The sequence below is a fragment of the Pseudomonas sp. LBUM920 genome (genome assembly GCF_003852315.1).
Lineage (GTDB): Bacteria > Pseudomonadota > Gammaproteobacteria > Pseudomonadales > Pseudomonadaceae > Aquipseudomonas.
This window is the reverse complement of sequence record NZ_CP027762.1, coordinates 114,086-344,771: the sequence shown is the minus strand read 5'-3', so window position 1 is coordinate 344,771 and position 230,686 is coordinate 114,086. Positions and strand designations below refer to the sequence as shown.

168 protein-coding genes, 3 tRNA genes, 4 rRNA genes and 4 pseudogenes (2 of these 179 cut by a window edge) are annotated in these 230,686 nt (G+C 60.1%); 74 read left to right on the top strand and 105 right to left on the bottom strand.

Going from position 1 to position 230,686, the window contains the following annotated elements; all coding sequences use genetic code 11:
- Positions 1-497: the final stretch of an acyltransferase family protein gene (locus C4J83_RS01495; protein WP_256660640.1), read on the top strand. Its footprint begins 523 nt before the window's first position; 497 of the gene's 1,020 nt are visible here — the last part of the coding sequence; the start codon falls outside the window, past its left edge; it ends in the stop codon at positions 495-497.
- Between the two features lie 351 nt (positions 498-848).
- Here C4J83_RS01495 and C4J83_RS01490 read toward each other — a convergent pair whose 3' ends face one another.
- From C4J83_RS01490 to C4J83_RS01480, 3 genes are read right to left on the bottom strand one after another with little or no spacing between them, the layout of a single operon-like run.
- Positions 849-1,559 carry an SDR family NAD(P)-dependent oxidoreductase gene (locus C4J83_RS01490; protein ID WP_124416193.1) on the bottom strand — a complete coding sequence of 237 codons (711 nt, stop codon included), beginning with the start codon at positions 1,557-1,559 and terminating at the stop codon, positions 849-851.
- Between the two features lie 31 nt (positions 1,560-1,590).
- Entirely contained in the window at positions 1,591-2,241 is a 651-nt protein-coding gene (locus tag C4J83_RS01485; RefSeq protein ID WP_119738146.1) for a DsbA family oxidoreductase, read from the bottom strand.
- Complete coding sequence (locus C4J83_RS01480; protein ID WP_119738148.1) at positions 2,238-2,453, bottom strand: tautomerase family protein; 216 nt, start codon at positions 2,451-2,453, stop codon at positions 2,238-2,240. Before C4J83_RS01480 ends, C4J83_RS01485 begins: the two co-directional genes overlap by 4 nt.
- 198 nt (positions 2,454-2,651) lie before the next feature.
- Here C4J83_RS01480 and C4J83_RS01475 point away from each other — a divergent pair, with 198 nt between their 5' ends.
- Positions 2,652-4,781, top strand: coding sequence for a M48 family metallopeptidase (locus tag C4J83_RS01475; RefSeq protein WP_124416192.1), 2,130 nt, complete (start codon positions 2,652-2,654; stop codon positions 4,779-4,781).
- 73 nt (positions 4,782-4,854) lie between these two features.
- Here the strand turns inward: C4J83_RS01475 and C4J83_RS01470 are convergent, their stop codons facing one another.
- Positions 4,855-6,171 carry an OprD family porin gene (locus C4J83_RS01470; protein ID WP_124416191.1) on the bottom strand — a complete coding sequence of 439 codons (1,317 nt, stop codon included), beginning with the start codon at positions 6,169-6,171 and terminating at the stop codon, positions 4,855-4,857.
- A gap of 411 nt (positions 6,172-6,582) precedes the next feature.
- Here C4J83_RS01470 and C4J83_RS01465 point away from each other — a divergent pair, with 411 nt between their 5' ends.
- The gene (locus tag C4J83_RS01465) at positions 6,583-8,670 is read left to right on the top strand and encodes a TonB-dependent receptor (protein WP_124416190.1); all 2,088 of its coding nucleotides are present in this window, start codon (positions 6,583-6,585) and stop codon (positions 8,668-8,670) included.
- Between the two features lie 83 nt (positions 8,671-8,753).
- Here the strand turns inward: C4J83_RS01465 and C4J83_RS01460 are convergent, their stop codons facing one another.
- The 3 genes from C4J83_RS01460 to C4J83_RS01450 all read right to left on the bottom strand — a co-directional run bounded on the left by C4J83_RS01460 (position 8,754) and on the right by C4J83_RS01450 (position 13,332).
- Positions 8,754-8,966, bottom strand: a complete 213-nt coding sequence (locus C4J83_RS01460) for a hypothetical protein (protein WP_106577435.1) — start codon at positions 8,964-8,966, stop codon at positions 8,754-8,756.
- Between the two features lie 234 nt (positions 8,967-9,200).
- The gene (gene aguA / locus C4J83_RS01455; RefSeq protein ID WP_124416189.1) at positions 9,201-10,307 is read right to left on the bottom strand and encodes an agmatine deiminase; all 1,107 of its coding nucleotides are present in this window, start codon (positions 10,305-10,307) and stop codon (positions 9,201-9,203) included.
- 121 nt (positions 10,308-10,428) lie between these two features.
- Positions 10,429-13,332, bottom strand: coding sequence for an aminotransferase (locus C4J83_RS01450; protein ID WP_124416188.1), 2,904 nt, complete (start codon positions 13,330-13,332; stop codon positions 10,429-10,431).
- Between the two features lie 151 nt (positions 13,333-13,483).
- Between C4J83_RS01450 and rfbB the strand changes: the two genes are divergently transcribed.
- The 4 genes from rfbB to C4J83_RS01430 all read left to right on the top strand — a co-directional run bounded on the left by rfbB (position 13,484) and on the right by C4J83_RS01430 (position 18,300).
- Positions 13,484-14,566 carry a dTDP-glucose 4,6-dehydratase gene (gene rfbB, locus C4J83_RS01445; protein ID WP_106577432.1) on the top strand — a complete coding sequence of 361 codons (1,083 nt, stop codon included), beginning with the start codon at positions 13,484-13,486 and terminating at the stop codon, positions 14,564-14,566.
- 61 nt (positions 14,567-14,627) lie between these two features.
- The gene (locus C4J83_RS01440) at positions 14,628-16,436 is read left to right on the top strand and encodes a sensor histidine kinase (RefSeq protein ID WP_106577431.1); all 1,809 of its coding nucleotides are present in this window, start codon (positions 14,628-14,630) and stop codon (positions 16,434-16,436) included.
- Complete coding sequence (locus C4J83_RS01435) at positions 16,433-17,818, top strand: sigma-54-dependent transcriptional regulator (RefSeq protein ID WP_119738161.1); 1,386 nt, start codon at positions 16,433-16,435, stop codon at positions 17,816-17,818. Before C4J83_RS01440 ends, C4J83_RS01435 begins: the two co-directional genes overlap by 4 nt.
- Positions 17,819-17,844: 26 nt before the next feature.
- Positions 17,845-18,300, top strand: a complete 456-nt coding sequence (locus C4J83_RS01430) for a thioesterase domain-containing protein (RefSeq protein WP_106577429.1) — start codon at positions 17,845-17,847, stop codon at positions 18,298-18,300.
- A gap of 348 nt (positions 18,301-18,648) precedes the next feature.
- On the opposite strand, the gene cysQ is transcribed toward C4J83_RS01430, so the two are convergent.
- Positions 18,649-19,485: a 3'(2'),5'-bisphosphate nucleotidase CysQ gene (gene cysQ, locus C4J83_RS01425; RefSeq protein WP_124416187.1), complete on the bottom strand. Its 837-nt coding sequence runs from the start codon at positions 19,483-19,485 to the stop codon at positions 18,649-18,651.
- Positions 19,482-20,048, bottom strand: coding sequence for an ADP compounds hydrolase NudE (gene nudE, locus C4J83_RS01420; RefSeq protein ID WP_124416186.1), 567 nt, complete (start codon positions 20,046-20,048; stop codon positions 19,482-19,484). Before nudE ends, cysQ begins: the two co-directional genes overlap by 4 nt.
- 87 nt (positions 20,049-20,135) lie before the next feature.
- On the opposite strand from nudE, the gene yrfG reads away from it, so the two are divergent.
- The gene (gene yrfG / locus C4J83_RS01415) at positions 20,136-20,798 is read left to right on the top strand and encodes a GMP/IMP nucleotidase (RefSeq protein WP_124416185.1); all 663 of its coding nucleotides are present in this window, start codon (positions 20,136-20,138) and stop codon (positions 20,796-20,798) included.
- 139 nt (positions 20,799-20,937) lie between these two features.
- Here yrfG and lysM read toward each other — a convergent pair whose 3' ends face one another.
- Complete coding sequence (gene lysM, locus C4J83_RS01410) at positions 20,938-21,378, bottom strand: peptidoglycan-binding protein LysM (protein WP_124416184.1); 441 nt, start codon at positions 21,376-21,378, stop codon at positions 20,938-20,940.
- 131 nt (positions 21,379-21,509) lie between these two features.
- On the opposite strand from lysM, the gene C4J83_RS01405 reads away from it, so the two are divergent.
- The 4 genes from C4J83_RS01405 (at position 21,510) to C4J83_RS01390 (ending at position 26,569) form a co-directional block, all read left to right on the top strand.
- Complete coding sequence (locus C4J83_RS01405; RefSeq protein WP_119738171.1) at positions 21,510-22,397, top strand: LysR family transcriptional regulator; 888 nt, start codon at positions 21,510-21,512, stop codon at positions 22,395-22,397.
- 97 nt (positions 22,398-22,494) lie between these two features.
- Complete coding sequence (fdhD, locus tag C4J83_RS01400; RefSeq protein WP_119738173.1) at positions 22,495-23,334, top strand: formate dehydrogenase accessory sulfurtransferase FdhD; 840 nt, start codon at positions 22,495-22,497, stop codon at positions 23,332-23,334.
- The gene (locus tag C4J83_RS01395) at positions 23,331-25,679 is read left to right on the top strand and encodes an FdhF/YdeP family oxidoreductase (protein WP_124416183.1); all 2,349 of its coding nucleotides are present in this window, start codon (positions 23,331-23,333) and stop codon (positions 25,677-25,679) included. The genes fdhD and C4J83_RS01395 overlap by 4 nt, the downstream gene beginning before the upstream one ends.
- Before the next feature lie 407 nt (positions 25,680-26,086).
- Positions 26,087-26,569, top strand: a complete 483-nt coding sequence (locus tag C4J83_RS01390; RefSeq protein WP_106577421.1) for a glycine zipper domain-containing protein — start codon at positions 26,087-26,089, stop codon at positions 26,567-26,569.
- A 140-nt stretch (positions 26,570-26,709) separates the two neighbouring features.
- Here C4J83_RS01390 and C4J83_RS01385 read toward each other — a convergent pair whose 3' ends face one another.
- Both C4J83_RS01385 and C4J83_RS01380 read right to left on the bottom strand, forming a co-directional pair.
- Entirely contained in the window at positions 26,710-27,141 is a 432-nt protein-coding gene (locus tag C4J83_RS01385) for an acyl-CoA thioesterase (RefSeq protein ID WP_119738177.1), read from the bottom strand.
- Positions 27,142-27,162: 21 nt separating this feature from the next.
- Positions 27,163-29,100, bottom strand: a complete 1,938-nt coding sequence (locus tag C4J83_RS01380; RefSeq protein WP_124416182.1) for a RecQ family ATP-dependent DNA helicase — start codon at positions 29,098-29,100, stop codon at positions 27,163-27,165.
- 293 nt (positions 29,101-29,393) lie between these two features.
- On the opposite strand from C4J83_RS01380, the gene C4J83_RS01375 reads away from it, so the two are divergent.
- From C4J83_RS01375 to C4J83_RS01350, 4 genes and pseudogenes are all read left to right on the top strand, one after another.
- Positions 29,394-29,582, top strand: a complete 189-nt coding sequence (locus C4J83_RS01375) for a YhfG family protein (RefSeq protein WP_106577418.1) — start codon at positions 29,394-29,396, stop codon at positions 29,580-29,582.
- A gap of 192 nt (positions 29,583-29,774) precedes the next feature.
- Positions 29,775-30,096 (top strand): annotated as a pseudogene (locus tag C4J83_RS01370) (hypothetical protein).
- Positions 30,097-31,117: 1,021 nt separating this feature from the next.
- On the top strand, positions 31,118-31,474 hold the full coding sequence (locus C4J83_RS01355; RefSeq protein WP_119738185.1) for a DUF1493 family protein: 357 nt from the start codon (positions 31,118-31,120) through the stop codon (positions 31,472-31,474).
- A gap of 160 nt (positions 31,475-31,634) precedes the next feature.
- Complete coding sequence (locus C4J83_RS01350) at positions 31,635-32,498, top strand: DMT family transporter (RefSeq protein WP_256660639.1); 864 nt, start codon at positions 31,635-31,637, stop codon at positions 32,496-32,498.
- A 58-nt stretch (positions 32,499-32,556) separates the two neighbouring features.
- Here C4J83_RS01350 and C4J83_RS01345 read toward each other — a convergent pair whose 3' ends face one another.
- Entirely contained in the window at positions 32,557-34,098 is a 1,542-nt protein-coding gene (locus C4J83_RS01345) for a phosphoenolpyruvate carboxykinase (protein WP_119738189.1), read from the bottom strand.
- Positions 34,099-34,277: 179 nt separating this feature from the next.
- Positions 34,278-35,180: an Hsp33 family molecular chaperone HslO gene (gene hslO / locus C4J83_RS01340; protein WP_119738191.1), complete on the bottom strand. Its 903-nt coding sequence runs from the start codon at positions 35,178-35,180 to the stop codon at positions 34,278-34,280.
- Between the two features lie 125 nt (positions 35,181-35,305).
- Here hslO and C4J83_RS01335 point away from each other — a divergent pair, with 125 nt between their 5' ends.
- Complete coding sequence (locus tag C4J83_RS01335) at positions 35,306-36,109, top strand: phosphatase PAP2 family protein (protein ID WP_119738193.1); 804 nt, start codon at positions 35,306-35,308, stop codon at positions 36,107-36,109.
- Between the two features lie 136 nt (positions 36,110-36,245).
- Here the strand turns inward: C4J83_RS01335 and C4J83_RS01330 are convergent, their stop codons facing one another.
- Positions 36,246-36,653 carry an RNA-binding S4 domain-containing protein gene (locus C4J83_RS01330; RefSeq protein WP_119738196.1) on the bottom strand — a complete coding sequence of 136 codons (408 nt, stop codon included), beginning with the start codon at positions 36,651-36,653 and terminating at the stop codon, positions 36,246-36,248.
- A gap of 116 nt (positions 36,654-36,769) precedes the next feature.
- Here C4J83_RS01330 and rimA point away from each other — a divergent pair, with 116 nt between their 5' ends.
- The 3 genes from rimA to rimK are packed head-to-tail and all read left to right on the top strand — an operon-like array spanning position 36,770 to position 38,947.
- Positions 36,770-37,549 carry a S6 modification regulatory phosphodiesterase RimA gene (rimA, locus tag C4J83_RS01325; RefSeq protein WP_106577409.1) on the top strand — a complete coding sequence of 260 codons (780 nt, stop codon included), beginning with the start codon at positions 36,770-36,772 and terminating at the stop codon, positions 37,547-37,549.
- Positions 37,550-37,562: 13 nt separating this feature from the next.
- Entirely contained in the window at positions 37,563-38,045 is a 483-nt protein-coding gene (rimB, locus tag C4J83_RS01320; protein WP_124416179.1) for a retropepsin-like aspartic endopeptidase RimB, read from the top strand.
- Positions 38,042-38,947 (top strand): 30S ribosomal protein S6--L-glutamate ligase, encoded by a 906-nt coding sequence (rimK, locus tag C4J83_RS01315; RefSeq protein WP_025855543.1) that lies wholly within the window; start codon positions 38,042-38,044, stop codon positions 38,945-38,947. Before rimB ends, rimK begins: the two co-directional genes overlap by 4 nt.
- 138 nt (positions 38,948-39,085) lie before the next feature.
- Here the strand turns inward: rimK and C4J83_RS01310 are convergent, their stop codons facing one another.
- Positions 39,086-40,399, bottom strand: a complete 1,314-nt coding sequence (locus tag C4J83_RS01310; RefSeq protein ID WP_106577408.1) for an ATP-binding protein — start codon at positions 40,397-40,399, stop codon at positions 39,086-39,088.
- 116 nt (positions 40,400-40,515) lie between these two features.
- On the bottom strand, positions 40,516-41,256 hold the full coding sequence (gene ompR / locus C4J83_RS01305; protein WP_053255745.1) for an osmolarity response regulator transcription factor OmpR: 741 nt from the start codon (positions 41,254-41,256) through the stop codon (positions 40,516-40,518).
- 356 nt (positions 41,257-41,612) lie between these two features.
- On the opposite strand from ompR, the gene C4J83_RS01300 reads away from it, so the two are divergent.
- The 10 genes and pseudogenes from C4J83_RS01300 to C4J83_RS01245 all read left to right on the top strand — a co-directional run.
- The gene (locus C4J83_RS01300) at positions 41,613-43,937 is read left to right on the top strand and encodes a Tex family protein (protein WP_124416178.1); all 2,325 of its coding nucleotides are present in this window, start codon (positions 41,613-41,615) and stop codon (positions 43,935-43,937) included.
- Positions 43,937-44,320 carry a PaaI family thioesterase gene (locus C4J83_RS01295; RefSeq protein WP_124416177.1) on the top strand — a complete coding sequence of 128 codons (384 nt, stop codon included), beginning with the start codon at positions 43,937-43,939 and terminating at the stop codon, positions 44,318-44,320. The genes C4J83_RS01300 and C4J83_RS01295 overlap by 1 nt, the downstream gene beginning before the upstream one ends.
- 214 nt (positions 44,321-44,534) lie before the next feature.
- Positions 44,535-46,118, top strand: a complete 1,584-nt coding sequence (gshA, locus tag C4J83_RS01290) for a glutamate--cysteine ligase (protein WP_119738200.1) — start codon at positions 44,535-44,537, stop codon at positions 46,116-46,118.
- A gap of 252 nt (positions 46,119-46,370) precedes the next feature.
- Positions 46,371-47,348 (top strand): taurine ABC transporter substrate-binding protein, encoded by a 978-nt coding sequence (gene tauA, locus C4J83_RS01285; RefSeq protein ID WP_106577404.1) that lies wholly within the window; start codon positions 46,371-46,373, stop codon positions 47,346-47,348.
- A gap of 18 nt (positions 47,349-47,366) precedes the next feature.
- Positions 47,367-48,146: a taurine ABC transporter ATP-binding subunit gene (gene tauB / locus C4J83_RS01280; RefSeq protein ID WP_119738202.1), complete on the top strand. Its 780-nt coding sequence runs from the start codon at positions 47,367-47,369 to the stop codon at positions 48,144-48,146.
- A complete protein-coding gene (gene tauC / locus C4J83_RS01275; protein WP_106577403.1) occupies positions 48,143-48,979 on the top strand; it encodes a taurine ABC transporter permease TauC in 837 nt (278 codons plus the stop codon). The genes tauB and tauC overlap by 4 nt, the downstream gene beginning before the upstream one ends.
- An 11-nt stretch (positions 48,980-48,990) precedes the next feature.
- The gene (gene tauD, locus C4J83_RS01270; protein WP_124416176.1) at positions 48,991-49,827 is read left to right on the top strand and encodes a taurine dioxygenase; all 837 of its coding nucleotides are present in this window, start codon (positions 48,991-48,993) and stop codon (positions 49,825-49,827) included.
- Positions 49,828-50,576: 749 nt separating this feature from the next.
- Positions 50,577-50,666: pseudogene (locus C4J83_RS30640) on the top strand (hypothetical protein); the annotation flags it as partial.
- 524 nt (positions 50,667-51,190) lie between these two features.
- Positions 51,191-51,265, top strand: a pseudogene (locus tag C4J83_RS30635) (hypothetical protein); the annotation flags it as partial.
- Positions 51,266-51,602: 337 nt separating this feature from the next.
- Positions 51,603-51,692 (top strand): annotated as a pseudogene (locus C4J83_RS01245) (hypothetical protein); the annotation flags it as partial.
- A gap of 170 nt (positions 51,693-51,862) precedes the next feature.
- Here the strand turns inward: C4J83_RS01245 and mgrA are convergent.
- From mgrA to epsC, 4 genes are all read right to left on the bottom strand, one after another.
- Positions 51,863-52,900, bottom strand: coding sequence for an L-glyceraldehyde 3-phosphate reductase (mgrA, locus tag C4J83_RS01240; protein ID WP_106577401.1), 1,038 nt, complete (start codon positions 52,898-52,900; stop codon positions 51,863-51,865).
- A 109-nt stretch (positions 52,901-53,009) separates the two neighbouring features.
- Positions 53,010-54,359: an OprD family outer membrane porin gene (locus C4J83_RS01235; RefSeq protein ID WP_124416175.1), complete on the bottom strand. Its 1,350-nt coding sequence runs from the start codon at positions 54,357-54,359 to the stop codon at positions 53,010-53,012.
- A 237-nt stretch (positions 54,360-54,596) separates the two neighbouring features.
- Entirely contained in the window at positions 54,597-56,558 is a 1,962-nt protein-coding gene (betT, locus tag C4J83_RS01230) for a choline transporter BetT (protein WP_164487965.1), read from the bottom strand.
- A gap of 414 nt (positions 56,559-56,972) precedes the next feature.
- Entirely contained in the window at positions 56,973-57,899 is a 927-nt protein-coding gene (gene epsC / locus C4J83_RS01225; RefSeq protein WP_106577398.1) for a serine O-acetyltransferase EpsC, read from the bottom strand.
- Positions 57,900-58,065: 166 nt separating this feature from the next.
- Between epsC and C4J83_RS01220 the strand changes: the two genes are divergently transcribed.
- The 12 genes from C4J83_RS01220 to C4J83_RS01165 all read left to right on the top strand — a co-directional run bounded on the left by C4J83_RS01220 (position 58,066) and on the right by C4J83_RS01165 (position 70,088).
- Complete coding sequence (locus tag C4J83_RS01220; protein WP_106577397.1) at positions 58,066-59,061, top strand: D-cysteine desulfhydrase; 996 nt, start codon at positions 58,066-58,068, stop codon at positions 59,059-59,061.
- Between the two features lie 281 nt (positions 59,062-59,342).
- The gene (gene tcyJ / locus C4J83_RS01215; protein ID WP_106577396.1) at positions 59,343-60,137 is read left to right on the top strand and encodes a cystine ABC transporter substrate-binding protein; all 795 of its coding nucleotides are present in this window, start codon (positions 59,343-59,345) and stop codon (positions 60,135-60,137) included.
- Entirely contained in the window at positions 60,137-60,802 is a 666-nt protein-coding gene (gene tcyL, locus C4J83_RS01210) for a cystine ABC transporter permease (RefSeq protein WP_106577395.1), read from the top strand. The genes tcyJ and tcyL overlap by 1 nt, the downstream gene beginning before the upstream one ends.
- 3 nt (positions 60,803-60,805) lie before the next feature.
- Positions 60,806-61,552 carry an L-cystine ABC transporter ATP-binding protein TcyN gene (gene tcyN / locus C4J83_RS01205; protein WP_106577394.1) on the top strand — a complete coding sequence of 249 codons (747 nt, stop codon included), beginning with the start codon at positions 60,806-60,808 and terminating at the stop codon, positions 61,550-61,552.
- A 381-nt stretch (positions 61,553-61,933) separates the two neighbouring features.
- Positions 61,934-62,719 (top strand): hypothetical protein, encoded by a 786-nt coding sequence (locus C4J83_RS01200; protein ID WP_124416174.1) that lies wholly within the window; start codon positions 61,934-61,936, stop codon positions 62,717-62,719.
- 187 nt (positions 62,720-62,906) lie between these two features.
- Positions 62,907-64,148, top strand: coding sequence for an SfnB family sulfur acquisition oxidoreductase (locus C4J83_RS01195; RefSeq protein ID WP_124416173.1), 1,242 nt, complete (start codon positions 62,907-62,909; stop codon positions 64,146-64,148).
- 24 nt (positions 64,149-64,172) lie between these two features.
- Entirely contained in the window at positions 64,173-65,366 is a 1,194-nt protein-coding gene (locus C4J83_RS01190) for an SfnB family sulfur acquisition oxidoreductase (protein ID WP_124416172.1), read from the top strand.
- Positions 65,366-66,718 carry an LLM class flavin-dependent oxidoreductase gene (locus tag C4J83_RS01185; RefSeq protein ID WP_124416171.1) on the top strand — a complete coding sequence of 451 codons (1,353 nt, stop codon included), beginning with the start codon at positions 65,366-65,368 and terminating at the stop codon, positions 66,716-66,718. The genes C4J83_RS01190 and C4J83_RS01185 overlap by 1 nt, the downstream gene beginning before the upstream one ends.
- A 142-nt stretch (positions 66,719-66,860) precedes the next feature.
- Positions 66,861-67,676, top strand: a complete 816-nt coding sequence (locus tag C4J83_RS01180; RefSeq protein WP_124416170.1) for a MetQ/NlpA family ABC transporter substrate-binding protein — start codon at positions 66,861-66,863, stop codon at positions 67,674-67,676.
- A complete protein-coding gene (locus C4J83_RS01175) occupies positions 67,673-68,788 on the top strand; it encodes a methionine ABC transporter ATP-binding protein (RefSeq protein WP_124416169.1) in 1,116 nt (371 codons plus the stop codon). The genes C4J83_RS01180 and C4J83_RS01175 overlap by 4 nt, the downstream gene beginning before the upstream one ends.
- Positions 68,778-69,422, top strand: coding sequence for a methionine ABC transporter permease (locus tag C4J83_RS01170; protein ID WP_056858169.1), 645 nt, complete (start codon positions 68,778-68,780; stop codon positions 69,420-69,422). Before C4J83_RS01175 ends, C4J83_RS01170 begins: the two co-directional genes overlap by 11 nt.
- 39 nt (positions 69,423-69,461) lie before the next feature.
- Complete coding sequence (locus tag C4J83_RS01165; RefSeq protein ID WP_124416168.1) at positions 69,462-70,088, top strand: class I SAM-dependent methyltransferase; 627 nt, start codon at positions 69,462-69,464, stop codon at positions 70,086-70,088.
- A gap of 105 nt (positions 70,089-70,193) precedes the next feature.
- Here the strand turns inward: C4J83_RS01165 and C4J83_RS01160 are convergent, their stop codons facing one another.
- The 4 genes from C4J83_RS01160 to C4J83_RS01145 form a co-directional block, all read right to left on the bottom strand.
- Positions 70,194-72,389 (bottom strand): glycoside hydrolase, encoded by a 2,196-nt coding sequence (locus C4J83_RS01160; RefSeq protein WP_124416167.1) that lies wholly within the window; start codon positions 72,387-72,389, stop codon positions 70,194-70,196.
- 116 nt (positions 72,390-72,505) lie between these two features.
- Positions 72,506-75,559 (bottom strand): efflux RND transporter permease subunit, encoded by a 3,054-nt coding sequence (locus C4J83_RS01155; RefSeq protein ID WP_106577385.1) that lies wholly within the window; start codon positions 75,557-75,559, stop codon positions 72,506-72,508.
- A complete protein-coding gene (locus C4J83_RS01150) occupies positions 75,556-76,626 on the bottom strand; it encodes an efflux RND transporter periplasmic adaptor subunit (RefSeq protein ID WP_124416166.1) in 1,071 nt (356 codons plus the stop codon). Before C4J83_RS01150 ends, C4J83_RS01155 begins: the two co-directional genes overlap by 4 nt.
- Entirely contained in the window at positions 76,623-77,705 is a 1,083-nt protein-coding gene (locus tag C4J83_RS01145; RefSeq protein WP_124416165.1) for an efflux RND transporter periplasmic adaptor subunit, read from the bottom strand. Before C4J83_RS01145 ends, C4J83_RS01150 begins: the two co-directional genes overlap by 4 nt.
- A gap of 121 nt (positions 77,706-77,826) precedes the next feature.
- Between C4J83_RS01145 and C4J83_RS01140 the strand changes: the two genes are divergently transcribed.
- Complete coding sequence (locus tag C4J83_RS01140; RefSeq protein WP_124416164.1) at positions 77,827-78,987, top strand: AAA family ATPase; 1,161 nt, start codon at positions 77,827-77,829, stop codon at positions 78,985-78,987.
- Between the two features lie 1,063 nt (positions 78,988-80,050).
- On the opposite strand, the gene C4J83_RS01130 is transcribed toward C4J83_RS01140, so the two are convergent.
- From C4J83_RS01130 to C4J83_RS01080, 11 genes are all read right to left on the bottom strand, one after another.
- Positions 80,051-80,902: a transporter substrate-binding domain-containing protein gene (locus C4J83_RS01130; protein WP_124416162.1), complete on the bottom strand. Its 852-nt coding sequence runs from the start codon at positions 80,900-80,902 to the stop codon at positions 80,051-80,053.
- Positions 80,899-81,675 (bottom strand): amino acid ABC transporter ATP-binding protein, encoded by a 777-nt coding sequence (locus C4J83_RS01125; protein ID WP_124416161.1) that lies wholly within the window; start codon positions 81,673-81,675, stop codon positions 80,899-80,901. The genes C4J83_RS01130 and C4J83_RS01125 overlap by 4 nt, the downstream gene beginning before the upstream one ends.
- Entirely contained in the window at positions 81,672-82,331 is a 660-nt protein-coding gene (locus C4J83_RS01120; RefSeq protein WP_032884905.1) for an amino acid ABC transporter permease, read from the bottom strand. The genes C4J83_RS01125 and C4J83_RS01120 overlap by 4 nt, the downstream gene beginning before the upstream one ends.
- The gene (locus C4J83_RS01115; RefSeq protein ID WP_106577379.1) at positions 82,312-82,977 is read right to left on the bottom strand and encodes an amino acid ABC transporter permease; all 666 of its coding nucleotides are present in this window, start codon (positions 82,975-82,977) and stop codon (positions 82,312-82,314) included. The genes C4J83_RS01120 and C4J83_RS01115 overlap by 20 nt, the downstream gene beginning before the upstream one ends.
- Positions 82,978-83,466: 489 nt before the next feature.
- A complete protein-coding gene (locus C4J83_RS01110; RefSeq protein WP_119738235.1) occupies positions 83,467-84,249 on the bottom strand; it encodes a MetQ/NlpA family ABC transporter substrate-binding protein in 783 nt (260 codons plus the stop codon).
- Positions 84,250-84,373: 124 nt separating this feature from the next.
- A complete protein-coding gene (locus C4J83_RS01105; RefSeq protein WP_119738237.1) occupies positions 84,374-85,315 on the bottom strand; it encodes a sigma 54-interacting transcriptional regulator in 942 nt (313 codons plus the stop codon).
- 49 nt (positions 85,316-85,364) lie between these two features.
- Positions 85,365-85,946, bottom strand: coding sequence for an alpha/beta hydrolase (locus C4J83_RS01100; RefSeq protein ID WP_119738240.1), 582 nt, complete (start codon positions 85,944-85,946; stop codon positions 85,365-85,367).
- A 307-nt stretch (positions 85,947-86,253) separates the two neighbouring features.
- On the bottom strand, positions 86,254-86,655 hold the full coding sequence (locus C4J83_RS01095) for an ExbD/TolR family protein (RefSeq protein ID WP_124416160.1): 402 nt from the start codon (positions 86,653-86,655) through the stop codon (positions 86,254-86,256).
- Position 86,656: 1 nt separating this feature from the next.
- On the bottom strand, positions 86,657-87,379 hold the full coding sequence (locus tag C4J83_RS01090; RefSeq protein WP_106577759.1) for a MotA/TolQ/ExbB proton channel family protein: 723 nt from the start codon (positions 87,377-87,379) through the stop codon (positions 86,657-86,659).
- Between the two features lie 51 nt (positions 87,380-87,430).
- Positions 87,431-88,252: an energy transducer TonB gene (locus tag C4J83_RS01085; RefSeq protein WP_124416159.1), complete on the bottom strand. Its 822-nt coding sequence runs from the start codon at positions 88,250-88,252 to the stop codon at positions 87,431-87,433.
- Between the two features lie 396 nt (positions 88,253-88,648).
- Positions 88,649-89,500, bottom strand: coding sequence for a LysR family transcriptional regulator (locus C4J83_RS01080; protein WP_106577373.1), 852 nt, complete (start codon positions 89,498-89,500; stop codon positions 88,649-88,651).
- Positions 89,501-89,610: 110 nt separating this feature from the next.
- On the opposite strand from C4J83_RS01080, the gene C4J83_RS01075 reads away from it, so the two are divergent.
- On the top strand, positions 89,611-90,810 hold the full coding sequence (locus C4J83_RS01075; protein ID WP_124416158.1) for a CynX/NimT family MFS transporter: 1,200 nt from the start codon (positions 89,611-89,613) through the stop codon (positions 90,808-90,810).
- On the opposite strand, the gene C4J83_RS01070 is transcribed toward C4J83_RS01075, so the two are convergent.
- Positions 90,781-93,072, bottom strand: a complete 2,292-nt coding sequence (locus C4J83_RS01070; protein ID WP_372239310.1) for a TonB-dependent receptor — start codon at positions 93,070-93,072, stop codon at positions 90,781-90,783. The two genes, C4J83_RS01075 and C4J83_RS01070, sit on opposite strands and share 30 nt — an antisense overlap.
- A 179-nt stretch (positions 93,073-93,251) precedes the next feature.
- Between C4J83_RS01070 and C4J83_RS01065 the strand changes: the two genes are divergently transcribed.
- Positions 93,252-94,196, top strand: coding sequence for a LysR family transcriptional regulator (locus C4J83_RS01065; protein WP_124416156.1), 945 nt, complete (start codon positions 93,252-93,254; stop codon positions 94,194-94,196).
- A gap of 189 nt (positions 94,197-94,385) precedes the next feature.
- Positions 94,386-95,993 (top strand): alkaline phosphatase family protein, encoded by a 1,608-nt coding sequence (locus C4J83_RS01060; RefSeq protein ID WP_124416155.1) that lies wholly within the window; start codon positions 94,386-94,388, stop codon positions 95,991-95,993.
- A gap of 125 nt (positions 95,994-96,118) precedes the next feature.
- Here C4J83_RS01060 and C4J83_RS01055 read toward each other — a convergent pair whose 3' ends face one another.
- Positions 96,119-97,024, bottom strand: a complete 906-nt coding sequence (locus C4J83_RS01055; protein WP_106577368.1) for a TauD/TfdA dioxygenase family protein — start codon at positions 97,022-97,024, stop codon at positions 96,119-96,121.
- Between the two features lie 182 nt (positions 97,025-97,206).
- Between C4J83_RS01055 and C4J83_RS01050 the strand changes: the two genes are divergently transcribed.
- Positions 97,207-98,127 carry a LysR family transcriptional regulator gene (locus C4J83_RS01050; protein ID WP_106577367.1) on the top strand — a complete coding sequence of 307 codons (921 nt, stop codon included), beginning with the start codon at positions 97,207-97,209 and terminating at the stop codon, positions 98,125-98,127.
- Between the two features lie 97 nt (positions 98,128-98,224).
- Here the strand turns inward: C4J83_RS01050 and C4J83_RS01045 are convergent, their stop codons facing one another.
- Entirely contained in the window at positions 98,225-99,226 is a 1,002-nt protein-coding gene (locus tag C4J83_RS01045) for an ABC transporter substrate-binding protein (RefSeq protein WP_124416154.1), read from the bottom strand.
- Positions 99,227-99,514: 288 nt separating this feature from the next.
- Here C4J83_RS01045 and C4J83_RS01040 point away from each other — a divergent pair, with 288 nt between their 5' ends.
- From C4J83_RS01040 to C4J83_RS01030, 3 genes are read left to right on the top strand one after another with little or no spacing between them, the layout of a single operon-like run.
- Positions 99,515-101,113, top strand: a complete 1,599-nt coding sequence (locus C4J83_RS01040; protein WP_124416153.1) for an ABC transporter permease — start codon at positions 99,515-99,517, stop codon at positions 101,111-101,113.
- Positions 101,110-101,925, top strand: coding sequence for an ABC transporter ATP-binding protein (locus tag C4J83_RS01035; protein ID WP_106577364.1), 816 nt, complete (start codon positions 101,110-101,112; stop codon positions 101,923-101,925). The genes C4J83_RS01040 and C4J83_RS01035 overlap by 4 nt, the downstream gene beginning before the upstream one ends.
- A 14-nt stretch (positions 101,926-101,939) precedes the next feature.
- Positions 101,940-103,550 carry an arylsulfatase gene (locus C4J83_RS01030; RefSeq protein ID WP_124416152.1) on the top strand — a complete coding sequence of 537 codons (1,611 nt, stop codon included), beginning with the start codon at positions 101,940-101,942 and terminating at the stop codon, positions 103,548-103,550.
- Here C4J83_RS01030 and C4J83_RS01025 read toward each other — a convergent pair.
- A complete protein-coding gene (locus tag C4J83_RS01025) occupies positions 103,522-104,601 on the bottom strand; it encodes a fatty acid desaturase (protein ID WP_124416151.1) in 1,080 nt (359 codons plus the stop codon). The two genes, C4J83_RS01030 and C4J83_RS01025, sit on opposite strands and share 29 nt — an antisense overlap.
- A 101-nt stretch (positions 104,602-104,702) precedes the next feature.
- On the opposite strand from C4J83_RS01025, the gene C4J83_RS01020 reads away from it, so the two are divergent.
- On the top strand, positions 104,703-105,707 hold the full coding sequence (locus C4J83_RS01020; RefSeq protein ID WP_106577361.1) for an AraC family transcriptional regulator: 1,005 nt from the start codon (positions 104,703-104,705) through the stop codon (positions 105,705-105,707).
- 458 nt (positions 105,708-106,165) lie between these two features.
- Here C4J83_RS01020 and C4J83_RS01015 read toward each other — a convergent pair whose 3' ends face one another.
- On the bottom strand, positions 106,166-106,531 hold the full coding sequence (locus C4J83_RS01015; RefSeq protein WP_119738264.1) for a response regulator: 366 nt from the start codon (positions 106,529-106,531) through the stop codon (positions 106,166-106,168).
- A gap of 38 nt (positions 106,532-106,569) precedes the next feature.
- Positions 106,570-107,256 carry a Crp/Fnr family transcriptional regulator gene (locus C4J83_RS01010; protein WP_119738266.1) on the bottom strand — a complete coding sequence of 229 codons (687 nt, stop codon included), beginning with the start codon at positions 107,254-107,256 and terminating at the stop codon, positions 106,570-106,572.
- 83 nt (positions 107,257-107,339) lie between these two features.
- On the opposite strand from C4J83_RS01010, the gene C4J83_RS01005 reads away from it, so the two are divergent.
- The gene (locus tag C4J83_RS01005; protein WP_106577358.1) at positions 107,340-107,867 is read left to right on the top strand and encodes an Mpo1 family 2-hydroxy fatty acid dioxygenase; all 528 of its coding nucleotides are present in this window, start codon (positions 107,340-107,342) and stop codon (positions 107,865-107,867) included.
- A gap of 121 nt (positions 107,868-107,988) precedes the next feature.
- On the opposite strand, the gene C4J83_RS01000 is transcribed toward C4J83_RS01005, so the two are convergent.
- The 6 genes from C4J83_RS01000 to dibA all read right to left on the bottom strand — a co-directional run bounded on the left by C4J83_RS01000 (position 107,989) and on the right by dibA (position 114,360).
- Positions 107,989-108,969: a sulfate/molybdate ABC transporter ATP-binding protein gene (locus C4J83_RS01000; RefSeq protein ID WP_106577357.1), complete on the bottom strand. Its 981-nt coding sequence runs from the start codon at positions 108,967-108,969 to the stop codon at positions 107,989-107,991.
- Positions 108,970-108,972: 3 nt separating this feature from the next.
- Complete coding sequence (gene cysW / locus C4J83_RS00995; protein ID WP_003218139.1) at positions 108,973-109,845, bottom strand: sulfate ABC transporter permease subunit CysW; 873 nt, start codon at positions 109,843-109,845, stop codon at positions 108,973-108,975.
- 13 nt (positions 109,846-109,858) lie between these two features.
- Positions 109,859-110,677, bottom strand: a complete 819-nt coding sequence (gene cysT / locus C4J83_RS00990; protein WP_003218141.1) for a sulfate ABC transporter permease subunit CysT — start codon at positions 110,675-110,677, stop codon at positions 109,859-109,861.
- A gap of 200 nt (positions 110,678-110,877) precedes the next feature.
- Complete coding sequence (locus C4J83_RS00985) at positions 110,878-111,888, bottom strand: sulfate ABC transporter substrate-binding protein (protein WP_124416150.1); 1,011 nt, start codon at positions 111,886-111,888, stop codon at positions 110,878-110,880.
- Positions 111,889-111,963: 75 nt separating this feature from the next.
- Positions 111,964-112,146, bottom strand: coding sequence for a sulfur starvation response protein OscA (gene oscA / locus C4J83_RS00980; RefSeq protein ID WP_003170956.1), 183 nt, complete (start codon positions 112,144-112,146; stop codon positions 111,964-111,966).
- Between the two features lie 303 nt (positions 112,147-112,449).
- On the bottom strand, positions 112,450-114,360 hold the full coding sequence (gene dibA, locus C4J83_RS00975) for a phosphodiesterase DibA (protein WP_106577354.1): 1,911 nt from the start codon (positions 114,358-114,360) through the stop codon (positions 112,450-112,452).
- A gap of 165 nt (positions 114,361-114,525) precedes the next feature.
- Here dibA and desA point away from each other — a divergent pair, with 165 nt between their 5' ends.
- Both desA and C4J83_RS00965 read left to right on the top strand, forming a co-directional pair.
- Positions 114,526-115,710 (top strand): delta-9 fatty acid desaturase DesA, encoded by a 1,185-nt coding sequence (gene desA / locus C4J83_RS00970; RefSeq protein WP_124416149.1) that lies wholly within the window; start codon positions 114,526-114,528, stop codon positions 115,708-115,710.
- A gap of 439 nt (positions 115,711-116,149) precedes the next feature.
- Complete coding sequence (locus C4J83_RS00965) at positions 116,150-117,151, top strand: sensor domain-containing diguanylate cyclase (RefSeq protein WP_124416148.1); 1,002 nt, start codon at positions 116,150-116,152, stop codon at positions 117,149-117,151.
- A gap of 53 nt (positions 117,152-117,204) precedes the next feature.
- Here the strand turns inward: C4J83_RS00965 and C4J83_RS00960 are convergent, their stop codons facing one another.
- The 3 genes from C4J83_RS00960 to gabD form a co-directional block, all read right to left on the bottom strand.
- The gene (locus C4J83_RS00960; protein ID WP_124416147.1) at positions 117,205-118,407 is read right to left on the bottom strand and encodes an HDOD domain-containing protein; all 1,203 of its coding nucleotides are present in this window, start codon (positions 118,405-118,407) and stop codon (positions 117,205-117,207) included.
- Positions 118,408-118,546: 139 nt separating this feature from the next.
- On the bottom strand, positions 118,547-119,824 hold the full coding sequence (gene gabT / locus C4J83_RS00955) for a 4-aminobutyrate--2-oxoglutarate transaminase (protein ID WP_106577350.1): 1,278 nt from the start codon (positions 119,822-119,824) through the stop codon (positions 118,547-118,549).
- Between the two features lie 180 nt (positions 119,825-120,004).
- Positions 120,005-121,447 (bottom strand): NADP-dependent succinate-semialdehyde dehydrogenase, encoded by a 1,443-nt coding sequence (gene gabD / locus C4J83_RS00950; RefSeq protein ID WP_124416146.1) that lies wholly within the window; start codon positions 121,445-121,447, stop codon positions 120,005-120,007.
- A gap of 371 nt (positions 121,448-121,818) precedes the next feature.
- On the opposite strand from gabD, the gene C4J83_RS00945 reads away from it, so the two are divergent.
- A tRNA-Arg gene (locus tag C4J83_RS00945) sits at positions 121,819-121,895 on the top strand.
- Between the two features lie 56 nt (positions 121,896-121,951).
- Here C4J83_RS00945 and C4J83_RS00940 read toward each other — a convergent pair.
- The 7 genes from C4J83_RS00940 to C4J83_RS30395 all read right to left on the bottom strand — a co-directional run bounded on the left by C4J83_RS00940 (position 121,952) and on the right by C4J83_RS30395 (position 127,083).
- A complete protein-coding gene (locus C4J83_RS00940) occupies positions 121,952-122,536 on the bottom strand; it encodes a hypothetical protein (RefSeq protein ID WP_124416145.1) in 585 nt (194 codons plus the stop codon).
- Positions 122,533-123,105, bottom strand: a complete 573-nt coding sequence (locus tag C4J83_RS00935) for an RNA polymerase sigma factor (RefSeq protein WP_124416144.1) — start codon at positions 123,103-123,105, stop codon at positions 122,533-122,535. The genes C4J83_RS00940 and C4J83_RS00935 overlap by 4 nt, the downstream gene beginning before the upstream one ends.
- 142 nt (positions 123,106-123,247) lie before the next feature.
- On the bottom strand, positions 123,248-124,888 hold the full coding sequence (locus C4J83_RS00930; RefSeq protein WP_124416143.1) for a vWA domain-containing protein: 1,641 nt from the start codon (positions 124,886-124,888) through the stop codon (positions 123,248-123,250).
- Positions 124,889-125,109: 221 nt separating this feature from the next.
- Entirely contained in the window at positions 125,110-125,760 is a 651-nt protein-coding gene (locus C4J83_RS00925) for a DUF799 domain-containing protein (protein WP_106577342.1), read from the bottom strand.
- Positions 125,757-126,119 (bottom strand): DUF4810 domain-containing protein, encoded by a 363-nt coding sequence (locus C4J83_RS00920; protein ID WP_106577341.1) that lies wholly within the window; start codon positions 126,117-126,119, stop codon positions 125,757-125,759. Before C4J83_RS00920 ends, C4J83_RS00925 begins: the two co-directional genes overlap by 4 nt.
- Before the next feature lie 29 nt (positions 126,120-126,148).
- A complete protein-coding gene (locus C4J83_RS00915) occupies positions 126,149-126,829 on the bottom strand; it encodes a CsgG/HfaB family protein (protein WP_010214228.1) in 681 nt (226 codons plus the stop codon).
- Positions 126,830-126,918: 89 nt separating this feature from the next.
- A complete protein-coding gene (locus tag C4J83_RS30395) occupies positions 126,919-127,083 on the bottom strand; it encodes a hypothetical protein (protein ID WP_157986815.1) in 165 nt (54 codons plus the stop codon).
- A 198-nt stretch (positions 127,084-127,281) separates the two neighbouring features.
- On the opposite strand from C4J83_RS30395, the gene C4J83_RS00910 reads away from it, so the two are divergent.
- Both C4J83_RS00910 and C4J83_RS00905 read left to right on the top strand, forming a co-directional pair.
- A complete protein-coding gene (locus tag C4J83_RS00910) occupies positions 127,282-127,893 on the top strand; it encodes a hypothetical protein (protein WP_124416142.1) in 612 nt (203 codons plus the stop codon).
- A 16-nt stretch (positions 127,894-127,909) separates the two neighbouring features.
- Positions 127,910-128,497: a hypothetical protein gene (locus C4J83_RS00905; protein ID WP_106577339.1), complete on the top strand. Its 588-nt coding sequence runs from the start codon at positions 127,910-127,912 to the stop codon at positions 128,495-128,497.
- Positions 128,498-128,635: 138 nt separating this feature from the next.
- Here C4J83_RS00905 and C4J83_RS00900 read toward each other — a convergent pair whose 3' ends face one another.
- Positions 128,636-131,206, bottom strand: a complete 2,571-nt coding sequence (locus C4J83_RS00900) for an autotransporter family protein (RefSeq protein ID WP_124416141.1) — start codon at positions 131,204-131,206, stop codon at positions 128,636-128,638.
- A 682-nt stretch (positions 131,207-131,888) separates the two neighbouring features.
- On the opposite strand from C4J83_RS00900, the gene C4J83_RS00895 reads away from it, so the two are divergent.
- Together C4J83_RS00895 and C4J83_RS00890 are read left to right on the top strand one after the other, a co-directional pair.
- The gene (locus tag C4J83_RS00895; RefSeq protein WP_124416140.1) at positions 131,889-132,146 is read left to right on the top strand and encodes a hypothetical protein; all 258 of its coding nucleotides are present in this window, start codon (positions 131,889-131,891) and stop codon (positions 132,144-132,146) included.
- Positions 132,147-132,342: 196 nt separating this feature from the next.
- On the top strand, positions 132,343-132,996 hold the full coding sequence (locus tag C4J83_RS00890) for a hypothetical protein (RefSeq protein ID WP_124416139.1): 654 nt from the start codon (positions 132,343-132,345) through the stop codon (positions 132,994-132,996).
- Positions 132,997-133,444: 448 nt separating this feature from the next.
- Here C4J83_RS00890 and C4J83_RS00880 read toward each other — a convergent pair whose 3' ends face one another.
- The 24 genes from C4J83_RS00880 to C4J83_RS00755 form a co-directional block, all read right to left on the bottom strand.
- The gene (locus C4J83_RS00880) at positions 133,445-133,852 is read right to left on the bottom strand and encodes a cytidine deaminase-like fold-containing protein (protein ID WP_124416138.1); all 408 of its coding nucleotides are present in this window, start codon (positions 133,850-133,852) and stop codon (positions 133,445-133,447) included.
- A 71-nt stretch (positions 133,853-133,923) separates the two neighbouring features.
- Positions 133,924-134,286: a hypothetical protein gene (locus C4J83_RS00875; RefSeq protein WP_124416137.1), complete on the bottom strand. Its 363-nt coding sequence runs from the start codon at positions 134,284-134,286 to the stop codon at positions 133,924-133,926.
- A gap of 568 nt (positions 134,287-134,854) precedes the next feature.
- Positions 134,855-135,256, bottom strand: coding sequence for a DUF6911 family protein (locus C4J83_RS00865; protein WP_119738319.1), 402 nt, complete (start codon positions 135,254-135,256; stop codon positions 134,855-134,857).
- Complete coding sequence (locus C4J83_RS31240; RefSeq protein WP_491630698.1) at positions 135,257-135,355, bottom strand: cytidine deaminase-like fold-containing protein; 99 nt, start codon at positions 135,353-135,355, stop codon at positions 135,257-135,259.
- A gap of 353 nt (positions 135,356-135,708) precedes the next feature.
- Positions 135,709-136,065, bottom strand: a complete 357-nt coding sequence (locus tag C4J83_RS00860) for a hypothetical protein (RefSeq protein WP_124416136.1) — start codon at positions 136,063-136,065, stop codon at positions 135,709-135,711.
- Positions 136,066-136,857: 792 nt separating this feature from the next.
- Positions 136,858-137,199 (bottom strand): zinc ABC transporter substrate-binding protein, encoded by a 342-nt coding sequence (locus C4J83_RS00850; RefSeq protein ID WP_124416135.1) that lies wholly within the window; start codon positions 137,197-137,199, stop codon positions 136,858-136,860.
- A 59-nt stretch (positions 137,200-137,258) separates the two neighbouring features.
- The gene (locus tag C4J83_RS00845) at positions 137,259-137,957 is read right to left on the bottom strand and encodes a transposase (protein WP_124416134.1); all 699 of its coding nucleotides are present in this window, start codon (positions 137,955-137,957) and stop codon (positions 137,259-137,261) included.
- 329 nt (positions 137,958-138,286) lie between these two features.
- Positions 138,287-138,571: a hypothetical protein gene (locus tag C4J83_RS00840; protein ID WP_119738321.1), complete on the bottom strand. Its 285-nt coding sequence runs from the start codon at positions 138,569-138,571 to the stop codon at positions 138,287-138,289.
- A 364-nt stretch (positions 138,572-138,935) separates the two neighbouring features.
- Positions 138,936-139,610, bottom strand: coding sequence for a hypothetical protein (locus tag C4J83_RS00835; protein WP_124418823.1), 675 nt, complete (start codon positions 139,608-139,610; stop codon positions 138,936-138,938).
- A gap of 308 nt (positions 139,611-139,918) precedes the next feature.
- Positions 139,919-150,322 carry a hemagglutinin repeat-containing protein gene (locus C4J83_RS30630; protein WP_256660637.1) on the bottom strand — a complete coding sequence of 3,468 codons (10,404 nt, stop codon included), beginning with the start codon at positions 150,320-150,322 and terminating at the stop codon, positions 139,919-139,921.
- Between the two features lie 31 nt (positions 150,323-150,353).
- Positions 150,354-152,078, bottom strand: a complete 1,725-nt coding sequence (locus C4J83_RS00820; RefSeq protein ID WP_106577327.1) for a ShlB/FhaC/HecB family hemolysin secretion/activation protein — start codon at positions 152,076-152,078, stop codon at positions 150,354-150,356.
- A gap of 513 nt (positions 152,079-152,591) precedes the next feature.
- On the bottom strand, positions 152,592-153,074 hold the full coding sequence (gene pgaD / locus C4J83_RS00815) for a poly-beta-1,6-N-acetyl-D-glucosamine biosynthesis protein PgaD (protein ID WP_106577326.1): 483 nt from the start codon (positions 153,072-153,074) through the stop codon (positions 152,592-152,594).
- Positions 153,075-153,076: 2 nt separating this feature from the next.
- Positions 153,077-154,417: a poly-beta-1,6-N-acetyl-D-glucosamine synthase gene (gene pgaC / locus C4J83_RS00810; RefSeq protein ID WP_124416133.1), complete on the bottom strand. Its 1,341-nt coding sequence runs from the start codon at positions 154,415-154,417 to the stop codon at positions 153,077-153,079.
- A gap of 2 nt (positions 154,418-154,419) precedes the next feature.
- On the bottom strand, positions 154,420-156,417 hold the full coding sequence (gene pgaB / locus C4J83_RS00805) for a poly-beta-1,6-N-acetyl-D-glucosamine N-deacetylase PgaB (RefSeq protein WP_124416132.1): 1,998 nt from the start codon (positions 156,415-156,417) through the stop codon (positions 154,420-154,422).
- Between the two features lie 12 nt (positions 156,418-156,429).
- A complete protein-coding gene (gene pgaA / locus C4J83_RS00800; protein ID WP_124416131.1) occupies positions 156,430-158,910 on the bottom strand; it encodes a poly-beta-1,6 N-acetyl-D-glucosamine export porin PgaA in 2,481 nt (826 codons plus the stop codon).
- Positions 158,911-159,208: 298 nt separating this feature from the next.
- Entirely contained in the window at positions 159,209-160,705 is a 1,497-nt protein-coding gene (locus tag C4J83_RS00795; protein WP_106577322.1) for a YdgA family protein, read from the bottom strand.
- Positions 160,706-160,855: 150 nt separating this feature from the next.
- The gene (locus C4J83_RS00790) at positions 160,856-161,488 is read right to left on the bottom strand and encodes an NADH:ubiquinone oxidoreductase subunit N (protein ID WP_106577321.1); all 633 of its coding nucleotides are present in this window, start codon (positions 161,486-161,488) and stop codon (positions 160,856-160,858) included.
- Positions 161,489-161,568: 80 nt separating this feature from the next.
- Complete coding sequence (locus C4J83_RS00785; protein ID WP_124416130.1) at positions 161,569-163,017, bottom strand: efflux transporter outer membrane subunit; 1,449 nt, start codon at positions 163,015-163,017, stop codon at positions 161,569-161,571.
- Positions 163,014-163,922: an efflux RND transporter periplasmic adaptor subunit gene (locus tag C4J83_RS00780; RefSeq protein ID WP_124416129.1), complete on the bottom strand. Its 909-nt coding sequence runs from the start codon at positions 163,920-163,922 to the stop codon at positions 163,014-163,016. Before C4J83_RS00780 ends, C4J83_RS00785 begins: the two co-directional genes overlap by 4 nt.
- The gene (locus tag C4J83_RS00775) at positions 163,919-164,128 is read right to left on the bottom strand and encodes a DUF1656 domain-containing protein (protein WP_016969155.1); all 210 of its coding nucleotides are present in this window, start codon (positions 164,126-164,128) and stop codon (positions 163,919-163,921) included. Before C4J83_RS00775 ends, C4J83_RS00780 begins: the two co-directional genes overlap by 4 nt.
- Positions 164,125-166,203, bottom strand: coding sequence for an FUSC family protein (locus C4J83_RS00770; RefSeq protein ID WP_124416128.1), 2,079 nt, complete (start codon positions 166,201-166,203; stop codon positions 164,125-164,127). Before C4J83_RS00770 ends, C4J83_RS00775 begins: the two co-directional genes overlap by 4 nt.
- Positions 166,200-166,619 carry a MarR family winged helix-turn-helix transcriptional regulator gene (locus C4J83_RS00765; protein WP_119738340.1) on the bottom strand — a complete coding sequence of 140 codons (420 nt, stop codon included), beginning with the start codon at positions 166,617-166,619 and terminating at the stop codon, positions 166,200-166,202. The genes C4J83_RS00770 and C4J83_RS00765 overlap by 4 nt, the downstream gene beginning before the upstream one ends.
- 274 nt (positions 166,620-166,893) lie before the next feature.
- The gene (locus C4J83_RS00760; protein ID WP_124416127.1) at positions 166,894-167,133 is read right to left on the bottom strand and encodes a DUF2789 domain-containing protein; all 240 of its coding nucleotides are present in this window, start codon (positions 167,131-167,133) and stop codon (positions 166,894-166,896) included.
- Positions 167,134-167,303: 170 nt separating this feature from the next.
- The gene (locus C4J83_RS00755; RefSeq protein ID WP_124416126.1) at positions 167,304-168,917 is read right to left on the bottom strand and encodes a glycosyltransferase family 39 protein; all 1,614 of its coding nucleotides are present in this window, start codon (positions 168,915-168,917) and stop codon (positions 167,304-167,306) included.
- A gap of 287 nt (positions 168,918-169,204) precedes the next feature.
- Between C4J83_RS00755 and C4J83_RS00750 the strand changes: the two genes are divergently transcribed.
- Complete coding sequence (locus tag C4J83_RS00750) at positions 169,205-171,370, top strand: PA5441 family protein (protein WP_124416125.1); 2,166 nt, start codon at positions 169,205-169,207, stop codon at positions 171,368-171,370.
- Positions 171,367-172,071: a DUF3142 domain-containing protein gene (locus C4J83_RS00745; protein WP_124416124.1), complete on the top strand. Its 705-nt coding sequence runs from the start codon at positions 171,367-171,369 to the stop codon at positions 172,069-172,071. Before C4J83_RS00750 ends, C4J83_RS00745 begins: the two co-directional genes overlap by 4 nt.
- Positions 172,072-172,205: 134 nt before the next feature.
- Here the strand turns inward: C4J83_RS00745 and C4J83_RS00740 are convergent, their stop codons facing one another.
- The 11 genes from C4J83_RS00740 to C4J83_RS00690 form a co-directional block, all read right to left on the bottom strand.
- A complete protein-coding gene (locus C4J83_RS00740) occupies positions 172,206-173,651 on the bottom strand; it encodes an efflux transporter outer membrane subunit (protein ID WP_124416123.1) in 1,446 nt (481 codons plus the stop codon).
- On the bottom strand, positions 173,648-174,706 hold the full coding sequence (locus C4J83_RS00735) for an HlyD family secretion protein (RefSeq protein WP_124416122.1): 1,059 nt from the start codon (positions 174,704-174,706) through the stop codon (positions 173,648-173,650). The genes C4J83_RS00740 and C4J83_RS00735 overlap by 4 nt, the downstream gene beginning before the upstream one ends.
- Positions 174,707-174,721: 15 nt before the next feature.
- The gene (locus C4J83_RS00730) at positions 174,722-176,257 is read right to left on the bottom strand and encodes an MFS transporter (protein ID WP_124416121.1); all 1,536 of its coding nucleotides are present in this window, start codon (positions 176,255-176,257) and stop codon (positions 174,722-174,724) included.
- 227 nt (positions 176,258-176,484) lie between these two features.
- Positions 176,485-177,405, bottom strand: a complete 921-nt coding sequence (locus C4J83_RS00725) for a LysR family transcriptional regulator (RefSeq protein WP_119738355.1) — start codon at positions 177,403-177,405, stop codon at positions 176,485-176,487.
- A 52-nt stretch (positions 177,406-177,457) separates the two neighbouring features.
- Positions 177,458-178,084 (bottom strand): TonB family protein, encoded by a 627-nt coding sequence (locus C4J83_RS00720; RefSeq protein WP_124416120.1) that lies wholly within the window; start codon positions 178,082-178,084, stop codon positions 177,458-177,460.
- A gap of 130 nt (positions 178,085-178,214) precedes the next feature.
- Entirely contained in the window at positions 178,215-179,063 is an 849-nt protein-coding gene (locus C4J83_RS00715) for an ABC transporter permease (RefSeq protein WP_119738360.1), read from the bottom strand.
- Positions 179,064-179,074: 11 nt separating this feature from the next.
- Positions 179,075-179,926: an ABC transporter ATP-binding protein gene (locus tag C4J83_RS00710; protein WP_124416119.1), complete on the bottom strand. Its 852-nt coding sequence runs from the start codon at positions 179,924-179,926 to the stop codon at positions 179,075-179,077.
- A gap of 26 nt (positions 179,927-179,952) precedes the next feature.
- A complete protein-coding gene (locus tag C4J83_RS00705; protein WP_124416118.1) occupies positions 179,953-180,846 on the bottom strand; it encodes a TauD/TfdA dioxygenase family protein in 894 nt (297 codons plus the stop codon).
- A 214-nt stretch (positions 180,847-181,060) separates the two neighbouring features.
- Entirely contained in the window at positions 181,061-182,425 is a 1,365-nt protein-coding gene (locus C4J83_RS00700; RefSeq protein ID WP_106577304.1) for an HlyD family type I secretion periplasmic adaptor subunit, read from the bottom strand.
- Positions 182,415-184,571 carry a type I secretion system permease/ATPase gene (locus C4J83_RS00695; RefSeq protein WP_119738405.1) on the bottom strand — a complete coding sequence of 719 codons (2,157 nt, stop codon included), beginning with the start codon at positions 184,569-184,571 and terminating at the stop codon, positions 182,415-182,417. The genes C4J83_RS00700 and C4J83_RS00695 overlap by 11 nt, the downstream gene beginning before the upstream one ends.
- A gap of 41 nt (positions 184,572-184,612) precedes the next feature.
- Positions 184,613-185,971, bottom strand: coding sequence for a TolC family outer membrane protein (locus tag C4J83_RS00690; protein WP_106577303.1), 1,359 nt, complete (start codon positions 185,969-185,971; stop codon positions 184,613-184,615).
- A gap of 343 nt (positions 185,972-186,314) precedes the next feature.
- On the opposite strand from C4J83_RS00690, the gene C4J83_RS00685 reads away from it, so the two are divergent.
- Both C4J83_RS00685 and C4J83_RS00680 read left to right on the top strand, forming a co-directional pair.
- Positions 186,315-202,898, top strand: coding sequence for a LapA family giant adhesin (locus tag C4J83_RS00685; protein ID WP_124416117.1), 16,584 nt, complete (start codon positions 186,315-186,317; stop codon positions 202,896-202,898).
- A gap of 152 nt (positions 202,899-203,050) precedes the next feature.
- Positions 203,051-203,389, top strand: coding sequence for a hypothetical protein (locus C4J83_RS00680; protein ID WP_016968775.1), 339 nt, complete (start codon positions 203,051-203,053; stop codon positions 203,387-203,389).
- Positions 203,390-203,541: 152 nt separating this feature from the next.
- Here the strand turns inward: C4J83_RS00680 and lapD are convergent, their stop codons facing one another.
- Both lapD and lapG read right to left on the bottom strand, forming a co-directional pair.
- Complete coding sequence (gene lapD / locus C4J83_RS00675; RefSeq protein ID WP_106580707.1) at positions 203,542-205,488, bottom strand: cyclic di-GMP receptor LapD; 1,947 nt, start codon at positions 205,486-205,488, stop codon at positions 203,542-203,544.
- Positions 205,489-205,502: 14 nt separating this feature from the next.
- Positions 205,503-206,126 (bottom strand): cysteine protease LapG, encoded by a 624-nt coding sequence (gene lapG, locus C4J83_RS00670; RefSeq protein ID WP_234452768.1) that lies wholly within the window; start codon positions 206,124-206,126, stop codon positions 205,503-205,505.
- Positions 206,127-206,447: 321 nt separating this feature from the next.
- Between lapG and C4J83_RS00665 the strand changes: the two genes are divergently transcribed.
- From C4J83_RS00665 to C4J83_RS00645, 5 genes are all read left to right on the top strand, one after another.
- Positions 206,448-207,158 (top strand): GntR family transcriptional regulator, encoded by a 711-nt coding sequence (locus C4J83_RS00665; RefSeq protein ID WP_106580709.1) that lies wholly within the window; start codon positions 206,448-206,450, stop codon positions 207,156-207,158.
- 361 nt (positions 207,159-207,519) lie between these two features.
- Entirely contained in the window at positions 207,520-208,278 is a 759-nt protein-coding gene (locus C4J83_RS00660; RefSeq protein ID WP_124416116.1) for a DUF3050 domain-containing protein, read from the top strand.
- A complete protein-coding gene (locus tag C4J83_RS00655) occupies positions 208,275-209,222 on the top strand; it encodes a diiron oxygenase (RefSeq protein WP_124416115.1) in 948 nt (315 codons plus the stop codon). The genes C4J83_RS00660 and C4J83_RS00655 overlap by 4 nt, the downstream gene beginning before the upstream one ends.
- Complete coding sequence (locus C4J83_RS00650; protein ID WP_124416114.1) at positions 209,219-212,596, top strand: amino acid adenylation domain-containing protein; 3,378 nt, start codon at positions 209,219-209,221, stop codon at positions 212,594-212,596. Before C4J83_RS00655 ends, C4J83_RS00650 begins: the two co-directional genes overlap by 4 nt.
- A 17-nt stretch (positions 212,597-212,613) precedes the next feature.
- Positions 212,614-213,072 (top strand): SRPBCC family protein, encoded by a 459-nt coding sequence (locus C4J83_RS00645; RefSeq protein WP_124416113.1) that lies wholly within the window; start codon positions 212,614-212,616, stop codon positions 213,070-213,072.
- A 39-nt stretch (positions 213,073-213,111) separates the two neighbouring features.
- Here C4J83_RS00645 and C4J83_RS00640 read toward each other — a convergent pair whose 3' ends face one another.
- Complete coding sequence (locus tag C4J83_RS00640; RefSeq protein WP_106580714.1) at positions 213,112-214,992, bottom strand: methyl-accepting chemotaxis protein; 1,881 nt, start codon at positions 214,990-214,992, stop codon at positions 213,112-213,114.
- 279 nt (positions 214,993-215,271) lie between these two features.
- On the opposite strand from C4J83_RS00640, the gene C4J83_RS00635 reads away from it, so the two are divergent.
- From C4J83_RS00635 to C4J83_RS00625, 3 genes are all read left to right on the top strand, one after another.
- Complete coding sequence (locus C4J83_RS00635) at positions 215,272-215,787, top strand: sigma-70 family RNA polymerase sigma factor (RefSeq protein ID WP_119738374.1); 516 nt, start codon at positions 215,272-215,274, stop codon at positions 215,785-215,787.
- 5 nt (positions 215,788-215,792) lie between these two features.
- Positions 215,793-216,767, top strand: coding sequence for a FecR domain-containing protein (locus tag C4J83_RS00630; RefSeq protein WP_124416112.1), 975 nt, complete (start codon positions 215,793-215,795; stop codon positions 216,765-216,767).
- 104 nt (positions 216,768-216,871) lie between these two features.
- Positions 216,872-219,367, top strand: coding sequence for a TonB-dependent siderophore receptor (locus C4J83_RS00625; protein ID WP_124416111.1), 2,496 nt, complete (start codon positions 216,872-216,874; stop codon positions 219,365-219,367).
- A gap of 173 nt (positions 219,368-219,540) precedes the next feature.
- Here the strand turns inward: C4J83_RS00625 and rrf (C4J83_RS00620) are convergent.
- The 8 genes from rrf (C4J83_RS00620) to C4J83_RS00580 all read right to left on the bottom strand — a co-directional run bounded on the left by rrf (C4J83_RS00620) (position 219,541) and on the right by C4J83_RS00580 (position 228,038).
- Positions 219,541-219,656 (bottom strand): 5S ribosomal RNA (gene rrf, locus C4J83_RS00620).
- A gap of 109 nt (positions 219,657-219,765) precedes the next feature.
- A 5S ribosomal RNA gene (rrf, locus tag C4J83_RS00615) occupies positions 219,766-219,881 on the bottom strand.
- 168 nt (positions 219,882-220,049) lie between these two features.
- Positions 220,050-222,941, bottom strand: a 23S ribosomal RNA gene (locus C4J83_RS00610).
- Between the two features lie 251 nt (positions 222,942-223,192).
- Positions 223,193-223,268: transfer RNA gene (locus tag C4J83_RS00605), tRNA-Ala, on the bottom strand.
- 30 nt (positions 223,269-223,298) lie between these two features.
- A tRNA-Ile gene (locus C4J83_RS00600) sits at positions 223,299-223,375 on the bottom strand.
- 82 nt (positions 223,376-223,457) lie between these two features.
- Positions 223,458-224,994: ribosomal RNA gene (locus tag C4J83_RS00595) — 16S ribosomal RNA — on the bottom strand.
- Together the 16S, 23S and 5S rRNA genes with 2 tRNA genes alongside form the textbook arrangement of a ribosomal RNA operon.
- A gap of 629 nt (positions 224,995-225,623) precedes the next feature.
- A complete protein-coding gene (locus tag C4J83_RS00585; protein WP_124416110.1) occupies positions 225,624-226,844 on the bottom strand; it encodes a CaiB/BaiF CoA transferase family protein in 1,221 nt (406 codons plus the stop codon).
- 12 nt (positions 226,845-226,856) lie between these two features.
- Positions 226,857-228,038, bottom strand: a complete 1,182-nt coding sequence (locus C4J83_RS00580) for an acyl-CoA dehydrogenase (protein ID WP_053253703.1) — start codon at positions 228,036-228,038, stop codon at positions 226,857-226,859.
- Positions 228,039-228,195: 157 nt separating this feature from the next.
- Between C4J83_RS00580 and C4J83_RS00575 the strand changes: the two genes are divergently transcribed.
- The 3 genes from C4J83_RS00575 to C4J83_RS00565 all read left to right on the top strand — a co-directional run.
- Positions 228,196-229,095 carry a LysR family transcriptional regulator gene (locus tag C4J83_RS00575; RefSeq protein ID WP_124416109.1) on the top strand — a complete coding sequence of 300 codons (900 nt, stop codon included), beginning with the start codon at positions 228,196-228,198 and terminating at the stop codon, positions 229,093-229,095.
- A 452-nt stretch (positions 229,096-229,547) separates the two neighbouring features.
- On the top strand, positions 229,548-230,669 hold the full coding sequence (locus C4J83_RS00570) for a Re/Si-specific NAD(P)(+) transhydrogenase subunit alpha (protein WP_119741360.1): 1,122 nt from the start codon (positions 229,548-229,550) through the stop codon (positions 230,667-230,669).
- 15 nt (positions 230,670-230,684) lie between these two features.
- On the top strand, positions 230,685-230,686 hold a 2-nt sliver of the coding sequence (locus C4J83_RS00565) for an NAD(P) transhydrogenase subunit alpha part 2 (RefSeq protein ID WP_003187417.1). The gene runs 319 nt beyond the window's last position; a 2-nt sliver of its 321-nt coding sequence is all that appears in the window; the start codon is cut by the window's right edge — 2 of its three bases fall inside, at positions 230,685-230,686; the stop codon falls past the right edge of the window.

Genomic DNA, 230,686 nt, shown 5'->3' with positions numbered 1-230,686 from the left:
TTTGCATAACCACCTACCTATGCAGCACGTCAGCGCACCCGATGGCGCCGAAGCTACTGGTGTACTCAACCGTCGGGATTGCATTCTTCGTAGGGTCTTCGCTGTATTTCTATCGAGCTGCATTCAGCAGCGTGAAAGCGAAACTATTGATCGGCATTCTGTCGGCGGCACTTGTTCTGGTCTCCCTGAACACACCGTTGGTTATGGTGTTTGCAAGCATCGGAGTGAGTCTTCTGGTGCTGTCACTTGGGACGTTGTGCAAAGATCGAATCATTAAATCTCGATTCGATATTTCGTATGGGATGTATCTCTACGCCTTCCCCGTGCAGCAACTCATGATCAATACGACGGCGCTGAGTTTCTACGCTTCCATGCTGGCAACCGTGGCAGTTGTCATCGTGCTGGCCAGCCTGTCGTGGCTGTTTATCGAGAAGCCTGCGCTGAACTATGTGCATCGAAAATCCCGGCACCAAGAAAGCGCTACAACAATGGCATAGAGCAGTTTCACGTTGTGATGGTTTGAACTTCGCGGCCTGTTGCCTGGGGATTTCTGGCTTTCGACACGACTGACGCTCGGCTGCGAACTCAACGACCACGCTTGAGAATCCGATTTTGAGGCAGGCGCCAAAAGCGCCACGCCGTCGTTAAATCAACGAACGTGATAGCTCTCACTCGATAGGGGCGTCTCACCAATAACTGCACTTCAGGCGTCACCTCTTGGTGATGGTAAAGGCGGTGAAGGTGGGAGTCGCCCTGCAATGCTGGGCAATAGGATGTGAATGTGGGGGCCGGGGTGGCGCTATCGCGGGCAAGCCCGGCTCCCACGGGGATCGACGTGGGGCTTTTTTTCAGTGCCCCGCGCTTTGGCCGCCGTCCACGTGCAGGATCTCCCCGGTGACGAACCCGGCGTTCTCCAGGTAGATGATTGCCTGGGCAATATCACTCGCTTCGCCCATGTGCCCGACCGGATGCAGGTTGCCCAATGCCGCGTGGGTTTCTTCACCGTGCATCGGCGTCTTGATGATCCCGGGGCTCACCGCGTTCACGCGAATGCCGCGTTTGGCGTATTCGATTGCCAGGGATTTGGTCGCTGCGCTCAAGCCGCCTTTGGTCAGCGAGGCCAGCACCGACGGCACACCGTCAATGGCGTGGTCCACCAGGCTGGTGGTGATGTTGACGATGTGCCCGGCGCCCTGTTTGAGCATTTCGGTGATCGCCAGCTGGGTGATGTAGAAGAACCCGTTGAGGTTCACGCCCAGCACATTTTTGTAGTCTTCGTGGGTGTAGCGGGTGAAGGGTTTGGCGACGAAGATACCGGCGTTGTTGACCAGGCTGTCGATGCGGCCAAAGCGCGCCACGCCTTCGCGGATTACGCGCTCGGCGGTGGCCGGGTCGGCGATATCGCCGGCCACGGTAAGAATTTCCGGATCCGTCGACGGCATGATCGACCGCGAAGTGGCAACCACACGGTAACCCAGCTGGCGGTAAGCCTCGACCGCAGCAGCGCCAAGGCCCTGGGATGCGCCGGTAATCACAACGACTTTTTTCGAATTGCTCATGATGAAACCTCTGTATGGAAAGTGAGATGGTTCAAGCAGCCACGGCGGACATTTCCCGCAGCATCTGTTCGTAATAACTGACTGATTGCGACCCGCAGACCAGCTGACGACCATTGAGGACCATGGCCGGCACGGCGTTGATGCCGCGCTCGCGGTAGAACGCTTCAAGCTCGCGCACTTCATTGGCGCAGTCGGCAGAGGCCAGCACCCTTCGTGCGTCCTCAATGTCCAGCCCGGCCTCGGCGGCTAAACGTGCGAGGGTTTCGTGATCGCTGAGGTTCTGGCCGTCGGTGAAAAAACCGCGCAACAGCATCTTTTTCAACACGATCTGCCGCCCTTGCGGCAACGCCCACAGCAGCAGCCGATGCGCATCGAAGGTGTTGTAGAAGTGGCTGCGTTTTTCCAGGTCAAAGGTGAAACCGATGGCATCGCCGCGCTCCATCAACATCCTTTTGCCGCTGGCGACGTCTTCAGCGCTGCGCCCGTATTTGCGCATCAGGTGGGCGACGGCGTTTTCACCCTCGGCCGGCATGTCAGGGTTGAGTTCGAAGGGTTTAAAGGTCAGTTCAACCTTAACTTCGCCCGCCAGGTTGGCGATGGCTTGCTCTAACGCAGTAGCGCCCAGGGCGCACCACGGGCAGACCACATCGGAGATGAAGTCGATGGTGACGGGCGTGCTCATGACGGATTTTCCGCGAGCTGTTTACGGTATTGAGTGGTGGTGACGCCGGCGTAGCCCCAGTTATCGGTATCGACTTCTTCGATGACGATGTGGGTCAAGTCGGGGCGTTTGTTGAGCACGCGTTCGAGGGTTTCAGTGAATTCGGCAATGACCTGGGCTTTTTGCTCCGGGGTAACGCCGTCACGGGTAACGCGCAGGCTGACAAAGGGCATGGCAGTGGCTCCAGTGGCCGGCCATCGGGGTGATGGGCGGGCAGGGCTAATTTAGGCGTGCGCCTGGTGGGGATAAAGATGGGCTGGAGTACTTCATTAGTGACGCGGTGTAACGGATGTATTAGGTAATACCTTCAAGTATCGCGCCTGGCGTTTTTTTCGGTATAACCGACAGCTCTGCGCTGGGACCGGACTTCCATGAACGCCCTGAAACTGATCTGTCTGCTCGTCATTTTCCCGCTATTGCTCGCCGCCCTCGGTGTCTGGGAGCGCGAACGTGCTGCCGAGGCATCCACCAGCATCATCGTCTACAGCGCCAAGGTGAACGCCGCTAAACAGCAGTTGCAGGCGCTGGCGGCGCAAGATCCAGCGGCGTTGGTCGACCTGGGCAAAGAGAAAATCAGCGTGCAACTGGCGCTCTCGCGCCTGGATAACGTTGAAGCCGAGCTGCCGACTGCTCATCGCCTAAACCGCGCCCTGCGCGAGCTGGCACCGTGGGTGATCGGCCTGGGGTTGCTCGCGGCGTGCATCGGCCTAGCTGCGCTGGCCGGCACTCAGTGGGCAGGTCAACGCGCGCAGCAGTCGCGGGAGAAATTGCTGCAGGTGTTCTCCCTGGGCAGTCGGCTGTTGCCTTTTGGGCTGGTGAGCCACGTGGTGGCAATGGCCGCGACGTTGGCGTTGGTGCTGATTTACGAAGGCCTGGCGATGTGGCATGTGGGACGCCTGGGCAGCGGCGAAGTCAAGTTGATGGCGACACTGGGCGTGTTGGCCGCTTTCAGTGTGTATTCAATCTGGTCGCTGCTTAAACAACTGCGCTACATGCTGGGGATGTTCAAGCCCGAACCGCTGCAAATGTTCGGGCAGGCCGTTACACCCCAGCAGGCACCCGAGTTATGGCGCCATGTGCGCGAACTGGCCGGCCAACTGGGTGCATTGGCGCCGGATCATATTGTGGTGAGCCTGGCCCAGGGCTTTTACGTGACCTCCAGCGAAGCCAGCGTAATGCCCGCCGAAACGCGATTGAGCGGGCGCACCTTGCATGTGCCGCTGCTGCACCTGGGCCTGCTGAGCCGTGAAGAAATCGGCGCGGTGATCGGCCACGAACTGGCGCACTTTGTGGGTGAAGACACCGAGTACAGCCTGCATTTTCTGCCGATCTACGACGGCGTCGACCGCAGCCTGCGGGCGCTGCTGGAAACCATGCAGGCCAGCGACCTGATCCAGGGTTGGCTCATGCGCCCTTCGTTCATGTTCGGCCTGTTTTTCATGCAGCGGTTCGATCACGCGGTAAATCACTGGAGCCGAGAACGCGAGTTGCTGGCAGATGCTGCCGGCGCCCGGTTAGTGGGGAATGCGGCGGCGGCCTCGGCGTTGTTGCGAATCTCGGTGCTGCATGCCCACATCGAGCAGGCGTTGCTGACTCTGTGTGACACAGCCACAGAGGATGACTTGCCGGGCGCGGTGCTTACCGCATTGCGCGACACACCCTTGCAGCTGCCGCCCGAAGCGCTGGACATTCACCAACCGCACCCGACCGACTCTCACCCATCAAATGGCGAACGCTTGCAAGCTTTACAAGTGCACGTGGAAGACGCCGTGCACAGCGCCACGCGCGCAGTGGATGTAGCTGCTGCGAATGCGCAAATCGATGCGTGTTTCAGTGCGCCGCTTAGCGTGCGGGTACAACTTTCGCGCGATCTGAATGCGCTGGCAGAGACCGAAAACACTGCGCAAACCGAGCTGTTGGAAAGCATGGTGACGTCCACTACAGGCGAATGCTCGCTGCATGAAGGCGGCCGGTGGCGGGGCACGCTGATGGCGGTGTTGGCAGTGCCGTTCGTGTTGCTGGGGTTAGCCATCATGAGTCGGCCCTGGCTTTCCCCGGAAAAATTCAAAGGCACCCCGCTATCGGCCGTGGGCGCCGGCGCGGCGATCGGCAGCATCGCGCTGATCTTTTTATGGATGGGCATCCGCCGCATCAAGCGCGCACCGCAAACCGCGCTGCGCCTGACGCCGGAGCATTTTGTGTTCGCCAACCTGAAACACCCCTTGCCCATCGAACACATTGCCGATGTCAGGCTGCAGTTTGCCCACGGCGTCTGGGTCACGGTAGAACTGACGCCCGAAGCGCCATTACCCGAGCGATGTAAAACCGCATTCGGCGTACCCGGAGCGCGGGTCAACAAGAAGAAACGCCAAGTGCTGCTGCAGATGGCCCAACTGTGCATCGCTAACCAGAAAATCGAGCCTTACGAAGGGTTGGCGATGATGCTCAACTACCTGAATGCCTCGCTCGCCCGCAAAATTTTGCAAAACCGCCAAGACTGAAGTGCAGGCATAAAAAAACCCCGAACCAGTCGGGGTTTTTGATCGCCTGAAATCAGGCGCGACGCCAAATCAATTAGAAAACGTTGATCGGGTAATCGGCGAACAGACGGATTTCGTTACCGCCTACGTTGTAGTTGCTGGCGTTGCTGGAGACGCGCAACCAGGACGCACGAGCGCGCAGGCTCAGGTCTTTGGCTGGGCCGCTCTGAACGACGTATTTGAACTGGTTGAAGATTTCACGCTCGGTGCCACTGCCGCGGTTGGAGCCGTCGTCAATGTTGGTGCCGCGCACGTAAGCAATGTTGTAGGTCAGGCCAGGCACGCCGAAGGCGCTGAAGTCCAGGCCGTAGCCTGCTTGCCAGGAGCGCTCGTCCTTACCGTTGAAGTCGGACCAGTAGGAGTTGGCCAGCAAGATGGTGTTGCCGCCATCGCCGATGCCGCCAGCGTTGCGGTAGCCGCCGTACAGATAACCGGTGTCGCCGGTGCTGCGCTGGTGAGCAACGGTGAAGCTGTGCGGGCCAACAGCCCAAGTAGCGCCCAGGCTCCAGATTTTGTTGTCGCGAGCGTCGGCGTCACCTTGGTTTTCAAGGGCGAAGCTCTTGTCCAGCTTGGTTTTGTAGCCGTTGAAGTCAAAGGTCAACGATTGCTTCTCTGGCAGGGCCAGTACGTAGTTGACGTTGACGTATTGCTTCTTCAGCACGTCTTGCATGTCGGAGGCGTACAGCGCGGCCGACAGGCTTTCGGTGAATTTGTAGCTACCACCGATGTAATCAATGCTTTTCAGGCGACCGCTGTCGGTGCCTTCGGCGCTCTTGCGCGCTTCCTTGGTGAAGTGACCAGCGTCCAGTTGCAGGCCGGCGATCTCTTTGGAAACGATCGAGGTACCTGTGTAGGTTTCCGACAACAGGCGGGAGTTGTCGTACTGCAGAACAGGGACTGCCGGGAACTGATCACCGTACTTCAGCACAGTGTTGGAAACCCGGAATTTGACGGCTGCGCCGCCCTTGGACAGATCGTCGGCAGGTGCGCCGTTACGTGTCGTGCCATCCGCGCGCGTGGTGGCTGCGCCTTCTTTAAAGAAGTCGATACCGCCCGCGCCTGCGCGGCCTCGGCCACCATCCAGGCGAATGGCGTATTGGCCGATCACGTCAACACCCACACCGACGGTGCCTTGGGTGAAGCCGGATTCAAATTTACCGATGAAGCCCTGGCCCCACTCGGCTTTGTCTTGCTTGCCGTTTTTGTAGTCACGGCTGATGTAGGCGTTACGTGCTGCGATGTTCAGGTGGCTGTCGTCAACAAAACCCTTGGATTGCTCCTGGTCGTTTGCCATTGCCTGAGTAGCGCTCAAAATCCCCAGAGCGATCAGACCCATCCGTTGCTTCAACATTTCTTATATTCCTTATTACTGGTTGAGTACGCGCTGTGACACCAGGCTCCGTGTCGCTTTTCTGGTGTCGACTTTTTCCGGAAAAAACAAAGCCCGCGGACGACTGAACTGCCGCGGGCCTTTTTTTATTGGATAAGTCATGGCGGTTAGCCACAGGCGTTGGGCGCAATCCTATGCGCGCGTTGAACTATGTGTCAATTTCGTGAATCGTCTGTATTTAGGCGAAATAATTCTAAGCAACGGCCTACAGCGCTTGTGTGAAAGCCAGAAAATCGCTTTTAGGCGCTAAAAAAACACATCGAGTAACACTTTCCAAAGCCTACTTTTTTGGGAATGCATAACGCGCGCAAATGCAAAGCATTACCATTAACGCGCACATTCCTTCCCGAACTTTTTTGGATAGATTCCTCCATGCCAGTCTCTCGCCTGACGCCCATTACCCTTGGGCTTTCTGCTCTGCTGTCTGCTGGTTTTGCCTGCGCCACCACGATTTTGCCGCAAACCTCGATCAGCACCGAAGTTGACGAAGACGACCCACGCGTCAAAGAGACCCACACCGCCACCCGCACTGCCACGTCAGTGCGTTATGTGCCGCAGGCCATCGATTCGGTAAAAACCGAAACCCTGCGCGCCTACGGCACCAACGATCTGGGCCAGGCGTTAAGCGGCATTCCCAACGTAAGCAGCGGCGCCGACACGCGCTTCGACAGCCTGCGCATTCGTGGTTTCGACGCAAGCAACGACTTCTACCTGGACGGCATTCGCGACGACAGCCAATACGTGCGCGACCTGCATAACATCGAACGCATTGAGGTGCTCAAAGGCCCGGCAGCCGTGCTGTACGGGCGCGGCGGTCAGGGCGGGATCGTCAACCGCGTGAGCAAATTGCCCACCACGGGTCACCCCTCCAGCATCGAAGCCCAGGGCGGCAGCCATGATTTGCGCAGCCTGTATGCCGACCTCAGCACCGACCCCACAGACGACATTAGCCTGCGCCTGAACATGGGCAATCAGGACAACAACAGTTTTCGCGATGGCGTCAGTGGCAATCGCCAGCTGTTTGCGCCATCGATGAGCTGGCAACTGACGCCCGACCTCAATTGGTTGGTGCAATACGAATACAGCCGTTACAACCGCACGCCGGACCGCGGTATTCCCGGAGTCAACGGGCGCCCGGCAGACGTGAGCCGCAGCGCCACCTATTTTGATAGCCGCGATTACATCGACGACAAGTCTCAGTCGCTGCGCTCCAGGCTCGCTTATGAACTCAACGCCAACTGGCAACTGCGCCACACCTTGGGCGTGTTCAAGCTCGACAGCGATTTCGACAACACCTACCAGACCGGCTACGACCCGAAAACCAACAAGGTCACGCGCCAGCGCTGGCAGCAGGATTTGACCACCCGCAATGTATTCAACAACCTCGAGCTGGAAGGCGCTTTCGACACCTTCGGCCTGGAGCACCGCCTGCTCACCGGCCTGGAGCTGGGCAGCCAGCGCCGCGACCCGAAACTGTATACCGCCACCGCCGTCAATCGTGGCGGCCAAGCCGTGCCGAGCCTGGATCTCAACCAGCCCAACCGCCACCTGAGCCACAACGGGGCGATGAGTCTTTCAAGTTACAACCACACCGAAGTCGAAAGTCGCGCCGTGTACGTGCAGGACCAACTGCGCCTCAACGATCAATGGCAACTGCTGGCTGGCCTGCGCTATGACCATTTCGAAGTGGACACCACCAGCAAGGTGCTCAACACCCGGCAAGCTGTCGAAAGCCGCAGCACCAGCCCGCGCGTCGGCCTGGTATGGACGCCGCTGGAACATCACTCGTTTTATGCCTCGTGGAGCAAAACCTTCTCCCCCGCGGGCGGTGGCCTGATAGGTATCACGCCCAATGCCGCTGGCAGCGTCAACGACCTGAGCCCTGAACTGACCAAACAGAAGGAAATCGGCGTGAAGAGTGACTGGCTCGATGACCGCCTGAGCACCACCCTCGCCGTGTACGAGCTTGAGCTTTATAACCGCCGCACCAGCGACCCGCTCGACCGCACCATCACCCTGCTCACAGGCATGCAACGCTCACGCGGCGTGGAACTGACGGCCACCGGCAAGCTCGTCGGCAATTGGTATGTGCGTGGTGGTATCGGCCTGCAGGATGCCAAGGTCGAGAAGGACAACAATGGCTTTGAAGGCAAGCGCATCAGCGATGTGGCCAAGCGCAATGGCAGCTTGTTTATCACCTGGAAACCCGAGATGGGCTGGTACGCCGAAACCGGTCTGACCCTGGTGGGTGACCGTTACGCCGACAACCTCAACACCGTGGCGCTGCCAGGTTATGGGCGGTGGGACGCGTTGGCCGGGTTCCGCCAGAAGGAATGGGACGTACGCGCGGCGCTGAACAATATTGCCGATAAAAACTATTACGCTTCGGCCACCAGTGCGGCGCAGATCCAGCCGGGCGAGCCACGTAGCCTGGTTGTAACGGGCACCTACAGTTTCTAAAACCTCACACCCTGATGTGCGAGCGGGCTTGGCTGCGATGCTATCGCAGGCAAGCCGGCTGCCATCACTGATCTCAGTGCTGGTCAGTTTTTTAACAATTCACACAACGCGCGCACTTCATCCTCACTGAACAGCCCCGCCGGGTAACGTTCACTCATCACGCGGCGCAGGTCAGCTTGCCTGACCCGTCGCGAGCCGTTTGCCTTCAACCAGAGCGCCAACGCACGGATCGCATCACCGTTGACCCGCGTGGGGTGGAACGGGCGCGTGTAGATCAGGTTGATATCGGCATTCATTTCAGCGCTCTCTCCTACTGCGTGAGCGGCTAACTTACTCAAGGTTTGTGACAGAACTGCGCAGTCATCGCCTCGAGTCACTGTGACGACATCGATACAAGAGCTATGCCAATGTCCCGTATTTACAGGCATTCGGACACAAAAAAGCCCGCGGCCGTACAGGGCCGCGGGCTTGCTATTTGCGCTATGAACGGGTAGCGCCGGGCTGTTGCTCAGACGCTGTTACAACTGCACTCAGTTTTTGTGCGGCGCCGGTTGTTGTTGGGTCAGGCAATGGATATTGCCGCCACCCAGTAACAGTTCGCGCCCCGGCACTATCACCACTTCGTGCTGCGGGAACAGGCTCTGCAGAATCTGCTTGGCCTGACTGTCCAACGGGTCGTCGAAGCTTGGCGCGATGATGCCGCCGTTGACGATCAGGAAGTTCACGTAGGAACCGGCCAACCGTACGCTTGGGTTACGTTCCTGGCTACCGTCCACCGGGTCGACGCCCGCGCACTCTTCTTCGGTGGCATACAGCGGCCCCGGGATCGGCATTTTGTGCACTATGAACGCGCGCCCCTGGGCGTCGGTGCTGCTTTGCAGCACGTCCATGGCAGCGTGGCAACGCGCGTAGTTCGGGTCTTGCGGGTCGTCGGTCCACGCCAGCAGCACTTCGCCCGGACGTACATAGCAGCAGAAGTTATCCACATGACCATCGGTTTCGTCATTGAACAGCCCGTCCGGCAACCAGATGATCTTATCCACAGCCAGATTGGCGCTGAGCACCGCTTCGATGGCCGCGCGATCCAGGTGCGGATTGCGGTTGCGATTCAACAGGCATTCTTCGGTGGTGATCAATGTGCCTTCGCCGTCCACATGGATCGAGCCACCTTCCAGCACGAAGCCTTCGGTGCGGTAGCGCGGCGCACGTTCGATCTCGAGAATCTTGCCGCCTACCTGCGAATCGCGGTTCCACGGCGCGTACAGGCCGCCATCGAAACCGCCCCAAGCATTGAAATCCCAGTTCACGCCGCGCACTTCGCCGCTGTTGTTGATCACGAAAGTTGGGCCGGTGTCGCGCACCCAAGCGTCATCGCTGGACATTTCCACCACGCGGATGTTCGGCACGTCCAACCGCGCGCGCGCGTTTTCGTATTGCCCGGCCGAGACGCCCACCGTCACCGGCTCAAAGCGTGCGATGGCCTTGGCCACCGCCACGTGCGCAGCCTGCGCGGGCTTACCCCCCAGGCGCCAGTTGTCCGGCCGCTCAGGCCAGATCATCCAGGTTTGAGTCTGTGCTGCCCATTCGGCTGGCATGTAGAAGCCATCGGCGCGAGGTGTGCTGTGCAGGGTGGTCATGGCGTTCAGGGCTCCGAATGGGGTGAAAGACCGACTTTATAACGGATAGAAATCGGCTTTAAAAGGTAAAAAAGATGGAAATCACAAAACATCACGGCTAATAACCGATAACAATCGACTATTACAACTGCTCATCCAGCACCTTCGACAACATGTCGACGAAGAAGTCCACGCTGCGTTTGGACGTGACCATCGGCGGCTTGATCTTGAGGATATTGAGGTAGTCACCCGTGGGCTGCATGAAAATACCCAGTTCCCGTAACCGGTCACACAGCAACGCGGTTTCTTCGGTGGCCGGTTCAAGCGTATGGCGATCACGCACCAACTCCAGCCCCAGATAGAAGCCGGAGCCATGAACAGCGCCGACCAGTGAGTGACGATCGATCAACTGCTCCAAGCGCGCCTTGAAATGCCCGCCCACCACCTGGGCGTTTTCCCACAGCTTTTCTTCCTGCATCACGTCCAGCACGGCCATCCCGATCTGACAGCTGACCGGGCTGCCCCCCGACGACGAGAAGAAATACCCCTCGGCCTCCAGCGCTTCGGCTATTTCGCGCCGGGTGATCACCGCGCCCAACGGCTGGCCGTTCCCCATGCCCTTGGCCATGGTGATGATGTCCGGCACCACGCCCTGCTCTTCAAAACCCCAGAAAAAGTGGCCCATGCGCCCATACCCCACCTGCACCTCATCGGCGATGCACACGCCGCCCTGGGCGCGGACCCGCGCGTACACCTGCTGCAAATAACCCGGCGGCAGTGAAATGCCCCCCGCATTGCCGTAGACCGGCTCGCATATGAACCCTGCCAACTGGCGTTTACTCGCGGCGATTTTCGCCAGGTTGTGGTCCACGCTTCGCACGTAATCCGGCGCACTGTCCTGCCCACGGAACTCGCCGCGATAGGTGTTCGGCGCGGTCACCGGGTGCACCCAGTCCGGGCGGCTGCTCAATGCCTGCGGGTTGTCGGCAATCGAGGTCGACACCGCATCCGCCGCCACCGACCAGCCGTGGTACGCCTCCAGCACGCTGAGCATGTCGCGCCCGCCGCTGTAGGCCCAGGCCAGGCGGATCGCCAGGTCATTGGCCTCGGTGCCGCTGTTGACCAGAAACACCCGGTCCATGCCCTCTGGCGCCAATGCCAGCAAACGCTCGGAAAACTCGGCAATCGCCGCATAGTGAAAGCGCGAGTTGGTGTTGAGCAGCGACCATTGCCGCGCCGCCACCGCCGCCATGCGCGGGTGGCCATGGCCCAGCACGGCGACATTGTTGAGCATGTCCAGGTAGGAACGGCCCTGCATGTCGATCAGGTGGTTGCGCCAGCCACGCTCGATGCGCGGTGGGTCGACGTAATAGTGCTTCTGCGAGCGAGCGAAACTGGCATCCCGACGCGCCAACAGGGCTTTGGGGTCCAGCTCCGGCTCGGCATCGCAGGCCAGCCCCAGCAACGCAGCCGGCGACGGGCAGAGGGCTTGCCACGCCGGCGCCCTGGACGGGCTGCAGAACAACGGCGGCTCGAGCTCAGCACGGCATAACTGTACGGTGAGCGGAGCGTGCACCTCACCGAGCAGTTGCCCCTTCACCACCACCGAACCCGGTTTCAACGCGGTTCTCGCGCCGCCTATACGCAGGCTCAGTTGAGCTTCATGCAAGCACAGCAGACCATCGTCGCTTTGGCGCAACGTACCGCCAAAGGGCGCTTCCAATACGGTGCCATGAGGCAGATGCAACTCCACGTGAAGCGGGAAAGTCTGCGGCTCGACGGCACTGTCGGCACGCGTTCGCGACAACCGATATTGCCCATACCGACTGGCTGCCAGCCCATGCACGGTCGCCGCTTCATCCAATAACCGGCGGTCTATGCCGGGCAACTCCCAATTGCCGGCCTCGAAATGCGGGCTGAGTACACCCAGGTCGATCAGCGCGAACTCACGCCCTACCAGGCCCGGCAGCAACGGTGCAAAGTCTTGGCCGGCCATCGGCGGCAACGCTTGTGCGACACAGCTCAGGATCGCCGCCTCCATCAGCGCAAACGGCACCGAGGTCGCCACATGAAAAATTTCCCACTCGTGCTCGGCATTTTTCAGCAGGTAAGTATTGTCAGGATCAAGGCGTTGCTGCTGTTCGCTGCTGAGCACCAGCACCGCCGCGCGCGCCACAATCAGCGGCCATAACGCCTGTAACTCTTCGCGCAGCAATGGCGTCACCGCGTGGCAGGCCTGGACCGCCGGCAGGATGGCAAACGGGTCTCCATCGGCATGGTGCAACAGCGCCGCGCAGGTCACCGACAGGTCGGCAATGCGCCAGGTGTGCACCAGGTCGCCGAAATCAATCACGCCCTGGACCTGCCAACGCCGCTGGGCGTCGCGCTGCCAAACGACGTTGTCATCGGTGATGTCCAGGTGCACGGCTTGCCACGGCAGGTGATCGGCCAAAGGCTGAAGGCGCGTGTGTGCGTGGTTGGCCGCGCGCTCGATGGCGTCGCGGTGCGGCAGGTTATTCAGGTTGGCCAGCAGGTGCGTGATCAGTGCATGGGCGTGGCGCGGGTCCCACTGCAACGTGCGGTCCAGGCCCGGGTGCTCGAAATGCTCAAGTGCGCGGCTGACCTGTCCACACAGCTCACCAAAGCCTGCGATCACGTCACGGCCCAGGTGCGGCAGATGCGTCAGGGGCTGGCCGTCGATATAGTCCAGCAGCCGCAGGTGCGCGGTTTGCCCGCCCACGGTGACGCTCAGCACGTCTTCCCCGGTCAGTGCGCGGTTCACCTTGGGCACACGCACGTGCGCTTGCAGTTCATTGAGGGCGGCGTGCTGGGCCTGCAGTTCAATGGTGGCGTAGTCGCCCCGGCAGATCTTCAGAACGAAGCGGCCACGCTCGCTGTCAACTCGGTAATTGAGGTCTTGTTGGCTGCCCAGCGACTGCAAAGCGCCCGTCAAACCGTAATGTTGCTCGAGCAATTGCGCGGCTTGATCGGCGCTTATTTGTGGGCAAGGCAAACTGGCACGATGGATCAACGTGGCGAGCAACATGGTGGCGACCTCTGCTTTTTCAGGCGCTTATATCGCCATTGTTCGGGGCTGTTAATCAACCCCTCATGCATACCGGGCTTGCGCCGTCCCGATTCACAACTCAAGCTATGCCAACTTCGCCAAGTCTTCGTCTAAGGAAAAGGCCCTCGACATGCGTATTCTCATCACCGGCGGTGCCGGTTTTATCGGTTCCGCCCTGGTTCGTCACCTGATTCAAAACACCGAGCACGACGTGCTCAACCTGGACAAACTCACCTACGCCGGCAACCTGGAATCGCTGACCAGCATTGCGTCCAATAGCCGCTATGAGTTCGTGCAGGCCGATATCATCGACCAGGCTGCGGTCAGCGCCGTGATTGCGCGCTTTAAGCCTGAGGCAATCATGCACCTGGCAGCCGAGTCGCATGTCGACCGCTCCATTGATGGCCCGTCGGATTTCATCCAGACCAACATCGTCGGCACTTACAGCCTGCTGGAAGCCACTCGCGCTTACTGGCAAACGCTGGAAGAGCCGGCCAAGAGCGCGTTTCGCTTTCACCACATCTCCACCGATGAGGTTTACGGCGACCTGCACGGCGTGGACGACCTGTTCACTGAAACCACGCCTTACGCGCCAAGCTCGCCGTACTCGGCCAGCAAGGCGGCGTCCGACCACCTGGTCCGCGCGTGGCAGCGCACTTACGGCCTGCCGGTGCTGCTGACCAACTGCTCGAACAACTACGGGCCGTTCCACTTCCCCGAAAAACTGATCCCGCTGGTCATCCTCAACGCCCTCGCCGGCAAGCAACTGCCGGTCTACGGTGATGGCCTGCAAGTGCGCGATTGGCTGTTCGTCGAAGATCACGCTCGCGCGCTGTTGAAAGTGGTTACCGAAGGTGTGGTCGGCGAGACCTACAACATCGGCGGCCACAACGAACAGAAGAATATCGACGTGGTTCGCGGCATTTGTGGCCTGCTCGAAGAACTGGCACCCAATCGCCCGGCGGGCGTGGAAAAATTCACCGACCTGATCACTTTCGTCAAGGATCGCCCGGGCCACGATCAGCGCTACGCGATCGATGCCAGCAAGATCGAGCACGACCTGGGTTGGGTGCCCGAAGAAACCTTCGAAACCGGCCTGCGCAAAACGGTGCAGTGGTACCTCGATAACCTCGACTGGTGCCGCCGCGTCCAGGACGGCAGCTATCAGGGTGAGCGCCTGGGTAACACCGAGCCAAAAGACCTGATTGCATAACAACAGCATCACGCACCACAGCTAGGCATAATGCGCCTGTCCCCACAGGCGCATGATTCCCATGACTCCACCCCTTCCGCGAAGACCCCGCTGGCGCAGCCTCGCCCTGTTGGCGTTGTGCCTGGCACCGCTGCTGTGGCCGCTGGAACACCTGGCCGAGCGCTATTACCGCAGCGAACTGGCCGGTCAAAACCGCCAGACCCTCGACCTCTACGTCGCCAACCTGCTCGGCACCCTGCACCGCTATGAAGTGCTGCCCCAGATTCTGGGGGATTTGCCGGCCCTGCGCACCGCGCTGGATGCGCCCGATGTCAGCACCAACCTGGTCAACGCCAACCTGTTGCTCAAGAACGTCGCCGCCCAGGCCGGGGTAGAAGTGATGTACCTGATGGACACCACCGGCAAAACGCTCGCCGCCTCCAATTGGGACAAGCAGGACAGCTTTGTCGGGCGCAACTTCTCGTTTCGCCCCTATTTCAGCGAAGCCATGGCCGGGCGCCTGGGCCGGTTTTTCGGCCTGGGCACCACGTCGGCCAAACGCGGCTACTTCTTCGCCGCCGCCGTGCGCGATGGCGACACGATCATCGGTGTGCTGGTGGTCAAGGTTGACCTGGACCATACCGAAAGCCTGTGGGGCAAAACCCCGGAACAACTGCTGGTGACGGACCACAACGGCGTGGTGATCCTTACATCGCGCCCGCAATGGCGATTCCGTGCGACACGGCCGCTGACCGCCGAAGAGCGCCAAGCCATCATCGCGATCCAGCCCTACCCGACGCGCGACCCACAACCGCTGGCCTTGAGTACGACGGCATGGCTGCGCCAATCCTCAGCCATTGCCGAAACCGGCTGGACGGTGGAAATTCTGGCGCCGCGCTCGCTGATCAATCGCCCGGTGCGCACGGTGGTAGCAGTCGGCGGCGCCACGTTGCTGGTACTGATGCTGCTGCTGGGCTTGATGATGCAGCGCCGTCGCCATTATCTGGAGCGCATCGCGTTTGAAGCCAAGGCGCGCCGCGAACTGGAAGCCCGCGTGATCGAGCGCACCAGCGACCTTGAAGGCCTCAACCGGCGCCTGAAACAGGAAGTGCTTGAGCGCGAACACGCCCAGCAGGAACTGGTTCGCGCCCAGGACGACCTGGTGCAAGCCGGCAAACTGTCAGCGTTGGGGACCATGTCGGCGAGCATCAGCCACGAACTCAATCAACCGCTCGCGGCGATTCGCAGCTACGCAGAAAACGCCGAGATCCTGCTCGACCACGAGCGCACCAATGACGCTCGCGGCAACCTCAAACTGATCAGCGAACTGACCGGGCGCATGGCCTCGATCATCGCGCATCTGCGCGCGTTCGCCCGTCGCGACCGCCACGCACCGGAAAGCGTGGCCCTGCAACCGGCGCTGGACGATGCACTGGCGTTGCTGGCCAAGCGGCGACGGTCGATGGAAGTGGAGCTGATCCGCGATTTGCCAGAAGCAACCCTGTGGGTACAGGCCGGCGAAACGCGTCTGCGCCAGGTACTCGGCAACTTGCTGGCCAACGCCCTCGACGCTCTCACCGAAAAAGGCCCGCCGCGCAAACTCTGGTTGAGTGCCCAAACCACCGAACAGGGCGTCAACCTGTACATTCGCGACAACGGTCCAGGCTTTTGCATGGAAGCCCTGGGCCGCGCCAGCGAGCCGTTCTACACCACCAAGACGCGCACCCAGGGCCTTGGGCTGGGGCTGGCAATTTGTGACACGTTGATGCGTGCCTTTGGTGGCGAATTGCTGTTTGCCAACCACAAGGAAGGCGGCGCGCTGTTAACCTTGAAATTGCGTGCCGGCTCGCCGGGCGTCAGTCTGCAACCGTCCGAGGACCGCAGTGTATGAGTATCGATAACCAGATTCAGGTGGTGTTGATCGACGACGATCCACACCTGCGTCAGGCCCTGTGCCAGACCCTGGACCTGGCCGGGCTGAACGTCCTGACCCTGGGCGAAGCCACCGGCCTCACTGCGCGCCTGTCGCGGGACTGGCCGGGCGTGGTGGTCAGCGACATCCGCATGCCCGGCATGGACGGCCTGGAGTTGCTCGCCGAACTGCACGGCCAGGACCCGGAACTGCCGGTGCTGTTGATCACCGGCCACGGCGACGTGCCGCTGGCGGTGCAAGCCATGCGGGCCGGCGCTTATGATTTCCTTGAAAAACCCTTCGCCAGCGATGCCCTGCTCGACAGCGTGCGTCGCGCCCTGGCCCTGCGCCGTCTGGTGCTGGACAACCGCAGCCTGCGCCTGGCCCTCAGTGACCGTCAGCAATTGAGCACGCGCCTGGTCGGGCATTCGCCGCAAATGCTGCGCCTGCGCGAGCAGATCGGCGCCCTGGCCGCGACCCGCGCCGACGTGTTGATCCTCGGCGAAACCGGCGCCGGCAAAGAGGTGGTGGCGCGCGCGCTGCACGACCTGTCCAGCCGACGCAGCGGGCCGTTTGTGGCGATCAACGCCGGCGCACTGGCCGAATCAGTGGTCGAGAGCGAGCTGTTCGGCCATGAGCCGGGAGCGTTTACCGGCGCGCAGAAACGCCGTATCGGCAAATTCGAGTTCGCCAATGGCGGCACGCTGTTTCTCGATGAAATCGAAAGCATGAGCCTGGACGTGCAGGTCAAGCTGTTGCGCCTGTTGCAGGAGCGCGTGGTGGAACGCCTGGGGGGCAATCAACTGATCCCGCTGGATATCCGCATCATCGCTGCCACCAAGGAAGACCTGCGCCAGGCTGCCGATCAGGGTCGCTTCCGCGCCGACTTGTATTACCGCCTCAATGTTGCACCGCTGCGCATTCCACCGTTGCGCGAGCGCGGCGAGGATGCCTTGATGCTGTTTCAACACTTCGCCGACGAGGCCAGCAGCCGTCACGGCCTGCCGCTTAACGAGCTGCAACCAGGCCAGCGCGCGCTGCTGCTGCGTCATAGCTGGCCCGGCAATGTGCGCGAACTGCAGAATGCGGCAGAACGCTTTGCCCTGGGGCTCGAACTGGCACTGGACGCCACGGCGGACAACCCTGCCGCTGGCATCCTGACTTCTACGCCCGGCGGCCTGAGCGAACAAGTCGAGCAGTTCGAAAAAAGCCTGATCGCCGCCGAGCTGACCCGCCCTCACAGCTCGGTGCGCAGCCTCGCGGAAGCTTTGGGCATACCGCGCAAAACCCTGCACGACAAACTGCGCAAGCACGGCCTGAACTTCGCCGACAGCGCCAACCACAGCGCCGACGACGAATGACCCTGCCCACTCGCCAAGAGGCCGCCATGAGCCGCGACAGCCGTTACCTGGAATCCATCCTTCACCACGACATCCCGCTTACCCGGGAAATGGGCCTCAAGGTGCTTGACTGGCAACACGGCCAGTTGCAGCTGCACCTGCCCTTGCAAGCCAATATCAACCACAAGAGCACCATGTTTGGCGGCAGCCTGTATTGCGGCGCCGTGCTGGCGGGCTGGGGTTGGCTGCACCTGCAATTGCGCGAAGAAGGCATAGAAGACGGGCATATCGTGATTCAGGAAGGGCAGATCAGCTATCCGCTGCCAGTCACACGGGATGCGACGGTAGTGTGTCGGGCGCCGGAGGAGAAGGTGTGGAAGCGTTTTGTGGCGACGTATAACCGTTATGGCCGGGCGCGGCTGACGCTGGAGACGTGGATCGTGAATGAGGGGAGTGAGGAGCGCGCGGTGGCGTTTACTGGCCAGTACGTCTTGCACCGTTAACCGTCAAACCCCAAAAAAATATGAGCGCTGGATTGCCACGGTATCTACACAACTTCCGAATGGCGACCCCATCCTCCGTGGCGAGCGGGCTGGCCCCACGTTGGGCTGCGAAGCAGCCCTAAAACCTGAAACGGCGGTCGGCCGGCAGAGCGCGGTGTTCTTATTGGGGCCGCTTCGCAGCCCAACGCTGGGCCAGCCCGCTCGCCACGAAAGCTCGTCTGTTACCTATTTTGCGTTTATCGGACGTTATGTTGAGGCGCCGCGATAGCGGTCTGACCGTCACCGCGTTAGTGGCTGCTCTACCGTAATCGCAGGCAAGCCAGCTCCCACATTGAATCTACGCCAGGCTCAGGATCTCGCCAGGGTCAGCAAGCGCTCGCGCCATGCGGCCTTGGCCGGCAGCGCCAAAAAGAACGGGTTCAACAGCGATTCCCGCGCCGGATAGCTGAACGGCTTACCACTCAACTCCAACACCTCGCCGCCCGCGCCTTCCAACACGCCCTGAGCCGCTGCGGTGTCCCACTGCGACGTCGGCGCCAAACGTGGATAGCAATCGGCACTGCCTTCGGCCAACAGGCAGAATTTCAGCGAGCTGCCGATATTCGCCAGCTTCAACGCTCCCAGGCCTTCGCTCAAGCCGTGCAGCAGGCGCTCTTGTTCAGGGCTGCTGTGGCGGCGGCTGGCAACCACGGTGAAGGCTTCACCCGCTGCCGGCGTCTGGCGTACCTGAATCTGCTTGGGTGCCTCGTTCACATCAGAGCGCCACGCCCCCAGCCCCGCGCCTCCGAAGTAGCAACGGCCACTGGTCGGCATCGATACCACGCCAAACACCACGCGGCCTTGTTCGATCAAGGCGATATTGACGGTGAATTCTTCGCTGCCAGAGATAAATTCCTTGGTGCCATCCAGCGGGTCAACCAGCCACCAGCGCTGCCAGCCCGCACGCACACTCTGGTCGATATCCGCGTCTTCTTCGGACAACACCGGAATGCTCGGGTCGAGCGCGGTAAGGCCGGTGAGAATCAGATGGTGAGCGGCCAGGTCCGCTGCCGTCACCGGCGAGTCATCCGACTTGGAGGTAACCTCCACGTCGGCGCGCCAATACGGCAGGATCACTTCACCCGCCTGACGGGCCAGCTCAATCACAGGGGCAATAAACGGGTGACCTAAAAACAGTTCGCTCATGCGATAAACGCTCCACGCTGGGTCAACAGGTCTCGTACCAGATACAGTGCCGCCAGGGCGCGCCCCTCGCTGAACTGCTCGTTTTGCGCAAGCTGCGACAGCTCGCGCAGGTTAACCCGATCAACCCGCATCGGCTCAGGCTCATCGCCCTCCAGGCGCTCTTCGTACAGATCGGTGGCCAACACCACCTGAATTTTCTGGCTCATGTAGCCGGGCGACAACGACAGCTCGGTAATGTGCTCCAACAGACGCGCGCCATAACCGGCCTCTTCCTTGAGTTCACGGTTGGCCGCCGCCAGCACGTCTTCGCCGGGTTCGATCAGTCCCTTGGGCAACGACACCTCATATTCATCGGTGCCGCCGCAGTACTCCTCCACCAGCAACGCATGATCGTCGTCAATCATCGCCACGATCATCACCGCGCCGTAGCCGGCACCGCGGCCTACCAGGCGCTCGTAGGTCCGTTCAACGCCATTGGAAAAGCGCAATTGCACTTCCTCCACGCGGAACAAACGGCTACTGGCGACTATTTCGCGGGCGAGGACGGTGGGTTTCTGGCGCATAAGCGGCTCCTTGGCGTGATCGGGTTACTATACCGTGGCTTTTCCGATTGTCTGTGTCGGATATCTTTACTTACATGAGAACGCCCCATGCCCTCTTTGCCCTGGCACGCCATCGATACCGTCCTGCTGGACATGGACGGCACCTTGCTCGACCTGCATTTCGACAACCATTTCTGGATGGAGCACCTGCCCCAGCGCTACGCCGAGCTGCACGGCGTAAGCCGGGCCATGGCCGATAGGGAACTGCAGCCACTGTTCGAGCGTAACGCGGGACAGTTGCAATGGTATTGCCTGGACTTCTGGAGCACGGAACTGAATATTCCGGTGCGCGAACTCAAGCTGGAAACGGCCCACCTGATTGCCCTGCGCCCGGACGCGGATACCTTTCTGGCGGCGATCAAGCAGGCCGGCAAGCGCGTGGTTCTGATCACCAACGCTCATCGTGACTCGCTATCCTTGAAGTTGGAACGCATTGAACTGGCGCCGTATTTCGAGCGGTTGATCAGCTCCCATGACTATGGTTTTGCCAAGGAGAACCCGCAATTCTGGGATGCCCTGCAAGCGGACATCCAGTTCGACCCGGCGCGCAGCCTGTTTATTGATGACACCTTGCCGATCCTGCGCAGTGCCCGGGATTTTGGCGTGGGGCATCTGCTGGCAGTGAAAGAACCGGACAGCAAGAAGGGGCCAAAGGACACGGCAGAGTTTGCGGCGGTGGGGGATTACCGGGATCTGATCGCCGGGCTCTAATCAAAAGTGGGAGCGGGCTCGTGTGAGCGCCGGGCTTGCCCGCGATATAGGCACCTCGGTGTATCAATGACACCGAGGTGATGCTATCGCAGGCAAGCCAGCTCCTACACAAGCCGGCTCCCACCGTTGGGCCAGCGTATTACTCAGGAATGCGCAGTGTCTGCCCTGGGTAAATTTTGTCCACATCTTTGAGCAACGGCTTGTTGGCCTCAAAGATCTTTTGGTACTGGTTGGCGTTGCCGTACACCGCCAGGGAAATCGCGCTCAGCGTGTCGCCCTTTTTCACGACGACGAAACGGGCCGCTGTCACAGCCGGGCCGGTCACGGTGATCTGGTCTTCTACACTGCCAACACCTGCGATGTTGCCTGCAGCCAGGATGATTTTTTCTTTTTCTTCCTGAGAGGCAACTTCACCCTTCACGGTGACCTTGTCGCCATCAACGGTTGCGGTGATATTCGGGTTTCCGAGCCCGACATCGCTGATGTGCTTTTTCAAATCATCACTTGCGTTGGCGTTACCCGGCGTCAACAGGTCAATAAGCTTCTCGCCTGCTTCCTTAACAAAGCTAAAAATACTCATGGTGCGCTCTCCTTGGGTTTTTAAGTTCCAGATGCCCAAGACTAGACCAGTCCTGCTGTCTTGGGTTCCAGGCCGACCAAAGACCCAAACGCGCTAGAATCCCCCGCCATTGGAATAAGCCCGGAGCGAAGATGGACATCAAACAGCTGAAATTCCTCATCGCCCTCGACGAGACGCGCCACTTCGGTCAGGCGGCCGCGCGCTGCCATATCACCCAGCCGACCCTGTCGATGCGCTTGCGTAACCTGGAAGAAGAGCTGGACTTGCCGTTGGTCAATCGCGGCCAGCGCTTTGAAGGCTTTACCGCGCCGGGCGAGCGCGTGCTGGCGTGGGCGCGCACGGTGCTGGCGGCCTATGACGGCTTGCAGGCCGAAGCAGCGGCCTGTCGCGGCAATTTGGTCGGCACCTTGCGCCTGGGTGTGGTGCCGTTGTCGAGCTTCGATCCCTTGGCCTTGATGCAGCAACTGCATAAAGAGCATCCGAGCCTGCGCTTTGAACTGTCGGCATTGAGCTCCGAGCAAATCCTCGAACAGCTGGCGAGCAACCGCCTGGACCTCGGCGTGTCCTACCTGGAGCGCCTGGATAACGAGCGCTTCGACTCGCTGGCCTTGGGCGAAACCCGCATGGGCCTGCTCTACGACCAGCGTTTTTTCAGCTTCGGCGACAAGCCGTTGAGCTGGGAAGCTCTGATCGAACTGCCGCTGGGCATGCTCACCAGCGGCATGCATTTCCGTCAGTCCATCGACCATAATTTCCACAGCCGCGGGCTCAACCCGCAACCGCTGTTGCAAACCGATGCGGTGCATCAATTGTTACAAGCCGTGCACGGCGGCCTGTGCTGCGCGGTGATGCCATTGGACGGCGGCCTGGATGCACTGACTGAGCACCTGCGCCTGCAACCCATTGAAGACGCTCACACATTGGCTCGCCTGGGGCTGATCATGCGTCGCAGCGCACCGCGTTCGGCATTGGCGGAAGCCTGTTTCGCGCTGTTTCAAAAATCGCAACAAGAGCCTTGATCGACGCCATCTATCGATAGATCAGTACTGGCGATTAGACGCGACCCTTTGTCGCGCCTAGTCTAAACACTGATCAATCCGCCGGTGGTACTGCCACATGAACGCCAAGCGCCCAGTCTGCGCGGCGCCCGCCCTCGAAACGCCCGCGCCCGCCTCCAGCCAGAGCTACCAGTTTTGCAACCTCGAACACACAGAAGTCGCCAGCACAGCGTTGGCGGAAGAAGTGGCGTTGGCGATTGCCTATAACGACATCAGCCAGGCGGTCATGTTGGTGACGCCAACGGACCTGGAAGATTTCATCGTCGGCTTCAGCATCGGCAGCGGCATTATCGCCGACGTTAGCGACATATATGACCTGAAACTCAGCGGTTCGGGCTCGGCCCAATACGCTCAGGTGCAAATTTCCAGCCGTGCCTTCTGGAACCTCAAGCAGCAGCGCCGCCAATTGGCGGGCACCAGTGGCTGCGGCTTGTGCGGTGTCGAGGCGGTGGAGCAAGCCCTGCCAGACCTTCAAGTGCTGCCCGGCGCGCCCTTGCCACCTGCCGAATGGCTCGACGGCCTGCGCCAGCGCATCAGCGCGTTCCAGCCGTTGGGCCAGTACAGCGGCGCAGTGCATGCGGCGGTGTTTATGAATAATCAGGGCGAATTGCTGATGGGCCGCGAAGACATCGGCCGGCATAACGCCCTGGATAAGTTGATCGGCGCCTTGATCCGCCAAAAGATTCCGACCGACGGCGGCCTGGCGATTGTCACCAGTCGCTGCAGCCTCGAATTAATCCAGAAAGTTCTGCGCGCGGGCATCCAGACCCTGGTCAGCCTGTCGTCGCCTACCGGCCTGGCCTTGCAATGGGCCCGCCGACACAACCTCAATCTCATCCACCTGCCGCAGAAAAGTGCGCCGCGGGTCTACAGCCCTGCGATGGAGAACCAGTCATGAGCCAGCACCACCAAGCCGACCAAACCCCGACTCCGCGCTACAAGCCCTACAAAGGCCCGGCTGGCGGCTGGGGCGCGCTGATCAGCGTGGCGCAGGCCTGGTTGACCAGCGACAACGCGCTGAAAAACCTGCGCATGATGCTCAAGACCAACCAGAACGGCGGCTTCGACTGCCCGGGCTGCGCCTGGGGCGATTCGCCGGAAAGCGGCATGGTCAAGTTCTGCGAAAACGGCGCCAAGGCGGTCAACTGGGAAGCCACCAAACGCCGCGTGGATGCCGCATTTTTTGCCAAGCACAGCGTCACCGCACTGCTGGAGCAAAGCGACTATTGGCTCGAATACCAGGGCCGCCTGACCGAGCCGATGCGCTATGACGCCGAAACTGACCGCTACACGCCGATCAGCTGGGAAGCAGCGTTCGACCTGGTCGGCAAGCACCTCAACGCACTCCCAAGCCCGGACATGGCCGAGTTCTACACCTCGGGCCGCGCCAGCAACGAGGCGGCTTACCTGTATCAGCTGTTTGTGCGCGCCTACGGCACCAACAACTTCCCGGACTGCTCAAACATGTGCCACGAAGCCAGCGGCGTGGCCCTGGCGCAAAGCGTGGGGGTGGGCAAAGGCACCGTGACCTTTGACGACTTCGAACACGCCGATGCGATTTTCGTGTGGGGCCAGAACCCCGGCACCAATCACCCGCGTATGCTCGAACCGCTGCGTGAGGCAGTCAAACGCGGCGCCCAGGTGGTGTGCATCAACCCGCTGAAAGAGCGCGGCCTGGAACGTTTCCAGCACCCGCAACACCCGCTGGAAATGCTCACCAACGGCGACAAGCCGACCAACACCGCCTATTTCCGCCCGGCACTGGGCGGCGACATGGCCATCCTGCGCGGCATGGCCAAGTTCCTGCTGCTGTGGGAACGCCAGGCCCAGGCCGAAGGCAAAGAAGCCGTGTTCGATCACGACTTCCTCAACGAACACACCACCAACGTGCTGGAGTACCTGGGCCAGATCGACGACACCTCGTGGGATGAGATCGTCGAGCAGTCCGGCCTGACACTGGTGGAGATCGAGCAAGCGGCGCGCATGTACGCCAAAGGCAAGAACGTGATCATGTGCTGGGCGATGGGCATCACCCAGCATCGCCACTCGGTGCCGACCATTCAGGAAATCGCCAACCTGATGCTGCTGCGCGGCAACATCGGCCGCCCAGGCGCCGGCTTGTGCCCGGTGCGCGGCCACAGCAACGTGCAGGGCGACCGCACCATGGGCATCAACGAGCGCCCACCGGTGGCATTCCTCGATTCCCTGGAACGGCGCTTCCAGTTCCAGGTGCCGCGCCACAATGGCCATAACGTCGTGGAAGCCATCCACGCGATGCTCGAAGGCCGCTCCAAAGTGTTTATCGGCCTGGGCGGCAACTTCGCCCAAGCCACGCCCGACAGCCCGCGCACTTTTGAAGCACTGCGCAGCTGCGACCTGACCGTGCAGATCAGCACCAAGCTCAACCGCAGCCATTTGATGCACGGTAAAGACGCGCTGATCCTGCCGTGCCTGGGCCGTACCGACATCGATATCCAGGCCGACGGCCCGCAAGCGGTGACGGTGGAAGACTCGTTCAGCATGGTTCACGGCTCCAACGGCCAACTGCAGCCACTGTCGAAGCTGATGAAATCCGAGCCTGCGATTCTTGCCGGCATTGCTGCCGCAACCCTGGGCAGCAAACCCGTGGACTGGAACTGGCTAGTCGCCGACTACGGGCGCATCCGCGACCTCATCGCAGACACCATCCCAGGCTTCAAGGACTTCAACGAGCGCATCAAACACCCGGGCGGTTTCTACCTGGGCAACTCCGCTGGCGCACGCCGCTGGAACACGCCCTCGGGCCGCGCCAATTTCCGCCCGAACGTGCTGCCCAAAGACCTGATCCACGAACGCACCCACGCCACGGGCCGGGTGCCGGACCTGATCATGCAGTCGATGCGTTCTCACGATCAGTACAACACCACCATTTACGGCCTGGACGACCGCTACCGTGGCGTGAAAGGTCAGCGTGACGTGCTGTTCGTGAATGAAGCCGACATCATCCGCCTGGGCTTCAAGCCCGGGCAGAAAGCCGACATCGTTTCGCTGTGGGAAGACGGCCGTGAACGCCGAGTGAAGGGCTTTACGTTGCTGGCGTTTGATATTCCCGCAGGACAGGCAGCCGCTTACTACCCGGAAGTGAACCCGCTGGTGCCACTGGAGAGCACTGGCGATGGCAGCCATACGCCGACGTCGAAGTTTGTGGCGATCCGCCTGGAAGCGGCGAGTGCGACCGGCTTGATCATGGCGCGCTCGGCCTGACCGGGATTGTTGTGACGGGCGCGCCTGTTGCGGCACCGGGCCCGTTGTGGCGAGCGGGCTTGCCCCGCGTTGGGCTGCGTAGCAGCCCTTGGGTCCAGGCACTGCGTTCTGACTGAAAGAATGCGCTGACATTATCTGGGGCCGCGTCGCAGCCCAATGCGGGGCAAGCCCGCTCACCAAAACAAGCCGCTCGCCCCGGCTACTGAAAATCCCAGGCACAAAAAAGGCCGCTTTTGCATAAAAGCGGCCGTTCCGAAGTAGCTAAAGACTCGCAAAACCCACTTAAGTTCCCCATACAAAACAGCAACTTAGAGAATTGTATACAACCTGTACCACTGGTCGGTTTTCGATTGTCAGCATCCCGATACAACCTCAGGATCGCGCCGTCATCCTCTTGAGGTCTCTCTATGAAGTTTTCCTCGATTCTCTTGTTGTCCCTTGGCCTGGTCAGTGGCGCAGCCATGGCCGGTGGCACCACCGAAGCCGGTGTGGGCGGCGCATTGGGCGGGGTTCTAGGTTCGGTTGTCGGCCAGCAGGTCGGCGGTAACACCGGTTCGGCCATCGGCGCAGCGCTGGGCGGCGCGGGCGGCAGTGCAGTCGGCGCTGACAAGCGCAGCCGTGGTGAAGCAGCCATTGGCGGCGCACTCGGCGCGGCAGGCGGCAACGTGGTGGGCCGCAGCATGGGTGGCAACACCGGCAGCCTGATCGGCGCAGCCGCAGGCGGCGGTGCAGGTGGTGCGCTGGGCAACTACATGGGCAACAAGAGCGATGACGACGACCGTCGCTATCGCGGTCGGGATAACCGTCGTTATGACCGTGATGACCATCGTGGCCGTGGCCATGCGTATGGGCATCGCAAGAACAAGCATCACTACCGTAATCACCGGTAAGGTCGAGAGACACTGCTGGACCAATGTGGGAGCGGGCTTGCCCGCGATAGCGTAGTGTCGGAAGCGCATCCAACCCTGACGCACCGTTATCGCAGGCAAGCCAGCTCCCACATTGATTTCCGCTGATGACACAGGTTGTGTTACACCACCAACCGCTGCAACGCCTCGCGCAATCGCGCCGGAATCGTCACCGGCTGGTTCGACGCCCGGTCCACAAAGACATGCACAAAGCGCCCCGCCGCACAGGCATCCTCTTCGCCTGACTTGAACACCGCCAACTCATACTGCACCGAGCTGTTACCCAACTTGCCCACGCGCAGGCCAATCTCTATGCGATCGGGGAACGCGATCGACGCAAAGTAATCGCACGCCGAACTCACCACAAACCCCACCACTTCACCGTCGTGAATATCCAGCCCACCCTCTTCAATCAGGTAAGTATTCACCGCCGTGTCGAAGTAGCTGTAGTAGGTGACATTGTTCACGTGACCATACACATCGTTATCGTGCCAACGCGTGATGATCGGTTGGAAGTGACGGTAGTCAGCGCGTTGCGGCATAGAATCAGACATGTGCAGCTCTCATAAGTGGATTTACAGGTCGTTCAGATGGGCCTGGGCCCATTCACGCACCTCGGCGTAGGGATACGCCTCCAGCGCAGCGAAGCCCGGAATACCGCGCGCCTTCAACTTGGTAAACAGCGGCACGCTGATACCACCCAGGAATCGTGTCAACCGCTCCGCGCCCGGCAGTTGCCCGGTGTGCTCATGGTGCCTGTGGATAAAATCACCGCACAGCGCCATGAAGTTTTTATCCACAAGCGCTGGCAAACTCGGGGGTGGCGGTAGATGCGCCACATGGCCATGACATACCGAGCAATGCCCGCAGCGCAGCGGCGCGTTTTCATCGCCAAAGTAGTGGGCCAAACGCTGGCCCAGGCAATCCTCGGTGGCAAACAGATCGAGCATGGCATGGATCCGCGCCACCTCCGTCACCTCGTGCTGCTTGAAGCCTGTGTATAACTCCTCGCTCAACACCTGTGGATCGAACTCGGTATGCAGCAAGCTGTAAACCTCCGTCATCTGCTTGCTTTCCAGCTCGATCAGGCCCTGCTCCTGGAAGTAATCGAGCGCTTTCACCACCCGGCTGCGCTCGGCATTGTGCTGTTGGTACAGCGCGTCGAAATCCACGGTCGCCCAGGTTCTGGCGCGACTGCATACCTGAATGATCGACGCGACAAACTGCTGGCGCTCGCCGGAAAAACGCGCCAGCAAGGCTTCGGGTTCGATCAGGTATTTGAAGCGGTACTCGGCGTAAAAAGCATAACGCGGCGCAATCACGCCCTTGAGCTCCAATTGCACCAGCAGCGTTTTCAATGGCAGCTCGCGGATGTTGCTGTGGTCCGACAGCGACCTCAACAAGAACTCCCACTGCCCCTCGCCGCGCGACGCCTGCAACTCCTCCAGCACACGGAGAATGCCCGCCTGCTCCGGCGTGTCGCCGTACACGAAGTTTTCCAGCACATTGAGGCTGTCGCGGTTGGCCAGCACCAGGCAATCGGATGGCTGCCCGTCCCGCCCTGCACGGCCGATTTCCTGGCTGTAGTTCTCAATGGATTTAGGCAGGTCGAAGTGCACCACGTTGCGGATGTCGCTTTTATCGATGCCCATGCCGAATGCGATGGTGGCGACGATGCAATTGGAGCGCCCACCCATAAAACGCTGCTGGATACCCTCGCGTTTGTCGTGGGGCAAACCGGCGTGATAAGCCTCGGCCTGAATGCCGTTGCGGTTCAGATGTTCGGCGATCTGCTCAGCGGTTTTCTGCAAGGTAACGTAGACGATACTCGGCTGATTGGCTCGCTCGCTCATCCATTCGACCAGGCGCCGACGTTTGTCATGCCCGCTCACCGGCTCCACCAGCAAGTTGAGATTGGGCCGGTAAAAGCCTGTGGTGATGACATCGTCCGGCGCAATGGCGAACTTCGCCTGCATGTCGGCAATCACCTTGGGCGTCGCCGTAGCCGTCAGCAGCAGCGCTTGTGGGATATTGAACTGACGCTGGTAGTCCGGCAGCTTCAAATAGTCCGGACGGAAGTTGTGGCCCCACTCGGAAATACAGTGCGCCTCGTCCACCACCAACAGCGAGATCTGCACGCTTTGCAGAAAGTTACGGAAGCGCTCGTTCTTCAAGCGCTCCACGGAAATCATCAGAATTTTCAGCTCGCCCGAACGGGCACGGGCCATCACATCATTGGCGTCCTCGCGGCTCTGCGCCGAATCAATACTGCCGGCGCAAATGCCGTGGCGTTGCAGGAACCCCAGCTGGTCCTGCATCAACGCCAACAACGGCGACACCACCAGCGTCAGGTGCGGCAGCAGCACCGCCGACAGCTGATAACACAACGACTTGCCCGAGCCGGTGGGGAAAATAGCAGCGGCCGAACGACCGGCCAGTATGGCGCTGACCGCCTCTTCCTGGCCCAAACGAAACTGTGGATAACCAAAGACCTGTTGGAGGGTGTTGTGCATAAGCTGTCACTCCATTGACCGCTGAACGAGCGCAAAACATAGACCAGCGCGCTCAGCGAATCGAGAAAGGTCACAAGGAAAAAAGAGACAGGATGATACAGGGGTAGAGGATGGCCCAGGGCCGATGTGGGATGTTTCGCGCGGATTTGTCGGAGCACTAAGAACCAGATGTGGGAGCTGCATTTTAGATCCGCTCTACCTGCTGACTTAGCAGTTTTGCGTTTGATTTTATCCCGCCTGCGAACCGAAGCATTGCGCTACGAGCAAGCCTTGCGCCCCAAGAGTGCGCTGCAATGAGCGAACCGACGTTTGAGCAAAAACAGGATCACTACCGCAAGATCCGTCGCTCCAATTGGTTGGCCAGTCTGCGCCTGGAAAGATTCGACACCCAGCCGACCGATTTCGACAAACCTCTGCCGACCCGCGAAGCCGTGCTTGCCAAGTACCGCGCCGTCGCCTCCTATCCCACTGAGACTCACTGATCGTTCCTCACGCTCTGCGTGGGAACGATCCAAATGATTGAACCATATGTTTATTGCTCGAAATAACGCTGACTTCTAAGGCTCGCTCCGTCGCTATCAATACGGCGACGAGCGTGGTCGATCGAACAACAGCAGAGATAAACGTGCCAATTTTTTTGGCGTATTTCTTTGATTTTTTCGGAGTGCCCTTTTATGACAACGCTCAATATCCCTACCAATCGCTATAGCCTCCTACGCACCAACTTCACCGACACCCACCCTCTCGTCATCGATACCGGAGCCACCGCCGAAGACATCCAGTCCGCCGGACACCAGCGCATCCGCGCTGCCACCGACTTACTGGAAACTTTCACCTGCCCGACCTTCGAACACGCCGCCCTCAAATATCTCCCACATCATCAATGCCCTATATCTGCTGGTGCAGGATGGCTGTGATCTGATGGAAGCTGCGCAGCACGTTCAACTGCAACCGGCAGTCGAAATACAGCCACAACCAATCCAACCACTGAGCTAAACCTGTGGGAGCGGGCTTGCCCGCGATGGCGGCATGTCAGGCAATATTTCCATACCTGACACGCCACCATCGCGGACAAGCCCGGGTCCCACATTGGGTGGGTGTTACCAAAAAATCACTGTCAAACCGCAAATGCCGGAAAGCTCTGTGGGAAGCAGACAAAGACGATGTAGCCCTCTTCCCAAACTGCTTAAAACAGCTATCTCACCCTCTACATAACCTCCCTTCACATGACCGAAACTAGTGACCTCTCCACTGCCCCGGCAAAAACCCGTGAATATCGAAAGGACTCAATACATCGGCCACTATGGCGTCACCTTCACAATGATTCGCCTCACTGTTGTGCCTGACAGTCGGCATGCCTTGGCTAACCTGTGCCTGCTTGAAGCGAAAACAGCTGCGCGGAAAGTGCGTGATCAGATACGCAGCTTGTACGAGAAAATGTTGGCCCGAGATTTACCCTGCGAGAGAGCAGTCACGATTTCCCAACCGCTGAGACGGAGCCAGGCCGACCGGTTAAACGATCAAAATGCGTTCATCAAACAAATAATTTCCGGTGCGATTAAAGCCCCGGGGATAGCTATATCTACGGTAACGGCTGGCTTAGTTGGCGATACGATTTCCGGCAAGCTTCGCAGGTATCACGCAGGTGACATCATCATCGGATTGGACGCAAATGTGAGAGGAGGAATCGGGCCTCAGCGGTCAACACTCTCAATGCATGTCTACTCAGACGAGTCTTGATCACATGGACCTTTACCTTCAATCCGCGATTTTTCTCCTTATCTATATGGTGGTGCATTACCAGATCACCGACCCCACGCTTAGAAAGCGCTTCGCCATCACCTGTCTCACCACAGGTCTCACTTTGACGTTCCTGCTACCCTACGTAGCGGTGATCCTCAGAATGTCATTCCTACCGGTCTTCATATTCTTGTTAGGGTTGCTACTCTTCATCACCCGAAACACATTCCGCCGACAACGCAACCATCCCCCTCACCCACTTCTGCGTGCTCCCACCATGAACCTGGCCCCCAACTTCCCCGAAGACCCCGTCATGCGGCAGCTCCTGCAATTGCTGCACGAAGAAATCGGTCTGCCGAAGCACAAGACCCTTCGCCTTGAAACCTCGCTCAACTTCGACCTTGGCTGCGACCGCGCCGAGGCCAAGCAATTTATGGAAGCGCTGGAGCAGGATTTTGCAGTCGATCTGGGCGACTACGATGCCTACCGTTACTTCCAACCGCCGGTGTTCGATGTGTTCCTCAAACGCCGCGCCAAAGGCCGAGGCGATAAAGTGCCACTGACCATCGGCATGCTCTACCTGGCCATCAAAACGCATAGCTGGGATACCCAGACCCTGGAAAACCTCAGTTGATCTGAACGACCCTGAGGATCAAATGTGGGAGCGGGCTTGCTCGCGCATGCGGTGTGTCAGGTAGAGTAGCGCTCACTGATCCACCGCATGCGCGGGCAAGCCCGCTCCCACATTGGCGATGCGCTAACCTGGCGAATTGCCTACCTACCAAGGACCGTACATGGACGTATTAATGGGCCTGCTGGCCGCCCTGCTCTGGGGTGGCACGGACTTTCTTGTGGGTCTCAATGCCCGGGCTGTCGGCGTTAAACGCGCGGTGTACTTCGGCCAGGCCCTCGGTTTCCTGATCATGACTCTGCTGCTGGTCATCTTCCCGGCCTACCTGTTCAAATCCCTGAATGCCCCGTTGAGCGTCTGGCTCCTGGGCATCGCGGCCGCGCTGCTCACCGTCTCCGGTGCCCTCGCGCTGTCCAAGGCTTTCGCCCTGGGCAAAGCGGCCATCGTCGCGCCGCTGGTGACGTCGTACGGCGTGGTCACTTCGCTGCTGTCCTGGGCCAGTGGTGAGCACATCAGCCTGATCCAACTTGGCTGCATCGGCGTGTGTGTCGTCGGCGTGATCCTCTCCAGCATCCACAAGGACAACGGCGTCCCGCACAACCACCCACGCCTGTCCATTGCCTACGCCATGCTCGCCGCCTTGCTGTATGGCACCAGCTTCTGGCTGCAAGGTCGCTACACGCTGCCGGCACTGGGACCGATCACCATGTTGTGGCTGGGTTACCTGGTAGGCCTGTGCGTGCTGGTGGTGATGGTGTTGAAGATCAAGGACGGGCTGAAAATCCCACCGCTGAAAAACTGCGCGACATTGACCGGTGCGAGCTTGATGAACCTCGGGGGTTTCTCGGCGTTTTCGTGGGGGGCGATGGCGGGGTCGGTTTCGGTGGTGACGGTGATCAGTACATTGTCGGGCGGGATTGCGGCAGTGCTGGGATATGTGTTTTTCAAGGAACGGTTGTCGGCGGTGCAAGTGTTGGGCGTTGCATTAGTGCTGGCCGGCGCAGTGGTTTTGCACATCGCCGACTAACCTTTCGCGCATAAAAAAACCGCCCACTGGGGGGCGGTTTTTTAACAGCTTTTGAACCTTACAACTTCGGCCCGGCCGCCTTGATCGCGTCGCTCACTTCAAACTTCTTGAAGTTCTCGATGAACAGACCCGCCAGCGCTTTCGCCGCTTCGTCGTAGGCAGCTTTGTCAGCCCAGGTGTTACGTGGGTTCAACAGGCCAGTCTCAACGCCCGGTACGGCCAATGGCACGTCGAGGTTGATGGTGTCCAGGTGTTCGGTCTCGGCACCGATCAACGCGCCGCTCTGGATCGCTGCGATCACGCCGCGAGTGGTCGGGATGTTGAAGCGTTTGCCGACGCCGTAGCCGCCGCCGGTCCAGCCGGTGTTGACCAGGTAGACCTTGGAGCCGAAGCCGCGTACGCGCTTGATCAGCAGCTCTGCGTATTCGCCGGCCGGGCGTGGGAAGAACGGCGCGCCGAAGCAGGTGGAGAAGGTCGACTTGATGCCGCTGCCCGAACCCATTTCGGTCGAGCCCACCAGCGCGGTGTAGCCGGACAGGAAGTGGTAGGCCGCTTGTTCTTCGCTGAGGATCGACACAGGCGGCAGCACGCCGGTCAGGTCGCAGGTCAGGAAGATTACCGCGTTTGGCTCACCGCCCAGGTTCTTCTCGGAACGCTTGGCAACGTGCTCCAGCGGGTACGCGGCGCGGCTGTTCTGGGTCAGGCTGACGTTGGTGTAGTCGGCGTGCTTGGCATCGTCGATCACCACGTTTTCGAGCACGGTGCCGTGCTTGATGGCTTTCCAGATAACCGGCTCGTTCTTCTCGGACAGGTCGATGCACTTGGCATAGCAACCGCCTTCGATGTTGAACACCACGCCTTCGCCCCAGCCGTGTTCGTCGTCACCGATCAGGTAACGGCTTTCGTCGGCGGACAGGGTGGTTTTACCAGTGCCCGACAGACCGAAGAACAGGGTCACGTCGCCTTCTTCGCCGATGTTGGCGGCGCAGTGCATTGGCAACACATCAGCAGCCGGCAGCAGGAAGTTCTGCACCGAGAACATGGCTTTTTTCATTTCACCGGCGTAACGCATGCCGGCGATCAGGACTTTTTTCTGTGCGAAGTTGAGGATCACGCAACCGTCGGAGTTAGTGCCGTCACGCTCTGGCACACATTCGAAATTGGCCACGTTAAGCACTTGCCACTCATCACGGCCGGCCGGGTTGTACTGAGCCGGGTTGATGAACAGGCAACGACCGAACAGGTTCTGCCAGGCAGTCTGGGTGGTCATTTTCACGGCCAGGTAGTGGTCTTCTGCAGCCCCTACGTGAACGTGGGAAACGAAATGCTCTTGCGCGTTGTTGAATGCTTCTACGCGGCTCCACAGCGCATCGAACTTGTCGGCTGGGAACTTGCGGTTGATCGGGCCCCAGGCGATGGCGTCCTGGGTGGAAGGCTCTTCAACGATGAAGCGGTCGACCGGAGAACGACCGGTGCGGTGACCGGTTTCTACGACCAGTGCGCCAGTATCGGCAAGCACGCCTTCACCGCGCTGCAGGGCTTCTTTGACCAGATCGTCAACACTCAGATCGGTGTATACGGCGTTATTGGCTTGCGTCATGAGGTTCCCCGTCGGCCTATGGCCGAGTGCTCCAAACGTTTTGTAGTAGAAAGTTGCGCACTACTACCGCGAAAAAAGTGGGCCGGATTATGCCAGAAAAGCCCAAAAAGAGTAGGGCCCTCCCGTCAGAACTGCGCTAATCCGGCGTTCGTCAGGTGATTTACCTGTGCTTAAACGTTTTAGTGGCGGGTGTCGGAAGGGGTGTCGATGCCTGCGCCGGCGAACAATTGGGCTACATCGGCCGCGTCGAACAGGTAACGCTGGTTGCAGAACTGGCAGTCGATCTCGATATTGCCACCGTGTTCCACCACCAGGTCCTGCGCATCTTCCAGGCCCAGGCTGACCAAGGCATTCGCCGAGCGTTCACGCGAGCAGCTGCAACGGAAGCGCAGGCCCTGTTCGTCGAACAGGCGCACGGCCTCTTCGTGGTACAGGCGATGCAGAATGGTTTCGTTATCCAGGCCCAGCAGCTCTTCAGCGGTCAGGGTGCCCGCCAGGGCGGTCAGCTTGCGCCAGCTGTCAGTGCGCTCGTCGTCGTCCTTGATGCGGTCGGCCGGCAGTTGTTGCAGCAGCAGGCCACGGGCGCGCTTGCCGTCGGCATTCAGCCAGAACTTGGTGCCGACCTGCTGAGACATCACGAAATAGTTGGTGAAGCAGTCCGACAAGGTTTCGCCGTCGAGATCGACGATGCCCTGGTAGCGCTGGCCTTCCGTCGGGTCGACGGTGATCGCCAATACGCCGTTGGCCATCAAGTCGGACAGCGTGGCGTCCGGCGCGATCAGGTCGGCGTCGTAACGGGCCAGGCCACGAATTTCGCGCTCGCTGGAGCACTCGATCATCAGCATCGGCACCGGGCCTTCGGAACGCGCCTGCAAAATCAGCAAACCGTCGAATTTCATGGTGCCCACCAGCAACGATGCCGCCGCCATCAGTTCACCGAGCAACTGCGCAACCGGCTCCGGATAGGGATGCTTGGCGAGGACTTCGGCATAGCTGCGCTCCAGCGAGACCAGTTCGCCGCGGGCATCGTTCTCGTCGAAGATGAAGCGTTGGGTGAAGTCGGTATCCGGTAGATCAGTCATAGGTCTGGGTATCTGAATTGATGACAAAATGATTACAAGGTTTATAAAATTAAACGCTTTAGCACCATATTGGTGCGGCTTTCTCCTGGAAACGGAGGGCTAAATAGAGCGAAGAGGAACAGTTTATGAACAATCCGGGTTTGTTCCAAGCCAAGTGGAACCTCCGGCGATGGGCTCTGTGCAATCTACTCGCTATCGGACTGCTGTGTTTTTGGCTGTGGCCCACGGGCCAGATGCTATGTGTGATTTTCGACGAATGGCTGTTTCACCTGCTCAATGACCCGCTGGCGAGCCATTCGACGTGGCTGCATGTGTGGGCCGTGGCCAGTTTGCGGCCATTTGACGCGGTGGTCGGCGTGATCTTGCTGACGCTGCTGATTCGCGGAGATTGGGTGTTCAAGGCGATTGAAGTGCGCCAGGCATTCTTCGGTTTTTTCGGGATTCTGCTGCTGTTGCTGTTCATCCGCATGCTGTTTTCCAAACTCGCAGCGCAGATGGGCTGGCAGCACAGCAGCCCGTCGATGGTGATCAGCGGGGCGATTCATATGAGTGACTACTTCCCTGGGCTGGAAAAAACCTGGGAGCTGAAGGACCGTTCGAGCCAGAGCTTCCCGGGCGATCATGCATCGGTATTGCTGATCTGGGGCATGTTCATGACGGTGTTTGCCAAGCGCATCGGCCAGGTGCTGGTGATTTGGGGCTTGGCGCTGTTGTTCATGATGCCGCGGCTGGTGGCAGGCGCCCACTGGGGGCAAGACGATTATATCGGCGGGGTATTGCTGGCGCTGTTGGCGCTGGGCTGGGGGTATTACACGCCGTTTGCGGCGAAGGTGTCGAATGGGTTGCTGCGACTGACGGCGCCGATCTTCGGTTTGCTCGGTAAGCTGCCGGTGATCGGGCGGTTGAGCGTCATACGCACCGCGGCGTAACGCCACAGGCTTATTGTGAGAGCGGGCTTGCTCGCGAAAGCGCAGTGTCAGGTTAAGCATTTTTCACTGACCCACCGCCTTCGCGAGCAAGCCCGCTCCCACATTTGGGTCTGCGTATTGCTGGAGATTTGCGCCATCACTCGTCATTACCACTGCCGCGAAACTTGAACAAATCGCGACGCTGCTTCTTGCTCGGCTTGCCATCGGTAGTCATACCGGTAGCCCCGGCCTTGCGCATGGCGGCCGCATTTTCGCGTTTGGCGATACTGGCCTCGGTTTCGGTGTACAACGCCTGCGCTTCGGGCGCGCCGCGGCGCACAACGGATAAGGCTTGCACCACGACAGTCTTTTCATCAAATCCTGCCCGAATCTGTAGCTCATCACCGACGCGCGGCTCCTTGCCCGGCTTGCAGCGTTCGCCGCGATGGTGCACTTTGCCGCTTTCGATAGCGGCCTTCGCCAGGGCGCGGGTTTTAAAGAAGCGCGCTGCCCACAGCCACTTGTCCAAACGGACTTTTTCTTCCTCTTCCTGCTTTTGAGCCACTTGAATTCCTCGCTCTGAAAAATGTCGCAACTTTACCGTTGAAGCCCTTCGACGCATAAACCCCAACGCTCACCTAAGATACGCCAGGCACCACCCTGTTTTCGCGAGGATACGCTGTGACCGACTTCCCCATTTCACTCACCTCGCCAAACCAGCGTTGCGTGGGTTGCCAGCAAAGCGAACCCCTGGGTTTCGATTTCGCATTCGCCTATCAGCCTATCGTAGATCTTCGGGACCATTCGATCTTCGCCCACGAGGCGTTGGTGCGAGGCCCGCAAGGCGAAGGTGCGCTGTCGGTGCTGGGCCAGGTCAACTCAAGCAACCGTTACCGCTTTGACCAGCGGTGTCGTACCCAAGCGATTGCCGGGGCCGCTGCCTTGGGTATGCAAACCCATCTTTCGATCAATTTCATGCCCAATGCGGTTTACCGGCCCGAGCTGTGTATTCGCAGCACCCTGGAGGCGGCCCGCGCGCACAACTTTCCGCTGAACCAGCTGATTTTTGAAACGCTGGAAAGCGAGCACGTAGATAACTATCGCCATTTGACCAATATTCTGCGTGAATACCGCGAATTCGGCTTCAAGACCGCCATCGACGATTTCGGTGCGGGCTATTCGGGGCTGAACCTGCTGGCCGATTTCCAACCTGACCTGATCAAACTCGACATGGCGCTGATTCGCGATGTCGACCAGGATCGTGTCCGTCAGGTAATCGTCCAGGGGATTGTCACAATCTGTGAGCAGTTGGGCGTTACTGTCATTGCCGAAGGCATCGAAAGTGCCGGCGAGCGCGACTTCCTGTCCGACTGCGGAATATTTCTGATGCAGGGTTACTGGTTCGCCAGGCCTGCATTCAAAGCCCTGGCCGAGGTTTCACCACAGGCCTGGGCGAACTGATCGGTTACCCATATTGAAGACATTTGACCATTTGACCGTTGTGGGTCTGCGTGAGTGGGTGGCACTTCCCGACTTGGGAGTGGCTGGCCTGCGCGCAAAGATCGACACCGGTGCCAGTACCTCGAGCTTGCACGCCACCGATATCGAGCCATTTGAGCGCGACGGTGAGAAGTGGGTGCGTTTTACCGCGCACCTGGGCAGCGTGGTGCAACTGCGTCATCGCCGCTGCGAGGCGCCGGTGGTAACGATGAAAACCATCAAGAGCTCCAACGGCCATGCGCAGGTGCGCTATGTGATCAGCACCACCCTCGCGCTGGGTGATCGGGTGTGGCGAGTGGAATTCACTCTCGCCTGTCGCAAGGCCATGCGTTACCGCCTGTTGCTGGGCTCCAAGGCGCTGATTGACGGCCACTTGGTGGTCAGTCCACGCGTCAAGTACGTTCAAGACAAGCCGGTGTTCCCGGTCTCTACTATTTCTGCCCCAGGTGCTGCATGAAGATTGCTGTGCTGTCGCGAAACCCGCGTCTGTATTCCACCCGCCGCCTGGTCGAGGCCGGCACCGAACGTGGCCACGAAATGGTGGTGATCGACACGTTGCGTGCCTATATGAACATTGCCAGCCACAAGCCGCAGATCCATTACCGGGGCAAACCGCTGGAAGGCTTTGATGCAGTGATCCCGCGTATCGGTGCCTCGGTGACGTTTTATGGCTGCGCGGTGTTGCGCCAGTTTGAAATGATGGGCGTATTCCCCCTCAACGAATCGGTAGCCATTGCCCGCTCACGCGACAAACTGCGCTCATTGCAATTGCTCTCGCGGCGCGGTATCGGCCTGCCGGTGACCGGCTTTGCCCACTCCCCCGATGACATTCCCGACCTGATCGACATGGTCAACGGCGCACCGCTAGTGATCAAAGTGCTGGAAGGCACCCAAGGCATCGGCGTAGTGCTGTGCGAAACCGCGACCGCTGCTGAATCGGTGATCGAGGCATTCATGGGCCTCAAGCAGAACATCATGGTGCAGGAATACATCAAGGAAGCTGGCGGTGCGGACATCCGCTGCTTCGTGGTGGGTGACAAGGTAATTGCGGCAATGAAACGCCAGGCCAAGCCGGGGGAATTCCGCTCCAACCTGCACCGTGGCGGCAGTGCCAGCCTGATCAAGATCACCCCGGAAGAACGCATGACCGCGCTGCGGGCGGCCAAAGTGATGGGGCTGGCGGTAGCGGGTGTGGATATTCTGCGGTCAAACCATGGGCCGTTGGTGATGGAAGTGAATTCATCGCCGGGTCTGGAAGGGATTGAGACCACTACCGGGAAGGATGTAGCGGGGATCATCATTCAGCATTTGGAAAAGAATGGTGGGCCGAATATGACGCGGACCAAGGGTAAGGGCTGAACACGCTCAGTTTCAAACATCACAAAACACTGTGGGAGCGGGCTTGCTCGCGAAGGCGTCGGATCAGTCAATACATCTGTCGACTGACACACTGCCTTCGCGAGCAAGCCCGCTCCCACATTTGATTTCTGTTGTGTCTCAGACCGCGTCTCTAGGCAACATCAGGCCAAGCGGCAACCGCACTCGCGCTTCCAGACCACCCTCCTCCCGGTTACGCAGCTCGACATTGCCGCCATGCATCGAGGCAATCCGCCGCACAATCGCCAACCCCAAGCCTGTGCCCTTGCCGCCCCGGGCACGGTCACCACGGGTGAACGGGTTGAAGATGCCTTCCAGCTCTGCCGGGTCGATCCCCGTGCCGCGGTCCATCACACTCAACACCACATAAGGCGCAGTGCTGTCGCCGGACACATAAGCCGCCACTTCCACATCGGAACCGGCATGGTGCAAGGCGTTGCCAATGAGGTTGTTGAGCAGGCGTTTCATCGATACCCGACGCAACGCAAACGGCTGAATAGGCTCCAGGCGCATGCGTACCTGTTCGCCGTTCTGGTTGTAGGGCGCCACCACCTCACGCACCAGGTCCGTCAGGTCGACTTCCTCGACCACTTCATCGCGGCCATCGCGGATAAACGCCAGGAACTGGTCGAGAATCGCGTCCATGTCCTCGATGTCACGCACCATGTCATCCGTGAGGTCGTTGTGGTTGCCCATCAACTCCAGGGACAACCGCAACCGTGTCAACGGTGTGCGCAGGTCGTGGGAAACGCCCGCCAGCATCAGCTCGCGTTCGCGGCCGGCCTGTTCAACGTCTTCCGCCATCTGGTTGAAGGCGCCGTACACTTCGGTCATCTCGCTGGGCGTATCGCTGACCGGCAGGCGCACACTGCGCCCCTGCCCCAGTTGGCGCGCGGCAAAGACCAGGCGTTTGAGTGGCTGGTTGAGCTGGCGCACGAAAATCCAGGCGGACGCCGTTGAAAGCAAGCCAATTGCCAGGAACCAGCCCAGCACGTTCCAGATCTTCTGTCCCCGCAACGGGTGCGGGTACAGCGGCACTTTGATCCACGCGTCGCCCAGGCTCGGCGCCCTCACCCACAGCGCAGGCGAAACATGCATGCGCAATCGCACCTCGGTGTCGTCCCCCAGCTCAGCCTGCATCTGGCGCTGATAAATCTCGCTGTAAGGCCAATGCTGCTCGCCTTCAGGTACACCGGCGCCGTCGACTCGAATCAGCGTCGATGCCTTGGCGACCTTTTCACGATTTTCGGGATCGACGGCCCAATAGGCACGAAGCGTCAGGGCGACGCCGTGGCTGTACTGCCGATCCACCAGCACGTCTTCGTTCATCAACAGATAAACCAGCGTCAGTGCCTTGGAAAACAGAACGACGATCAGCACCAGCCAAAGGGTGCGTGAAAAGAAACTTTGCGGGAACCACAACGGGGTTTTCATAGGAAACGGCTGGACACCTTGCAGAAACGAGCGGCGCTCGCAGAATTGCAGACGCCGGGCATCCCGTTGACTCTCATGGAGTCAAACGCCGGATGCCCGCGCCTGCAAATCATCGGTCACTTGGTTGCGGTGCCATCCGGCACGAACACATAACCCACACCCCACACCGTCTGTATATAGCGCGGCTTGGACGGGTCCGGCTCGATCATGCGGCGCAGACGGGAAATCTGCACGTCGATGGAGCGCTCCAATGCATCCCACTCCCGGCCACGGGCCAGGTTCATCAGTTTGTCGCGCGTCAGCGGCTGGCGAGCGTTCATCACCAGGGCCTTGAGCACGGCAAACTCACCGGTGGTCAGCATGTGCACTTCTTCGCCACGCTTGAGCTCACGGGTGGCCAGCGACAGTTCATAGTCGCCAAAGGTGACGCTTTCGTCTTCGCTGCCTGGCGCGCCGGGTACCGGGGCTGCCTGACGGCGCAACACGGCTTTGACCCGGGCCATCAACTCGTCCGGGTTGAACGGTTTGGCCAGGTAATCATCAGCGCCCAGCTCAAGGCCCTTGATGCGGCTCAACTCATCACCCTTGGCGGTAAGCATGATGATGGGGATCTGGTTGTTCGCACCGCGCAGGCGTTTGCAGGCGGTGAGGCCGTCTTCGCCGGGCAGCATCAGGTCGAGTACGACCAGATTGAACACTTCGCGCCCCAACAGGCGGTCCATCTGCTCGGTGTTTGGCACCGCGCGGGCACGGTAGCCCTTGGAGTTGAAAAAACGCTCCAGCAGGCTGCTCAGCCCCGGGTCGTCATCAACGATGAGAATTTTTTCGCCTTCAGCAGTTTGTGCAGTGCTGCTCATTAGATGCTCCTCTTATCTCGGCGCGCATTATGGCGTAGCTGCCGTTATACGCACCGTGTGCATTGTTAGCAGATTTTTCCTCTACCGCCAGCGAACCCGCCCCCTGCAACCTTCGGCGCAATCCCCCCCAGCTGCAGAACGCTGGTTATAATGCGCCGCCTTTGCGCTGAGCAATGTCAGACTTTACTGCTTGCTGCCTCGCTATTTTTTACCGCGACGGGCAGCAATTTTCCGATTTCGAGGGTCAACAGGCTGCCTTTTGACCCAGGTAGCGGCGCCAGTCGGGCCGCTCAACCAGCCTTGCAACGCCTTGTTTTCCGGGCGTGCGAGCTGCTTTCAGAATTTCAGGTGGTTTTATGGACAGCATCAACAGCCGCATCGCCGAGGAACTCGGCGTACGCCCACAACAGGTCGAAGCGGCCGTCGCTCTACTGGATGAAGGCTCCACGGTGCCTTTCATCGCCCGTTACCGTAAAGAAGTGACCGGCAGCCTCGACGACATCCAGCTGCGGCACCTGGAAGAGCGCTTGCGCTACCTGCGAGAACTCGACGAACGGCGCATCAGCATCCTCGCCAGCATCGAGGAACAAGGCAAGCTGACCCCGCAACTGGAACGCGACATCAAACTCGCCGACACCAAGACCCGCCTCGAAGACCTTTACCTGCCGTACAAACAAAAGCGCCGCACCAAGGGCCAGATTGCCTTGGAAGCCGGCCTGGGCGACTTGGCGGACGGCTTGTTCAACGACCCGTCGCTGACCCCGGAAACCGAAGCCGCGCGCTTCATCAACGCCGAAAAAGGCGTCGCCGACGTCAAGGCGGCCCTCGAAGGCGCCAAGTACATCCTCATGGAGCGTTTCGCCGAAGACGCCAACTTGCTGGAAAAACTGCGTAACTACCTGAAACAGGAAGCCACCCTCAGCGCCCGCGTCATCGCCGGCAAGGAAGAGGAAGGCGCCAAGTTCCGCGACTATTTCGAGCACGACGAACCGCTCAAGAGCATGCCGTCGCACCGCGCACTGGCCATTTTCCGCGGCCGCAACGAAGGCATTCTCAGCTCCGCGCTGAAGGTCGGCGACGAGCTGCCGGGCACCATGCACCCGTGCGAAGGCATGATTGGTCAGCAATTCGGCATCCAGAATCAGAACCGCCCGGCGGACAAGTGGCTCGGTGAAGTCGTGCGCTGGACCTGGAAGGTCAAGCTCTACACCCACCTGGAAACCGACCTGCTCGGTGAGCTGCGCGACGGCGCCGAAACCGAAGCGATCAATGTTTTCGCCCACAACCTGCACGACCTGCTGCTGGCCGCCCCGGCCGGCCCGCGCGCGACTCTGGGCCTCGACCCGGGCCTGCGCACCGGCTGCAAAGTGGCCGTGGTCGACGCCACGGGCAAGCTGCTGGACCAAGCCACCGTGTACCCGCATGTGCCGCACAACAAGTGGGACCAGACCCTCGCCATCCTGGCTGCGCTGTGCGCCAAGCACGCCGTGGACCTGATCGCCATCGGCAACGGCACCGCCAGCCGTGAAACCGACAAGCTGGCCGCCGAGCTGATCAAAAAATACCCAGCCATGAAGATGACCAAAGTCATGGTCTCCGAGGCCGGCGCGTCGGTGTACTCGGCGTCGGAACTGGCCTCCAAGGAATTCCCGGACCTCGACGTATCGATCCGTGGCGCCGTCTCCATTGCTCGCCGCCTGCAAGACCCGCTGGCCGAGCTGGTGAAGATCGACCCTAAATCCATCGGTGTCGGCCAGTACCAGCACGATGTGTCACAGCTGAAACTGGCACGCGGTCTGGATGCGGTGGTGGAAGACTGCGTGAACAAGGTCGGCGTGGATGTGAACACTGCCTCGGTCGCGCTGCTGGCCCGTATTTCCGGCCTCAACTCAACGCTGGCGCAGAACATCGTCACCCACCGCGACGAGAACGGCGCGTTCAAAACCCGCGCGGCGCTGAAAAAGGTCGCACGCCTGGGCGAAAAAACCTTTGAACAGGCCGCCGGCTTCCTACGCGTAATGAACGGCGACAACCCGCTGGACGCTTCGGCGGTTCACCCGGAAGCCTACCCGCTGGTACAGCGCATTGCTGCCGAGACCGACCGCGACATCCGCTCGCTGATCGGCGACGCCGCGTTCCTCAAGCGCCTGGATCCAAAGAAGTACACCGACGAAACCTTCGGCGTGCCGACCATCACCGACATTCTGCAAGAGCTGGAAAAACCTGGCCGTGACCCGCGTCCCGAGTTCAAGACCGCCGAGTTCCAGGACGGCGTCGAAGACCTCAAGGACCTGCAACTGGGCATGATCCTCGAAGGCGTGGTCACCAACGTGACCAACTTCGGCGCGTTCGTGGACATCGGCGTGCATCAGGACGGTTTGGTGCATATCTCCGCGCTTTCGGAGAAGTTCATCAAAGACCCTCGCGAAGCGGTGAAAGCCGGTGACGTGGTCAAGGTCAAGGTCATGGAAGTCGACATTCCACGCAAACGCGTTGGCCTGTCGATGCGCATGAGCGACACCCCCGGCGAGAAAATCGACGGTGCCCGTGGCGCTCGCCCAGGCTCGGCGCCACGCCAGTCGCAGAACAACGCACCGCGCAAGGAAACTGCCACCGCAGCGCCAAGCAACAACGCCATGGCGTCGCTGTTTGCCAATGCCAAACAGTTGAAGAAACGCTGATGCAAATCCCGGCCGGTTCGACCCAGAGCGCGTTCAGCGAGCTGATCGGCTGTCGCCTGCAACGCCTGGACGAGGGCGTTGCCGAGGTGGCCCTGACCCTGGAGCCGCAGCTGCGCAACCGTGCAGGCAAGCTCCACGGCGGGGCGATTTTCAGCCTGGTGGACATCACCATGGGGCTGGCCTGTTCCAGCTCCCATGGTTTCGACCAGCAGAGCGCGACCATCGAGTGCAAAATCAACTATATCCGTGCCGTGTCCGATGGCGACGTGCTGTGCACCAGCCGTGTTATCCACGCGGGTCGGCGCACATTGGTGGTCGAAGCGGAGGTGTATCAGGACGACAAACTGGTCGCAAAAGCACAAGGCACATTCGCTGTCCTATAGCTCCCCGCCCTCGATTTGAGTTAATTTCGGCGCTGCGACAACAGCGTCGGAATTTTCTTGCTGCGCTATAGCCCAATTCATGGAGTGAAGTAGGCTTTTTCAAAGCGGGTCAAATCGACTCAAAACCAGGCGATAACGCCAGTTTTAACTTCACCCTTGTAGACCGTCCTGCCCACCCCCATATTGGGGCGACTGACGCGTGAAGGAATCCAACTTGAGCGAACTTCTCAACCGCCGCCTGGCCTTGCTCGGCAAGCGCGAACACCTCTCCCTGCTAGAGCAGTGCTTGCACGGCATCGAGCGCGAATGCCTACGCGTCACCGGTGAGGGTCGCCTGGCACAAACGCCGCACCCCGAAGCCCTGGGCGCCGCGTTGACCAACGAATTGATTACCACCGACTACTCGGAATCGTTGCTGGAGTTTATTACCCCAGCCCTGCCCAACCCGGCCGATACCCTGAGCAGCCTGGACAAGATCCATCGCTTTGCCTACAGCAAACTCGGCAACGAGTACCTGTGGAGCCCTTCGATGCCGTGCCCGCTGCCGGCTGAGGAAGATATTCCGATTGCCTACTACGGCACCTCCAATATCGGTCAGCTCAAGTACGTTTACCGCAAGGGCCTGGCCCTGCGTTACGGCAAGACCATGCAGTGCATCGCCGGCATTCACTACAACTTTTCCCTGCCGGAGCAGTTGTGGCCCTTGCTCAAGGAGACTGAAGGTTTCGTCGGTACCGACCGCGACTACCAGTCCACGGCCTACATTGCATTGATCCGTAACTTCCGCCGCTACAGCTGGCTGCTGATGTACCTGTTCGGCGCCTCGCCGGCCCTGGACGCAGGTTTCCTGCGCGGTCGCTCGCACCAGTTGGAAGTGCTGGACGCCGACACGCTGTACCTGCCGTACGCCACCAGCTTGCGCATGAGCGACCTGGGTTACCAGAGCAACGCCCAGGCCGGCCTCACGCCGTGCTACAACGACCTGGCCAGCTACACCGACAGCCTGCGCGAAGCGGTGGCAACGCCCTACGCGCCTTATGTCGAAGTTGGCACCCATAAGGACGGTGAGTGGGTTCAGCTCAACACCAACATCCTGCAGATCGAAAACGAGTACTACTCCAACATTCGCCCCAAGCGCGTGACCTACACCGGCGAGCGCCCCATCCAGGCGCTGATGGCCCGTGGCATCCAGTACATCGAAGTGCGTTGCCTGGACATCAACCCGTTCCTGCCCTTGGGCATTGACTTGCCGGAGTCGCGCTTCCTCGACGCATTCCTGCTGTATTGCGCACTGAACGACAGCCCACTGTTCGCCAACAACGAGTGCGGCAATGCCACCTCCAACTTCCTCAGCGTGGTCAAGGAAGGCCGCCGTCCGGGCCTGCAGTTGCAGCGTCAGGGCCAGCCTGTGGACATGAAGGAATGGGCCACCGAGCTGCTGGAGCACATTGCGCCGTTGGCAGCGTTGCTGGATCAGAGCCATGGCATGACCGAGCACAGCGAGGCGCTGGATGCTCAACTGGCGAAGGTCAAGGATCCATCCCTGACGCCATCGGCCCAAGTGCTGGCGGCGATGGCCGAACGCAAGGAGAGCTTTGCGCAGTTCTCGCTGCACCAGAGCGAGGTGCACGCCGAGCATTTCCGTAAAGAGCCGCTGCCGGCCGAAGATCAGGCGCGCTTTGAAGAACTGGCGCGCACGTCGCTGGCGCAACAGGCGGAACTGGAGCAAAACGAGGTCGGCGACTTCGATGTGTTCGTCGGGTCGTACCAGGCGAGCATCCTGGCAATCAGTAACTAACTGAAGCCGAACCCGGCTCGAAATGTGGGAGAGGGACTGCCCCCGATAGCAGAGTGTCAGTCACCCATGAGTGACTGATCCACCGCCATCGGGGGCAAGCCTCCTCCCACATTTTTGCCCTCATCAAGCTCAAGATTTGCTTCAACCTTTCTTCACATAAGCTAATTCGAAAACGTTATTTATTTTCGGGTTCTTAGATCATTTAGTCTCCTCACACGCCGACCCTCGGCCGCCTGATTGAGGAGCTTCCCCTTGAAACTGCTTACCCCTCTGCGCCTCTTGGCCGCATTGTCCCTGGCCGGTGCCAGCCTGTTTGCCCAGGCGGCAGATGTCACCATCGCTTATCAAACCACCGTGGACCCGGCGAAAGTCGCCCAGGCCGACGGCGCGTACGAAAAAGCCACTAACGCCAAGATCGATTGGCGCAAATTCGACAATGGCGCCGACATCATCGCTGCCATCGCCTCCGGCGACGTGCAGATCGGCTACCTCGGTTCCAGCCCGCTGACCGCTGCCGTGACCCGCAAAGTCCCAGTGGAAACCTTCCTCGTCGCCACCCAGATCGGCGGCGCCGAAGCCTTGGTGGCGCGCAACGGTTCAGGGATCAACAGCCCGCAGGACCTGATCGGCAAAAAGATCGCCGTGCCGTTCGTGTCCACCGGCCACTACAGCCTGTTGGCCGCGCTGAAGCACTGGAACATCGACCCTTCGAAAGTGACCATCCTCAACCTCGCGCCGCCGGCCATCATCGCCGCCTGGAAGCGCGGTGACATCGACGCCACCTACGTGTGGGACCCCGCCCTGGGCGTGGCCAAGGAAAACGGCAAGGTGCTGATCACCTCCGGCGAACTGGCCAAGTTCGGCGCGCCGACCTTCGATGCGTGGATCGTGCGCAAAGACTTCGCCGAGAAGCACCCGGAAATCGTCACCGCCTTCGCCAAAGTCACGCTGGACGCCTACGCCGCGTACCGCAAAGACCCACAAGCGTGGCTCGCCGACACAGGCAACGTCGACAAGCTGGTCAAGCTTTCCGGCGCCAAGGCCAGTGACATCCCGCTGCTGCTGCAAGGTAACGTCTACCCGCTGGCCGCTGATCAGGTGACCCTGCTGGGCGCCCCGACCACCAAGGCTGTGACCGACACCGCCGCGTTTCTCAAGGAGCAAGGCAAGGTCGACGCCGTGCTGCCGGACTACGCCCCTTACGTCAGCGCCAAGTTCATCACTAACTGATTCAAGGAGTTCATTGCGATGGCCTTGCTACAACTGGAGCGCATCAGCGCACAGTACCCAGGCGCCACAGAACCGGTACTGTCGGATATTTCACTGGACCTTGGGCCCCAGCAATTGCTGGTAGCTCTCGGCCCGTCCGGCAGTGGCAAGACCTCGCTGTTGAACCTGATTGCCGGTTTCGTCGAACCCTCTGCCGGGCGCATCACCCTCGATGGCGTGCCGGTCAAAGGCCCCAGCGCCGAGCGCGGCGTAGTGTTCCAGGACGACGCCCTGCTGCCCTGGCAGGACGTGCTGGCCAACGTCGGCTTCGGCCTCGAACTGGCTGGCGTGCCCAAGGCACAACGCGAAGTACGCGCCCGGGAAATGCTTGCGCTGGTCGACCTCGCCGGCTTCGACAGGCGCCGTATCTGGCAACTCTCCGGCGGCCAGAAACAGCGCGTGGGCCTGGCCCGCGCGCTGGCGGCCGACCCGCGTGTGCTGCTGATGGACGAACCCTTTGGCGCCCTCGATGCCTTCACCCGCGAACAGATGCAGGAGTTGCTGCTGCAAGTCTGGCGGCGCACGGCCAAGCCGGTGTTCCTGATCACCCATGACATCGAAGAGGCGGTGTTCCTCGCCACCGATTTGATCCTGTTGGCGCCCAACCCAGGCCAGATCGTCGAGCGCCTGCACCTGGACTTCGGCCAGCGCTACGCCGCCGGTGAATCGGCGCGCGCGATCAAGTCCGACCCGCGCTTTATCGAAACCCGCGAGCACGTGCTGGGCAAAGTGTTCTCGCAACGGCAGGTGTCCGCATGAGCAGTTACGAACTCCCCGCCACCGCCGCCAAGCCGGTGGCTCACGCCGTTATTCCAGTGCGTCGCAGCCTGAGCACACGCTGGATCAGCGTGCTCACTTTGGTTGCCTTGTTGGCACTCTGGTGGGCGGTGACTGCCACCGGTTTGATCGAACCGCTGTTCCTGCCGCCACCGTCCGCCGTGCTGCAAAAAGGCTGGCTGCTGGCGACCACCGGCTACATGGATTCCACCTTGTGGCAGCACTTGGGCGCGAGCCTGCAGCGCATTGGCCTGGGTCTGGGTTTTGCGGTGCTGACCGCCGTGCCGGTGGGCATTGCCATCGGTGCCAACCGTATCGCGCGCGGCATTCTCGACCCGCTGATTGAGTTCTACCGGCCGATTCCACCGCTGGCTTATCTGCCACTGATCGTGATCTGGTGCGGCATCGGCGAGCTGTCCAAGGTGCTGCTGATTTATCTCGCGATCTTCGCGCCTATCGCCATCGCCACTGCCACCGGCGTGCGCACCGTCGACCCGGCCAAGCTGCGGGCCGCGCAATCGTTGGGCGCCACCCGTGCCCAATTGATTCGCCACGTGATCCTGCCCAGCGCCCTGCCCGACATCCTCACCGGTGTGCGCATCGGCCTGGGCGTAGGCTGGTCGACCTTGGTTGCGGCCGAGTTGATCGCCGCCACCAGCGGCCTGGGTTTTATGGTGCAGTCGGCGGCGCAGTTCCTGGTCACCGATGTGGTGGTGCTGGGGATTCTGGTGATCGCCCTGATCGCTTTCGCCATGGAAATGGGCCTGCGTGCCCTGCAGCGTAAATGGGTGCCCTGGCATGGCCAGGCACATTGAGTGAGAAGAGCATGAGCAGCCTGACCGTTACGCCTTTAAGCACCGCCCTGGGCGCCCAGATCAGTGGCGTCGATATCACCCAGCCGCTGAACCTGGAACAGCGCGACGCCATTGAGCAGGCGTTGCTCACCCACTCGGTGCTGTTTTTCCGTGGCCAAGCCGTTACCCCGCAGCAACAGGCGCGGTTCGCGGCAAATTTTGGCGACCTGCACATTCACCCGATTTACCCCAACGTGCCGGAGCAGCCCGAAGTGCTGATCCTGGATACCGCCGTGACCGACGTGCGTGACAACGCCGTGTGGCACACCGACGTGACCTTCCTGCCCACTCCGGCCCTCGGCGCGGTGCTCAGCGCCAAGCTGCTGCCGGCGTTTGGTGGCGACACGTTGTGGGCCAGTGGCATTGCGGCGTATGAAGCGCTGTCTGAGCCATTCAAGCGCCTGCTCGATGGCCTGACGGCGACTCATGACTTCACCAAGTCCTTCCCGCTGGAGCGCTTTGGCAACACCGCCGAAGACCTGGCGCGCTGGGAAGAAACCCGCAAGAAAAACCCGCCGCTGTCGCACCCGGTAGTGCGCACGCACCCGGTGAGTGAGCGCAAGTCGCTGTTTGTCAGCGATGGGTTTACCACCAGGATCAATGAGCTGGAGCCGGCTGAAAGCGAAGCCATTCTCAAGCTGTTGTTTGCTCATGCGACACGGCCAGAGTTCACCATCCGCTGGCGCTGGCAGGAGAACGACGTAGCGTTCTGGGACAACCGCGTGACCCAGCATTACGCGGTCGATGACTACCGGCCACAACGGCGAGTGATGCACCGCGCGACGATTCTTGGGGATGTGCCGTTCTAGTCGCCACACTGCACATAAAATGTGGGAGGGGGCTTGCCCCCGATAGCTCTGGGTCAGTCAACGGGTTACGTGACTGACACCGCCATCGGGGGCAAGCCCCCTCCCACATTGACCCGGCGCTATCAGGTTATTCAGCGGTCGGTGACTACCGGCCACAACGGCGAGTGATGTGCCGCGCGATGACTCTTGGGGATGTGCCGTTCTAGTCGCCACACTTCACATAAATGTGGGAGGAGGCTTGCCCCCGATAGCTCTGGGTCAGTCAACGGGTCACGTGACTGACACCGCCATCGGGGGCAAGCCCCCTCCCACATTGACCCGGTGCTATCAGATTATTCAGCGGTCAATCATTACAGCCACAGCGGCGACTGATGCACCGCGCGACGATTCTTGGGGACGTGCCGTTCTAGTCGCCACACTGCACATAAAATGTGGAAGGGGGCTTGCCCCCGATAGCTCTGGGTCAGTCAACGGGTCACGTGACTGCCACCGCCATCGGGGGCAAGCCCCCTCCCACATTGACCCGGTGCTATCAGGTTATTCAGCGGTCGGTGACTACCGGCCACAGCGGCGACTGATGCACCGCGCGACGATTCTTGGGGACGTGCCGTTCTAGTCGCCACACTTCACATAAATGTGGGAGGAGGCTTGCCCCCGATAGCTCTGGGTCAGTCAACGGGTCACGTGACTGACACCGCCATCGGGGGCAAGCCCCCTCCCACATCGACCCGGTGCTATCAGGTTATTCAGGGGTAGATGACTACCGGCCACAACGGCGAGTGATGTACCGCGCGACAATTCTTGGGGATGTGCCGTTCTGGTCGCCACACTGCACATAAAATGTGGGAGGGGGCTTGCCCCCGATAGCTCTGGGGCAGTCAACGGGTCACGTGACTGCCACCGCCATCGGGGGCAAGCCCCCTCCCACATTGACCCGGTGCTATCAGGTTATTCAGCGGTCGATCACTACCGGCCACAACGGCGAGTGATGTACCGCGCGACGATTCTTGGGGACGTGCCGTTCTAGTCGCCACACTGAACATAAAATGTGGGAGGTGGCTTGCCCCCGATAGCTTTGGGTCAGTCAACGGGTCACGTGACTGCCACCGCCATCGGGGGCAAGCCCCCTCCCACATTGACCCGCTGCTATCAAGTTATTCAGCGGTCGATCACTACCGGCCACAATGGCGAGTGATGTACCGCGCGACGATTCTTGGGGATGTGCCGTTCTAGTCGCCACACTGCACATAACATGTGGGAGGGGGCTTGCCCCCGATAGCTTTGGGTCAGTCAACGGGTCACGTGACTGCCACCGCCATCGGGGCAAGCCCCCTCCCACATTGACCCGGTGCTATCAGGTTATTCAGCGGTCGATGACTACCGGCCGCAGCGGCGAGTGATGTACCGCGCGACGATTCTTGGGGACGTGCCGTTCTAGTCGCCACACTGCACATAAAATGTGGGAGGGGGCTTGCCCCCGATAGCTCTGGGTCAGTCAACGGGTTACGTGACTGCCACCGCCATCGGGGGCAAGCCCCCTCCCACATTGGCCCGGTGCTATCAAGTTATTCAGCGGTCGATCACTACCGGCCACAACGGCGAGTGATGCACCGCGCGACGATTCTTGGGGACGTGCCGTTCTAGTCGCCACACTGCACATAAAATGTGGGAGGGGGCTTGCCCCCGATAGCTCTGGGCCAGTCAACGGGTCACGTGACTGCCACCGCCATCGGGGGCAAGCCCCCTCCCACATTGACCCGGTGCTATCAAGTTATTCAGCGGTCGATGACTACCGGCCACAACGGCGAGTGATGCACCGCGCGACGATTCTAGGGGACGTGCCGTTCTCGCCACACTGCACATAAAATGTGGGAGGGGGCTTGCCCCCGATAGCTCTGGGTCAGTCAACGGGTCACGTGACTGACACCGCCATCGGGGGCAAGCCCCCGATAGCTCTGGGTCAGTCAACGGGTTACGCGACTGACACCGCCATCGGGGGCAAGCCCCCCTCCCACATTGACCCGGTGCTATCAGGTTATTCAGCGGTCGATGGTTTTTCCCACAGGTTGATCCCGCCTTCCTGGGCAAACCGATCGATTTCCGCCAGTTCCTCAGCACTGAAACTCAAGTTCTGCAGCGCCCCGACGTTTTCAATAATCTGCTCCGGCCGGCTTGCACCGATCAGCGCACTGGTCACCCGTGGGTCACGCAGGGTCCAGGCCAGCGCCAGTTGCGCCAGGCTCTGGCCACGACGCTTGGCAATTTCGTTCAGCGCACGCACGTGGGCGATGTTGGTTTCGGACAAGTGCTTGGCCTGCAGCGAACCACCCCCTGGACGATTAACCCGCGCATCCGCCGGCACGCCATTGAGGTACTTGTCGGTGAGCAAACCCTGGGCCAGCGGCGTGAAGGCAATCACGCCGGTACCGAGTTCTTCGGTGGTGTCCAGCAGGTCTTTTTCCACCCAGCGGTTGAGCAGGTTGTAGGCCGGTTGGTGGATCAGCAGCGGCACTTTCCATTCCTGGAGCAGCGCGGCCATCTCGCGGGTTTTCACGCCGGAATACGACGAGATACCGATGTACAACGCCTTGCCCTGTTGCACGGCGGTGGCGAGGGCGCTGGCGGTTTCTTCCAGCGGGGTGTCGGCATCAAAACGGTGGGAGTAGAAAATATCCACGTAGTCGACGCCCAGGCGTTGCAGGCTCTGGTCCAGGCTCGCCAATACGTATTTGCGCGAACCGCCGCCCTGACCGTAAGGGCCGGGCCACATGTCCCAGCCGGCCTTGCTGGAGATGATCAGTTCGTCGCGATAGTGCTTGAAGTCTTCGCGCAGCAAACGGCCGAAGTTGATCTCGGCGCTGCCATAGGGCGGGCCGTAGTTGTTGGCCAGGTCGAAGTGGTTGATCCCCAGGTCGAACGCGGTGCGCAGCAACGCGCGCTGGGTGTCGATCGGGGTGCTGTCGCCAAAGTTGTGCCACAGCCCCAGGGACAGTGCGGGCAGCACCAATCCACTGCGGCCTACGCGGCGATAAGGGATAGATTCATAGCGGTTTTCGGCAGCAATGTACGTCATCGAATCCTCTCTGGGCTTAGGGGCAAATAAGGCCTGGGAATAAGGTTATTCCCAGGCCTTTTAAGCCGCTGAATCGCTTAACTATGCCCGTCTCTTTTACAGCAATTTCCTACCAAAGTGGAACGACGTAGCTCACATAGAAGCGGTTTTCATCTTGCACAGTGGCGCCGGTAATGTCCGGGCTGGCGTGGGCATTTTTCCAGGTTACGCCCAGGCCCTTGAGAGTGCCGGTGGGTACTTGGTAGGCCACCGCGATGTTGCGTTCCCATTCGCTGGTGTCGCCCTGCGCTGTGCGGATGTCATCGCCGTGGGCATACGCGGCCGAGAATGTCAGGCCGGTGAGGCCCAGCTTGCCGAAGTCATATTTGTATTGCGCCAGCCAGGTACGCTCGCCGGCGTGCTGGAATTTGTTCAGCTGCATGTTGGTCAGCGCCGGCGTGTCCGCACCTGAACCTGGGCCTTGGCGTGCGTCACCACTGTTCAAGCCCGAATCCAGGTACGGGAAGTCGCTGTCACCGCTGTTTTTCTGGATACCGAGGCCGACCGTATGGCCGTCCAGGCTGTAGCTCTCCAGCAAGCTGGCGGTGGTCTGGTTGATGCGGCCTTTGCTGGTGCCGTCACCGTAGAGGCCGGCCCCGGCGAAGTCTTTGTCGCCATCGGCGTTGGCGCCCACACCCAGGCTGCGGAACACGCGCACGTCGGTGTCGATGGCGCCCACAGACAACGCATCATGCCGTTTGGCGCCGAGGAAGAACTGCTGGTAGTAATCCTCAAGGTTGGAATACCACAGGCTGACGGTGGTGTTCTGAATGCCGGTGTAGTCCGCACCGCCGAACAGGAAGCGGTCACTCTCTTTGGTGCCACCGGCGGTGATCATGCCTTGGTCGCCGGTTTCGTTGCGGATCTTGGTCTTGAAGATATCGCCGCCGGTGAAGGTGAAATCGGTAAGGTCCTTGGACACCAGCTGCACACCGGTGTTGGTCTGCTGGTACAGGCGCCCGTCGGTGTTGGCCAGCACCGGGTTGTTGCCGTACAGCGTGCCCACGCGCAGCTCATCCTTGGCAAAGCGCATCTTGAATGTGGGGCTCAGTACACCAAACTGGTCGGCGGATTTGCCGTTGTCCAACGGGAACATGCTGCCGGGGTAGCGACCTTGGTGGTCCTTGTCATTGAGGTCACCACCAGAGTCCAGTTTCAAGCCATAGAAGGCCTGCAGATCGAGGCCAAAACCAACCAGCCCATCGGTGTAGCCCGACTTGAAGTTGAACTCGAAACCCTGGCCCCAATCACGAATGCTGTGGGCCTTGGCGTTGCTGTTCACCACATCACGCCCTTGCTGGTTGAGGTAGCGGTTGAGCAAGGTCACATCGGCGTGGCTGTCGTCGATAAAATCGGCGTGGGCGGACAGCATAAAGCTCGCCATGGCGACACCCACCACGGGGCTTATTAACGTCTTCATTGTTACCGGTCTCCGTCACTGTTCTGAAATGAAAGCGTCAAACGCTTCACACAATTACGCAGTGGCCAGATGACAGTTACGCGTCAAACCGGGGCTTGAACGAATGAAATTAAATTTAAGAAAGCCCCGTAGAACGGGGCTTTGCGGGGTTTTATGTGGGAGCGGGCTTGCCCACGATGCAGCCAGCTCGGTGTATCTCAACACCGAGCTGATGTGATCGCGGGCAAGCACAGGGGACTAGCGCACCAAGTGCAGGAACTGCAGGTGACGCTCGTACTGGTCGAGGATGTCGTTGATGATCTGCTCCTTGGTGTAGCCCACCAAATCGTAGTCCTGGCTGCCCTCGCTCAGGTGCACTTCCGCGCGGTAATAGCGACGGTTATTGAGCTGCTTGGAGCCCATGCCGCCGCGCGCAAACGACGGCGTGAAATAGCCACGCATCTGCACTTGATACACGAACGGGTGCTCTTCACCGTGGCCGATTTCCAGGCTGACGCTGTCGTTCGACGGGTCGGGCTGGGTGACGACGCTGAGGCCTTTCTCGACAAACACCGCCGTCACTTCTTCGATCGCCGGGCGCACCGTGGTCTCAAGGAACCGGTACACCTCATCGCGCGACGGGAAATGCACCGCCTGGCTCAAGCGCTGGCGCCAACCGCCGGTGCCCTTGCGTGAGCCCGATACCGGCGCCAGCGAATGCAACTGGGCAATCTGCTTTTGCGATTCGAGGTAGAACGCCTTGTGCAGCCCCCACATCATCAGCAGCAGGATCAGCGAGAACGGCAACGAGGTCAGCACCACCGCCGATTTCAGCGAATCGATGCTGCCGGCAAACAGCAAGGCACTGGTGACCAACGCAGTCATTGCGCCCCAGAACACGCGCAGCCATTTAGGCCCGTCTTCATCGGCGTTACCGCCTTTGGACGACAAGGTCGACAGCACCACGGTGCCGGAGTCGGCCGAGGTGACGAAGAACACGAAGCTGATGAACACCGTGACCGCGATGACCGTCTTGCTCCATGGGTAGGTTTCCAGCAGCAAGTAAAGGCTCATCGACGGGTCATCGATGGCCGACTGGCCGAGGGCGGTCAAGCCGTGGTTGAGCACTTGGTCGATGGCGCTGTTGCCGAAGATCGACATCCACGCCAGGGTAAAGCCCAGCGGGATCAGCAGCACGCCGAACACGAACTCGCGGATGGTACGGCCACGGGAAATACGCGCGATGAACAGGCCCACGAACGGCGACCATGCAATCCACCAGGCCCAGTAGAACACCGTCCAACCGCCCAGCCAGTCGCTGGGTTTGTCGTAGGCGTACACATCGAAACTCTTGGTCGGCAAGGCGCCGAGGTAGTCGCCGATGTTCTGGATCAGGGTGTTGAGCAAGTGCTGGGTGGGCCCGGCGAACAACACAAACAGCAGCAGCGCGCAGGCCAGCAGCATGTTGATGTCGGACATCACCCGCACGCCCTTGTCGACACCGGAGACGGCGACGAGGATCGCGGCGCCCATCATCAGCGTGATCAGGCCAACCTGAATCCATTGGGTGTGGGCAATGCCGAACAGGTAATCCAGCCCGGAATTGAGGTGCAACACGCCAAAGCCCATGTCGGCGCCCAGGCCGAACACGGTGGCGATGATGCCAAAGCCATCCACTGCGTAGCCGATGGGGCCGTTGATGCGTTTGCCGATCAGCGGGTACAGCGCCGAGCGCAGCGCCAGCGGCAGGTTATGCCGGTAGGCGAAATACGCCAGGGCCATGCCAACAAACGCGAAGACGCCCCAGCCGTGCAGGCCCCAGTGCAGAAACAGGATCTGCATGGCCTGGCGCGCGGCATCGGCGTTCATCGGCGCGCCTTGGGGCGGCTGCACCAGGTGCGTCAGCGGCTCGGACACGCAGAAGAAGAACAGCGTGATGCTGATCCCGGCGGCGAACAGCATGCCGGCCCAGGACAGGTAGCTGAATTCGGGCTCGTCGTGGTCGGCACCGAGTTTTATCTTGCCGTAGCCCGATAGCGCGGTGACCACCACGAAGACCAGATACAGCGTCATCGCGAGCATGTAGTACCAGCCGACCGTGTTGGCCGCCCAGTTTTGCGCAGCCAGCAGCCAGGCACCGGCCTGTTGCGGGATAGCGATGACCGTGATGCCGAATAGCAGGATGAAACTGGCGGCAAAGTAGAAAACGGGCGCATTCATGCGCACCATGCCGCTGGATGGGGTGGACGATGCACTCATGAACGATGCACCCCGAGGGTGTGGGATGTGGCTGTAAATAACGGACTCAGCAAAGGTAAGCCTCCTGTTGTGAGCGGGCAGCGAACCACCGGTTTAACTTGAACGAACATTCAAGTTAAACATGAATAGGCGGTTTTGGACTAATCGCAGGGCTGAGTGGTAGGTCATTCCTACACTAGCTCAGGGATTGGTATGACGAGTGCGCGAGGTAAATCGTTCAGCGATTTCCACGTTAAGTACGGCTCAAAAATGGAATGCGGTCAAAAATGTGGCAGCGTGCTTGCTCGCGAATGCAGTGGGTCAGCAACATATCCAGTAACTGACACTCCGCCTTCGCGAGCAAGCCCGCTCCCACAGGGGCTTTGTACTGATTCTCTATTTCTGCGCCCCATCCTCATGCTGCAAATTCGCCTGCGTGATATTCGCCCCCGCCGGCACACTGCGGGTCAGCCACACGTTGCCGCCAATCGTCGAGCCCTTGCCGATGGTGATCCGCCCCAGAATCGTCGCCCCGGCATAAATCACCACATCATCTTCAACGATCGGATGGCGTGGATGACCCTTCTGCAGCTGCCCGTCCTCATCTGCCGGGAAGCGCTTGGCGCCCAGCGTCACCGCCTGGTAGATGCGCACCCGCTCGCCGATGATCGCGGTTTCGCCGATCACCACGCCCGTCCCATGATCGATAAAGAAACTCGGGCCGATCTGCGCGCCCGGGTGAATGTCGATACCCGTGGCCGAGTGCGCGATCTCCGCGCTGATCCGCGCCAGCAGCGGCAGCCCGGCGCGGTACAGATGGTGCGCCAGGCGATGGTGAATCACCGCCAGAATCCCTGGATAGCACAACAGCACTTCATCCACACTGCGCGCGGCCGGGTCGCCGTGGTAGGCGGCCAGCACGTCGGTGTCCAGCAGGCTGCGCAGCGAAGGCAGGGCCAGGGCAAAATCCTGGATCAGGCGGATCGCCAGGGCATCGACCTCGCTGTCGTCCTGGCCGCCCTGGCGTGCAGCGTAGCGCAGCTCCAGGCGCGCCTGGCCGAGCAGGGCATTCAAGGCGACGTCGAGGGTGTGGCCGACGTAAAAGTCTTCACTCTCTTCACGCAAGTCCACCGGCCCCAGGCGCATCGGAAACAACGCGCCGCACAGCGATTCAAGAATCTGCGCCACGGCTTCGCGCGACGGCAATTCGCGGCCGCCGTGCTCGCCACTCAAGCGGCCATTGCGCGTTCGCCACTGATCCCGGGCGCTGCGCAGCTGGCTGACGATGGTCTGCAATTGCCAATGGCTGGAACGCTCACTCACGGTATTCACTCCTGACGAATTGCCCATCACTTTACGGTATGCACCCTGACGGCCCTTAAGAACCAATGGTGTGATGCTAAGAACTAACCGACATAAGCGATTGGCGGTTGCCCGATGAAAAGTGCCTGCCTATAGTCGCCCAATCACTTAGCCACTGTGCGTCGCCATGATCAAACAACAGCTCGACCGTTTTAACCGCCTGGACCTGCTGGGCGGTGCCACTGCCCTGGAAAAACTTGAGCGGCTGTCGGCCTGGCTGGGCAGGGACATTTACGTCAAGCGCGACGACACCACGCCACTGGCCATGGGCGGCAACAAGCTGCGCAAACTCGAATACCTGGCAGCCGACGCCCTCGCCCAGGGTGCCGACACCCTGGTGACCGCTGGCGCGATCCAGTCCAACCATGTGCGCCAAACTGCTGCGCTGGCCGCCAAGTTGGGCCTGGGTTGCGTTGCACTGCTGGAGAACCCGACCGGCACCGAAGACCCGAACTACCTGGGCAACGGCAATCGCCTGTTGCTGGAGCTGTTTGACGCCAAAGTAGAACGGGTCGAGAACCTCGACAACGTTGACGACCAACTCAATGCCCTCGCCGATCGCCTGCGCAGCAACGGCAAGAAGCCGTACCTGGTGCCTATCGGCGGTTCGAATGCACTCGGGGCGCTGGGTTACGTACGCGCCGGGCTGGAGTTAGCCGGGCAGATCGAAGCCAGCGGCATTGAGTTCGCTGCCGTGGTACTCGCCTCCGGCAGTGCGGGCACCCACAGTGGCCTCGCCCTGGCGTTGAGCGAAGTGCTGCCAACATTGCCCGTGGTGGGCATCACCGTGTCGCGCACCGAGCAAGCTCAGTTCCCCAAAGTGCAAGGCCTGGCCGAACGCACCGCTGAGTTGCTCGGCGTGGGCGTTCCGGACGCGTTCAAAGTGATCCTGTGGGACGAATATTTCGGCCCGCGCTACGGCGAACCGAACGCCGGCACCCTGGCTGCGGTCAAGTTACTGGCAAGCCAGGAAGGCCTGCTGCTGGACCCGGTGTATACGGGCAAGGCCATGGCCGGCCTGCTCGATGGTATTGGGCGGCAGCGGTTTGAGGACGGGCCGATTATTTTCCTGCACACCGGCGGAGCGCCGGCGTTGTTTGCGTATGACACCGCGTTTAATTGAATAAACGCAGATCAGAAGGTGGGAGCGGGCTTGCTCGCGAATACGGAGTGTCAGCCCATCCATTCGGCGGCTGATACAGCGCATTCGCGAGCAAGCTGGCTCCCACACTAAATGGATTACATATTCCAATAACGAATAACAAATTAAATTTATATTATTTTCAAGTCTTAGAAACTGGCTTTATAGTCGCGCCGAAGGCGAAGACGCGCTTCGCGCTTTAAGGCAGGATACGACTACTGCGTCACCTGCTTCGCTCAACATAAAAAACACAGGGGCTGTTCATGACTATTTCTGTATTGCGTCGCACGTTGCTGGTTGGCACATTGGGCTTGGCACTTGGGGCTGGTCTGATGGGCCAAGCCATCGCTGGTGAACAGCTGGACACCATCAAGAAGGCCGGCGAGATCAAGATCGGCCTGGAAGGCACCTACCCGCCGTTCAGCTTCGTCGATGAAAGCGGCAAGCTCAGCGGTTTCGAAGTCGAGCTATCCGAAGCGCTGGCCAAAGAGCTGGGCGTCAAGGTCAAGCTGCAAGCCACACCGTGGGACGGCATCCTCGCGGCCCTGGAATCCAAGCGCCTGGACGCAGTGGTCAACCAAGTGACCATCTCCGAGGAGCGCAAGAAGAAGTACGATTTCTCCAAGCCTTACACCGTTTCCGGTATCCAGGCGCTGGTGCTGAAGAAAAACGTTGACGCCATCAAGACCGCCGACGACCTGGCCGGCAAGAAAGTCGGCGTAGGCCTGGGCACCAACTACGAACAATGGCTCAAGGACAACCAACCCAAAGCCATCATCAAGACCTACAACGATGACCCTACCAAGTTCCAGGACCTGCGCATCGGCCGCATCGACGCCATCCTGATCGACCGTCTGGCCGCTCTGGAATACGCCAAGAAAGCTCCGGACACTGCTGCCGCTGGCGATGCCTTCTCCCGTCAGGAAGCCGGCATTGCCCTGCGCAAAGGCGAGCCTGAACTGCTCGACGCCGTGAACAAGGCCCTCGACAAACTGCGTGCCGACGGCACCTTGAAGAAGCTGTCCGAGAAATACTTCAACGCTGACGTCACTCAATAATGGAAGCAGGTTTCCAACTCGCGCTGGACTCCGCGCCCTTTCTGCTCAAGGGCGCGTACTACACGGTGATTCTTAGCCTTGGCGGGATGTTTTTCGGCTTGCTGCTGGGCTTCGGCCTGGCCTTGATGCGTTTGTCGCGCTTCAAACTGGTCAGTTGGATCGCCCGCGTCTACGTGTCGTTCTTTCGCGGCACGCCCTTGCTGGTGCAGCTGTTCCTGATCTACTACGGCTTACCGCAAGTGGGCATCGAGCTGGACCCGATCCCGGCCGCCATGATTGGCTTTTCGCTGAACATGGCGGCTTACGCCTGTGAAATCCTGCGCGCCGCCATCAGCTCCATCGAGCGCGGCCAATGGGAAGCTGCAGCCAGTATCGGCATGACCCGCGCGCAGACCCTGCGCCGGGCCATCCTGCCGCAGGCCATGCGCACGGCCTTGCCGCCGTTGGGCAACAGCTTTATTTCGCTGGTAAAAGACACGGCGCTGGCCGCTACCATCCAGGTGCCCGAGCTGTTCCGCCAGGCCCAATTGGTGTCTGCGCGCACCTTCGAAATCTTCACCATGTATCTCTCCGCTGCCCTGATCTACTGGATTTTGGCGAGCATCCTGGCGCATTTTCAGAACCGCCTGGAAGACCGGGTCAACCGGCATGACCTGGAGTCTTGAAGCATGATCGTGGTTGAAAAACTGACCAAACAATTCAAGGGTCAGGTGGTACTCAACGGGATCGACCTTGAGGTCAAGGAAGGCGAAGTTGTCGCCATCATTGGCCCCAGTGGTTCCGGCAAGACCACCTTCCTGCGCTGCCTGAATTTCCTCGAAGAACCCACCAGTGGTCGCATCAAGGTGGGTGACATCGAGATCGACAGCAGCAAGCCGCTCAACCAGCAACAAGGCCTGGTGCGGCGCCTGCGCCAGCACGTGGGTTTTGTGTTCCAGAACTTCAACCTGTTCCCGCACCGCACCGCGCTGGAAAACGTCATCGAAGGCCCCATGGTGGTCAAGAAGATGCCGCGCGAAGCAGCCACCGAACTGGGCCGTACGCTGCTGGCCAGGGTCGGCCTGGCGGGCAAGGAAGGGGCTTACCCGCGGCGCTTGTCCGGTGGCCAGCAACAGCGCGTGGCAATTGCCCGTGCATTGGCCATGGAGCCGGAGGTAATTCTGTTTGACGAACCCACCTCGGCACTCGACCCGGAGTTGGTCGGTGAAGTACTGGCAACCATCCGCAGCCTGGCCGAAGAAAACCGCACCATGGTCATCGTCACCCACGAGATGAGCTTCGCCCGGGATGTGGCCAACCGGGTGATCTTCTTCGACAAGGGCGTGATCGTCGAACAGGGCGAAGCCAAGGCGCTGTTTGCCAACCCCAAGGAAGAACGGACCAAGCAGTTCCTGAGCAAGTTTTTAGCCCACTGACACCCCGAAAAACCTAGGTGGGAGCTGGCTTGCCTGCGATGCAGGCACCTCGGTGTGTCAGTCACACCGCAGCAATGCTATCGCAGGCAAGCCAGCTCTCACCTAAGCGCGTTCCTACATAAAATCCTCGCGATAACGAATAAAACGCACCGCCGCACCCACCTTAAAATCCCCCGCCTCGTCAGCTCTTTCTGAATCTGCTCCAACCCGCCGTTTAGCCCTTTGCCGCCATTGACGCCCGCCGGCCAACCCTCTTATCTAGGGCCCAGAGGATTGGATCCTATCCCGGCTATTCACTGAATCGTTCCTTTCGGCACCCTGCGCACACTCGCGCCACGGGCACCGGAACGATTGCTGCTGGCTGCATCAAGGAGATTACTTATGACGCGCACTGCACCCTCGGCCATGCTCACCGCCCCGACGCTGCCCCAGGCTAATCGATACGGTATCAACGCCCTCGCCGCCGCCCAACTGCAGGTGGATATCGCCCCCTACCCCGGCATGGAGGAAGGCGACCTGATCGAGCTGTTCTGGAACAACTGCTTTGCCGACTCCCGGCGCGTGAGCGCGTGCAAAATCGGCACCCCCACCCGCCTGCGCATCCCGCACAGCTTTGTGCAGGATGGCTCGGCGCAGATTCACTACCAGGTCATGCAGATCGGCCACGGCCCGGCCCGTTCGGCAGTCACGCACGTGCGGGTCAAGACCTGTCCACCCGGCGGCCAGCCGTCGCCTCGGTTCAGTGACGAAAACCAGAACCTCGCGCCCGTCAGCCTCCCCGACATGATCCGCCGCTACGGCATCAACGGTAGCCAGGTGCGACGCGGCATTCCGCTGAGCATCGAGCCGTACGCGCATATGACCACTGGCGACGCCATTACCCTGCGTTGGGGCGACGTGCGTCTGGACCTGCCGACGATCCAGCGCAAGGACGTCGGTCTGACAGTGCAGGTGTGGGTGCCCTCTGCGGTGATTGTCGAAGCGGGCGACGACTGCCGGCTGGACGTGACGTACTGCATTCTGGATCGTGTTGGCAATAATTCGCGCTGGGCACCCGCGCGCACGTTGAACATCGCCGCCTGTTCCTCGCAGGCGCCACCCCGCCCGGCCGGGGCCGCGTCGACCTATCAACCACGTCAGCCCGGTTCTCCCTGCGAACCTGGGTAACAGACCTTCTATGCATATTCCTAGAAGTTAGTTTATTTAAAGATTTAACACGCTTAGGGTATATGCACCGGACCACCGGACATCTCTGATTTTTCTGTTTTTATTTCATTGAATGCGAGGTCGGTATGGTCAGAATTACCCCGGTGCATAACGCCAGGGCATTACGTGCAGCCAAGGAGCGGCGCTGATGTCTAACTTGGCTCTAACACCCCCCCAGAGTGATCTGGACGTAGCCCCACTGCTGTTGCCGGCAGCTGTGCTGCGCGACGACGCACAAGCGTTGAGCGCAGCACACGAACTGGCTCAGGCCGCGCGCCTGCAAGCGGCCAAGCGCGACCAGCAGCGCAAGCTGCCCTGGGCGCAGCTTGAGCAGTTCACCCGCAGCGGGCTGGGCAGTATTTCCATTCCCCGTGAATACGGCGGCCCACAGGTATCGTTCGTGACCCTGGCCGAGGTGTTCGCGATCATCAGCGCGGCGGACCCGGCCCTCGGGCAGATCCCGCAAAACCACTTCGGCATCCTGTATCTGCTGCAGGGCACTGCCACCGAACGCCAGAAAAAGCAGCTGTTCCAGAGCGTCCTCGACGGCTGGCGCATCGGTAATGGCGGCCCGGAACGCGGCACCAAAAACACCCTGGAACTCAAAGCGCGGCTCACCGCCGAAGGTGACGGCTATGTGGTCAGCGGCCAGAAGTTTTACTCCACCGGCGCGCTGTTTGCCCATTGGGTGGCGGTGAAGGCGTTGAACGATGACGGCAAACAAGTCATGGCCTTTGTGCGCCGTGGCACGCAAGGGCTGCGCATCGTTGACGATTGGTCGGGCTTCGGCCAACGCACCACCGCCAGCGGCACCGTGCTGCTTGACCGGGTACCGGTGGACGCCGAACTGGTGATAGAGAACTGGCGCATCGGCGAAAGCCCGAACATCCAGGGCGCCATCTCGCAATTGATCCAGGCGGCCATCGACGCCGGCATCGCCCGCGGCGCCCTCGATGACACCATCGCCTTCGTGCGTGAACGCTCGCGCCCATGGATCGACGCCAGGGTCGAACGCGCCAGCGATGACCTGTATGTGATCGCCGATATCGGCAAGCTGAACATCGAACTGCATGCCGCCCAAGCCCTGTTGCGCAAGGCCGGCAAGGTGCTGGACGAGGTCAGCGCTGCGCCGATCACCGCGCAATCCGCCGCGCGCGCGTCAATTGCCGTGGCCGAAGCGAAAGTGCTGACCACCGAAGTGTCGCTGCTGGTCAGCGAAAAGCTCTTCGAACTGGCCGGCAGTCGCGCCACCCTCGCCGAATTCAACCTCGACCGCCACTGGCGCAACGCCCGCGTGCACACCCTGCACGACCCGGTGCGCTGGAAGTATCACGCCATCGGCGCCTATCGCCTGAACGGCACGTTGCCGGCTCGTCATTCCTGGATCTGACCGACCAGACATCTGGAGAACATCATGACTTTCTCTACAAACGTCGCGGTTATCACCAGCGACGAACAAGCCCTTATTGTCGCCAGCGACCTGGCCGAAGACTTGGGTCGCGACAGCGCTCAGCGCGACCGTGAACGCCGCCTGCCCCTGCCCGAGCTGGAGGTGTTTTCGCGCTCCGGCCTGTGGGGCATCAGCGTGCCGAAGGAACACGGTGGCGCGGGTGTGTCCAACGTCACCCTGGCCAAGGTCATTGCGCTGATTGCCCAGGCGGACGCCTCGCTGGGCCAGATCCCGCAAAACCATTTCTATGCCCTGGAAGTGCTGCGCGTGAATGGCAGCCCGGCCCAGCAGAAACGCCTGTACGCCGAAGTGCTCGCAGGCCAACGTTTCGGCAACGCCTTGGCGGAGCTGGGTACCAAAACTGCCCATGACCGGGTGACCAAAATCACCCGCGACGGCGACGGTTTTCGTATCACCGGCCGCAAGTTCTACTCCACCGGCGCCATCTACGCCCAACGCATCCCCACCTCGGTGGTGGATGAACACGGCGTGCAGCAACTGGCATTTGTGCCGCGCGACAGCGAAGGCCTGACGGTCATCGACGACTGGAGCGGATTCGGCCAGCGCACCACCGGCAGCGGCTCCGTGGTGTTTGACAACGTGTGGGTCGCCGCCCAGGACGTGGTCCCGTTCCAGAGCGCTTTCGAGCGCCCGACCACGGTCGGCCCGCTGGCGCAGATCCTTCACGCTGCCATCGACACCGGCATCGCCCGCGCCGCCTTCGAGGATGCGCTGCATTTTGTGCGCACCAAGACCCGGCCGTGGATCGACTCCGGCAACGACAAGGCCACTGAAGACCCGCTCACCTTGAAAAGCTTCGGCCACCTGAGCATCCGCCTGCACGCCGCCGAGGCATTGCTGGAACGCTCCGGTGAGTTCCTCGACCGCGCCCAGGCCGACAGCACTGCCGAAACCGTCGCGGCAGCCTCCATCGCCGTCGCCGAAGTGCGCGCCTTGAGCACTGAAATTTCCCTGGCCGCCGGCAGCACCTTGTTCGAACTGGCCGGCAGCCAGGCGACCCTGGCCGAACATGGCCTTGACCGCCACTGGCGCAACGCCCGCGTACACACCCTGCACGACCCGGTGCGCTGGAAGTACTTTGCTGTGGGCAATTACTACCTCAACGATGAAAACCCGCCACTGCGGGGGACCATTTAATGGCGAAGAAAAAAATCCTGCTCAATGCCTTCAACATGAATTGCATCGGGCACATCAACCATGGCCTGTGGACGCATCCACGGGACACCTCGACGCAGTACAAGACCCTCCAATACTGGACCGACCTGGCGCAGACCCTGGAGCGCGGGCTGTTCGACGGCTTGTTCATCGCCGACATCGTCGGCGTGTACGACGTTTACCAGAACGCCATCGACGTGCCGCTCAAAGAGTCGATCCAGCTGCCGGTCAACGACCCGTTGCTGCTGGTCTCGGCCATGGCGGCCGTCACCCAAAACCTCGGCTTCGGCCTCACCGCCAACCTCACCTACGAGCCGCCGTATCTGTTCGCCCGACGCATGTCCACCCTCGACCACCTGAGCCGTGGCCGGGTCGGCTGGAACATCGTCACCGGCTACCTCGACAGCGCCGCCAAGGCCATGGGCCTGACCGAACAGGTCGAGCATGACCGGCGCTACGACCAGGCCGATGAATACCTGCAAGTGCTGTACAAACTCTGGGAAGGCAGCTGGGAAGACGACGCGGTCATCAACGACCCACAGCAACGGGTCTATGCGCAGCCCGGCAAGGTGCACAAGGTTGAGCACCACGGCGAGTTCTATCAGGTCGAGGGTTACCACCTTTGCGAGCCGTCGCCGCAACGCACGCCGGTGCTGTTCCAGGCCGGCAGCTCGGAGCGTGGCTTGCTGTTCGCCGGGCGCCATGCCGAGTGCGTATTCATCAGCGGGCAGAACAAGGCCGCCACCAAAGTCCAGGTGGACAAGGTGCGCGCCAGTGCGGCGCAGGCGGGGCGCAACCCGGATGACATCAAGGTGTTCATGGGCCTCAACGTGATTGTGGGCGCCACCGAAGAACTGGCCTGGGCCAAGCACGCCGAGTACGTGAGCTATGCCAGCCCCGAAGCCGGAGTGGCGCACTTCTCGGCCTCTACGGCCATCGACTTTGCTCAATACGAAATCGATGAGCCGATCCAGTACGTGAAAAGCAACGCGATTCAGTCGGCCACCAAGAACCTGCAAAACAACGATTGGACGCGGCGCAAATTGCTTGAGCAGCACGCCCTGGGCGGGCGCTACATCACCTTGGTCGGCTCGCCCGAGCAAGTGGCTGACGAGCTGGAATCGTGGATCAGCGAAACCGGGCTGGATGGCTTCAACCTGACGCGCATTGTCACGCCGGAAAGCTATGTCGATTTCATCGACCTGGTGGTGCCGGAACTGCAGAAGCGTGGGTCGTACAAGACCGCTTATGAGCGGGGAACGCTGCGCGAAAAAGTCTTCCAGGGCACTGCACGGTTACCCGAACAACACACCGGTTCCACCTACCGACACTGAATTAGAAGTGTGGGAGCTGGCTTGCCTGCGATAGCGGTGGGCCAGCAAAGAAAATATCCCTGACAGACCGCTATCGCAGGCAAGCCAGCTCCCACAGTTGACCACATTGTTCTTACAGACACCTTATGACTGGAAACCGATCATGAAAAAGACACTGCTCACCCACCCAGTCAAAGCACTGGCCCTGGCCTTTGGTTTATTCAGCTCGGCGGTATTCGCCGCCGATGCACCGCTGAAAGTCGGCACCACCGCCGCCTTCGCGATTCCCCTGGAAGCCGCCGTCGCCGAAGCCGACAAGCAAGGCTTGAAGGTCGAACTGGTGGAGTTCACCGACTGGATCGCGCCCAACGTCAGCCTCGCCGCCGGCGATATCGACGTGAACTACTTCCAGCACATCCCGTTCCTGGAAAACGCCAAGGCTGCCGCCGGGTTCGACCTGGTGCCGTATGCGCCGGGCATCATCAATAACGTTGGTCTGTATTCCAAGAAGTACCAAAGCTTCAACGACCTGCCTCAGGGCGCCAGCGTGGCGATCGCCAACGACCCGATCAACAGCGGTCGCGGCCTGCAACTGCTGGCCAAGGCCGGTTTGATCACACTCAAGCCGGGCGTGGGTTACAAGGCGACCGAAGAAGACATCATCGCCAACCCGAAGAAGATCAAGATCCTGCAAGTGGAAGCCGTGCAACTGGTGCGCGCCTATGACGACGCCGATCTGGTGCAGGGCTACCCGGCCTACATCCGCCTGTCCAAGACCTTCGATGCCGAGTCGGCGTTGCTGTTCGACGGCCTCGATCACCCGGAATACGTGATCCAGTTTGTGATCCAGCCCAAAAGCAAAACCGACCCGCGCGTGATCAAGTTCGTCGACATCTACCAGCATTCGCCGGTGGTACGCGCCGCGCTGGATAAATCCCTCGGCAAGCTCTACCAAGTCGGCTGGGAAGATAAAAAATGACCGCCGCCAACGCCCAACTGCGCGACGTGGGCACCGCGCCCAGGGACGCCAAGCAGACAGCGCTGCACCCGGACCTGAACCGTGCCCATGTGCGGTTCATCAACCTGGGCAAAACCTATGACGGCAGCGTGCATGCCTTGCAAGGCATTGACCTTGCGATCCAGCGCGGTGAGGTGTTCGGCATCATCGGCCGCAGCGGCGCTGGCAAATCCTCGCTGATCCGCACCATCAACCGCCTGGAGCAACCCAGCAGCGGGCGCGTGCTGATCGATCAGGTGGACATCGGCGAGTACGACGAAGACCGTCTGGTCACGTTGCGTCGGCGCATCGGCATGATCTTCCAGCACTTCAACCTGATGTCGGCCAAAACGGTGTGGCAGAACGTCGAGCTGCCGTTGAAGGTCGCCGGCGTGCCCAAGCTGCAGCGCGAGCAAAAGGTGCGTGAGCTGCTTGAACTGGTGGGTTTGCAGGACAAGCACAAGGCTTATCCCGCGCAGCTGTCCGGCGGGCAGAAACAGCGCGTCGGCATTGCCCGTTCGCTGGTGCACGACCCACAGATTCTGCTGTGCGACGAAGCCACCTCGGCCCTCGACCCGGAAACCACCCAGTCGATTCTCGGCCTGCTGCGCGACATCAACAAACGCCTGGGCCTGACCATCGTGTTGATCACCCACGAGATGGCGGTGATCCGCGAAATCTGCGACCGCGTGGTGGTGCTTGAGCACGGTCGAATCGTGGAGCAAGGCCCGGTGTGGCAAGTATTCGGCAACCCGCAGCATGAGGTCAGCAGAACCCTGCTGGCGCCGCTGCAACACGGGCTGCCGGAAGAACTGCAAAACCGCCTGCAACCCACCCAGACATCGGCCGACGCCGCGTTGGTGCTGCGTTTGCAGTTCACCGGCAGCGCCACCGACGAACCCGACCTGGCCGCGCTGTTCGGCGCCCTTGGCGGACGCGTGCGCTTGCTGCAAGGCGGCGTGGAACGGATCCAGGGCCACGCCTTGGGGCAATTACTGCTGGCGGTCAATGGCTCGCCACACAACGCACAAGCACTGCGCACCCTGGCCGGGCGTTGGGCGCAACAGGTGGAGGTGCTGGGCTATGTGGTTTGATCGTTTATTGCAGGGCGCCATCGACACCCTATTGATGGTTGGCGTGTCGTCGTTGATCGCGCTGTTGGTGGGTATTCCGCTGGCGGTGTTTCTGGTCACCAGCGACAAGGGCGGCATCTACCAGGCACCGGCGCTGAACCGCGTGCTCGGCGCGTTCGTCAATCTGTTCCGCTCCATTCCGTTTCTGATCCTGATGGTGGCGCTGATCCCGTTTACCCGGCTGATCGTCGGCACCACCTACGGCGTGTGGGCGGCCGTTGTGCCGCTGACCATCGCCGCCACGCCGTTTTTCGCGCGGATCGCCGAGGTGAGCCTGCGCGAAGTGGACCACGGTTTGATCGAAGCCGCGCAGGCCATGGGCTGCCGCCGCTGGCACATCATCTGGCACGTGCTGTTGCCGGAAGCGCTGCCGGGGATTGTGGGCGGGTTCACGATCACGCTGGTGACCATGATCAACTCGTCAGCCATGGCGGGCGCCATCGGCGCAGGCGGCTTGGGTGACATTGCCTACCGCTACGGCTATCAGCGTTTCGATACGCAGATCATGCTCACCGTGATTGTGTTGCTGGTGGTTCTCGTCGCGGTGATTCAGTTGGGCGGCGATCGCCTGGCTCGGGTGCTGAACAAGCGGTGAGGTATAGTCGGGCGATCTCAGCGCCCGGTATGTCCCACCATGACCCTCAAGCCCGACGACCTCAACCAGATCACTTCCATCACCCTCGGCCACTACAACAAGGTGGCCGAGGACTTCCGTGACGGCACTCGCGATCACGATGTCAGCCAGAACATCGACGCGCTGCTGCGCCATATCCAGGGCACAGCGCCGTTTACCGTGCTGGATTTCGGCTGCGGGCCGGGGCGTGATCTGCAGACGTTTACGCGCATGGGCCATATTGCCGTGGGGCTCGATGGCTCCGAACGGTTTGCGCAAATGGCCCGCGAGGACAGTGGCTGTGAAGTGCTGCTGCAGGACTTTCTCAAGTTGGACCTGCCGACCGAACGTTTCGACGGGGTGTTTGCCAACGCGGTGTTGTTCCATATTCCCAAGCAGGAGCTGCCACGGGTGCTCAAGCAGTTGCGGGGTGCGCTGAAGCCTGGCGGCGTGCTGTTCAGTTCCAACCCGCGCGGTGAAAACCTGGAAGGCTGGAACGGGCCTCGCTATGGGTCTTATCACGACCTTGAAACCTGGCAGGGTCTGCTGGCGGCGGCCGGGTTTGTGGAGCTGGAGCATTATTACCGGCCAGCCGGGTTGCCGAGGGAACAGCAGCCTTGGTTGGCGAGTGTGTGGCGCAAACTGTAGATTTTCGTCATCTGGCCCGGCCCTATCGCAGGCAAGCCAGCTCCCCCATTTGGAATGCATTTCCATGTGGGAGCGGGCTTGCTCGCGAAGGCGTCAGCGGCCCCGCTAATCCACCTGATACACCCTAGGTTTTTCACCCTCTACCAACGCCGTCACACTCTTTCCCGCATACCCTTCTTTGTCCCCCGCAGCAAAATTCGCCACCAACCGCGTGCCATCGGCAAACGTGGTCTGCTGCACCTGCCGATCGGCCGTCAGCCAACGAAAATCGGTCATTGCCTGTGTCGCCAAGCGCTCATGCAACGGCCGAAAAAACCGGTCCTGGCGCTGTATCAACGGAATGCGCTGCTTCAGGGTCGCGGCACTCAGGTGATACAGCGGCGGCACGTTGTACAGCAGTTGGGCCAGCTCGTTCTCAGCCCGCACGTTGCTCAGCTTCAGGCTGTCGAACAGCCAATGGTGAGTGGTGATGACCGAGCCGTGAAACACCGCCTGATACAACGGCAAGCGCATGGACGGGTCGAAATACACGGTGCGAAATGGCTCATTCAACGGCACCGTTTTGAAGAACACCGCCGGTTGCTCCGGCGGATACCAGTTGCCGACGTAATAAGGCGATTGTTTATCCTTGGTCATCGCGCGATCACCCCAGCCGAGCACGGGCGTCTGCATGCCGTGGGCAAACAGAATGCCTTGGGCAGTGACCGCATTGCCGTCTTCGGAACCGGCGGGCAGTTTGAGCACCGTGTTGAGCCAGCGTGACGCGTCGATATTTCCTTGGGCGTTTTGCGCCTGGGTCATTTCGGCGCCATTGCGGTAGCTGTCAAAGACCATGCTGGTCGCATAGGCATCCAGGAACCAGGCGTTGAAACCGGCCTTGGCTTGCACCGCTTTCACCCGCGCTTCCAGTAACGGCCGCACGCAGCGCGGGTCGGTGTAGTGACCGGATTGTTGAAAGCCGGTCTTGAGTTTGCCGTCTTCCAAGATGATGGCGCAGTCGCGATAGGCCTTGCTGCCCAGGTGGGCGGTGGTCCAGTCGGGGTTTTCGGTGGTGGACAAGGCCGTTTCATAGGAATCGTACGGCGCCATCAGGTAACCCGCCTTGACGCCCGCCTGAATCGCTTCGGGGTGCCAGAGGCCGCCTTCCCAGCCTTCACCCAGGGTCAGCAGCAGGCGCTTCAACCCAGCATCTTGCAGCGCCTTGACGGTCTGGGCCGACAGCGTGCTGCCCCAGGTCTCGGGGCTGTGGCTCAAGGCGCCGGCAAACGCTGTGGCCAGTTCACGGCGCAGTACGCCATAACCGTCAGCCAGCTTGAGCATGTCCGGCTCGTCGGTGGCCTGCCAGGTTTGCCGGGCCTTTTTGTTGATCGCCGCGTTGAGCCCACGCAGCAAAACCGTCTTTTGGTAGCGATCCAACGTGCCGGCCTGCGTCAGCACCTGCGTGGCCTCTTTGTCCAGCAAGCCCTTGAGTTCGTGGCCGCGCAGCACCTTCACCAGCAGCGGCCAGTCGCGCACATCCTCCGGCCCTAATAGGTCATTGCCCCACAGATAGACGTGGCTGGCACCCAGCAGCTTTTCAGCCTCGGGGGTCTGGCGCAGCTTGTCCGCCAGCGGTTCATAACGCCCCTGCGCCACCAGCCACTGCCGGTAGCGCTTGGCCCCGGCCAACGGGTCGGCATCGCCCAGGTGCAGGCGCAGGGTCATCGGCGCGGCGGGCTTAAGGCGGGTGAATTCATGCGCCATTGAAAGCGCCAGCCCGCCACCGTCTGCCTGCCATTGCAGATGGTTGTTATAGGGGTTGGTGAGCAACCAGTTAAGCGTGAAACGGCCATGATCCACGCCCCATAACGGCAGGCTGAGATCCTGCGTGGTATTAACCTCGCCTTGATCCAGCAAAAACGAGTTCCACACGGCGTTGCCGGCGGGCACGTAATGCCCTTCGGCCAAGGGCCAGATCAAGCCTTTGCCCATCGCCTCGGCGGGTTGGCGCAGCAGCGCCAAATGGCCCGGCTCGCGCGCGTTGATGGTCAGGGCAAGGTCGCGCTCCTCAAGGCGCGCGGTCAGCTGGTAGGCGCCGCTGTCCCACTGCCAAGTGGCTTGCCCGGCATCGGCCTGCACACCGGTGACCGCGTGCGCCGCCACACCGCTGGAAGCGTGCACTGCGGCCTCGCCCGCCGGGGTAACTTGCAGCGCCAGCGTGGCGGGGTCGAGTTCGACCCGCCAGAGGGCGTTTTCCAGCACGGTGCCAGCGAAGAGTCGGGGAGACAGCAACAGGCAAAAAATCAGCACTAAACGGCGCATGACACGGGCCTTCCAAAACGGAAACAGGCCCGGAGGGTAAAGCACTTAATGCCAGACAACTGTAGGGAAAGTGTTTCCAGGAGCCTTCCCACATCCTTGCAGGAAGGCGCCGAGTGTCAGGCCTGTTCTTTTTTCGGCTCGCGAATCTTGTACCAGGCCACATAAAGCGCTGGCAGGAACAACAGCGTCAGCAAGGTGGCGATGATGATCCCGCCAATCATCGCGTAGGCCATCGGTCCCCAGAACACTTCCCGCGCAATCGGGATCATGCCCAGGCTGGCTGCCGCAGCGGTCAGCAGGATAGGACGGCGCCGGTGCTCGGTGGCTTCCACCACGGCATCCCAAGGCGTGTAGCCGTCGCGCTCGTAGGCATCGATCTGCGTCACCAGAATCACCGAGTTGCGGATGATGATGCCGATCAGCGCCAGAATGCCGAGGATCGCCACGAAGCCCATGGGCGTGCCCGTGGGGATCAGCGCCAGCACCACGCCGATCAGCCCGAGCGGCGCGACACTGGCGACCAGGAACATCTTCTGCACGCTGTGCAGCTGGATCATCAGGAACGTGGCCATCAGGAACAGCATCAACGGCACCACTTTGGCGATGGGGCCTTGGGCCTTGCCGCTTTCTTCGACGGTGCCGCCGGTGGCGACTTTATAGCCCACCGGCAGGCCGGCGCTGAACGTGTCGATTTCGGGCTTGAGTTGCTTGACCAGGTCGGTCGGTTGCATCTCATCACGCACCGAAGCCTTGACGGTGATGGTTGGCTTGCGGTCGCGACGCCACACCAGCGGCTGCTCCAACTCATACCGCACGGTGGCGAAGGCCAGCAGCGGAATCGAGGTGCCATTGGGCGTGACAATCTGCAGGTTCTGCAAGGTTTCCGGGGTGCCGCGCTCGGCGTCTTCGGCGCGGCCGACCACGTTGATCAGGTAGATATCGTCGTGCACTTGGGTCACCGATGCACCGCTGACCACGCTGTTCATCAACTGCGCCACGTCTTCCGACGACAGCCCCAATTGCCGCGCCTTGTCTTGGGCGATGTCCACGCGCAGCACTTTGCCCGGCTCGTTCCAGTCGTAAATGATCTCGCCCAGGTGGGTGTTTTTATCCAGCAAGGTCGCCAGTTCAATGGCGTGCTTGCGCACCTGATCGGTGTCCTTGCCAGACACGCGATACTGGATCGGCCGCCCGACCGGCGGGCCCATTTCCAGGGGCTGCACATAACTGCCGATGCCGACAAAGTCATCGCGCAGGCGTTTTTGCAGGCGCGCAATCAACGCGCCGCGCTCTTCCAGGCCTTTGCTGACGATCACCAACTGCGCGTAGTAGGGGTTTTCCAATTGCTGGTCGAGGGGCAGGTAGAAACGAATCGCACCCTGGCCGATATAGGTGCTCCAGCGCGCAATATCCGGATCATCCTTGATGATCGCCTCAAGGCGGTCGACCGCCTTGCGCGTTTCGTTGATCGAGGCGTTTTGCGGCAAGTTGAGGTCGACGAGAATTTCCGGGCGGTCCGATGACGGGAAAAACTGGTTCTGCACAAACTGCATGGAGAACACCGACGCCGCAAACAGCCCCACGGTGATGCCGATGGCCCACCAGCGGTTGCGCATGGCCCAGAGCATGCCGCCATTGAATGCGCGACCGATGCGCCCAGGCTCTTTGTTTTCAGGCTTAACGTTGGCGCTGAGGATATGCACGCCAATCACCGGCGCAAACAGCACCGCCACCACCCACGACACCAGCATCGCCACGGCAATCACCGCAAACAGCGTGAAGGTGTACTCGCCCGCCGAGCTGGCGTTGAGGCCGATAGGCACAAAGCCGGCGACGGTCACCAGCGTGCCGGTGAGCATCGGGAACGCGGTCGAGGTATAGGCGTAGGTCGCCGCCTGTTCCTTGGTTTCGCCTTTTTCCAGGCGCGTGATCATCATCTCCACGGTGATCATCGCGTCATCCACCAACAGGCCGAGGGCGATGATCAACGCGCCCAGCGACACGCGCTGCATGGTGATGCCGCTGTATTCCATGAACACGAACACCAGCGCCAGCACCAACGGGATCGAGCACGCCACCACCAACCCGGCACGCATGCCGAGGCTGATAAAGCTCACCACCAGCACGATGATGACGGCTTCAAACAGCGCGCTGGTAAAGCCGCCGACAGCCTCCTCCACCACTTCTGCCTGGTCGGAGACTTTGTGCACGCCCACGCCCACCGGCAGGTCAGCCGTCAACTCATCCATGCGTGTGTGCAAGGCCTTGCCGAATGACTGGATATTGCCGCCCTTCTGCATGGCAATCGCCAAGCCAATCGCCGGCTTGCCATTGAAACGGAACATCGGCCGCGCCGGATCGACGTAGCCACGGCTGATGTCGGCAATGTCGGCCAAACGGTAAAAACGGTCATTGAGGCGCAGGTTGACGTTGGCCAGGTCCTTTTCGGAGGCAAACTGCCCCGAGGTGCGCACCGAAATCCGCTCCGGCCCGGCCTCGATTACCCCGGCCGGGGTCACCGCGTTCTGCGACTGCAGGCTTTGTACGACCTGGCGCTGGTCAATCCCCAATGCTGCCAGTTTGCGCGTAGAGAAGTTCAGGTAGATCACTTCGTCCTGCTGGCCGATCATCTCGACCTTGCCCAGGCCCGGCACCGAGCGGATTTCGGCGCGCACTTGCTCGACGTAATCACGCAGTTGGCGCATCGACAAACCGTCGCCGGTAAACGCGTAGACCGAACCGAACACGTCACCGAACTCATCGTTGAACGACGGCCCCTGCAAGCCCTGGGGGAAGGTGCCGCGAATGTCATCGATCTTCTTGCGCACCTGATACCAGATATCCGGGATCGCCTTGGCACTGGTGGTGTCTTTGAGGAACACGAACACCGTGGACTCGCCCGGCCGCGTGTAGCTTTTCACGTAGTCGAGGGAGTCGAGTTCTTCGAGTTTTTTCTCGATGCGGTCGGTAACCTGCTTGAGGGTTTCCTCCTGGGTCGCACCCGGCCAGCGGGTCTGGATCACCATGGTTTTGATGGTGAACGAAGGGTCTTCCTCGCGGCCAAGGTTCATGTAGGAGAACACGCCCATCAGCAGCGCGACGAACATCAGGTACCAGACGAAGGACTGATGCTTGAGGGCCCAGTCGGATAAGTTGAAGCTCCCTTTCATCGCGGGCTGTCCTCGTCGATTTTGACTTTTTGCCCAGGCTTCAGGCTGTTCACGCCAGCGGTGACAATGCGTTCGCCGGGGTTGACGCCGCCATTGAGCACGGCGCTGTCGGCGTCGCGGCTGACCACCGTGACGTCACGCGGCTGCACGGTCTGGCTGTGGGTGTCGAGCAGCCAGATGCGGGTCTTGCCGTCAACTTCCTGCAAGGCGCTCACCGGCAGTTGGATGCGGGGTGCGATGGCGGTGCTCAAGGTCACGCTGATAGCGGTGCCCAGGCGGAAGGCTGGCGGTGTTTCGGCCAGGGTCAATCGCGCACGCCGGGTGCGCGTGGCGCTTTGGGCCTGGGGTTCGATCTCACGCACGATGGCGGTGGTGTTGACGCTCGGGTCGAGTTGGCCGGCAACCACAAACACCACATCGGTAGGTAGGCGCTCAGCCAGACCGGCCGGCAGGTCGATTACCGCTTCCTTGATGTCCGGGCGCGCGAGGGTCACCACTTGCTGGCCGGCGCTGACGACCTGGCCAGCCTCGGCGTTCCAGGCGGTGACGATACCGGCGTGGTCGGTGCGCAGTTCGGAGTAGTTGAGCTGGTCCTTGGCCTGGTTGACCGAAGCCTTGGCCTGGTCGAGGGTGGCCTGGGTGGTTTTCAGGTCGGTCTGGGCCACGTCCAGTTGAGCCTGGGCGCCGACACCACGGTTGAACAATTCCTGCTGGCGGCGGGCGTTGGCCTGGGCGTTGATGAACTGCGCCTGCACGCGGGCGAGGTCGCCTTGGGCGGCGCGCAATTGGTTTTGCTGATCGGTGGGATCGAGCACGGCAAGCAAGGCGCCCTTCTCCACTTCAGCACCCACGTCCACTGCGCGTCGCGCGATACGGCCGGGTACGCGAAAGCCCAGGTTACTTTCATAGCGGGCCTGGATGGTGCCGGCGAAGCGGCCGAGGTTTTCCTGGTCTTCGGCTTTGACTTCCATCGACAACACCGGGCGCACGGGCTCGGGCGGCGGTTCTTTCTTGGAGCAGGCGGCCAACAACAGGCTGGCGGCGAGCAGAGCCGTCAGGCGCTTCATGGCTGGGCTCCTTGCTGGGCGATCTCGACCAGCATGCCGGGGTGCAACAATTGCCCGCCGGCCACCACGACTTTTTCGCCGCCTTTAAGCCCCTCGCCAATAATGACTTTGCCGGTGAGGTAACGCGCCACGCTGACCTTGTGCAATTGCGCCTTGCCGTCACCGTCGATCAGCCACACGGCGGGTTCGTTGAGGTCTTTGGTCAAGGCCGACCACGGCAGCTCGATGCTGGCCTTGGCCGGGCCATTGGCGGTGGCGCTGACCACCGAGCCCAACTGCATGCCCTTGGGCAGCGATTGCAGGGCGATTTTGACTTGCACGGTGCCGGTATTGGCCGCCACCGCCGGCGTGACCTCGCGAACCTTGCCCACGGCCTTGATGTTCGGGTTGTCCAGCAGGCTGACCGTGATCGGTGCATCCGGCGGCGGCTCTACCAGCAGCGATTCATAGACATTGAACACCGCATCACGATCGCCATCGGTGGCCAGGCTGAAAATCGGCACGGTGGCCCGCACAACCTGGCCGACTTCCGCCTGGCGCGCGGTAATCACACCGGGCGCATCGGCGATCAGCGAGGTATAGCCGAGTTGTTCACGGGCGTTGGCGAGCTGGGCTTGCGCGGCGGCCAGGGCGCTTTGGCTGCTGCGCAGCGCGGCCTGGGCGGCGTCGTATTCGCTGCGGCTGGTGTAGCCCTTGGGCAGCAGTTTTTCCTGGCGAACGAAGGCGGCGGCAGTTTGCTTGACGCGTGCCTGCTCGGCCACGACCTGGGCCTGCGCGGAATCGACGTTGGTCTGCAGGTCCTTGGGATCAAGCTTGGCCAGCACTTGCTTGGCGGTCACACGGTCACCCACGTCGACCATGCGCTGGATGATTTTCCCACCCACGCGAAAGGACAAATCGGTTTGCACACGGGCCTGGATATCGCCGGTCAGGGTGACTGCCGCGGCAAAATCCGCCGGCTGCACAGTCTGCACAAAAACCCGCGAATGCGCCTTGGGCTCGGCCTTTTCCTGACCACAGCCGCTCAGCAGCGCCAAGAGGCCAAGGCTGAGTAAAACTATCGAAGTGCGACCGCCCATGCAGGCTCCTTTTGCGTGATGCCGACTTGCCAGTGTGTATGCGACTGTGAGCTTAGATCAGGGTTCCTTATCTGCATGGAGGATCCCATACTCCAATGGTTCCCACGTCGACTGAATACCTATGTTGAAAACCCTGGCGGTGGCCAATTACCGCTCGATCAATAAATTGGTGGTGCCCCTGGACCGGCTGAACCTGGTCACCGGCCCCAATGGCAGCGGCAAGTCCAACCTGTATCGCGCCTTACGCCTGCTGGCGGAAACCGCCCAAGGCGGCGTCATCAATGCGCTGGCCCGTGAAGGCGGGCTGGATTCAACCTTCTGGGCCGGGCCGGAAACCATCAGCCGGCGCATGCGCAACGGCGAGGTGCCGGTGGAGCCTACCGTACGCCAACGCGTGAAACGCTTGCGCCTTGGGTTCGCCGGGGAAGATTTCAGTTATGCAATTTCCCTTGGGCTGCCGGAAACGACCTCGTCGTACTTTTCACTCGACCCAGAAGTGAAAAAGGAATGCATCTGGGCCGGCCACATTTACCGCCCCGCCAGCCTTTTGGTGCAACGCTGCGGACCGATGGTTCGGGCCCGAGACGGGCGCACCTGGGATGTCGTGGCCCAGCACACGCCCAATTACCACAGCCTGTTCGATCAGGTGGGCAGCCTGCGCGGCTCGCCGGAGGTGTTGCTGCTGCGCGAAAGCATTCGTGGCTGGCGCTTTTATGATCACTTTCGCAGCGACGTGGACGCGCCCGTTCGCCAACCGCAACTGGGCACGCGTACCCCGGTGTTGCATCACGACGGGCGCGATTTGGCGGCGGCATTGCAGACCATCCGCGAGATCGGCGACCCCGAGGCATTGCAGCGCGCGGTCAGCGATGCATTCCCCGGCGCGCGCCTGAATATCCAGCCACTGCAGGGCGGGCGCTTTGCGATTGAGTTTTATCAGGAAGGCTTGCTGCGGCCATTGTCGGCGGCCGAGCTGTCGGACGGCACCTTGCGTTATCTGCTGTTGATCGCGGCGCTGCTCACGCCACGGCCGCCGACCATGATGGTACTGAACGAGCCGGAAACCAGCCTGCACCCGGATTTGCTGCCGGCGCTGGCGCGTTTGATTATCCAGGCATCCCAGCATTGCCAAGTGTGGGTGGTGTCGCATGCCAGCCGGTTGATTGCAGCGTTGCAGCAGGATGAAGGGTGTAATTCGATTGTGTTGGAGAAGGTGATGGGCGAGACACGGATTGTGGGGCAAGGGATGTTGGATGCGCCGGCGTGGCATTGGCCGGAATAAGTGGTGATTGCACCGGCCTCTTCGCGGGCAAGCCCGCTCCCACATTAGCCTGTATTCCACGGTTGGAACTCGGTCAAAGGTGGCGGCGGGCTTGCCTGCGATAGGGGTAGAAGGTGGCGTTGGCCGGAATAGGTGCAGTGACTGCACTGGCCTCTTCGCGGGCAAGCCCGCTCCCACATTAGCCTGTATTCCACGGTTGGAACTCGGTCAAAGGTGGGAGCGGGCTTGCCTGCGATAGGGGTAGAAGGTGGCATTGGCCGGAGTAGGTGTGGTGACTGCACTGGCCTCTTCGCGGGCAAGCCCGCTCCCACATTAGCCTGTATTCCAAGGTTGGAACTCGGTCAAAGGTGGGAGCTGGCTTGCCTGCGATAGGGGTAGAACGTGGCATTGGCCGGAATAAGCGGTGATTGCACCGGCCTCTTCGCGGGCAAGCCCGCTCCCACATTAGCCTGCAATTCCAAGGTTGGAACTCGGTCAAAGGTGGGAGCTGGCTTGCCTGCGATAGCGGTAGAACGTGGCATTGGCCGGAGTAGGTGCAGTGACTGCACCGGCCTTTTCGCGGGCAAGCCCGCTCCCACATTAGCCTGTATTCCAGGGTTGGAACTCGGTCAAAGGTGGGAGCTGGCTTGCCTGCGATAGGGGTAGAAGGTGGCATTGGCCGGAGTAGGTGCAGTGACTGCACTGGCCTCTTCGCGGGCAAGCCCGCTCCCACATTAGCCTGCATTCCAGGGTTGGAACTCGGTCATAGGTGGCAGCGGGCTTGCCTGCGATAGGGGTAGAAGGTGGCATTGGCCGGAGTAGGTGCGGTGACTGCACTGGCCTCTTCGCGGGCAAGCCCGCTCCCACATTAGCCTGCATTCCAGGGTTGGAACTCGGTCAAAGGTGGGAGCTGGCTTGCCTGCGATAGCGGTAGAAGTTGGCATTGGCCGGCGTAGGTGCAGTGACTGCACCGGCCTCTTCGCGGGCAAGCCCGCTCCCACATTAGCCTGCATTCCAAGGTGGGAACTCGGTCAAAGGTGGGAGCTGGCTTGCCTGCGATAGCGGTGTGACAGTCAGCGCGGGATCAACCCTGCCACTTACCGCCCTCAACAATCACGCTCTCAGGCTTGGTGTCATCGCTCAGCTCTTTACGCACATATTGGTCGTACAGCTTGAGCAGGAACTTCTCCTCACCCAACTTCGCCAACTCGGTATTCACCCAGTCGCGCAGTTCGATGTTGCCCTTCTTCACGGCTGGCGCAATCGGTGCTTCATCACCGAGTTTCTCTTCCAGCACGCGGTAGCCCGGGTTCTGCTTGGCCCAGCTGAACAGCACCAGGTTGTCTTGCGCGTACGCATCGCCACGCCCGGCCGACAGCGCCTGCAGCGACTCGGAGTTTTTCTCGAACTTGAGCAGTTTCCAGTCCGGGTGGTTTTTGGTCAGCCAGATATCGGCGGTGGTGCCGGTGGTGACGATGGTGGTGCGGGTTGCCAGGTCATCCAGGCTTTTCACCGAGCTGTCCTGCGGCACCAAAGCCTGTACCGCCACTTTCAGGTTGGGATTGGTGAAGTCCACCGCTTCCTTGCGCTCCGGCGTTACGGTCATGTTGGCAAGGATCAGGTCGACCTTGTCGCTCTGCAGGAACGGAATACGGCTGGCCGGTTCGACGGCGACAAACTCGACCTTGTTTTCATCGCCCAACAGGTCCTTGGCGAATTGGCGGCCGATGTCGGTATCAAAGCCGACGTAACGACCGGCTTCGTTCACAAAACCGAATGGCGGCTTGTCGGTGAATACACCGACGATCAGCTTGTCCCGCGCTTTGATCTTGTCGATGTAGCTGGCAGCAGCGACGGGTTTGGCAGGCTCTTCGGCCTTTTTTTCGCAGCCGGCCAGTAAGGCGACGGCAAACAGTGGCAGCAGTAGTTTTTTCATATCAGCTCCAATTCCTTGGTTTTCTTGGGCAGTGTTGAAACAAAGGAGAACTTCTCCAGGAACTGCTGCGCGCGTGCGGTTTGCGGGTTCGTAAAGAATTCTTCGGGGGTGTCGTGCTCAAGGATGCGACCGGCCTCCATGAACACCACGCGGTCGGCGACGGCGCGGGCGAAGGCCATTTCATGGGTGACGATCAACAAGGTCATGCCGTCGCGGGCCAGACCTTGAATCACTTCCAGCACTTCCTTGACCATTTCCGGGTCGAGGGCGGCGGTGACTTCGTCAAACAGCATCACTTGCGGGTTCATGCACAGCGAACGGACGATGGCGATGCGTTGCTGCTGACCACCTGACAGCTGGCGTGGGAAGGCGTCGCGCTTGTCGGCCAGGCCAACACGTTCGAGTAATTTTTCCGCTTGGGCACGGGCTTCGCGAGGCGCGCGTTTTTGCACTTTCAGTGGGCCGAGCAGGATGTTGTCGAGCACGCTCATGTGTGGGAACAGGTGGTAACTCTGGAACACCATGCCCACGTCCTGACGCACCTGGCGCCAATCGGTATTTTTGTCCAGCAGCTCTTTGCCGGCAAAACGCAGGCTGCCGCTGTGCGCCACTTCCAGGCCGTTGAGGCAGCGCAGCAAGGTGCTTTTGCCGCAGCCGCTGGGGCCGAGGATCACCACCACCTCGCCGCTTTGCACGCTCAGGTCGATGCCCTTGAGCACCTGCTGCTCGCCGAAGAATTTGTTGAAAGCCTGGAACTCGATCAATGCGCTCATGCTTGGGCCCAGCGCCGTTCCAGCACCTTGGAGGCGGCTGACAACGGGTAGCAGATAAAGAAGAAAAACAGGAACAGCACGCCGTAGATCAATACTGACTCATAGGTGCGTTCGATGATTTGCTGGCCAACCTTGATCACGTCCACCACGCCGATCAGCACCGCCAGTGAGCTGGTCTTGATGATGCGCGTGTAGACGTTGATGGTTGGCGGCGTCATGCGCTTGAGGGCCTGGGGCAGCAGCACGTAGCCGTACAGCTGCGGGTCGGACAGGCCAATCGACAACCCGGCCTCGCGCTGGCCACGCGGCAGCGAATGCAGCGCGCCACGGACCACTTCACCGACCTCGCTGGCGCCCCACAATGACAGCACCAGCACCGCGCACCAGAAGCTCGGAATGCTCAGGCCGAAGAAAATCGGCAGGCCGAAAAACAGCAGGTACAACCACACCAACACCGGGATCGCGCGAAACAGCTCCAGGTACACCCGCAGCACCGCGTTGATCAGCGTGTTATTGAGCGTGCGCAGCACGCCGTACAGCACGCCGCCGACGGTGCTGAAGGCAATGCTCAAAAATGAAATCGACAGCGTTTGCGCAGCGCCCTTGCCCAGTTGCGGCAACGACACCCACAACAACTCAAGACCCGAACTGGCCATGCTGGAGCCTCCTTTCCAGGCGGCTGAGCAGCAGCGACAGCGGCAAAAACAACAGCACGCAGATCAGCGTCAGCACGGCGAGCATTTCGTAGGTTTTGTAGTAGAGCGCGATGTAGCTCTTGGTGGTGTAGAGAATCTCCGGCACCGCCACGGCCGACACCACCGTGGTCTCCTTGAGCAGAAAGATGAAATTGGCGAAAAGCGCCGGCAGGCTGAGGATGCCGGCTTGAGGCAGGATCACATGGCGCAGCAGCTGCCAGTCGGACAGGCCGATGGACTTGCCCGACTCGATCTGCGCCAGCGGCACCGCCTCCACACCGGCGCGCAGCACTTCGGTGAGGTAGGCGCCGCCGAGGAAGGTCATGGTGATGATCGCGGCCCAGAACCCGGAGATATTGAACCCCAGCGCCGGCAAGGCGAAGTACACAAAGAACAGTTGGATCAGCAGCGGCGTGTTGCGCGCCAGCTCCACATACAGCGCCACCAGGCGCGACAGGTACGGCGTGCGAAACACCAGCAGCGCGGCGTTGATCAGTGCCACCAGCAACGAGGTGGCAATGGCGATCAGGCCCACTTGCAGCGTCACCCCAACGGCGCTGAGAAACGCCGGCAAGGTGCTGAGGATAAAAGCGAAATCGAAGGTCATCTTGAGTCCATGACGCCGCAAGGGTAATGCAGCGGGCGCAGTCCGGTCCGGCGTGGGTAACGCCGGGTAGCGCGAACTCTAAAGGTATAAAAAGCAAAATTTAAATACCCAAATAGCATATTGATATCACCCAAAAAGATAACCGCCGGATTCGCGGGTTGTCCGGGTGACGGCTATGGTTGGGGGGTCTGAGATTCGAGGGATTGAACCATGAACGAAGCGAAACCGATTGATCCGCAGGAGCTGGTGAAGTGGTTGATGGCGTTGCGCCGGGCGATCAACACACAAAACAGGTAAGCCTGCGTCAATCAGATGTGGGAGGGGGCTTGCCCCCGATAGCGGTATGTCAGCCACAGATGCATTGACTGAACCCCTGATATCGGGGGCAAGCCCCCCACATTTTTATTGCATTCCAAACTCCAGGCATAAAAAAACGCCGACGCTATGTGAGCCGTCGGCGTTCAAACCTTGAAGGGGGTTTTGTTTACATCAGAACGCAGGCACTACCGCGCCTTTGTACTTGGAATCGATGAACGCTTTGACTTCAGGGCTGGTCAGGGCCTTGGCCAGCTTCTGGATAGCGTCACTGTCCTTGTTGTCCGGGCGTGCCACCAGGAAGTTCACGTACGGCGACTTGGCGTCTTCGATGATCAGTGCGTCTTTGGCTGGGTTCAGGCCAGCTTCCAGCGCGTAGTTGGTGTTGATCAAGTCCAGGTCAACCTGGTCCAGCACGCGTGGCAGCAGCGCCGATTCCAGCTCTTTGAATTTCAGGTGTTTCGGGTTGCTGGCGATGTCTTTCGGCGTGGCCAGGGCGTTGCTTGGGTCTTTGAGGGTGATCACACCGGCTTTCTGCAGCAGCAACAGGGCGCGGCCGCTGTTGGAGCCTTCGTTCGGGATGGCCACGGTGGCGCCGTCCTTCAACTCAGAAATGTTCTTGATCTTTTTCGAGTAACCGCCGAAAGGCTCAACGTGCACACCGATCACAGTGACCAGGTTGGTGCCCTTGCCCTTGTTGAAGTTTTCCAGGTACGGCAGGGTCTGGAAGTAGTTGGCGTCCAGACGCTTCTCGGCCACTTGCACGTTAGGTTGCACGTAGTCGGTGAATACTTTGATCTCCAGGTCCACGCCTTCTTTGGCCAGGGTCGGTTTGACCAGCTCAAGGATCTCGGCGTGCGGGATCGGCGTGGCGGCAACCACCAGTTTCTCGTTCGCCTGGGCGAAGCTTGCAGTCAGGGCAGCCGCCAGTGCGGTAAACAACAGAACCTTTTTCATGCAGTGTCCTTATCGAAATTCCGGGGCGTCTCTGACGACCGTTTTTATGGTGTGCCAGCGAAGTGCTATCGCGGCGTGGAGTGGACAATACCTAGATTTTTTATTCCCGAACAATATCTTTTATTCACTTTGATATTCCATTTTGCTCATGTAGCTGCTGTTCATTTAGAAAGCCGAGCAAGGCTTGCCGCTCGGCAGCGCTGGCACTCGCGAAGATCCGCTGCACCTGTTCCAGTGGCGAGCCCGCCACCGGCAGGTTGAGATGTTCGGGCAAAATCTCATCACCACTGCTCACCAGCAGCGCAAAGTGAATAACGTTTTCCAGTTCGCGGGTATTGCCCGGCCAGCTGTGGAGTTCCAACACACGCTGGGCGGCATCACTGATCAGCGGCACCGGCAGGTCCAGGCGCTGGCTGTAGATGCCGAGAAAATACTCGGCCAGGGACAGGATGTCGCCGACCCGCTCACGCAAAGCCGGCAGGTCGAGCCGGCCTTCACTCAAGTAATGGAACAGGCGCTCATGAAACTTGCCCGCCGCCACCGCCTGGGCCAGGTCGATGCTGGTCGCCGCCACCAGGCGCACATCCACCGGGCTGGGCTGGTGGGCTCCGACGCGGGTGACTTCGTGATTCTCCAGGGCGGCGAGCAATTTCACCTGGATCGGCAACGGCAAGTCGCCGATCTCATCCAGGTACAAGGTGCCGCCGTTGGCCGACCCGAACCACCCGGCCCGGCTGCTCGCCGCGCCGCTGTGGCTGCCGGCCGCGTAGCCAAACAGTTCGGCATCGGCGTAAGTGGGGCTGATCGCGCCGCAGTTGACCGAGACAAACAACCCGGTGCGGTCGCTGCCACGGTGGATATGCCGCGCCAGCAGTTCCTTGCCGCTGCCGGTCTCACCGCGAATCAACACCGGCAAGGCGCGCGGCGCCAGGCTTTCCAGGTCTTCACGCAATTGGCGCGAGCGCGGGTCGACAAACACCAGGGCCTTGGCACGGATGCTCAGCGGGCTTTTTTCGGCGTCGGGGAAGGTCAGCAAGGGCTGGCCGTAGGTTTCATGCAGACTCATGGCAGGCTCCCGCCCCAAATCCACTCAGGGACGGGGCGTTGAAAAATGTTCAGGCAGTACGCCGGGCGTGGTGCTCAAGGCGATTTTGCAGGCGATAGAGGTAGGCGAAGCCCTGCTCCCAGCGCTGGTGGCCGGACTTCACATTGATATGGCCGGCGCCGGACAGAATCCCGGCCTCGGCGCCCCAATTGCGCGCCAGTTCCAGGGCCCGCGGGGCGCTGACGGCGCTGTCGTTGTCGGAGCTGACCACTTGGCTGGGAAACGGCAGCAGGTCGCTCGGGATCGGTGCGAAGTTGCGCAAGGCCGGTGAGCAGGCCGGGCGTTCGACATCCGCCGGAGCCACCAGCAAAGCGCCGCGAACCTGACGCAGAAAGTGCACCGGCGCAGTGGCGGCCCAATGCGCGACGGTGATGCAACCCAGGCTATGGGCGATCAGAATCACCGGCGTGCTGTCGGCGGCGATGGCCTCGGCGAGTGCGGCCACCCAGTCTTCGCGACGCGGCGTCAGCCAATCGGCCTGCTCCACCCGCGCGCTGTTGGGCAGGCTGTTCTGCCAATGGGTTTGCCAATGATCTTCTGGCGATCCTTGCCAGCCCGGCACGATCAGATAACGAATCGACTCGCTGTGCATGGGTGTGCCCTCCTGCAGCGTTTAACGTTGCTGACCAGTATAGGGACGGGGGTTATATTCGTTAAGGAATAAGAAGCTATTTATTAATAACCAAAAACTCAAAGACGCAGAAGATCAAAAGGTGGGAGCGGGCTTGCTCGCGAAGGCGGTATATCAATCAGCGCATCTGCTACTGACCCACCGTATTCGCGAGCAAGCCCGCTCCCACATAGACCTCATTTCGCATCGAGCTTCAGCGGAATTTCAGGCAAAAAAAAGGCCGCACCCTGCCAAGGAGACGGCCAAAAAATTGTCGAGGCATTTGAAACTAACGTGCAGTAATCACCGACAACTTGGTAATCCCCGCGCGTTCGATAGACGCCATGGCTCGCGCCACTTCGCCGTAGTTCACGCCATTGTCAGCCTGCAGTTGCACCCGCACATCGGGGTCCTTGGCCTTGGCCGCCTGCAGGTTGAACTCCAGCAGGTCCGGCTGGACTTCGTCCTTGTTGATAAACAGTTTGCCGGCGCCGTCGATACTCACCACCAGCGGGTCTTTCTGCTCAACCGGCGCCACGGCTTCGGTCTTGGGCAGGTTGATCGGGATCGCGTTGGTCAACAGCGGCGCAGTGACGATAAACACCACCAGCAACACCAGCATCACGTCCACCAGCGGCGTCACGTTGATCTCGCTCAGCACCTCGTCACTGTCTTGCGTGGAAAAGGCCATCTCAGGACGCCTCCTTCACTTTCTGCGGGTTACCGGCTGCGTTCTTGGTCAGCGCAGGGTGCAACAGCACGCGGAAAGAGTTCTTCTGCGCCAGGCTGTAGAAGTCGTGGGCAAAGTCGTCAAGGTCAGCAGCCGTCAGCTTCAAACGACGCAGGAAATAGTTGTAGACCAGCACCGCCGGCACCGCGACGGCGATACCGACACCGGTGGCCACCAGCGCCGCACCAATCGGGCCGGCCACGGTTTCCAGGCTGGCGGAGCCGGCGGCGCTGATGCCTTTCAACGCTTCCATGATCCCCCACACGGTGCCGAACAGGCCGATAAACGGCGAGGTGCTGCCGATACTGGCGACCACGGCCAGGCCGGTTTCCAGCGAGCGACGCTCACGCACGATCTGCTGACGCAGGGCGCGTTCGAGGCGGTCCTGATGGTTGATGGCCTGGCTCAGGTCCGCAGCGTGCGGCGCGTCACCCACCTGGATCGCGGCATAACCGGCCTGGGCCACACGCGCTGCGGCGCCGGGCTGGGTGTCGGCCAGTTCGGCGGCCGAGTCGAGACTCGACGCCGCCCAGAACTGTTTGTGGAATTTGCGATCCTGGGCCTTGAGGCGACCGAACTGCACGCCCTTGAGCAAGGCGAAACCCCAGGTGGCGACTGAAAAGGCCACCAGCAGCCAGATCACCGCGCTTTCGATGGATTCAAGTGGAGATGCTAATGCCATGATGTTTTCCCTCTGTGCAGGTCGCGACGTGTCCAACACACCGCTGCCGAATAGTTAGTGAATCTTGAAATCGATCGGTACGCTGACCCAGCCGTCCTGGGCCACATCGCCCTGCTTGGCCGGCACGAAGCTCCAACGCTTCACCGCGGTCAGTGCGGCGTCATCGAGCTGCTGACGGCCGCTGCTTTTCTGGATCTGGATCTCGCCCGGCTTGCCGCTGGCCAACACATGCACCCTGAGCAACACCGTGCCTTCCCAACCGCGACGCTGGGCCAGTGACGGGTACTCCGGCGCCGGGTTCTTCAGGTACGCGGCGTTTGCCGAAGCGGGTGTCACCGGTGCCGGCGACGGTGGCGCGGCTGGCGTGGGCGGTGCAGGTGGCGCCGGCGTCGGTGGCGCGGGCGGCTGCTCGACCGGTTTCGGTGCAGGCTTGGGCTCGGGCTTGGGCACCGGCTTGGGTTTAGGCTTGGGAATCGGTTTTGGCGGCGCCGGCTTGGCGGCCAATTCATCCACAACCGGCGGCGGTGGCTCGACCACAGGCGGCGGTGGCGGTGGCGGCACGGGCGGTGGTGGTTCAACCACCGGCGGCGCCGGCTGGGAAAATTCGATCGTCATCGGCGGGATTTCCGGCGGCACAATCGGCAACACCGGCGTCGGCTTCTGGCTCACCCAATAGATCACCGCGCCGTGCAGCGCCAACACCAGTAAGCCGAGCAGAAGCCCTTCGCGACGGCTCGAGAAGCGCTTCGGGGTTTTCTGCAAACGCAATTGCCCCAACGGCGCGCGATGCGGCCGGCCAAGGTCGACCAACTCACCACCCGGTGCCTGGCGCCATTGCGCCTCGGGTGCACTGGCGGCGGTCTGGACATTGCCCATTGATTCACTCCCTACGGTTTTCACACAAAAAAACCGACAGGCCTGCCTTGGCGGCCGTCGAGGGCTGAATCATCGGGGCCAGACGCTTATCTCTTAAAGTAATCTTTAAAGTTATACATAGATCTAAATTGAATATGAGAAACATCCTGAAACGCCAAAGCCACGGCCTGCGCGGCCTGTGGCGAAGGCGCGGTTTTTCGATGCATTTCAGGCATAAAAAATATTCAGTAAAGGCATCGAACGCGGCGGGTGGGCTTGCCCCGCGCGGGGTTGCGCAGCAGACCCGCCGGGAAACAACGCGGTGTCAGGTAGACCGGTTGGGCAGGTTTTGAGGCGGCTACACAGCCCAACGCGGGGCAAGGCCGCTCGCCACGAACATGGCGCTCAGCGACTGCTTTACGCTGGGCTGTTGGCGCATAACGCGAGCAATTGACGTTGCAACGTCTGCCCGGCTGCGCCCAACCCGCTGCGGCCATATAACGCCAGGCGCACGCCTTGCACCGCGGGCAAACCACTGTCCTCGCCGAGCACCACGTGCCCCGGTTGCACTACCCGGCGTGGTAACAGGCTGATACCGAGCCCCGCCGCCACTGCCGAACACACACTGGCCAGGCCGGCGCTGGAATAGCCGATGCGCCAGCGCCAGCCGCCCACTTCCAGGTGATGCAGCATTTCATTGCGGTACAACCCACCCACCGGAAACGCCACCAAGGGCAACGGGTCGCGGCCCAGCGACGGCATGCTGCGGCTGTCGACCCAGCACAGGGGCTCCGGCCACGACGCCAGGCAGTCGTCGCTGGCACCCATTTGCTTGACCAGCAACACGTCGAACTCACCTGCACGGTATTGACGCTGCAGCTCCGGGCCGAGGCCGCTGGTGACTTCCAGGCGCACGCGCGGATAGGCCACCACAAACGACGACAGCAACGGCATCAGCCGTTCAGCGGCAAAGTCCTCTGGCACCCCCAGGCGCAGCACGCCGTCGCTTTGCTGAGTGATCAGCACGTCGGCAGCCTCCTCATGCAGCGCGAGGATGCGCCGCGCGTACGCCAGCAAGCGCTCACCCTCGGCGGTGGCCACCACGCGGCGCTGATCGCGGTCGAGTAACTGGCACGCCACGGCCTCTTCCAGGCGGCGGATCTGCTGGCTCACGGTGGACTGGGTCACGTGCAGGCGCTCGGCGGCGCGGGTGAAATTGCCGCAATCCACCACGGCGACAAAACTGCGTAACAACACGGGGTCGAACATGGCGCTTCACCATTGCGTTTGCCACTGATTGGCATGGTTATATTTAATTTCAGAATACCTCGCGAGCTGCCCATACTTCCTGCCTCTTTTGCACACCGGAAAGGTCCTGCATGCCGCTCAACCCTTCATTCATGAGCAGACTCGCCGGTTGGGGCCTGCTGGTAGTGCTTGGCCTGAACCTACGGTCGATCCTCAGTTCCATCAGCCCGTTGCTTGGCGAGATTCGCCAGGCCACGGGCCTGAGTTTCCAGAGCAGCGCCCTGCTCACCAGCCTGCCGGTGGTGTGCATGGGCCTGGTGGCGCTGGTCGGCGTGCGCGTCGAGGCGCGACTGGGCGAGCGGCGCGGTATTGCCCTGGGCTTGATGATGATTCTGCTGGCGTGCCTGGCGCGCTGGTTGATGGGCCAGGCGTCGGCGTTACTGGTCACGGCCTTGCTCGGCGGCGCCGGTGTGGCGCTGATCCAGGCGTTGGTACCGGCGATGATCAAGCGTGAATTCCATCACCGTGTGCCGGTGGCGATGGGCGTGTATTCGGCCTCGTTGATGGCCGGTGGCGGGCTGGCCGCGCTGCTTAGCCCGGTGGTAGCCACGCACTTCCAGCAATGGCAGGCGGGGTTGGGCGTGTGGCTGCTGCCGGCGCTGGGGGCGTTGCTGTTGTGGGCGTGTTTGCCGTTGGGTGCGCCGCGCAATCCTCACATGGCCCCCACGTTCAAAGGCCTGCGCAATCGTCGCGCGTGGCTGCTGGCGCTGTATTTCGGTTTGGTGAACTGCGGCTACATGAGCATGGTGGCGTGGCTGCCTGCGTACTATCAGCAACTGGGCTGGGGCGTGTTGCCGAGCGGTTCGCTGCTGGCCTTCATGACCATCTTCCAGGTGATCGCCGCGCTGTTGATGCCGGTGCTGGCGCAACGCGGAGTCGACCGTCGTCCGCTGCTGGGCATCAGCCTGTTGGCGCAAACCATCGGCTACCTCGGCCTGATCATCGCGCCGCTGGACTATCCGCACCTGTGGGTGGCGCTGTGCGGCTTCGGCCTGGGCGCGTGTTTCGCCCTGAGCCTGCTGCTGACCCTCGACCATCACCGCGACCCACGCCAAGCCGGGCAACTGGCCGCCTTCGTGCAAGGCGTGGGCTTTCTGATCAACGCGATTTCACCATGGCTGACCGGCTGGCTGCGCCAACTCACCGGCGGCTTTGTCAGCGCCTGGGTGGTGCTGACGGTGACCGCGGTGGCGATGCTGCTGGTGACACGGGTGTTCAGCCCGGCCACCTATCGCGGCGCATCAGAAGTCGTAGCGCCCAGTCACGCCTAACGTGCGCGGTGTGCCCAGCAGGCCTTCGTAGCCGCCGTTGCCGCCGGTCCACAGGGTGGTGTAGTAGGTTTTGTCGAAGGCGTTTTTCAGCCACAACGACACGTCCCACTGCCCTTGCTGATAGTTGCCGCGCAGGCCGGTGGAGAGGTTCACCACGGCATAGGCGGGGATTTGCCCGTAGTCGGAATCCTCGACGGTGCCCACTGCTTTGGAGCGGAATGCGTAGCTGGCAGTCACGTAGGGTTCGAAGCCGTTATCCAGGTTCCACTTGTACTCACCGTTGGCGTTGGCGATCCACTTGGACGCGCCGACCACCTGGTGGCCCGTCAGGTCGCAGGACGCCGGCGCACCGGGGCGCAGGCTGACTTCCGGTGGGCACGGCGCATCCTTGTAAGACAGGTAACTCACATCGTTGAACGAGCCGTTGAGGTTCAGCGTCAGGCCCTTGAGCGGCACCAGCGTGCTTTCCACTTCAACCCCGCGCGAGCGCACGGAGCCAGCGTTGGTGAGGTACTGCACGCGGTTGTCCTGGTCGTAGGCGTTAGTCTGGTAGCCGTTGACCTGAGTCCAGAACAGGTTGGCATTGAGCTGCAGGCGGCGGTCCCACAGCGTGCTCTTGAAGCCCAGCTCGGCGTTGTTGGCGCGCTCGGTGCCGATCAACAGTGAGTCGGCCCCGGCGGTCGGCGCGGAGCCCACAGCCAGGTTGACCCCACCGGACTTCTCGCCATGAGACAAGGTCGCGTAGCCCAGCAGGTTCTCATTGAAGTGATAGCTGAGGTTCAGCAGCCCGGACGGCGTTGCGCTGTACTGGCTGAGGTCGCCCGAGTCGTACACCCCGGCACGCCCGCGCCGCGCCGTGGCTGCGGCGCCGGTCACCGCCGCGCCCCCCACTGGCGCATTGCGCGTGACCCAGGCCCTTTTCTCTTCATAGGTGCCGCGCAGGCCGGCCGTGAAATCCAGGCGCTCGGTGAGGTGCCAGGTGCCTTGGGCGAACAGGGCAAAACTGTCGGTGCGGATATGCCCGTTGCCGACGCTGCTCACATTGTTCAACGCGCCGGTTGGCGTGCCGTTCCAGATATCCGCCTTGGGCCCGTAGTAGGCAAAGGATTTATTATCCAGCGAATTGCCGAAGTAATAAGCGCCCAGCACGTAGTCGAAGAAGCCACCGGTAGGCGAGGCCAGGCGGAATTCCTGGGACCACTGTTTATCTTCCACCGACACCCCGGCGTTATACGCCGCCGGGACATTGAGGCCGTCATCGTTGCGCGGGGTGAAATTCCACCAGCGATACGAGCTGACCGAGGTCAGGGTGAAGTCGCTGGGCAGGGTCCAGTTGGCCTCCGCAGACGTGCCGCCCTGGAACACGGTAACGTGCTGGTCGTTGTCCAGATTGACCTTGCGGTGAGTGCCATCCACCAGTGTCGCTCCCGCCGCCGTTGCCCGCGATTGATACAGGTTGGTGCCATTGATGGTCGGCCCGGTGCTGTACAGCACGCGGGTGCCGGCGCTGGAATCTTCTTCGTTGTAGTCGCCGATCCAGCGCAGGTTGAATGTCTCGCTGGGCTTGTACAGCAGCTGCCCGCGAAAGCCCTGGCGTGAGCCGCCGTTGAGGTCGTGGCCGTTGTATTCGTTCTTGATGTCGCCGTCGCTGCGCGTGCGATAAGCCGAAAAACGCCCGGCGAGGTTATCGGTGAGCGGGCCGGAAATAGTGCCCTTGGTCTGGAAATAACCGTCCTCGCCCAACGAGGTTTCGATGCTGCGTTCCGGGGTAAAACTTGGCGCGCGGGTGCTGATGTTGATCACGCCTGCGGTGGTGTTTTTGCCGAACAGCGTGCCTTGCGGGCCACGCAACACTTCAAGCTGTTCGATGTCCATCAAATCGAACACCGCCATGCCCGGTCGGCCGAGGTACACGTTGTCGATGTACAGCCCCACGCTGCCTTCCAGGCCGTCGCTGGCCGGGTTGTTGCCCAAGCCGCGAATCGACACGCTGGACTGGCGCGCATGCATGTAGGCAACGTTGACGCTGGGCACCAGTTGCTGCAAATCCTGAATCCGATAGACCCGCTGACTCTCCAGCGCCTGGCCGCCAATCACGCTCATGGGCGTGGGCACTTCCTGGGCGCTTTCGGTGCGCCGACGCGCGGTCACCGTGACCGTCTCAAGCTGGCCGCTGGCGTTTTCGCCCTTGCTTTCCGGCGCGGGCGTTTCGGCGGCCTGGGTCGGCGACCAACTGGTGCTGCCGGCCAGTAACATGGCCATCGGCAAGGACTTCAACAGACTCATAAGCGGCTCCGGACCCCGGAAATATCCCTTATCGAATATTCCATTAGGTTATTTATTTATGTTTTTACGAACATTTACTGCATAAGAGATAGCCTTTATAAGGAGTCGACCTAATGCATAGCCAATGCATTTCCCGGATATTTTTGATGTGAAAAATGCATATCGATCTGCGCCAACTTCGCCACTTCATCGCCCTCGCTGAACAGCGCAGTTTTGTCGCGGCAGCGTTGGCCGTGAACCTCTCGCAGTCGGCCTTCAGCCGCAGCATCCAGGCGCTGGAACACAGCGCTGGGTGCCAACTTGTGGACCGTGGCCGCAAGGACCTGGCGCCCACCAAGCAAGGCCAGGTGCTGCTCGAACATGCGCGTCGGCTGGTCAGCGGCGCGCAGCAACTGGCCAACGAGATCAGCCAGTTCAATGGCCTTGAGGCCGGTGAATTGCGCTTCGGCTGCGGCCCGGCACCGGCGGCCGGGTTGATCCCGCGCGCCATCGGCAGTTTTATCGGGCGTTACCCCAAGGCGCGCGTGCAGTTCCAGGTGGATGACTGGCAAAGCCTGAGCAAGCGCCTGCTCAGCGAAGAGTTCGAATTTTTCGTCGCCGATACCCGCCACTTCGAAGCCAACCCGGACTATCACACCCACCGCCTGCGCGCGCGGCGCTGGTATTTCTGCTGCCGCGCCGGGCACCCGTTGGCCACGCGCAGCAGCGTGAGCGCCGCCGAGCTGATGAGCTATCCACTGGCCGTGACCCTCCGCCCGCCGAACCTGCGCAAGGTCATTGTCGACCTCAGCGGCCGGCCGGATTACCTGCCCAATGTGGAATGCGAAAACGGCTACAGCCTGATGGGCGTGGTGCTGCGTTCGGACGCTATCGGCATCGTCAGCGCCAACAGCGATGTGCTGCACATGGCGCGGGGCGAGTTGGTGTGTTTGACGATTGATGGGCTGGCGGAAGACCTGGAGGAGCGATACACCCGCTATGGCATTGTCAGCCGCGCGGGGTATCGATTGTCGCCGCTGGCCGAAGCGATGATCGAGCAGATCAAGCAGATTGATGAGTTGGATGAGGATGTGTGTGCATTGGAGAATGTCGCTGTTTGAGTAAACGCCTTCGCGAGCGAGCCCGCTCCCACAGTTGAACGCATTCCAAATGTGGGAGCGGGCTTGCTCGCGAAGGCGTCAGCAGTAGCACCCATGCATTCGCTGCATAAAACCCAGTCCTCAAATGCACTTGCCAGTGCCCCTGCGAACAGCGAAAACCGTCACCTTTGTTCTGTTCGGTGAAGCCCCATGTCCCAACCCAACCCCGTGCGCAACGTGCTCTACATCATGTGCGACCAACTGCGCCGCGATTACCTGTCGTGCTACGGCCATGCGCATTTGCACACGCCGAATATCGACCGCCTCGCCGCTGCCGGCGTGCGCTTCAGCCGGGCCTACACCCAGGGCACCATTTGTGGGCCGTCGCGAATGTCGGCCTACACCGGACGCTATGTCAGCAGCCATCAGGTGGCGTGGAACGCGGTGCCGCTGCCGCTGGAAGAGCTGACGATTGGCGATTACCTGCGCCCCCATGGCATCCGCACCGCCCTGGTCGGCAAGACCCACGCCACGCCGAATCTGGACGCCCTGCAACGTCTGAATATCGACCCCGACAGCGCGCAGGCCGAGCCGCTGAATGAGGTCGGGTTTGACGCGTACATGCGCCACGACGGCATTTACCCTGACAGCCCACTGTTCGAGGACAAACGCGAGTCCGCCCCGTACACCCATTACCTGCGTGAACAAGGCTACGACGGCAGCAACCCGTGGCATGAATGGGCCAATGCCGCCGCCGGTGAAAACGGTGAAATCCTCAGCGGCTGGCACATGCGTCACTCAGGCAAGCCTGCGCGCGTGGCGCAGGAGCATTCGGAAACGGTCTACACCACCGACCGCGCCATCGACTTTATCGCCGAACAAGGCGAGCAGCCGTGGTGCCTGCACCTGTCCTACATCAAGCCGCACTGGCCCTATATCGCTGCGGCGCCGTACCACGCGCTGTATGGCGCCGAGCATGTCCAGGCGCCCATTCAACCTGAACACACCAGCGATCACCCGGTTTACCACGCCTTCCGCCAGCACCAGGAGAGCCTGAATTTCTCCCGTGATGAGGTGCGGCTGACGGTGATTCCGACCTACATGGGGCTGATCAAACAGGTCGACGATCAACTCGGGCGGCTGTTCGATTTTCTGCAAAGCAACGGCCGTTGGAACGACACGCTGATCGTGTTCACCAGCGACCACGGCGACTTCCTCGGCGACCACTTCCTCGGTGAAAAGGAGTTCTTGCTGGAGCCTGCGGTGGGCGTCCCGCTGATCGTGCGCGACCCGCGCGCCAGCGCCGACATCAGCCGTGGTTCAGTGGACGCACGCCTGGTGGAAACCATCGACGCCCTGCCGACCTTCCTCGACGCCCTGGGTTTGCCGGCGGCTGACCACCGCCTGGAGGGCCGTTCGCTGATCCCGCTGCTGCACGGCAAAGACATCACTTGGCGCAACTACGCCATCGCCGAATACGACTATGCGTTCCAGGCCCCGGCCCGCGAGCGTCTGGAACAGCCCATCGACCGTTGCCGCATGACCATGGTGCGCAGCGAGCGCTGGAAGTACCTGGCGTATGACGGCTTTCGCCCACAGCTGTTTGATCTTCACAATGACCCGCAGGAATTACACGACCTGGGTGCCGATCCGGCCTATGCGGCGGTGCGCGAAACGCACCTGGGCTATCTGTTCGAGTGGCTGCGCGGGTTAAAGCGGCGCACCACCATCAGCCACGCGGAGATTGATCAGCGTGGCCAAGGGTTTCGGTATGGTGAGCCGGAGGCGGAAAAAGTGGTGCAGATAGGCGTCTGGTAAACACCACACACCAATGTGGGAGCGGGCTTGCTCGCGAATGCAGCCTGTCAGTTGATACATACATCGACTGACACTGCGCATTCGCGAGCAAGCCCGCTCCCACATTTTTGATCGCCAAACTTAGCCTAGAGCCCCTTTGTTGTCTGGCTACGCTGCCCCTGCACACCCACCGGCACGTCGCCCTTGAGCGTTACCCGGCGCACGATGCGTTCCTGAGTGCCGTAGTCATCCACCGCGTAATGCTGGGTGGCGCGGTTGTCCCAGATCGCCACGTCGCCGGCGTTCCAGCGCCAGCGCACGGTGTTTTCCAGGCGGGTGACGTGGCTTTGCAGCAGATTGAACAGCTGCGTCGAGTCCGCCTGGGAATAGCCTTTGAGGCGCTTGACGAAGTGCCCCAGCAGCAAGGTTTTCTCGCCGCTGACCGGGTGCACGCGCACCACCGGGTGTTCGGTCTCGTACACCGTGGAGGTGAACACCTTGCGGTACTCCTCAAGCTTTTCGACCGATACATCCGGCTTGCGCCCGGCGTAGTCGTACTCGTTGCTGTGAATCGCCCACAGGGTGTCGGCGAGGGCGCGCAGCTCGACGCTGAGGTCGTTGTAGGCGCTGGACGTATTGGCCCACACGGTGTCGCCGCCGGATTTTGGCGCCAGCACCGACCGCAGGATCGAGGCTTTCGGGTAGGCGTCAACGAAGGTCACGTCAGTGTGCCAGGAGTTGGCGCGCTGGCCGCGCGTGCCATCCAGTTCCAGCAGGAACCGCGTGCCGTCGCGCACCGGCACGGTGGGGTGGGCAATCGGCTCACCGAGCAGGTGAGCGAAGGCTTCCTGGCTCTGGTCGTCGAGGTGGGTCTGCTCACGAAAGAAGATCACTTTGTACTGCACCAGCGCTTGCTGGATCGCGTCGACGGTGGCGGCATCCAGGTCACCGGACAGTTTGATGCCACGGATCTCGGCGCCGATGCGGCCAGCGACCGGGTGGATGTCCAGCGCCTGGGCGACGGGTTGAACAGCTAATGCGGCGTTGCTCATGGTGAAGACCCTCATGTGCCTGCTGATGGTGGGGATGCCTTCCGGCAACGCTCTATTGATATGCATTTTAGATCTAGCAAATCAATCAATGCTTCGTTGACGGAATAAGAGCTTGCATTTAAAACCTCAGCTCCCTCGGTCGCAAATGCCTTCGACCTATTTTTCAGATGCCGGGAAAGCATATGGATCTTCGCCAACTGCGCTACTTCATCGCCCTCAACGAACACCGCAGTTTCGTGCGTGCAGCGGACGCCATGGGCATCACCCAGCCCGCCTTCAGCCGCAGCATTCAAGGGCTGGAGCAAGAGTTCGGCTGTGTGCTGGTCGATCGCGGCAACAAGGATCTGCGCCCCACGCCCGAGGGCCAGGTGGTGCTGCAACACGCCTTGAGCCTGGTGCATGGCGCCGCCCTGCTGAGCAGTGAAGTGACGCGCATGACCAAACTCGACGCCGGTGACCTGCGCTTTGGCACCGGGCCGGCGCCGGCCGTGAAACTGGTGCCGGATGCGGTGGCGCGGTTTATCGGTGCGCACCCGAAAATCCGCACCAGCTTCCAGGTGGACAACTGGGAGAAACTCAGCCGCGCCCTGAGCCGTGAAGAGATCGAATTCTTTATCGCCGACATTCGCCAGTTCGAAGCCGACCCGAACTTCCAGACACGCGCACTGACGCCCAAGCGCGGGGTGTTTTTTTGCCGACCGGGGCATCCGTTATTGGCCAAGGACAGCTTGTCGACCAACGACATGTTCGACTACCCGCTGGCCTCACCGTTGATCTCCCAGGGCATCCGAAAATTGCTGGCGAACCTGAGTGGGCGCATGGACTTTTCACCGAGCATTCAGACCGAGCATTTCCCGGCGCTGGTGAAGATCGTGCTGCAGTCCGATGCGATTGGGGTGGGCACGGAAGAGGCGTTTGCCGAAGACATCGCCCAGGGCTCGCTGGTGCTGCTGCACTGGCGCAACCTGCCGCAGAACCTGGAGACCATGAGCGCGCGCTGCGGGATTGTCAGCCGCACCGGGTCGCGGTTGTCGCCGGCGGCGAAGGCGATGATCGAGACGCTGGTGGAGGTCGACAGGCAGCAGGTGAGTGTGGCGGTTTGAAGGCCTCATCGCGGGCAAGCCCGCTCGCCCAGTTGGAAGGCGTTCCCCTGTGGGAGCGGGCTGGTCCGCGATAGCGATAACCCAGCCACCACCAGGCTCAGCGCCCCGCCGCCGCCAGATTCGGCGCCACCCAATCGCCCACCTGAAACGGCTTGCGGATCAGCCGCTCTTTGGACGCCAAGTCCACCGCGTCCTGCAATTTGCCGAGGAACACCGGGTCCAGGGTCGAGGGGAAAATCTCGCTGAGTTTCTGGTCTTTCAGATCGTTGGTCAGGATCACCGGCGGGTAACTGGCCAGCCTCGACACCAGGTCGATGTAAGCCTGCTTGTTGTTGTCATCGGTCAACCACTGCACCGCCTGCTGCTGGGCCTTGAGCAAGGTGGCCACGGCTTGCGGGTGTTCATCCACAAACTTGGCACTGCCCACCAGCACCGCCTGCACGCTGCCGGCGCCACCGATGTCCTTGGTGGTCAGCGGTATCTCGGCCAGGCCCTTGGCTTGCAGCGCCGTGAGGCCTGAACCGCCCCAGGTGGCGTCAATCTGTTTGGCGGCCAGGGCGGCAATGGCGGCGCTGAAGTCCAGGTTGATGACTTTCAGGTCCTTCTCACTCAAACCCTGGCTGGCCAGCGCGGTGTCGAATGACAACTGGCTGGCCGTGCCGCGGAACACGGCGACGCGCTTGCCCTTGAGGTCTTGCAAGGTCTTGATGCCGGAGCCTGGCACCACGGCGAGGTAATGCTTGACGCCGCGCGCCGAGGCACTGAGCAAGCGCGTGTCCAGACCATTGGAGCGGCCGATGATCGCCGCCAGGTCGCCCAGGTAAGCCAGGTCCACCTGGCCATTGGCAAAGGCCTCATTAATCACCGGGCCTGCGCCCTTGAAATAATTCCATTGAATCTTGATGCCCTGGTCGGCAAAGGCCTTTTCAAAGATTTGCTGGCTTTGCAGTACATCGGTTACCCCGCCGCCGCTGTGCTGGCTGCCCGCACTGAGGTCGGGCACGGCGATGCGAATTTCCGTGAGATCGGCAGCCTGCACCAACCCGGCCAGGGCAGTGCCGGCGAACAGGCTGATCAGACGTTTGAAGGGCAGTTTCATAAGCGCAGCTCCTGGTGGGCGACGGTCGCCTGGGGAGCAGAAAGTAGGCACAGGCCGATCAAAACTTTAAATACTATAAATTCACAATTTAATAGCTTTTGGGACTATGCGAGCTAAAACGCAGGCTCCAGAGGGATATGCATAAACAGCATCGAAAATATTCTTCGAATGCATTGGATGCGTGTCGGACAGAGGCTTTAAATGATTTTTCTTATCTCACAATCATCTTGTTTGCATTTTTCTAAGATCGAAATCACATAACGCCCACGGCGACAACGGAGGTCCTCCATGGCCCGAATTTCACTTCTGAGCCTACCTCTGGCGGCCCCCGGCAAAGACGCCGCGCTGCGTTGGCCGAAGCTGAGCGACCGCCTCATACCTTGGCTGCTGCCGCTGGCACTGTTTGCGCTGTGGTGGCTGGCCAGCCGCAATCACTGGATGAGCCAGCAGATTCTGCCGCCGCCCTCGCTGGTCTGGAGCAGCGCAGTAGAACTGGCCGGCGGCGAGTTGTGGAGCCATCTGGCGATCAGCGTGCAGCGTTTGTTCTGGGGGCTGCTGGCCGGTGTCGGCGCAGGCGCGCTGCTGGGCGCGCTGTTGGGGTTCAGCGCCCGGGCGGAGCGCCTGATATTTCCAACCTTCAGCGCGTTGTCGCAAGTGCCGACCCTGGCATGGATTCCCCTGTTCATGGTGTTTTTCGGCATTGGCGAAACGCTGAAACTGGTGGTGCTGGTCAAGGCAATCGTCGTGCCCGTCACCCTGCATACCCTGGTCGGCGTGCGTGATGCCCAGCCAAACCTGCGCGAAGCCGCTCGCGTGCTGCGCCTGCCCCCGCACCTGTTGATCCGCCGCCTGATCCTGCCCGCCGCGCTGCCGGCATTCATGGCCGGTGTACGCCTGGCCCTGGCGGCGGGCTGGACGTCGTTGCTGGCGGTGGAGTTGTTGGCGTCCAGTGAAGGCATCGGCTACCTGATGGTCTGGGCGCGCCAGTTGTTCATGCTCGACATCGTGTTCGTGTGCATCGTGGTCATCGGCGTGCTGGGCGTGGTGATGGACCGTGGCATCGGCTGGCTGGATCGCAAATGGGTGCACTGGCCGCACCCGGCCACCGCGCAGATTCGTCGCGGGCCGCGCTATCAAGGCTGGCAGCGCCTGCAACCGTGGTTACTGCCGCTGCTGTTGGTCGCGTTGTGGCAGATGGCGACGCAGCATGGCTGGGTGGACGCCAATATTCTGGTCAGCCCATGGGCGGTGCTGCAAACCACTGGCGCCGGCGTGCTGGATGGCAGCCTGTCCGGTGCCCTGGTCAAAAGCCTGGGCCGCACACTGGGCGGCCTGCTGCTGGGCGGCGGCCTGGGCTTTGCCATGGGCCTGTGGCTGGGGCTGTCGCGGCGCAGTGAGCGCGTACTCGGCCCGACCTTGGCCGCGCTGCGCCAGATCGCGATTTTTGCCTGGGTGCCATTGCTCACCGCGTGGTTTGGCCTGGGCGAGTTGGCCAAGTCAGTATTTATCGCACTCGCCGCGTTTTTCCCGCTGTTTATCGCCACCCAACGCAGCGTGCTCAACCTGTCGCCGCAACTGCGCGAAGCGGCGCAAGTGCTGCGCCTGAACCTGTTCCAGCGCCTGCGCCGTCTGGTGTTGCCGGGCGCGGCGGCGGGGATTTTCGCCGGCCTGCGCCTGAGCCTGATCTACGCCTGGCTCGGCACCATCGGCGCGGAATACTTCATGCCGTCCAATGGCGGCATCGGCAGCCTGATGATCGGCGCCCAACAGCTGCTGCGCATGGACGTGATCATGGGCGGCATGCTGCTGGTCGGCCTTACCGGCGCCACGCTCAATTTTATCGGCCAACGCATCGAAACCCGCGCCACCCGCTGGAGACACGCATGAACGCACCTATCGTCCGCTTCAACCATGTGGGCAAGTCCTTCGACGTCGACGGCTTCGAGCTGGAGGCTATTCGCGAATTCAACCTGGAGATTGCCGAGGGCGAATTTGTCGCGATTGTCGGCTCCAGCGGCTGCGGCAAATCCACCCTGCTGCGCCTGTTGGTGGGGCTCGACACGCAGTTTCGCGGCGACATCCAGGTCGACGGCAAGGCCGTAAACGGCATCGGCGGCGAACGCGGCATTGTGTTCCAGGAGCACCGCCTGTTCCCCTGGCTGACCGTGGCGCAAAACATTGGCCTGGGCCTGGTCAACGAGCCGCTGAGCGAAGCCGAGCGCAACCGGCGCATCAGCGACTTTATCGAGCTGGTGGGCCTGAGCGACTTTACCCGCGCCTATCCCCATCAGCTGTCCGGCGGCATGGCCCAACGGGTGGCAATCGCCCGTGGCCTGGTCGCCAGCCCGCGCATCCTGCTGCTGGACGAGCCGTTCGGCGCCCTCGACGCGCTGACCCGCCAACAAATGCAGGACGAGCTGTTGGCGATCCGCGCGCGCGCCAAGATCACCACGGTGTTGGTGACCCACGACGTGGAAGAGGCGATTTTCCTCGCCGACCGCGTGGTGGTGATGGAGCCTAGGCCTGGGCGGATCAAGCAAATCGTCGATATCGCCCTGCCCCATCCGCGCCAGCGCAGCAGCTTCGAGTTCCACCAGCTGCGCGAAGAACTGCTGCATGAACTGATCAGCGATGACCACTATCAGCCGCCCGTGCGCGAACAGATTCGCGACCTGCCGCTGGCCTTTATTGCCTGCTGAAGAGGAGTGCCGTGATGCCGCAACGTCCCAATTTTCTCGTGATCCTGGCCGATGACATGGGTTTTTCCGACCTCGGTGCGTTCGGCGGGGAAATCTCTACGCCGCACCTGGATGCCCTGGCGCTCAAGGGTCTGCGCCTGACCGACTTCCACACCGCGCCGACCTGCTCCCCCACGCGTTCGATGCTGCTGACCGGCACCGACCATCACATCGCCGGCATCGGCACCATGGCCGAGGCGCTTACGCCGGAGCTGATCGGTAAACCGGGTTACGAGGGCTACCTCAACGACAGCGTCGTGGCGCTGCCGGAGCTGCTGCGCGAGGCCGGTTACCAGACCTTGATGAGCGGCAAATGGCACCTGGGCCTCACCGCCGAACGGGCGCCGCATGCGCGGGGTTTCGAGCGGTCGTTTTCACTGTTGCCCGGCGCGGCCAACCACTATGGTTTCGAGCCAACCTACGACGACGACACGCCAGGCCTGCTCAAATCCACCCCGGCGCTGTACATCGAGGACGACACCTTCGTCGAGCAACTGCCCGAGGGGTTCTATTCCTCCGATGCGTTTGGCGACAAGCTGCTGCAGTACCTCAAGGAGCGCGACCAGGCGCGGCCGTTCTTCGCTTACCTGCCGTTTTCGGCGCCACATTGGCCGTTGCAGGCGCCGGCAGACATTGTCGAAAAATACCGTGGCCGCTACGACGCCGGTCCCGAAGCGCTGCGCCTGGAACGCCTGGAAAAGCTCAAGGCGCTGGGGTTGATCGACGCCGATGTCGAGCCCCACCCGCTGATCGAGCTGAACACCCAATGGGCGGCCTTGAGCGATGAACAGCGCCAGCTGTCGGCCCGCGCGATGGAAGTGTATGCGGCGATGGTGGAGCGCATGGACTGGAACATCGGCCGGGTGGTGGAGTACCTGCGCCGCCAGGGGCAACTGGACAACACCTTCATCGTGTTCATGTCCGATAACGGCGCCGAGGGCGCGCTGCTGGAAGCTTTCCCCAAGTTCGGGCCGCAGCTGCTGACCTATCTCAACCAGCATTACGACAACAGCCTGGAGAACATCGGCCGCGCCAACTCTTACGTCTGGTACGGGCCGTCATGGGCGCAGGTGGCGACCGCGCCGTCGCGGCTGTTCAAGGCGTTTACCACCGAGGGCGGCATTCGGGTGCCGGCGCTGGTGCACTACCCGCCACTGGCGCTCAACGGGCGCATCAGCCATGGGTTTGGCACGGTGATGGATATTACGCCGACGATTCTGGACCTTGCCGGTGTACGCCACCCCGGCAAGCACTGGCGCGGCAAGCCGGTGGCGCCGTTGCGGGGCAAGTCGTGGCTGGGCTTTTTGTCCGGCGAGACCGCCCAGGTGCACGACGAACATACCGTCACCGGCTGGGAGCTGTTCGGCCGCCGCGCGATTCGCCAGGGCCAGTGGAAAGCCGTGTACATCCCAGGCCCGGTAGGGCCGGCGACGTGGCAACTGTATGACCTGGGCCAGGACCCCGGAGAAATCCATGATCTGGCTTCAAGCCACCCGGACAAACTCGACACCCTGATCGGCCACTGGCAGCAGTACGTGGACGAAACCGGCGTGGTGCTCAGCGCGTCGCCGTTTCAGCCGGATTGAGCCCGGCCTGTGTGCGGGCCTGCGGTTCCAGGCGGTTGGCCCGCGCGAAGGTACCGAAATCGTTGAAGCGCACGCCCATCTCGCGCATCACCTTGTGCGCCACGCTGGCAGTCATCTGGCGAATGTAAAACGGCTCTTTCACCACAAAATGGTGGATGCCATGGGTGCTGCCGAAGTTGAAGCAAAACGCCTGCAGCGGCCACATCCACCAAGGGTTCAGCACCTGGGTTTGCTGGATCACGTTGCCCAGCTCCACATCACCGTAGTAGTGCATGTTGGAGCTGACAAAGTGCAGGCAGAAGGTGCGCAGCACGTTGGGGCCGATGATCACCACAGCAGCGATGTCGATCACTTGCATCACCTGCAAGGTGCCGGCTGACCAGGCGATCGGCGAGCCCGTCAGGCTGGCGACACCATTGGCCGCATGAAAGCCCAAAAACACATACCACGCGCCCCAATGCAGCAGCGCCAAGGGCGCGTACACCAACAGCGAGCGCTTGAGGATGTTGAATGTGTGCTTCCAGGTCCGGGCGCGCAGCATGCGGATGAATGCCGACATGAGGTTGTCACCCACCATCAACAACCGCGCGAGGCCCCACGGTTCGCCATTGGTGATGGCGCGTTCTTCCATATCGGTCTCGGTGCCGGACACCTTGTGGTGATTGAGGTGCAAATGCCGGCGTATCCACGGGTTGATGGTGCTCGGCCGCGCCAGCCATACCAGGCCCATCATCAGGTTGTGGGGCAGACGTTGCTTGCGAAAGTACATGCTGTGGATCAGGTCATGTTCCAGCTCGTGGGTCAGCGAGGCGAGGAAGGCATTGAGCAGCAGGCAAACCCACCACGCCATGTGGCCGGTGATGTAGAGCGCCGCCGAGCCGAGCATGCCCAGCAAGGCAAACGCCAGAATGCCCGCGCCCAGGGCGTCCTGGTGCCGCAGCCACGGGTGCTGCTGGCGTAATCTGGCCCCTTCGGCGAGCACCACGTCACGGATATGCGCTGAACGCTGTTGTGCGTTCATCTGCTGGGGACTTGCAGAAGTACCGTCCATGCTTCCATCCTCTTGGTTATTGATCGATGCATCCTGGCCCAAGCGGTGCGCCAGGGCATCAGCCCCACACGCCAACCTGTTGACCGCAAGCGCCAATCGTCATGCCCGAAGCCACTTCCCTCGCCAGCTGGACCCGCGCCCTGCGCAAGCAGCTCGACGCCCTGGACCTCGACAGCGCCGCGCTGTGTGCGCAAGCCGGGCTCGACCCGCAGCAGATGGACGACCCCAACGCCCGCTATCCGTTGTCGGCCACCACGCGGTTATGGGCACTGGCCGTGCAGGCCAGCGGCGACCCGGCCATCGGCTTGCGGGTGTCGCGGTTTGTCAGCCCGACTACCTTTCATGCGCTGGGTTATGCGTTGGTGGCCAGCGGCAGCCTGCGCGAGGTGTTCGAGCGGATCGTGCGTTATCACCAGGTGGTCAGCGATGCGCTGACGCTGGAGCTTAGTCGAGAGGGCGAGCGCTATTGCTTTCGCCTGCTGCAACCCGCCGGCAGCCCGGCACCGGCGCTGGAAGCGATTGATGCGTTTGCAGCGATCTATGTGCGCACCTGCCGAAATCGGCTGGGCCGTGAATACGCGCCGCTGGCGGTATACCTGCAGCGCCCGGAGCCGGCCGACCCCACGCCGTGGCACACGGTGTTTCGCGCACCGGTGTTCTTTGGCGCCGAGGAAGACCGCCTGGAGTTTGCCGCGCGAGACTTCGACAGCCACTTGGATGACGCCAACCCGGAGTTGGCCGAACACAATGAAACCGTGCTCAAACGCACCCTCGCCCAGCTGCAACCGCTGACCTGGGAGCGCAAGGTGCGCGCGGCCATCGAGGCGCAATTGCCGGAGGGTGAGCCGAGTGCCGAACGGATCGCCCAGGCGTTGCATTTGAGTTTGCGCAGCTTGCAACGGCATCTGGCCGATGAGGGCTGCCGGTTTGACGCGTTGCTCAATGAGTGTCGGGAAAATCTCGCGCTGCTGCACTTGCGGGATCCGCAGTGTTCATTGGCCGAAATCAGCCATTTGCTTGGGTTTGCCGATACCAGCAGTTTCAATCGGGCGTTCAAGCGCTGGACGGGAATGACACCGGGGCAGTTTCGGGATGGGTTGCGCTAGGTCGGGCCTCTTCGGGGGCAAGCCCCCTCCCACATTTTGATATGTGAATGCAGCCAAAAGTGGGAGCGGGCTTGCCCGCGAAGGCGGTGGATCAGGCAATGAAAATCCTGGATCAATAAGCACCTTCGGGGGCAAGCCCCCTCCCACATTTTTGATGTGTGAATGCAGGCAAAAGTGGGAGCGGGCTTGCTCGCGAAGGCGGTGGATCAGACCATGCACATCCTGGATCAATCAGCGCCTTCCGGGGCAAGCCCCCTCCCACATTTTGATGTGTGAATGCAGGCAAAGCTGGGAGCGGGCTTGCCCGCGAAGGCGGTGGATCAGGCCATGCAATCCTGGCTCAATCAGCGCCTTCGGGGGCAAGCCCCCCTCCCACATTTTCATGTGTGAATGCAGGCAAGGGTGGGAGCGGGCTTGCCCGCAAAGGCGGTGGATCCGGCCATGCAATCCTGGCTCAATCAGCGCCCACGATCGCGGCGCAGTAACTTTCTTGCCCGCGCCGCCAGCGCCTTGGCATCAAACGGCTTGAGCAAATAATCATCTTCATGCAATTCCAACCCGCGCAGCCGGTCTTCAATCCCGCCCGGCGTGGTCAGGAACAACACCGGCGTCTCGCCCTTCAACCGAATAGCCTGCTGCAACTTCCAGGCGTTCAAGCCCGGCAACATCACATCCAGAATCACCAGCTCGTACTCGGTACTCTCCACGAAGCGCAAGGCCGCCATGCCATTGGCTGCGACCTCCACGGTGTAGCCGGCCTCGTTCAAACCTCGGGCCATCCGCTGTGCCTCTTCGGTTTCATGTTCCACTAACAGCACGCGCATAACACACCTCGATTGATCAGGCTTGCAGGCTAACACCCTCAGGTGTGCGCCGCCTCACGCAAGCGATGAGCATCGAGGATTTCAATTTCCCCATAGCCCAGGCGCACGACGCCTTGGGCTTGCAAGTCCTTGAGCAAGGCGTTGGTGGTCTGGCGTGACAGGCTCAACATCGCCGCCAGGTCTTCCTGGGGCAGTTGCAGCACGCGTTTTGACTGCTCGGTATCGCCGTAACCTTCAACAATCATCAGTAAACGGTGCGCCAGCCGCACCGAGGCCGGCATCAGGCTCAGGTGCTCGATATTGATAAAACTCAGGCGCAGTTTCTGGCTCATCAGCAAAGCCAGGTCGCGCCAGTACGGCGGGGACTCGTCAAGGATGTTCAGCAACGCCTGCTGCGGCACCTGCAACAGCGTGCACGGCCCCACCGCGCAGGCATCGTGGGTGCGCGGCAAGCCGTCGAACAGGCAGATTTCGCCGAACCAATATGGCCGCTCTACCAGGCTCAACAGCGCTTCCTTGCCGTGTTCGTTCACCGCGCTGATGCGCAGCGTGCCGTCGAGCACGGCATACAGGCCACAAGGCGGGTCGCCGCGCTTGAACAGGTATTGCCCCGCCGCCAGCTGGCGCTGCCGGGCACTGGTCAGCAGGCTATGCTGAAAAGAGGCAGGCAAGTGACTGAACCAATGACCACTGGCCAGCTGCGAGCGCCATTTCTCTGTGTCCATGCGAACTCCGAAGATTGTCGCCCAGCTGACAGTCAGTCACAGGCCGGCAAGGCATGATCAAGCATCCTACAGGAGGAACAACAATGAAAAGCCTCGTCGAGCACCTCAGTCAATACGCCGCCTACCACCGCGACCCGCGCAATATCGCCAGCCACTTTGTCGGCATCCCGTTAATCGTCGTCGCCGTGGCGGTGCTGCTTTCACGTCCTGAATGGCCGGTCGGCAGCTTGTGGATATCTCCAGCGGTGATCCTCGCGTTGTTCTCGGCCGGGTTTTACCTGCGCCTGGAACTGGCGCTGGGCGTGCTGATGACGCTGCTGATGGGCTTGTCAGTCTGGGCCGGGCATGTATTGGCGGCGCAGAGCACGCTGGTGTGGCTCAGCAGCGGCATAGGGATGTTTGTGGTGGGCTGGGTGATTCAGTTTATCGGCCACTATTACGAGGGCAGGAAGCCCGCGTTTGTGGACGACGTGTCGGGGCTGATCGTCGGGCCACTGTTTGTGGTCGCGGAGTTGGCGTTTTTGCTGGGGTTGCGGCATGACCTCAAGGAGCAGATTGAGGCGCGGTCCGGCCCGGTAGAACGCCGCGATCTAAAGCCGAGCAAGGTCTGAATGTGGGAGCTGGCTTGCCTGCGATGCAGGCACCTCGGTGTGTCAGTCACACCGCAGTGATGCTATCGCAGGCAAGCCAGCTCCCACACAAGCCCGCTCCCGCATGGGTATTGCGGTGTCTTCAAGCTTTTTGCCAGACCTTGGGCTTGAAGAACAGGGTCTCGCCACGGGCCAGGCCCGTCAGGCTGTCGTGGTCCTTTACCACTTCAGCTTCGATCAGTTCGCTCTGGCCTTCGACCTTCAGCGTTACCCGAGTGGTAGCGCCCAACGGCCGAATATCACGCACTTCAGCCGCGTGGTGATCTTCCAGTTCATGGCGCGACAACGACACTTCATGCGGGCGGAAAAGCACGTGCTTGTCTTCACCCAAATGCAGGCGGTTGGAATCACCCAGGAAGTGGTACACAAAATCGCTGGCCGGGTTTTCGTAGACTTCGCCCGGTGAACCGATCTGTTCGATCACGCCCTTGTTCATCACCACAATGCGGTCGGCGACTTCCATGGCCTCTTCCTGGTCGTGGGTCACGAACACCGAGGTCAGGTTGATGTCTTCGTGCAGACGCGCCAGCCAGCGGCGCAGCTCTTTACGCACCTTGGCGTCGAGGGCGCCGAACGGTTCGTCCAGCAGCAGCACTTTGGGCTCGACCGCCAGGGCGCGGGCCAGGGCAATACGCTGGCGCTGGCCACCGGAGAGTTGTTCCGGGTAGCGATCAGACAACCAATCGAGCTGCACCATGTTCAGCAGCTCGTGAACCTTGACCGCAATCTGGCTTTCGTTCGGGCGCTGGTTTTTCGGCTTCATGCGCAGGCCGAAAGCGACGTTGTCGAACACGGTCATGTGGCGGAACAATGCGTAGTGCTGGAACACAAACCCCACGTTGCGATCACGCACGTCGTGGCCGGACACGTCTTCACCGTGGAACACGATGCTGCCGTCATCCGGAGTTTCCAGGCCGGCAATGATGCGCAGCAAGGTGGTCTTGCCGCAGCCGGACGGGCCCAGCAACGCCACCAGCTCGCCACTCTGGATGTCCAGATTGATGCTGTTCAGGGCCTTGAAGGCGTTGAAATTCTTGCTGACATTACGGACTTCAATCGACATGACTTATTCCTCACCGGCGCTTTTGCGCAGGCGGTTGATACGGTTCTCGCTCCACTGCTTGAGCAGCAGGATGAAGAGCGCCAGGATCAGCAACAGGCTCGCGACGGCAAACGCGGCAACGTGGTTGTATTCGTTGTAGAGGATCTCGACGTGCAGCGGCAGGGTGTTGGTCACGCCGCGAATGTGGCCGGACACCACCGACACCGCGCCGAACTCACCCATCGCCCGTGCGGTACACAGCACCACGCCGTAGATCAGGCCCCACTTGATGTTCGGCACGGTCACGTGCCAGAACATCTGCCAGCCATTGGCACCGAGCAGGCGCGCGGCCTCTTCTTCCTGGGTGCCCTGCTCCTGCATCAGCGGGATCAGTTCACGGGCCACGAACGGCACCGTCACGAAGATGGTCGCCAGCACAATGCCCGGCAAGGCGAAGACGATCTGGATGTCGTGATCTTGCAACCACGGGCCGAAAAAACCCTGGGCGCCGAACATCAGCACGTAGACCAGACCGGCAATCACCGGCGACACCGAGAACGGCAGGTCGATCAGCGTGACCAGGATGCTCTTGCCACGGAACGAGTATTTGCTCACGCACCAGGCGGCGCTGACGCCGAACACCACGTTGAGCGGCACCGAAATCACCACGGCGATCACCGTCAGCTTCAGTGCCGACAGCGCATCGGGTTCCAGGATCGCGGTGAAGAACGCGCCAAGGCCGTTTTTCAAACCCTGGGACACCACGATAAACAGCGGCAGCAGCAGGAACAGGAAGAACACCAGCCAGCCGAGGCTGATCAGGATGCGTCGCGACACTGCGCTGCCACGACGGGCGGCGTTGGCCGAAGACGCGGCGGAAATAGACGATTGGGACATGTTCCGCGCCTCCTTATGGGTGTTCGATGCGCCGCTGCAGCAAGTTGATCAGCAGCAGCAAAACAAAGGAAACCACCAGCATCAGCACACCGATCGAGGTGGCGCCGTGGTAGTCGTACTGGTCGAGCTTGACCATGATCAGCAGCGGCAGGATTTCGGTTTTCATCGGCATGTTGCCCGCGATGAAAATCACCGAGCCGTATTCACCAACGCCACGGGCGAAGGCCAGTGCGAAGCCGGTCAGCCAGGCGGGCAGCAACGCAGGCACGAGGATGTAGCGGAACACCTGCAATGGCTTGGCGCCCAGGCAAGCGGCGGCTTCTTCGATTTCCCGGGGGATATCGGCCAATACCGGCTGCACCGTGCGCACCACGAATGGCAGCGTGACGAAGGTCAGCGCCAGGGTGATGCCCAGCGGGGTGTAAGCGATTTTGAAGCCCAGGTCCGCGGCGAACTGGCCGACCAGGCCGGTGGGGGTGTAGAGCGCAGTCAGTGCAATACCGGCGACAGCGGTGGGCAGGGCGAAAGGCAGGTCGATCATCGCATCGATGATTTTGCGGCCGGGGAAGGTGTAGCGCACCAACACCCAGGCCAGCAGCGTACCGATCACGCCGTTGATGATGGCGGCATACAGCGCCGTGCCGAAGCTCAATTTCAACGCCGCCAGCACACGCGGTGCCGAGATGATGTTCCAGAACTGATCCCAAGTGAGTTGAGCGGCATGTACAAACATCGCCGCCAGGGGGATGAGTACGATCAGGCTGAGGTACACCACGGTGTAGCCCAGCGTCAGCCCGAAGCCGGGTATGACGGGGGAAATACGACGCGACATAAGAGTCCTTGGTTAAAGGGTAGAAACCACTGTAGGAGCGCACTCTCTGCGGGACTTGGCTTTTCTGTGGGAGCCGGGCTTGCCCGCGATGCAGGCACCTCGGTGTGTCAGACACACCGCGGTGATGCTATCGCAGGCAAGCCAGCTCCCACAGAAGCCCAGCGCCTACAGAAAATCAGGCTCCTACAGTTTAATTTGGCTTACTGCGCCGAGTAGATCTGGTCGAACACGCCACCGTCATTGAAGAATTTCGGTTGGGCAGTTTTCCAGCCGCCGAAGTCTTTGTCGATAGTCACCAGGTCCAGTTTCGGGAACTGCTGGGCGTATTTGGCGGCGACTTTCTCATCGCGTGGGCGGTAGAAGTTCTTCGCCGCAATCTCCTGGCCAGCGGGGCTGTACAGGTGCTTGAGGTATTCGGTGGCGATTTCGGTGTTGCCCTTTTTCTCGGCGTTCTTGTCGACCACGGCCACTGGCGGCTCGGCGAGGATCGACAGCGAAGGTACAACGATGTCGAACTTGTCGGCGCCGCCGTCTTCTTTCAGCGCCAGAAACGCTTCGTTTTCCCAGGCCAGCAACACATCACCCTGACCGTTGTTGACGAAGGTGATGGTCGAACCACGAGCGCCGGTGTCGAGGATCGGCACGTGCTTGAACAGCTCCTTCACGTATTCCTGGGCCTTGGCATCGCTGCCGCCGGCTTTCAGGCCATAGGCCCAGGCGGCGAGGAAGTTCCAGCGGGCGCCGCCGGAGGTTTTCGGGTTCGGGGTGATCACAGACACGTCTTTCTTGATCAGGTCGCCCCAATCCTTGATGCCTTTAGGGTTGCCTTTGCGAACCAGGAACACGATGGTCGAGGTGTAGGGCGTGCTGGCGTCCGGCAGGCGGGTTTGCCAGTTTTCCGGCAGGGTCTTGCCCAATTTGGCGATTTCGTCGATGTCGCCGGCCAGGGCCAGGGTCACTACGTCGGCGCGCAGGCCGTCGATCACCGCACGGCCTTGCTTGCCCGAACCACCGTGTGATTGCTGGATCTTGACGTTGTCGCCGGGGTGGGACTGTTTCCAGAAGGTGGTGAACTCAGCGTTATAGTCCTGGTACAGCTCACGGGTCGGGTCATACGAGACGTTGAGCAACTCGTAGTCTTTGGCAACAGCGGAACCGGCAAACACGGCACTGGCCAGTGCGGCCAGGGCGTAACGGCGAATCGACGACATAGAAGGCTCCTGAAATTCTGGGGTGTTGGCTTTTTCTTATAGTTGCGGGTCTAGCATGCGAATCGCCGTTGTTGCTCAGCTCGGTTTGTTACCCGGGTTCTGCAAACGGAATTTTTCCTTGCGTTCGATCTGGACCACTTGGGCGTTATGCACAGTGATTTCCACCGCGCCAAACCGCAGGTCGCGCAAGGCGCTCTGGATCTCACGCAAAATGGCTGCTTCGTCCTGGCCGTCGACGCTACGTAGAGATGCGCTCATGGTCTCGCTCCTGAAATGAATAGTGCCTGGCAGTGGCGGCACTGCTTGCGGCGTGAGGGCGATAGTAGATAAGCGCGGATATTCTTAAAAATACTATTTAAGAATGTTTATATAACCAGAAAGAATTTTCTGGCAGGACGTGGGGTTGCGAAGGTTTTGGTACTGAAAATACTGATACCCCGGCGCTGCTTAACCCTGTGGGAGCCGGGCTTGCCCGCGATGGCGGTGTGTCAGGTACGAAATATTTCGCCTGAAAGGCCCTCATCGCGGGCAAGCCCGGCTCCCACATTGACCGAGTTTTGCCTATCGGATAGCAGGTGCCCGCTGCCAATCAATCTCCTGTGCCGGCATCGGCCGCCCAAACCAGTACCCCTGCCCCATATCGCATGCCTGCTCCAACAAGAACCGCGCCTGTTCCACTTGCTCTATGCCTTCGGCGTGCACCTGCATGCCCATGCTTTTCGCCAGGGCGATCACCACGCGCACAATCGCCGCATCGTCCTCATCCCATGGCAGCCCGGCGACAAAACCCTGGTCGATCTTGAGCTTCTGCACCGGCAGCCGCTTGAGGCGCAGCAGTGACGAATAGCCGGTGCCAAAATCGTCGATGGCCAGGCGCAAGCCCAGCTCTCGCAGGCGATGCAGCTGCTCAAGGGCAACTTCCGGATCATCCATTACCGCGCTTTCGGTGACCTCCAACTCAAGAAACGCCGGATCGAGGCCGGTGGCGTGCAGCACCTGGGCGACTTGCTCGTACAGCTCGCGCCGGGCAAACAGCCGGCTGGAGACATTCACCGCGATAAAACTCAACGGCGCGCCATCGGCCAGCCACTGGCACATCTGGCGGCAGGCCTGATCCATGACCCAGGCGTCGATGTCGGCAATCAGCCCGGTACGTTCGGCGATGGGGATGAAATCGCCGGGTGGCACCAGACCGCGCTCCGGATGCTGCCAACGCACCAGCGCTTCGACGCCGATCAGGCGGCTGCCCTGCAGGTGGTGCACCGGCTGGTAATACACGCGCAGCTCGTGCTGGTCGAGGGCGCGGCGCAGTTCGCTGGCGATTTCCACGCGGTTCTGTGCATGGGCGGTCAGCTCTTCGGTGTACAGCGCGTAGCTTTCGCGCCCGGCACTCTTGGCTTTGAACAGCGCGGAATCGGCATTGCGCAGCAACTGCTGGGCGCTCAGGGCATCGCTGGGGAACAGGCTGATACCGATGCTGGCGCTGATAAACAGTTGATGGCCGTCAAAGATGAACGGCTGCTTCATCGCATCGAGCATGCGCTGGGCCAGCGCGGCGGCCTGCACCACCTGTGGACAACTTTCGGCGAGCACGGCGAACTCGTCGCCGCCCAGGCGCGCCAGGGTCACGCCGGGGCCGAACAGGCCCTTGAGCCGCTCGCCGACCGCTTTGAGCAACTGGTCGCCGACGTTATGGCCGAGGCTGTCGTTGATGATCTTGAAGTGGTCCAGGTCCAGCAACAACAAGGCACAGCCGCGTTTGTGCACTTGCGCCGAGGCCAGCGCCTGCTCGGCGCGGTCGGTGAACAGCAGGCGGTTGGGCAGGTCGGTGAGCGGGTCGTGATGGGCGAGGTGCGCCAGTTCGTGCTCGGAATCCTTGATTGCGCTGATATCGGAAAACACCGCGACGTAATGGCTGACCTTGCCTTGGTCATCCTGGATGACGCGGATGGTTTGCCACTGTGGATAAATTTCGCCGCTTTTGCGCCGGTTCCAGATTTCGCCGCTCCATTCGCCAGTGCGTTCCAGGGTCTGGAACATCTGTTGATAAAAATTCGACGAATGGCGCCCGGACTTGAACAAGCTTGGTCGCTCGCCCATGACATCTTCGCGGCGATAGCCGGTGATCTCGATAAACGCTCGATTGACGTGCACGATCAGCCCCTGGGCGTCGGTGACCAGCACGCCTTCGCGGGTGCAATCGAACACGGCAGCCGCCTGGCGCAGGCGCTCGCGGTTTTCTTTCAGCGGCTGCTGCAGCTGGTGAGCACGGGCAAAACGGGCGCAAATCAGCGACAGGGTCAGCGCGCTGAGCCCCACCCAGACATAGCCGCGCACCTGCAGCCAGCGCTCCAATTCCCAAGGGTCATCGAGAAAGTCGATCAATAGATGATGGCTGAGCTGGAGCCACGCAATGGAAACCAGCAGGTATACCAGCCCCACACGCAGGGCACCTCGGTATGAAAACAGCATATGGTCAGTAATCCTTACCAAAAAACAAAATCGCCCTACAAAGGCTGCGGATTATAGAATAAGAAACATCCAGTCACTTCTATCTGAAAGGGCGGCTGGTTTTCTCTGTAGGCTTAGTGATAATGCGTGAGCTGCTTTTTTCTTTATCTGAGGGCCATACAGCCTATGTGGTACAACGGTTTTCTTGACTTGTCAGCCTGGCAACTGGTGGCAGTCACTCTGTTGATGACCCACGTGACCATCGTTGGGGTCACGGTTTATCTGCACCGCTATTCAGCCCATCGCTCCCTGGAGCTCAATGCCGGCCTGAAACACTTCTTCCGCTTCTGGCTGTGGCTGACCACGGCGCAGAACACCCGCGAGTGGACCGCCATCCACCGCAAACACCACGCCAAATGCGAAACCGTCGACGACCCGCACAGCCCGGTCGTCAAAGGCCTGTCCACCGTGTTGCGCAAAGGCGCCGAGCTGTACCGCGCCGAAGCCGAAAACCCGGAGACCCTGCGCATCTACGGCAAGAACTGCCCGGACGACTGGATCGAGCGCAAAATCTATACGCCTTACCCGCTGCTGGGCGTGGCGATCATGGGCGTCATCGACCTGCTGCTGTTCGGCACCATCGGCATCACCATCTGGGCGATCCAGATGATGTGGATTCCGTTCTGGGCTGCCGGCGTGATCAACGGCCTGGGGCATGCCGTGGGCTATCGCAACTTCGAATGCCGTGACGCGGCGACCAACCTGGTGCCGTGGGGCATCATCGTCGGCGGCGAAGAGCTGCACAACAATCACCACACCTACCCCAATTCAGCCAAGCTGTCGGTGAAGAAGTGGGAGTTCGACCTGGGTTGGGCGTGGATCAAAGTCTTCAGCTTCCTGCGCCTGGCCAAGGTGCAGCGCGTTGCCCCCATCGCCCACCGTGTCGAAGGCAAAGGCCATCTGGACATGGACACCGCCATGGCGATCCTCAACAACCGCTTCCAGATCATGGCCCAGTACCGCAAGTTGGTAATCGGTCCGCTGGTCAAGCAAGAGCTGGAAAAGGTCGATCACTCGGTGCGTCACCAGTTCCACCGGGCCAAACGCCTGCTGTCGCGTGAAACCAGCTTGCTCGATGACCGCCACCACGTGCGTATCCAGAGCCTGCTGGAACACAGCCATGCGCTCACCGTGATCTACGAGAAGCGCCTGGCGCTGCAGCAGATCTGGCTGAAAACCAGCTCCAATGGCCACGACATGCTGGCCGCGATCAAGGAATGGGTGCACGAGGCCGAGGCCAGCGGCATTCAGTCCCTGCGCGATTTTGCCCACCAATTGAAGACCTACTCGCTGCGTCCTGCAACGGTCTGATCAGGCATTCACAGCCCGCTCGTACGAGTGGGCTGGCCGAAGGCGGCGAGGTTGGCCCTGGCAGGCGGGCTTGCTGTGGCGAGCGGGCTTGCCCCGCGTTGGGCAGCGAAGCAGCCCCAATAAAAGCCACTGCATTTCTCCCAACACACCGCAGCGCCAGGTTTCAGGGCCGCTTCGCAGCCCAACGCGGGGCAAACCTGCTCGCCACAGCAAGCCCCTCGCCACAAGGGGCACCCTCGCCGCCGTAAAACTAATCACTAAAACCAACCTATTCACCACGAAAATCGGCCTACAACCGGTTTCTGACGTCATTTCTTAGTCAGGCTGTTCACGGAACTTCACCGCAATTCCCCTCTCTCAAAGAACACTTCGCCATCATGGTGACCCCTTGTAGTGACCGCTGCTCCATCCTGCGGCGCGCCCAGAGAGAGTTGTACCGATGGTCCACGAAAAGCCTTACTTGCCCGATGCCCCCACAGCTGAGCCTGCCCGCCCGGCTGCGGCGGCAACCTTGTTGGCGCTCATGCACGCCCAGGGTGAAGTCGAGCGGCTGAGTGAGCGCGAGCAACTGCTCAGCTCACTGCTGGTCAGCGTGAATGCCGTGCTGTGGGCCATCGACTGGGAAACGCGCCAAGTGCTGTACGTGAGCCCGGCCTACGAGCGAGTGTTTGGCCGTTCGGCCGGTCTGCTATTGGCCGACCACCGCGAATGGCGCAACAGCATTCACCCCGAAGACCTCGATTACGCTGAATACAGCCTCGCCCGCGTGCTGGAGCAAGGCGCCGTGGAGGACCGCGAGTACCGCATCATTACCGCCGACGGGCAGATTCGCTGGCTGAGCGACAAATGCTATATCAACCAGCAGGTGGAGCCCGGCAAGCCGGTGATCGTGGTCGGCATGGCCGAAGACATCACCGAAAAGAAACAAATGGAGTTGGAACTGCACCGACTCGCCACCACCGACGTACTGACCCAGAGCAGCAATCGCAGGCACTTTTTCGAATGCGCCAACCTGGCCTTCGACAGCGCTTGCGCTCAGGGCACACCCCTGGCGTTCCTGTTGCTGGACATTGATGACTTCAAAGAGGTCAACGACAGTTACGGCCACCTGGAGGGCGATCAGGTGTTGCGGCGTATCGCCGAGAGCGGTCGCAGCGTACTGCGCCGTGGCGACCTGTTCGGGCGCATCGGTGGCGAAGAATTCGCAGCCGTGCTGCCCGGTTGTGCGCCGCACATGGCGTTACAAGTGGCCGAGCGGTTGGGCAAGGAAATCCAGGCGCTGAGTTTCAGCTACGAAGGGCGGCAATTCACCGTCACCGTCAGCCAGGGCCTGGCCACCCTGCGCGAAGAAGATTCATCTCTGGACGGCCTGTTTGCGCGCGCTGATGCGGCAATGTACGAGGCCAAACGCCAAGGCAAGAACCGCGTCATAGCGAGTTAACGCCACTCAAACGATGGGAGCGGGCTGGCTCCCACACGCGACCGCGTTGCTGGCTAGGCCTTGCGTACCCGAGTCAACTCCGACAACCCGACCCTCAGCAAGCGCGCCGTTTTGCTGCTGGCCAGCTCTTCCAACCCTTCACGCTCGGTCAAGCGCGCCATCTGCGCCGCCAGGTTCATCACCAGCGATTCTCGCGAATACACCCCGCCTTCGAGTGAATAGATCGACGCAATCAGCTGGCGTAGCTCCAACGGCAAGCGCCAACGTGTGCGCAACGCCGAACCATAGGCCGCACCGTAGGTATCCAGAGACTCGCCAATGGCTTCGTCATCCAACGCCCCGCCGCCCTGGCGCCAGTCTTCCAGGCAACGCAATAACGCCAAGTCGCCCAACCGGTGCAGGATGCCGGCGCTGTAGCAGCGCTCGTGGTCCAGCTCCAGCATGCGCGCCAGGCGGCGGGCATAGTCGGCAGTGTCTTGGGACAGTTGCCAGTGGCGCTCGGCATAGGCCACCAGCGCCGGGTCGCCCAGCACCACGTTGTGCTTGAGGGCCAGGCCCAGAATCAGGTTCATGCTCTGCCCGGCCGCCAGTGCGTGCAGCGCGGCCGACAGGGTTTGTACCGGCGTGCCGTGATGACCGGCGCTGTTGGCGGCGGCGATTAATACGGCCGTTATTTGCGGGTCCATGCGCACCTGGTCTTCCAGGCGTTCGAGGTCCAGGCCATCCGGAGTGAGGCTGTGCGCCACGGCGTTTTTTACATCAACCCGCAACGGCGCGCCGTCAGAGGCTTCGCGGCGGCGCTCCAGGAACACCGGCAACGTCATGCCCGGCGCCAGCGGCGCAATTTCGCAGTACACGCTTTCGCCTTCGTTGAGCAGCAGGTCTTGCAGGCGCTGGGTCAGGCCTTCCATGTTCAGTGGTTTGGTCAGGTACGCCGTCGGCGCCAGGGGCAAGGCTTCGCGCACGCTGGCGCTGTCATTGCGACTGCTCAACAGAATGAAGGGCAGCGAACGGCGCTTCTGGCGCACGCTGCGCAGCAGGCTCAAGCCATCGACGCCGGGCAGCTCCCAATCCGCGAGAATCAGGTCGTAGGTTTTTTCTCGCAACAGCGTGGCTGCTTGCTGCCCATCAGCACACACATCCAGCCGTGCGTCGCAGCGCACATTCAACAGCACTTGCTTGAGCAGATCCCGCGACCAAGGGTCCGCCTCGGCAATCAACACTCGGGGTACAGCCGGTAAATCAACAGCAGTCATCCAGCACGCTCCATCGGCAATGCTGCAACCTTAGACAATCACGCTGCCCACGTACAATGAACAAGGCCTGAATGTGCTGCATCGGGCACAAAAAAACCCGCCGAGGCGGGTTTTTTCTGTCGATCAAATCAGGTTCCGCTTACAGCTCGGAGAAACATTCTTCGATGATCGCCAAGCCTTTGTCCAACTGCTCGTCCGGCGAGGTCAGCGGGACCAGTACGCGCAATACGTTACCGTAGGTGCCGCAAGACAGCAGGATCAGGCCCTTGTCACGCGCCTTGGCCACCACGGAGGCGACGGCTGCAGCGTTCGGCTTGTGGCTGTCGCCACCTTCGAACAGCTCGACCGCAATCATCGCGCCCAGGGCACGCACTTCACCGATTACCGGGTATTTGGCTTGAATGGCTTTGAGGCCAGTCACCAGACGCTCGCCGACAGCCTTGCAGCGGTCCAGCAGGTGCTCTTCTTCAAACACTTCCATCACCGCCAACGCAGCGGCGCACGCGATCGGGCTACCGGCATAGGTGCCGCCCAGGCCGCCTGGGGCGATGGCGTCCATGTATTCCGCCTTGCCGCACACACCGGCCAACGGGAAGCCGCCAGCGATGGATTTGGCGAAGGTGGTCAGGTCGGCGGCGACGCCCATCTGCTCCATGGCGAAGAACGTACCGGTACGGCCGGCACCGGTTTGCACTTCGTCGGCGATCAGCAGGATGCCGTGCTTGTCGCACAGTTCGCGCAGGCGTTTCATGAAGGATTTAGGCGCGACGTAGAAACCGCCTTCGCCCTGCACCGGCTCGATGATGATGGCAGCGATATCACGCGGCTCGGCATCGTTTTTGAAGATGCGTTCGATGCTGGCGATGGCGTCGTCATCGCTCACACCGTGCAGTTCGTTCGGGAACAGCGCGCGGAACACGCCGCCTGGCATCAGGCCCATGCCGGCCGAGTAAGGCACGACTTTGCCGGTGAGGCCCAGAGTCATCATGGTGCGGCCGTGGTAAGCGCCGGTGAAGGCGATCACGCCGGCGCGGCCCGTGGCGGCACGCGCGATCTTCACGGCGTTTTCAACCGCTTCGGAACCGGTGGTGACCAGCAGGGTTTTCTTGGCGAAGTCGCCTGGTACCTTGGCGTTGATTTTTTCGCACAGTTCCACGTAAGGCTCGTAGGCCAGAACCTGGAAGCAGGTGTGGGTCAGCTTGTTCAGTTGCTCGGTCACGGCGGCGATGATTTTCGGGTGCACGTGGCCGGTGTTCAGCACAGCGATGCCGCCGGCGAAGTCGATGAACTCACGACCTTCAACGTCGGTCACGGTGGCGTTCTTCGCGGATTCGGCGAAGATCGGGTGAATCTGGCCAACACCGCGCGGTACAGCGGCTTCGCGGCGTTTCATCAGGGATGCGTTGGTCTTGCTCATAAAGTCCTCATTCGCCACTCATCGGGTGGCGTGGTCCAAGGAATACGTGGCGGGGAGGCAACTACGGCAGCATGCGATGATCGACTGCCACAGCTTTCCCGGCCACTACGAATAACGGTGTGAAACACGCAAAGGGTCAGCGCTCTCGTGCCCTCTGCGTCTGCCGCAAGCTCTTGCCGGTCAGATGCCCAGGCAGAGGTATTTGATTTCCAGGTAATCCTCGATCCCGTACTTGGAGCCTTCACGGCCCAGGCCCGACGCCTTGATGCCGCCGAACGGCGCCACTTCGTTGGAGATCAACCCGGTGTTGACGCCGACCATGCCGTATTCCAGGGCTTCAGCCACACGGAACACACGGCCCAGGTCGCGGGCGTAGAAATAGGAAGCCAGGCCAAACTCGGTGTCGTTGGACATCGCGATCACTTCGGCTTCGTCTTTGAAGCGGAACAACGGCGCCAGCGGGCCGAAGGTTTCTTCCTTCGCCACGGCAGCATTTTTCGGCACGTCAACCAGAATGGTCGGCTCGAAGAAGTTGCCTTCCATCACCTTGCCACCGGCCAACAGCTTGGCGCCTTTGCTCAGGGCATCAGCGATGTGCTCCTGAACCTTGGCCACGGCTTTTTCATCGATCAGCGGGCCGGTGGTGGTGCCTTCTTCAAGACCGTTGCCGATCTTGAGTTTGGCCACGGCCACTTTGAGTTTCTCGGCAAACGCGTCGTACACCGAATCCTGGATGTACAGGCGGTTGGCGCAGACGCAGGTCTGGCCGTTGTTGCGGTATTTGGAAATGATCGCGCCTTCGACGGCCTTATCCAGGTCCGCGTCGTCGAACACAATAAACGGCGCGTTGCCGCCCAGTTCCAGCGAGACCTTCTTGATGTCCTTGGCGCATTCGGCCATCAGCTGGCGCCCGATTTCGGTGGAGCCGGTGAAGGACAATTTACGCACGATCGGGTTGCTGGTCAGCTCGCCGCCGATGTCGCCGGCACTGCCGGTGACCACGCTGAGCACGCCTTTAGGGATACCGGCGCGGTGCGCCAGCTCAACCAGAGCCAGGGCCGAGAACGGCGTTTGCGAAGCCGGCTTGATCACCATGGTGCAACCGGCGGCCAGGGCCGGGCCGGCTTTACGGGTGATCATCGCGGCCGGGAAGTTCCACGGGGTAATTGCAGCGGTCACGCCGATGGGCTGCTTGATCACGATCAGGCGCTTGTCGGGCTGGTGGCCGGGAATCACATCACCGTAGATGCGCTTGGCTTCTTCGGCGAACCACTCGATAAAGGAAGCGGCGTAGACGATTTCGCCCTTGGCTTCGGCCAGCGGCTTGCCTTGTTCCAGGGTCATCAGGCGACCGAGATCGTCCTGGTTTTCGATCAGCAGCTCGAACCAACGGCGCAGCTTGTTGGCGCGCTCCTTGGCGGTCAGCGCACGCCAGGCCGGCAGCGCCTTGTCGGCGGCTTCGATAGCGCGGCGGGTTTCGGCGGCGCCCATCTTCGGCACGGTGCCGAGAATTTCGCCCGTGGCCGGGTTGTTGACCTTGATGGTTTGACCGTTGTCCGCATCGACCCAAGCGCCATCAATAAAGGCTTGTTGGCGGAACAACTGGGTATCTTTGAGCTGCATGTCGGCTTTCCTTAACAGCACCGCGCGCACGCGGAGCGAATTAGAGTTGTTGAAAGGCGCCTTGTGGGCTGCCGTCAGGGAAATCAGCCCCAGCGCGCGGCAAGAGTGAAAGAGCGCACGGGAGACAGAGCGTTTGAAATCTCAAACGAATCCTAGGGTCAATGGGGGTACAGGGCAATAGTCTGTTCGAAAAAAAGAACGAAAACAGCGCATTTGCCGAATCTTTCTGATCAGCGTGATTCGGCCGCGTTCCACCGCATCGACCACCGGCGCCCGGCGCAGGGCCTCTGTGCAGCCAATTCCTACCCACAAACGGCCAAAGACCGGCATGGACGCCCAAGGACGACATGGGTATGATGTCGCCCGCACAAGCATCCGTAGCTCAGCTGGATAGAGTACTGCCCTCCGAAGGCAGGGGTCGTGGGTTCGAATCCCGCCGGGTGCACCAGACACAGACGAAAAAGCCCCAGGTCGAAAGACCTGGGGCTTTTTTGTGGGTGTCGATTAACGCTTCTGCAACGCCTCCAACCGCGCCGGCAGGTCTTCCTTGGGAAAGCGCTTATGCAGCTCCAGCAGCTTCACATCCGCCGCTTTGCTCTCCCCCGCCAGGCGCAGATCCACAATCTCCTGCAGCCCCTGCTCCAACGATGGCAGCGCAACCGACGCACGCTTGCTGAGTTTCGCGGCCGGCTCATCCGCCATTGCGCCGGCCGCCTCAGCCTGAACGGGCGGTGCGGCAGCCATGCGGGTCATGGGCGCGGGCGCCGAATACGCTTGGACCACTGGGCGCGCTGCTTGCGGGTGGGGCGCGGAGAAGGTCGCGGTGGATATCTCCGGCTGTGGCACGGGTGAGCGCATCACCACGCCGATCATCAGCGCCACGCCGGCGACGGTGGCGAAAGCCATCTGCCAGCGCGGCTGGCGGCAGGCGTTCAGCCAGCGTTGCCACAGGCTCGGCGGCGGCGTCGGAGCTTCGCGGCGGGCGGTGGCGAGGATAAAGGCGTCGAGGGACGCGGGCGGCTCGCCCAGGCTGTGTTGACGAAAATGCTGGAGCAGCGCGTCGTCGGGCGTCTGTCGTGGGTCGGTCATGCGGGTATCTCCTCGGCCAGCAGGCGGCGCAGTTTCTGCTGGGCGTAGCGCAGGCGGCTTTTGACGGTTTCCAGCGGGGCACCGGTGAGGGCGGCGATTTGCGGCACTTCGAGGTCGCCGTGCAGGCGCAGCAGGAAGACTTCGCGCTGGTCTTCGGGCAAGTCTTGCAACGCCGCGTCGAGGCGCGCCTGGTCGCGGCTCAGGCTCAGTTGCTGCTCGGGGCCGGCGCTGTCGTCGGGCTGGGCGTGCAGTTGTTCATCGTAGCTGTCGTGCAGCGGGTTGTGGATACCGTGCTTGCGCCAGTGATCGATCAAGCGGTTGCGGGCAATCTGGAATAACCACGTACGAAAGCTCGCCCGACCTTGTGGCTGAGTGGTGCTGCGGATCAGGCTGAGCCAGGTTTCCTGGTACACCTCTTCGGCCAGTTCGACCTTGTTGCTCAGGGACACCAGGAACCGGTACAAACCTTGGCGATGGCGCGCGTACAAAAGCTCGAACGCGGCGCCGTCACCGACTCGGTAGCGGGCCAGCAGCGCTTCGTCGCTGGGTGAATCATCGGGTACGGCCATGTAGTGGGCGAACTCCTTTCTTACAGTCGAAATCGTTCTAAATGTGGGAGCGGGCTTGCTCGCGAATGCGCAGTGTCAGTTAACAGTTATACCGACTGATCCACCGCTTTCGCGAGCAAGCCCGCTCCCACATTGAGTGTCGTTAATGCTTAAGACTCTGCGCCAGCTCTACCAGTTGCACGAACTCGTTGCGCAGCCCGAACGGGTCATCGCCTCGGGCCGAGCGGGCCAGTGCGGCGGTGTCCTGCAAACTCATGCTGCCAGTGTAGCGGCCATCGCCCTTGAGCTGTTGGGCGAAGGCAGCCACAGCTGCCGAGAAGCGTAGGTCGTCGCTGGCCTTGGTAGCTTGGTTGCCGATGGGCCGCTCAATTAATTGGCTGTCACCGCCCGCCGCAGGCTTGTAGCGCACGCGCAGCATCGCCAACTCAGCCGGTTTGTTTTCAGCCACTGGCGCAGCGGCGTAGCGCAACGGTTCTAGCCAGCCTTTCTGGCCCGTCGGGACAATTTCGTACAACGCCGTCACGGTATGCCCTGCGCCGATCTCGCCGGCATCCACCTTGTCGTTGTTGAAATCCTCACGTTTCAAGGCGCGGTTTTCATAGCCCAGCAGTCGGTACTCGCTGACCTGGGCCGGGTTGAATTCCACCTGCAATTTCACATCCCGCGCCACGACGGCCAGGGTTGAACTGAGCTGGTCGACGAGTACTTTTCGCGCTTCGCGCAGGTTGTCGATGTAGGCGTAGTTACCATCGCCCGCGTCGGCCAATTGCTCCATCAGGTGTTCGTTATAGTTATCCACACCAAAGCCCAGGGTGGTCAGCGACACGCCGCTTTTACGCTGCTCGGCCGCCATCTGCTTGAGGCTGTCGAAATCGCTGATGCCCACGTTGAAGTCACCGTCAGTGGCCAGCAGGATGCGGTTGATGCCGTTGTCGATAAAGCCTGCGCGGGCCATCTGGTAGGCCAGTTCGATGCCGGATGCGCCGGCCGTGGAGCCGCCCGCCGTCAGTTGGTCGATGGCATTGCGCAACTTGGCTTTTTCGCGGCCAGACGTGGGTTCGAGCACTACGCGGGACTCACCGGCATACACCACCAGCGACACGCGGTCTTGGTCGCGGAGCTGGTCCACCAGTAACTTCAGGGTGCTTTTCACCAGGGGCAAGCCTTCGCGGCGGTCCATGGAACCGGACACATCCACCAAAAAAACCAGGTTGGCCGGCGCCAACTCCGCGACGGTGCGGTCGGACGCCTTGATGCCGATGCGCAGCAGCTGAGTGTGCGGGTTCCACGGTGTGGCGGCGATCTCTGTGGTCACGCCAAACGGCGAGCCGTCGGTGGGGCGTGCGTAGTCGTAGGGGAAGTAATTAACCATTTCCTCCAATCGCACAGCACCTTCAGGCGGTAGACGGCCTTGGTTGAGGAAGCGTCTTACGTTGGCATAGCTGCCGGTGTCGACATCGACACTGAAGGTCGAGACGGGGGTTTCGGCCACGCGGTGCACCGGGTTGTCCGGCAGGTTTGCGTAGCGCTCGCGGGGTTCGCTGCGGTAGGCCATCGCCGCTGAATCCTGACTGACCATGCGCATGGCCATTGGCGCCGGCATCGGCATGCGTTTGCTCAGCGCACCCTGTACCGGCGCGCGTTGCAGTTCGGCGACAGGTGCAGCGTGCTCAGGCTTGGCGGCATCACGCGAAGAAGACAACCCACAACCGGCCAACGCGACCAGCAACGTAACGGTAAAGCCGTGGGCAGCAGGGCGCAGGAAAAGCAGCGGACGGGACATGGGCTGAACCTCGTGAATGAATGATCCGTTCACAAGGTCAGACGCAAGGTGTGGAGGGTTCGGGTTAAACCGGCGTGGGATAACACCTCGATCACTGTGCAAGTGTGTAGACGCTGGCTTGCCTGCGATGCAAAGCCCTCGGTTTTTCAGTTAAACCGAGGTGACGCTATCGCAGGCAAACCAGCTCCCACATTGGAGCTGCAGTGTTTTCCGTACCCGGATCAGTCGGTGCCGTACTTCGGGTTACGCGGCCCGTACAGAATCCCGGTGCGTTGCCCCGCCGACAGCAGGCGCGCACTGGTGATGCCGGCAATCGGGTGCGCGGCGTCGGTGGAGCTGTTGATCACCTGCTTGACCGCCGCCGTGATCAGCATGCCCACCAGGCCGCCGCCATTGTTGTTGCCTTCCTCGCTCGACGCCCGCGCCGAGCCGGTCCATAGCGTGGTGCCGGTGCGCAGGTCGACCAGTTTGGCCGAGGCCGTCACCGAGGTGTCGCTGGAGATCAGCATGTACTTGGTGCCGTACTCACTGACGGTGATGTACAGCGCCGCATCCGCACCAAAGATGTCATGCAGCTTGGCCGGTGCCACACCCTGGATGTCGTTGGCGGTGGTCAGGCCGTTCTGGCGGAAGGTTTCGTCCACCAGGGCAATCGGCAACACGTAGTAGCCCGCTTCGGCCAGCGGGTAAGTCACTTGCGACACCATGCTGTAGGACGCCTGCACCTCCGGCGACTCATTGATCGGCGGCAGTACCAGGATCGACTTTGGCCGCGCCTGTTTGTATGCCGTGTAATCGATGGTCTTGGGCGCTGCGCAACCGCCGAGCAAGGCCAGGGCCAGCAAGGCGCCCGTGAGTTTTAACAGGCTCATTTGGTGGCGACTCCGGTCTTGGCGTTTTTCAGCAGAAAGTCCATGTAGGAAGCAGACTCGGGGAACAGTGCCTTCTCGGTGCGAAACTCCTGCACCATCTGGTCATCCTTGCCCATGGTCATGTACAGCATGCCCAGGTGGGCGTGGTAACCCGGCGGCGCCTTGCGGCCACTGGCGTTGATCTTTTGCAGATCGCGCTCCAGCGCCTCAACCTGCGCTTCCTTGGGCTCGCCCTTGAAGTACTCATAAACCTGCGGCTGGTAGCTTTCCCACTGATACAGGGGTTGGGGCGCCGTTTGGCACCCGGCGACCGTCGCGATTGTTGTCAGCATCAGCGCCAACTTCACTGCCTTGCTCATCCGTGTACTGCTCCTTGAGGTGCTGCTGATCAGTTGCGCGGGTTCCAGGCGCCAGCGTTGATGCCGTCGACGAGGCGGTTGATGGCTTCGCGCATGGCCAGGTCCAGGACCTTGCCATTAAGGGTGGAGTCGTAGCTGGCGGTGCCGCCAAAGCCGATGACTTCACGGTTGGACAGGGCGTATTCACCGGCGCCCTGGGTGGAATACACCACTTCCGACGTACTGATGTTGACGATGTTCAGCGCGACTTTGGCGTAAGCCACTTGAGTTTTGCCACGACCGAGGATGCCGAACAGCTGGCGGTCGCCGGTCTCTTTGCGGCCGAACTCGGTCACATCGCCGGTCACTACGTAGTCAGCACCTTTAAGCTTTTGTACGGTGCCTTTGATCGCGGCTTCCTGGGAGATTTCGCCCATGTTGTCGCGGTCCAGTACGCTGAAGCGGTTGGTCTGCTGCAAGTGGGTGATCAGGATGGTCTTGGCCTGGCCACCGAGGCGGTCGACGCCATCGGAGAAGATGCCGCGCATGTAGCTGGAGCGGTTATCGAACTTGCCCACGGCAATCGGCACACGCACGCCGGAGTAGGCGACGTTGGCGCTGGCGACTTGCTCCACCGGCATCGCGCGGTTGCTCTCCGTGGCGCAACCGGCCACGGTCAGCAGCGCTGCGGCGGTGAGGCCAGACAGCAGGATTTTGGACAGTGTTTTCACAGGGTGCTCCTAGGGTGAGAGGTCCGCGGTTGCAGCGGGTGAACCCGCGGGAGGGACTGTTGTGTACGTCAACTACGCGGTCGCGGCGATCAGAACTTGCTGAAAAAACGCGCGACCTTGCCGAGCACCTCAACATCAAACGTGTCGGGCCAGCAGGTAGGTGTTTTGGCAAGGATGGCCGGCGCGCAGCGGTCCGACTGGAAAGTGCAGCCAGCCATCAGGCAGGTGACGGGGAGAAAAACAGAAGTGCGCATTGCTTGATTCGTCCTTGAAAAATGCGATGTAGCCAGTGCCGCGGCATTTTACGGGGTTGCCCGATGTACTCAAGCGGTTTTGCCGCCACAGTGAAGTTCGCCGCCCAACGGCAGCCTGCTAAGCTGCGCGCCCACCTCAAGTTACACAGCCACCGGTCGAGACACTGGCTTGGCTTGCTCATTAAATAGGGATATTGCGTGTTGAACACCCTCCTGAGGGCTGCGGCCCTGATCGCGACGCTGTCGATGACCGGCTGCGTCTCCTACACCGTCACCGGCCCCATCGGTGCCCCGCTCCACCCGGCTGCCGCCAGCAGCCCGCGCAGTGCACAAATCGCTGACGTGACGGTGAACGCCGCCGACGTCAACGAGGCCAACAAAACTGCGATCAGCCGCTCGCTCACGGCCCAGCTCAACCAGTACGTGCGCGCGGCAGGTTACTTCAAGCAGGTCACCGAGTACCCCACGCGTCTGGAAGAAAACGACGTGGTGCTCAAATTCAACATGACCTCGCTCAAGGGCCATCGCGCACCGCACCCGGCCTACATACCCGGCGCACTGCTGACGCTGACGATCTGGATCTGGGTCAACGGGCCAATCTACGTCGACAGCTTCGACGTGGCCGGCAACCTGGTGATCGTCGACCGCAACGGCAAAGAACTGGCCACGGCCGAGCAAGCGCTCAAGTTCGAACACAACGTCGGTCTGTATGGCGGCGAATACTGGGCACCGTCGATGGGTGCCCAGCAGCTGAACAAACTGGTCGCGCAACTGCTCGACACCGCTACCGCCAAACTGGCCAAACCCTGAATTCAAGGAGCAACACATGAAAGGATTGATCAAGCACAGCCTGGTCCTCGCCGCGATCTTGCTGAGCGGTTGCGTGTCCTACTCGCAACACGAACTGCCACCGGTGCAGACCTGGCCGCCGACCGCCAACGCGCCAGCGCAGAAACCCAGCGCATTCGTGCGCACCACAGCGCTGAACCAGGTCAACGGCGGCCCCGCCAACGCCGCCGCCGGCGCCCCGGCAGCGCTGTGGGAAAAAGCTGTTGCGGATGCCTTCCGCCAGTCCAACCGCTTTGCGCGGGTAAGCACTGACAAAGTGGACTCGGACATTTACGCCGACGCCAAGCTGTATAACAACGAACAGTTCAGCATGGCCTCGGCGATCATTACCGGTGTCACCTTTTTTATTATTCCGTCCACGGCGAAAAACACCTTCACGATGGAAACGGTGTTCAAGGACAAGGACGGCAAAGAATTGGGCCGGGTCAGCAAAAGCGAATCCGTGCGCACCTGGATGCACCTGGTGCTGATCCTGGGCATCCCGTTCCAGGCGAACACGGGTGAAGTGGTTGAAGCGCTGACGCGCAGCACACTGGACGAGGCGGTGCAGCGCAAGCTGTTCTGACAGCAGAACGCGCCCGCGTACTCAAATCCACATGCGGGAACGGGCCTGCTGGCGAAGGCGGTGTTTCAGTCACCTCAAGTATCGACTGATCTACCGCTATCGCGGGCAAGCCCGCTCCCACAGGGTTAAGGTGTTGGCTTAGAACGCATACCGCGCCTTGAGCATTACGCCATCGGCGTCAAACCCGCTGCGCGCCTGGCGGGTGTAGCTGGCGCCCACGGTAAAGTCCGACACCTGGTAGTTCACGCCCACGCTGGCTTCATAACTGTCACGCGCCACCGAAGCGCCGGTGACGGTGAATGGCGAGCCACCCGCCACGAAGCTGGAGGTTTGCGCGACGCGATCGCCCATCAGGTCGTGATAGGCCATCAGGGTTGCTTCCGGTTGCAGCTTGCCAGCACCCATCGGCAGGTTGCCTGCCAACCGCAGGCCGGCGCCCAGCTCACCCACTTCATAGCGTTGCGAGCGGGTGCTCAGCGCTGCCGAAGAGCCCTTCTCGTCGTAGCCATCCATGCGCACGTTGGCATAACGCGCCGCCACGCGCGGCTCGATCACCACCGCCTGCGACGGCTTGAAGCTATAACCGCCGATCACACTGGCCGCCAATACATTACTGTCGTAGCTGCCCTTGGCCGTGGTGCCTGCCACATGACGTTTGCTGTCGTTGTCGTTGTGGCCGTAGCTGAGGCTGCCGTCGACAAACCAGTTTTGCAGCGCCCAGTTGCCATACAGCGACAGCGCGTGGCCCTCGACGTCAGTCTTGTTGCCCAGGTCGGAATGGATGTTGGAGTTGAGGTAGCTGTAGGCCACGCCCAAGCGGGTGGTGTCGTTCAAGCGACCGTCCACACCCACCGCCATGCCGCTGCTGTTGGCCGAGTAGCCGTTGTTGCCGCCACGGCCGTCCTGGTCCATGTTGCTGCTCAGGCCTTGCACCCACACGCCGCCGGTTTGATGGCCTTCGCGCTGATCAGTGAGGCGGTTGAAGATCGCGCCGTTGATCACGGTTTGACCCGACAAGGCCACATCCAGCGCGCCACGGTTGACGTCTGGCTTGAGCTGCTCGCTCACCTGAGCAAGCTGTTGCGCAGTACCGGCGTTGGCGAGGGACTGGAACACGGGGTCGTTCTGGTTCAGCCCGCCGAGCACCTCGTTCTTGAAGGTATTGACCGCCGTCGCCGCTGCGGCGGTGGCACCCGCACCGGTAAGTTCCTGCTGCACTTGCTGGTTGTCTTTAACCGCAACGACAGCCTTGACCGTTTGGGCATCCGCCGAGTAGCTGAGCACGTTGAGCAGCGATGAAGAACTGGCAACAGACAGCCCGTTGTTTTGCACGCTGCTGGCTTGCAGCAGTGTGTACTGGGTGCCGTTGTTGGTGCGGGTGAAGTCGCCAGGGTTGGCGCTCACGGTCAGCTTTGAGGCCTGGGCAAAATTGGCCGTGCCGTTGACCGTCAGGTACGGCGTGGTCGGCACCACGCTGTCGGCCAAGTGCATATCAATGCCCGCGCCGCTGGCGACGTTGAGGTCGCCAGTGATCGTGGTGCCCGGCGCAGAGAGGTTCAACGAACCGGCGTTGACCGAGACCGGCGCGATGATGCGCTGGCCGACGAAATCAGCCTGGCCTGCGACATTCACCGCGCTCAAGTTGAGCAGGTCGCCGGTGATTTTGCCGCCGGTCCAGTTCAGCGTGGCGAGGTTGGCGGCGTCGATGGCGGTGCCGGCGTTACTGCGGATCTCGCCGGCTTGCTGGTTGATTTCAAAAGGCGAGGTTTGGTACCGCGCGTCCACCAGGATCGCCGTGCTGTCGGCCTTGATCAGGCCACGGTTGACGATGCCGCGCGCGCCCGTCTGTGGGTTCAAGGTAAAGGTCGCGCCCCGCAGGCTGACAGCGACCGCGTTGGCGCCATTGGCTTCGAGGGTGCCGGTGTTGAGCAGATAGTCGTAAGTACCGGAGTCGAACCGCACCGCTCTGGCAAGGCCGCCATTGACCGTCACCAACCCGCTGTTTTCAATGCGCAGGTCACTGGTGTCGGTTTCAACCTCAATGCCCAGCGCCTCTTCACCGGTGACGCGAATAGTGCCGGAGTTGAGAATCTTGCCGCCGACGGTCACCGGCAAATTGTTGTGGGTGTCCAGGATCAGGCCGAAGCCGTAGTAGGACGTCACGTCCACCAGGCCGGAGTTGACGACATCGCCGCCTACGGTGGTGCCGTTGAGGTAGATCCCCTCGCCGTCGCTCTCGGGGCCGGAACCCGGCACGTCGACGGTGATGATGGTGCCAGTGTTGATCACGTTGCCGCCGACGGTGGCGGCGCCTACCTCAAACCCTTCGGCCCAGGTCTGGTTGGTCAGCCTGATCACACCGGACTGAACCACATCGCCGGTGATAATGCCGCCACGGGCTCTGAGATCTGAGTCAATCGCACCATCCACCACGAACCCGCGAATGTTGAGGCCACTGCCATCGATGGTGTAGTCGGCGCGGTTGATCAGCGAGCCCTGAATATCGGTCTCGGCAACACTCGCCCCATCGACATAACGCTGGGTGGCCACCACATTGCGCGAACCGACCAAGGTCACAGGCTCGTTGAACACCTGGCCTTTCCACTTGTTCTGGCCGCTGCTGACGTCAAATTCCACCGCAGCAACGTGCGCGGCGCCTGTGCTGACCATCAAGGCCAACAGGGTTTTCTGGAACGGCTTACGCTTCATTTCAAACTCCATGAACTACAGTCAAAGCCGCCAATAAGCCCGGCGGCCGTAGGTGTGCTGAGCGAAGGATCACTTGATCCGAGTGCATGCTCCCAAGGCGCCTTTCTGAAACGCAGGCGCGAGCAAACGCACCGCAGCCGGTGGTGGCAGAAAAGGGGTTGGGGAGGTGAGGTTCACATTAATCCTTAATGTATTTTGAAAACGCTGCAGTCCATGCAGCCCTACCGGTTGCGGGTGGGCGGGGTAAAGACCTGGGTTTGAGGGAGATGGTTCCTTTTGCGGTGGGACGCTTCCCGAAACGACTGGGGATTTGCGTAATACCCGTGAGCAGACGGCGGGAAGCGTTGGCGTAGGTGGGGGTTAGGGATAGGACGCAGGGGTTTGAGTCAGGGCGTTGATGCCTTGCGTGGGTTTGGGTGCGGGGCTTATAGTCCGGCCCGTCGCCCATATGGCGATCAGGTTTGGCGACCTGACAACAGAGTGCAAAAGCAACCCGCTTCCATGCAGGTGTTTTTGCACCCGCAAAGCTGTGCATGTTATGGCGGCTGTGCGCGGGAGACCTTCGGGTCTGCCGGTTACTCTGTTCCGGTTCGCCAACCTGCGTACAGCTGCCACCCATTCGTTTGGCGACGAATGCGTGGTGGCTTAATCCACCAACAGAGTACTGAAAATGAACCAATACATGCCCCTAACGGGCCACGACTGCACCGTCCCCGCTCTGCTTATCGACACCAGTGCGCCCCTCGACGTGCTCCACGACGCCGCTGCGTACCGGATTCGCGCCGTCACCCAACTGCTGGAAAACCTGGCCTTTCGCGAACAGCTCAGCAGCGATGCCGTGGTGCTTCAAGACTTCGCCCAATTGTTGGCCATTCCGTTGCGCGATGGGTGTGATTTGCTGGATGTCATCGGTCGTAGACTCAATGCCGATCCATCTTGAGTGAAAGCCGGGCGGCTTAGACGTCGCCCGTTTTGTATGTGGGTGGTAGAGAAGAAAATCACTCCAACGAGATTAAATAAATCTGCGGCTTTTTCCTTCTTGAGAGATTGGGCCGGAAGACTCGCACATGTAAGATCGAGGTCTTTCGCATCAAATAGATGCTGATTACAGAAACGACAAGGAGGGTTGTTACACGATGAAATTACTCACACTCACCGCAAGCGCACTGCTTCTAATAGGGTGCACCAGCTACGATAAGACGAACCTGCGTAACGAAGCTGAAGCGGCCAAGTACGATCCGACTACCAGCGCGCGCATCCGCATCTATTCTGCACCGGAAAAGTACGCCATCTATGTCCCCGGTAAAACCTGTGAGGCCTACTACAACCATCCAGAAAATGGTCGCTTACAGGGAAGCATTGCTACTCGCGCCCATGATCCCAAACAAAGCTACATCCTCTGGCGCACCGCCGACCTACTTGGCATGAAGGCCGAGGACTACCAAAACCGCGTGATCGGCATGCCCGCCACCGCGCACACCGAAGCAGTGAAAACCGACCGGCTGGGCTACGACGAATTCGTCATCCCCGCCCACCAGCCAGTTCTGGTCGACATCGGGTATAAATCCGAAAACGGTTACTGCTACCCACCTACCATCCAGTTCGTCCCAGAGGCCGGAAAGGATTACGAAGCAAGCATCGAATTCCACAAGCAGAATTTCTACTCCGCCAAGTGTTCTATCGAGCTGGTAACACTCAGCGGCGCCGGCTCCTTCCAGGAAACCCAGCCCGTTTCAACCAACATCTGCCGCCCTGATCGCGACGGGCACTACTCCACCGTCGCGCCTTGAGCTGAGGGAAATAGGGGACAGACCCTGAGGGGAATAGGGGTCAGACCACTATTCCTCTATTCTTTTAACTGACACTTTTCGGGCGTCCTGACACGCCCTGCGAAACTCTTTTACCTAACGCCTGCGCGATCTCGGACGCAAACTTCTGATCGCCCAAAACGTAATTTCCGTTTGTAGAAGATCGAATTTGTTCTATCAGCCCAGGTGAAAGTCGATCATTGAATATAGACCGGTAAGCTTCGGCTCGTTGCGCGGTGCTGCTACCTAATTCGTTATAAACCGCATGCGGGCTTATAAAGCCTGACAGCTCGCCCTGAGAAAAACAGGGGTCAGACCACTATTCTTCCGAGGACGACAACAACAGAAAAGTCACAAAATAAATTATGTTTTTAAAGAGCAACTCTGCTGAACTCTAAAAAACGAAAACCGGAAAAACGTGGTCTAACCCCTATTTCCCAGTTACGTCGTCTATCGCTTGAATAGTCAAAGAACTCAATCCGGATTTTTCCGCAGCGGCCGCTATATCACCTTTGCAAAATCCACATACATCTTTACCTGCAACGCTCATAGCCATATCAGCACCTTGAGTCTTGCCAGCATTATTTGCCTGCTGTATGACGCCAATTTCTGCATGAGCGTCAGCCATATTTCCATTCGGCAAAGATTTTCCTGGTGCTTCAGTTTTGGCCTTTACTCGATCAGCTATCAGAGTTGGCTCATCTGGATTTGCCTGAGCTACTGGACGAGCTGTTTGGTTTACATCAGTAAATGCCGCATCTCCAATTTTTCCCTCTGCGGTGACAACCGGAGAAATACCTTTTGCACCGGCCTCCTTTACCGGATAGGTGTACGGCATGCCAGCCTCAGCATCCGGCGAGGCAGTCGAGGAGTATGGCGCCTTTCCTGCACCTGTTTCTTTTGCACCAACTAATCCATGCGGTAGTAACTATAAAGATCCGCATCAGGCCAAAGTTCGTCATATGCGGTTAATGTGCTTCGCAGAGCCTCACTACGAGGATTCTCCGAAGGATTCATATTTAAAATTACAAATTCTTTAATTTCACGCCACTGAAGCTCACGCATGCAAAACGCTACAGCTTCAAATGGTGAGCTTCCAGACGTTAACATCATTTTAAATCTGTCTATAAAATCCTCTCTATAGCCAGGATTTTTTTTTACAAACTCCAAAATATTCAACAAAGACATCTCATAGGAAATCTCTAGCTCTTCGCTAAAAGCGGCCACAGCCGCATTGCAAAGCATATCAAATTGTTTAATTACGTTACTCATTTCGGCACCCAAGCACCTTTTCTGGAATTGCCAGGATCTGGCACCCAGACTTTTCTATATACTTCCCTCCCACATCAAGCCCCTTTTGAGAGAGTGCCTTTTCTGCTGCGGCCTGGGCAGCGCTACCAGAAGGCTCATAGTGCCCAGATGTGTTATCAATATATTTAACTTCCCCAGAGAAATAGAGGAAATAGGGGGCAGACCACTATTAACACTGTTGACCTCAAAAAAACATAAACCCGTGGCCTGATCGCTATTTCACCGCCATCATGTTTCGGGAAAATAGGGGTCAGACCACGATTCTTCTAAAAATATAGTCTTCATCTAAATAAAAACACGCAGACCGATTGTTTCCCCGCTGAATAATATGCAACGGGATATCCGGCAGTAAAACCCCAGGACGGCGAGCCATATAAACCCCTAACTGGATAAGAGCTTACAGCTTAGCAGCCCTTCAACAGGCCAACAGATTGGAGTAATTACAAAAATAAATCATGTTTTTAAAGAGCAACTCTGCTGAACTCCAAAAAACAAAACCGTGGTCTGACCCCTATTTCCTTTTTTTACTTTAAGCATTCAACACTGCAAAGCTTACATCACCGGACCTCAAAAATTCTTGAAAACAAGAAATAACGATTTCTATATTTCTTGTGACAAAACTCTCCGGATAGTAATCGCCCAGAACATCAACCAATTTTGCTCCAGTCGACGTATTATTAAGAGTACGCACAACATGCTCACCATCATCAAGGTATTGGTTCAGCATCAGAATATAATTTCCAGAATCAGCATAAAGATTGATTTCGTAAGGTCCGGCTTCAGGCGCCGGGGAAATAGACAACGAAGCGACGCCGTCGACTTTACTATATTCACATATAATGGACCTTACATCTTCCATGGTCGGCTGATCAATGAGAGGGATTTGCGATCTGCCGTGCTCAGGACTAAGGGTATACCCTCCGATGATCATCTATTTTTTCTCCTTAATAGACTTCATACCTGACTCCCAGTAATAGCTTTTCGGAAGTCCTGTTTTATCATCTATGGCTCTTACGGTTAAAGATTTCAACTCAGCCTTTTCTGCGGCAGCGGCTATGTCACCTTTGCAGGGAGGAAATAGGGGTCAGACCACTATTAACACTGTTGACCTCAAAAAAACATAAATCCGTGGCCTGATCCCTTTCACCGCCATCATGTTTCGTACCGTAGCCCCAATGTGCTTAGAGGGTGGCGAATTGGTACTGGCCACTTTCATCTCAGGCGGAAAGATGACAGATATCACACAACAGCATCTCACAACAGGCAGCACCGCAAGCTGTAGGAGTGGATTGCGTTACCACGTTAAGGATAGCAATCTCGTCCAAAACATTCCAATTCCTGCCAGCCCCAGCCTGTATTTCTTTTGCATCTATGCCATCAAACCTAGATAAAATCGGGTTTAATTATATACTCAACTCCAACTTCAGCAAGAATTTTTCGAACTCTTAATACGTCTACAGCCTTTCCAGAAAAAATTCTAAACATGCCCTGCTGAAGTAAATCCCTGGACTTTAAAAAATTAGAGCCGAACACCTCGGACACAGCCTTTATATGTGATTTATTTCTATAATCACCAACACAAAATACTTCGTATATCTCTTCATCAACCTTAATACCAGACATGTTCGTAGTAACTAACGACCAGTCACAAACTGAACACCTTAGCCCTTTAGCGCTGTTTTCCTCAAAACTTACCAAACCACCGCCGCATCGCTCGCACACAACTAATGAAATAGACACTATGGCTTACCTGGATTAAAAATTTTGAACTCACCTTGCTTCGATAAGTCCGGGCAATTTGGATTCGAAGGGGATCTCGGAGCAACTACCACTTTTCCATCGCCGTAGGCCCACACCAAGTTAGTTGGAGCTTTCACCGCCCCCCATTTTATTCGGGGAAAATAGGGGTCATACCACTATTCTTCTAAAAATATAGTCTTCATCTAAATAAAACACGCAGACCGATTGTTTCCCCGCTGAATAATATGTAACGGGATATCCGGCAGTAAAACCCTAGGACGGCGAGCCATATAAACCCCTAACTGGATAAGAGCTTACAGCTTAGCCGCCCTTCAACAGGCCAACAGATTGGAATAATTACAAAAATAAATTATGTTTTTAAAGAGCAACTCTGCTGGACTCCAAAAAACAAAACCGTGGTCTGACCCCTATTTCCTAAACATGATTTGTCATCAAGCACAATGCGTGAACTTTACAGCTATACAATTCAGCAAGCACGGCTAATGTATCAATGTAAAAAATTATAGTCTTCATCTGAATAAAAACACGCAGACCGATTGCTTCCACGCTGAATAATATGCAACGGGATATCCGGCAGTAAAACCCTAGAATGGCGAGCATATAAACCCCTAACTGGATAGGAGCTTACAGCTTAGCCGCCCTTCAACAGGCCAACAGATTGGAATAATTACAAAAAATAAATCATGTTTTTAAAGAGCAACTCTGCTGAACTTTAAAAAACAAAATCGTGGTCTGACCCCTATTTCTCCAGGATAGATTTGTGGGGATCCCTCAGGGTCCGACCCATAATAATTTCGCTTTGAATATATCAGGAACCAGTTCAAAAAGAGCCCGAATTAATTTAAGATGCTCCCAGTAATTTGGTGAAATATCATCACTACAATTATCAAAGTAATACTTAGCCTGATGATTTAAAAACCATATGTCATGCTCGGAAAACTCAGAACTCAACAAACTACTGGCAAGGTTATGCACTAACTCTGCTTCAAAATAACAAGACCTATCTTTACCCTTTATTTTTTCCTCAAGAGTCTGAATATTTCTTATATAAGGCAACGCTAGAGAAAACATCCTGACGTATATTTCATTTTTTTTCATATGTGCAATCATCATTTTCTCACCGGCATGGACTAGGCCCCAGCTGGGAAAATAAGGGTCAGACCACTATTTTTCTATTCTTTTAACTCATACTTTTTTGGGCGCCCTGACACACCCTGCGAAACTCTTTTACCTAATGCGTGCGCGATCTCGGACGCAAACTTCTGATCGCCCAAAACATAATTACCGTTTGTAGAAGATCGAATTTGTTCTATCAGCCCAGGTGAAAGTCGTTCATTGAATATAGACCGGTAAGCTTCGGCTCGTTGCGCGGTGCCGCTACCTAATTCGTTATAAACCGCATGCGGGCTTATAAAGCCTGACAGCTCGCCCTGTGCGTTTGCCCTATAGCTGGTCCAGCGATAGTCGCCCGGATGAGCAACCATACCGACTCTAACAGGGTTCATTTCGATATATCGATAGCAAGCTAAAACATAGTTGTCTTGTTGAACCAAACAGGAGCGGAAACGGCCTTCCCACAACGTGCCCGTTCGTTGATATGTTCGATTGACATATTGAACGTAGCACTGCCCCAGCCCCTTCATAAGCAGGCCGGCCCCTGCGCAACAGCTGGGAGTCAACAACAAATGAACATGATTTGTCATCAAGCACAATGCGTGAACTTTACAGCCGTACAATTCAGCAAGCACGGCTAATGTATCGATGTAAAAAATATAGTCTTCATCTGAATAAAAACACGCAGACCGATTGTTTCCCCGCTGAATAATATGCAACGGGATATCCGGCAGTAAAACTCTAGGACGGCGAGCCATATAAACCCCTAACTGGATAGGAGCTTACAGCTTAGCCGCCCTTCAACAGGCCAACAGATTGGAATAATTACAAAAAATAAATCATGTTTTTAAAGAGCAACTCTGCTGAACTCTAAAAAACGAAAAACGGAAAAACGTGGTCTGCCCCCTATTTCCTAGTTACTCGACCGTGAGAGTTCGTAGATATGTGAATGAATTTTACTTACACGACTTTGGAAAAATTTACGGGTCGCCATAGACAGATCTCGCTCCAAGGATGCCCCCGCGCCTTTTTTACCAGATGAAATATCAATTACCGATACTTTTTGCACCTATAATTTTTTTGCCAACTAACCTTTATTTATAGCTACTTTAAATTTACACCACAACGGGAAGTCCCCAGAAAAAACAAAAAAATCATCAACGTATTGCAAGCCCAACGCCTCCAAACGGCGAATGAATTCATTCGCAGCCTCTCCACCGAAACAGGGCCCAAAGGAAACCAGATCAGCGCTTATATCAAGCGGCATATCAAACTCAAGCACCGCTGACAACCTATCAATATCTATTAACTTAGATAATAGCTCTTGCCGACGAATAACCAATCCAAATTCAACCACATCAATATAACTCATGGTGTCACTCCTGGAAGTTTGACGCCATCGGGCACATTTATTTTAACGTTATAAACAGGTGTACTCTGAGCTGGTTGAAAAATTTGCTTCCATTCTGGCTTCCCTCCTGACTTAGAGCTTTTTCTGGAATGGCAAAGTCTATCCGTACAGGACCAGTCCCGCCTGGCTTAGCCGCACCCGGAATTGTTACATATACACGTCCACCAGCTCCAATGCCATTGGGAATAGCCGTTCCTCCATTTTGTATCCAATAAGGAATCTCGTCAGCAGAAACCCAGCGAGATACCGCTATATATCCAGGGGGTAAAGAAAAAAACCGTGGTCTGACCCCTATTTCTTCCCTTCAAAGCCCTTTTGCACCTATTCAACTCTTCAATGCTGGCAAAGACAGCACTTCATCGTACTGTGGCCAGTCTTCCCTTGCGCGCTTTAGCACACCTTGCATCAACTTGTCCAACTCAGGCACTGGTTGCTCGGGCGGCAATTGGTCAAAGGGCGCGGCCAGCAGCGGATGATCAATCTTCTGCGGATTGGCTAAACCTTCCCACTGGCGTAGGCGCAGGATATAGAGAATTTCCACCGGCACGCGCTCCAAGTGCCAGTCCTGATTGAAGTCGTAGGAATTCTTCAGGCTCTCTTTGCCGGTTTGCCAAGTGTGGCGGTCACACGCGGCCAACAGGCAGGGCATCAGGTCGTCGGGGCTGGGAGTGCGCCACTTGGCCAACAAGGCTTCGTAGATGGGTTCGTCGTAAGCATAAGCAGGCCATTGATGCGAGACATCGCCCACCCAATCGGCAAACACACGCAGCATAAAGGCTTGGGCGCGGCGGTGTTGCTCTTCGTACTCAATCACTAATTGATGCCCACGGTTGAGAGCCGCATGGGTGAGATAGCCCTGATGGATGACGGCATCCTTCCATCCTAGGATCGCCATGGCGGCCATCATATTGGTGGCGGTTTGGATGCTGTAGTTTTGGCGGCGTCGATCATTGCCTGTCGCTTTGGCAATAATGTCGAACTGACCCGCCCAGAAGAACAACTGCCAAATTCCTACTTGGTAATAGCGCAGCCAATGGGCCAATTCCAGAAGCCATTGCGGGTTATCTGGGGCGGTTGCCAATACCTTGTGGGCTCGTGTGACGGCCATCCATTCGGAGCTACTACGCGTAACGTTGTCACTATTCGGTACAGGCATTGATGGCTTCGCAAATGCATCGCCGCGCTCAACATATTCACGGATGCCATTCAACTCGTATTCATCTGAGACGTGTGGCCCCTTGGCTATGCGCCCCAGCACACTTTTGAAGGAGGGCCATTTCGGGTTTACGCCCGAGCGCTCGCACTGAATTACTTCTTGATCCATGGTTCCACCTTAAATTCTGCTACACCTGTTTTACTCGGGGCGGGAACACCGACTTTGACTGTTACACCTTGAACCTTGGCTTTTCCTGAATCCAACGCCGCTTGCAAAGCATCGCGTAAAGCAGGATCAGAGTCGGCAATTGATCTATTACCCAGCCACCCCTCCAACCGCGTCCTCGGGTCCCCATGCGGCGTACCGGCCTTACTCACACCATTCACCGAAGACTTCGCATCCATCACCACCACGGTAATCGTATCGCCATTGATCGCCACCGCGCAGCCATCGCAGCCGTGGTTGCTACTGTTTTGCAGAGGTTTGAAATTGAGGCCGGTTTTCTCGTTAAGGGTTTGCAGGGCCAGTTGCTCGCCCAACGCCCCATCATTTACAAGCGAACCGCTCTTCCAATTGGGAAGGTGCGACAGCGGGATACTTTCAAATGTCTGCCCAAACAGGTCTTCAACCGAGCTGAGCTTGGAGGGGCTTATTGCATCAGGGGTAACCTGGCCCGGCCCTTTTGCATCAAGAACGCTAGCTTTTGCAGTCTCGACATTTCGCGCCGCAGCCGCAGCATCCGCAGTAGCAGCTAACTCCTTGGCCGCAAGACTACCAAATCCTCCTACACCCAACGCTGTACCGCCAGCCGTTGCGGCGCCAAAGGGCAACTCAACTGCTGTTAATGACAGTTCGGTACAAACAGCTGGGTTCATCGCACAGGAATTTAACAATGCAGGACCGAGCAGCACTGCTGCGGCTACAGCTCCAACACCCGCCACGGTATAAGCAAGTGTTTCGCGACGCTCAGCATACATTTGCGCCGAGCACGCATCCGCGCTCATTCCTGCACAGTTTTGCTCCTTGTATCGCTCGTTTTCAGCCTTGACGCGCTCTTCGGCCTTTTGTTCAAGTGTTTTACGTTCTGCTAATGCTTCTGCAATATCACTGAGGGAGTTGTTCTCCACCGCATTGCTTCCCGCCTTTGCCCCTGTAACCGCACCGCCCAGATCACCACCAGCAATCCCCCCAGCCAACCCTGCTGCTAGACCCGAAAGTGCAACAACCGTCTCTCTCTCCTCCTCCGTCAACTCGATTGTCTTCTTGCCCGGATACAACTGATGGGCGATGAATTCACCCGTCGCAGCTCCCGCAGCCCCCGCCCCCGCAGAGTTGCCTTGCGCCTGCGCCACCACCGCACCCAATACGGCATGCGCCATGGTGTTGAGTACAGCGTTGTCTCCAGTGGTTTTCCTGATGACTTGCGCCATGTACGGCGCCGACGCGCCCGCAATAGCGGAACCGATGTCGCCTCCCACCAACCCTTGCAATGCTGCTGTCACCGCCTGCGCTACACGTGGGTAATTGCCGCCGACCCCGTAGTCCGCCATGATCCGTTGATAAGCGTCAGTGGCAATCAGTTGTTTCTTGTAGGCATCGACGTCCTCTTTTTTGGCATCTTTTCCAGGGTCCTTGATGCCACGCTTATCAAGTTCAGCACGCGCCTCTTTATCAGCATCGATCTGGCCTTGGGTTCGAACGATGTCTACTGCCTGAGTACCAATATCCGCAATCAACTGCACCTGCCGCAGGCGCTTCTGCTCTTTCTCCTTATCAAAAATGGGGCTGATGCTGCCGTTGGCGTGTTCAACATCGTGGCTCAGCGTTGCCACGTCCTGCTGCTGTTTGGCAGGGTCGCGAATGTCTAGGGTGCCGTTGGAAATGGCCGATGACGTGGTGCCGCTGTCACTGTCGCCATGATTGAACGCGATCAAGCTACCGGAAGGCATATTGCTGATGAAGGCGTTCGCACTGCTTGCGCCACTGCTGACGCTGGCGCTCTGCAACTGGCTTGTGTAGTCGGCTTTGTTCTTTAAAACGCTCCAGCCGAGGGTGCCGGTGCTCAGGCGGTTTTTGTCCGCTGTTGCAGTGCTGGCGATCACGCTGCCATCGAGTTGCGTGTGGTTGCCCACATCAATCTGATAGCCGCCCTTACCGCCGAACAGGCCGGTTTGCTCCTGCACGCTTTTATAGTTGGAGTCGATCTTGCTCTTGCTGATGCTGAGCGAACCACTGCCCGTCATGGTGCCAAACGTGAAACTTGCGCCACCGCTGACATCGGTTTGTTTGGACTTGTAGTCATCGGTGTCTTGCAGGCTTTGCAGCATAAGATCGCGGCCTACCGCGGCCTTGATCTGATCTGCACTGACCTGTGCACCTTTGAGGACGGTGTCTCGCCCACTGATCAGGCTGACTTGCTTGCCCGCATCCAGCGTCGTTTCCGTCCAGGTTGTGCCATTGCCTTTCTCACTGCCGGTGCCCTTGTTGGCATTGGCGAAGATGCTAAGGCCAGCACCATTGGAACTCGCCCCAAAGCTAAGGCCTACGGCCCCGCCGCCACTGCTGTTCTTGCCATCGAGTTTTTGTGTGTTGGCGGCTGCTTCCAGGCGGATATCACGCTCTGCTGCCAACAGCATTTCATTACCGGCCTGGAGCTTGCTGCCCTGAACGCGGATGTCTCCATCTGCGCCAGGCGTGCCGTTACCGGCGGCTACAATACTGAGGTTATTGCCACTGGTGAGGCTGCTACCTTGGCTTGCCGTCTGCTCCTGGGTCTGTTTGGAGCTGGATTTTTGCGAGCCGAGCGAGATGGCGATGCCGACAAATTCCGCGGCGTTAGCGCCGGTCATGCCACCATTCTGCTGCGCCGCCTGCCACGCTTGCACCCCCGTCAACCCCGCCTTCACACCTTGCAGCGCCGAGAGGCGGCCGTCGTCCTCGCTCTTGGCTTGCTTGGCGGTCTTATAAGCAGAGTCCACCGCGCTACCCACGGTGCCGGACAACGCCAGGGTCAAACCACTGGTTTTGCTCTTGGAGATCTGCTCGCTACGGTTGTTGTTCTCGGAAGCCAGGATGCTGACATTTTGCCCAACCAGGCTGATGTCCTTACCGGCAACCACGTCAGAACCGCGTATGGTCAGGTCTTTGCCAGCCTGAATATCCACACTGCCCAGCACACTGCCGATGTTGCTGGCCCGGGTGGTTTCGGTGCTGCTGGTGAAGGTGTTCTGGTTGCTGCTTGAGCCCAACGTCACGCCGATGCCGCCGCTGCTCATCAAGCCCGATTTTTTGGTCGAGGACGAATGGCTTTGTTCAAAGGTTTCCGTCGCCCCATCAATCACCACATTGCGCCCGGCAATCAGGCTGGTGGCGTTGGTAGAAACCACATCGCTGGCGGTAGTACCAATGTCACGGCCAGCACGCACGACCACGGTATCAGCGCTGATGGAAGAGCCCTGCTGGCTGATCTGGTTACTGCTGTCGATGCGCGTTTTCTGGGTGCTGGACAGCAACCCTTTGCTGGTTTTGGTTTTGCGGTAATAGCTGTAGTCGCTGTCTTGCGCAGCGTTCAGCGCCAGGTCATTGCCTGCGTACAGGTAGGCTTCCTTGCCGGCACTCGCACGGCTGGCGCTGACCACGAGGTCGTTGCCGGCACTGAGGGAGAGGTTCTCACCGGCAACCAACGATGTGCCGACTTGCTGAACGTGGTCTTCCTGGCTGGTGACCTTCTTGGAATTAAACGCCGAATGCTGTTCATTCGCCGCCGACGCCAGGTTCACATTGCCCTTGGCCACCAGCGCCAGATCACGCGTGGCATTCAACTGGCTGCCGATGGCGCTGATATCGCGCGCAGCCACCACCTGGAAGTCGCGCCCGGCTTCGATCACGGTGCCGTACTGGTTTGCGCTGCTGCTGCGCATGTTGGTGCTGACGGTGTTGGCATTGCGCTGTTCGGCGGTGGCCAGGTTTACATCGCGCCCGGCTTGAACGCCCAGGTCGGCGCCGCTTTTGAAGGCGCCGCCGGTGCTGTTGACGTCGCGCCCGGCTTGCAGGGTGAGGGTGTTGGCGGCTTCGATGCGGGCGGCGTTGTCGACGAAGTCGGTGCGTTCGGTGCGGTAGCCGCTGCTGCTTTGGTGGCTGGTGACGGTGCGTTCGTTGAGCACATCGCCATTCACTGCGCTGACGTTGACGTCGCGCCCGGCGATGATGCCGCCGGCGCGGTTGGTGAGGTTGTTGCCGGCGAGCAGGTCGAGGCGGTTGCCGGCTTGCACGAGGCCGCTGTTGACCATGTTGCGCCCGGCGCTGGCAGCCAGGTTGTTGGTGGCGCGCAGGGTGCCGACGTTGTTGAGGTCGGCGCCACTGACCAGGTTCAGGTCGCTGCCGGTGATGAGTGCGCCGTTGGGCGCCAGGCGGTTGTTGGCCTGGGCCAGGTAGAGCACGGGCACCAGCACTTGCTGGCCAGCGACGGTGGCGTTTTCCATCCACACGATGTCGTGGGTCAGGGCCGCGACTTGCTCGGCGGTGAGGCTCACGCCTACGGCCAGGTTAAGCGCTTGTTTGGTGCCGATGGCGTTGTCCATCAGGTACTTGAACATCGAGGCGTCGCTGGTCTGGCCATCGATGAAGCGCTGGCCGGTACGCGCGATCACGGCTTGCTGGATCAGGCGTTGTTCATACAGGCCGTCACCCAGGCGCTTTTGGGCCTGGTCTGGGTCGTAGCCCAGTTTGGACAGCATGTAATCAGAGCTTAAAAACTGGCTGAGGTTGGTCAGCAGCGGGTTGGTTTCGATCAGGTATTTCTGTGGGTTGGAGACGAACTGGCTGTCTGGCAGGCCTTGCACACGGTTGATCACCACGCCGTCGGCCGAGGTGCCGCTGCCGGGTACGACCGGGCCGGTAACCGGCGTGCGGTCGACGCTGCCGCCGCCCAGGGTCCAGCCTTGCGGGCCAGTAGTGGCCGGCGCGCTGGCGCTTTCGCCACTGAGGCGGAACAGCCCGCCCTGCCCGCTGGGCAAGGTGAAGCCGGGCAGGCTCAGCGGGTTGATCTGCTGTTGGGCGAGGTCAGGCGGCAGTTGCTGGTTAAGGGTGACGCGCGTCGAGTAACCGGCTGCACCACTGGCGCCCGTAGCGCCGGTGGTGGTTTTGGCGCCCGCACCGATGTAGTTGTAGCCCAGGCGCACCACGCTGTTGTCGATACCGGCTTGCGCCTTGACGTCCACCGCGCCGGCAGCCTGAATCACCGCGGCGTAGCGTTGGTCATCACTGGCGATTTTGGTGACTTTGCCGAACTGGGTGCGCTCGATCTCCATGATCCCGATGAAGTTGGCCACGGCAGCCTCCAGGCCACCGAGGTCATTGGGATTGTAGCCAGGGCTTTGATACCAGTATTTATTGGTCAGTGCGCGAGCCGCATTGAACCAGCCGCTTGGGTGCTCGGTGCGCGCCGATGTAAAGAGCCGGTAGGTCTCGGTCTCGCCGGTTTCGATGCCGGTGTTGACCAGGTTGTTCAGGCGCGCGGTGAAGTTGCCGCCGGCCGCAATCGAGCTGCTGCTGTTAAGCAAGTCGCCGCCCGCCAGCGTCATGTTACCGCCCGAGGTGATGCTCGAACCGGCACTGGCGGCGGTCACTTCCAGTTTGTCGCGGGTCACCAGCTCCCAAACGTAGTTGCGCCCCGTACCACCGGCGTGGCAGTCACCGGCATTGACGTACTTGATGCAGGTGCCTTCGGTGGCGGACGCGGTATAGACACCCGCGTCGTTAACGGTCAGTACCGCCCTTTCATTTTTGATCGAGTTGGCGGACAGGCTGAGGTTGCCGTCACTCTGGATCGTCGATGAACTGTTGAGGATGCTGCTGGCCAGGCCGCCCTTGCCGTCACGGTCGACGCTCAGGTTGCCCATGCTGTAGAGGTCGGCGTAGCTGTTGTTCAACGCGTCGACACGCAGGCTCATGTCGCCGCCGCTGAAGATCAGGCCGTGGTCGTTGAGTAACGCACCGGTGGTAGCGGTCAGTCGCTGGCCACTGCCCAGGGTCGCGTAGTTGTTGATCGCGCCCGCGTTAAGCACCAGGTCGGTGGCGGCGGTGATGCGCCCGCGGTTGTTGAGCGTGCCGGCGATGTTGGCGGTAGTGATGCCGCCGCCGGCGATGCTTGCCGTGTCGCTCAGGGTGGCCTGTGCCGCGCTGAGGTTGAGGTCGCCGAGGCTGCTGATGCGCCCGCTGCCGTTAAGGGCGCCGCTCAACGTCAGGTCGAGCGTGCCGTCGCTGGCGATCAGGCCTTGGGTGTTCCAGTTGGCGCCGCTGCCGATGAAGCGTCGTGCGCCGAGCAGTTGGCCGGTGGCGGTCTGGTCGAGGGTGTCGACGTTGACTGTCAGTTGCCCGGCCTGGATCACGCTGCTGTTGGTCCAGTGGCCCTGGCTAATGGTCAGGTCGCCACGGGTGACCAGGCTGCCGCCCACGTCGTTGAGGTTGGCGGGGGCAATGCCGAAGGTGCCGGTGCCCACGTGCAGTACGTTGCCGCCCAGGTTCTGCAGGCTGCCGGCGTTGAGGGTCAGGTCGTTGTTGGCGGTTTCGAGCACACCGTTGCGGTTGTCGAACAGGCCACCGATGGCGAATTCGGTGGTGCCCGCCGTGCCCAGGGCACGCAGGCGCCCGGTCTGGTTGTCGAGGCTGGCAGCGCGCACCTTGAGGGTGCTTTCGCTTTCGATGATGCCCAGGCGGTTGTTAAGTGCGCCGCTCAGGTCCAGGTCGATTTGTTGACCGGCAATCTGGCCGTCGTTGTCGCCGCTGTTATCAACGTCATGCCCGACCACGCGCATCAGGCCTTTGGCATAGAGCCCGCCGTTGCGGTTGTCGAAATTGCCGGTGGTCACCAGTGCGTTGCCGCCCTGCGCCGCGATGCGCCCGCCATAGTTGTCTACGCTGCCGGCTTGCAGGTTGAGGCTTTGCCCCTGCATCACGCCGCCCTGACGGTTGTTGTTGAGGTCATAACCGTTGCGCAGCACGCCAACCACACGGGTTTGCAGTGCGGCCTTGAGGCTGGCAAGGGTGCCGCCACGGTTGTCGAGGCTGGCGGCGTTGACACTCAAATCGCCCGCCTGGGCGATCAGTTTGCCGCTCTGGTTGTCCAGCGCGTCGGCCACGTCGACGGTCATGCCGCCCTGGCTTTGCACGGTGCCTTTGCCATTCTCCACGCGGTTGGCCGTGAGGCTGAGGTCGGCGTTCTGGCTGTAGATCAAGCCGTCGTTGCCGTTCTGCACCAGGCCGCTGGCGGTGAGGCTCAAGCGGTCGTTGGCGGCCAGGGTGCCACGGTTGCGGTTGTCCAGGCCGCCGGTCAGCAGGGTCAACAGGCCCTGGCTGGCAATCTGGCCGCCCTGGTTGTTGATCTGCGCGGCACGGCTGATCAGCAGCGGGCCGCCGCTGGACAACTTGCCATTGGTGTTGGTCAGGGTCGCGAGCAGGTCGAGGGTGGTGGCGGTGCCGCCGCTGATGCTGCCGGCGCTGTTGTCCAGGCTTTGCGCGTTCAGGTTCAGGGCTGCGCCGCTGTCGATCACGCCGCCCTGGGCGTTGTTGAGCAAACCGCCCACGTCGAGACGTTGGCCGGCGGCGCTGGAGAGTACGCCCGTGTTGCTGTTGTCCAGCTCGGCGGCGGTCACGTACAGCGCTTTTTGACTCACCAGCGCACCCGCTCCGCTGTTGAGCAGGCTGGCGGTCAGCGTGGCATTAAGGTCGCCATAACGGCTCGACAAGGTGCCGTTGTTGCGGTTATCGAGGTTGGTACCGCTGACGGTCAGGCCCTGCCAGCCGGACATCAAGCCGTTCTGGTTGATCAGGTTTGTGGCATTGAGCAGCAGCAGGTTATTGCTGATCAGCTTGCCGTTGCTGTTGTTCAACGTGCGACCGCTGAGGTCCAGGGTTTGCGCGCTGGAGAGTTCGCCACCGCCGTTGCTCAGGTCACGCAGATGGTTGATGGTCAGATTGCCGGCGGTGGTGATCAGGCCCCCGGTGTTGTTCAGGTCGCCGGTGGCGTTGCCGAAGTCCAGGGCAATTGCGCTGCCCAGCAGTGAGCCATTCTGGTTATCCAGCTCGGCGCTGTTGAGTGTCAGGGCAGCGCCTGCGTTGAGCAGGCCCTGATCGCGATTGGTCAGGCGGCCATCAATGTTGAGTACGGTGTCGCCACGGCTGGTGAGTGTGCCGCCGCTGTTGTCGAGGCTGGCGGCGTGCGCGTCGACCGACGCTGCGGCGATCATGCCTTTGACGTTTGCCAGGGCCTGGCCGATGCGCAAGGTCAGCGCGGTATTGCTCAGCAGTTTGCCGCCGCTGTTGTCCAGGTTGTCGGCGGTGAGTGTGAACGCCTGGCTGCTGGAAATCTCGCCGCCCTGGTTATGCACATCCTTGAGGTTGTTGAGCATCAGCAGCGGCGCGTTGATCAGTCCGCCCTGGTTATTGAGCTGACCACGGTTGAGGTCCAGGGTCAGGGCCTCGGCGCTGGTGATCTGGCCGCCTTGCTGGTTGTTCAAGTCAGCGGTGGTGATCTGCGCGGCCTGACGTGCGCTCAGGGTGCCTTTTTGGCTGTTGTCGAGACTCGCGCTGTTGAGGATCAGGCGGGCGTCAGTCACCAGCCGGCCGCCCTGGTTGTTTACCGCGCCAAGGGCGTTGAGGGTCAGCGGGCCGGCGCTGGACAGCGTACCGCCGTTGTTGGCCACGTTGCGCGCCGTGACGCTCAACAGCCCTTCGCTGCTGATCAGGCCCTGGTTGCGGTTGAGCAATTGATCGACAGTCAGGCCTGCGCCGCTGCCGGCAATCACCAGCCCGCCATCGCTGTTATCCAGTTGCGTACCGGTGACCTGCACGCCCGCACGGCTGGACAGCTCGCCGTTGCGATTGTCGATGTTGGCGACAGTGACCTGCACACCCTCGACGCCGGCGACCAAGCCTTTTTCACGGTTGTCCAGGCTGTTACCGGCCACGCTGACCAAGCCTTGGCTGGTGACCAGACCGCCCTGGTTGTTCAGGCTGCCGACGTTAAGGCTCAACGCCTTACCCGCCGTGACCAGCCCCGCGACGTTGTCGAGGGTGGTGACCATCAGCGCTGCGGTGTCCAGGCTGGAGACTTCGCCGCCCTGGTTATGCAACTCACCGACAACCGCGGTCAGCGGACCGTTGCTGGTGACCAGCCCACCTTGGGTGTTCTGCAGGCGATCGGCCGTGAGGGCCAAACCGGCATTGCTCAGAATGTGGCCTTTGTTCTGGTTGTCGACCGTGCCTGCCGTAATCTGCGTGTGCTGTTTTGCACTCAAGGTGCCGCCCTGGTTGTTCAGGGTCTGGGCATCGACGCTCAACGTACGGCTGGCGATGACATTGGTGCCGGTGTTGTTGACGGTCTTGCCGCGCAGGCTGACGTCGCCCGCTGCGTTGCGGGTGTTATCAGCGTTGACGCCCGCTTCGATAATGTCGCTGTTGGTCAACGTGCCGCCGCTGGACAGCGCAATGCGGTCACGGGCGGCCAGGCTTTGGCGGTTGGTCAGATCACCTTGGGTTTGCACGTCCAGTGCCGTGCCGGCGTACACCGGCCCCTTGGCGTCCAGGCTCGCGGCCTTGACGTTGACCGCGCCGCTGGCGGCGGTCTGCGCCATGCTCAAATGCCCATTGGCATCAAGCAGAATATCCCCGCCACTGGCTGCCAGCGTGCCGTCGAGCTTCACGCCCACGCCGGCTTCGGTGCCTACCAATTTGATCGCGCCGGCGTACATGCCGCCCAACGCGCTGGAGTCGATGGCCAGCTCGGGTTTGGCGCTGCCGTCGTCGGCGCGTGCGGTGGTTTTCAGGCTTTTGGCATCGACGTCGTTGCGCCCGGCGATTACGGCCAGCTCGCGTGCGTTGATCTGGGCGTTGATCTTGGCCGAGCGGGTGATGATTTCGAAGCGGTCGACGTTACTGGCGTTCAGGCCCTCGCCGTCGATGGTCACGGCGCCGCCGTCGACCTGGTAGTGGTCCAAACGGCCGACGTTGTCCATCACCGGTTTGCCGGTGGTCAGGGTCACGTTGGGCGTGTTGATAAAACCGCAGCCACTGCACGTGATGCCGTACGGGTTGGCGACGATGACCTTGGCCGACTGGCCCGCCACTTCGGTGTAGCCGCGCAGCTGGCTGGGGCTGCCGCCGTTGACTTCGTTGAGAATGACGTTGGCCGCGCCGCCCTTGAGGTTCGGGTTGCCGACGATGTAGCCACCGAGCTGAGTGTTCTGCACCGCGCCGGTGGCGTTGTTGAGGATCACGCCGTTGGGGCCGACGTTGTAGTCCTTGAACTGGTTATGGGACAAGCCACTTCCATTGGGCGCAGCGATGTTCACCACCGGCACGCCATTGCCGGCCTGGCCGACGCTGGTGGCCGGGTTGCTGACCACAATGCCTTCGGCCTGGGCGAGCAACGGCTGCCAGAACAGCGCGTTGGCCAGAATCAGCACCAGGCCGCGCTTGGGCAGGCCAAGGAACGCGTCCCGGCGCTTCAGGGCAGCAGAAGGTTGGCGGGCCAGAAAGGCAAAGTGGCGAACATCCATTTTCAGATTCTCGTTGCAGCAGGGCGTTGAATTACAGGAAGAAATCCATGCGGAAGTAGATCGGTGCTTCGCGCTCCGTCACGACCCCAGGCCTTTCTAACGAGTGAGCAAACGTCACGCTGGTGCTGACGTATTTGCCCCGGGCGAACAGCTCCACGGAGTTGCTTGAAACGCGGCCGTGGTAGTCGTCGTTGTAACGGTCGTTGCGGATCACGCCTTGGTCGTAACCCAGGCTGGTGCCGTATTCGGCGAAGGCCGGGCGCAGCCATTCCAACGTGACCGGGCGGGCCCAGCGCACTTCATTGCGCCAGTAGCCACCGCTGTCGCCGGACAGTTGCTGATCCTTGAAACCGCGTACCGAAGAAGAGCCGCCGAGGCTGATGCGTTGCGGCGAGAACAGCACGTCTTCGCTGCGTTGCCCGGTGGCCAAGCTGGTAAAGCTGAACGACTCGCCCCACAGGCTGAACGGCTGCAGATAACTGACGGTGGCGGTGTATTTGCGGTAATCGGGAGTGGCCGTGAGGTGCCCGTACTGATCGCGATGCTGGTCGTCGCGCTGGGCGTCAAATGCACCGATGCCGTTCTGCACGCCCAGGTCAACGTTGACGAAGGCATTGCCGATGCGCCGGCCGTGGTTGATGCCAAATTGCAGTTCGCTGAGGCGGTTACTGCTGGTTTCAAGGTGTGCGTCGTCGATGTAGTTGTTGGTGCGCAGGTGAGCCAGACCGACGTTGACTGAGGTCTTGCTCACGTCATCGCGGTGAATCACGCGCTCTGCGCGCAGTTGGTGGTTTTCGTTATCGCCCGACTGCTTGAACTTGAAGGTGTCGGTGTAACCCAGCGCGCGGTAATCGCTCTCGCTGTAGGTGTAGCTGAAGTTCCACCAGCCCCAGGGCACGTTGTAGTAGAGCATGGTGTTTTTCGACGTTTTCTGGTGGTCGCTGATCGCGTCGTGACCACCGCGCAGCACCAGTTGGTCGGCCAGCCCCAGCGGGCTGTCCCACTCCAGGCCCGCGCCCCATTGCTGCTCGCCGGTGCTTCTTTGCCCGTCGTTATTGCGCGACAGGCTGGCGCGCCACGGCTTTTGCGCGGTGTTCTTGACCACCACGTCGCTGCCGCCCACTTCTTTGCCGGGGGTCAGTTCCATTTGTGCCTGTTTGGACGGCAGACGGTTGAGCTGGTCGACCAGTTGCTCGACCTCGCGCAGGTTCAGCGCCTCGCCGACCTTGCCGGGAAAGGCCATGGCCAGCTCGCGGTCGGTCACGTTGCTGCCTTCGGCGCTTCTCAAGGCTTCGAGCTTGCCCTCGACCACCAGCACTTGCAGGTGGCCGCTGGACAGGTCCTGTTGCGGCAGGTAGGCACGGCTGGTGACGCGGCCTTTGGCGATGTAATAGTCGGTGATGACTTTAAGCAGCTCATTGAGCTGCGAGACGCCCAGGCATTGGCCCACATAGGGTTTGAGCAACAGCGTGCGGTCGGCAGCGGACAGGCTGTCGGCGCCCTTGAGCTCGATGTCTTTGATCGGGAAACAGCGGGTGTCAGCGGGCGTCGCCGGGGCTTGGGGCTTGGCCTCTTTGCCGGGCAGGTCCTGGAGTTCTTGCAGGCGCCGGCCCTGCTCTTCGAGCAGGCGATTTTGCCGGTCGCGGATCAAGTCTTGATCCCCTGGCGTGGGAGCGGCTGTGGCGCTGTTCAGGCCCAGGCAGGCGAGCAGGAAAGTGCACAGCAAATACCGAGTCCGTGGCAATAACAAAGACATGTTCGATCCATCGAAAATCAAGGGGCGGCAAACTAACATCGAACTCGCGCTAGCCCAAGAAGCTGGACTTGTCGAACATTCGTACTTATTGCAACCGCAACATATTGATTAATAACAACAAATAATCATAAAACGGCGACAGCGCTTGTTGTTGAAACTTTTATTCCGACAAGCGGCCACTGTTTTTGATAACCCTTGGGCAAACAACCCAGCAGATGCCATTATTTAGCCATCAATTAAATGCCGAGTTAGGTTAGTGCAGAGGAATACAGAAAAGTTCGCGGATGTTTTGTGAATTGGATCCCATTTATCGGATTAGTCTGGGATGCGCCGCTTGTGGCGAGCGGGCTTGCCCCGCGTTGGGGCGCGAAGCGTCCCCGAGTCAGTGTCGCCGCGTTACGTCAGGAACATCGTGGCGTCAGGTTTGGGGCTGCTTCGCAGCCCAACGCGGGGCAAGCCCGCTCGCCACAGAGACCGCTCGCCACAGAGCTCGGGGCAAAGAGCCCGGGGCAATCAGCCTGCGCCTTTGTCTTTTTCCTGCCCTGGCACCAAGGTCAGCCCTGGCCGCTCAACGTCGCGCGAAACATGGGCCTTCACATCTTCTACGCCGCCCTCGTCATCGTTGTGGATCACCAGCACGCCCGACTTGCGAAACTGCTCGAGGTGGCCGTCGCCCAAGTTGAAACTTTCACTCAGGCTTTTATCGCTGAGCGCGTTGGCTTCGGCGCGACGCTGGGCAAACTTGCGCCCGCGGCGCTGTTGATAGCGTGCCCAACTGATCAGGATCACCGCATTGAACAAGGCGATCCACAGGTAGATCTGCAAGGTGTTGAGCGCCGCAAAAATCGGCGCTTCAATGCGCGGGCCGCCGTGGGTTTCCAGCATTGCGCCGATCCCGCGTGCCAGCAGCCAGACCAGCCCGGCCCAGGCCAGCAAGGTGAGCAGCACGTCGATGATCCACATCACTGTGTTCTGGCGAGTTCTGACCAGTTTCATCGTCACGCCTCCTCTTCGCTAGGTTTAATACCGCGGTCCGGGCTGACCCAGCGTGCGCGCTTCTGATGCTGGTTGAACAGCACCTTGGGAAAGCTGACCAATGTGGTGAGCAAACTGACCAGCCAGAACACCATCGGGTACCACACGGTCCAGAACAGGGTTTTCCACAGGTCTTTTTCGTAGCGCCGGTCAATCAGGATGCTGACTGCAAATTGCAGCAGGCACACCATCGCCAGCACCAGCCCGGTAAACGCCGGTGGCACCAGCGAGTCCACGGCAATCGCCTGTGGCAGCACCATGAACTTGCCCAAGCCCCAGAAGATCACCGACAGCAGGAAGGTGAACGCCCAACCGGTGGACAGGCAGTATTCGAACAGCAGCGGCCACAGGTAGCGATGGCGCCATTGCCAGATGCCACGGATGTTTTTGAACAGCACTTCGGCGCCGCCCTGGGCCCAGCGCAGGCGTTGTTTCCACAGGCCGCCGACGGTTTCAGGCATCAGGATCCAGCACAAGGCGCGCGGCTCATAGAAGATTGCCCAGTGATCGAGCTGCAGCTTCCAACTGACATCGATGTCCTCGGTGATCATGTCGGTGCTCCAGTAGTCGATGCGGTCCAGCGCTTTCTTGCGAAACGCTACGACCACACCCGAAACCGTGAAGATCCGACCGAACACCCGCTGGGTGCGCTTGATCAAGCCGATGATCGAGGAGAACTCACCCACCTGCACCCGGCCGATCAAGGTCGAACGCGTGCGGATGCGTGGGTTGCCGGTCACGGCACCGAGGCGTGGGTTGTCCAGCATTGGCGCAACCATATAGGCTGCGGCGTTTTTATCCAGCAAGGCGTCGCCGTCGATGCACACCAGGTATTCACTGCGCGCGGCCACAGCGCCCATGCGCAAGGCCACGGCCTTGCCCTGGTTCTGCGCCAGGTGCAGCACCCGCAGGCGTGGATGTTCCAATGCCAGGGCATCGAGTACCGCGGCGGTGTTGTCCTTGGAGCCGTCATTGACGGCGATCACTTCGATGTTCGGGTACAGCTGGTCCAGCGCCGCGTGAATAGTATCGGCGGCGTTATCACCCTCGTTGTAGCAAGGGATGATGATCGAGATCAGCGGGTTGCCGGCCAGGGTCGGCGCCGGCGTGTCTTCCTTCCACGGCCAGTGACGCTCCCAGTGCAGCCAGAAGTACAGCCCGCCGGCGATCCACAATGCCGACATGAACAGCGGGTAGAAAAACACGAAGTCCATCAGGAACTGCCCGGTGACCAGAAAGATCAGGCCTAGGGGCACACCCAACACCAGCGCCAACACGAATAAAGCCAGGATTCTGTCGAACATGGTCAAGGGTTCCATTGGTTGGACAGGGCCGGACGTACCGTCTTCAGGTCCGGCGAGTTTTCCAGGAAGTTGTCCGGGTAGTAGCCAAAACTCCTGACCCCCTGGCGTTTGAGCACACCCATCCATTCAGCCATCTGCGCGCCGTCGATATCGGGTGCGTCTTTGGTGCGCCAGTCTTTGGCTTGCAGTTCAAACACGGTGCGCTGCAAGGCATCGGGACGGGCCTTGACGGTGGCCACGAGTTTTTCCAGCCAGGCGTTGGAGTTTTTCAGCGTCTCGCCTTCCATCAGCGGCATGGCCATCGGCGCGGTCCAGTCGTAGGTCTGGAGGAAGTCATCGAGGTTCTGCGCGAACCACGCTTCGCTCGCCGGGTTGAGCATCGGCTCGGCGAAGATATTGCGCGCGGTCTGCACCTGCGGCCCACGGATGGCGCGCACTTTGGCGGCCAGCTCCTGGGTAAAGTCGATCAGGTAGCGGCTCTTGAAACGCGTCCAGCGCTGCATCACGGCCGGGTCGGCACGCAGTGCGGCAATGCTGCCCGGCAGGCCGTTGGCGGCGTAGGCCTTGAGCGCTGCGGGGCTGGCGTCTTCGAAATCAGAGAGGACTGCGTCGTCGTGGAACAGCACGCCGTCGATGGCCGTGCTGCGCGCCAGGTCCTCATAGATCTCACCGATCTGCTGGCGCACGGCCGGGTCAAACGGCGACAGGCGCTTGTACTGGTCCGGGTCGAGGCCGACCTGGCCGGTTTTCGGGTCCATTCGCGTGACACGCGGCAACGAAGGGTCGAGCGCAAAGCTCAGCACTGGCATCCACGCGTAGATCGCCACGTGGCCACGGGTGCGCAGTTGCCAGGTGACGCGGTTGAACAAGTCGCGGCGCACCGGCAGATGGCGGTTGGGGAAGTACAGCGAATGCACCAGGCCGTCACCCTTGGGGTCGGCGAAGGCTTGCAGGAACACGGTGCTGGCGCCCATGTCGACCACGCGCTGCACCAGCTGGTCGAGGTTGCGGGCCTCTTGGGCCGGGTCCGGGTCGTAGACGTTATCCAGGTCCACGTGCAGCACGCGCATCGAGGTCCGCGCCTGTGTACCGACAATCGCGTTGGCGTAGTGCTCGCCGTCCGGGTCGGAGGCCACCAGGAAGCGTGGGCTGCTTTTGAGGTTGGCGAGGTCGTCGAGGCCGTCGTCCAGGGTCAGGGCCATCTGGTAGCCCTGTTCGCCGACGACCGCCAACGAGGTGCCGTCGGCGGCGCCGTAAGGCCACACCCATACACGCGGCGCCTTGCCGGTGACGGCGCGCAGTTTGTGGGTAATGGCCGTGACGTCGGCGCGCATCCGCGCCTGGAACTGCGCCTCGGTTTCATAGGTGCCAGTGGCGGCGTCATAACGTCGCGTTGCGGCGGCCGGCTCCTGGTTACCTTGCGGGTTGGCCAGGATGCCGGTGTGGCTGGCGTCAGTGTGGGCGGCGATTTCGACCAGGCCCGACTTGGAGATTTCGCGCACCTGCTCCCATGTCAGGAAGTCGGAACGCGCGCGCGGTGTGCCGGCAAAATCCACCGGTTTATTCAGCGGCGTGTCGATCCAATAGCCCACCGGGGCCAGGATTGCCGGCCAGTTATAGGCACGCAAAATCGGTAGCACGCGGGTATAGAAGCTGGAGTAGCCGTCGTCGAAGCTGAGCAGGATGGCTTTGGGCGGCAACTGCGGCCCACCGCTGCGCGCTGCCAGGATCTGATCGACACTGACCGGCTGGTAGCCGTTTTCGCGCAGCCAGGCCAGTTGGTCGACCAACCGTTCGGTGCGCACCGCCACCACCGCCTGATCGGGGTCGCGATCTTCGATGTCGTGGTAGGCAATGCCCAGGAAATGGTTCTTCGGCCACGGCGCTTCACGCGCAGGTGTCGGCCGCTCGGCGGGTGGGGTATAGGGCGCAGGTTGCTGGGCGCAGGCGCCGGCCAGCAATACACCCAGGACCAATAAACAACGGCTGAGGACAGTCATGTTCAGGCTCTTTTAGAAACGGTAAGTGAGGTCGACGAGCAGGCGCAGATCGCGTTCGCGATCGCCGTCATAGGTGCGGCTGATCAGGCTCAGGTTGGCGCCGGTTTCCAGCACGTCGTTCCAGCGAAAACGTTGGCCGTAGCCGATCAGGCCGACCCCACTGGTGGAATAATCGCGCTGGCTATAGGTGCCCGCACCGATCTGGAACTGCTGACTCCACTGGGTCTCATAGCGGTGATAAAGCACGTGATTGACCGTCATGGTGGGCAACACGCTGAAGTCCGATTTCGGGTTGAAATACACCACGTCTTCCTTCGTGTTGCGGCTGGCGCCGACTTCCAGGCCCAGGTCCACTTGCACGTGCGGCGAGCTGTAGATGCCCTCGCGACCGGTGAGCAGCGCTTCGAGGCGGTTGTTGCCGTCGCTGAAATGCGACGGGCTCAGGGACAGCTTCCATTCGCGGCTCTCATTCTCGCGCCAGCGGACAAAGCCACTGCCGCCGTTGGCCGTGACATCGGCATTCAATGCGCGCAGCGGCGTGGTCGCCAGGAGATAACCCAGGCTGCCGCCGTACTGCCAGTTGTCATTGATGTCGCGGGCAATCGACACGCTCGCGCCTTGCTTGGAGCCATAACCGTAGGAGTGGTTGGACACCTCGGCTTCCAGGGTCATGTCGCGGGTGCGCTGCTCGACGCCGACGCGCTGAAAACGATGCTGGCCGGTGCCTTCGGTAAAGTCTGCGGTGGCGTAACCGGCGCCGGCGAAGACGCGCCAGTCTTCATCGATGGGCGGGCTGTAAAGCACGCTTTCGATGCCCCAGTCCCGGCTGCCTGCCACTGCGCCGACATCATTGTTACCACCACCGCCGTAGCTTTTGCCGGTGTAGGCTTCGACGCGCAGTTCGGCCATGTCGTGTACGTCGCGCAGGCGGCTGAGGCGCTGCACCTGGCGGCTGTCGGGGTTGCGCGCCAGCACGTCATCGGTCAGCGCGTCCATTTGCCGCCATTCCTGCAGGTCCATGGCGGTGTAGGCCTGGGACACTTCCAGGCCGATATCGCGCGGGGCCTGGGTTTCAACTTCCTTGAGCGAGCCTTCGGCGCGCCGCGGCCAATCACGCGCGCGGTACATATCGGCCTGGGCCAGGCGCAGGCCGACGTTGCCAGGGGCTTTCGCCACCAGGGCTTCCAGCCCGGTTTCGCTGCCTGGCAGGTCACCGCCGTAAGTGCCGGCCTGGGCCGCCAGTTGCTGCGCGTCCATCCAGCTGTCGTTGGGGTTGCCGATGGGCAAGCCCTTGAGTTCAACGCGAGGCTTCTGGTTGGTGGCCAGGTTATTGGCGACTTCGCGCGCTTGCATCACCTTGTCGCTTTCGAGCAAGGCGTAAAACAATGCGGTGCTGTCTTCGACGTGATCACCGGGATCGGCATCCGGTGCCGTCAGCGCCTGGCGGTACAACGGCTCGGCTTTTTCCGGCTGGCGCTGGTCGAGGTAGGACGCAGCCACCCAGCGCAAAGCGTAGGTAGGTAATTGCACGCTTTCGCCAGTGAGGGTTTCGTACTCGCGGATCACCTCTGCGGTGCGCGCGCGTGCCTTGAGGGCGCCCAGGCGGTCGATGCGCCAGCGCACCACGTCGTCATGGGCGCTCTGGTCAGGGGTCCAGCGGGCGAGCAGTGTGTCGTAGTCACTGAGGGCGCGATCAGCGACCACATAACGTTCTTTCTCGGTGCGCGTGGCGTACTCGGCCATGCGTACACGTTCGGCGGCGAGGTCGCCTTCCAGGCGGCGCTGGGTCACAACATCGAGTACGCCTGGGTGCTTGGCCGACAGGCGCAGGGCTGGCTCCGGCAAACGGGCCTTTTGCAGGGCGACGATGTATTCGCGCACCACTTCGGGTTTGTCACCCGCGCGGATAAAAGCCTGGTCGAACTCAAACAGCGCGTCGTAGTTCAAGCCCGCGCGGGTCAGCGCGTAGCCCAGGGCCATGCGGCGGTTGGGGTCATTGGGTTGCGCCGCCACCAAAGCGCGGGTGCGTTGCACCGCTTCATTGGTTTGGCCACCGTCGGCCTGGGTCAGGGCCTGGCCCAGTTGCAGGTCGATATTATTCGGCTCACGCAGCAGCGCCTGCTGATATACCGCCAGGGCCTGTGGCCACTGCTTTTGATTGCGATAGTTACGGGCAACCGTGGCCAGCGCCTGGGTAGTCAGGTTGCGATTCTTGCCTTGCGCCTCGTACACCTTCAGCACTTCGGCGTCTTGCCCGGCCCAGCCGGCAATCACAATGTGATCGCTGATCTGGCCTGGCGTCTGGCGTTCGGCAGGTAATTGGCGCAGTTGGGTAAGGGCCGGCGTGAAGTTGCCGTTACGCGCCTGAATAATCAACGCGTCGTAGGCCGGATCGGCCAGGGCGAGGCCGGGCATCAGCAATTGACTGCACAAGGCAGCCCCGATGAGCAGTCGCAACCGGCCTGAAGCACTGATGGGTAGGTTTCGCAACATATCGTGAGCTTCCTTACACGCGGAAAGCTGTAACGATAGGTGGTCCTGAGCGGTTTGCATCAGGGTGCCGGCGTCTGATGACCCGGCCTAGCTTTCCTGTAGGAACTATCCCCTATGAATGTAGGGAAAAGTCCAATTCGGAACAATTGTTCAGAATTGTCCCGGCAACAGAAAAGCCAATGGGGGAGCAGACTTGCCTGGGCTGACCGGTCACCGCCGGCCCGTATGCCGACTGTTTGACCGCTGCCCCGGGCAACCCTGCTCCCCCATTATTTATTTCTTACTGATGTAAGAAATCTTACTGCGCGCCGCTGACCGCGCCGGCTTTGGCCATCACAAACCCAATGAATTGCTCAACCGTCATCTTCTGGCCGTTGAAGGTCACTTCATTGTTGGCGTAATGCAGCTTGGAGACCACATCCGTGCCCACCAGGGTAGCCAACTGGGTGCCGACGGCCATGCCGCTGACCATCTCGGCCGCCATCTGCGATTGCTGCTCGATGGCTTTAGGGTCGGTCACGCCGCCCACTTGCGCTTGCAGTGCAGCGACGTCACCGATCATTGGCTTGGACAGGGTCAGGTTGGCATCCAGCAGCGCGATGACTTGCTTGCCCAGTTCAACCGGCGGCAGCTCCATCGAGGCCGGCTTGGTCAGGTCGACCACCAGGTTGAATTTGCTTTCGCCGTGGGTGGTTTTCAACGACAGGTTTTCCACCGCCACTTGTGGCTTGGCAGCCAGCACCTGGTTGACGTTGGCCTCGGCCAGGGTCTGCTCGGCTTCGGTCAGTTGCAGCTCAGGCACAGGCTGACCGGCAGCGGCGGCGGCTTGCACCGGTTGCATCTTGTCTTGATACAGCTTGGTCAGTACCAGCATGGCCGGGATGTCGACGTTTTTCATGCTCAGGGCCATGGCGGCCGAACCGACAGGCTTGCCCTGGTAACCGATCTCATCGATTTTGTAATCGACGCGGCCGGCCAGGTTGTTGTCCTTGGTCTCGCTGGTGTCTTTCTGCTCGAAGCCCTTGAGGGTCAGCACGGCTTTCTGCGGGCCGAAGGTCACTTTGGTGTCGGTCAGCTCAACGGTGTTTTGCCCGGTGTAGAAACCAAATGTGGTCTTCTCCAGGTTGCTGGCCACGGTCAGGCCGGACAGTTCGGCTTCAAAGGGCGCGCCGTTGGCATCGATCACCGCAACCTTGAGGCTGTTCATATAACCTTCAGCCTTGACCTTCTGGCCTTCGGCGGTGCCGTCGAAGTCCAGGTTGGCGCCGGAGAAGCTCACCGAGGACTTGTCGTCCTTGAGTTCCAGAGGCAGCAGTTCGACGTTGCCATCGACCGAACGGTTGTAACCGATATTGGCCACGCCTCTGAGCGGCGACACGTCTTTGCTGGCGGCGAACCATTTCTCGGTGGTGGCGTTCTTCTCCAGCTCATAGTGACTGGTGGCCATGACCGGCAGCCATTTCAGCGACACCAGACGCGAAAACGGCAGCGGGCCGTGTTCGATGTGGTCGACAAACAGCAGCTCAGGGTTGGGGTTTTCTTCGCCGAATACGCTGCCTTGACCCTTGAGGCGGTAGTGGGCGGTGCTGCTGAACAGGCCACGGTCCAGGGACACCAGCTCCAGGTTCACGCTGCCGTCGACGCCGGCCATGGAGGTCTGCAGTTCCTTGTTGGCGTTCTGGATCGCGGTCTGCAGCACCGGCTCCAGTTGCTTACCGGTGTACCAGGCGCCGCCTGCACTGACGACGCCGACGGCGACAACGAAACCCAAAAGAACAACTGCTGGCTTATTCATGAAGTGACCTGATCAAATCCTGTGAGAAGTGGGCTGTCTTCCTTGAACCCCCCAAGAGGGGTTGGCTCAAACCCGCCGAAAACGGGGGAAGATTAGCACTGGCGGCCGCGAACGGCCCAGCTTTTCAGAGGGGTCAGGTCAACCGTTGGTTCACGAGTACTCCAATTCAATCTCATCGAGTTGATGATCAAAACTCTTCAAACGGGCGGTCCAGGTGTACACCAACACCTCGAATTCGCGGTGTATGACCGCGTTTCCCGGGGTGTCGACCTTGGGGTTGCAGAAGTCCAGTTGGTAGCGCTCGCGTGCCATGGCGTTGGCCACGTCGGACAATTCCCGTGCGTTATTCAGCCAATGCCTACCGTCGGCTACCTGCTGGTCGAGCAGCACGCACTGTTTTTTCAGGGCTTCGAGGCTTTTTTCCAGCGGGGTGCCGGTGAGTTCGCCCATGACTTCCTGGAAGGTCCGCCCGGGCTGCCAGTAGCTGCCCCAGAAATAGCGGTCGAACACGGTTTCGACGCGGCGCAAGGCAACTTTGGTGTCCCAGATCGCCACGCGGGTCTTGCCTTGTTCGAGCAGTTTTTTCTTCACCCGTTGATTTTGATACGACGCCCACGCCACCACGCCAATGGACAACGTGCCAATCACCAGGCACGCGCTGTCGAGAAACACCATGGCCTTGTCGATTTGATGGGCAAGCATGACGCCGTAGAAATAGGCAGCCGATAACAACACCAGTGCGAAGCACACGCACCAGAAAGCGGGAGCATAAGGGTTTTTCATTATTGGAATCCCCATGAGCAAACGCGAGCAGTGTCAGGTGAGCCGCCACCGCGACTCACTGACAAAGCATAGCTTTTAGCTCAGGGTTTGCTGGCCTGTGACGCTTGCGTTCGTCCGCTTTCCCAACCACCGCCCAAGGCCAGGAACAGATCGATCTGGCTCATGGCAACCTGGGTGTTCGCCGCCGCCAGCTGCGCGCGCACATCGGTGTAGGTGCGCGTGGCTTGCAGGTCGGCCAGGAACGAGGCGCGCCCGGCCTGGAAGAAGCGGTGCGTCTGCTCCGACGCCTCCTTGGCAGACTGGCCGGCATCGGCCAACGCGTCGCGGCGTTGCAACTGCGCGGTGTATTGCGCAAGGCCAGTCTGGGTTTCGCGGATGGCATTGAGCACCACGCCGTCAAAGTGCGCCAGGGCGCCCTGGGTCGCCGCTTCGGCTTCATGAATGCGCGCACGCGCGCCGTTGGTCGGCACCGACCAACTGATCAACGGGCCAAAGCCCCAGCGGTTGGTGGCCGGCGTGCCCAAGTCATCGAGCAGACCCACTGTGCCCACGGTGGCGCCGATACTGATGTCCGGGTACAACGCGCCGGTGGCCACGCCGATACGCGCGGTGGCGGCAGCCAGTTGGCGCTCAGCCTGGCGCACATCGGGGCGACGTTTGAGCAGGGTCGCGCCGTCGCCCACCGGCAGCAACTGGGCGATGTGCGGCAGCTCGGCGCAGGTGCCGGTGCCCGCTGGCAGTTGGTCTACCGGCTTGGCCAGCAGCATCGACAACCGGAACAAGCCCGCCTGGCGCAATGCTTCGTAGCGCGGCATGTCGGCGCGCAACGATTTGTATTGGGTTTGCGAACGCGTCACCTGGGTTTCATCACCACGCCCGGCATCGCGCAGGCGCTGGGTCAGTTTGGTGCTCTGGGCCTGCAGGTCGAGGGACTCGTTGGCGATCGCCAGTTCTTCGTTGGCCGCGCACACCTGGGTGTAGGAGCGCACCACATCCGCTACCAGCGTGATGCGCGCGATGTCAGCGGCGGCCTGGGCGGCGTCGGTGGTGGCCTGGGCGCTTTCGATGCCGCGCTGCAGTGTGCCGAACAGGTCGAACTGGTAAGAGGTGCTGATGCTGGCGCTGCCGATGTTGCCAACCGGGACTTTTTCAGTCAGCAAAAACGCTTCACCCGATTCCTGCAAGCGTTGGGCCTCAGCCTTGGCGCCGGCACTCCAGCCGCCTGCCGATTCAGCCTCCTGGGTCTGGAAACGCGCGCGTTGAAGGTTGGCGGCAGCCACCCGCAGGTCGGTGTTGGAGGCCATGGCCTGGCGTACCAGCTCATCCAGGCGCGGGTCTTTGTAGAGCTTCCACCAGTCCGCTGGCACCGGCGCCGACACCACGTTGTGGCCCTCGCCCGCGATCTGCCCTTGCAGGTCGCCACGGTTGATAGCGGCCTTGTCCGGCAATTGGTAATCCGGGCCTACCACCTGGCAGGCCGACAGCAGCAAACCCAAGCCAGTCGTGGCCAGCAACGCCGCCGGTTTCATCGCGTTTCTCCCTGCTGCGCGTTGTCTTTGGCGGCGGTCTTGTCATCGATGATCGACACCGTGGCTGTGCGCCCGGCGATCATGCGAAAGTCCGCCGGCACGTCATCAAAGGCAATGCGCACCGGAATCCGCTGGGCCAGGCGCACCCAGCTGAACGCCGGGTTGACGTTGGGCAGCAGGTTGGAGCCACTGGTGCGGTCACGGTCTTCGATACCGGCAACGATGCTTTGCACATGGCCACGCAAGCGCGCGTTGTCGCCGATCACACGAATATCCACGGCCATGCCGACGTGAATGCCGTCGAGCTTGGTCTCTTCAAAGTAACCGTCGATGTGGAAGGAGTTGCTGTCGACCACCGACAGCACCGGGCGCCCGGCGGTCACGAACTCCTGATTGCGCGGCGCACGGTCGTTGACGTAGCCGTCCACGGGGCTGCGGATTACCGAGCGGTCGAGGTTGAGCTGGGCGGCGTCCACCGTCACCTGCGCCTCGGCCAGGGCCGATTGGGCGCGGGCCACGCGGGACTGGCTTTCTTCCAGTTGCTCACTTGGCACCAGGTTGCCCAGACCGCGGTTACGCTTGTACTCGCGGTTGGCCTGGGCCAGGGTTTCCTGGCGGTCGGCGACGGCGGCCTGGGCCTGGCGCAGGGCCAGCTTGAAGCGGTCCTGGTCCACGGCAAACAGCACCTGGCCCTTGGTCACCAACTGGTTGTCGCGCACGTCGACTTGCTGGATCAACCCGGACACGTCCGGAGCGATCTGCACGATGTCGGCACGGATATGCCCGTCACGGGTCCAGGGCGCAAACATGTAGTACATGACCATGCGCCACACAACGACGACAGCGAAGGTCACTATCAATAACGTCAGGACAACACGGCCGATGGTCAAAAAAGGTTTTTTCATGTCATCAGATATCGACTGAGTGAGTCCACCGCGCCCAGCAACAGCGCGTAGAGCCCCACATTGAACAATGCCCGGTGCCAGACCAGGCGATAGAAGTGAATGCGCGTCAACAGCCCGTGCACCACCAGAAACAACACGTACGTAATGCCCATCAGCACCAGCAGCGTGGGCAGGAACACCCCGCTGATATCCAGATCACCGATCATAAAGGCGCTCCATCAGGCAGCGGCGCTTCCATTTCGGTGCCGCCAATAAATTCCACGCCAGGCAGCAACGACAGGCGCAAGCCGGCCAGTGCGTGCAGCAGATGCAGGCGGGTGTCGTCTTCGTCTTGCAGGCCTTGCCCGTTGAGGGCGCGGCGCGTGCGGTCCAGGGTCATCAGCAGACCGCTCGGCGCGGGCAAGCGTTCACCCGCCTTCAGGCAGGCCTTGAAGTAACCGCCCACACCTTCCACCACCTGGTTGAGCAGTATCCGAGGTACGCCGTAGATACGCGGCGAGTAGGCCAGCAGGTCGAGCAGGTTCAGCGCCACACGCAAATCGCGCAGGGCGATGCCGGTGTCCTGGCCGGTGAGGGCCAGGCGCGGCAGATGCTGCATCAGGCGGTCGAGCATTTGCGCGGCCATGTGCCGGTGTTCGGCGAGGGTCGCAGGTTCGGTCAGGGTGACGATGTCGCGCCAACTGAAACGGGTCAGGCGCTTGGCCGCCAGTTCGGCGCCGAACGGCCGCGCGATCAACGTCCACACAAAGGCAAACAACAAACCCACGGGGCCGGCCAGGTTAACGTTGGCGAAGTTCAGGAAGTCTGCGTCATAGGCGCCCTGAATGCTGATGAACGAGGAGGTATTGACCAGCGTCAGCAGCATGCCGAGGTAGAAACGCGGCTGCACGGTGAGCGTGCCGATGCAGATAAACGGCACGGCAAACGCCAGCACCAGCATCGGAAAATCATGCAGGTTAGGCAGCACCAGAAACAGATAAAGGCTGGCGAACAACACCGACATTGCGGTCCAGAAAAAGAACCGGTAGATCTGCGGCGCCGGGTCGTCCATCGAGGCAAAAAAACTGCAGGCCACGGCGGCCAGGATCACCGCGCTGCCGCCGTCGGTCCAGCCCAGCAAAATCCACAGCACCGAGGCGACGATGATCGCGGTAACGGTGGAAAACGCCGAATAGAACATCAAGCCACGGTCGAGAAATGGCGTCAGCCGGCCCAGGCGCCAGTGGCGGTATACCGCGCGCCAGGTGTCCTGGCTTTCGCACTGGATGGCGGCCTGCAGGCTGCGACAGTCTTGCCACAGGTCGATCCACTCGCCGAGGCGATACAGGGCGTTGGAGTACAGCAACGTGTGGCGATCATCCAGCGCTTCGCCTTGGGGCTGCAGGGCATCGACCTGATCACGCAGCACGCGCCAGCTTTCCAGCGGGGCGGTTTCAACGGTGCTTTCCAGCCACTGCCGGCTTGCCTCCAGCACCGGCGTGAGTCGGTCGAGAAACTCCGGCGCGCGGTGTTCGACGGCGTACAGGGCGTCGTCGAGCGCATCCACCACGGGCAGCAAGTGAATCATGCGCCCGCGCAGTTCCTTGGTGTTGCGCACGGTCTGCGGCCGCGCGCCTTCGTGGGGCAACTGGCCGATCATCAATTCCAGGGTGTTGAAGGTGGCGACCATGCCGCCGCGCAAGGTGCTGACCTCTTCCGGCTGCACGTTGCGCGTCAAAAACCGCAGGCTGTAGACCTGGGCATCGGCAAACCATTTGGTCACCGAGCCATCGAACACCGGCATCAGGCGCCGCGGCCAGAACATCGCGCCCACCACCGCCGCCACGGCGATACCGAGAAAGATCTCCTCGGTCCGCGCCTCGGCCACATCCCACACCGCCAGCGGGTTATCCACCACCGGCAAGGCGATCAGCGGCAAGGTGTAGCCGGCCAGCATCAACGCGTAGTTATTCGCGGTACGCAGGTGCATGGACAGGAACAGCAAAATGCCCGTCCACAACGCAATCACCACCACCAGCACGTACGGCGCCTGCACAAACATCGGCACAAACACCACCGCCGCCGCTGCACCCATGAAGGTGCCGATGGCGCGGTACAGCGCCTTGGAACTGGTAGGACCGACAAACGGGCTCGAGACGATATACACCGTGGCCATCGCCCAGTACGGACGTGGCATTTGCATGAGCATGGCGATGTACAACGCGATCATTGACGCTGCGAACGTACGTACCCCGTAAAACCAATCGCGGGCTGGCGGAAAACCGGTAAAAAATCCGTTCAAGGCGATGCAACCCCAGCCGCTTCGAACGCCCGCAGCACGCGCAGGGCGGCTTCAAGGTCGCTGTGGGCAATGTCCGCCAACACTTCCTGACGCAGGCGCACCAGCTGCGCTTCCACCGCTTGCACCAGCTCGCGGCCGCGCTCGGTGAGGCTCAAGGCCTTGGCGCGACGGTCATGCACGTCTTCGGTCCGGCACACGTAGCCGCCGCTGCACAGCTGGTCAAGCAGGCGCACCAACGACGGGCTTTCCATGCCGGAGGCCTGGGCGACTTTTACTTGGTGCACACCGTCGCCCAAGCGGCCGATCATCAACAAGGGCACGGCGCAGGCTTCGGAAATACCGTAGCTCACCAGCGTGGTCTGGCAGATTTTGCGCCAATTGCGGGCGCCCACCACCATGCTGCTGCTGAGGTTCATCTGGAGTTGTTCGAGGGTATGAGGCACTGGATTGTTCGCATACAGTTAGTTTGCTAACTATCAATATGGTGGATGCGTCCAAAGCAGTCAAGTTTTGAAACAAGTTTGTGATGGGTGGTGCGGGGTGCTGTGGGCAAGTAAAGCGGGTTTGAATGGGTGTGCTGGTTTTTCCACTGTGGCTCCCACGTTGGGTCAGCGTTGGCGTCGCACCTGAAGGTCATCGGTACAAGCCGTCGGCAAAATCCCAACGCCGCAGAGGCCGATATTTTTAACCCTAACGCCCCGTGCGCAACAACACACTCAGCTGATCCACCACTTCCGCCCAATCGGCATCATCCAAAATCTCTTCGCGCAAAAATGCTCGCTGACTGGCCGTCCAGAAAAACGCATCCGCCAGGTGCAACTCAGGTTTGAGCGGTGAATGAACCGTCACAAACTGCTCGATACTCACCGGGTCATCCGGCAGCCCCAGCTGTTTGAACAGTGACGGCAAGCTGTGCACAGGCGATTCCATGGTGGGTTCCTACGAAGACCATTCCTGTGAGTCTAGCCCAGGCGCCAGCCAGGCCAACAACCGCGTGACGCACCGCCGTGCCATCAACGAAGTCGTCAACCCGCTTAGTGGTTTCGAAGGGATTGGCCCGCAACAGGCGTTGCGGGCATGTACTTGATACCGATGCCTGATTAACGGCAACCCTCGGGCTGCGAGGGCTCTGGCCCGCGACACAGCACAAACAAGCGCGCCCGTGCCCCGCCGCCGTCCTGCTGCAAAAGCTGGCGCCAGTCGGCAGGAATCGGTGCGAACTCATCCGGCATTTCGGTGCTGCTGATCAGCCACACGCGGTGCGTATCGGCCGGTAATGCCGACAAACGGTCCAGGTAAATACGCCCGCCGTCCTGATCCACCAACGTGCCGAAACCGTAGGCGTTCGGCCGGGTCGGCGTGCCGTCGGGTTTGGGGGGCGTGTAGAGCTGCAATTGGGCGTCGGTTTCGTCGTAATAAACGTAGGGCAAGTACCACAGCATATCGCTGAGGACGATGCGGTCGTCTTCCTGATAGTTGCGGTTAACGAACTCCACCGGCACGTTGAATTGATCATGCGCATCCACGGTGGCGTTGTTCTTCAACCCCAGCAGTTCCACACCCACGAACAACACAAACAACGCCGCGCCCAACCATGCCAGGCGTTTGGGCAGGCGGTCGATGGCCAGGGCCATCAGGATCGGCAACCCGAGTGCGTAGACCGTGAGGTAGCGCTCGATAAATACCGGGGAAATGAAAGAGACGCCGTACACCAGCAACAGCGGCAGCAGAAAAAACAGCGCCAGCAGGCATGCCGGGCGATACCGCTCACGGTCACGCCAGGCCGCGATGCCCACGACGGCGATCAGCAGCAGCGGGAACAGCCAGAACAGCGGCGGCCAAAAGCCGATGCCTTCATCCTGAAGCATGAACTGCCAGACCATCGACGGCACGGAAATCAGCGAAACCGGGTCTTCCCAGCCAATATCACCGCCAACCTTGAGCTGTTCAATGTGCTGCGTCAGGTCCAGCAGGTTCGGCAGCCACGGCAGGTACAACGCCACAATGAGCGCATTGGCGCACCACCACGACGGGCGAATGATCAAGCGTTGGCCGGGCGCCTGTGAGCGGCACAACACGCCCAGGTACGCCCAGTGCACCAACACGCACAGCGCAGTGAAATAGTGGGTGTAGAACCCGGCAGCCATCAGCACTACATAGACGGCCAGGTAACGCGTGCGCTCGGGCTGTCGCACCCAGTACACCAGCGCCAGCGTGGCGCCCAGCAACCACACGGCCAGCAGTGAGTACATGCGCACTTCCTGGCTGTAACGCACCGCCGTCGGAAACAACGCCAGCAGCACACCGGCCAGCACCGCCGCACGACGCGTGGACAGCTGTCGCGTGAGCCAGATGCCCAGCCCCACCGCCGCTGCGCCGGGCAGGGCACTCATGCCGCGAATCGACCAGATACCATCGCCAAACAGCTCGATCCAACCGCGCAGCATGAAGAAGTACAGCGGCGGGTGCACATCATGGGCGGCGTGAAACCACAGGTCCTCCATGGCGTATTCGCTGAGCAGCAGGCTCGACGCTTCGTCGCCCCAGATCGCCGAAGCGGTCAGGCCATAGAAACGCACGGCCATGGCCAGCGCCAGAATCGGCACCCACCACAACCGGCTGAGCCAACCGGCGCCTTCCCAGGCGCCCGAGAGGCGATTGACCGCGTGAAATGCCCCAACTTTGTCGTCTTGCTCTACCACAGACCGTCGCACCTCAATTCCCCTGATACTGCCCGTTTCCGGGAAAAACCTGCACATGCGCAAACAAGCGCCACTCTAGGACAAAAGCCCCGTTTTCGCTCGCTGTTTTACAACCGTTGGGCGGCACGCCGCAGCACTTGACTGGTACCTGATGGACCTGCGACTGCGCCTGGGTTTCGCTGAGCAATGCCACGACCAAAAATCGGACAAATCAGCAATTTGTGTAGGCCTTCACCGAAGCGGCTGTTGGATCAAGCTATGATTAGCACCCTCCAAGGACTCAGGATCAAGGACACGTCATGCGCATCGGTTTTTTGTCACCCCTGGCACTGGCCCTGCTTGCCGGCATTTCCCTACCGGCCCAGGCCAGTTCGGACGACTCGTGTTACCCCGACTGGCGGGTGTCGCGTGACACGTTGGACCCCTGCAACAATCTGCCGTTCCTGAGCCCTGGCAATGACAGCCGGGCCAACCTGCGCTTGTTGCTGGCCGACAAGAAAGCCGCGCCGCTGACGCCCAATGCCTTGAGCGAAGATGACCTGGCAGAAGGTTTTGGCCCGGTGCCGTTCCCGGTGTATCGCCTAGTGCCGCGTGGCGAAGCCGAGCCCGCCAGCACGCCCGACACCCCCAAAACCTCGCCGCTCGATGCACTGCTTGAACCGCTGGGCATCAAGCGCGACGACGCTAAAGCTGCCGGCGATGCGTTCCTCAATGGCGAGGGCAGCCGCTGCCGCAGCAACGACGACAACAGCGCCGCCGCCTTTATCAGCCAAGTGGTCAAAGCCGACATGCCAGCCGCAGAGCGCAATCTGCTGGTGAAGGCGCGCCTGCAATTGCTCACCACCTGTGAATGGACAGGCCCGGTGGTGGAGCCGTCGCAAGATATCCAGTCGACCGAAGGTCAGTTGTTTCGCACGTACCTGCAAGCCGCCGCCGATTTCTACGCAGGTCGTTTCACCGACTCCGGGCCTGGCTTCGTCGCCACCCAGAACGCCGCTTCGCCCTGGCTGAAAGAAACCGCGCTCTACATGACCGCGCGCAACGCACTCAACCAGGCCCAGGCCAACACCTATGACGAAGACGGCGTGCCGCACCTTGACCGTGTGGATAAACCCGCGCTTGCCGAGGCCGAAAAGGGTTTCGATGCTTATCTAAAAACTCATCCACAGGGCGAGTACAGCGCCTCCGCGCGCGGCTTGCTGCGCCGGGTGTACTGGCTGGCGGACGACAACGAAAAACTCGCCGAGGCCTTTGCCTGGCAACTGACTCAGGCTACCGACGAGCAGCGCAATGTGTCGGTGGATGAATTGGTCGAAGAGGCCGACCTCAAGCTGTTGATGGTCAATAGCGACACGGTCAAGACGCCGATGATCCAACTCGTCAGCGACCTGATGGTCATGCGTGGCGGCAACCAGCCGGCCCTCAGCCGCGCAGACCTTGAGAAGCAAAAAGCAGCGTTTGCCGATGAGCCAGCGTTTTACGACTACTTGTTAGCCGTGAGCGCGCTGTACGTCGAGCATCAACCGGATGCCGCCTTGAAGCAGTTGCCGCACAGCGTGCCGTCGAGCCTGAACTACTTCGCCTTCAGCCAACAAACCCTGCGCGCCCTGGCCCTGGAGGCCAAGCAAGACTGGAAAGGCGCACAGGACCTGTGGCTGCAACTGCTGCCGCTGGCCAACTTGCCGCTGCAACGCGACCAGTTGGAGTTGGCCCTGGCACTCAACTATGAACGCAGCGGCCAGCTGGCCAAGGTGTTCGCCGCCGATTCGCCGATCAGCGCCAAGCAAGTGCGTTATATCCTGCTGCGCAACGTCGCCGGGCCTGACTTGCTGCGCCAGCAGATCGCCAAGGCCGACGATCCGGTCGAGCGCCAGACCGCGCAATTCGTGCTGCTTTATAAAGACTTGCTGCGCGGCCAGTTCGCCACCTTCGCCGACGACCTCAAGCAACTGCCAACGCCGGCCCCTGAAGACAAGCTGGGCACCAGCCTGGGCTATGTCTACAGCGGCGGCCAGAGTTTGAAACTGTTCCAGTGGAACGGTGAAAAAGCCGAATCCGGCTACAGCTGCCCGGCCATCGCGCAAACCGCCGCCACCTTGCAAACCGACGCGAAAAACCCGCAAGCCCTGAACTGCTTCGGTGAGTTCATCTTGCGCAATAACCTCGACGGCATGCCTCTGGAGCAGACACGCGCCGCCGGCAGCCTGGGCAGCACCGCGTCGCAATTTCCAGGTGAAACCTTCTCGCGGCTCAACGGCTACAAGCAGGTGATCGCCAACGCCAAGGCGCCGAAGAACGACAAAGCCTACGCACTGTTCCGTGCCATCAACTGCTATGCACCGGCCGGCTACAACAGCTGCGGCGGCGATGACGTTGAACCGGCCGTGCGCAAAGCCTGGTTCCGCCAGCTCAAAAGCGGCTTCGCCGACACCCAATGGGGCAAATCGCTGCAGTACTACTGGTGAAGCACCTGTGGCTCGGCTTGCTCCTGCTGGCAAGCCCGGCCTTTGGCGCCGTGGATGCTCGCGACTACGACGCCTTCTGGTTGTGGAGTGGCGTCACCCCGCAACCGGTGCTTAAACAGGCCAACACCCTGTACATCCTGCAAGGCCAGATCAATTCCACCCGCCGCGCCCCCGAGCGCGGCGTGCAACTGATCGCCCAGGGCCTGGGCATACCACGCCTCACCCGGGGCGAAGTCTGGGTGGTCTACCGCGCCCACACCTTGCACTGGCCAGAACAGGTCTACACCCAACTGCTCGGCCAGGTGCAGCGCTGGCGCGACGCGGGCAACCCGGTGGTCGGCATTCAGATCGACTTCGACGCCCGCACTCAATACCTGCACGAATACGCCGACTTCCTGCGCGACCTGCGCCACCGCCTGCCCGCCGACTTGAAGCTGAGCATCACCGGGCTGATGGACTGGAGCAGCAACGCCGACCCAAGCGCCATCGCCCAGCTCAAAGGCGTGGTGGATGAAGTAGTGGTACAAACGTATCAAGGGCGCCACAGCATCCCGGATTACGCCGCGTATTTACCGCGCATGAACCGGCTGGGGCTGCCATTCAAGGTGGGGTTGATTCAGGGTGGGGTGTGGGAGGCGCCGGGGTATTTGAAGGGGAATGAGTGGTTTCGCGGGTATGTGGTTTTTCTGCAGAATCCGTGACCCACGCACGGATTTCATGTGGGAGCGGGCTTGGCCGCGAAGGCGATAGCTGACGCAACAACGATGCCCCCTCCTAGACCGCCTTCGCGAGCAAGCCCGCTCCCACAATTTGACCGAGCTCGACTGTAGAACCGTTATCGCCCAGCGGTTTGCAATGGATACACCGACTCCCAACCGCCACCCAACGCCTTATACAACCCAACCATGGCCAGCGACACGCCGGTGGAGCTTTCAACCCATTGTTCCTGCGTGGCCAGCAGCGCGCTTTGCACCGTGAGCACATTGACGAAATCCACCACGCCTTCGACGTACTGCTGCTGCGCGGTGCTCAGCGCGATCTGGTTCTGGCGCACCGCTTCGGCGAGGCTGTCGCGGCGCAGTTGGCTGGCGTTGTAACGGGTCAGCTGGTCGTCAATTTCATGCCAGGCGCGCAGCACGGTTTGCTGGTAGGCCAGCGCAGCTTCCTGTTGCTGCGCTTCACGCAGGTTCAACATGCCTTGCAGACGCCCGCCGTTGAACAGCGGCAAGCTGAATTGCGGGCCGAAGGCGAACGCGCGCGAGCCCCATGAGCCGAAATCCGACAGTTGCAGGGCCTGGGAGCCAAGGCTGCCGGACAGGGTGATGCGCGGGTAGAAGTCGCCCTTGGCCACGCCGATAGTGGCAGTGGCCGCGTGCAGGCGCGCTTCGGCCTGGCGGATGTCGGGGCGACGTTCAGCCAACTCGGACGGCAAACCGATGGCGACCTGACGCTGGGTTTGCGGCACGGCGGCGTCCTTGGACAATTGCGCATGCAGGGCTTGTGGCGGCTCGCCCATCAACAGGCTCAGGGCGTTGATCAATTGGTCCTGGCGCTGCTGCAAATCCGGCAGGCGCGCTTCGATGGCGGCCACTTGGGCAGCCGCTTCGGCCACGTCCAGGTCGGTCGCCACACCGTCGGCCAGGCGCAGTTGCGAGAGTTTGAGGCTGTGGCGCGCCACGTCGAGGTTCTGCTCGGTGACGGCGCGGGTGTTCTGCACGCCGCGCAACTGGATGTAGTCCTGGGCGGTTTCGGCGAGCACCGACAACAGCACGGCGCGGCGGTCGTCTTCGGCAACTTGCAGGGTGGCGTCGGCGGCTTCGGTTTCGCGTTTTACACGGCCCCAGAAGTCCACTTCCCAAGCGGCAGAGAAGCCCATGTCCCATTGGTTGAACGCCGAACGGCCATTCTCGCCAGAGGGATCATTCAAGCCCTTAGCGCTGTTGCGCTCGCGCTGATAACCACCGGTGGCGTTGACGTTGGGATAACGCTCGGCAGTGGTTACCTGACGCACGGCGCGGCTTTGTTGCAGGCGGCTGCTGGCCAGTTTCAGGTCGAGGTTATCGGTGAGCGCACGGCGTGTGAGGGCCGAGAGTTGCGCGTCGTGGAACACGTCCCACCAACGCTCCTGCAAAGGCTCGGTGACGGCGCGGCTGGCGGCTTGGCGCCCTTGGGGCTCGCCCCATTGCGTGATGTGCGGGCCTTGCGGCCGCTGGAAATCCGGGCCAACGGTACAGGCACTGAGGCTGATGAGGCTCAAGGTGAGCCAGGCAAATTGCTTCATTGCTGGGCCACCTCACGCGGCTGCGCGACAGGCTGGGTGTCGACGCTGGCCTCCACCGACATGCCGACACGCAAGCGCTCGGTCAGTGGTTGATTGGGTTCGAGCACGATTTTCACCGGAATGCGTTGCACCACCTTGGTGAAATTGCCGGTGGCGTTGTCGGGCTTGACCGAGGCGAACGTCACGCCCGTGGCGGGTGCGAGGCTTTCCAGATGCCCCTTGAGCAGTTCGCCGTCGAGGCTGTCGACGCGCACCTGCACGGCTTGGCCGGCGTGCATATGCCACAACTGGGTTTCCTGGAAGTTGGCCACCACATAGGCCTCGGCCAAGGGCACCACGGCGAGGATCTTGCTGCCCGGCGTGACATAGGCGCCCACCCGTACCGCGCGCTCACCGACCATGCCATCCACCGGCGCGACGATGCGCGTGTAAGAGAGTTGATAGCTGGCCATTTCGAGCGCTGCCTGAGCACGCTTGAGTCCACCTTCGGCGGCATCGCGCTGGGCGGTGAGGATTTCCACCTGCTTGCGCTCTGCCGCCAGCACCGCCGTGGCATTAGCCAGGCGCGCGGTGGCCTGGTCGATGCGGGTCTTGGCTTGCTGGGCGTTCTGCACGGTGCCCGCGCCTACACCGGCGAGGTGGTTGTAGCGGTTCTGTTCGTGTTCGGCAAAAGCCACTTCGGCACGGTCCGCCGCTACGGTGGCCTGGGCCTGGGCGATCACCGAGCTTTGGCGTTCGAGGGTCGCGGTGGCGTTTTTCAGTTGGGCCTGGGCGACGAGCGTGTCGGCATCGGCCGCCTGGGCGGCGGCGCGAAAATCGCGGTCATCGATCAACGCCAACAGCTGGCCGGCCTTGACGCGCTGGTTGTCTTCCACCAGCACTTCCTTGATAAAACCGGCCACGCGCGGCGCCACCAAGGTGAAGTCGGCGGCAACGAAGGCGTCGTTGGTGGTCTGGCGCTTGCTGCCCAACAGGCCGGGCGCAACCAGATAAACCAGTACACCGACGGCAAATACAGCAATAACGGCGACGGCAATTTTGTCTTTGCGTTTCATGAGAAATCCTTTTGGCTAGGTCGGTGCGCGCGGTGGAAAAATCCGCGTCGGCATCCAGAAAATCAGCAGAATCAACGCCACCGCGACGGCTGCCATGACGTAATAAAGGTCCGAAGAAGTCAGCACCACGGCCTGCTCGTGCAGGCGGTGCGCCAGGCCCGGCGCGTCGCCGTCGGCCAGGGGCGAGTTGCCCAGGCGGTCCACCAACATGGTCGAGTGAAAGTGCAGACGCTGGGTGGTCAGCACATCCAGCACGGCGGTGGCGACCACGGCGGCCAGGCCTTTGACGGTGTTGAACCACGCCGAGGCGAATGGCCCGTCCATCGGTTGGATGCTGCCAGTGGAGAGCATCAGCAGCGGCAGAACGGCCATGGGCTGACCAAAGATTTGCAGCAGGTAGAGGCCGTAAAAATCATCCCGGATCCACTCCGACGTCAGGTGCGAGCTGCCCACACAGCACAGCACCAGCATGCTCAAGCCAATCCCCAGGACCCAGCGGCAATCGACCCAGCGCAGGTTGCACAGCGCCGCCACCAACGGCAGCGCAATCAACTGCGGTAACGCCATCAGCAACATCACCGGCGCCGTTTGCAGCGGCCGGTAACCCTGAACCTGGGCGAGGAAACTCGACGGGATGATGATGACCGACGTCAGCACCATCAGCACGCCTGCCAGCACGATCAAGGCAAACGCCAGGTTGCGCAGGCCGAGCATCTGCAACTTGAAGAACGGAATCGGCTGCGACCATTCATTGATCAGAAACAGCACCAGCAACAGCGTGCCGCCGCTGAGCAGGAAGGTAATCAGGCCGGACTCGAACCAGTCCAGGCGATTGCCCTGCAACAAGCCAATCACCAGCATGCAGATCGCCGGGAAACCCAGCAGCAAGCCGCGCCAGTTGAACTGCTTGAAGCGCTCCAGGCGCACCGGGTCTTGTGGCAAGCCGTAGGCCACGGCGGCCATCGCCAGCAGGCACGGCGCGACGATCTGCCAGAACGCCCATTGCCAGCCGACGTACTCGGTCCACAGCGCCGCCAACGGCGTGCCCAGGCTTGGGCCGAACGTGGCGGTGAGTGCGTAACCCGCCAGGCCATACAGCTTGACGTTGGCCGGCAGGAAACGCAGCGCCACGGTCATCAGCATCGGCGGCAACGCGCCACCGGCCAGGCCTTGCACGGTGCGCAGCACCAGCAGGGTTTCGTAGTTCGGCGCAAACGGGCACAGGATGCCCAGCACGGTGAACAAAGCGATGGCACACAGCGTGAAGCGGCGCAGGGAAAACGTCACCGAACACCAGGGCGCGAAAGCCATGGCCGCCACGGAGGTCGCCGTGTACGCCGCGACCAGCCAGGTGCCTTCGTCAAAACCGATGTACAGCGCACCACGGATATCGGCGAGGGCGACTTTGGTGACCATCTCGTTGAGACCGGACACCAGCACCGCCAGCAAGACGCCGACCAAGCCAATGATGATGCGCGGGCCGAACACGGGCGGGTTGAGCGCAGTGGGTTTGGCTGCAGCCTGGAGGGCGGGGGCAGCGAGGGAGGTCATGGACAGGTAACTCGGGATTAGAAATACCCGAGCAGTTTAATCAGGCACACCCATAACAAAAAGTTACTTGCCGGAAGCTTATAAGTGCGTCAGACGCAATCCTCAGGGGCACTGCTGATCTCTGTGGGAGTTGGCTTGCCTGCGATAGCGGTGGGTCAGGCAATGAATCCCTACACAGTCAGACCGCCATCGCAGGCAAGCCAGCGCCCACATTGATCGAGTGAATCTCAGCTGGGTTGGGCTTCCAGCCAGGTGGCGTGGCAGCTCTCGCGCATGGTTTCGCGCAGCCACTTATGGGCAGGGTCTTTGTCGAAACGCGGGTGCCAGAATTGGGCCAGCATCAGGGTCGGCAGGGAGATCGGCAACTGGAATGCGCGCAGGGGCAGCTTCAGGCGATTGGCACTCAGCAGGGCTTCCTTGGGCACCGGCAGCAGCAGGTCGGAATCGGGCAGCATGAACATCGCGCCATGAAAGCCTGGGGCGATCATGGCCACGCGGCGCTCCAGGCCCAGGGCATTGAGCGCGGTGTCGATTGGCCCGCGGGCGATGCCGCGTCGCGAAATGCTGATGTGGGAGTAGCTGGCAAACCGCGCGGCGGTGATTTCTTCGTCGAACAGCGGGTGATCCTCGCGCGCAAGGCCCACAAAGGTGGTGGAAAACAGGTTCTGCACCTTCACTTCGGGGCTGGATGGCATGGAATTACTCACCCGCAGGTCCAGCCGACCTTCGCGCAATGCCTCGTCGTCGGTGTCGCCTTCAGGCACGAAACACAGCTCGCACTGCGGTGCCATGCGTTCCATGGTGTCGAACAGCCGACCGCCATACACGCCGACAAAGAAGTCATTGGCACGCACGCTGAATCGCCGGCGCAAGGTGCTGAGGTCAACCTGGTCTGCCGAGCGGAACAACAACGCCGCCTGCTCCACCACGTTGCGCACCTGGCCTTGCAACTGCAGCGCCTTGGGCGTCGGCACCAGGCCACGCCCGGCGCGCACCAGGATCGGATCGCCCACCGCTTCGCGAATACGCGTGAGGGTGCGGCTCATGGCCGCCGGGCTGAGGTTCATGCGCCGCGCGGCGCCGACCACGCTGCCTTCATCAAGTAAGGCGTCGAGGGCGACCAACAGGTTCATGTCCGGTAATTGCATGCCAAGCACTCGTGATCGTTGGGGAGTGAACTGCACGCAATCCTAGCAGGCTTTACAGGTAACGCTTGAAGGTGCGCGGCAAGTAGTCCGCGTAGGCAGCCTTGGGGTGAGCCTGGCACTGGCGCACGATGTCTGGCAGGGCTTTTTCCAGTTCGTCGGCCTTGGCCAGGCCTTGTTTGTAGTCACTTTTACCGCTGAGCGCGGGGAACATCACCGCAACGCGGGTGATGGCAAAGCTCTTGATATCGATCAGCGGGCGCGCGGGGTAATCGCGACGGAACTGGCTGACTTCTGCGGTCAACGCGCTGCAGGGTTGAAACAGAGTTTGCGTAAACGTCAGTTGAACCGTTTTGGGGCTGGGCGGTTCAGGCGTGAAGATCATGTCGTTATGCGCCTCAAGCACCGCTGGGCGGTCGGCACTGACCGTCCAGGGCTTGAAACGCCACAGCGTCGCCGCGGCCACGGCAGCTTCGCCAAAGGCCGGCTGGGTGGCGGAGAGCGCCTTTACATCACTGACCGTGCCGTCGCTGTGAATCTTCAAGCTGATGCGCGCATGCCCCTGGGTGCTGATCAGGCCAGAGGGATAAAGCGGCTTGGGCATGGCCACCGCGTCGGGCGTAAATTCGGCAAACACCGAGGTCGAGAACAACAAGGCCGCCGCCAGTACAAAACACCGCATCGTCGTAAATCCTTTTACCGCGCATGCCTGACGCCAGGGCGACGTCAGGTTCGGACGGCATTATCAGAGCTCGCGCCGATAAAGAACAATGACTCCTGTTTGAACCGGGGGGTCTGCCACCCTATTAGTATCAACGCTGCATGCCCCAGCGCTTCACCGTCAGCCGCTCAAAGGTGTTGAACACCAGATTTTCGACCAGCAACCCGATGAGGATAACCACGGCCAAGCCGGCAAACACCTTGTCGGTGTACAGCTCATTGCGGTTCTGGAAGATGTACCAACCCAAACCGCCCTTGCCGCTGGTGGCGCCGAACACCAGTTCGGCGGCGATCAATGTGCGCCAGGCAAATGCCCAGCCGATTTTCAGGCCGGCAAGGATCGACGGCAGCGCCGCCGGGATGAGGATGAACAGCACAAAACGCATGCCCTTGAGGCCGTAGTTGCGGCCGGCCATGCGCAGGGTTTCAGACACGCCAAGAAACCCCGAATACGTGTTCAGCGCCAAGGCCCACAGCACCGAATGCACCAGCACGAAAATCAGGCTGTTCTGCCCCAGGCCGAACCACAGCAGGGCCAGCGGCAGCAATGCGATGGCCGGCAGCGGGTTGAACATCGAGGTCAGTGTGCTCAGCAGGTCGCGGCCAAGCTGGGTCGAGACCGCCAGCGTAGTCAGGGCAAACGCCAGCACGATGCCGATCACATAGCCCTTGATCAGCACCGCCAGCGAGATGCTCACTTTGCTCAACAATTCACCGCTGAGCAGGCCGTCGAATAACGCTTGAGCGGTCTGCAAAAAGCTCGGCAGCAGCAGGTCATTGTTCTGGTAACGCGCGACTGCCTCCCAAATGATCGCCAACACGATCAGGATCAGGCCCTTGCGCAGCCAGCCTTGCTGCCACAAGCGTTGGCGCAGCGGCAGCTCGCGTTCAACGGGGACGCTGAGCAGCGGTTCGAGGTGTACTTCAAATTCCTGGCGCATAGGTCGGCCCCTTAGTAAGCGATGCGGATATCGGCGAAACCCAACTCACGTTCGGCCTCGGGCGCTTCATCGAACAGCAGGCGATGAATGCGCCGCGCCGACGCCTGGAATTCCACACCGCCAAGGCTGTGCAGGTCGTATTGATGGCTATGGATTTCCGCCCGCACGCGCCCCGGATGCGGCGACAGCAACAGGATGCGATTTCCCACCACCAAGGCTTCTTCGATGGAATGGGTGACGAACAACAGCGTGAAGCGCACCTCTTCCCAGAGCAGCAGCAGTTCTTCCTGCATCTTGCGTCGGGTCAAGGCGTCGAGGGCGGCGAAGGGTTCATCCATCAGCAGGATTTTTGGCTGCATGGCCAGGGCGCGAGCGATCGCCACACGCGCTTTCATACCGCCAGACAAGGTGTGCGGGTAGGCATCGGCAAAAGCGCTGAGGCCGACTTTTTCGAGGTAGTACAGCGCTCGCTCTTGGGCTTCGCGACGCTTTAAGGTTTTGGACGCCAGCAGCGGGAACATCACGTTCTGAATGACGGTTTTCCACGGCGGCAACTGGTCGAATTCCTGAAACACCACGATGCGGTCCGGGCCGGGGTGTTCGACCTTTTGCCCGAGCAGGCGAATCTCGCCTTCACAGGGTTTGATAAACCCGGCGATGGACTTGAGCAAGGTGGATTTGCCACAGCCCGAAGGGCCGAGCAGCACGTAGCGATCAGCCGGGTCGATCTCGAAACTGACCTGATGGGTGGCCCGCACCACGCGCTCGGGGGTGCGGTATTCGAGGCTGACGTGGTCCACCGCCAACAGCGGCTGGGCGGTGTTCAGGTTGCTGGCCGCGTGGCCTTGCAGGGGCGCGTTCATTTCAACTCTCTTGCCGAGGACCAGGATTAGAAAGGCGCATCGCCCTGAATGGTGGTGCGAAACAGCTTGCGGCGCAGGTGGCTCGGGCAACCGGCGGCCAGGTGGATCAGCGAGCGGTTGTCCCAGAACACCAGGTCGTGGGGCTGCCACTGGTGGCGGTAGATGTTGTGCGGCAGCACGCTGTGGGCGTAGAGCTGGGCCAGCAGGTCGCGGCTTTCATCCTCGGGCAGGCCGACGATGCGGGTGGTGAAACCTTCGCTGACGAACAGCGCCTTGCGGCCGTTTTCCGGATGAGTACGCACGATCGGGTGCACCACTTCGGCCACTTGGGCCAGTTGCTCAGGCGTCAGGGTTGGCCGCCAGTTGCCTTCGAATTTGGTTTCGCTGTAGCGCGCGGTGTAGGAATGCGCGGCGCTGCGGCCCTCCACCGCTTTGCGCAGGGGCTCGGGCAATTGGTCCCAGGCTTTGTGCATGTCGGCAAACAGCGTGTCGCCGCCTTCGGAGGGCAGCTCCTGGGCGTGCAGCATTGAGCCCAGGCTTGGCAGCTCTTTATAAGACAGGTCCGAGTGCCAGAACTTGCCCGCGTCACCCAGGCCGATGGATTGGCCGTTTTCGATGATGTTGGAGACGATCAGGATTTCCGGGTGGTTGGCCAGCAGGAACTGTTTGAGCACGTGGATCTGCAGCACACCGAAGCGGCGGCTGAAGGCGATCTGTTGTTCGGGGGTAATGCGTTGATCGCGGAACACCACGACGTGGTGATCCAGGTGCGCGCGGTGGATGCGCGCGAAGTCCTGGTCGTTAACCGGGCGAGACACATCCAGGCCGACGATCTCGGCGCCAACGCTGCCGGGGAATGGCCGGATCTCGAAGGTTTGGGCGGTTACGGTCGCTGTTGGAACAGTAGAGGTGGCGGACATGAGGGCACTCCCGGTCGGACAGGGGAGTGACTTTATAGATATAAGAACGGGCGATTAAATACCGTTAGTGAATATCGATATGCATTAGGGTGGGGGTCTGTGGTGAAGCTGAGGGCGCCATCGCAGGCAAGCCGGCTCCCACATTTGATGGGTGTACACATTCAAATGTGGGAGCCGGGCTTGCCCGCGATGAGGCCCGTGCCGGCGCTGAAGATCAGCGCTCGTGCAACGCCTCGGCCCGCGCCTTGATGATCGGCTTGAGCAGGTAGCTCAGGATGCTTTTCTTGCCTGTGATGATGTCCACCGAGGCCACCATGCCGGGGATGATCAGCAGCGGCTTCTCATCGGTGCCCAAATGGCTGCGGTCGGTGCGCAAGGTGATCATGTAGTAGGTGGTTTTCTTGTCTTCGTCGGTGATGGTGTCAGCACCGATGCGTTCGAGCTTGGCCTTCAGCCCGCCATAGATGGTGTAGTCATAGGCGGTGAATTTGACGATCGCTTCTTGCCCAGGGTGCAGGAACGCGATGTCTTGCGGGCGGATCTTGGCTTCCACCAGCAAGGTGTCGTTAAGCGGCACGATTTCGACCATGTCGCTGCCCGGCTGGATCACGCCACCGACGGTGTTGACCAGCAGCTGTTTGACGATACCGCGCACCGGCGAGGTGACCAGCGTGCGGCTGACGCGGTCTTCGAGGGCGCGGCCAGTGGACTCAGCCTTGTTCAGTTCGGTGCGCGCTTCGTTGAGTTGGGTCAGCGCTTCACTGCGGAATTTGCCCCGGGTTTCGTCGATCTTGCGCTGCACTTCCTTGATAGCTGATTCGGCACGGGGAATCGCCAGGGTGGTAGCGTCCAGCTGCCCGCGGGTTTCCATCTCGGCGCGCTTGAGGCGTAGCACTTCCACCGGCGACACCGCACCCTGGGCCACCAACGGCTCGGACATGTTGATTTCCTGACGCTGCAGGGACAACTGGCTGCGGTACTGGCCTTGTTTGGAGGTGAACTCGCGCAGTTCCTGTTGACGCTGCACCAATTGCTCCTGCAAACCGCCGACTTCGTCTTTCAACTGCTGACGGCGGCTTTCATACAGCGAGCGCTCGTTGGCCGCCTGGCTTGGCGCGGCCTTGAGCACGTCGTCGGGAATGTTCAGCGGGCGGTCATCCACCTGCGCGCTCAGGCGCTCGACGCGCAGTTGCATGGCCAGGCGCAAGGCTTCGGTTTCGCCGGCGTTGGAGACAAATCGCGTGTCGTCGAGGCGAATCAGCGGCGCGCCGGCTTCGACGATCTGGCCTTCCTTGACGAACAGCTCGGAGACGATGCCGCCTTCCAGGTTCTGGATTTTTTGCAGCTTGGACGACGGAATCGCCTTGCCGTCGCCGCGGGTGACTTCGTCGATGCTGGAGAAGCCCGCCCACACGACCAAAAATACGAAGAACGCAATGATCGCCCAAATGGTCAGGCGGATGACCCGCGGCGCATCTTCGATCAGTGCCTTGTTGACCTCAGGCAGCGGCTGGCCCTGCAACGAATCGGAGCCCTTGAAGTAGCGGCCGACCGCGCTTTTGATGGAGTTAAGCAACACTGATCTGCCCCTTTTTCAACGCTTCCATAACCACGGCTTTCGGGCCGTCCGCGAGGATCTGCCCACGGTCGACCACCAGCAGGCGGTCCACCAGCGAGAGCAGTGAGGCACGGTGCGTGACCAGCACCACGGTCTTGTTTTGCACCACGGCTTGCAGGCGTTGTTTCAAGCGTTCTTCACCGGTGTTGTCCATGGCGCTGGTGGGTTCGTCCAACAGCAGGATGGGCGGGTTGAGCAACAGCGCACGGGCCAGGGCGACGTTCTGGCGCTGGCCGCCGGACAGGTTCTGCCCACGCTCGCCAACTTGCAGTTCATAGCCTTGCGGGTGCAGGCGCGCGAATTCGTGCACGCCGGCGAGTTCGGCGGCTTGCAGGACCATTTCGTCTTCGACATAACGCGCACCCGAGACCAGGTTGTCGCGCAGGGTGCCGGCCAGTAGCTGGATGTCTTGGGCGACGTAGCCGATGTTGTGGCGCAACTCGCTCACGTCGATCTGGCGTACGTCCACGCCGTCCACCAGCAAGGCGCCGGAGTCGGGCTGGTAAAGGCCGACGATCAGTTTGGCCAGGGAGCTTTTGCCCGAGCCGCTGCGGCCGATGATGCCGATTTTTTCGCCCGGCTTGATCACCAGGTTGATGTTTTTCAGCGCGGCGTTCTGTTGGTTCGGGTAGGTGAAGTTCAGGCCACGGCACTCGATGGCACCTTGCAGGGTGCGACGGCTCATCGGGCGTTCTTCGAAATTGCGCTCCTGGGGCAGCTCCATCATCTGGTCCACCGAGGTCATGGTGACCTTGGCTTGCTGGTAGCGGGTCAGCAGGCCCGACAGCGAGGCCAGCGGGCTCAGCGCACGGCCACTGAGCATGTAGCAGGCAATCAGGCCGCCCATGCTGAGGTTGCCGTCGATGATCTGGTACACACCGAACACGATCATGATTACGCCGGCCAGTTGCTGGATCAGCAGGGTCATGTTCATCGACAGGCCCGACAGCAACTTCACGCGCAGCTCAAGCCGGCTGAGGGTGCCGATGGTTTGTTCCCAGCCGTACTGACGCTCGCTCTCGGCGTTGTTGACCTTGACCGCATCCAAACCTGCGAGGGTTTCGATCAGGCTCGACTGGCGCTCGGCAGCCAGGGCCATGGTCCGCTCCATGGTCGCTACCAACGGTTTTTGCAGGGCGTAGCCGATGCCCAGGGCAATCGGGAAAGCCAGCACCGGAATCCACACCAGGTGGCCGCCGAGGATGGCGATCACCAGGAAAATCAGCAGGGTGAACGGCAGGTCGATCAGGCTGGTGAGGGTCAGCGACGCGAGAAAATCGCGCAGGCTTTGAAACTCATGGATGTTCTGCGCAAAGCTGCCGACCCGTGCAGGGCGGTACTTCATGGACATGCCGACAATGCGCTCGAACAGCGTGGCCGAAATGATCAGGTCAGTCTTTTTGCCGGCCAGGTCCAGGCACAGGCTGCGCAGGCTCTTGAGCACCAGGTCGAACAGGTACGCGCCGCCGATGCCCACGGCCAGCACCCACAAGGTAGATGTGGCCTGGTTGGGCACTACTCGATCGTAGACGTTCATCACAAACAGCGGCGCCGCCATGGCGATGATGTTGATCAGGAAGCTGGCGGCGATGGCGTCTGTGTAGAGCCAGCGCGAACGCTTGAGGGTGTCGCGAAACCACGAACGCGCTCGCGGGATCAGCGTGCCGTGGTTGACGTCGAATTTGTGCTGCGGCTGGGCGAAGAAGACTTTGCCGATGTAATCGTCGACCAACAGCTCGCGCTTGATCAGCACCTCACCGCCGTCGCTTTCGCTGAGCAGAATGCGGGCTTCGTCTTCGCCTTGCCAACCCACCAGCACCGTACTGCGACCGTCCTTGAGCAACAGGAGCGCCGGCAGTGCGATGGTCGGAATCTGTTCCAGCTTGCGTTGCAGCACCCGCCCTTGCAGGCCGGCACGCGCGGCTGCACGCGGCAGCAGCTCGGCACTCAGGCGCTGCGAGGGCAGCGGCAGGCCGGTGGTGAGCATGGCCGCGCTGGCCGGTTTTTGATGCAAGGCACAAAGCGCCAACAACCCGTCCAATAACGGGTCGTCGTGCAGCGTGCGTGGATCATGACTGAGATGAACTCGACTGACTTCGGATTCCACGCGCTGCACTCTCGACTAACAGATGGGGCTATAGGGGTGACTCAATTCATCCCAGGCAGTTGGACTTTTGGCTTCACGTCGTTCTGTACGACGGAGGCCATCGGTGCGACCACGCCCTGGCTTTTGAGCAATTCGCCCATGGTCGCCTTGATTCGATATTGAGTAAATAACTGAATGTTCTTGATCTCTTCCAAACGACGCGAAGCGGTGAACAATTCGTTCTCGCTGTCGAGCAAGTCGAGCAGCGTACGTTGGCCCAGGCTGAACTGCTGCTGGTAAGAGGTGCGCACGCGGGTGCTGTGATCCACGTACTGCTGGGCTACCGGCAATTGCGCGTTGGCGTTGTTCAGGGCGTTCCAGGCCAGGCCCAGTTCTTCGTTGAGTTGGCGCAGGGCGTTATTGCGGATATCCAGTGCCTGGTTGGCCTGGTAGGACTTCGATTGCAGGTCGGCCTTGTTGCTGCCACCGGCGAACAGGTTGAAGCGCATGCGCACCATGGCTTCCCAACCGTTGCTGTGGCCGGCATCGCCGCCGACGTTGTTGTCGGCATTCGTGCCCAGCTCTGCATCAAAGCGCGGGTAGAAGGTGGACTTGGCAGCTTCGTACTGACTTTCGGCGGCGGAGATATCCGACTCGGCCGAACGCAGGACCGGGCTGTTGTCGAGCATCTGGCGGCGTGCTTCGTTGAAGTCAGCCGGCAGCATGGCTACAAACGGCGCCGGGCGCTCGAGCTGGTCGGGCATCTGGCCGACGGCGCTGAGGTAATTGACCTGGGAGTCGGCCAGGTTGGTTTGCTCGGTGATCAGGTTGTTGCGGGCCTGGGCCAGACGCGCTTCGGCTTGGTCCTGGTCGGCACCGTTACCGACGCCGCGCTGGGTGCGCAGTTTGATCTGGTCGTAAATGCGTTCGTGGTTGCGCAGGTTTTCTTCAGCCAGGCGCACGAACTCACGGCGTGTCAGCACATCCAGGTACACCTGGGCGACGGTCAACCCGGTGCGCTCGGAAGTACCCAGCAGGGAGTACGCGCGGGAATTGACGTTGGCTTGTTGGCGCCCGACTTCGCTGGAGGTGGCGAAACCGTCAAAAATCATCTGTTGCAGACGCAGGCTCGATTCGCCGCGGTTGTGGGTGTCCCACTGGTTGCCGTTCGGGCCGCTGGCGGCGCGCGTGTTGGAATCGTCGGTGCCTTCACGACCATAACCGGCGTTCAGGTCTACACGAGGCAAGTAACCACCTTGTGCAGCGCGCAGTTGGTAATCGGCGGCGATACGGCTGTTCACGCCGGCTTGAATTTCCGGGTGCACGTCTAAGGCCTGTTGCATGGCCTGGGGCAATGTTTGGGCTTGTACAAAACTGGCGGCGAGTACGAACGGTATTGCCTTGAACAGGTGCAAACGCATTTAAAAATTCCCCAGGACTTCTTGTCTCAAATCACAGCGATTCGGCCTCGCTGAGTCGGATAATGGCTACCGTAATGACCGTACGTCGGAAAGTTCAAAAAGCGGAACTGCTTCACACATGTAGGACGGTTCGCCGCATAAATATCAATGTGACATTACGGGGCCAATTGTTTAGGATGGCGACCAGAAGGTCAATAGTTTGGCATAAACTAGATAGCGAATAAATCTAGCCAATTATTTGACGCCAGTAAGTAATTAGACTACGCCCCCCTCCTGTTTGGCCCTCGCACCTGCGAGCGGCCGCATGGAAATCATCAGAAACGGATCGCCGGAGAAATCTTTAATGAGCAGTGTTGTTGCCATCGTCAAAAGCATTGTTGGTCAAGTTTTCGTTATTTCTCCGGAAGGGACACGCCGCGTCCTCGTTGAAGGTGATCGCCTGTTCGCGGGCGACCAGGTCGATACCGGCATGTCCGGCGCGGTCAGCCTGGAATTGGCCGACGGCCGCACGCTGGACCTCGGTCGGGATACCCAATGGAGCGCCGACATGCCGGACTCCAGCCTCGACCTGGCCGCAGCCACCGAGCAGGCCGCACCGTCGGTTGCCGAGCTGCAACAAGCCATCGCCGCCGGCGCCGACCCGACCACCGACCTGGAAGCCACTGCCGCAGGCGCTACCGCTGCCGGTAACGGCGCCGCGGGCGGCGGCCACAGCTTCGTTGTGCTGGACGCGACCGCAGGCCGCGTGGACCCGACCATCGGCTTCCCGACCGGCCCTCTGGGCCAGACCACGGCGACCCAAACCCAGCTCGCGGGCGCCCAAGGCTCGACCGACAACAGCGGCAACCTGGTGTTGCAGGCGTCCACCCTGTCGCTGAGCGCAACCCCGAGCATCACCGAAGCCGGCGGCGTGCTGACCTACACCGCCACGGTGACCCAGGCACCGTCCAGCAACCTGAACATCACACTGTCCAACGGCGCAGTGATCACCATCATTGCCGGCCAGACCACCGGCACCGTCAACGTACCGCTGGCGCCGAACGACAGCCCTTACATCGATCCTAGCCAGATCAGCGTCAACGTCACCGGCACCACTGGCGGCAACAACCTGGTACTGACCCTCGACCCTAATCCGGCCGTGACTCAGATTACCGATACCATCGACACCACTACGGTGACGCTGACGGCGGGCGGAACGGTGACCGAAGGCGGTCAGATCACTTACACCGCGACACTGACCAACCCTGCACAGACGCCGGTGACGGTCACTTTGAGCAATGGCTCGGTGATTACCATCAAGGCGGGTGAGTCGGTTGGCACGGTGGTGGTGGATACGCCGGCTAACGACGTTTACAACAATGGCTCGACTGTCAGCACCACGATTACTGGGGCTACGGGCGGCAACTTTGAAAATCTGGTACCGAGCACTACGCCTGCGGTTACTACGATTACTGATTCGGTTGATACCACCACCGTCACGCTGACGGCGGGCGAGACTGTCACCGAAGGTGGCCAGATCACTTACACCGCGACACTGACCAACCCTGCACAAACGCCGGTGACGGTCACTTTGAGCAATGGCTCGGTGATCACCATCAAGGCGGGTGAGTCGGTTGGCACCGTGGTGGTGGATACGCCGGCTAACGACGTTTACAACAATGGCTCGACTGTCAGCACCACGATTACTGGGGCTACGGGCGGCAACTTTGAAAATCTGGTACCGAGCACTACGCCTGCGGTTACTACGATTACTGATTCGGTTGATACCACCACCGTCACGTTGACGGCGGGCGAGACTGTCACCGAAGGCGGCCAGATCACTTACACCGCGACGCTGACCAATCCAGCGCAGACGCCGGTGACGGTCACTTTGAGCAATGGCTCGGTGATTACCATCAAGGCGGGTGAGTCGGTTGGCACGGTGGTGGTGGATACGCCAGCTAACGACGTTTACAACAATGGCTCGACTGTCAGCACCACGATTACTGGGGCTACGGGCGGCAACTTTGAAAATCTGGTACCGAGCACTACGCCTGCGGTCACCACGATCACCGACTCGATTGATACCACTACCGTTACCCTGACTGCCGATAACTCGGTCGTTGAAGGCGGAAACATCACTTACACCGCTACGCTGACTAATCCAGCGCAAACGGCTGTGACGGTTACCTTGAGCAACGGCCAGACGATCAACATCGAAGCGGGCAAGTCCAGCGGAAGTGTGGTTTTCGAAACCCCGGCTAACGACGTTTACAACAATGGTTCGACCGTCAACACGACGATCACCAACGCAACTGGCGGTAACTTCGAGAACTTGGTGCCGAGCACTACACCTGCGGTCACCACGATCACCGACTCGATTGATACCACTACCGTCACTCTGACTGCTGATAACTCGGTCGTTGAAGGCGGCAACATCACTTACACCGCCACGCTGACCAACCCGGCGCAAACTCCGGTCACCGTGACGCTGAGCAATGGCCAGACCATCGTTATCGAAGCCGGTAAATCTGCGGGCTCGGTGGTGTTTGAAACGCCGGCTAACGACGTTTACAACAATGGTTCGACTGTCAGCACCACTATTACCGGTGCAACTGGCGGTAACTTCGAGAACTTGGTCCCGAGTACTACACCTGCGGTCACCACGATCACCGACTCGATTGATACCACTACCGTCACTCTGACTGCTGATAACTCGGTCGTTGAAGGCGGCAACATCACTTACACCGCCACGCTGACCAACCCAGCGCAAACTCCGGTCACCGTGACGCTGAGCAATGGCCAGACCATCGTTATCGAAGCGGGTAAATCTGCAGGCTCGGTGGTGTTTGAAACGCCGGCTAACGACGTTTACAACAATGGTTCGACTGTCAGCACAACTATTGCCAGTGCAACTGGCGGTAACTTTGAGAACTTGGTTCCAGGTACTGCCCCAGCCGTCACCACGATCACTGATTCGATCGACACCACTACCGTCACCCTGACTGCTGATAACTCGGTCGTTGAAGGCGGCAACATCACTTACACCGCCACGCTGACCAACCCAGCGCAAACTCCGGTTACCGTGACGTTGAGCAATGGCCAGACCATCGTTATCGAAGCGGGTAAATCTGCGGGCTCGGTGGTTTTCGAAACCCCAGCTAACGACGTTTACAACAATGGTTCGACTGTCAGCACGACTATTACCGGTGCAACTGGCGGTAACTTTGAGAACTTGGTTCCAGGTACCGCCCCAGCCGTCACCACGATCACTGATTCGATCGATACCACCACCGTCACTCTGACGGCAGATCCATCGGTCGTTGAAGGCGGCAACATCACCTACACCGCGACGCTGACCAATCCGGCGCAAACCGCCGTGACCGTCACTTTGAGCAATGGCCAGACGATCAATATCGAAGCTGGAAAATCCAGCGGAACTGTAGTTTTCGAAACTCCGGCCAACGACGTCTACAACAACGGTTCGACCGTCAATACGACGATCACCAACGCCACTGGCGGTAACTTCGAGAACCTGGCGACCAACCCAGCGCCAGCGGTGACCACCATCACCGACTCGATCGATACCACCACTGTCACTCTGACAGCGGATCCATCGGTCGTTGAAGGCGGCAACATCACTTACACCGCTACGCTGACCAATCCAGCACAAACTGCTGTGACGGTCACGCTGAGCAACGGCCAGACGATCAATATCGAAGCGGGCAAGTCCAGCGGAACTGTAGTTTTCGAAACGCCGGCCAACGACGTTTACAACAATGGTTCGACCGTCAACACGACGATCACCAGCGCCACCGGTGGTAACTTCGAGAATCTGGCGACCAACCCTACGCCAGCGACCACTACCATCACTGATTCGATCGACACCACTACCGTCACCCTGACGGCAGATCCATCGGTCGTTGAAGGCGGAAACATCACTTACACCGCTACGCTGACCAATCCAGCACAAACTGCTGTGACGGTCACGCTGAGCAACGGCCAGACGATCAATATCGAAGCGGGCAAGTCCAGCGGAACTGTAGTTTTCGAAACGCCGGCCAACGACGTCTATAACAACGGTTCGACCGTCAATACGACGATCACCAACGCCACTGGCGGTAACTTCGAGAATCTGGCGACCAACCCTACGCCAGCGACCACTACCATCACTGATTCGATCGACACCACTACCGTCACGTTGACGGCGGACCCGTCAGTCGTTGAAGGCGGCAATATCACTTACACCGCTACGCTGACCAATCCAGCACAAACTGCTGTGACGGTCACGCTGAGCAACGGCCAGACGATCAATATCGAAGCGGGCAAGTCCAGCGGAACTGTAGTTTTCGAAACCCCAGCCAACGACGTCTATAACAACGGCTCGACCGTCAATACGACGATCACCAACGCCACTGGCGGTAACTTCGAGAATCTGGCGACCAACCCTACGCCAGCGACCACTACCATCACTGATTCGATCGACACCACTACCGTCACCCTGACGGCAGATCCATCGGTCGTTGAAGGCGGAAACATCACTTACACCGCTACGCTGACTAATCCAGCGCAAACGGCTGTGACGGTTACCTTGAGCAACGGCCAGACGATCAACATCGAAGCGGGCAAGTCCAGCGGAACTGTAGTTTTCGAAACGCCGGCCAACGACGTCTACAACAACGGTTCGACCGTCAACACGACAATCACCAACGCCACTGGCGGCAACTTCGAGAACCTGGCGACCAACCCAGCTCCAGCGGTGACCACCATCACCGACTCGATCGACACCACTACCGTCACGTTGACGGCGGACCCGTCAGTCGTTGAAGGCGGCAATATCACTTACACCGCTACGCTGACCAATCCAGCACAAACTGCTGTGACGGTCACGCTGAGCAACGGCCAGACGATCAATATCGAAGCGGGCAAGTCCAGCGGAACTGTAGTTTTCGAAACGCCGGCCAACGACGTCTACAACAACGGTTCGACCGTCAACACGACGATCACCAGCGCCACCGGTGGTAACTTCGAAAACCTGGCAACCAACCCAGCTCCAGCGGTGACCACCATCACCGACTCGATCGATACCACAACCGTCACCCTGACGGCGGACCCATCGGTCGTTGAAGGTGGCAACATCACCTATACCGCGACGTTGACCAACCCAGCGCAAACCGCAGTAACCGTGACGCTGAGCAACGGCCAGACGATCAACATCGAAGTCGGCAAGTCCTCGGGCTCGGTCGTGTTCCACACCCCGGCCAACGACGTCTATAACAACGGTTCGACCGTCAATACGACGATCACCAACGCCACTGGCGGTAACTTCGAAAACCTCGCAACCAACCCAGCGCCAGCAACCACCACGATCACCGACTCGATCGACACCACTACCGTTACCCTGACGGCGGATCCATCGGTCGTTGAAGGCGGCAATATCACTTACACCGCCACGCTGACCAATCCAGCGCAAACCGCAGTAACCGTGACGCTGAGCAACGGCCAGACGATCAACATCGAAGCCGGCAAGTCCTCGGGCTCGGTCGTGTTCCATACTCCGGCCAACGACGTCTACAACAACGGCTCGACCGTCAACACGACGATCACCAACGCTACCGGTGGCAACTTCGAGAACCTGGCAACCAACCCTACGCCAGCGACCACCACCATCACCGACTCGATCGATACCACAACCGTCACCCTGACGGCGGACCCATCGGTCGTTGAAGGCGGCAACATCACTTACACCGCTACGCTGACTAACCCGGCGCAAACTCCGGTCACCGTGACGCTGAGCAATGGCCAGACCATCGTTATCGAAGCGGGTAAATCTGCAGGCTCGGTGGTGTTTGAAACGCCGGCTAACGACGTTTACAACAATGGTTCGACTGTCAGCACAACTATTGCCAGTGCAACTGGCGGTAACTTTGAGAACTTGGTTCCAGGTACTGCCCCAGCCGTCACCACGATCACTGATTCGATCGACACCACCACCGTCACTCTGACGGCAGATCCATCGGTCGTTGAAGGCGGCAACATCACCTACACCGCGACGCTGACCAATCCGGCGCAAACCGCTGTGACGGTCACGCTGAGCAACGGCCAGACGATCAACATCGAAGCTGGAAAATCCAGCGGAACTGTAGTTTTCGAAACTCCAGCCAACGATGTCTACAACAACGGTTCGACCGTCAACACGACGATCACCAACGCTACCGGCGGTAATTTCGAAAACCTGGCGACCAACCCAGCGCCAGCCACCACCACGATCACCGACTCGATCGATACCACCACTGTCACTCTGACAGCGGATCCATCGGTCGTTGAAGGCGGCAACATTACTTACACCGCTACGCTGACTAACCCGGCGCAAACTGCGGTGACTGTGACGCTTTCGAATGGCCAGACCATCGTCATCGAAGCGGGTAAATCTGCGGGCTCGGTGGTTTTCGAAACCCCGGCCAACGACGTCTACAACAACGGTTCGACCGTCAACACGACAATCACCAACGCCACCGGCGGTAACTTCGAAAACCTGGCGACCAACCCAGCTCCAGCGGTGACCACCATCACCGACTCGATCGACACCACCACCGTCACCCTGACGGCGGACCCATCGGTCGTTGAAGGCGGCAACATCACTTACACCGCGACGTTGACCAATCCAGCGAAAACTGCTGTGACGGTTACCTTGAGCAACGGTCAGACGATCAATATCGAAGCGGGCAAGTCCAGCGGAACTGTAGTTTTCGAAACTCCGGCCAACGACGTCTACAACAACGGTTCGACCGTTAACACGACGATCACCAACGCCACCGGTGGTAACTTCGAGAATCTGGCGACCAACCCAGCGCCAGCGACCACTACCATCACCGACTCGATCGATACCACTACCGTCACCCTGACGGCGGACCCATCGGTCGTTGAAGGCGGAAACATCACTTACACCGCAACGTTGACCAACCCGGCGCAGACTGCGGTTACCGTGACGTTGAGCAATGGCCAGACCATCGTTATCGAAGCGGGTAAATCCGCGGGCTCGGTGGTGTTTGAAACTCCGGCCAACGACGTCTACAACAACGGTTCGACCGTCAACACGACGATCACCAACGCCACCGGTGGGAACTTCGAGAGTCTGGCGACCAACCCTACGCCAGCGACCACCACCATCACCGACTCTATCGATACCACAACCGTCACCCTGACGGCGGACCCATCGGTCGTTGAAGGCGGCAACATCACTTACACCGCTACGCTGACTAACCCGGCGCAAACTCCGGTCACCGTGACGCTGAGCAATGGCCAGACCATCGTTATCGAAGCGGGTAAATCTGCAGGCTCGGTGGTGTTTGAAACGCCAGCTAACGACGTTTACAACAATGGTTCGACCGTCAGCACCACTATTACCAGTGCAACTGGCGGTAACTTTGAGAACTTGGTTCCAGGTACTGCCCCAGCCGTCACCACGATCACTGATTCGATCGACACCACCACCGTCACTCTGACGGCGGACCCATCGGTCGTTGAAGGCGGCAATATCACTTACACCGCCACGCTGACCAATCCAGCACAAACTGCTGTGACGGTCACGCTGAGCAACGGCCAGACGATCAATATCGAAGCGGGCAAGTCCAGCGGAAGTGTGGTTTTCGAAACCCCGGCTAACGACGTTTACAACAATGGTTCGACTGTCAATACGACGATCACCAACGCCACTGGCGGTAATTTCGAGAACCTCGCAACCAACCCAGCGCCAGCCACCACTACGATCACCGACTCGATCGACACCACCACCGTCACCCTGACGGCGGACCCATCGGTCGTTGAAGGCGGCAACATCACCTATACCGCGACGCTGACCAACCCAGCGCAAACCGCTGTGACGGTCACGCTGAGCAACGGTCAGACGATCAACATCGAAGCGGGCAAGTCCAGCGGAACTGTAGTTTTCGAAACTCCAGCTAACGACGTTTACAACAATGGTTCGACTGTCAGCACCACTATTACCGGTGCAACTGGCGGTAACTTTGAGAACCTGGCAACCAACCCAGCGCCAGCAACCACTACCATCACCGACTCGATCGATACCACTACCGTCACCCTGACGGCGGATCCATCGGTCGTTGAAGGCGGCAACATTACTTACACCGCCACGTTGACCAACCCGGCGCAAACTCCGGTCACCGTGACGCTGAGCAATGGCCAGACCATCGTTATCGAAGCGGGTAAATCTGCGGGCTCGGTGGTTTTCGAAACCCCAGCTAACGACGTCTATAACAACGGTTCGACCGTCAACACGACAATCACCAACGCCACCGGCGGTAACTTCGAAAACCTGGCGACCAACCCAGCTCCAGCGGTGACCACCATCACCGACTCGATCGACACCACCACCGTCACCCTGACGGCGGACCCATCGGTCGTTGAAGGCGGCAACATCACTTACACCGCTACGCTGACTAACCCGGCGCAAACTGCGGTGACTGTGACGCTTTCGAATGGCCAGACCATCGTCATCGAAGCGGGTAAATCTGCGGGCTCGGTGGTTTTCGAAACCCCAGCCAACGACGTCTATAACAACGGTTCGACCGTCAATACGACGATCACCAACGCTACCGGCGGTAATTTCGAAAACCTGGCAACCAACCCTACGCCAGCGACCACCACCATCACCGACTCTATCGATACCACCACTGTCACTCTGACGGCGGATCCATCGGTCGTTGAAGGCGGCAACATCACCTACACCGCGACGCTGACCAATCCGGCGCAAACCGCCGTGACCGTCACTTTGAGCAACGGTCAGACCATCGTTATCGAAGCGGGCAAGTCCAGCGGAACTGTAGTTTTCGAAACTCCAGCTAACGACGTTTACAACAACGGCTCGACCGTCAACACGACGATCACCAACGCCACTGGCGGTAACTTCGAAAACCTGGCAACCAACCCAGCGCCAGCAACCACTACCATCACCGACTCGATCGATACCACTACCGTCACCCTGACGGCGGATCCATCGGTCGTTGAAGGCGGCAACATTACTTACACCGCCACGTTGACCAACCCGGCGCAAACTCCGGTCACCGTGACGCTGAGCAATGGCCAGACCATCGTTATCGAAGCGGGTAAATCTGCGGGCTCGGTGGTTTTCGAAACCCCAGCTAACGACGTCTATAACAACGGTTCGACCGTCAACACGACAATCACCAACGCCACCGGCGGTAACTTCGAAAACCTGGCGACCAACCCAGCTCCAGCGGTGACCACCATCACCGACTCGATCGACACCACCACCGTCACCCTGACGGCGGACCCATCGGTCGTTGAAGGCGGCAACATCACTTACACCGCTACGCTGACTAACCCGGCGCAAACTGCGGTGACTGTGACGCTTTCGAATGGCCAGACCATCGTCATCGAAGCGGGTAAATCTGCGGGCTCGGTGGTTTTCGAAACCCCAGCCAACGACGTCTATAACAACGGTTCGACCGTCAATACGACGATCACCAACGCCACTGGCGGTAACTTCGAGAATCTGGCGACCAACCCTACGCCAGCGACCACTACCATCACTGATTCGATCGACACCACTACCGTCACGTTGACGGCGGACCCGTCAGTCGTTGAAGGCGGCAATATCACCTATACCGCGACGTTGACCAACCCAGCGCAAACCGCAGTAACCGTGACGCTGAGCAACGGCCAGACGATCAACATCGAAGTCGGCAAGTCCTCGGGCTCGGTCGTGTTCCACACCCCGGCCAACGACGTCTATAACAACGGCTCGACCGTCAATACGACGATCACCAACGCCACTGGCGGTAACTTCGAGAATCTGGCGACCAACCCTACGCCAGCGACCACTACCATCACTGATTCGATCGACACCACTACCGTCACCCTGACGGCAGATCCATCGGTCGTTGAAGGCGGAAACATCACTTACACCGCTACGCTGACTAATCCAGCGCAAACGGCTGTGACGGTTACCTTGAGCAACGGCCAGACGATCAACATCGAAGCGGGCAAGTCCAGCGGAACTGTAGTTTTCGAAACGCCGGCCAACGACGTCTACAACAACGGTTCGACCGTCAACACGACAATCACCAACGCCACTGGCGGCAACTTCGAGAACCTGGCGACCAACCCAGCTCCAGCGGTGACCACCATCACCGACTCGATCGACACCACTACCGTCACGTTGACGGCGGACCCGTCAGTCGTTGAAGGCGGCAATATCACTTACACCGCTACGCTGACCAATCCAGCACAAACTGCTGTGACGGTCACGCTGAGCAACGGCCAGACGATCAATATCGAAGCGGGCAAGTCCAGCGGAACTGTAGTTTTCGAAACGCCGGCCAACGACGTCTACAACAACGGTTCGACCGTCAACACGACGATCACCAGCGCCACCGGTGGTAACTTCGAAAACCTGGCAACCAACCCAGCTCCAGCGGTGACCACCATCACCGACTCGATCGATACCACAACCGTCACCCTGACGGCGGACCCATCGGTCGTTGAAGGTGGCAACATCACCTATACCGCGACGTTGACCAACCCAGCGCAAACCGCAGTAACCGTGACGCTGAGCAACGGCCAGACGATCAACATCGAAGTCGGCAAGTCCTCGGGCTCGGTCGTGTTCCACACCCCGGCCAACGACGTCTATAACAACGGTTCGACCGTCAATACGACGATCACCAACGCCACTGGCGGTAACTTCGAAAACCTCGCAACCAACCCAGCGCCAGCAACCACCACGATCACCGACTCGATCGACACCACTACCGTTACCCTGACGGCGGATCCATCGGTCGTTGAAGGCGGCAATATCACTTACACCGCCACGCTGACCAATCCAGCGCAAACCGCAGTAACCGTGACGCTGAGCAACGGCCAGACGATCAACATCGAAGCCGGCAAGTCCTCGGGCTCGGTCGTGTTCCATACTCCGGCCAACGACGTCTACAACAACGGCTCGACCGTCAACACGACGATCACCAACGCTACCGGTGGCAACTTCGAGAACCTGGCAACCAACCCTACGCCAGCAACCACCACGATCACCGACTCGATCGACACCACTACCGTCACTCTGACGGCAACCCCTTCAGTCGTTGAAGGCGGCAACATTATTTACACCGCTACGCTGACCAACCCAGCGCAAACCGCTGTGGCGGTCACGCTGAGCAACGGCCAGACGATCAACATCGAAGCCGGCAAGTCCTCAGGCTCGGTCGTGTTCCATACCCCAGCCAACGACGTTTACAACAATGGTTCGACCGTCAACACGACGATCACCAACGCCACTGGCGGTAACTTCGAAAACCTGGCAACCAACCCAGCGCCAGCAACCACTACGATCACCGACTCGATCGACACCACTACCGTCACCCTGACGGCGGATCCTTCGGTCGTTGAAGGCGGCAACATTACTTACACCGCTACGCTGACTAACCCGGCGCAAACCGCGGTAACCGTGACGCTGAGCAACGGCCAGACGATCAACATCGAAGCCGGCAAGTCCTCGGGCTCGGTGGTGTTCCACACCCCCGCCAACGACGTCTATAACAACGGCTCGACCGTCAACACGACGATCACCAACGCTACCGGCGGTAACTTCGAAAACCTGGCAACCAACCCAGCGCCAGCGACCACTACGATTACCGACTCGATCGACACCACCACTGTCACCCTGACGGCGACCCCTTCGGTCGTTGAAGGCGGCACCATTATTTACACCGCCACGCTGACCAACCCGGCGCAAACCGCTGTGGCGGTCACGCTGAGCAACGGCCAGACGATCAACATCGAAGCCGGCAAGTCTTCGGGCACGGTCGTGTTCCAAACGCCGCCGAACGACGTTTACAACAACGCGTCGACTGTCAGCACGACGATCACCAAGGCAACCGGCGGTAATTTTGAGAACCTGGCGGCGAATCCGGCCGCTGCAGTGACGAGCATCACCGACTCGATCGACACCACCACCGTGACCCTGAGTGCGCCAAGTGCGGTCAACGAAGGCGGCACCATCACCTACACCGCCACCTTGAGCAACAAGGCTGGCAGCGACATGGTGATCACCCTGGATAACGGCTCGACGATCAAGATTGCCAAGGATTCCTTGGTGGGCCAGGTGACCGTCAATGCGCCAGGCGATGACGTGTTCATCGACAAGAGCACCCAGACCGTCAAGATCGCCGGCACTACCGGCGGCAATTTCGAAAACCTCAGCGTGACGCCGGGCGGCGCCACCACCGTGGTCAACGACACCATTGATACGGTGAGAATCCTCCTGACCGCCACCGGCAGCGTCGGCGAGAAAGGCAACATCGTCTACACCGCCACCCTGGTCGACAAAGACGGTCATACCGTCAATAACGTCGGCAAGACTGTGGTGGTCGAGCTGGATAACGGCAAGACCATCAGCATTGCCGACGGCCAGAGTTCCAGCACTGCCACCGTTGTCGCGCCTAACGATGTGTACGCCGGCAACCAGACGGTGACTGCGGCCATCAAGGGCGTAACCGGTGGGGAGCAGTTCGAGAACCTGGTGCCGGTCAAGGATCCGGTGAGCACCACCGTATACGACACACCGGGCACCACCGACCTGACGACCGTCACCCTGAGCGCGCCAAGTGCGGTCAACGAAGGCGGCACCATCACCTACACCGCCACCTTGAGCAACAAGGCTGGCAGCGACATGGTGGTCACCCTGGATAACGGCGCCACGATCAAGATCGCCAAGGATTCCCTGGTCGGTCAGGTGACCGTCAATGCGCCAGGCGATGACGTGTTCATCGACAAAAGCACCCAGACCGTGAAGATCACCGGCACTACCGGCGGTAATTTCGAGGGCGTCACCATCACCCCGGGCGGCGCAACCACCGTCGTCAACGACACCATCGATGACGTCACCGTGTCGCTCAAAGCCAACGGCTCGGTCAGCGAAGGCGGCCTGATCACTTACACCGCGTCCCTGGTCGACAAGAACGGCAATGCCGTAACCAACGTCGGCTCCGACCTGGTGGTGAAGTTGAATAACGGCTCGACCATTACCATCGGCAACGGCCAGTCCAGCAACACCGCGACCACCACTGCGCCTAACGATGCGTACGTCGGCGCCAACGACGTGACTGCCAAGATCACCGGCGTGGTCAGCGGCGGCGACAAGTACGAGCATCTGATCGTCGACGGCAGCACCGTGACCACCAAGGTGACGGATGTGATCAACAACACCACCATCAGCATTACCGGCGACGCGTCGGTGACTGAAGGCGGCACGGCGAACTACACCCTGACCCTGAGCAACCCGGCGCAAACCGATGTGACCGTGACGCTCAAGTACAGCGGCACCGCCACCGATGGCTCGGATTTCACTGGCGTGTACACCGTGAAGATCCCGGCTGGCGCCAGCAGCGTGCCGTTCACCATCGGCACGATCGACGACAAGATCACCGAGCCGACAGAAACGATCGTCATCACCATCGATAAAACCACCGGCGGCAACTTCGAAAACCTGGTGGTCGGCAATGGCAGCGTCAGCACCAACATCATCGACAACGACGCGCCGCCGGTCATCGACCTGGATGCCAACAACTCCAGCGGCGCCACCGGTGCCGACTACAAGACCTCGTTCACCGAAGGCGGCACGGGCGTGTCGATTGCTGACACTGACATCAAGATTACCGATCCGGACAGTACTCAACTGACCGGCGCCACGGTGGTCTTGACCAACACTCAGCAGGGCGATTCGCTGAACTACACAGGCGTTACCGGCATCACTGTGACCCCGACCACAGACCCTGCCACCGGCAAGATCACGCTGACCCTGACCGGTACGGCGTCGCTGGCTGACTACATGCAGCAGATCAAGAACATCACGTTCACCAACAACAGCCACGACCCGAGCACCACGCCGCGGACCATCACCGTGACCGTGACCGATGGCGGCAATTACTCCAACGTCGCTACCGCCACGGTCAACGTAGTGGCGGTCAACGATGCGCCAGTGGCAACCGGCAGCGCCGTGACCGGCACCGAAGACACGCCGCTGGCGCTGACCTGGGCCAACTTCGGCGTGACCGATGTGGACTCGCCACAAGCCAGCCTTGGCGTGAAGATCACCGACCTGCCGGTGGCCGGCAAGCTGCAATACCTGGCGGCAGATGGCGCCACCTGGACCAACGTGACCGCCGGCCAGACCTTCACCAAGGCGCAGATCGACGGCGGCCAGTTGCGCTTTATGCCCAACGCCAACGAGTCCGGCACCGACGGTTATGGCGGCACCGGTATTGGCAACAAGCAGGCCGATTACGCGCAGTTCAAGTTCCAGCCTACCGACGGCAAGGACCTGGGCACCAGCGCCACGGTGAAAGTCGATATCACACCGGTCGCCGACGCACCGACCCTGAATGTGGCTGACAACAACGTCAATTCGGTGGGCTTGCTCAAACAAAGCTGGAACAGCATCGCCGGCATCGGCACCAACGGTAACGGCGCGGCCCCGGCCGACCTGAAAAACGCCATTGATAACGCCGGCACGCCCAACAGCAGCGGGATTGTGACCAACGTCGAATCCACCGCCAACGTGGCGGCGGGTGCAGGCTCGAAGATCTCCGGCCTCATGTACATGGAAGCCGGCAAGTCCTACACCTTCAGCGGCACCGGCGATGACAGCCTGGTGATCAACGTCGGCGGCAAAGACGTGGCCAGCGCGCAATGGGGCACCAACAGTGGCAAGTTCAGCGGCTCGATCACCCCGACCGTCAGCGGCTACTACAGCATCGAGATTTACCACGCCAACCAGTCCGGCCCGGGCAGCTATGACGTCAACCTGTCGATCAACGGCGCAGCGGCCACAGACCTGAGCACCAGCGGCGCGGCGTTGTACACCGGCATCACTGACCTGACCAACGCCGGCGTGACCGTGTCCGACCTGCATGGCAGCAACGGTGACGGTTACTACGTGGGCTACAAGCTCAACGAAGGCCAGGAAAACGGCACCGTGAAGCTGTCCAAAGTCACCACCGCGCTGACCGATACCGACGGCTCGGAAACCCTGAGCGTGAAGATCAGTGGCGTACCGGCAGGCTCGGTGCTAACCGACGCGTCCGGGCACACCTTCACCGCGACCAAAACCGTGGGCGAAGTCAACGTCACCGGCTGGGACCTGAGCACCCTGACCATCAAGCCGCCGACCTACTACAGCGGCCAGTTCAACCTGACCGTCACCTCGACGTCCACCGAAAGCCTCGGCGGTTCGGCCATCACCACCGCGCAATTGCCGGTGACGGTGTACCCGGCCACCTACAGCGCGATCACGGGCACCTCGGGCAGTGACGCGATTACCGGCACCGATGGCAACGACATCGTCGTGGCCGATATCGGCGGCCTGAACGTGGTGCAGGGCAAGAACTACAACATCGCGTTTATGGTGGACAGTTCCGGCAGCATGAGCACCGCGTCGATCAACGCGGCAAAGGCTTCGTTGACCTCGGTGTTCAGCTCGCTCAAAGACAGCCTGGGCGCCAACACGTCGGGGACTGTGAATATTTTCCTGGCGGATTTCGATACCCAGGTGAACAAGTCGGTCGCCATCAACCTCAACGATCCAAACGCCCTGACCTTGCTCAAGGCAGTGCTGGACTCGATGGCGTCGGGTGGCGGTACCAACTATGAAGACGTGTTCAAGACCACGGCCAACTTCTTCCAGAGCGGCCTGGCTACCGGCAACAGCGGTGCCACCAACTTGACCTACTTCATCACCGACGGCAAGCCGACCTATTACCAGAGCGGCGAGCAGACCAACCCGACGATTTACAACGTGAAGCTCGACGACTTGGTGACCACGTCCAACTACACACTGGGCACGACGTTCAGCAAATACCTGGATAACACCCACTACTTCAGCGTCGACTCCTCGGGTGCGGCCCAGTTGCAAACCTGGAATGGCTCGCGCTGGGTGGTTAACAACCTGGGCACCCTGCACGCCCAGGGTGACGGCACCTACGAGCTGTCCAACCTGAGCGGTACCGGCAGCAGCACCGACTCGGCGACGCTGAGCAACGCCAAAAGCGCCTTTGCCTTGCTGGGCGGGTTGTCGCAAGTGGAAGCCATCGGCATCAACAGCGACGTCACCCTCAGCGACCTGAAGCCTTACGACAGCGATGGCAAGCCGCAAAGCAACATCGACCCGAAAGACCTGGCCAACGCAATTCTCGGCCACACCGAAGCAACGCTGCCGGGTAACGACACCATCAGCGGTGGCGACGGCAACGACATCATCTTCGGCGACCTGGTGAGCTTCAGCGGTATTACCGGTGAGGGTTACAACGCACTGCAGGCCTTTGTTGCACAGAAGACCGGCGTGGCGGTCACGGCAGTGACCACCTCGAACGTGCACCAGTACGTCACCGAGCATTACGCGGACTTCGATGTGTCCGGCGCCAAGGACGGCAACGACACGCTGCTGGGCGGCGCGGGTGATGACATCCTGTTCGGCCAGGGCGGCAATGACTACCTGGACGGCGGCAAAGGCAATGACATCTTGCTGGGCGGCACCGGTGACGACACCTTGATCGGTGGTCCGGGCAACGACATCCTGATCGGTGGTTCGGGTGCCGACACCTTCGTGTGGAAAGCGGGTGACCTGGGCAACGATGTGATCAAGGACTTTAAAGCCTCGGAAGGTGACCGGATCGATCTCAAGGATCTGTTGAAGGGTGAGACGGACAGCACCATCGACAACTACCTCAAGATCACCACGGTAGACGGCGTGTCGACCCTGCAAATCAGCAGTGAAGGCAAGCTCAACGCAGCGGGCGGCGTGGCCAATGCCGATGTGACGATCAAGCTGGAAGGCAACGATTGGTCTCACACCAGCATCAACTCGCTGATCAGTGGTGCCGACCCGACCATCAAGATCGATCACACCGCCTAAGACGCGATGAACCGGCCGCCCACTCGGGCGGCCGATTTATTTGGCTGATGCGTCGCTGGCCCTCACGGGCGGTTGCATCGCATACTCGCGCTCATAAACACACCATTGACCTATGCTGGTGAACGCGTGTGGCTCATTTTCGAGGGTTTCTTATGTTTTACGTGCAACGTGATGCACAGGGTGCACTGAGTCGCGTGGAGGCCGCCGCCTTTGCCGAATCAACTGAAACCCTGCCGGCCGATCACCATGAGATTCAGGCCTGGTACGCCAACGAAGTGGTAGAAACCAGCCTGGCGCAGCTCAAGCAAAGCGACCTGGAGATGATTCGGGTGCTGGACGACTTGATTCAGGTGCTGACGCGCAAGGGCGTGATCAGCGTGACAGACCTGCCGCCGGCGGCGCAGGCCAAGCTGATGGACCGTACCCACGCGCGGGAAGCGTTGGGCGGGTTGAGCCACCTGATCAATGATGAAGAGACTGGTTTGATCTGATTTAGTTAGGCACACCGAATCTAAATCGGGGCAGGCTTTTGTGGGAGCTGGCTTGCCCGCGATGCAGGCACCTCGGTGTATCAGGCGGACCGAAGTGATGCTATTGCAGGCAAGCCAGCTCCCACACAAGCGAGTGCCCCGTTAGGTCTGGATTATTTCCAGGGCGCCGGTTCACCGAACAGCTGGCCCTGCACACCGAAAATCCCCATCTCGCGAATCACCTTCAGCTCACCCTCGGTTTCCACACGCTCGGCAATCAATGGCAAGTCGATGCTGTGGGCCGCACGCTGGATCGCCTCGATAAACAGGCGTTTGTCGCTTTCCTGATCGATGGCGCGGATGTAGCTGCCGTCGATTTTCAGGTACGCCAGGCCCAGCCGTGCAAGGTTGCCGATCATGCTGAAACGCCCACCAAAGCGCTGCAGGCTCAGAGAGAAGCCCAGCTCGCGCAGGCGCTGGGTCAACTGCTCCAGCAGCGCCTGCTCCGGCAATTGTTCTTCACCGATTTCCAGGGTCAGGCGCGGGCCCAGGTTGCTGTGCTGGCGCAGCAGCTCAAAAATCCGATTCAGCGCCTGAGCATCCTGCAAAGTCGCGGCAGACAGGTTCAGCGCCAGGCTATGGCTGTGGCCGGCCATTTGCTTGAGTACCTGCTCAAGCATCAAGCGGTCCAGACGCGCCGTCCAGCCGAAGCGCTCGAGCCACGGCAGGAAACGTCCGGCAGGTATCGTGTGGCCGTCTTCATCCTGCAAGCGCGACAGCACTTTGTAGTGCAAGACCAGCTGCGGGTCCTGGCTGGCGACGACCGGTTGGAAGTACAGCTGGAAACGCTGCTGGGTCAGGGCCTGGTCGAGCAGTGTGTGCCACGCATGGTGATCGTCGCCGACGCTGGCGGCGGCGCTATGGTCGAGGCACACCCAGGTGGTGTCGCCCTGCCCTTCGGCCTGGGCCAGGGCTTGGTCAGCCAGGGTCAACAGGGCTTGAGGCGAATCGCCATGGTTAAACGGTGCCAGGCCGATATAGGCAACCGGCGTGACATCACTGGCGCCAGTGGCCTGCAGGCTGAGCAACGTGGTCTCAAGGTTCTGCGCCAGTTGCAGCGCTTCTTCACGCACCAGCCCCGGCGCCAGTACCGCAAACTCACCGCCGCGGATACGGGTGACGAGGTTGTGGGTTTCCGGGTACGGCTCGCACTCGCGCAGCAGCTGTTCGCCGACCGCTTGCAGCAATTGGTCGGTACGCTGGCCACCGAGGCGCTGGTTGAGACCGGCCAGGTCCTTGACCCGCAGCAGCAGCAGATAGCCGGAGCTGGTCTCTTCCGGGTGACTCACGCGGGCGTTGAGCTGCATTTCGAAATAACGCCGGTTGGCGAGGCCGGTGAGGTTGTCTTGATAGGACTCGATGCGCAGTTTTTCGCTGCGCTCGGCCTGCTCCTGGAACAGCGCCTTGAGCTTTTCCACCATCTGGTTCATGGCCTGCACCACGCGGCGCAGTTCCGGCGTGCGCGGCAGGTCGGGCAAGCTGAGGAACTCGCGGCGGGCAATGGCGTGGGACTGCTTGACCATGTAGTCCAATGGCTTCAACTGCCGGCGCAGCAATAACGCGCCAAGCACCGCACTGACCGCGCCGCACAGCAACAGCCAGCCGAGGCTGCCCAGGGCGCTCTGCCAGAGTTTGGCCAGGGCGAACATCGGGTGACTGACCACCTCCACGCGCGCCGCCTGCTCCCAGCCGCGATTGACCAGCGCATCGCCACCCGCCGGCTCCAGGCCGATCAATTTCACGAACCAGTTGGGCACACCGTTGTTGTCGGGAATGCCGCTGCGCTCGACGATGGTTTTATCCGTGGCCAGGTCCACCACGCGGATGCTCGCGTAATAGCCGCTGTCGAAGATTGAGCTGACCAGCAGTTCGACCATGGCCGGGTCGTCGATATTGGGCGTCAGCGACAATGCCAGTGCCGTCGCCGCATCCTGCGCGTGGGAGCGAAGCTGGTTGACGTATTGGGTGCGCGAGCTTTCCAGGCTGACCATGAAGCTGCCACTGAAGGCGACCACGAGGAACAGACAGATTGCGATCAATAGTTGTTTGAACAGAGACATCCGATCAGTTACTCCTAGTTGGCAGGCTCGGCCGGGAAGCCTTCGGCACGCATTTTTCTCAACACATCCTGCCAGCGCGACAAGCGTTTGGTATCACCGACTTTCGTGTTGCCCTTGGCGCCGGGCAGGTACAAACCCTCGGCGTTGAAGGAATACACGGGAATCAGGTCGGTACGGCGAGTGGCGGGCAGGATCTCGTCCATCAGGCTATCGAGCACCAGCGGGATGGCGTTGGGGGTCGAATAATAAGTCAGCACCATGTGCGCGCGATTCTGCCGCAAGGCCTTGACGTAAGTAATGCGCAATTTGTCGCTGGAAACGCCCAGGTGACGCAGGCTGAAATACTTGGCGATTGCATAGTCCTCACAATCTCCGGCACCTTTCCACAGGGCTTCGATGGGCGTCTCCCAATAATCGACCACGTGCCACAGGTCGATGTCTTCCACGTACGTCATTTGTTTGTTGAAGAACAGATTGACGACCTTGAGCTGCTCCTGCTCGTCGACTTGCTTTTGGGTCGCCAGCAACCGCTGCCAGGCGTCAATTCGCTGCTGGCCCTCACCCAGCGGACCGTACAAGGCGGTGGCTTTGCGGCTGATCTGAGAGAAATCCCAATCGGCATGCAGCCCGCCGAGCATCAAGCCAGCCAACAGAATCGCTGAAAATAGCCAGCTGAGGATTCGAGAGGGAATAAAACTTACCGCCAAGGCGTTCAGTCCGTGGAGAGAGACGGAATTTCAAAGGATGGTGAAGCCTCAACCCACAAAAAACAATGGCACAGTGCAATCATTCATGCGTGGGCGAAGTTCATGACCCGCCGCTGTGGGATGCACAAAGTACAGCTTGTAAGCCCTTACAAACGGAAACTTTGGCTGTTTGACAAGCGTGTGGGCCATCTTTAGTGTGCATTGGATCCAATTAAACACACTCCATTCAACAATAAGGAGGATAGCGTAACCGTGACGCAGAAGCCGAACCCTTTAAGCAGCATCAAAATCAGCGGGCCTATTCCCGCCCACCTTGCTCGCGCCGTTATTGAAGAAACCTTGCGCAATGCCATTCTCGACGGTCGACTGCCCTGTGGCACCGCGATGCGCCAGCAAGAGCTCGCCAGCCTGTTCGGTGTCAGCCGCATGCCCGTGCGCGAAGCTTTGCGCCAGCTGGAAGCCCAGTCTTTGCTGCATGTGGTGACTCACAAGGGCGCCGTGGTTGCACCGTTGATCGAAGACAATTCGGCTGAAACCTATGCCCTGCGCATGCTGCTGGAATCCGAAGCGCTGCGCCTGTCGATCCCGTTGCTCACCGACGCCGACATTGCCCAAGCCGACGCCTTGATCAAAGCGCTGGAGCAGGAGAAAGACTACGCCGAGATCGGCCGTCTCAATCGTCTGTTTCACATGGCGCTTTATAGCAAGGCACCCAACCAGCGTTTGCTCAAGTTGGTTGAACACGGCTTGAATGAGGAAGAACGCTTTCTGCGCTTCAACCTCGAAGCGATGGGGCTGGGCGAGACGTCCCAGGAAGATCACCGTGAACTGCTGAGCCTGGTGGCCCAGAAGAAAACCGACGAGAGCATCCTGACGTTGCGCAACCACCTGATGCGCGGCATGGAGGTTATCTCTACCTACCTCAGCGGTCTTGAAGCCGCCGCAACACCCGACACGCAGTAAGTTTTACCGCGCTCGTTGTAGATCCTTATACGGTGAAGGCCCCTTTCTGTGCGGAAGGGCCCCCACGGTATACATCGCATATTTATTGATGCCTGGCTAACTTAAAGAAACGTCCCACTTCGATTCAAGCAAGTTACTTACAACACACTGTATCTCGAAAAAATATCTAATACTTTCATCATCTCGCTCAACCGTTTAATCAGCTTACTATCGCGACCTAATACAACAACCATTTTATTTTGCTGCGCAGCTTAGTCTCGTTCTCGCTGCGCGCGGGGCCTGGCTATGCGCCACGCCAGCACGTCCAATTGTAAATACCATCCTGTTTTCAGAGCAGCGCAATAACTTATAGGCATCAACCATGCATCAACACTTACTTGAACAAAAGAAACTGCAGCTGTGCCGCCATCCGTTATTTAAAGAAATAACTTCACTGACCAAGTTACAGCGTTTCATGCAACACCATGTATTTGCCGTTTGGGATTTTATGAGCCTGACCAAACGCTTGCAGCAGGACCTGAGCGGCACGCAGTTACCCTGGCTGCCGCCCCTCGACCCGCAAGCGACGCGCCTCATCAATGAAATCGTGCTCGGCGAAGAGTCCGATGAACATCCCGCACAGGGCCATTGCAGCCACTTCGACCTGTACCTGCAAGCGATGGCCGAAGTAGGCGCTGACACCCGCGTCGTCCGGCGCTTCATTGAGCTGCAGCGTCAAGGGACCGAAGCCAGCACAGCCTTGCATCAGGTCGATGCGCCGCCAGGCGTAGCCCGCTTTGTCGAAAGCACGTTGCAGATCGCCTTGAACGCGCCCACCCATGGCGTAGCGTCCGCCTTCCTGCATGGACGCGAGAGTGTCATTCCCTCCATGTTCGCGTGCATTCTACGCGGCGATGTATTCAAGGGCCGCCAGGCGCCGACCTTCTGCTACTACTTGAACCGTCACATCGAACTGGACACGCAAGGGCACGGGCGCGCCGCAGAGGCGCTACTCCAGCGCCTGATCGGTACAGACCCGACTCGCCAACGCCAGGCCGATGAGATAGCTCTGGGCGCGGTGCACAGCCGCCTCCGCTTCTGGGACGACGTGCGCGCCTCGCTGCAAGAGACGCAGCCATGAACGCCGCCGACTATCGCTCCTTCGCCGACGACTGGGAACGCCGTGCAACCCTGCGCACACGTCCGCGGCGCATGCTGGAAAACGACGACAGACTCATCTACCCCGCGAGCCGCCAGCCCCTGGTGCTGAGCGCGACCTTCCTTGAGCATTGCTCGCAGTGGCGCGACTTCGTGCTGGTGCAAAGCTTCTACAAATTCCTCAATGACGTGGTGATCTTCGAAACCGAGATCGTCGACAAGACCGCTCGCAGCATTGCCAAGAATCGCTTCTCGCTGTCCTTCCCCCTCGCCTGTCGCTACGACGCAATGACTGTCGTGGTCGATGAGGATTACCACGCGCTGGTCGCGCTGGATTTCCTGCAACAAACCGTGAACATGACGGGCCTGCAACCGCTCGACTTGCCCGGCCAAATCGAGCTGAGCCATGCCTTGCCCGCCGCGCAGGCATTGGCACCGCCGCACCTGCGTGACGCCGTGGAGTTGATTGGCGTGGCCATCGCCGAGAACACCATCACCCATGACGTCGCGGCGTTTGCCAAGGATGACAGCGTCAAACCGTCCATACGCGGCTTGATGGCCGACCACTTGTTCGATGAAGGTCGCCATGCACAGTTCTGGACCCACCTGGTGCGTATCTACTGGCAGTCGGCAAACCCGGCCGACCGCGACAGCATCGCGGCCACCCTGCCGGCCTTCTTGACGCATTACCTGACCAACGACCTGCAGAAAGCTTTCGATCTGCAGTTGATCGAACACCTGGACGTCAGCGCCGACGTTCGCCGTGCGCTACAAGACGAAGTCGCAGCGCTGCACTTTCCCATCACCCGCCAGCACCCGCTGCTTGGCAATATCATGGGTTTTCTGCACCACAGCGGTGTGCTGAACACCCCGAGCGTCGCCCTGGCCCTGAGCACCTATTTACCCGAATCGGGGAGGCAGCCATGAGGCGCTTGAACATGGGATGGAGCGGCACCAGCAAAGCCTTGGAAGCGATCAGGCAAACGCTGGAGCAAAACGGACACGTCACAGTGACGGAGTCCCTCGACGTCATGATTGAAGACGGCAGCCAACCGCTGCGCGTGCCTGCCGATAATACCCAGCGGATCAGCCTGCGACTGGGCATTGGCCCGGTGTCTGAACATGGGCTTCCTGCGGTGCAATTGCGCTGCTATGACCAAACCCGCCGCGTACTGGCGATATGCGACATCACCGAAGAACCCAGCGGCAACGGCGAGCGATTGCGCCGCCATGCGACGAGTGCGCTGGTGGAATGGGTAGCCTCGCTGGTCAGTCAATTCTCGCGAGACCCTACGTTTTTTTCGGCGACAATCGTCGCTAATGCCTGGCCTGAGCAAGGCCTTCATGGGCTTGAAGGATTGGCGTTCCTGCATCGATTCAACCGTACTTCGCAGCCGGCACTGTTACAGGCTGCACAGGTGCCAATGATCGAGCGGCTACAGGCCAGTCTTCATTCCTTTGCTGAACGACCGGCGCTGAACATCGCGGGCAGCGTGCTGACCTACCGTCAATTACTGCATCGCGCCGTGTCGATCCAGCAAAGCCTGAGTCCCCTGCTGCTGCACGCGCAGACGCCAGCGGTGATCGGCGTGTGCGTGGAAAAATCCGTTGATCTGTATGCCAGCATTCTGGCGGTGCTGGGTTGCGGCGCGGTGTACCTGCCACTGGCACCCGATCATCCGCCGCAACGCCAGCGCGCCATGCTGCAAAGCAGCAACGCCAGGGTGTTGGTGGTAGAGGGTCAGCACCCTTTGCGCGACAATTTCGTTACCCTGAATGTCAGCACTGTCGACCTGACCTGTGCCGACATCACACGCCCGCTGATGCAGCATCGTCCCAGCAGCGAGGCACCCTGCGTGGCGCTTTTCACCTCAGGCACCACCGGCCAACCGAAAGGCGTGTTGCTCAGCCAACGCAACCTTGCGCATTTCACCGCCTGGCTAGGCGCCTGTATGTCGTTGGACGAGCACAGCCGCGTGCTGCAGTTTTCGCCGCTGAGTTTTGACTCATCGCTGATCGACATCTTCCCCGCCCTGATAGCCGGCGCCGAGTTGGTCGTCCCGAGCGAGGGCCAACGGCACGATCCTCAGCAACTGGTCGAGCTGATTCGCCAACAGGGCATCAGCCACGCGTTTCTGCCGCCGGCGCTGCTGAGCATTCTGCCGCTGGATCAGCCCTTGGGTTTGACTCACTTGATGACCGGCGGTGATGCCTGCGAGCCGCATGTGATCGAGTGCCTGGCGAGCCAATGCCACCTGCACAATTTCTACGGCCCTACCGAGACGACGGTACTGGTCACCCACCGAACGTTCCAGCCCGGTGACAGCACACGCAATCTTGGGCGCCCCATTGCCAACAGCCAGGTGCTGATCCTCGACGACGACCTGCACCCGGTGGATGAACAGGTGATGGGCGATCTATATATCGTCGGCCCTGGCCTGGGCCTTGGGTATGTGAGCGCGCCGCAGGGGGTCGACAGCCCGTTTGTTGAGCTGACACAGCCGGACGGCCGATCAGTGAGGGCATACCGCAGTGGCGACCGGGCGAAATGGACGGCCGACGGTATCGAACTGGGCGGTCGGCGGGATGATCAGGTGAAGATCCGCGGCTTTCGGGTCGAGCCCCAGGAGATTGAACAATGCCTGCGCAGCAGTCGGCTGTTTCGCCAAGTGGCTGTGCTGATTGATCCTGACCGCAGGATCCTGAGCTTTGCCGCCCAACCTGAACCAGGCGCCAGCATGGCAGGCCTCAAGCACCATGCGCGGCAATGGCTGGCGACCTACATGCAGCCCGAGGTGTGGACAGAATTACCCACTCTGCCACGCACTCACCACGGCAAGATCGACCGTCAGGCCTTGCTGGCGATACCGAAACACGCCACTCCCCGCAACGACTGCAATGCCGCACAAACGCCTCTGCAAATGCGGCTGGTGGCGCTGTGGAGCGAGTTGTTGGCGGTGCCGGATGGCGACATTTCCATCGACGATGGGTTTTTCAACCTGGGCGGCCATTCCATTCTGCTGTCTACCCTGCTGCTGCGTCTGCGCAAAGCGTTTGGCCGCAGCCTTTCACTGAGCAGTTTCTTTGAAGCCCCGACAATTCGTACGCTCTGCGTACTGATGGAAGACGGGGCACTGCCGCATGCACCGTCAGGCCAGGTGGAAAAGGATGCGTCGCAAACGCTGAATATAGAAACGCTGCATGAGGACCGCGCTGGCGATCCGCGCAAGGTGATTGTCACGGGCGCCAACAGTTTTGTCGGCGTGCACCTGGTCGAAGCCTTGTTGGCTGGCGGTGCCCAGGAGGTGGCATGCCTGGTGCGTGAACAGCCGGGGCAGTCGGCGATGACGCGGTTTACCCAGGCATTGCGCGAGTACCGGCTGCAACATCTGGACCTGAGCCGGGTGCAGGTATACGCCGCCGATATGGGCTTGCCCCGGCTGGGCTTGGCTAGCGATGTTTATGAGCACCTCGCCCGAAACCACGGGGTCTTGGTGCACAACGCCGCGCGGGTCAATCATGTGATGGATTACGCCTCACTGGCCCAGGACAACGTCGAACCGATACGTGAGTGCCTGCGCCTGTGTGAAACCCACTGCAAGAAAGTCTTCAATTTCATCTCGACCCTGTCGGCCTGCAGCAGTGTCGACGCCCAGGGAAACATCCTCGAAACGGCGGCTGCAACCACGTTGCCGCTCTACCTCAAGAATGGCTACAACCTCTCCAAGTGGGTCGCCGAACGCTTGCTGCGGCGTGCAGTCGAGCAAGGCGCATGGGTGAACATCTATCGCCCGGGAAACATCTCTTTCAATAGCCGCAACGGCGTCTGCAAGCCGCACAACAACCGCCTGATGATGATGCTCAAGGGTTCGTTGCAACTGGGCCTGGCGCCCCGCCTGCAGGTGAACTTCGACCTGATGCCGGTGGACTTCTTTGCCCGTTTTGTTGCGTTTCACTGCGGCCGCTTCGTTGCAAGCCGAAACGTATTCAACCTGCACAACCCACAGCCTTTGAGCTGGGATCACTACCTTGATGCATTCAGTCAGGCGGGCCACTGCTTCGAGCGAGTGAGCGTGGCGCAGTGGCAGACCGAGCTGCGAACGGTAGGCCCCGATAACGCGCTGTTTGGCGTGTTGGGCTTCTACCTGGATAACCTCGCAGAAGACATCAGCGACATCACGATGATTTGTCACGAGAACGCACGCCAAGGTGTGGAGGCGATGGGCGAGCAGTACCCGTACAAAGACCCGGCGCTGTTGCGCAGAGGCTGCGACCACCTCAAGGCCATCGGCTTTCTCTGACCGTTCAGGACATTTCCATGAATCTGCTGCAACCCGATACATTAATTCGCAACCCGAACGGCACACCGGTGGTGGCGTCTGTTGACGTCGTGTGCGAGGCCGCTGATCTGTGGCGAGTGGTGGGCAATTTTGCAGGCTTTGATGCCTTCGTTCCGGCTCTCTCGCACATCGAAATGACGGGCACAGGCATAGGCGCCTTGCGCACCAAACATTTCCACGATGGCCATTGCGTCGTAGAGCAACTCAACAGCCGCGACGACGACGCCATGTACATGACCTGGACCACACTCTACAACACCTTGGGCGTCGCCCGGCTGTGGGCTGCCATGCAGGTGGAAGCGCTTGGCACAGGATGTTCGCGGGCAACCTGGACGCTCATGGGTGAGCCAGTCGATACCACCCACGCGGCGTTTGAACAGTTTGTGCAGACCTTCGCCGACACGGCCCTGGAGAATGTACGCCAGATGTTCAGCTGATCAGCAGGAGCGAGACGCCTCGCTCCTGCATGAGCCCGGTCAGATTTTGAAGCTGTCGACCAGTTGCTTCAGGCGGCTCGCTTGCTGAGACAGCGCATCGCAGTCCTTCAGCGTTTCGTTGAGGTTGGCCACACCCTGCTGATTCAGCAGGTTGATCTGGTTGATGTCGACATTGAGGGTTTCAACCACAGCGGTCTGCTCCTCGGTAGCCGCCGCGACCGACTGGTTCATGCCATCGATCTCGACGATTCGCTGCGTCACGCTGACCAGGCGCTCGCCGGCCTGGTTGGCCACTTCAACGCTCTCCTCGCTGGAGGTCTGACTGGCGTTCATGGTGGTCACGGCCTCACGCGAGCCCACTTGCAGCGACGTGATCATCTTATGGATCTCTTCGGCGGACTCCTGGGTACGGTGAGCGAGGTTACGCACTTCATCGGCAACCACGGCAAACCCACGCCCGGCTTCCCCGGCACGCGCGGCCTCGATCGCGGCATTGAGCGCCAACAAGTTGGTTTGCTGGGAGATGCCTTTGATCACATCAAGGATGTGGCCAATGTTGTCGGTGCTGGCGTTCAGGGTTTCGATCTGAGTGCAGGACAGGCTGATCTTCTGCGACAGTTCCGACATCGCCAGGATGGTTTTCTCCACCACCTTGCGCCCGTCGTCTGCTTGTTCACTGGCACCACTGGCGTGCTGCGAAGCATCAGCTGCGTTACGCGCGATTTCCTGGGTAGCGGCACCCAGCTCGTTGATCGCCGCGGCCACGCTGTTGGTGCGCGCGCTTTGCTCGTCCGAGCCGATGATCGAGGCGTTGGACGACGCCATCACGCGTTGGGACAGGTCATGCACTTGACGCGTTGCCGAAGACACCTCGGAAATAGAGGCGTGGATACGCTCGACGAACTGGTTGAAAGCGCTGCCCACCTCGCCAAACTCGTCCTTGCTGGTCACGTCCAGGCGGCGAGTCAAATCGCCCTCACCCTGGGCAATGTCCTGCATGGCCACACCCATGGTGGTCAGCGGGCGCAGCAGTACTTGGATCAACAGGCTCAATAACACGGCAATGGCGACGACGGCAATCAACATGGCGATCAATGCCGAAGTACGGAACTTGCCAAGTGGCGCGTAGGCTTTGTCTTTGTCGATCGACAGACCGATGTACCAATCTGCACCGGGCAAACCGCTGATTGGCGTGAACGAAAGAATGCGGTCCTGGCCATTGAGAACAACGTCCTGGCTGACCTTTTCGATACGCAGGTTGGTACCTGGGTAGATGTCCTTGAGGTTTTTCATCACCTGGTCCTGGTCAGGACTGACGATGACCTGGCCATCGGCGCTGACCAGGAACGCATGGCCGATCCCACCGAAGTCTACCGAGTTGATGATCTTCACCAGGGTTTGCAGGCTCAGGTCACCGCCGACCACACCCAACAGCTCACCGTTCTTTTTGACGGGCAGAGCAATGGTTACGATCTGCCCGCCGACTGCGGCCATGTAAGGCGGAGTCAGCATGGTTTTATCGGCAGCCACTGCCTGCTTGTACCAAGGGCGCTGACGCGGGTCGTAATCGTCAGGCATCTTCGCATCAGGACGCTGGGTGAACACCCCGTTGGTTTGCCCGACGTAGGTGAACTGGAAGTTCGAGGTGAACGCTGGCTGATCAACCAAGCCAGGAAGATCGGCCTGGCTGCCCTGATGGGCAACGTTTTGCGCCAGGCTTTCGAGTACCAGAATGCGGCCACTGAGCCAGTTCTGCACACTGCTGGCCGTGAGTTCGCCTGATTGCTGGATAGACGACTCCAGGTTTTGCTTGATAGTGCTGCGCTGCAGGTAGTCGTTGTAAAGCGTGAATAACGCGAACGCGAGAACCACGACGCCTGATGCGGCCAGCAGAATTTTATGACTGAACTTAAGATTCATTTCATCGACTTCTTTTGCCAAAGGGGGATGAGCGTGCCGAGTGGAACATTCCATGTAACGGGATAGGCGGACTCTGCGACCGCTCTATTTCGGTGCACGCATGGCTCGTCAGGCTTTCGGCCAGGCCAGGATAAATCTTAGAAATTTGTGAGAAGCATCCTGATTTTGAGTAGGAAACCGACCGACGGTAGATCGGTAGGCGTCGGCGTTGCAAAATTTTTCAGCCTCCCAGACAATGCGACTAATTATCATTTGTGACGTTTGGCCGAGCCTGTGTGAATGCCGACTACTGAGTACATCCCTTGTGAACGTGTTGTGCAGACGCTTTACAGCACCCATCACAGCTGGCTCAACCGGTGGCTGCGCAGCCGCCTGGGCAATGCGGCGGATGCAGCGGACCTGGCTCAGGACACGTTCGTGCGCTTGCTGCAAAAAACCGAACGCCTGGAACTCAAAGCCCCTCGTGCCTTTCTGCGAAGCATTGCCAGCGGCCTGGTGATTGATCATTGGCGGCGTGAAGACATCCAGCGCGCCTACCTCGAGTCCATCGCCCATCTCCCTGAGGCGTTGGTCCCCAGCGCAGAAACGCGGATATTGGTGCTGGAACTGCTGGAGGAAATCGCCCGCCTACTGGACGGATTGAAGCCGAAAGTACGTAAGGCGTTTCTACTGGCTCAGTGTGATGGGTTGGCGCACAAGCAGATCGCGCTGCAGATGGGGGTGTCGTTGCGAACAGTGGAGCGGTATGTCGCGCAGGCGCTGTATCACTGTTACGTACTGCGTTATGGGGCGTGACTACGATGGATAATGCCGCGCGCTCCGGACCAGATCCTCAGGTGGTCAAGCAGGCCATCGCTTGGGCACTGCGCCTGCGTAATAACCGGGCCAACGTGCGCTTGCATGCACAATGTGTGCGCTGGCGCGAAGCGCATGACGACCATGAATTGGCCTGGCAGCGGGTACAGGCACTGCAGCAGGAATTGAGCAGTCAGATGGCTGCGATCCCCGGCGCGCGCGTCGCCTTGGAAAACGTTTCGCAAGGCGTGGGCCGGCGGCAGGCACTGAAGATGTTGTCTGGCGTCATGTTGGTGGGCTCCGCAGCCTGGTTAAGCCGCGACCTCACCGGCTGGCAGCGCTGGACGTCCGACCTTGCGACCGCCACCGGTGAACGGCGCAGCGTGCAATTGCCGGATGGCGCTCGTTTGCAACTCAACACCGACAGCGCCGTGGACCTGGACTTCAACGCGCAGCAGCGTCTGATCACCCTGGTTCGCGGGGAAATCCTGGTGACGTGCGGCGCGCCTTCTTCGGCGCCACTGCTGGTTCAAACTCGGCACGGCTTGTTCGAAGGTATCGACGGGCGCTTTGCCGTGCGCCAAGACAGCGATTGCACCCGCTTGAGTGTGGTCAGTGGCAACGTGGCCATTCACTCACCACACTCGGCAGACGGACTGTCGACTCAAGTCCACGCAGGAGAGAGCTACCTCGTACATCACACACATGCCACTCTGGCACCGCCGCTGGATATGGACATGGGCGCCTGGGTCGATGGGCTGATCGTGACACGGAACATGCGCCTGGCTGCCTTCCTGTCGGAGGTGGGGCGCTATCGCCCTGGTTATCTGGGTTGTTCGGCAGAAGCCAGCGACTTGCGGTTGTCAGGGGTTTTTCGGCTGGAGAACACGGATAAATTGTTGGCGATCGTTGCACAGACGCTGCCTGTTGAAGTGCGCTACCGCACGCGTTGGTGGGTAAGCCTGGAACGTTCAGCCTGATTTTTCATGTTTTATATGAAGTTTTTTGGCGGTTTTTTTCCGTGAGACCGGCTTAGACAGTAAGCCCTTCAATCAGCCCTCACCGGCCTCCACGGATCTTGATCATGACAGCGCGTTTTCCCGGCAACTCACCGTGCTCTTCCTACCCCCTTTTGGCTAAATCCATCCGTGCGGCATTGCTGTCAACCGCGATGGGCATGGGCGCGGTTCCCATCGCCGGCATGGCTGCGCAAGCAAACATCGAGCAGGTTAACCAGCGCTACGACCTGCCTGCCGGCGCCCTGGGCGAGGTGCTCAATCAATTCGCCCGTCAGGCAGGCATTACCCTCTCCAGCACGCCTGGGCAAACCCAAGGCCGGCAATCAGCCGGGCTGCATGGCGAGTATTCAGCCGAGCAGGGGTTAAATCATCTGCTCACCGGCTCTGGCTTGCAGGCGGTATCGCAAGAGGGTGTCAGCTTTGTACTGGAGACCCAGACGCAGAGCAGCACCTTGACGCTGCCCACCACGGATATCAAAGGCTTCGCCCTGGGTAATGCCTTAGGCAGCATGGAAGGCTACAACGCGACGCATAGCCAAATCGCAACCAAGACCAGCGCCGCATTGCTGGAGACGTCGCAAACCGTTTCCGTGGTGACGCGCGAGCAGATGGACGACCAAGGCTCCCAAACCGTCGCACAAGCCCTGCGTTACACCCCTGGTGTACTGACCAACCCCTATGGCGCGACCCATCGTTATGACTACGTGGCAATGCGCGGTTTTAATGATGGTTCTGTGGACAACATCTACCTTGATGGTTTGAAGTCCATGGGGGATAGCGGCACCTATAGCACCATGCAGGTTGATCCGTATTTTCTCGAGCGCGTGGACATTCTGAAGGGGCCTTCCTCTGTCCTCTATGGACGCAGCTCGCCCGGCGGCCTGGTCGCGCTGACCAGCAAGAAGCCATTGCTGGAGCCCTACCATCAGGTTCAAGCAACTGCAGGCAGTCACGGTCAGCAGGGCATGGGTTTTGACTTCAGTGGACCCGTGGATGACGACAAGCGCATCGCCTATCGGCTTACCGGTTTAGCGGACAAGTCTGATACGCAGTTCGACCACGCCAAAGAAAAGCGCTTAGCCTTGGCGCCGACACTCAACATCGACTTTACCGAAGACACCTCGCTGACACTCCAGGCGTACCTGCAGCATGATCCTGATGGCGGCTATCACGGCGGTATGCCGGCAGACGGCGCATTGCATCAGCGTAATGGCCAGCGCATCTCCAGCCACTTCTTCGAAGGTGAACCTGGAGTAGATGGCTACAAACGTGATCAGCAGTCGTTCGGTTATCAGTTCGAGCATCGATTCAACGACGTGTTTACTGCGCGACAGAACTTGCGCTATCTCGACTCCAAGGTGCAATTGGATCAGGTGTACGCCTATGGCTGGACCACACCGACCAGTAACGAGTTGAATCGCTATTATTCGGGAGGTGATGAGAAGCTGCATGCGTTCATCATCGACAACATGCTGCAGGCGGAATTTTTTACCGGTACCACTCACCATACCGTGCTGATGGGGGCTGATTATCAGCGACGTAAAACGGTGGTGGACTGGACGAGCGGGTCACTGCAGCCAATCAACGCATTCAACCCGGTCTATGGCAACACTGCTATCAGCAATGCCAGCCTGACCAGCTATCTGCGTCGCCTTGAGCAAACTGGCGTTTATCTACAAGACCTTATCGAGATGGATAAATGGCGGTTCTCTCTAGGGCTGCGTCAGGACTGGGTAGAGACGTCCGACGAGAACCGTATCGCTGAAGCGGGTCGACCGCTGGGCACGGAAATTTCTGACAAACGTACCAAACTGACTGGGCGAGCCGGTGCGCTGTATCTGTTTGATAACGGCTTGGCACCCTATGTCAGCTATTCAGAGTCGTTCAACCCGAACTCCTATTCAGACAACGCCGGCAACCCGCTGGCACCCACCAATGGAACGCAATGGGAAGCGGGCTTGAAGTATCAGCCGCCGGGGACGGATAACCTGTTTACAGCTTCCTGGTTTCGCATTGACCAGGAGAACCTGGCGACAAAGCTTCCTCAAGAAAACTTCTATCGCGCAGTAGGTGCGGTTCGCTCGCAGGGACTGGAGTTGGAAGCACATATGCAACTGACCGATAACCTGAAGATCTTGGGCAGCTATACCTTTACCGATATTAAATATTCAAAATCGATGGTCAGTACGCTGAGCTCAGCCGACAACTTGATTGAGAACAAAGGCAACTCCCCCACGCAGGCACCTCGCCATATGGCATCGGTGTGGGCGGACTACACGTTTGATAGCGGCGCCTTTGACGGCTTGCGACTTGGCGGCGGGGCTCGGTACGTCGGCTACAGCTGGGCAGACGCGGAGAACACAATGAAGGTACCCGCCTACACCTTATTCGACGCATCCTTAGGGTATGACTTGGGCAAGATCGGACTCAAAGGCGTAGATGTACGGTTGAACGCGAACAACCTGACCAATGAGACCTATGTAGCGTCCTGTGCCAGCCTGAACTTCTGCTATTTGGGCGAAGAGCGTAATGTCAGTGCGACGGTAAGCTATCAATTCTGATCTGTTAGCGTTTCTGACAAGCCAGTGTCTGCTTTCAGGCACTGGCTTTTTTGTGGGCAGGGTGCAGGGGGATCTGATGTGGCCGGCTCGGGAGGATTTCTCTCAGTCGGCAACAGTCCTCCAAAACGACAAAACCCCTGTCTGCGTTAGCAGACAGGGGTTTCGGAATTTAATCTTGACGATGACCTACTCTCACATGGGGAAACCCCACACTACCATCGGCGATGCATCGTTTCACTGCTGAGTTCGGGATGGGATCAGGTGGTTCCAATGCTCTATGGTCGTCAAGAAATTCTGTGTACCAGTGCGTTGCGCTTGCAACGTGCCGGTGAAATTCATGGACTTCTACATAAACAAAACCCCTGTTTGCGTTAGCAAACAGGGGCTTTGGAATTTAATCTTGACGATGACCTACTCTCACATGGGGAAACCCCACACTACCATCGGCGATGCATCGTTTCACTGCTGAGTTCGGGATGGGATCAGGTGGTTCCAATGCTCTATGGTCGTCAAGAAATTCGGGTACTGAGTCGTGACCATGTGGCCTCGCTTCAGCAAATTGGGTATGTGACAGCTTTCGGTGTTTTGTGAGATTCGAACTTTCGGTTCATTTCGTCTTCACACACCGCAATCTGGTCTCTTTGCTTTTCAGCGCAGAGCATGCAAATTGCTTGGGTGTTATATGGTCAAGCCTCACGGGCAATTAGTATTGGTTAGCTCAACGCCTCACAGCGCTTACACACCCAACCTATCAACGTCGTAGTCTTCGACGGCCCTTCAGGGAACTCAAGGTTCCAGTGAGATCTCATCTTGAGGCTAGTTTCCCGCTTAGATGCTTTCAGCGGTTATCTATTCCGAACATAGCTACCCGGCAATGCCACTGGCGTGACAACCGGAACACCAGAGGTTCGTCCACTCCGGTCCTCTCGTACTAGGAGCAGCCCCTCTCAAATCTCAAACGTCCACGGCAGATAGGGACCGAACTGTCTCACGACGTTCTAAACCCAGCTCGCGTACCACTTTAAATGGCGAACAGCCATACCCTTGGGACCGGCTTCAGCCCCAGGATGTGATGAGCCGACATCGAGGTGCCAAACACCGCCGTCGATATGAACTCTTGGGCGGTATCAGCCTGTTATCCCCGGAGTACCTTTTATCCGTTGAGCGATGGCCCTTCCATACAGAACCACCGGATCACTAAGACCTACTTTCGTACCTGCTCGACGTGTCTGTCTCGCAGTCAAGCGCGCTTTTGCCTTTATACTCTACGACCGATTTCCGACCGGTCTGAGCGCACCTTCGTACTCCTCCGTTACTCTTTAGGAGGAGACCGCCCCAGTCAAACTACCCACCATACACTGTCCTCGATCCGGATAACGGACCTGAGTTAGAACCTCAAAGTTGCCAGGGTGGTATTTCAAGGTTGGCTCCACGCAGACTGGCGTCCACGCTTCAAAGCCTCCCACCTATCCTACACAAGCAAATTCAAAGTCCAGTGCAAAGCTATAGTAAAGGTTCACGGGGTCTTTCCGTCTAGCCGCGGATACACTGCATCTTCACAGCGATTTCAATTTCACTGAGTCTCGGGTGGAGACAGCGCCGCCATCGTTACGCCATTCGTGCAGGTCGGAACTTACCCGACAAGGAATTTCGCTACCTTAGGACCGTTATAGTTACGGCCGCCGTTTACCGGGGCTTCGATCAAGAGCTTCGCGTTAGCTAACCCCATCAATTAACCTTCCGGCACCGGGCAGGCGTCACACCCTATACGTCCACTTTCGTGTTTGCAGAGTGCTGTGTTTTTAATAAACAGTCGCAGCGGCCTGGTATCTTCGACCGGCATGAGCTTACGGAGCAAGTCCTTCACCCTCACCGGCGCACCTTCTCCCGAAGTTACGGTGCCATTTTGCCTAGTTCCTTCACCCGAGTTCTCTCAAGCGCCTTGGTATTCTCTACCCAACCACCTGTGTCGGTTTGGGGTACGGTTCCTGGTTACCTGAAGCTTAGAAGCTTTTCTTGGAAGCATGGCATCAACCACTTCGTTAACTAAAAGTTAACTCGTCATCAGCTCTCGGCCTTAGAATCCCGGATTTACCTAAGATTCCAGCCTACCACCTTAAACTTGGACAACCAACGCCAAGCTGGCCTAGCCTTCTCCGTCCCTCCATCGCAATAACCAGAAGTACAGGAATATTAACCTGTTTTCCATCGACTACGCTTTTCAGCCTCGCCTTAGGGACCGACTAACCCTGCGTCGATTAACGTTGCGCAGGAAACCTTGGTCTTTCGGCGTGGGTGTTTTTCACACCCATTGTCGTTACTCATGTCAGCATTCGCACTTCTGATACCTCCAGCAAGCTTCTCAACTCACCTTCACAGGCTTACAGAACGCTCCTCTACCGCATCACTTACGTGATACCCGTAGCTTCGGTGTATGGTTTGAGCCCCGTTACATCTTCCGCGCAGGCCGACTCGACTAGTGAGCTATTACGCTTTCTTTAAAGGGTGGCTGCTTCTAAGCCAACCTCCTAGCTGTCTAAGCCTTCCCACATCGTTTCCCACTTAACCATAACTTTGGGACCTTAGCTGACGGTCTGGGTTGTTTCCCTTTTCACGACGGACGTTAGCACCCGCCGTGTGTCTCCCATGCTCGGCACTTGTAGGTATTCGGAGTTTGCATCGGTTTGGTAAGTCGGGATGACCCCCTAGCCGAAACAGTGCTCTACCCCCTACAGTGATACATGAGGCGCTACCTAAATAGCTTTCGAGGAGAACCAGCTATCTCCGAGCTTGATTAGCCTTTCACTCCGATCCACAGGTCATCCGCTAACTTTTCAACGGTAGTCGGTTCGGTCCTCCAGTTAGTGTTACCCAACCTTCAACCTGCCCATGGATAGATCGCCCGGTTTCGGGTCTATTCCCAGCGACTAGACGCCCTATTAAGACTCGCTTTCGCTACGCCTCCCCTATTCGGTTAAGCTCGCCACTGAAAATAAGTCGCTGACCCATTATACAAAAGGTACGCAGTCACAGAACAAAGTCTGCTCCCACTGCTTGTACGCATACGGTTTCAGGATCTATTTCACTCCCCTCTCCGGGGTTCTTTTCGCCTTTCCCTCACGGTACTAGTTCACTATCGGTCAGTCAGTAGTATTTAGCCTTGGAGGATGGTCCCCCCATATTCAGACAAAGTTTCTCGTGCTCCGTCCTACTCGATTTCATGACTAAGAGATTTTCGCGTACAGGGCTATCACCCACTATGGCCGCACTTTCCAGAGCGTTCCGCTAATCTCAAAGCCACTTAAGGGCTAGTCCCCGTTCGCTCGCCACTACTAAGGGAATCTCGGTTGATTTCTTTTCCTCAGGGTACTTAGATGTTTCAGTTCCCCTGGTTCGCCCCTTACACCTATGTATTCAGTGTAAGGTAACCATCTTATGATGGCTGGGTTCCCCCATTCAGACATCTCCGGATCAAAGTCTGTTTGCCGACTCCCCGAAGCTTTTCGCAGGCTACCACGTCTTTCATCGCCTCTGACTGCCAAGGCATCCACCGTATGCGCTTCTTCACTTGACCATATAACCCCAAGCAATCTGGTTATACTGTGAAGACAACATTCGCCGAAAATTCGATAATACTCAATTACGAGTAACTCACAAATTTTACCTTAGCCTGATCCGTTACCAGTGAAAGTAACGTTCAGTCTATCTTTCTATCACATACCCAAATTTTTAAAGAACGATCTAATCAAAGACTAGAAATCAACATTCACCATCACCTTGATGGAATGCTCATTTCTAAGCTTTCATAACTTTCAGAAGCAGTAGTGGTGGAGCCAAACGGGATCGAACCGTTGACCTCCTGCGTGCAAGGCAGGCGCTCTCCCAGCTGAGCTATGGCCCCGTATTTCTACAGGCGTTTCCCACACAAAATTGGTGGGTCTGGGCAGATTCGAACTGCCGACCTCACCCTTATCAGGGGTGCGCTCTAACCAACTGAGCTACAGACCCAATTTCGGGCTGCTTCTTATCGTCTTCTTCAATGAATCAAGCAATTCGTGTGGGAACTTATGGAGCAGCTGATGTCGTCGATTAAGGAGGTGATCCAGCCGCAGGTTCCCCTACGGCTACCTTGTTACGACTTCACCCCAGTCATGAATCACACCGTGGTAACCGTCCTCCCGAAGGTTAGACTAGCTACTTCTGGTGCAACCCACTCCCATGGTGTGACGGGCGGTGTGTACAAGGCCCGGGAACGTATTCACCGCGACATTCTGATTCGCGATTACTAGCGATTCCGACTTCACGCAGTCGAGTTGCAGACTGCGATCCGGACTACGATCGGTTTTGTGGGATTAGCTCCACCTCGCGGCTTGGCAACCCTCTGTACCGACCATTGTAGCACGTGTGTAGCCCAGGCCGTAAGGGCCATGATGACTTGACGTCATCCCCACCTTCCTCCGGTTTGTCACCGGCAGTCTCCTTAGAGTGCCCACCATTACGTGCTGGTAACTAAGGACAAGGGTTGCGCTCGTTACGGGACTTAACCCAACATCTCACGACACGAGCTGACGACAGCCATGCAGCACCTGTCTCAATGTTCCCGAAGGCACCAATCTATCTCTAGAAAGTTCATTGGATGTCAAGGCCTGGTAAGGTTCTTCGCGTTGCTTCGAATTAAACCACATGCTCCACCGCTTGTGCGGGCCCCCGTCAATTCATTTGAGTTTTAACCTTGCGGCCGTACTCCCCAGGCGGTCAACTTAATGCGTTAGCTGCGCCACTAAAAGCTCAAGGCTTCCAACGGCTAGTTGACATCGTTTACGGCGTGGACTACCAGGGTATCTAATCCTGTTTGCTCCCCACGCTTTCGCACCTCAGTGTCAGTATTAGTCCAGGTGGTCGCCTTCGCCACTGGTGTTCCTTCCTATATCTACGCATTTCACCGCTACACAGGAAATTCCACCACCCTCTACCATACTCTAGTCAGTCAGTTTTGAATGCAGTTCCCAGGTTGAGCCCGGGGATTTCACATCCAACTTAACAAACCACCTACGCGCGCTTTACGCCCAGTAATTCCGATTAACGCTTGCACCCTCTGTATTACCGCGGCTGCTGGCACAGAGTTAGCCGGTGCTTATTCTGTCGGTAACGTCAAAACACTAACGTATTAGGTTAATGCCCTTCCTCCCAACTTAAAGTGCTTTACAATCCGAAGACCTTCTTCACACACGCGGCATGGCTGGATCAGGCTTTCGCCCATTGTCCAATATTCCCCACTGCTGCCTCCCGTAGGAGTCTGGACCGTGTCTCAGTTCCAGTGTGACTGATCATCCTCTCAGACCAGTTACGGATCGTCGCCTTGGTGAGCCATTACCTCACCAACTAGCTAATCCGACCTAGGCTCATCTGATAGCGCAAGGCCCGAAGGTCCCCTGCTTTCTCCCGTAGGACGTATGCGGTATTAGCGTCCGTTTCCGAACGTTATCCCCCACTACCAGGCAGATTCCTAGGCATTACTCACCCGTCCGCCGCTCTCAAGAGAAGCAAGCTTCTCTCTACCGCTCGACTTGCATGTGTTAGGCCTGCCGCCAGCGTTCAATCTGAGCCATGATCAAACTCTTCAGTTCAAACATCTTTGGGTTTTTAAGAAACCCTAAACTTGGCTCAGCAATCGTTGGTTACATCTTTGATTTCTCGCGGAGTAACTTGTGATGCTGATAATCTTGTTGACTATCAGTCTGACTCCACAAGCACCCACACGAATTGCTTGATTCAGTTGTTAAAGAGCGGTTGGTTAAGATCTTTCGTCTCAACCGAGGCGCGCATTCTACAGCAGCCTCATTTGCTGTCAAGTGATTATTTTCAGAAGTTTTCGAAGATTTCTTCAACAACTTCAACCACTTGCGCTTCCGATCTCTCGTTAGCGGGAGGCGAATTCTACAGCGTTACACGCTGCTGTCAACACCTCTTTTTCTCCGCTTTCGACCGAGAAGATCGAAACGTTAATAGAGCCAAACAACACTGCTCTACCAACTCCTTCTGGACTTCGATGAACTGAAGCAACTCGCTGTCGAATTCTGCGTAACTCTTTGTTTACCAAGGAGTTTTCCGTTTCGACTGCGCCGGAAGTGGGGCGAATTATAGACTTCCAGAATCTGCCGTCAACCCTTAATTTTGCTTTTCTATCAATTAGTTAGGATTGATTAAAAAACGACCGATATGGAACTCTTCACACACTCTATATAGAGGGAACCGCTCATATAACCCCCGCTTCCTTTAAAGCAGCCACACTCGCCGGCCCCAGCCCAAGCACTCCTTGCAGCACCTGAACCGTGTGCTCCCCCAATAGAGGAGGCGCGCTACGATACTCAACCGGCGTCTTGGACAGCCTGATCGGGCTCGCTACCTGAGGTACCATCCCCGCCAACGCGTGCGGCAATGCCACCGCCAGCCCCCGCGCCTTGACCTGTGGGTCGGCGAACACCTGTGCCAAGTCATTGATAGGCCCGCAAGGCACACCCACTCGCTCCAGCTGCGATACCCACTCAGCCGTGGTCTTGAAGACCGTAGCCTGGCGAATCAACGGAATCAGCTCCGCGCGATTAGCCACCCGCAGCTTATTAGTAGCAAAGCGCGGATCCTCTGCCCATTGAGGCTGACCCGCCACTTCAGCGAACTTGCGAAACTGCCCGTCGTTACCCACCGTGAGGATGAAGTCACCATCAGCCGTGGGGAAATCCTGATAAGGCACGATATTGGGATGAGCATTGCCCAAACGCTTTGGTGAAATACCTGTCGTCAGGTAATTCATCGCCTGGTTAGCCAGGCATGCCACCTGCACATCCAGCAACGCCATATCAATGTGCTGGCCGCCACCATCATGATCGCGATGGGCCAGCGCTGCGAGAATGGCCACCGTCGAGTAGAGCCCGGTCAGGATGTCGGTCAACGCCACGCCCACCTTCACAGGCCCGGCCCCTTCGTCACCCTCTGGCCGACCGGTCAGGCTCATCAGGCCACCCAGCCCCTGGATCATGAAGTCATAACCCGCGCGCGTCGCATAAGGCCCCGTCTGACCAAAGCCTGTGATCGAGCAATAGATCAACTCGGGATTGATCTCCTTCAGCGATTCATAGTCCAGCCCATATGCCGCCAGACCACCCACCTTGAAGTTCTCGATCAGGATGTCGGACTTGGCCGCCAGGTCACGCACCAGCTTCTGCCCCTCCGGTCGCGTGAAGTCGATAGTCACCGACTCCTTGTTACGGTTGGCCGACAAGTAATACGCCGCTTCACTGGTGTTCTCGCCAAATGCATCCTTGAGAAAGGGCGGCCCCCATGCACGCGTGTCGTCGCCATTACCAGGCCGCTCGACCTTGATCACTTCAGCCCCAAGGTCCGCAAGGATCTGCCCGGACCAGGGGCCCGCCAGCACTCGCGATAAGTCCAGTACCCGCAGATGTGAAAGCGCGCCCATACCGTGCTCCTATTAATAGAACGCCTGAAGACCGGTTTGCGCACGCCCAAGAATCAAGGCGTGCACGTCATGCGTTCCCTCATAGGTGTTGACCACCTCCAGGTTGACCAAATGGCGCGCCACCCCGAACTCATCGGAAATACCGTTGCCGCCCAACATGTCACGCGCCATACGGGCGATATCCAGGGACTTGCCGCACGAGTTGCGCTTCATGATCGACGTGATCTCAACCGCCGCCGTTCCCTCATCCTTCATGCGACCCAGACGCAGGCACCCTTGCAGCGCCAACGTGATCTCGGTCTGCATATCGGCCAGCTTCTTCTGGATCAGTTGGGTTGCCGCCAATGGACGCCCGAACTGATGACGATCCAGGGTGTACTGGCGAGCGGTATGCCAGCAGAACTCGGCAGCACCCAGCGCGCCCCAGGAGATGCCGTAACGCGCCGAGTTAAGGCAGGTGAAAGGCCCTTTCAAACCACGCACATCCGGGAAAATGTTTTCTTCCGGCACAAATACGTTATCCATGACAATTTCACCGGTAATGGAAGCCCGCAAGCCGACCTTGCCGTGAATCGCTGGAGCGCTCAGACCCTTCCAGCCCTTCTCAAGGACAAAACCACGGATATCCCCGGCATCGTCCTTGCCCCATACCACAAACACATCGGCGATCGGGCTATTGGTGATCCACATCTTGGCGCCAGTCAGGCTATAGCCGCCGTCTACCTTGCGCGCCCGCGTAATCATCGCGCCCGGATCAGAACCATGGTTAGGCTCCGTCAGGCCAAAGCAGCCGATCCATTCCCCGGATGCCAACTTCGGCAGGTACTTCTGCTTCTGCGCCTCGGTACCGAATTCGTTGATCGGCACCATGACCAATGACGACTGCACACTCATCATCGAGCGATAGCCGGAGTCGACACGCTCGACCTCACGGGCGATCAGTCCATAACTGACGTAATTCAAGCCACTGCCACCGTACTGCTCAGGGATCATCGCGCCGAGCAGGCCGGTTTCGCCCATCTCGCGAAAGATCGCCGGGTCAGTCTTTTCATGGCGGAAGGCTTCGAGCACACGCGGCGCCAACTTGTCCTGGGCGAATTGCTCAGCACTGTCACGCACCATGCGCTCTTCTTCGGTGAGCTGTTGATCCAGCAGCAGCGGATCGATCCAGTTGAAGCTTGCCTTACCAGCCATGAATAAGCCCTCGCGGAAAAAATCAGAAGTCGTGGATGCAGCCTAGGCTGGGCTGACGCAGAGGGCAAACGAGGTTTCTGCATAGGGTTGTGCTAATTTCTCACTCCGAAACGACTGAGAAGGGCGCAGACGCGCTTTATAAGTGAGTACTCCGTACATGCGCAGAAAAATTCCCAGTACGACGGCCCTGGTCAGCTTTGAGGCTGCGGCCCGCCACGAGAGCTTTACCAGGGCGGCGCACGAGCTTTCCATCACTCAAGGCGCCATCTGTCGACAGATCGCCAGCCTTGAAGAGTTTTTGAGTGTCGAGCTATTTCGGCGCTCGAGGCGCGGGGTAAAACTGACGGAAGCGGGCCTGTCCTATAGCCGGCGTGTCGCCATGCAACTGGACGCCGTAGAGCGCGACACCTTGTCCGTAATGGGACAGCAGGGCGCCAACGTCATTGAACTGGCCGTAGTGCCGACCTTCGGCACGCAATGGCTGATCCCTCGACTGAAAGATTTTCAACGACAGCACCCAGAGGTGACCGTCAATCTCACCAACCGGACGCGCCCCTTTCTATTTGCCGATACCGAATTTGACGCTGCGATCTACTTCGGCGATGCAGACTGGTCCGGCACCGAGTCCCACCGCCTGATGGGGGAAAATCCGCTGCCGGTGTGCAGCCCGCGCTTGCTGGGTGACCGTGACCACTTCAGCCCTCAACAGATCGCGCAATTGCCGCTACTGCAGCAAACCACTCGGCCATACGCCTGGCGCCAGTGGTTCAGCGCGCAACAACTGAACATACCCCGTGACATGACAGGCCCACGTTACGAGCTATTCTCGATGTTGTCTCAGGCCGCCATGCATGACATGGGCATTGCGCTGATTCCGCCATTCCTTATCCAGCGCGAGCTTGAGGAGAAGCAATTAGTGATCGCAAGCACCGAGGCTCTCAGCAGCTCGAAGGCGTACTACCTGATGATTCCCGAAAGAAAAGTCGAATCCGCCTCACTGCACGCCTTCAGAGACTGGTTAATTGATCAATCACAGCGCTATAACCCCAATGTTTAAAGGCCTGATGCCGCTTGCTGACCCTGTAGTCAAGAAATTCTAAATCCTACAGATGTACGGATATGTCGCATTTACACAGACTGTACCTGCCAGCCAGAAATCCGGCGCGAAGCTATGATCTACATGGCTTGCAGCGTCGATGAGCAGCCAATGCCCGCCCATTCACCGCGACAATTGTAAAAAGTCTAAAAACAGCCTGAACCCCTCTAAACACCTGTATTTAAAGCGGTTATTAAAGGGCATTGCGACAATCAGTCACAGGGTGACTTGTAGTTAATTTTTCGTCACCCGTCATAATCCCTTGATGGCCGTAAAGTTCGCCTGCAAAATGCCGCGCCCCGCTGTCATTTCGGCGGGATCGTGCTGATCGGCCGCCCCAGTTGCGCCACTCGCGGTGCACTGGCCTTTTTACAAAAAGATCAAAAGCAAAAAGATCATGCAGGAGATTTGACGTGCACATTGGTGTTCCTCTCGAAACCCAGACCGGTGAAACGCGGGTGGCTGCCACCCCGGAAACCATCAAGAAGCTGATCGGCCAGGGCCATAAGGTCACGGTTCAAAGCGGTGCAGGCATTAAAGCCAGTGTCGTGGACAGTGCCTATGAAACGGCAGGCGCAACCATTGGCAGTGCCGAGGATGCGTTGGGTGCAGAGCTGATTCTCAAGGTGGTTGCCCCCAGCGACAGCGAACTGGCGCTGATCAAAAGCGGCACCGTGTTGGTGGGCATGCTCAACCCGTTCAGCAACGAAACCATCGCCAAACTCGCCGAGCGCGGCATTACGGCCTTCGCCCTTGAAGCTGCACCGCGCACCTCGCGGGCCCAGAGTCTTGACGTGCTGTCATCGCAAGCGAACATCGCCGGCTATAAAGCGGTATTGCTGGCAGCCCATCACTACCCACGCTTCATGCCAATGCTGATGACTGCCGCCGGCACCGTCAAAGCCGCGCGCGTGCTGATCCTCGGCGCTGGCGTTGCAGGCTTGCAGGCGATTGCCACGGCCAAACGCCTGGGCGCAGTGATCGAAGCGTCCGACGTGCGCCCGGCAGTAAAAGAGCAGATCGAATCCCTGGGTGCCAAGTTTGTCGACGTGCCCTACGAAACCGATGAAGAACGCGAATGCGCCGTCGGCGTCGGCGGTTATGCGCGCCCCATGCCTTCCAGCTGGATGCAGCGCCAGGCCCTGGCCGTGCACGAACGCGCCAAGCAAGCCGACATTGTTATCACCACCGCGCTGATCCCGGGCCGCAAGGCACCGACCCTGTTGAGTGCTGAAACCGTCGCACAAATGAAACCCGGCTCCGTGGTCATCGACCTCGCCGCAGCTCAGGGCGGTAACTGCCCGCTGACAGTCGCCGATCAGGTGATCGTGGAAAACGGCGTGACCATCTGCGGCCCGACCAACCTGGCCGGCGCAGTCGCTGCTGATGCGTCTGCTCTGTATGCACGCAACCTGCTGGACTTCCTGAAGCTGGTCTTCACCAAGGAAGGGCAGTTTGAAATCAACCTCGAAGACGACATCGTCGCCGCGTGCCTGATGTGCCGCGACGGCCAAGTCATCCGTAAAAACGCCTAAGCAGGGATTCAGACGAT

Excerpts from the sequence above, each read along its gene's own strand:
- C4J83_RS01490 (WP_124416193.1), bottom strand. The coding sequence starts at position 1,559 with ATGAGCAATTCGAAAAAAGTCGTTGTGATTACCGGCGCATCCCAGGGC.
- C4J83_RS01485 (WP_119738146.1), bottom strand. The coding sequence starts at position 2,241 with ATGAGCACGCCCGTCACCATCGACTTCATCTCCGATGTGGTCTGCCCG.
- C4J83_RS01480 (WP_119738148.1), bottom strand. The coding sequence starts at position 2,453 with ATGCCCTTTGTCAGCCTGCGCGTTACCCGTGACGGCGTTACCCCGGAG.
- C4J83_RS01475 (WP_124416192.1), top strand. The coding sequence starts at position 2,652 with ATGAACGCCCTGAAACTGATCTGTCTGCTCGTCATTTTCCCGCTATTG.
- C4J83_RS01470 (WP_124416191.1), bottom strand. The coding sequence starts at position 6,171 with ATGTTGAAGCAACGGATGGGTCTGATCGCTCTGGGGATTTTGAGCGCT.
- C4J83_RS01465 (WP_124416190.1), top strand. The coding sequence starts at position 6,583 with ATGCCAGTCTCTCGCCTGACGCCCATTACCCTTGGGCTTTCTGCTCTG.
- C4J83_RS01460 (WP_106577435.1), bottom strand. The coding sequence starts at position 8,966 with ATGAATGCCGATATCAACCTGATCTACACGCGCCCGTTCCACCCCACG.
- aguA (WP_124416189.1), bottom strand. The coding sequence starts at position 10,307 with ATGACCACCCTGCACAGCACACCTCGCGCCGATGGCTTCTACATGCCA.
- C4J83_RS01450 (WP_124416188.1), bottom strand. The coding sequence starts at position 13,332 with ATGTTGCTCGCCACGTTGATCCATCGTGCCAGTTTGCCTTGCCCACAA.
- rfbB (WP_106577432.1), top strand. The coding sequence starts at position 13,484 with ATGCGTATTCTCATCACCGGCGGTGCCGGTTTTATCGGTTCCGCCCTG.
- C4J83_RS01440 (WP_106577431.1), top strand. The coding sequence starts at position 14,628 with ATGACTCCACCCCTTCCGCGAAGACCCCGCTGGCGCAGCCTCGCCCTG.
- C4J83_RS01435 (WP_119738161.1), top strand. The coding sequence starts at position 16,433 with ATGAGTATCGATAACCAGATTCAGGTGGTGTTGATCGACGACGATCCA.
- C4J83_RS01430 (WP_106577429.1), top strand. The coding sequence starts at position 17,845 with ATGAGCCGCGACAGCCGTTACCTGGAATCCATCCTTCACCACGACATC.
- cysQ (WP_124416187.1), bottom strand. The coding sequence starts at position 19,485 with ATGAGCGAACTGTTTTTAGGTCACCCGTTTATTGCCCCTGTGATTGAG.
- nudE (WP_124416186.1), bottom strand. The coding sequence starts at position 20,048 with ATGCGCCAGAAACCCACCGTCCTCGCCCGCGAAATAGTCGCCAGTAGC.
- yrfG (WP_124416185.1), top strand. The coding sequence starts at position 20,136 with ATGCCCTCTTTGCCCTGGCACGCCATCGATACCGTCCTGCTGGACATG.
- lysM (WP_124416184.1), bottom strand. The coding sequence starts at position 21,378 with ATGAGTATTTTTAGCTTTGTTAAGGAAGCAGGCGAGAAGCTTATTGAC.
- C4J83_RS01405 (WP_119738171.1), top strand. The coding sequence starts at position 21,510 with ATGGACATCAAACAGCTGAAATTCCTCATCGCCCTCGACGAGACGCGC.
- fdhD (WP_119738173.1), top strand. The coding sequence starts at position 22,495 with ATGAACGCCAAGCGCCCAGTCTGCGCGGCGCCCGCCCTCGAAACGCCC.
- C4J83_RS01395 (WP_124416183.1), top strand. The coding sequence starts at position 23,331 with ATGAGCCAGCACCACCAAGCCGACCAAACCCCGACTCCGCGCTACAAG.
- C4J83_RS01390 (WP_106577421.1), top strand. The coding sequence starts at position 26,087 with ATGAAGTTTTCCTCGATTCTCTTGTTGTCCCTTGGCCTGGTCAGTGGC.
- C4J83_RS01385 (WP_119738177.1), bottom strand. The coding sequence starts at position 27,141 with ATGTCTGATTCTATGCCGCAACGCGCTGACTACCGTCACTTCCAACCG.
- C4J83_RS01380 (WP_124416182.1), bottom strand. The coding sequence starts at position 29,100 with ATGCACAACACCCTCCAACAGGTCTTTGGTTATCCACAGTTTCGTTTG.
- C4J83_RS01375 (WP_106577418.1), top strand. The coding sequence starts at position 29,394 with ATGAGCGAACCGACGTTTGAGCAAAAACAGGATCACTACCGCAAGATC.
- C4J83_RS01355 (WP_119738185.1), top strand. The coding sequence starts at position 31,118 with ATGAACCTGGCCCCCAACTTCCCCGAAGACCCCGTCATGCGGCAGCTC.
- C4J83_RS01350 (WP_256660639.1), top strand. The coding sequence starts at position 31,635 with ATGGACGTATTAATGGGCCTGCTGGCCGCCCTGCTCTGGGGTGGCACG.
- C4J83_RS01345 (WP_119738189.1), bottom strand. The coding sequence starts at position 34,098 with ATGACGCAAGCCAATAACGCCGTATACACCGATCTGAGTGTTGACGAT.
- hslO (WP_119738191.1), bottom strand. The coding sequence starts at position 35,180 with ATGACTGATCTACCGGATACCGACTTCACCCAACGCTTCATCTTCGAC.
- C4J83_RS01335 (WP_119738193.1), top strand. The coding sequence starts at position 35,306 with ATGAACAATCCGGGTTTGTTCCAAGCCAAGTGGAACCTCCGGCGATGG.
- rimK (WP_025855543.1), top strand. The coding sequence starts at position 38,042 with ATGAAGATTGCTGTGCTGTCGCGAAACCCGCGTCTGTATTCCACCCGC.
- C4J83_RS01310 (WP_106577408.1), bottom strand. The coding sequence starts at position 40,399 with ATGAAAACCCCGTTGTGGTTCCCGCAAAGTTTCTTTTCACGCACCCTT.
- ompR (WP_053255745.1), bottom strand. The coding sequence starts at position 41,256 with ATGAGCAGCACTGCACAAACTGCTGAAGGCGAAAAAATTCTCATCGTT.
- C4J83_RS01300 (WP_124416178.1), top strand. The coding sequence starts at position 41,613 with ATGGACAGCATCAACAGCCGCATCGCCGAGGAACTCGGCGTACGCCCA.
- C4J83_RS01295 (WP_124416177.1), top strand. The coding sequence starts at position 43,937 with ATGCAAATCCCGGCCGGTTCGACCCAGAGCGCGTTCAGCGAGCTGATC.
- tauB (WP_119738202.1), top strand. The coding sequence starts at position 47,367 with ATGGCCTTGCTACAACTGGAGCGCATCAGCGCACAGTACCCAGGCGCC.
- tauC (WP_106577403.1), top strand. The coding sequence starts at position 48,143 with ATGAGCAGTTACGAACTCCCCGCCACCGCCGCCAAGCCGGTGGCTCAC.
- tauD (WP_124416176.1), top strand. The coding sequence starts at position 48,991 with ATGAGCAGCCTGACCGTTACGCCTTTAAGCACCGCCCTGGGCGCCCAG.
- mgrA (WP_106577401.1), bottom strand. The coding sequence starts at position 52,900 with ATGACGTACATTGCTGCCGAAAACCGCTATGAATCTATCCCTTATCGC.
- C4J83_RS01235 (WP_124416175.1), bottom strand. The coding sequence starts at position 54,359 with ATGAAGACGTTAATAAGCCCCGTGGTGGGTGTCGCCATGGCGAGCTTT.
- betT (WP_164487965.1), bottom strand. The coding sequence starts at position 56,558 with ATGAATGCGCCCGTTTTCTACTTTGCCGCCAGTTTCATCCTGCTATTC.
- C4J83_RS01220 (WP_106577397.1), top strand. The coding sequence starts at position 58,066 with ATGATCAAACAACAGCTCGACCGTTTTAACCGCCTGGACCTGCTGGGC.
- tcyJ (WP_106577396.1), top strand. The coding sequence starts at position 59,343 with ATGACTATTTCTGTATTGCGTCGCACGTTGCTGGTTGGCACATTGGGC.
- tcyL (WP_106577395.1), top strand. The coding sequence starts at position 60,137 with ATGGAAGCAGGTTTCCAACTCGCGCTGGACTCCGCGCCCTTTCTGCTC.
- tcyN (WP_106577394.1), top strand. The coding sequence starts at position 60,806 with ATGATCGTGGTTGAAAAACTGACCAAACAATTCAAGGGTCAGGTGGTA.
- C4J83_RS01200 (WP_124416174.1), top strand. The coding sequence starts at position 61,934 with ATGACGCGCACTGCACCCTCGGCCATGCTCACCGCCCCGACGCTGCCC.
- C4J83_RS01195 (WP_124416173.1), top strand. The coding sequence starts at position 62,907 with ATGTCTAACTTGGCTCTAACACCCCCCCAGAGTGATCTGGACGTAGCC.
- C4J83_RS01190 (WP_124416172.1), top strand. The coding sequence starts at position 64,173 with ATGACTTTCTCTACAAACGTCGCGGTTATCACCAGCGACGAACAAGCC.
- C4J83_RS01185 (WP_124416171.1), top strand. The coding sequence starts at position 65,366 with ATGGCGAAGAAAAAAATCCTGCTCAATGCCTTCAACATGAATTGCATC.
- C4J83_RS01180 (WP_124416170.1), top strand. The coding sequence starts at position 66,861 with ATGAAAAAGACACTGCTCACCCACCCAGTCAAAGCACTGGCCCTGGCC.
- C4J83_RS01175 (WP_124416169.1), top strand. The coding sequence starts at position 67,673 with ATGACCGCCGCCAACGCCCAACTGCGCGACGTGGGCACCGCGCCCAGG.
- C4J83_RS01170 (WP_056858169.1), top strand. The coding sequence starts at position 68,778 with ATGTGGTTTGATCGTTTATTGCAGGGCGCCATCGACACCCTATTGATG.
- C4J83_RS01165 (WP_124416168.1), top strand. The coding sequence starts at position 69,462 with ATGACCCTCAAGCCCGACGACCTCAACCAGATCACTTCCATCACCCTC.
- C4J83_RS01160 (WP_124416167.1), bottom strand. The coding sequence starts at position 72,389 with ATGCGCCGTTTAGTGCTGATTTTTTGCCTGTTGCTGTCTCCCCGACTC.
- C4J83_RS01155 (WP_106577385.1), bottom strand. The coding sequence starts at position 75,559 with ATGAAAGGGAGCTTCAACTTATCCGACTGGGCCCTCAAGCATCAGTCC.
- C4J83_RS01150 (WP_124416166.1), bottom strand. The coding sequence starts at position 76,626 with ATGAAGCGCCTGACGGCTCTGCTCGCCGCCAGCCTGTTGTTGGCCGCC.
- C4J83_RS01145 (WP_124416165.1), bottom strand. The coding sequence starts at position 77,705 with ATGGGCGGTCGCACTTCGATAGTTTTACTCAGCCTTGGCCTCTTGGCG.
- C4J83_RS01140 (WP_124416164.1), top strand. The coding sequence starts at position 77,827 with ATGTTGAAAACCCTGGCGGTGGCCAATTACCGCTCGATCAATAAATTG.
- C4J83_RS01130 (WP_124416162.1), bottom strand. The coding sequence starts at position 80,902 with ATGAAAAAACTACTGCTGCCACTGTTTGCCGTCGCCTTACTGGCCGGC.
- C4J83_RS01125 (WP_124416161.1), bottom strand. The coding sequence starts at position 81,675 with ATGAGCGCATTGATCGAGTTCCAGGCTTTCAACAAATTCTTCGGCGAG.
- C4J83_RS01120 (WP_032884905.1), bottom strand. The coding sequence starts at position 82,331 with ATGGCCAGTTCGGGTCTTGAGTTGTTGTGGGTGTCGTTGCCGCAACTG.
- C4J83_RS01115 (WP_106577379.1), bottom strand. The coding sequence starts at position 82,977 with ATGACCTTCGATTTCGCTTTTATCCTCAGCACCTTGCCGGCGTTTCTC.
- C4J83_RS01110 (WP_119738235.1), bottom strand. The coding sequence starts at position 84,249 with ATGAAAAAGGTTCTGTTGTTTACCGCACTGGCGGCTGCCCTGACTGCA.
- C4J83_RS01105 (WP_119738237.1), bottom strand. The coding sequence starts at position 85,315 with ATGAGTCTGCATGAAACCTACGGCCAGCCCTTGCTGACCTTCCCCGAC.
- C4J83_RS01100 (WP_119738240.1), bottom strand. The coding sequence starts at position 85,946 with ATGCACAGCGAGTCGATTCGTTATCTGATCGTGCCGGGCTGGCAAGGA.
- C4J83_RS01095 (WP_124416160.1), bottom strand. The coding sequence starts at position 86,655 with ATGGCCTTTTCCACGCAAGACAGTGACGAGGTGCTGAGCGAGATCAAC.
- C4J83_RS01085 (WP_124416159.1), bottom strand. The coding sequence starts at position 88,252 with ATGGGCAATGTCCAGACCGCCGCCAGTGCACCCGAGGCGCAATGGCGC.
- C4J83_RS01080 (WP_106577373.1), bottom strand. The coding sequence starts at position 89,500 with ATGTTCGACCCCGTGTTGTTACGCAGTTTTGTCGCCGTGGTGGATTGC.
- C4J83_RS01075 (WP_124416158.1), top strand. The coding sequence starts at position 89,611 with ATGCCGCTCAACCCTTCATTCATGAGCAGACTCGCCGGTTGGGGCCTG.
- C4J83_RS01070 (WP_372239310.1), bottom strand. The coding sequence starts at position 93,072 with ATGGCCATGTTACTGGCCGGCAGCACCAGTTGGTCGCCGACCCAGGCC.
- C4J83_RS01065 (WP_124416156.1), top strand. The coding sequence starts at position 93,252 with ATGCATATCGATCTGCGCCAACTTCGCCACTTCATCGCCCTCGCTGAA.
- C4J83_RS01060 (WP_124416155.1), top strand. The coding sequence starts at position 94,386 with ATGTCCCAACCCAACCCCGTGCGCAACGTGCTCTACATCATGTGCGAC.
- C4J83_RS01055 (WP_106577368.1), bottom strand. The coding sequence starts at position 97,024 with ATGAGCAACGCCGCATTAGCTGTTCAACCCGTCGCCCAGGCGCTGGAC.
- C4J83_RS01050 (WP_106577367.1), top strand. The coding sequence starts at position 97,207 with ATGGATCTTCGCCAACTGCGCTACTTCATCGCCCTCAACGAACACCGC.
- C4J83_RS01045 (WP_124416154.1), bottom strand. The coding sequence starts at position 99,226 with ATGAAACTGCCCTTCAAACGTCTGATCAGCCTGTTCGCCGGCACTGCC.
- C4J83_RS01040 (WP_124416153.1), top strand. The coding sequence starts at position 99,515 with ATGGCCCGAATTTCACTTCTGAGCCTACCTCTGGCGGCCCCCGGCAAA.
- C4J83_RS01035 (WP_106577364.1), top strand. The coding sequence starts at position 101,110 with ATGAACGCACCTATCGTCCGCTTCAACCATGTGGGCAAGTCCTTCGAC.
- C4J83_RS01030 (WP_124416152.1), top strand. The coding sequence starts at position 101,940 with ATGCCGCAACGTCCCAATTTTCTCGTGATCCTGGCCGATGACATGGGT.
- C4J83_RS01025 (WP_124416151.1), bottom strand. The coding sequence starts at position 104,601 with ATGGACGGTACTTCTGCAAGTCCCCAGCAGATGAACGCACAACAGCGT.
- C4J83_RS01020 (WP_106577361.1), top strand. The coding sequence starts at position 104,703 with ATGCCCGAAGCCACTTCCCTCGCCAGCTGGACCCGCGCCCTGCGCAAG.
- C4J83_RS01015 (WP_119738264.1), bottom strand. The coding sequence starts at position 106,531 with ATGCGCGTGCTGTTAGTGGAACATGAAACCGAAGAGGCACAGCGGATG.
- C4J83_RS01010 (WP_119738266.1), bottom strand. The coding sequence starts at position 107,256 with ATGGACACAGAGAAATGGCGCTCGCAGCTGGCCAGTGGTCATTGGTTC.
- C4J83_RS01005 (WP_106577358.1), top strand. The coding sequence starts at position 107,340 with ATGAAAAGCCTCGTCGAGCACCTCAGTCAATACGCCGCCTACCACCGC.
- C4J83_RS01000 (WP_106577357.1), bottom strand. The coding sequence starts at position 108,969 with ATGTCGATTGAAGTCCGTAATGTCAGCAAGAATTTCAACGCCTTCAAG.
- cysW (WP_003218139.1), bottom strand. The coding sequence starts at position 109,845 with ATGTCCCAATCGTCTATTTCCGCCGCGTCTTCGGCCAACGCCGCCCGT.
- cysT (WP_003218141.1), bottom strand. The coding sequence starts at position 110,677 with ATGTCGCGTCGTATTTCCCCCGTCATACCCGGCTTCGGGCTGACGCTG.
- C4J83_RS00985 (WP_124416150.1), bottom strand. The coding sequence starts at position 111,888 with ATGTCGTCGATTCGCCGTTACGCCCTGGCCGCACTGGCCAGTGCCGTG.
- oscA (WP_003170956.1), bottom strand. The coding sequence starts at position 112,146 with ATGAGCGCATCTCTACGTAGCGTCGACGGCCAGGACGAAGCAGCCATT.
- dibA (WP_106577354.1), bottom strand. The coding sequence starts at position 114,360 with ATGCTGTTTTCATACCGAGGTGCCCTGCGTGTGGGGCTGGTATACCTG.
- desA (WP_124416149.1), top strand. The coding sequence starts at position 114,526 with ATGTGGTACAACGGTTTTCTTGACTTGTCAGCCTGGCAACTGGTGGCA.
- C4J83_RS00965 (WP_124416148.1), top strand. The coding sequence starts at position 116,150 with ATGGTCCACGAAAAGCCTTACTTGCCCGATGCCCCCACAGCTGAGCCT.
- C4J83_RS00960 (WP_124416147.1), bottom strand. The coding sequence starts at position 118,407 with ATGACTGCTGTTGATTTACCGGCTGTACCCCGAGTGTTGATTGCCGAG.
- gabT (WP_106577350.1), bottom strand. The coding sequence starts at position 119,824 with ATGAGCAAGACCAACGCATCCCTGATGAAACGCCGCGAAGCCGCTGTA.
- gabD (WP_124416146.1), bottom strand. The coding sequence starts at position 121,447 with ATGCAGCTCAAAGATACCCAGTTGTTCCGCCAACAAGCCTTTATTGAT.
- C4J83_RS00940 (WP_124416145.1), bottom strand. The coding sequence starts at position 122,536 with ATGACCGACCCACGACAGACGCCCGACGACGCGCTGCTCCAGCATTTT.
- C4J83_RS00935 (WP_124416144.1), bottom strand. The coding sequence starts at position 123,105 with ATGGCCGTACCCGATGATTCACCCAGCGACGAAGCGCTGCTGGCCCGC.
- C4J83_RS00930 (WP_124416143.1), bottom strand. The coding sequence starts at position 124,888 with ATGTCCCGTCCGCTGCTTTTCCTGCGCCCTGCTGCCCACGGCTTTACC.
- C4J83_RS00925 (WP_106577342.1), bottom strand. The coding sequence starts at position 125,760 with ATGAGCCTGTTAAAACTCACGGGCGCCTTGCTGGCCCTGGCCTTGCTC.
- C4J83_RS00920 (WP_106577341.1), bottom strand. The coding sequence starts at position 126,119 with ATGAGCAAGGCAGTGAAGTTGGCGCTGATGCTGACAACAATCGCGACG.
- C4J83_RS30395 (WP_157986815.1), bottom strand. The coding sequence starts at position 127,083 with ATGCGCACTTCTGTTTTTCTCCCCGTCACCTGCCTGATGGCTGGCTGC.
- C4J83_RS00905 (WP_106577339.1), top strand. The coding sequence starts at position 127,910 with ATGAAAGGATTGATCAAGCACAGCCTGGTCCTCGCCGCGATCTTGCTG.
- C4J83_RS00900 (WP_124416141.1), bottom strand. The coding sequence starts at position 131,206 with ATGAAGCGTAAGCCGTTCCAGAAAACCCTGTTGGCCTTGATGGTCAGC.
- C4J83_RS00895 (WP_124416140.1), top strand. The coding sequence starts at position 131,889 with ATGCCCCTAACGGGCCACGACTGCACCGTCCCCGCTCTGCTTATCGAC.
- C4J83_RS00890 (WP_124416139.1), top strand. The coding sequence starts at position 132,343 with ATGAAATTACTCACACTCACCGCAAGCGCACTGCTTCTAATAGGGTGC.
- C4J83_RS00880 (WP_124416138.1), bottom strand. The coding sequence starts at position 133,852 with ATGCCGTACACCTATCCGGTAAAGGAGGCCGGTGCAAAAGGTATTTCT.
- C4J83_RS00875 (WP_124416137.1), bottom strand. The coding sequence starts at position 134,286 with ATGAGTAACGTAATTAAACAATTTGATATGCTTTGCAATGCGGCTGTG.
- C4J83_RS00865 (WP_119738319.1), bottom strand. The coding sequence starts at position 135,256 with ATGATCATCGGAGGGTATACCCTTAGTCCTGAGCACGGCAGATCGCAA.
- C4J83_RS00850 (WP_124416135.1), bottom strand. The coding sequence starts at position 137,199 with ATGATGATTGCACATATGAAAAAAAATGAAATATACGTCAGGATGTTT.
- C4J83_RS00845 (WP_124416134.1), bottom strand. The coding sequence starts at position 137,957 with ATGGCTCGCCGTCCTAGAGTTTTACTGCCGGATATCCCGTTGCATATT.
- C4J83_RS00840 (WP_119738321.1), bottom strand. The coding sequence starts at position 138,571 with ATGAGTTATATTGATGTGGTTGAATTTGGATTGGTTATTCGTCGGCAA.
- C4J83_RS30630 (WP_256660637.1), bottom strand. The coding sequence starts at position 150,322 with ATGGATGTTCGCCACTTTGCCTTTCTGGCCCGCCAACCTTCTGCTGCC.
- C4J83_RS00820 (WP_106577327.1), bottom strand. The coding sequence starts at position 152,078 with ATGTCTTTGTTATTGCCACGGACTCGGTATTTGCTGTGCACTTTCCTG.
- pgaD (WP_106577326.1), bottom strand. The coding sequence starts at position 153,074 with ATGAAACTGGTCAGAACTCGCCAGAACACAGTGATGTGGATCATCGAC.
- pgaC (WP_124416133.1), bottom strand. The coding sequence starts at position 154,417 with ATGTTCGACAGAATCCTGGCTTTATTCGTGTTGGCGCTGGTGTTGGGT.
- pgaB (WP_124416132.1), bottom strand. The coding sequence starts at position 156,417 with ATGACTGTCCTCAGCCGTTGTTTATTGGTCCTGGGTGTATTGCTGGCC.
- pgaA (WP_124416131.1), bottom strand. The coding sequence starts at position 158,910 with ATGTTGCGAAACCTACCCATCAGTGCTTCAGGCCGGTTGCGACTGCTC.
- C4J83_RS00795 (WP_106577322.1), bottom strand. The coding sequence starts at position 160,705 with ATGAATAAGCCAGCAGTTGTTCTTTTGGGTTTCGTTGTCGCCGTCGGC.
- C4J83_RS00790 (WP_106577321.1), bottom strand. The coding sequence starts at position 161,488 with ATGAAAAACCCTTATGCTCCCGCTTTCTGGTGCGTGTGCTTCGCACTG.
- C4J83_RS00785 (WP_124416130.1), bottom strand. The coding sequence starts at position 163,017 with ATGAAACCGGCGGCGTTGCTGGCCACGACTGGCTTGGGTTTGCTGCTG.
- C4J83_RS00780 (WP_124416129.1), bottom strand. The coding sequence starts at position 163,922 with ATGAAAAAACCTTTTTTGACCATCGGCCGTGTTGTCCTGACGTTATTG.
- C4J83_RS00775 (WP_016969155.1), bottom strand. The coding sequence starts at position 164,128 with ATGATCGGTGATCTGGATATCAGCGGGGTGTTCCTGCCCACGCTGCTG.
- C4J83_RS00765 (WP_119738340.1), bottom strand. The coding sequence starts at position 166,619 with ATGAACCTCAGCAGCAGCATGGTGGTGGGCGCCCGCAATTGGCGCAAA.
- C4J83_RS00760 (WP_124416127.1), bottom strand. The coding sequence starts at position 167,133 with ATGGAATCGCCTGTGCACAGCTTGCCGTCACTGTTCAAACAGCTGGGG.
- C4J83_RS00750 (WP_124416125.1), top strand. The coding sequence starts at position 169,205 with ATGCGCATCGGTTTTTTGTCACCCCTGGCACTGGCCCTGCTTGCCGGC.
- C4J83_RS00740 (WP_124416123.1), bottom strand. The coding sequence starts at position 173,651 with ATGAAGCAATTTGCCTGGCTCACCTTGAGCCTCATCAGCCTCAGTGCC.
- C4J83_RS00735 (WP_124416122.1), bottom strand. The coding sequence starts at position 174,706 with ATGAAACGCAAAGACAAAATTGCCGTCGCCGTTATTGCTGTATTTGCC.
- C4J83_RS00730 (WP_124416121.1), bottom strand. The coding sequence starts at position 176,257 with ATGACCTCCCTCGCTGCCCCCGCCCTCCAGGCTGCAGCCAAACCCACT.
- C4J83_RS00725 (WP_119738355.1), bottom strand. The coding sequence starts at position 177,405 with ATGCAATTACCGGACATGAACCTGTTGGTCGCCCTCGACGCCTTACTT.
- C4J83_RS00720 (WP_124416120.1), bottom strand. The coding sequence starts at position 178,084 with ATGCGGTGTTTTGTACTGGCGGCGGCCTTGTTGTTCTCGACCTCGGTG.
- C4J83_RS00715 (WP_119738360.1), bottom strand. The coding sequence starts at position 179,063 with ATGCGCCAGGAATTTGAAGTACACCTCGAACCGCTGCTCAGCGTCCCC.
- C4J83_RS00710 (WP_124416119.1), bottom strand. The coding sequence starts at position 179,926 with ATGAACGCGCCCCTGCAAGGCCACGCGGCCAGCAACCTGAACACCGCC.
- C4J83_RS00705 (WP_124416118.1), bottom strand. The coding sequence starts at position 180,846 with ATGTCCGCCACCTCTACTGTTCCAACAGCGACCGTAACCGCCCAAACC.
- C4J83_RS00690 (WP_106577303.1), bottom strand. The coding sequence starts at position 185,971 with ATGCGTTTGCACCTGTTCAAGGCAATACCGTTCGTACTCGCCGCCAGT.
- C4J83_RS00685 (WP_124416117.1), top strand. The coding sequence starts at position 186,315 with ATGAGCAGTGTTGTTGCCATCGTCAAAAGCATTGTTGGTCAAGTTTTC.
- C4J83_RS00680 (WP_016968775.1), top strand. The coding sequence starts at position 203,051 with ATGTTTTACGTGCAACGTGATGCACAGGGTGCACTGAGTCGCGTGGAG.
- lapD (WP_106580707.1), bottom strand. The coding sequence starts at position 205,488 with ATGTCTCTGTTCAAACAACTATTGATCGCAATCTGTCTGTTCCTCGTG.
- lapG (WP_234452768.1), bottom strand. The coding sequence starts at position 206,126 with ATGCTCGGCGGGCTGCATGCCGATTGGGATTTCTCTCAGATCAGCCGC.
- C4J83_RS00660 (WP_124416116.1), top strand. The coding sequence starts at position 207,520 with ATGCATCAACACTTACTTGAACAAAAGAAACTGCAGCTGTGCCGCCAT.
- C4J83_RS00655 (WP_124416115.1), top strand. The coding sequence starts at position 208,275 with ATGAACGCCGCCGACTATCGCTCCTTCGCCGACGACTGGGAACGCCGT.
- C4J83_RS00650 (WP_124416114.1), top strand. The coding sequence starts at position 209,219 with ATGAGGCGCTTGAACATGGGATGGAGCGGCACCAGCAAAGCCTTGGAA.
- C4J83_RS00645 (WP_124416113.1), top strand. The coding sequence starts at position 212,614 with ATGAATCTGCTGCAACCCGATACATTAATTCGCAACCCGAACGGCACA.
- C4J83_RS00640 (WP_106580714.1), bottom strand. The coding sequence starts at position 214,992 with ATGAATCTTAAGTTCAGTCATAAAATTCTGCTGGCCGCATCAGGCGTC.
- C4J83_RS00635 (WP_119738374.1), top strand. The coding sequence starts at position 215,272 with ATGCCGACTACTGAGTACATCCCTTGTGAACGTGTTGTGCAGACGCTT.
- C4J83_RS00630 (WP_124416112.1), top strand. The coding sequence starts at position 215,793 with ATGGATAATGCCGCGCGCTCCGGACCAGATCCTCAGGTGGTCAAGCAG.
- C4J83_RS00625 (WP_124416111.1), top strand. The coding sequence starts at position 216,872 with ATGACAGCGCGTTTTCCCGGCAACTCACCGTGCTCTTCCTACCCCCTT.
- C4J83_RS00585 (WP_124416110.1), bottom strand. The coding sequence starts at position 226,844 with ATGGGCGCGCTTTCACATCTGCGGGTACTGGACTTATCGCGAGTGCTG.
- C4J83_RS00580 (WP_053253703.1), bottom strand. The coding sequence starts at position 228,038 with ATGGCTGGTAAGGCAAGCTTCAACTGGATCGATCCGCTGCTGCTGGAT.
- C4J83_RS00575 (WP_124416109.1), top strand. The coding sequence starts at position 228,196 with ATGCGCAGAAAAATTCCCAGTACGACGGCCCTGGTCAGCTTTGAGGCT.